This window comes from Thalassotalea eurytherma, from assembly GCF_030161415.1.
Classification (GTDB): Bacteria; Pseudomonadota; Gammaproteobacteria; order Enterobacterales; family Alteromonadaceae; genus Thalassotalea_G; species Thalassotalea_G eurytherma.
In genome coordinates, this window is the sequence record NZ_BSSU01000009.1 from 1 (window position 1) to 208,749 (window position 208,749).

Consider the following 208,749-nt stretch of genomic DNA (forward strand, 5'->3'; position numbering starts at 1 on the left):
TTACCACGATCTAGTGATGTATGTTTAGCCATAAGAGCTTCAATAGCCCTTTCATTAACCATTTTTTGGTTCTCAATTCCTTTTCCATCAGTGGACTGTTCAGTGGTTGATACTCTACAATATTGAAAAATTATTTTAGACATTAAAAAAAGGTTCCCTTATGGCTCTACCAGATAAATTCATCTTTTCGATGAACAGAGTATCAAAAGTTATTCCGTCTTCCAAACGCACTATCCTCAAAGACATTTCATTGTCATTTTTTCCTGGTGCGAAAATTGGTGTACTAGGTTTAAACGGTGCAGGTAAATCAACGTTACTACGCATTATGGCGGGTGTTGATACAGAGTTTGAAGGTGAAGCTCAAGCATTAGCCGGCACAAATATTGGTTACTTACCACAAGAACCAGTGTTAGACGAAGAAAAAACAGTGCGTGAAATTGTTGAAGAAGCGGTTGCTGTTGTTAAGAATGCGATGGCTCGTCTTGATCAAGTCTATATGGAATACGCTGAAGAAGGCGCTGATTTTGACGCGCTTGCTAAAGAGCAAGGCGAATTAGAAGACATCATTAACACACACGATGGTCATGCTTTAGAAAACCAATTAGAAAAGGCCGCTGATGCTTTGCGTCTACCTGAGTGGGATCAAAAAATAGGCGTGCTAAGTGGGGGTGAACGCCGTCGTGTAGCACTATGTCGTTTACTACTGCAAAAACCAGACATGTTATTGCTTGATGAGCCAACTAACCACTTAGATGCTGAATCAGTTGCTTGGTTAGAACGTTTCTTACATGACTATTCAGGTACTGTTGTGGCGATTACCCATGACCGTTACTTCTTAGACAATGTAGCTGGTTGGATTCTAGAGCTAGACCGTGGTGAAGGTATCCCATGGGAAGGTAACTATTCATCTTGGTTAGAGCAAAAAGACGCGCGATTAGAACAAGAATCTAAAGGCGAAAAAACGCTTCAGAAAACCATTAAACAAGAACTTGAATGGGTACGTAAAAACCCTAAAGCACGTCAAGCGAAAAACAAAGCACGTATGGCACGTTTTGAGGAGCTTACCAGTCAAGACCACCAAAAACGTAATGAAACTAACGAGCTTTATATTCCACCAGGGCCTCGTTTAGGCGATAAAGTTTTAGACGTGAACAACTTAACCAAGTCTTTTGGTGATCGTGTGTTGATTGACGATTTATCATTTAGCATTCCAAAAGGCGCTATCGTCGGCATTATTGGTGCTAACGGTGCAGGTAAATCAACATTATTTAAAATGTTGTCAGGGGCAGAACAACCAGATTCAGGCACAGTAGATGTTGGTGAAACCGTTAAACTTGCAAGTGTAGACCAATTCCGCGATGACATGGAAAACAGTAACACCGTTTACCAAGAAATTTCTGAAGGCCACGATCTTATCCAAATTGGTGGTTATGAAATCAATTCACGCGCATACTGCTCGCGTTTTAATTTCAAAGGCAATGATCAACAAAAACTTATTGGTGATTTATCTGGTGGTGAGCGAAACCGTGTTCACTTAGCTAAATTAGTGAAAACAGGCGGTAACTTATTACTACTTGATGAGCCAACCAATGATTTAGATGTAGAAACACTTCGTGCACTTGAAGAAGCTTTATTAGAGTTCCCAGGTTGTGCGATGGTTATTTCACATGACCGTTGGTTCTTAGACCGTATCGCTACTCACATCATTGATTACCGTGACGAAGGGCAAGTTAACTTCTTCGAAGGTAACTTTAGTGAATACGACGAATGGCTGAAGAAGACCTTAGGGCCAGCAGCATTAGAGCCTCATCGTATTAAATACAAAAAGATCATGTAAAAATAATCAAGTAAAGGCACCTCAAAGGTGCCTTTTTATTATTTACTGTCTATGCTTAAACCATGTTTAACAGTTAGAAAAATCTGCGGTTATGGAGAATAGACGCCAATTTACACGAATTTTGTTTGCCATTGATGCCCAACTCATCATTGACGACGAACAATACCTTGTTTCAATACTTGATATTTCACTTAATGGTGCATTAGTTACCCACCCTAACTTAGGCGACAGCTTCGTGAAAAAAATTGCGACATTAGCCTTTGATTTAACGGACGACACCCATGTAGAAATGCATGTCGCTGTTATGCATGAAAATGAAAAAGAGCTAGGTTTACGTTGCAATGCGATGGATATTGATAGCATGAGTCACCTTCGTAGAATGATCGAGCTTAACCTCGGCGATGATAGCCAACTTCATAAAGAGTTATCGCAATTATCCAGTGTTGAACACAGTTAAGTTGATTCATCGCAAATTTTCATAAAATCTTCAAAAATCAGTTAATTATTTGGCATATTCAGCATTGACAATTGATTAACATAAACGCTATTAATAGATATGCCTCTTTTCAAATAGGATCCTCTTATGAAGCATTTAGTAATCTCCTTTATTTGTGACGACAAACCAGGGCTAGTTGACACACTTTCGAGCACTATTTCATCACACCATGGCAACTGGCAAACAAGTAGCTTACATCACTTATCTGGCAAATTTGCCGGCATTATTGAAGTATCAGTCGACGATAGTTACTACAACGATTTAACAGGTGCGTTAAATGCGCTAAGTCACTTTAACTTGCAGCTTGTTGACGCGCCAAACAAAGCATCAGGCGAAGGGAAAACACTGAACCTTTCTTTAACAGCAAATGATCGAGCCGGTATTATCCAAGATATTTCATCGGTTGTTCACCAACACCATGGCAATTTAATTAAATTAGTCTCACAACAGCAAAGTGCGCCGCATTCAGGGCAGTTAATGTTTACCGCTAAAGTAATTATTTCTGTCAGTGAACAAGATGTAGAGCCATTAATTGAAGCTTTAGAAGCAATTGAAAACGACTTAATGGTTGATATAAACGAACAATAATAACTAAGAAGTCATATGGACGCCCCGTTTTACAATAAAGAACTGAGTTGGTTATCCTTCAATGAAAGGGTATTGCAAGAAGCAGCAGACCCTAATGTACCACTAATAGAACGTATCAGATTTCTCGGTATATACTCGTCTAATTTAGACGAATTTTTTCGTGTGCGCGCAGCAAATATTTATCGCCAATCATTGCTAGAAGCCGCAAATGTTGAAACTGAACGGCCAGAGGATATGAAATGGTCGGTATTATTTAATAAGATCAGCGATAAAGTAAATTTACTCACATCTCAATTTCAGCAATATGCAACGGCGGCCTTCGCCGAACTTGAAAAGTATAATATTGATTTAGTTTTTAATGATGAAAAGTCGAAAAGCTTTGCCAAAAAATTATCCAGCAAACAGCGTATCTGGCTTAAAACCTTTTTTGATCATCAGGTTCTGCGTCATATCACGCCGATTATTATTTCTCATAAAACACAATTAGCAGAGTGTTTAGATGATGACGGTATTTACCTGTTAGTTGCTCTCAATAAAAACCAAATAACGCAATATGCGCTAGTTGAGATCCCACGAGAGGAATTAAAGCGTTTTATTATCTTACCGAAGGATAATGATGAAGCTGTGCAGCGTATCGTCATGTTAGACGACATTCTTCATTATTTCTTAGACGATATTTTTTCGGGCATATTTGACTATGATCATATCGACGCCTACTCAATTAAATTAACGCGAGATGCGCGCTACAACTTAAACGATGAAATAGACCAAAGCTTATTAGACAAAATGTCAAAAGGCTTAAAGCAACGTTTAAAAGCTGATCCTGTTCGCCTAGGTTATGATCGTCATATGCCTGGCTATATGATCAAATTTCTAAGAAAAGAGCTTAAAATAAAGAATTCCGACAATCTCGTAGCGGGTGTTCGGTATCGTCATTTCAAAGACTTCACGGGTTTTCCAAATTTAGGTGATAGTTCATTAGAAAAAACAGAGCTTGTTGCATTAGAATCTGCATCGGTAAAAGTTACCAGTTCAATGTTTGAGGCAATCAAACTTCAAGATATTTTAGTATATTATCCCTATTATAAATTCAGACACTTCACAGAGTTTGTTCGCCAAGCGTCTTACGACCCGCTGGTTAAAAAAATAAAAATTAACATTTATCGCGTTGCTAAAAACTCAGAAATCATTAGCGCATTAGTTGAAGCGGTAAAAAATGGCAAACAAGTTACCGTTGTTGTTGAACTTAAAGCACGATTTGACGAAGAAGCGAATATTGAGTGGGCGCGTTTAATGAAAGATGCTGGTATTCATGTTGAATTCGGTATTGAGTCATTAAAAATTCACTCTAAGCTTTGTTTAATATCTCGAGAAGAAGACAATAAACTGGTGCATTACGCCCACATTGGCACCGGGAATTTCCACGAGAAAAACGCGCGCATTTATACTGACTTCTCTTTGTTCACCTGCCATAAAGAAATAAGCCAAGAAGTTGAAAATGTCTTTTCTTTCATTTCTCATAGTTATAAACGCTTTCGATTTAATCATTTGATCGTTTCGCCATTGACCTCAAGACGTCGCCTGTACCAGTTTATTGATAATGAAATAGAAAATGCTAACAAAGGATTGATCGCAGGTATTGATTTAAAAATTAATAACCTTGATGACAAAGGCTTAATTAACAAACTTTATCAAGCCAGTAATGCCGGTGTTAACATTCGGTTGCTTATTCGTGGTATGTGCACATTAGTTCCGGGTGTAAAGGGCTATAGCGAAAATATTACGGCGATATCAATTGTTGATCAATTCCTAGAGCATCCGCGTGTTATGGTGTTTTACAACCAAGGTGAAAAGCAAGTACTGATTACGTCTGCAGACTGGATGGAGCGCAATATAGACGAGCGTGTTGAAGTGGCCTGCCCTATTTATGACAACGTCTCAAAACAGCGTATCTTGGATATACTAGAACTACACTTTAATGATAATGTTAAAGCACGACTTATAGATAAGCATCAAAAAAACAAATACCTAGACAAAAACCAACCACAAGCTGTACGTTCGCAAATGGCTATTTATGACTACCTTAAAAATCAAGAAGATGAATCACTAAAGGCGATACTTGAGCGAAGCTATACCGATGAATGAACAAGAAACTATTGAGATTCCTGAAAACTATTTTGGCGCCCTCGACATTGGTTCGAACAGCTTTCACTTCGTTTTTGCTCGCCTAGTTGATGGTAATTTACAAACCGTTCATTCAGAGAAATATCAAGTAAAACTTGCCGATGGCTTGAATGAAGATTTCACGTTAGATCAACATGCTATCGAACGAGGCCTTAAAGCGTTAAGTGATTTATCACCAAGTATCAGTAAATTAACACCTGGAAATTTTAGAGCGGTAGCAACCTATACATTGCGACAAGCAACTAATGCTCGCGACTTTCTAAACAACGCGAAAGCGATTATCCCTTACGACATTGAAGTGATATCAGGACATGAAGAAGCGCGTTTGATATACCAAGGCGTAGCTCACTACACCACGCCAGATATTACGCGCTTAGTCATTGATATCGGTGGTGGCTCTACTGAATGTGTTATCGGTGAGAATGACGCAACCAAAACATTAACCAGCTTAAATGTCGGTTGTGTCAGTTTTCAGCAACGTTTTTTTGCTAACGGAGACATTACCTCAAAAGCGTTTAACAAAGCCATTTTAGCAGTTCGTCAAGAACTTGAAGCACATGTGAAACGTTTCAAAAAAGTTGGCTGGCAGGAATGTTTAGGCACATCAGGCACAATAAAAAGTATCTATAACCTGGTTAACGCTGAGCACGAGTTTCCGAGTGCGATAACCCTAGACGATCTCCATCAACTTAAAGACAAGCTCATTGCTTGTCAGCATGTTGATCAAATTACATTATCACCTTTAAAAGAAAGTCGACGTAACATTTTGTGCTCAGGTTTAGCGATACTCATTGCTGTTGTCGACATGTTGAAAATTAAAAAACTCAACTATTGTGACTATGCGCTGCGCGAAGGTGTGCTTTATGAGCAATTTGAGCTGTCTCAATACGAAGATGTCCGCAAAACTGCTGTGTTATCACTGACTACACGCTTTAATAGCGAAATTGAACAAGCGGAAAAAGTTCTTGAGCTCGCCGAAACCTTTTATCAAGAAATAAAAAAGGATTGGAAGCTACACAAAGACATTTATCACACGTTAATGCAGGGCGCTGTGTATTTGCACGAGATAGGTTTTGATATAAATCCTTCGAGCTACCACAAGCATAGCCAATATATTGTTGCTAACGCTGATTTACCTGGCTTTACCCTAGAACAACAACAAGCATTAGCCTGGCTCATAGGTAATCATCGAAAAAAAATCACGCCAGCAGCTGATCAGCAATGGTATTTACTTGATAGAGAAAAAATAGAACGTATTGGTGCAATCATCAGATTGTCAGTTCTTTTATGCCAACAAAGGCAACTATCAGAGTTACCAAACCTTAAAATAAGTGCCAATGACCAAACATTGAAAATTAAATTGAAACAAGATTGGTTAGCAGATAAACCGCTTATCGAAGCGGATTTGCTCGCAGAGCAAAAATACATGCGAACCATCGGCATTAGTTTTGAATTTATTGGTTAGCCCTCAATAGTCACTTCGCTAGTCTATTGAACACTGCGGCTAAACTGGCATATATTTTTTGTGGTAAAGGGGTTTATCAACAGTGCGCATCGCGTTTCTAATTTTAGCCTTAATTTTTATTCCGTTTATTGAAAGTGGTTATTCACAACCATTATGGGGAGTAAAATGGTACTCTCCTTTATTTATGGATGTTATCGGCGACTGGTTACTAGTTATCAAGTGCATCGCTGTGACGATTGGTTTAGCTTACCTATCACGTTATAAGGAAGAACTTAAAACACTCATTCCAGCTAAGTTGCTGTACTACCCTATTGTTCTTTCTGTGTTTACTATTGGTGCACTTCAATTTTTATTCTTATCAATGGGCCTGTTAACCATGGGCTTTGGTGCGTCACTCGAAGAAAAACATCGAGCAAAGCATTATGACAACATGAGTATTTATGTGCTGACATCTGATCCTGGTGCTATGGGTTCTGCCTATCACTCTTTTTTCATACAGTGCCCAAAAACGTTATCTTTTTATGACTTAACACTGATCCAAAAAATTGACTGGCTAAGAGACTTTGATTTTCATAAACAAGGCAATATGCTCATTGTCAGTGCAAGTAATACTGAAACAATGTCGTTTGATTTAAGCGAATTCGGCAACTGTCATTAGACATGTTCACTAATTATACTATCCGCCGCCATTTTCATTACATTTAAACGGTTTTAGCAGCAGATATCATTAACCAAAGGAGCCTATGTTTTTGCTTCTTTATAGGCAATTAATGCGGGGGCTAATGCTGCGCTAAAGACAAGCAATACAAATAAACCACTTACAACTAAAGACATGCTTTGCAAGATATTAGCGCTAATCACAACACCATAGTGGTCAATTAAATAACTTTGCCCATAAAGCAACATAAAACTGAGCGCACTACACGCCACCAAAGAACCTAGAAAAGCAATCAACAAAGCCTCTAATTCAATAAACCAAAATATAAACCCTGCTGGTGCGCCAATCATTCTTAACAATTTGATCTCGTGGCTACGCTCTTTAATCGACGAACATAGCATTGCTGTTAACCCTAACAATGAAGAGATAAATACAAGCAGTGATATAAGTCGCAGCACATTGTCGAATATTGACATCGTTTGCCACAATTGACTTAGTGCCACTCCAGGTAAAATAGCAGACAAAGGCTCATTGGGATTACTATTTATTTTTCGTTGAATTTGAAAAACAGCTATCCTTGATTTTAAACCAAGAAACACTGATGTGATTGATTGAGGAATGAAGTCATCAAGCATAGTCAAGGAACTCCCCTTTCTATCAAGCACACTTTTAATCTTTGCTTTGGGCAAATGCACTGCATGCAAACCTTGAAGGCTGACATGAACGGTTTGGTCAACAGGTGTCCCAGTTGCCGATAGAATACCAGAAACACGGAAGGGTAAATGATCATGGTGTGTAAAACTTGTTACACCTATGCCGTGAGACAAAACAACTTTATCGCCAACAACGTAACCCAGTTTATTGGCTACTTGTGAACCTATTACGACATCAAAAAGTTCCTTAAACTCAGTACCTTTTTTTAAAGATAAATACTGTTTATTCGCAAAACTAAAATACTCAAAATATTGATTAGTAGTGCCCATTACGCGAAACCCTTTATGAGAATCGCCTAGTGCTATCGGTACAGCCCAGCGTATATTAGTGTCGTCTAACAAGGCTTGATATGATGACAAACTGACATTATTAGTAGGCTCGCCAACTCTAAAAACCGAATAAAGAAGTAAATTAATATTGCTCGTTCTCGCACCAACAATCAGGTCAACACCAGAGATACTATTGGTAAAACTTGTTTTAGCTTGAAGTCGAATATGCTCAACGCCAACCATAATAAATACACTCATCGACATAGCTAAAAGCGTAAACAACACTGAAGTCTTTCGGTATAGCAAACTTTTAATCGCCAGTTTAATAAACATTAGCCATTCCATTTTGTTTATTAAATTCATCTAAGCTTTTAACAATATCGAAATGCTTTTTTAGGCTTTTATCATGGCTAACAAACACCAGTGTGGTTTTATTTTCGTCACACATTGCGATTAACGTCGACAAAAACTGATCTCTCATCGATTCATCGAGTGAAGAAGTAGGTTCATCTGCTATCAATAGTTTTGGCTTATTTATTAACGCACGCGCTATCCCAACTCTCTGTTGTTGACCAACACTCAGTTCTTCAACTGGCTTAAAAATATCGGTTTTTGCTAAGCCTAATTCAACAAGAAGATCGGTTATTCGGCTAGCATTAATTGATTGTCTGTGAGATGTTGAAAATGTCACAGCTAGCTGGACATTTTCAATGGCGTTAAAATAATTAAGCAAATTAAACTGTTGAAAGATATAGCCGATATTCTTCGCTCTAAACCGATCAATTTGTCGATTACTCATCAACTCGAGTTTTTGACCAAGTACCTCAATAGAGCCATTTTGAGGGTGCTTCAAACCACAAAGTAAATTGAGTAATGTCGATTTACCACTACCAGAACCGCCATAAATAAAATATTTAGTTCCTTGAGGAATTGACCAATTTAAAATATCAATAACTGGTTTTTCCTTTAAGGAAGAATAAGAAAATTTAACGTCACTAAAATTTACTATCATTCATAGCTTCCTAAAGTCATTTATTGTTATATTATAACAATAACAACAGATTTTATATGCTCAAATATTCTTCTTTCGAGCAAAAAAAGTCATTTAAAGAGAAAGTCAATTGTCTAAGTTCGAGGTTAAAATAATAGTAATGCGAGCCCTATTCGTCTGTTTTTTCTTAATAACAACAGTAGGTTGTATCAAACAAGAAACCAACGATTCTCCAGCTGTTGTTGAGAAAGAAAAAACAAATGAAAGTAACGCTCAAGAAAACGAGCACCAATTAACATATCATTCAATTCAATGGCCTGACCTAATGCCGACTAGTGACTTTGACGCGTTAATTAACCCACCTGATTATATTACTGAAATTGAAGATGGCTCAATTGAAGATAGAATAGCTAGCACGATGCAGCGAGCAATTGAAGAAGATGAGTTCGCAGATTCTCCGTACGAACAAGCATTAATTTCCACAAATGTCATTGCCAGTATGAATGGAAAAAACATACGTTTACCTGGTTTTGTGGTACCGGTTGATTTTAACGATGAACAACTTATTACATCATTTTTTCTTGTCCCTTTTTTTGGCGCATGTTTACACATGCCTCCACCGCCTCCCAATCAAATAATTTATGTAGAATACGAGCAAGGTATAACGTTATCAGAGCTTTATGAGCCAATTTGGGTATTAGGTACCTTATCAACAGAGCTATTTGAAGATCAAATAGCGACATCAGCCTATACGATGAAAATGCATACTATGGAGTATTTTGATGACGTTCAATAGTATTCATTAGATGCTGCTCCCAAACCTCGTCAATTTGCTCACAAATGATTTCAAGCCGACTATCTTCACAATGATTTAATGCAAGCTCCGTTACTTGATTAGCAACATTGTTATAGCCAAAAACACCTTCACTTGTAATGAAAACACCTTTAACTCTAACCGCATCAACACGCGATAAAAATACTTTCAATGCCTGACGATTGAATATTTGCTTTTCAGTAAACCGCCAACCAACACTTTGATAGCCTTCACCGTTATTTACTTTTTTAATAACACCGTTTTTTGGGAGGCTTTCTTGTGCTTTAGCAGTATGGTGATTGTGCAGTTTCTTTGTTTTGGGTTCAAAACGTGATGGACCACATAACCACTTAAGTAACATACTTGCCCTGTGCGTTTCATAGATATTTTCTGGAGAAAGCCGATTAGCTTGTAAGTAATTTGTAAGTGCTTGCTTATCTTTTTCGCTATACATATCAACTTTATTAGCTATGATGAGATCAGCAAGCTCGAGTTGTTGCTTAAAGGTTTCATTACTTGTGTAACGAGCACTGGTTAGTTGACGAGCATCAACTAAAGTAACGGTTTTATCTAAACGAATGACTTTCTTAAAGTGATCAGCACTTAATAATTCAAGTACTTCTTTCGGGTGCCCAATGCCAGTAGGTTCAATTAGTAAACGATCAGGTTTAGCCTCTGAAAGTAATTGATTAAGCGCAACTTGCATTGACACTTTAGAAGCGCAACACATACAACCGCCTGAAACTTCTTTAGTAAAGACATTGGTTGCTGTTGGTGTTAAGCCTTCAAGCAAACTGCGATCTAAACCAATTTCACCAAACTCATTGACTAAAATTGCCCATCGTTCATTTGACGGTTTTTGTGATAACAAATGCATAATAGCGGTCGTTTTACCGACCCCTAGAAATCCAGTAATCACATTGGTTGGCACGGCAAATAATTCAGGCTCTTTAGTTGTCATGAAATACGCTTATAACCTTTTACTAAGTATTCATTAGCAGCAACAACCGATGATGAAAACTGCTTATATTCTGGTGTAAGTTCTGGCAAGGTCGTAAAATCAAACCCTGGGCCAAGGTTTGACATCGGCGGCACATGCACTGGATAAGGTAAATCAATATTATCGATTACACAGGTATGGCGAATAATACAACCACTCGCAATTTGTGTTCTAAATACCACACTATTAAATCCAATAAAAACATCATCCCCTATCGTGCATGGACCATGTACAATTGCCCGATGAGCAATCGACGTGCGTTCACCTATAGTTACGGATGCACCAGCCAATGAATGAATAACAACACCATCTTGAATGTTTGAATCACGCTTAATAATTATAGGTAAAATATTGCCATTAGGGTCGATCTCATCGGCTCTGATTACCGCATAAGGGCCGACAAACACATTATCTTCAATAATGACATGACCAATAACCATTGCAGTAGGATCAACATAGGCTGTACTTGATACTTGTGGCGTAAAACCGGCAGGGTTTGCTCTAAACATAGTTTATGTCTCGATCTTGTGTGTAAAATAAATTTAGTGGTTAAAGGCTAAGCGCTGAGCAGCCGCTTGATGTTCAACAATATTCTGACCGTCAAACACTTGGTAACCATTGATCCACGTACCCACTATTTTTGCCGAAAAAGTATGCCCGTCAAAAGGTGTCCATTTACAGTGGTATCGAGCGTTATTATGGAGAGACAGGGTTTTGCCTTTAGGGTTTACTAATACTAAATCAGCGAAATATCCTTCCCTTATAAACCCTCTACCATCAATCTTATATCTAATTGCTGGGTTATGAGCTGTTTTTTCCACAACTTGTACTAGGCTCATAAGGTTATTGGCAACATGGTCAAACAAACTAAGTAATGCACTTTCAACTAAGGGTAAACCGGCAGGCGATGTCAAATAATCGGTTTGTTTCTCAGCAAGTGTGTGGGGCGCATGATCAGTTGCAATAATATCAATTCGGCCATCATTGAGTGCTTCAAAAAGTGCAGCATTGTCTGCAGAAGACTTAACCGACGGGTTACATTTAATCAAGTTACCTTTGGTGTTGTAATCGTCCTCGGTAAACCACAAATGATGAACACAAGCTTCGCTAGTGATATTTTTTCCAGATACAGAGCCTTTACTAAAAAGTTCGAGCTCTTTCGCCGTAGAGATATGCAGGACGTGTAAGTTCGATTGATATTTTTTAGCAAGATCAACTGCATATGAAGACGAAGCATAACACGCTCTTTCATCACGAATAACAGGATGATCACTTATTGTTATTTCTTTCTTAAGCTGACGCAACCTAGATAGGTTTTCGGCAATAATTGGGCTACTTTCACAATGTGTGACAATTAACGCAGGACTGCTGCTAAATATATCATCGAGTACCTGAGGGTGTTCAACGAGTAAATCGCCGGTGGATGCCCCCATAAACACCTTAACGCCGCAGTGTTTTGCAGGGTCTAACGCCTTAATTTCATCGATATTTGATTCAGTAGCCCCTAAATAGAAAGAGTAGTTAGCTAAAGAAGTCTGTTTGGCAATATCAAACTTTGCTTCTAAGGCGGCTACCGTTGTTGTTGCTGGATTTACATTAGGCATCTCCATATAGCTTGTTATACCACCAGCTGCGGCTGCACGTGATTCACTAGCAATACTGCCTTTATGTGTTAATCCTGGTTCTCTAAAATGAACCTGGTCGTCAATCATACCGGGAAGCAAATACAAACCATGTGCATCGATAATATGATGTGTGTTTAAAGGGGTGATATGTTTATCAATCTTAACGATTCGGTCATGCTCAATCAAAACATCAGCTTGCCATTCTTTGCCTTCATTAACCAAAGTGGCACCTTGAATTAGTGTCTTCTTCATAAATTTTTTCTTATGTTTTTGATGTGGATAAATAAAATAATCTGTTAGGTGAGAACCGTGGCGCACTTGTTACATATGCCGCTAAGTTCAATCTGGGGAGATTCAAGTTGATAGCCCTTTTGCTTAGCTTCAACGTTCAATGCTTCTAACTTTAGGTGACTAGCCGTGTTGATTTCGTCGACCTTTAAACATTGCTGGCAAATGTAGAAGTGTGGCAGATCATGCGAGCACTCTGAACCAATATGAGCACAAGCGACATACTTATTTGCCGTTTTCAATCGGTGAACCAATTGATATTCTTCTAAAAACTCCAATGTTCGATATGCTGTCATTGGGGTTAATGTTTTATGAAATTTTTCTTTAAAGATTGAGATGATTTCATAGGCAGATAACGCCTTGTCTTCACTTAACATTAATGACAATACATTTCGCCTAATGGCGGTCAACCTAACTTGATTCTTTCGGCAACAACTATCTGCATGATCCAATATATCAGTGACTGGTAAGTGACCTTTCATCAGAACGAAATCTCTGAGTTTTGAGGCGTTAGTATTACAGAACCTTGTTCTGTTGAGGTTGCCCACAACAGGCGTATTCTTTCTAAGCCAGCAAAGTGTTGAAATAACTTAATTGAGACAGCCCCTAAAGCTTCGCCTCTTTGACATTCCATTGCCATATGAACTGCAATTTCGAAATGGGATATTGAGTGGCTATGTTCATGGCTATTTTTTTCATGGTGATGGTGTCCATTAACCAAAAGTTCACCCGTATCTATTTCTGCATGGTGCGATTCGCAAGTACTTTCTGAAAACTGAATGATATTAGCCTGTCTTTTAAGTAATTTTTTAGCCTCGTTAACTCGCTTAATTTCTTGCTCTGTTGTCGCTTGGTGCTCAAAGCCCAAAATACTAGCCGCTGGCGCAATCAATTCAATCTCAACAACGTTTTTGTCAATTGCTATCATTAATTCAGCTTCACCATGAATATGAGCTGTAAAGTCACTAGCGTGAGATAATGGACAAATGATTGATATGAACAACAAGTAAAACAATATTAAATAAAACTTCATATCAAATAGTTAATCCATAAAGTCCAATGTTAATAACAGTCTAGTTTCCCCGCTTTGCACACTAGGTGAACGATGGACAAGGCCACCGTGTTCATTGTCAAACCAGCCAGTACCTTTTAATAACGCAACATCTCCCGCATTAAGGTGTTGGATATCTACAGGACTACTCATTACGCCTGATGATTCATCTGGCAGTCCATTACTGCCCGCTCCTAACTTAGAAAAGTCAACAACATCATGAGGTAACCATTGGGTTGCGACACCAGTAAACGTAGTCACTAACCGACAAGGCACTTTATCAACGTGGAATTTTGGACACATTGCCCTATCTAGTTTCGTTAACCGAAGACCTACGCGCTTTAACTCAAACAAAGTACAAAACATATCAACCAGCAAGCCAACGTATTCACATAACGCACGTTTGTTTTCTAATAACAATGTGTACTCGGATAAATGCTTAACTATATTTTGAGGTTCTGCTGTCATTACAACATTAAGTGGTTTATGGCTTGTTTCAACTTGTTTTACATTCTCTATAACCGCTTTGCTTAGTTGATTTTGCCAAATAGCAATATTGACATTTTCCTGATAAATATCAGTCAACACTGACGGCTCTACAGACGATGAAGACGTTCTATATAGACTAATTTTCTCGGCAGCGAGTGTACTATTCATGTCTAACCTTCTCTTTACATTTCTATACAACTTCGCTAACTAAGCGACAGTTTACCCAAACATCAAAGCTATGTTATAACATAACACTAATTAAACCAACAAGAACCTACACGTGTCTCTGAATAAATCAGTTATCGTTTAATGCAAGATTAGAGGAAGTAAAATGGTTTCACGACGCCTATTTATAAAGGGAGCGAGTGCTCTAGCATTTACAGGGTTAGCCGCATGTTGCTTTACACACACTGATGCAATAGCAACGGCTGTAACTAACAAAGGTCTTGGTCCTCTAATTTCTGATAAAAACGAATTATTAGATCTGCCAAAAGGCTTTAGCTACCAAGTAATATCTAAATTTGGTGACCCAATGAATGACGGTCTTCATGTGCCTGATTTAGCAGACGGAATGGGTTGCATAAAAATTGGCGAAAATAAAGTAGCCTTAGTAAGAAATCATGAATTAATGCCAAAGCACCTGGAGAAACAGCCGGCATCTATACGAAATCTAAAGACGCCATTTGCCTACGACACAAATTCAACGGGCATCGCGTTACCTGGTGGCACGACTACCATCATTTATGATTTAACAAGTAGACAAGTTGAAGATCAATACCTTAGTTTAATTGGCACAGTAAGAAACTGCGCAGGTGGCACAACACCATGGGGAACTTGGCTAAGTTGCGAAGAATCCGTTGTTCAGCCCAATGGAAATATTAAAAAAGACCACGGTTATATATTTGAAGTAGTTGCCAATAACAGAGGTTTAACTATACCTCGTCCAATTAAAGAAATGGGCCGTTTTAATCATGAAGCAGCATGTGTCGATCCATCAACCGGAACGGTCTACCTGACGGAAGATAGGGGTGATAGTTTATTCTATCGATTTATACCCAATGTCAAAAATCAATTGCATCAAGGGGGACAGCTTCAAGCGCTAGCAATTGATAACATGCCAGAATTTGATAGTCAAAACTGGACTAATAAACTCATGGGTGTTGGCCAATGGTTTAACGCTTACTGGGTTAATCTTGATACACCAGAAAGCCCGAATGATGATTTAAGGATTCAAGGAAGAAGCAAAGGAGCTAAAGTTTTTGCGCGAGGGGAATGCATTCATTGGGGAGAAGGAGAGCTTTATTTTACTTGTACAAACGGTGGGGAAAAGCAACTTGGACAAATCATGAGATACCAACCTTTGGCAAATAAAGGGAGTTCATATAACCAAACAGGCCAAATTCAACTATTTTTTGAAAGTGACGACCCTAACCAATTCAATTTTGGTGATAACCTAACCATTTCACCAATGGGTCACCTACTTGTTTGTGAAGATCAATATACTGATATTGTAGATAATCATATCCGTGGTGTAACACCGTCAGGCGACATCTATAATTTTGCGCGTCTAAAAAAGCAGACAGAATTAGCAGGTGCTTGCTTTTCACCTGATGGCAGTACACTTTTTGTCAATGTTTACTCACCTACCATGACACTATCAATAGTAGGCCCTTGGGAAAAAATACAATCAATAGAAAGCTAATTTCCTCTGTTATTTAACCAAAAAAAACGCTAGCCTAGGCTAGCGTTTTCAATCTTGGTTGGGAGTATAACTACATAGTTAGACCAAGTTTTTTAAGTTCTTTCTCAACAACTTCCTTAGGTAATGGAATGTAACCGTCTTTTTCTACGATGTACTGACCTGATTTCGATAATACCATTTTTAAGAACTCACCTTCCATTGGAGAAAGTGGCTTGTTTGGATGCTTGTTCACGTAAACGTATAAGTAACGTGATAGTGGGTACTTACCAGCAATTGCATTATCCATGTTAGCTTCAACAAAGTTGTCGCCTTTTTTCGCTAATGGTAAAGCACGAACACCTGAAGTTTGGTAACCAATACCTGAATAACCAATACCGTTTAATGAAGCAGATACTGATTGAACTACAGACGCTGAACCTGGTTGCTCATTCACTGTGTTTTTGAAGTCACCTTTACAAAGTGCTTTCTTTTTGAAGTAACCATATGTACCAGATACAGAGTTACGACCGTATAACTGGATATCTTTACCTGTCCAGTCACCTGATAAACCTAAGTCACCCCAACGGTCAGCATCTTTGTCGCCGCCACACTTACGGTTACTTGAGAAGATTGCATCCACTTGGTCGATACGTAAACCTTCAAGCGGGTTATCTTTATGAACAAAAACAGCTAATGCATCAATTGCTACACGCACAGGAGTAGGTTTGTAACCAAAGTGCTTTTCAAATGCTTGAATTTCACGAGACTTCATCTTACGGCTCATTGGGCCTAAGTTTGAAGTTGATTCTGTTAACGCAGGTGGAGCAGTTGAAGAACCAGCTGCTTGAATTTGAATGTTAACATTTGGGTAAGTGCGCTTGAATTCTTCAGCCCAAAACGTCATCATATTTGCTAACGTGTCTGAACCTACTGATGATAAGTTACCAGATACACCGCTAACTTTTTTGTACTCAGGTAAATCTTTATCTACCGCAAAAGCTGACATGCTCATTAAGCCAGCTAAACCAAGAGCTGTTAAAGCGCTTTTGAACTTCATGATATTCTCCAAAACAATAAAATTTTATGTAATTCGCTTAATTGATGAAAACTATACTAAGCTTTTGTGACAATTATATTTAAGCAATATTACAGTTATATGACACACTCCATAAACCAGTCGTTTTTTTAGGGCAATAAAAAAGGCTAGTAAAACTAGCCTTTAATCATGATAAAAAACACATAACCTATTGATTTACTTGCTCTACAGAGCTAGAAGCAAAGACGATACTGAACTCACTTCCCTGGCCCCATTGGCTATTGATGACTAGCTCAGCGTTATGATGTTGCAAGACATGTTTAACGATTGCTAACCCCAGCCCCGAACCACCAGTGTTACGAGAACGTGACTTATCAATGCGATAAAACCGTTCGGTAATTCGATTAATATGTTCAGGTTTAATACCTGTGCCGTCGTCTTTTACACTAAACTTAACGCCGACACCGTTGCTTTGCTTAATAAACTGCAAACTAACCCCAATATTGCCCGAATCAGGCGTATAGGCTATTGCGTTTGAAATCAAGTTAGAACAAGCACTTTTTAGCTCAGTATCTAAGCCGAAAATAAAGATATTAGGTGCTATCTCACTGGTAATTGTGTGGCCTTTCTCTTGATTCAACCATTGGCTATCTTTAATCAAGCCTTCAACAAGTTCACTTAAATTAACCAAGTGAGTATCATCATAGGTAGAGTTATTTTCAACTTTAGACAGAATCAATAATTGCTCTACTAGCCTATCCATTCGTGTTACCTGGCCCTCAATTGTGCCAAACACGTTCATCCAATGCTCGTCGAAATCATCACCCGTTTGTTGGATCATTTCAACATAACCACGCATCACCGTAAGTGGTGTTTTAAGTTCATGAGAAACGTTGGCAACGAAGTCTCTACGCATTGTTTCCAAACGATTTAATTTACTGACATCACGAGCAATCATTAAGTATTGATCAGCGCCGTATAACATCATCCTTAATTCCAAACGCGTATCTTCCTTCATTGGAGAATCAATATGAAATGGCGTGTCAAATTCGTAATTTGTTAATACTTGGCTAAATTCAGGGTTACGAATTAGATTATCTACTCGCTGACCAACATCATTTGGGCAGACAACACCTAAAAGGTTTTGCGCTTTTTTATTACTCCATTCAATAATGAAATCCGTTGAAAGCACAACAGCTGCATCAGGTAATGCTTCTGCACCATCTCTAAATTGACGAATACGGTGACGCAATTGCTTTTGTTTTTTACGTTGCTTATTTAATAAATGGTATAAACCATCATAAATTCTACCCCAGGTACCTGAAGCTTGAGGCGGGTTTATTGATTTCGATTGCCAAAGCCAATGCACTAGCTGGACAAGGTGATGATAATGCCAAATGAGTAAGGCAACACTTGAAATGGCAATTGCAGGCCAAAAAATACCAAAAAGCCAGCCGATAAGTCCGCTGGCTATTAAAACTAATAACAGACGCTTGTACAGCGTAACTGTTGAAGTACCTAAATACATATACTACTGGCTTACTTGTCCTGAGAAACGATAACCTGAACCACGTACCGTTTGAATAAAGTGCTCATGACCATCACCAGAAATCGCTTTTCGTAAGCGTCGAATATGTACATCTACTGTTCTGTCTTCAACAAACACATTGGTTCCCCAAACATTGTCTAGTAGCTGCTCACGAGAATATACACGCTCAGTGTGAGTCATGAAGAAATGTAATAAGCGAAATTCAGTTGGTCCTAAATCTAACTTACGTTCATTGATTGCAACACGGTGTGCCACGGGATCTAAAGACAAACCATGAAACTCGATAGTTTCTTCAATAGACGTTGGTGATACACGGCGAATAACCGCTTTAATGCGTGCAATTAACTCCTTTGGTGAGAAAGGTTTCGTTACATAATCATCAACGCCGGCTTCAAAGCCTTTAACTTTATCATCTTCATCGCCACGCGCCGTTAACATAATAATTGGGATATTACGCGTAAATTCGCTTTGCTTAAGCGTTTTAGCGAACTTAACACCAGTACCACCTGGCAACATCCAGTCAAGCAAAATCAAGTCTGGATACGGCTCTTTAATCAGTTGCTGGGCAACATTAATGTCAGCTGCGGGTATGGGATTATAGCCATTTTGCTCAAGCACGAAGCAAATCATCTCCCGAATTGGCGCTTCGTCTTCAACGACTAAAATTTCTCTATTCATCCTAAAATCCTAACAATTACCTTGAGTATTATCCGATTAACTGTAGGTATTTTGCTTAACAAGCATGACACTTTTATGACATCAGAGTAAAAAAAACTTCAATTAACTGAAATAATTTTATGTCTTAACAAGTAATTATGCCAGAAAAATAAAAAGCCACTTAAAAAAGTGGCTTAAAATCAAAAGGTTTATGTCAAAAAGATGACATTAAAACTTATGTTCAACACCAACGGCTAAATATTCTTTATCGTCGTCTAAATCGTTATCAAACGTCGTGTAAAATGCATAAACTTTTGTTGGTTTAGCTAATTTGTAGTCTGCACCTAATGAGAAACCAGACTTCTCTTGGCCGCCGTCCATATCAGCAATTTGATATTGACCTTTTAATGTCCAGCTGTTAATACCGTATGCAGCTGAAAATAAGTAACCGTCTAATTCTTGACCTGTACCTTTATTTTCTTGCATGTGGTAAATCGCACCTAGCTTAACGCCAGCTACTTTACCTTGAACACTTGCACGTGTTGTGTCGTATAAGCCGCTAGTACCGAAAGCGCGTGTGCTACCAGAAACATCTTTATCATGGGCGATTGAGGCAAAAATTTTAGTTTTCTTTAAGTTTTTGTCACCATAGAATGCAGCAAGCGATAAACCGTACTCGGCATCAACATCTTCTTCAGCAATATAAGTAGCACCAAATTGGAAGTCACCAAACTTAGGCGTGAAGTAAGCTAAAGAGTTACTTGCGCGGTTCTCACCAGCCCACAGCACCTTAATATCACCTTCAAGGTCATTAAATAAATCAATTTTACCTTGTGATTGCTTAACCATAGTGTCGCCTTTACCTAAGTAAGCTTCACCAAAACCACCAACTAAACCAACGTACTGAGTACGTTCAGTAAAGTTATCGTCGTCACCGTCGATATCAACTTGGAACTCAGCCTTATAAACAACTGTTAAGTCGTCATTTAATTTGTGATCACCTTTGAAACCTATGCGAGATGCGTTAGATTTAATTTCAGTGAAGCCGTTACCTTCTTCTTTGTCATCAGAATATTGGAATGAAACATTCACTTTACCGTAAACAAGAACATCTGCTGCTGCCGCTGATAAAGAGAAGCTACTTAATAAAGCTAGTGCGATTGCGCTTTTAGTCAATTTCATGTGATACCTACTATTTCTTTTTCACCAATTATTTGGCGTTAAAAAACATTAACATTAACACCGGTTAAACCAAGTATAGTTAATGCTTGTTATTGATGGCGTGTATTGTGACTACACTTTATGACAGAAATATTACAAAATGACACTTTTGTGACCCTTTTATGAATTTAATGACAGTTTTGTTAAGGCTTTCATATAGTTGAAACAAAACTGTCATCAAATAAAAATTGTTTTTTTTGCTATTTTTCAGGCTGTTTTTAGCCAAATATACTGATAACTAACAAGAAACCGACTACAATCAATCTATAATTTAAAGAAGTTTAATACTTTATGGTAACAACCAGTATTTCAAGAAAGCTACTCTCTCGCGTTTTATCAGTATATTTTGTACTGACTTTTATTGTTACAGGCGTACAAATACTTGCGGAGTATTACAACGCAAAAAGTAACATTAACAGTGAATTACTAACCCTAGAGCGAACCTTTAGTAGTAGTTTGACAAGGGCTGTATGGGAATTAAACACTGAACAAGTGACGGATATAGCTAAGGGTTTAGTGGCTATTCCAATGATTCATAGTATTTTAGTAACGAATGAAAATGGCGAAACCATTGTTGAATTTGGTGACATAGACAACAATGTTTCATTCAAGACAGAAGCTGTACAAACAGAGCATAAAACTTACGTAAATCTAGAGTCATTTTCACAAGGAACGTTCGGTCATACTTTTGACTTAATTTTTGAATTTTCTGGCCGTTTTACCCAAGTAGGCAGTGTAACACTTCTTTCAAGTAATCAAGTTATTTTTAATCGAATAGAAGTTGGTATCTATTTCTTAATCGGCAATGCAATGCTGAAAACAGCGGCACTTATCTTACTATTCTCTCTTGCTTTCAATAGCCTTCTAACCACCCCGCTCACTGAAATAACAGAACAAATGAGACGGTTTGATATTGACGACCCTTATTCTTCTCGAATAAATTCAAAAATTATCGAAAATAATGAATTGAAAGTTCTACAAAATGCCTACAACAGCCTGATAGACCAATTGGTCATCTACAAAGAAGAGCTTGCCGATGCGCAGCAACAAATACTACAAACCAACCAAAAGCTAGACGAGCACAACTTAATGCTAGAGCAAGAAGTAGCGAAGAAAGCGTCCTCATTGAGTTCAAATATGTTGAAAATGGAACTTCAGCAGCGAGGCATGATAGAACAGCAGAAAAAGCTAGAAGAAGAAAACGAAAGACGAAAGCGTACTGAGCAAAGGTTATTAAAAACCAATAAAGAATTAACCCAATCAATTGATGAATTAAATAAAGCACAAGAGCGACTACTTGATGCTGAAAAAATGGCTTCGTTAGGTAACCTTGCTGCAGAGGTTTCTCATGAGGTTAACACGCCTGTTGGCATAAGTATTACCTCTGCAAGTTACCTTGCAGATATAATGGAAGAAGTAAACAACAAAGTTCAAAAAGATGAACTGAGTAACCAAGATGTCATTGAGTATTGTAAAAATGCCCAACAATCAGTTGATTTACTAACAAAAAATCTAAAAAGAGCCTCCGAACTAGTTGCAAGTTTCAAACAGGTTGCCGTAGATCAAACCAGTAACAAAGTGCGTGAAGTTAATATGAAGCAGTATATTGAGGACGTAGTCCACTCATTAGCGCCTCGACTGAAAAACACGCATCACAAGATAAACGTTAACTGTCCAAAGCACTTACATGTTCGTACACATGCTGGCGCGATTTCTCAAATATTTACCAATTTAATCATGAACTCTGTTATTCATGGTTTTGAAAACAAAGATGAAGGTGTGATTGACATTGACATCAGCATGGAAAACGAACGTATCAAGATCGACTTTAACGATAACGGTCGAGGCCTATCAAGTGAAGAACTTCATAAGTTGTTTGATCAATTCTATACTACGCGGGAGAATCAAGGTGGCAGTGGCCTTGGTACTCACATAGTACAGAACTTAGTTGTTGATAATTTAAATGGTAGAATTTCTGCACATAGTGAACCAGACAAAGGTTTACACTACCATATTGAATTCAATAATATGCGCTAAGCAAAAAAATAATCAAAGTAAATCTATGGTGTTAATCGGTTCATCTAAGGTATGATGAGCGACCAAAACTCAGTAAGAGTTCACCGATTATTGTAGGAAACACCATGTGGTTTAAGAACCTTTATTTTTTTGCTTTTACCCGCCCTTTCGAGCTAAATGAACAAAGTCTAGAAAAGCAGTTAAACGAACATTTATTTACGCCGTGTGGCTCTACTGAGCAGTCACACTTTGGTTGGGTTAATGCTTTAGGCAAACACGGCCAATCACTTGTTCATACCGCGAACAATAATATGTTGGTGTGCGCACGTAAAGAAGAAAAAATAGTACCTGCGCCTGTTGTAAAAGACATGATAGATGAAAAAATAGCGTTATTAGAAAGCGAACAAGGTAGAAGCGCCACCAAAAAAGAAAAAGAACAATTTAAAGAAGATATTATATTCGAACTTTTACCTCGTGCTTTTTCTCGCATCACCGACACTCATGCTTATATTAGCCCTGCGCATAACTTAGTTGTCATCAACTCAAGCTCTCGCGCCAAAGCTGAAGACCTACTTGCCCTATTGAGAAAGTGTTTAGGTAGCCTTCCGGTGACCAGTTTATCACCTGAAAAAGCACCAGATGAAATCATGACAGATTGGTTAACTGAACAGAACTTAGGCGGTAGTTTTGAATTAGGCTCAGAAGCTGAATTTCACGCTTTAGGAGATGATGGCGCTGTCGTTCGTGTTAAGAACCAGCCATTAGATTCTGATGAAATTAAAGCGCATTTAGATGCTGACAAGTTCGTAGTTAAAGTCGCCATGGAATGGGATGAAACATTATCTTTTATTTTATGTGACGACTTAGCTGTTAAGCGTTTAAAATTCTTTGATGTTATTCATGAACAAAATGACGATATCGATAAAGATGACGTAGTAGCGCGTCTAGATGCAGACTTTGCTTTAATGGCAGGAGAAATCAATCGATTTATTGACGCCTTATTGGCTGAATTTTCACTTAAGGCAAATGATTGTTTAAGTGACGACTAATTTCCCCCAATAAAGCAGTAGGGCAATGTTACTAAAACATTGCCCTTTTTATAACCTACTTACCTAAGCCTGCGATTAACGTTTTCAACCAACGCTCTTCACTAATAAAAGCCCAACTGTAATCCTTATATTTTTCGCCGATGCCCATCGCTAAAATATCTTCTTCTGATTTTCCTTGTGCTAGCGCTGTTTCAACGTGTTCTATTGAATATTCAAGCATAGCTGCAAAGGTTTTATAACCCTCTATATTAGTAATATTGCCGTGACCTGGAATAATTACCGCGTCAGCTGGGTAATCACTGATAATTGTATTAACACTTTTCAAATAGCCTTTGACATTACCGCCACCTTTTAAATCAATATACGGAAAACGTCCATTGAAAAACAAATCACCGGTATGAATAACATTGGCCTGTTTAAAATAAACAACAGTGTCGCCATCTGTATGCCCTGTAGGGAAATGACGTAATTGAATGTGCTCACTATCGAGATAAATATTTACGCCGTTGTCGTATGTTACAACAGGCAATTCATTCTTATTAGGTTCTTTTTTATTAGCAAGTCGCTCCCGCACATTTACGTGGGCGAAGATTGGCGCTTTGTGAGAGAAGTAACCATTCGAGCCTGTATGATCCCCGTGATAATGTGTATTAACAACATACTTTAACGGCTGATCATTGATTGACTGCATCGCGTGTTCAATTTTTTCTGCTAAGCCTTGGAATTGATCATCAACAAGTAGTAAGCCCTTGCTTGTTGAAAGTACGCCAATGTTGCCGCCGTAACCTTCCAACATATAAACGTCGCCACTTACGTTATGGGTTTTAATTTCTACTTTAGAAAAGTCTTGTGCAAAAGCGCTAAGTGTCATACACGCCGTTGCTAGTGTTGCTAATAATCGAGCTTTCATCATGATTTGTTACTTTTAGATTGAATGATTGTTAATTGTTTTTAGCATGTCACTGGGCAATCGGCAAATCCAACTGCAATGTGTTGCTTTGTTGCTTATTAGAAAAACCTGTTGTTATACCGATTAATCGTACTTTTCGATCACCACAACCCAACAAAGCGCAATCGAGAAAGGCTTGCAACGGTAATCCCCCCTAAAAACAGTTGACGTGAAATGTGAAATTTTCTTGCAAAATAATCGAAGGAGATTCTCTATGAGAAAATCAAAATTTAGTGATAGTCAGATCATAGCTATTTGGAAACAAGCTGATGAAGGTATTCCTGTCCCTGATATCTGAAGTGAGCATAGCATTAGTAATTCAACAATTTATAAGTGACGATCCAAGGATGGAGGTATGGATACGTCTTTAAATTGCTCGAGTGAAAGAGCTTGAAGAAGAAAATCGTCAACTCAAAAAGATATACGTCGAAAAAAACCAAAGCCGAAATTGTTCAGAAAGCAATGCAAAAAAGTAGTAAAGCTATCATTAGAATAAAAGATATTCAGTTTGGTAATTCGCAGCAAAATGATTATGTAGAGCGGTTTAATAAAACGGTTAGTTAAGTAAAAACCTGTTTAATAGCTTGGAAGAAATATCTGACTATGCTTCAAAATAGTTGTTGCGTTTAACTATGAACGACCACATAAAGCTAATAATGGTTTTCCACCATTAAAGGTTGCTTAAATACTCCATTTTTAATGTCGATTAAAAGGAGATGATAATCAAACGACGTTCAACATTGGCGCAACACAATTATTGTATTATATTTAAACAACAATACGTTAAGTAGGACGTATTAACAAGATGACTATGCGTGCTAGGCGTTTTGTCATCTTAAGGAATTAAAGTTAGAGATTAATGAGGAATAATAATGAAAAATCTAGCTAGTGTAGTCTTATTTACATTGAGCACCTTACTTGTTGGTTGCAACCTATCAAGCAATGAAAATACCCAGACTAGAAGCAATGAAGTTGACGCTGCTGCGGTGAAATTAGTCACTCAGGCGTACCTCTATAGCTATCCATCCATGACAATGGATTACACTCATAAAGTTTCTGCTAACGTTGAAGTGAGTAACAGCTTAGCAAAAGCGCCAATAAATCAATGGGGAAGTATGCATCAATTCCCTAAAGCAGGTTTTACATCTGTGGTCCGCCCAAACCTTGATACCTTTTATAGTGTTATTTATGCCGATTTATCGGATGGCCCATTATATATAGAAATCCCTGCTACGGAGCGCTATTACCTTATACCTATTCTTAATGCCCATGGCGACGTAATTAAATCACTTGGCTCAAGAACTACAGGGCAAGAGGCGTTAAAAATCGCACTATTAGGTCCAAACTTTGACGGTCAAGTTGATTCGGACCTAACAGTAATTCGTTCTACTACAAGCCTTAATTGGTTATTAGGTAGGGTTTCGGCTAAAAATAATGAAGATGGCAAGCTCGTTGTGTCTGAGTTTCAGTCTAAGTTAGTTGCTAAACCGCTTTCTGAACGAAACAATTTGCAGTATCGCAACCCTAAAGGAACTATTAATCAACAATATGTTGGGGTAACACCGATGGATGTTGTTGATGACATGGACATAGTGCAGTACCTTAATGAGTCTATGACTTTATTAGTCAACAACCCAGGGTATGCAGACGACGCACCACTGTTAACCAAACTCCAACAGGTTGGCTTCAAAGCAGGTGGTAGCTTTGACTTAAATCAGTTTAATGAAGCGACACAAGCTGCCATTCAGCAAGTACCGCAGAATGTAGCGGGCGCATTTGCAAAAATGACTGCGAACCCGCCAACTAAAAACCTGCAAAATGGCTGGAATGTCATTACATCTGGTCTTGGTGAGTATGGCACGGAGTATTTTTTAAGAGCGTATGTGACGAAAGTTGGTTATGGCGCTAACCAGGCTGTTGATGCGATTTATCCAAATGCTGCTGTTGACACAGATGGCCAAAAATTCAATGGTTCTTATAAGTATGTACTTCATTTTCCAGCAGACAAAATACCTCCAGTGAACGGTTTTTGGTCGTTAACCATGTACGACACAAAAGGCTTTCTTGTTGATAACGTAATTGACCGCTATAACCTTAGCAGTATGAAAGATTTAACTTATAACGAAGATGGCTCCCTTGATTTACTAGTCCAATTTGAGCGCCCTGAAAACAATGAATCTAATTGGTTGCCTAGCCCACCTGCTGGTGAAAACTTTGAACTAACATTTAGAATGTATTATCCAAAAGATACGGTACTAAATCGGACTTATATTCTTCCCGGTGTTAAAAGGGTTAAATAGCTCGTAGACATTGAATCTACCCATTCTTATAAAAGGTATCTGATTATAGACACCTGAATAGATGGTTCGCCTCATCGCTAAGCCAGTATTAGAGGTAGGCAAAAAAGAGGTGAACCATCATGTCATTAATTAAAGTACTTTGTATAGATTTAGGCAAATCCTCTTTTCACGCTATTGGTCGCGACCATACAGGTCGAGAGCAACTCAAGCGTAAATTTACGCGTAGTAAACTTTTTTGCTTTTTATCAAATCTCCCTAAGGTTATTGTCGCAATGGAGTCTTGTGGTGGCTCACATTGACTAGCATGTAAATGTCAGTCCTTTGGTTATCAAGTTAAGCTTATTCCTCCGCAGCATGTAGAGCGATACGTTAAAACCAATAAGCATAATTTGCGACGCTGATGCTATTGCAGAGGCCGCGACATGACCATCTATGCGATTTGTCAGTGTAAACTCCGAAGTATCTCAAGTAATATCTACTATTTATCCCATTCGAGCTTCTTATATCAAAGCGACAACCGCGTGAATGTCGCGTATCGGCGCTATTTTTTTAGAATTTTGAATAGGTTTACCTAAAGGGCATACAAGCATGACAGTCTTTTTCGGTGGTTGGCTGATTATGGCAAGCCAGTCCCTCCACTGTTGATGCAAGAGCTCGTTGAACATCATGAACATTACCTGTACTTTTTCCGTTAAGCCTACTTTAGCGGGGGAACGCTATTTAAGCGATTCTGATTTTATAGGTGAGTTACATGAGGTTTACAAATATTGAAACCCTAGATAATAAATCAATGTGTATTCTTTTTCTCATAACAAGAAACAAGCACTTTACATAAAAAAAGTGCAGGTATTTTATGCAGAATAAACCTCCAATACTTAAAAGTCTTTTCTATAAGTAGTTTCTATGGGTAGATCAAAAAAAGCACCCTCAGGTGCTTTTCTTACGATCACAAATTATGTTGATTGTGGTTATAGGTTTTTCACGTCAATGCTGTTTTCTTTAAGAGCGGCTTGACGCTCACGCTCTTGTCGTTTTTCACATGGATTATCGCAATTACAAGCTTTATCAATTCCTACAGAGCCTAAACCACCGCAACTACCTGCCAAGGTTTTTTTTTGGAAAATATAGCCTACAGCCATACCGACAATAACAACCAGAAAAAAGGCTAACGTAATTACAAAATAAGTCATTTAGGTGTCCAAGCAAAAAATTTTAAAATATATCTAATATGAGTAATTCGTCGTTTGGCTAAATTGGGTTATAGGTTTTCACACCTATAGTCCTCAACCAACGACGATATGTTGATTATTTTAGATACGGCATGAATTTTACCGTATTAATCTCTTCAAAACCATTATCAGTTTTAACTATTAGCATTGCGGCAATTTCGTTTTTCTCAGCAAACGTTAGCCCTTGCTCTGGCCCCATCACCATAATTGCCGTTGAAAGGCCATCAGCTGTCATTGCTGACGGGTGAATAACCGTAACTGATACTAACTTATGATTTATCGGTTTGCCGGTATCCGGGTCAATAATATGAGAAAAACGCTGTCCGTCGCTTTCAAAATAATTACGATAGTCACCTGATGTCGCTACCGCATTATCTTTCGGTACTACAAATTGATGAACAGCACGATCATTGGTAATTGGCTTTTCTATCGCAATCGTCCATAACGTGCCATTCGCTTTAAAGCCTTTAAGTCGCATTTCCCCACCAATTTCTACAAGGTAACCATTAATCCCATTGGCTTCGAGCAACTTCGCGATAACATCAACACCATAACCTTTAGCTATAGTTGATAGGTCCACATATAAGTCAGGAATAGTTTTCGTTAGCTCATGACCTTCGACACTTAAATGATGTAGACCCGTTTTATCTTTGGCGCTTGCTAATTGTTCGTCGCTTGGCACAACATCTGGGCGTGCTTGTGGCCCGAACCCCCAAAGATTGACCAGTGGCCCTACTGTAACGTCAAGCTTGCCATGCGTCAGTTCACCTATGCGTAAGGACTCTTTAGCAACTGTTGATAGACCTTTTGATACAATAAACGGCGTATTCGCCTCGGCTTTGTTGAATAAAGACAATTCTGAATCAGGAATATAAGTCGACATTTCTTGGTTAACTTGCAGGAGCGCTTGGTCAATATCAGCTTGTAATTGGTTAATGTCTAACTGATCTTTTTCAATAACAAATTTAATGTTGTAAGTTGTGCCCATTGTTGGGCCCTGAAGTAGCAGCTCTTCTTTATTGCTGTCTTTATTGTTTGGAAAGCAACCTTGAACGGCAACCACCACGATAAATAAGCCAATCAATTTTAAAAAACGCATTTAACCTCTCAACAATTCACGCTAAATAATTCGGCGCTATTCTAACCTACTTTCGATGTAAATGGCATAAGACTCAGACGTGCGTTGTTGAGATGTTTTAGATTCCTGCCATCGTCTGAATGATGCTTTCGTATAGCATAGATCCTGCCCTGCGCTGGAATGACGTTCTCCATGCCTACCTAGCTGGGGGTAAATATATACAGGCATAAAAAAAGAGTGGCTAGGCCACTCTTTCTAAAACGATATTTTCTGTTTAAACGCAGATATTGGGTGATATTTTTATGAGCCTGCGCGGAGCTTAGTTTACTAAGTGAGCACAGGCGACAACAAAAGAGTACCAAAGATCAAGTTTAAATCAAATATTAGCCACCGAAGTCATCCAACATGATGTTCTCATCTTCTACACCTAGATCTTTCAACATGCCAATTACGGCAGCGTTCATCATAGGTGGACCACACATGTAGTATTCACAATCTTCTGGAGCTTCATGGTCACGTAAGTAGTTTTCGTACAGTACGTTATGGATGAAACCAGTCATACCGTCCCAGTTATCTTCTGGTTGAGGATCTGAAAGTGCTACGTGCCAATCAAAATTATCATTATCAGCAGCTAGACCGTTGAAATCATCTTCATAGAACATTTCACGTAATGAACGTGCACCATACCAGAACGAGATTTTACGAGTCGATTTTAATCGCTTAAGCTGATCGAAAATGTGAGAACGCATTGGTGCCATACCTGCACCACCACCAATAAATACCATTTCATTGTCAGTGTCTTTCGCGAAGAACTCACCGAATGGACCTGAAATAGTTACCTTGTCACCTTCTTTTAAGCTCCAAATAAATGAAGACATTTTACCTGCTGGTAAAGAAAGGTTATTTGGCGGCGGCGTAGCGATACGCACGTTAAGCATGATAATGCCTTCTTCTTCAGGATAGTTTGCCATTGAATAAGCACGCAATGTGTCTGTATCAACTTTAGACTCAATATCAAAGAAGCCAAAACGTTCCCAATCACCACGATATTCTTCAGGAATCTCGAAGTCTTTATATTTGATATGGTGAGCAGGTGCTTCAATTTGAATATAACCACCAGCACGGAATGGAACAGACTCACCATCAGGGATACTTAATTTAAGTTCCTTGATAAACGTCGCCTTGTTATCGTTCGAGATAACAGAACATTCCCACTGTTGAACACCAAAGATTTCGTCTTCTAATTCAATGTCCATATCTTGCTTAACAGCAACCTGACACGATAAACGACAACCTTCTTTTGCTTCACGCTTTGTAATATGGCCTTGTTCAGTTGGTAAGATGTCACCACCACCTGAATGAACGTGCACAACACACTGACCACAAGTACCACCACCACCACATGCTGATGGCACGAATATACCTTGATCTGCTAATGCGCCTAATAACTTGCCGCCAGCAGCTGTAGTGATCGATTTGTCTGGATCACCGTTAATTGCAATCTTTACATCGCCCGTTGAAACTAGTTTAGATTTAGCGAACAAAATAACTAAAACTAGCACAACAACTATCGCTGTAAACATCGATACGCCGAGTATAATTTCCATCGACTTTTCCTTAGTACATCATTAGAGGATAGTTAACTATCCTCTGAATTAACCCTATAACGAAATACCACCAAAGGATAGAAAGCCAAATGCCATCAACCCAGTGGTAATAAACGTAATACCTAAACCTTTCAAGCCTTCTGGCACGTCAGAGTACTTCATTTTTTCACGTAAACCCGCTAATAAAATGATTGCTAACGCCCAACCTGCTCCAGAGCCAATACCGTAAACTACCGATTCACCTAATGTTAGGTTCTTCGCTACCATGAATGACACGGCACCAAAAATCGCACAGTTTACAGTAATTAACGGAAGGAAAATCCCAAGTGCTTGGTATAACGCTGGGAAGTACTTATCTAGTACCATCTCTAAGATTTGTACTAGGGCCGCAATAACACCGATAAAGGTAATAAAAGATAAGAAACTTAAGTCAATTGACTCTGTCGGATCTGTAATACCTAATACGCTATCTAAAGTGCCTGGTGCTAATACTGCTTGATAGATAATTTGGTTTACTGGTACAGCAATACCTAGTACTACGATAACAGCGACACCTAAGCCCATAGCTGTTTTAACTTTCTTTGATACAGCTAGGAAAGTACACATACCTAAGAAAAACGATAATGCGATGTTCTCGATGAAAATCGTTTTAACTAATAGCGATAAATAATGTTCCATCGTGATTAGTCCTTCTCAACTTGTTCTGGTTTCCACTGGCGAATTGCCCAGATGATCAAACCAATGATGAAGAATGAAGAGAATGGTAAAACTAATAAACCATTCGCTTGGTACCAACCGCCGTTTTGAATAAGAGGTAAAATTTCAAGACCAAATATCGTACCAAAACCAAATAACTCACGGAAGAACGCTACTGTCATAAGAATGAAGCCGTAACCTAAACCGTTACCGATACCATCCATAAAGCTCACAACAGGCTTCTCTTTCATAGCAAATGCTTCAGCACGACCCATAACGATACAGTTCGTGATGATCAAGCCAACAAATACTGAAAGCTCTTTTGAAAGTTGATATGAAAACGCTTTAAGCACTTGGTCTACCACAATTACTAATGACGCAATAATTGCCATCTGAACGATAATACGAACGCTTGATGGAATATGATTACGAATAATCGAAATAAATAAGTTTGAAAACGCAGTTACAAAAACTACCGCTAACGTCATTACCAACGCGTTAGCCATAGAGCTTGTTACCGCTAATGCCGAACAAATACCAAGTACTTGTAAAGCAATTGGGTTGTTATCAACGATTGGACTCGTTAATACCTTTTTAGCATCACTAGACATTAGTTCAACCCTCCATTACGGTATTTATTAACGAATGGGCCATAGCCTTCTTCGCCTAACCAGAAATGTAATGTTTTCTCAACACCTACACTTGTTAGCGTAGCACCTGATAAACCATCAACGCCGTGAACATCACCAGCTTTTGCACCACCTTTTACAAGTTTAATTGCAAGGTTGTGCTGTTCATCAAATATTTTCTTGCCCGGCCATAATGCTTTCCACTTAGGGTTCACTACTTCAGCACCTAAACCAGGAGTTTCTTTGTGATCTGAATAAACGACAGAACGTACCGTATTTAAGTCAGCTTCTAGACCAACGTAACCATACATTAAGTCCCATAAACCAGAACCTACGATTGGCAATACGATTGTTTCAATAATGCCTGCGCCATCGCGCACTAAGTAAACAACTGCATCGTGCGAACGACGGTTAATACCAGCGATATCGTTTTTAGGCTTTTCTGATTTAGATGCATCACGTGAATTACGACGCTCATCAAATAAATCGGGGTTACCTTCGATAAACTCACCTGTATCAAGGTCAATCATTTTTGCTTCAACGTATTTGTTGTAAGTACCAACAATATCGCCTTTCGCCAATTCTAAAAGATCAGCTGCTTCTAAGATCTTAGTTTGTTGATCTAATAATTTATTTGCTTGTTGTAGTGGCTTTAATTGTACCGCTGAAAACGACACTAATAATGCACAAACTAAACAAACTGCGAAAACGAAACCAACCGTTTTGCCAAAAGTTTCTTTATTACTAGACATTGCGAGCAAGCCTCCGTTTAACGTTTGCTTGAACTACAAAGTAATCAAACAATGGAGCAAATAAGTTAGCGAATAAAATAGCTAACATCATACCTTCTGGGAAGGCAGGGTTTACTACACGAACCAATACCACCATGACACCCACTAAAGCGCCGAACCAGTATTTACCTGTATTTGTAAACGACATAGTTACAGGGTCTGTAGCCATGAACATCATACCGAAGGCAAAACCACCAACAACTAAGTGCCAGTACCAAGGCATTGCGAACATTGCATTTGTTTCACTGCCAATAACGTTGAATAACGTTGCTGTTACAGCCATACCAACAAATACGCTTAATACGATGCGCCAAGAAGCAATCCCTTTGTAAAGGATATAAGCACCACCTAAGAAAATCGCTGCTGTAGAAACTTCACCTACTGAGCCTGGAATGTAACCCCAAAAAGCGTTCCACCAGTCTGCATTTAAGCTGTAATCAATTGCGCCAGATTGTGCGACTGCACCGGCTGCTAACGCTGTAGCACCAGAGAAGCCATCGACGGCTACCCATACTGCATCGCCGGAAATTTCACTTGGGTAAGCAAAGAATAAAAACGCACGACCCGCTAATGCTGGGTTCAAGAAGTTTTTACCTGTACCACCAAAAATCTCTTTAGCAATAACAACACCGAAGGTAATACCTAATGCAGCCTGCCATAAAGGGATCGTTGCAGGTAAGATTAGGGCAAATAAGATTGATGTTACGAAGAAACCTTCGTTAACTTCATGCTTACGAACTGCGGCAAAAAGTACTTCCCAAAAACCACCGACAATAAACACTGTCATGTAGATAGGTAAGAAGAAACACGCGCCGTAAAGCATTTGTGTGAACCATCCCGATCCAGCGGTTAATTCAGCACCAAAGAAGCTAAATAAACCTACTTGCCATGTATCAGGTAAAGAATAACCCGCTGCCAATGCTTCAGAAGCTTGGAAACCAATGTTATACATACCAAAGAACATTGCAGGGAAAACAGCTAACCAAACCGTAATCATGATACGTTTTAAGTCAATACTGTCGCGAATATGCGTTTTACCTTTTGTTACGTAGCCAGGTGTGAATAAACCTGTTGCGATTGCTTCGTAAAGGGCAAACCATTTCTCATGTTTACCGCCTTTTTCAAAATGCGGCTCAATATCTTCAATAAACTTTTTCAAGCCCATGTCTAACCTTCCTTCTCAATCGTGGTTAGGCATTCACGAAGTAACACACCGTAATCTGTTTTGCCTGGGCAAACAAATGTACATAATGCTAAATCTTCTTCGTCAAGCTCTAAGGCACCTAATTGCTGCGCACTGTCGGTATCACCGGCACATAAATCACGTAACAATAAGGTAGGTAAAATATCTAAAGGCATGACACGTTCGTAGTTACCAATTGGCACCATGGCACGCGCACTACCGTTAGTCGTAGTCGTCATGTTGAATAATTTACTTGGCGATAAATGCGATAAGTAAGCACGCGTAACAGAGAATTTGTTAGCGCCAGGCATCATATAACCAATAAAGTCTTTATCACGACCTTCAAGCAATAAGCTTACTTGCAAGTGATAACGGCCAATATAACCGTGAACGCTTTGCGCGTTATGACCTTGTAATAACGAACCAGAAACAGCACGTAATTCACCATCAGTTGTTTCATTAGCAATTAATTCGCTAATGTTTGCACCTAATGTTGTACGCACTAAACGAGGGTTCTTTGCAGCTGGACCAGCGATTGAAATGACACGAGACGAATCAAGTTCACCTGTTGTAAACAACTTACCAAACGCAATAACGTCTTGGTAGTTTAAGTGCCATACAACATTGTCGCCATCCACTGGTTTTAAGAAGTGAATGTGCGTACCAACTAAACCTGCAGGGTGTTTGCCCGCAAATTCAGTAACAGAAACGTTGTCAGCAACAGGAACATTAGCACCAGGCGCTTTTGAAACAAATACTTCACCATCGGTTAAACGGCTTAGTATTGTTAAACCATCTTTAAACGATTCAGCTTGGTCATTAATAATAACCTCTGGGTCAGCCGCTAATGGGTTTGTATCCATAGCACTAACAAAGATTGCTTTTGGCGTTGAATCAATTGCTGGGATTTTGCTGAATGGACGCGTGCGAAGCGCTGTCCATAAGCCAGATTTAACCAATGTTTCAACCACACTCTCACGAGCAACTGTTGATAATTGGTCAGCGGTGTAGCTTGTAAACGTTTCTTGTTCATTGCCGTCAGTCTCTTCACTTAGAGCGATAACAACAGACTGTAAAACACGTTTTTCACCACGGTTAATTTCAGTAACCACACCTGCGGCCGGAGCTGTGAATAGTACGCCAGGATTCTTTTTGTCTTCAAAAAGGGCCTGACCTTTCTTAACGCGATCACCAACTTTGCAATGCATCGTTGGGCGCATACCCACAAACTCTTCACCAAGTGCGGCAACAGTTTTGATGGTTTGACCATCATGGATTACTTGCTGGGGAGCACCATTTACCGGAACATCCAGACCTTTTTTTATTGTAATCATAACCACTTGCACTACTTTGACGGGAGTATAAAAATTGTTGAAAATGCAACCTTACGTACAGATTGTATTTTCGCCAACTTCAGTGTATTTCAGCGGTTCATTGTTAAAAAACAAATTCCCACCACTACTTAGTTAAAAATTTCTGCGCGGATTTTAGCACGAAATAGACGCGACATTCCATCAATGCAAGACACTTTTAATTACAAAAAAGAAAAAAAGGCTATATGCACGCACAATTTTCATTAATTAAACAAAAAATAGTCGAAAATAAAAAAACCAGCACATTTTATTGCTGGTTTTCTTACATTTATTTATCTCAACATCGATTTAAACGAGGTTGTTGATGTCAACAACTGGGCTAACATCGGCTTCATAGTCAACGCCATCAACAGCAAAGCCAAACAGTTTCAAAAATTCATGATGGTAACCAGCATAGTCAGTCATTGAATCAATGGTTTCTGTTGTTACTTCATCCCAAATCGCTTGAACGCGCGATTGAACGCCATCTTCAAGCTCTTTGTAGTTTTGGCTAAAACGACCTGCATTATCAAAGCGCGGCGTCTGTGAATAAAGGTTTTCTTTAAACAATGCCTGAATTTGCTCAATACACCCTTCATATGTGCCATCAGCTTTCATCACCTTAAACATAGATGAAATGTACAGAGGCATAATTGGAATTGCTGAGCTCGCTTGTGTTACAACCGCGTTCAACGACGTCACATAAGCTTTGCCGCCAACATTCGACGTATCAGTAATCGCTTTGGCTGCCCTATCTAAATCTTCTTTTGCACGACCAATTGTTGCATGACCATAAATTGGCCAAGTTAACTTCTTACCAATGTAAGTATAGGCGGTAGTTTTAAAATTAGGTGCCAAAACATCAGCTTCACTGAGAGCGTTAATCCATAACTCCCAATCAGCGCCCCCCATAACATCAATAGTGCCTTGGATTTCATCATCGTTTGCCGCTTCAACCGTTACCTCATCAACAATACCTTTTGAGGTATTTAAGTTCTTCGTGGTCACTGTTTCGCCAATTGGCTTTAACGTTGATGAGTACACTTCACCTGTATCTGGATCTGTACGACGAGGAGACGCCAATGAGTAAATCACCAAATCTACTTGGCCTAACTCTTCTTTAATGGTCTCGATTGCTTTGGCTTTGATCTCATGAGAAAACGCATCACCGTTAATATTTTTTGCCCATAAACCGGCTTCGTCTGCAGCCTGTTGAAAAGCAGCAGTGTTGTACCAACCTGCTGACGCTGTTTTCTTTTCAGTTGGTGGTTTTTCAAAAAACACACCTAAGGTTTTTGCTTGGTTACCGAATGCAGCGGTAATACGAGAAGCTAACCCGTAACCTGTTGAAGCACCAATCACTAGTACGTTTTTAGGTTTTTCTGTTGCTTGCGTTTGCGATTTTACATACGCAATTTGTTCATTAACATGTGCAGCACAGCCTGCAGGGTGCGCATTAGTACAAATAAATCCGCGAATTTTTGGTTTGATAACCATAAAAGTGCCTTATTTAAACAGTTATTATTTTGAAATTGCCCATAGTGTAACGATCTTTGGGATCAAAGAGGTACGAGCAGATTAAGTTTTTATCTAGACTGGAGAAAAATGCACCAATTAACGGTGCATAAAATATTCTTTTAATGTTAGATCATGATAGCTTTTTATCGAATCATGAAAAGCACTGTATGATGCCCAAACTTTAGCAAAACCTTCATCATTAGCAGCCTGTTCAGCCATCACTTGTGCCGTTATCTCTTTTAGTTCACTAATAACTTCTGGTGGCAATTTACGCATCTGCACATTATGTTTTTCAACTAAGGTTTGCAGTGCCGCATTGTTACGCGCGTTGTATTCATCGAGTGTTGACTCGTTAACCGCGCGAGCTGCTACTTCAACTATTTTCTGCAAATCTTTTGGAAGTTCTTTCAGTGCTTTTTCGTTTATCAAAAACTCTAATCCAGTACCTGGCTCATGCCAAATACTTGAATAATAGTAGGTAGCCGCTTGGTAAAAGCCAAACGCCAAATCGTTATAAGGCCCTACCCATTCGGTTCCATCTATCGCGCCACTTTGCAATGAAGAATAGATTTCGCCACCCGTTAAAGTCACAGGCACAGCACCAGCACGTTGCAATACTTCACCAGCTAAACCAGGAATACGCATTTTCAGACCTTTAAGGTCATCCATTGATTGGATTTCTTTTTTAAACCAGCCGGCAAACTGCGCTCCTGAATTACCACCCGCCATAGGGATAATACCAAAGGGCTTATACATCTCTTGCCATAGTTCTAAACCACCACCGTAATGCAACCATGCATTTAATTCTGTAGCTGTCATACCAAAAGGAATAGCGCCAAAAAGAGGCGACGATGGAATTTTACCTTTCCAATAATACGAGCCACTGTGGCCCATTTGAGCTGTCCCTTGAGACACCGCATCAAAAACCTCAAATCCCGGCACTAATTCACCCGCACCATAGACTTGCACAGTCAATCGACCGCCACTCATTTCGTTAACGTACTCAGCAAATTTTTCTGGTGCCATGCCAAGACCTGGGAAGTTTTTAGGCCATGACGTAACAAGCTTCCATTTATATGTTTTGCTCTCAACAATCTGTTGATTTAATTCTTCTTTGTTGTCACCACAACCACTGATAAATACCACTAAAAATAGGCTGATAACGAAGGTTTTTAAAAACTGCATGTTCATTTTACTTTCCATAAATTAATTCAGGTAACCAGGTCACAAGCTCAGGCCAAATCGCCAAAGCACCCAGCAACACAAGTTGCATTAAAATAAAAGGTACAACACCTTTATAAATTTGCATTGTCGTTACTGTTTTACTGGCAACGCCACGCAAATAAAATAGTGCAAAGCCAAAAGGAGGCGTTAAGAATGAGGTTTGTAAGTTTAGAGCGATCATAATACCAAGCCAAATAGGGTCGAGTCCCATGGCAAGTAAAATTGGCGCAACAATCGGCACTACAACAAATGTGATTTCAATAAAGTCTAATATGAAACCTAGCAAGAATATAACTAACATCACAACAAACATGGCGCCAATCACGCCACCTGGCATTTGCTCAAAAAAGCCAGTAACCAATTCCTCACCACCAAGTCCTCTAAAAACAAGCGAAAACAAGCTAGCACCAATTAAAATCATGAAGACCATTGACGTGATCTTTAACGTGCTTTCCATGACCGACTTGATATTGTCTCGCGTTAGTTGCTTTTGCCAAAGTGCCAAAAGAATTGCCCCCATTGCACCAACGCCGGCAGCTTCTGTAGGTGTTGCAAAGCCCAGTAGTATAGAACCTAAAACGGCGGTCATTAATAACAATGGAGGTATCAAAGCTGTTAAAACCAAGGCTAAAATAGAGCCGCTTTGATATTCCTTCTTTAATTCCTCAACGTCGATTTTTGGCACATCATTCGGTCTAAATATCGCCATACCAATACAGTAAAGAATATAAAAACCAACTAATATAAGTCCTGGTATAACCGCACCGGCAAATAAATCGCCAACGGAAACGGTTTCAGGGTTAAAGATCCCCATTTTCAATTGTGCTTGTTGATACGCACTAGATAGCACATCGCCAAGCAGTACTAAGGCAATTGATGGTGGAATGATTTGCCCTAAGGTACCTGTTGCGCAGATAATACCCGTTGAAAAGGATGGACTATACCCACGCTTTAACATAGTAGGTAATGACAGTAACCCCATAGTTACCACTGTTGCGCCAACAATACCTGTGCTGGCTGCTAACATCATGCCCACTAAGGTAACTGATATACCTAAACCTCCACGAAAACGACCAAACAATATAGTCATTGCCGTGAGCAAGTTTTCAGCAATTTTTGAGCGCTCTAGCATCGCTCCCATAAAGACAAATAACGGCACAGCCAGCAGCGTTTGGTTATTGACGACGCCATACAATCGACTCGGTAACGCTTGAAGAAAAGCAACATCAAAAAGCTCAGTTGCCACGCCAATTCCTGCGAAGATTAACGCAACACCAGCTAACGAAAAAGCAACAGGGAAACCGAATAGCAGAACTAAACAAACGCAAACAAACATTAATAGAGCTAAATATTCCATGTTAAGCTCCTTTGGTTTGCTGTAGGCTGATGACAGCTTTGGCTAGTTCACTGACACCTTGAAAAAATAGCGTGACTGGGAGTAACAGCAACAAGGTTTTATTAATAAACACCAAAGGTAAACCGCCAGCTTCAGAAGATTTTTCCAAAACACGCCATGACGATAGGACATAATCCACACTAATGTAACCAAAGAAAATGGTGACAGGGAAAAGTAGAAAAATAATACCTAGCGCGTTAACCCAAGCCTTGTTTCGCGCTGTAAACTTTTGGTAGAAAATATCAACACGAACATGTGCATCTTCTTTATATGCGTATGCGGCACCAAGCATGATAACGATTGCGTGAAAATACAAAACCGACTCTTGCATTGCAATAAAGCCAACATTAAAGCCATAACGTAAAACAACAATGATAAAGGTTAATAACACCATCACGAGCGTTAACCATTTAATTGTTTGCCCTAATGCATGGGTAATTTTATCGATCAGTTGTGACAGGTCGCTAAGCCGACTGTCTTGCATAGACTTTCCCCCTAACAATGCCATATGAATTTCTATGACATTAACTATTTATTATTTTTAGGGGTACAGAAATAACAGAAATTAGACAGGAATGAAACGGCAAAATAACGACAGTAAACTAAAGTTCACTTCTGCACTTTGCCGTATATCTCAATTAGGCCGTACTACCGCCTAAACAATTTGGCGAGCCAGGTACGTTATCAACATAGTAATTTTGCCACTCTTGTTGAGTATAGGTATGAAGAGCAAGTGCATGAATTTTATCGGATAACTCTTCTTTAAGCACCGAGTTAATTGCTCTGTGTCGTTTGATTAATCGCTCACCAGTAAACTTATCGCTGACGATTACAACTTTAAAATGTGATTCACTACCCTGTGGCACGTTGTGTTGGTTGCTTTCATTAATAACCTCTAAATGGTGTGGCTCGAAAGCCGACAATAATTTTTGTTCTATTGTTGTTTCAACTAACATAAAAATCCTTGCATTAACGCGTTCCACCATAAGTTAATTCTAGTGGTTTATTCGTATTATGCCATAAATTGTCCGCGGATAGTCGGCAAAAAATCGCTAACAATTGAATTCATTGAGGAATAATTTTCACATCGCACCTGTCATTTGTGCAACTGCCTAAATGTGATATTAATCCGTGGTCCACTTGCCTTTTTCTCTTTTAAAACAGCGTGTTGCCAATACTCTTGGGTTTCCCCTTCCATCATTAACAAGCTACCTTCTACTAATGGAATCGTTAAGTTTTCTTTACTTTCCTTATGTTTTAATTTGAAGGTGCGAGTGGCGCCAAGAGAAATTGAGGCTATAACAGGGTGCTTACCTAATTCGGGTTCATCATCACTATGCCAACTTACAGAGTCATGTTGATTACGGTATAAATTTACCAGTGCAGAATTAAACTGATAGCCAGAAAAGTGCTCTACCTTTTCTTTGATGGCCAATAAACTTGGTGTCCAGCTAAATGGTTTCATTAGCAGCCCAGAGTATTGATAACCCGCACTGCCAAACCATGCCTGTAACCTTGGCACGTTGTGTTGCTTGCCGTAGAGCGTAATTGTATCTTGACTAAAGGCTACTTCTGACAAAAGCGACTGAGTCAACGTCCGAGCAACTTGGGTATCAAAAAAGCTAGGGTAATAATTTAAAAGAGCATTTTGGGCTTTTATCTTCATTGCGTCCACACAATTACAACTAGCGTATCATCAGATATTTTGAGAAAATAATAGCATTAAAACTCATCTAATGCAGATATCATGCAAAGCCATTTTATTATCAACGATACACCTTTATCACTGTATCGCTATCCTATTTCTCAAAGTAATCGTTCATTACAAGCATGGGATGCCGCTGATGAATATATGCTTAGTTATTTAGAAGAGCAAAACCTATTAAATGACGACTCGAATATATTGGTATTTAATGACAGTTTTGGTGCATTGAGTCTTAATTTACTTGATTGGTCAACAACAGTGGTTTCTGACTCTTGGGTCGCACATCAAGGTATTAGTGAAAACCTTACTCAGAACTCACTCGACGCACCTAAGTTAACGATAGCAGATAGCCTTAACCCACTGCCTAAGGCGACTAGCATCGTGTTATATAAAATCCCAAAAAGTAAGGCGTTACTCACCGAGCAGCTTATAAAAATAAAAGAGACATTGCAGGGAAACGTTACTTTTATTGCTGCGGCACGAGCAAAAGACATTCATAGCTCGACGCTTAAAGTTTTTGAAAAGTATTTAGGTACAACGACAACATCGCTCGCAGTGAAAAAAGCGCGCCTCGTATTTTGCCAACTAGACAATCAGCAACAGCACTCTTCACCTTTCCCAACAATTTGGCCATTAGAAAATACAAACTTTCACATCAGTAATCATGCAAATGTATTCTCACGCGAGAAGTTAGATCTTGGTGCTCGCTTTTTTATGGAGCACTTACCAAAATTACACGAAGACCAAACGGTGATAGATTTGGGTTGTGGAAATGGTGTCATTGGTTTAACCGCATTATCGAGACAACCAAAAGCTAACATTACCTTTGTTGACGAATCCTTTATGGCGATCGCTTCGGCCAAAGAAAATATTGAAAAGAATTTACCTAATGGTATTTCTCAGTGTCAATTTACAGTAAATGATTGTTTATCAAGCTTTGAAGCCAATACCGCGGATATAGTGTTATGTAACCCACCTTTCCATCAAGAACAAGCAACTACGGATCATATCGCTTGGCAGATGTTAAACGATGCGCATCGAGTGTTAAAAAAAGGCGGAGAATTACGTATGATTGGTAACAGAAATTTAGCCTATCATATTAAGTTGAAAAGAATCTTCGGTGGTTGTAAAACTATCGCGAGCAACAAAAAATTTGTAGTTTTATCAGCGAGAAAATAATGAAATTTATTAGTTACACGCTTCCTTTGTTATTTATGTTATCTGCGTGCAGTAGCACGCCAAGCCATATTGTTGTCGCACCAGATTTTATTCAAACGAACCAGTACCCAATAGCCGTTAGTGCTTTAAACTTAACCGTTGAAGACTCACGTACATCTAAGCATTTGGTTCAAATTCGCAAAGAAGCGCAAGCTGCTAACTTGTTTAATAGTCAACTACCGCTTGGCAATGTCATTGAAGACACATTAGTAAAGGCATTAAAGCGTAGAAATATTCAACGCCTTGAAGGCGCAACACCGTCTATCAATATTTTACTTGGTAAAGCCCTCATTGACGTTGTTCAAAAAGCTTTCAAATATCAAGCAAAGACAGATTTATCGCTAAAAGCGACAGTTGAGACAGCTAAAGGTACGTTAACAAAATCATACGACTACAAAGGCCAAAGCGAAGGCCCGTTAAAAGCGGACATTGCTGTTTTAGGTAGAGACTTCAACCAAGCACTGACCCAAGTATTAAATCAAATACTTTCGGATCAAGAACTCATCAATTTTATTAACCAATAAATTGGGCTGGCATATGTATAAATTATTCTTAGTGTTTTGTTTGGTTGTTAATCATGCAGCATTTGCTCAAAATGCGGCAATCGATCCAAATAATTTATTCCCACAAGTAAAGTTTGAAACCTCTAAAGGTGTTGTAGTCGTTGAACTAGATCGCATTAAAGCGCCTATTACGGTTGATAATTTTTTAACGTATGTGGTTACCGGTGAATACAACAACACATTGTTTCATCGTGTTATTGAAGGTTTTGTCGTTCAGGGCGGTGGCTATGACGTCAATTACGTACCAAGAAAATCTCGAGAAGATATCTTCAATGAATCTGGTAATGGTTTAAAAAACGAGACTTATACGATTGCTATGGCAAAAGAGTCTCGTCCTCATACGGCTAATCGACAGTTTTACTTTAATATGGATGATAACACCAATTTGGATCCTGGCATGAGCTGGGGTTACGCAGTGTTTGGTGCCGTTACTGAAGGTGAAGAAGTACTAGAAGAAATAGCCAAACAGAAAACAGATTATAGTGAAGAGCTCGGCTGGGAAGATGTTCCTGTAGAACCCGTTATTCTTATCAAAGCAATTTTATTACCTGCCCGGTAACGTCCTTTGTGTAACCTACTGAGATGGTTAGTAAAAATATGAACTAACCATCACTTTTCCATATATACTTATGATGATTAATTATTAGATCAAATGGTCAGAATTTAGAATAGTAATCAATTAGTCAATACTCAATGCGAACTAATCTCAGTAAAAAAACTTAAGCAAAGTTTTTATTTCTTCCTACACTTAAAGTGTTGAAGCGAGAAATAACGTGCCTCGAACACCAGCTTTTTCCTTTTTTACCTATTTTATTTACTAAAAAAATAATAATTATAAAAGCAATGTCGCTGGAGATAATCCATGATAATTGAGCAGTTTATCAATGAAAAAATTAACCAAATCACCGCTTATGTAGAGGCGGTATTTAGTAAAAAAATTCACTATACAGAGTTAGACCGTTTTATTAATGACACCATGGAAGAATGGACATTGCTAAAAGTGATCGACGATACCCCAGGCAACGCGAGAGAACGTGTTTTTTGGCATATGATTCATGAACTGACTTTACACGGTGGACAAGCACTAAAGCATGACTTGTTCTTTATTGCCGAAATAAATACCTGCCTAGATTTTTTCTATGGTAAAGGTAGCTACCCTGTTGACTGCATCGGATGGCGGCCTCTGGCATAATGCGTTTTAAATAATTTTCGCCGTCCAAGTAGAAACTATCCTGCATTCTACTTTACCACGATTGTGCTTATTGTTAGGCTATCAACAAATCACTTTGTAAGCTTCATACATGTTATCAACACGCTCTTTTTGGCAAGCCCTTCAATATTTTAAAAATAAAACCCTATTAACAATATTCTTTTTTGGTGTTGCTTCTGGTTTTCCTTGGGTGATGATAGGTTCAGCAATGAGCGGGTGGCTAAAGGACGAAGGCTTATCTCGCAGTAGCATTGGTTTATTTGGTTTTATCTTTGTTGCTTACAGTATCAATTTTTTATGGTCGCCACTCGTTGATCGTATCAAGATTTTCCTTATCGGAAAAACCTTAGGTCAACGTCGTAGTTGGATATTTACCTCACAGCTCATTATTGCATTTACCTGCTTTCAACTTAGCTACTTAGATGCATCATCCTCTTTAGCTTTTATGGCGACGCTTGGCCTCATTATCGCCATTGCGGGTGCTACCCAAGATATTGCTATTGATGCTTACCGTATCGATAGTTTGGGCTCACAAGATAACAACGAAATGGCAGCAGGTTCGGCCATGGCAACGTCAGGATGGTGGACAGGTTATGCCGGCTTAGGTGCAATTCCATTCTTGCTTGCCGACCAACCTAACTGGCAATGGTCACAAGTATATATGGTGCTTTCGATAATCATGGTCCTGCTAATGGCAACGGTACTAATTGTGAATGAGCCTGTTAGCAATAGAGAGGCTGTGCACGATCAGATAGAGAACCAATACCAATTGGCGTTAACAACTCACGGCAGTAATCACTTCCTTGTTTTATTTAGCTTGCCATTAATTATCTTAATAATTGCCTATGCTAATTTTGGTTACCCTATGTGGCCTGAGAATTTAATCGATACAAGCAACAAATTTTTGACGGTAAGCCTAATGGTTTTTGCCTTGTTTGGTTTATTTATATCCCAGATGGTTAAGTTAAATAGAAAAGTTTCTTCAACCATTTCTGAGCAAGGCACACCTACGAAAAAACAATCGCCAAGTACCTCAATTAGGCTAACGGCATGGTTGCTGACTACCTTAGTCGCTCCCATTCAGGAGTTTTTTCAAAGAAATGGCGTAAAACTGAGCCTATCTATCTTGTTATTTATCTTTTTATTCAAGCTCGGTGAGGCCTATTTAGGTCGTATGTCTATCGTATTCTATCGTGAGGTCGGTTTCTCTAATGCCGATATCGCTTATTATTCGAAAATGATTAACTGGTCAGTCACAATTGTTTTTTCTCTGATCGGCAGTATTTTCACTATTCGATACGGCATTTTGAAAGGATTGTTTATTGGCGGTATTGCCATGTCGGCAAGTAACTTATTATTCTCGGTTATGGCAATCGTAGGCCCTAACAAAGAACTTTTTGCCTTTACCGTGTTAGTAGATGGGTTTACGTCGGCATGGGGCTCAGTCGCTTTCGTCGCCCTGTTATCAGTGCTGTGTAATAAAACGTTTACCGCAAGTCAATATGCTTTAATGGCTTCACTAGGCACATTCGGGCGAGTAATGTTGGGTTCATATTCTGGTATTGTTGTCGATTGGTTAGATGGTAATTGGGCACTTTTCTTTGTCTTAACAGCATTGATGGTCATTCCAAGTTTGTTATTTTTATACGCAATCAGAAAGCCACTCAATGCAATTATTGAAAAAAACAGCCAAACAATTGCGCCAGACGATAAAGCGACATAAGATAAAAACAGGTAATTTATTCAGGTAAACTTATGATAAGACTATTTTTCTTGGTGCCCATCATGATGTGTGCTATCTGGTGGTGGTACTTAAAGTCAAAAGGGTATCAAGCTAAAGATGGCGTTAAAGGCTTTGCTTATATCATTGGCTTCAACACGTTAATCATCGGTTTTTTCGTCTTTATGATTTGGTTTACCAGCCAATAAGCGCAAAAAAAGGAAAGCATTTAGCTTTCCTTTTTTATTTATGTTTTGCGATAAAGCTATCAAGTTGATTAGCAAATGTCTGCTTATCTTGTGCTGATAGTTTATCTGGTCCTTTCGTTTGCATGCCACTAGCACGCATTGTATCCATAAAGTCTCGAATATTTAGGCGCTGCTTAATGTTTTCTGCCGTGAGCATCTCGCCACGTGGGCTTAATGCAAATGCCGATTTTGCGATGATTTCATCGGCCAGTGGAATGTCAGAGGTAATCACTAAGTCATTTGGAGTAACACGCTGGACAATTTCATTGTCAGCAACATCAAACCCTGACGCTACTTGCATAAACTTGATATACGGCGACTTAGCCACTCGCATCGGGTGATTAGCAACTAACGTAGTTTCTATTTGTGTGCGCTGTGCTGCTCTAAAAATAATTTCTTTAATAACAACAGGACATGCGTCTGCATCAACCCAAATTTTCATGTATTTCCTTTCAATTTAATCACCTGATAAATTATCTTCGTTGTGTTGTAACTCATCTATAATCACAACGCTACTGAGTATCAATGGCACATGATTTGGCTCCGCAATATCTACACCGTAGGTATCAGTAAATGAAAACCACGACTTAGACACTGACGCGATGGGTTGATCGTCAACCAAAAAATCATATTCATGAGCAAGAAAGTCGCCTACTATCAAAATATCTTGCCCGTTATAATTCAAATAATATTTACTACCAAACCAACTGAAGAATTTTTTTCTAAGTTTAGCTTTACTGCCATCATTAAAGGTTAAGAAAAAGGTAGGTCTTATAGAAAAGATTTTACGCTTTATAATCGCAACTTGCTGCTCGTGAGGATCTTGCATAATGAAAGTTCGTCGAAGCGACAACAGTTTTGACACAATTTCAAAGGCAAGCTCATCATGCTCATTTTTGATTTGAAACACATCTCTTAACGAGAAAATCTTTTGTCGCAAAATAAAGCGCATACTTTTACCTCAATATCCTTTTCATCATCCATTGCTCTACTTTTAAGAGTCAAACGTTATCCTTGGTGGTTGTTCACTCGTTTTTTCTACTTGTCCATGACACAAGAGTATACGTTTAGAGGAAACGCCCCCCTGCTGAACCAAATAATCTTTAAATGCTTGTCCACGTTGCTCACTCAGTTGATGTAAATAAGTGACGAGGGCTTTGTCATCAAAGCTATGCTCATTAGGCAAATCAGCCGTAGTAGCAATCGCACATACTTTAAATTGTAAATCAGGTTTATCAACCATTAACTTAATTAAATTAGTAACAAACGGGGTTTGCTGTTCTGATATTTCAATTTGTTGAGGTTGATACACAAGATCTTCTATCCGGATTTTCAGCATCATCTCGCCAGCAATTTTTGCCAAGGATAAAACATTGCCGTATGGCACCACGGTTTGCATCAAATAGCTTTCAGCTGCAACCATTACCGCCTTTTGCGTAATAATGCCAATAAAGCTTTGTAAACCAAACTCTGGTGAACTAACATCGCCTGACAATGGCAAATCTAACTCTAAGTTACCTTTGCTGTCTTGGAGCATATTGAGGGCAGTATTAAGAGAAATTACCGAGTCATTTTTTTCTACACTTCCTTGCTCTTTATTTTCTTTGGCTAGCTCTAAGCCTCGGACAAAAAGCTCACTATTTCCCGAAATTTTGTTATCGACAACTTTTACATCTAATTGGCTATCGAGTTGGCCACTTAGAATATTAACATTGCCTCCCTTAGCAAAATAACCAACAATTTTTGGCAATGCTAACTCATTTATATCACCCATTATCGACATATTCATTTGAGGGTTAAATGCTTGGTAATCTCCTTTCAAGGCAAAATCAGCATGTCTGCCGGTATTGCCTGACAATTGAAACCTTGTCACTTTCGTTGCATCTGTATTATCTAAAGCCTCAACACGTATTTCTTTAAAATCTACTTGAGCGTTAAAATGAGGTGTTGCAACAGTATCTTCAACGGTTAATTGTCCTGTTGTTGTAATTAAGTCAATCGCATAAGTTAAGTTATTAGCCGCTGCCTCTTGCTCTGTTTCATTGGTATTTTCAAGTGATGATTCTTCTTCTGCAGTTTCATTTGATAGTGCGACTAAGTTTTTCAATACTTGATTTTCAAAGATCAAATTGGCGTTAATCGTATCAACATGTAAGTGGTTTGCTGTGATATGCGTTGAAGCACTTTCAGAGCTGTAACTAACACCGATATTTTTCAATAGCACTTGTTCAATAGCCGCTAATGGCGCCAATTTCTCATGCTTTTGGGATGACTTAATATCGTTAATTGTCAGCAAGTTAGCCTTTGTCATTAATTGTTGTTTTTGACCACTGATCTCAACATCTGGCAACATCAACTCTGCAACTGATAACACTAGTGCTTCAGTTGCCTTATTAACAACGTTTAACTGCGACATCTTGGTTGAAGTTACGCCTGACAACTGCTGCTCTTTCATAGCCAGATTAGGCAATTGCCAAGACAAATCATCTAAGGACAACGACAATGCTTGTTTCGTATCAAATATTTCAGCTGAATTTATCTTTAAATCACTGCTACTGATAAGTGCATTATTGGTCGCATAGTTAAGTATTGTTAATCTCCAATCAATGCTCGCCAAGCTGGCTTCGACACCATGATTGAGACTATTCGCTGAAACGTTCTCAATGTTTAAATCAGCACCTTCAAGTGAAAGCTGTTCATTTTGGTAGCCTATTCGAGCACTTTTAAACGTAACCGTATCAATTTTTGCTTGGCTGTCATCGTCAAGCATTTTTGTAGTAATTCCACTTACCAAGAGATTTAAACCATTTGTTGATACGTCGTTGCCAGCCAAATTTAACGCGTCGGCTGATAGTTCAATTTGCCCTGCGCTCAAACTTAGTTGCTGGTTTAATCTCGGAATACTAGCCTCAATAACCGACAACTTTGTATCGCTAAGGCTGATGTTAGTCGTTGTTTTTTGTTTGATGGTAAAGTGCGTCGACACGCCAACAGTTGCTGATACGTCGTTAAAATCAGTAGGAAACCATTCTGCAAAATTTGCAATAGTGACATTTTCTAGGCTGATACTACCTGTGTAGTGCTGTCCTATCAGATCTAGTTTTGTTTCTAATGTTATTGGTGCAGCATTAATTTTACCGGAAAATTCCAGTTCTAAATGTTGATCATTGGTAGCATATGTTAAAGATTCAATTCCCACGTCATCAATATTAAGTGTATGGGTTTCGTTAGCGTTAAGGACAATCTGACTGTTCAATAAGTCAATTGTATCTGCACTTAGCTGCCATTGATTATCTGATTTTGTTTCTGCTGTTTCACTATTGCTAGTTTCATTAGGCTGCTTTTGGCCAAGTACCTGCCAACTTTCATTCACCCTATTTAGAGGCAAGTAAATACCAGATAACTCAAAATGTTGAAAATGGATATTTTTACGAAATAGTGCAGAAAACGATAGCTGCATCTCGCCATTTTTCAATCCAAAAACTTTCTCGCTTGTACTATGCAGTGTTAACTCTTCTACCGTTAACGACAACAAAAAAGGATTCAAACGAATATGAGCCTGCTCATTCATCGTTAGCTTATAAGGGGCTAATTGTTTAGCGATCACGAGCGAAAATAACTGTGGGCTAAATAGCCATAACAACCCTAACAAACCTATCAGAACCACAAAAAACCAAGATAACACACGTAATAGCATCTCAAATCCATAGAATTTTTTTTATATACGCTTAGTGTAGAGAATCACAAGCAAAAGCCAAGTGCTATTGTTAAGACATAAAAAATGCGCTCTAGTGAGCGCATTTTTTTCAGCTGAACTATCTAATAATTAGAGACATTCAAACGTGAATTATTCCCACTCGATTGTCGCAGGTGGTTTACCTGACACATCGTAAACAACGCGAGAAATACCATCGATTTCATTAATGATACGGTTAGACACTAATCCTAAGAAATCATAAGGTAGATGTGCCCAATGCGCAGTCATAAAATCTATTGTTTCAACCGCACGTAAACTTACCACCCAATCGTACTTGCGCCCGTCGCCCATAACACCAACAGAGCGCACAGGTAAGAACACAGTGAAAGCTTGGCTTACTTTGTTGTATAAGTCGTGTTTATGAAGCTCTTCAATGAAAATTGCATCAGCGCGACGTAATAAATCACAGTACTCTTTCTTCACTTCACCTAATACACGCACACCTAAACCAGGACCAGGGAATGGATGACGGTATAACATGTCGTATGGTAAACCAAGTTCTAAACCTATTTTACGCACTTCATCTTTAAATAACTCACGTAATGGCTCAACTAAACCAAGTTCCATATCTTCAGGCAAGCCACCTACGTTATGATGAGATTTAATTACATGTGCTTTACCTGTTTTAGATGCTGCAGATTCAATAACGTCTGGGTAAATTGTCCCTTGCGCTAACCATTTAGCATTTTTCAGTTTGCTCGCTTCTTCGTCAAAGACTTCAACGAAAACGTTACCAATAATTTTACGCTTAGCTTCAGGATCATTTTCACCTTCAAGACGATCTAAGAAACGTTGCTCTGCATTGATATGAACGATGTTTAAGCCGAAATGGTCACCAAACATATCCATGACTTGTTCCCCTTCGTTTAAACGAAGTAAACCATTATCAACAAATACACACGTTAACTTATCGCCAATCGCGCGGTGCAGAAGCATTGCCACAACTGATGAATCAACACCACCAGATAAACCTAGAACAACTTCATCATCGCCCACTTGCTCTTTCATTTTGGCAACGGCATCTTCAATAATAGATGCAGAAGTCCATAACTTTTCACACTGGCAGATATCAACAACAAAATGCTCTAGAATACGCATGCCTTGTTTCGTGTGGGTTACTTCAGGGTGGAACTGCACGCCATAGAAGTTTTTCTCTTCATTAGCCATTGCTGCATGAGCACAGCTAGATGTTTTCGCAATAGTGCTAAAGCCAGCTGGAATGTCTGAGACTTTGTCACCATGGCTCATCCATACATCTAATACAGCGTTACCATTAGCACCAATTGAGTCTTCAATATTCTTAAACAAAGACGATTGCTTGATAATTTCAACGCCAGCATAACCAAACTCTTTGTGATCTGAAGATTGAACACTACCACCCAATTGTTCAGCCATTGTTTGCATGCCGTAACAAATACCTAAAACAGGAACACCAGCATTAAATACATACTCTGGTGCACGCGGTGAATCAGCTTCAGTTACACTTTCAGGGCCACCGGCTAAAATAATACCCGTTGGATTGAATTCTTTAATTTGCTCTTCAGTAACGTCCCAAGCCCATAGCTCACAATAAACACCAATTTCACGCACACGACGCGCAATTAATTGAGTGTATTGAGAACCGAAGTCTAAGATGAGGACTCGTGAATCATGGATATCTTTGGTCATATCAAACCCTATAATTAATAAAGTGAAGGCTGGCCTTTGAGACCAGCCTTAATAGTAATTTTTAAGAATCACTTATTTGGCAGATAATCGGCACTAGAGCAAAGAAGAAACACAGAGCTTGGTTTACCAAGTGAGTACTTCTGATGCCGTTATAGTGCCGACTAGCAATCAAATGATGATTCGACTAGCCCATTCTGTAATTTGGGGCTTCTTTAGTAATGGTCACATCATGCACATGTGACTCCCCCATACCGGCAGCAGTTATTTTCATAAACTGTGGCTTAGTGCGCATTTCTTCAATCGTTGCACTACCTGTTAATCCCATTGATGAGCGCAAGCCGCCCATTTGCTGGTGGATAATGGCAGCAACAGGGCCTTTATATGCTACGCGACCTTCAATACCTTCAGGAACAAGTTTGTCTGCTTCACCGTCGGTTTTCTGGAAGTAACGGTCACTTGAACCTTCTTTTTGTGCCATAGCGCCTAAAGAACCCATGCCGCGATACGATTTATAGTAACGGCCTTGATAAAGTTCAACTTCACCTGGTGACTCTTCAGTACCAGCGAACATAGAACCAACCATTACACAGTGTGCGCCTGCAACTAGGGCTTTAGCAATATCACCAGAAAAACGAATACCGCCATCAGCAATTACAGGTATGCCTGTACCTTGTAATGCTTCTACTGCATCAGAAATTGCTGTTAATTGTGGAACACCAACACCCGTTACGATACGTGTAGTACAAATTGAACCAGGGCCAATACCTACCTTAACTGCGTCAACACCGGCATCAGCTAATGCTTTTGCACCAGAACCAGTTGCTACGTTACCAGCGATAATCTGTAGGTTAGGATATTTCGCTCGTGTTTCTGCAACACGATCTAAAACGCCTTGAGAGTGACCATGTGATGTATCAATTAATAGAACATCAACACCCGCTTCAACTAGGGCATCAATTCGTTCATCAGTACCAGCACCAACCCCAACAGCAGCACCGGCACGTAAGCGACCTAATTCGTCTTTACAGGCATTGGGTTTGCTTTCAGCTTTTTTATAATCTTTTACTGTAATCATGCCTTCAAGTTTGAAAACATCATTCACAACTAAGATTTTCTCAATGCGATGTTCATGCATTAAGCCAAGAATTTCTTCACGTTGCGCGCCAGCTTGCACCGTAATTAACTTAGCTTTAGGTGTCATTAATTCTGACACCGCTTTTGAAAGGTCTGTTTCAAAACGTAAATCACGGCCGGTAATAATACCAACAAGATTATTCTCAGCATCTACAACAGGAAAACCAGAAAAACCTAGTTCATCGGCAAGTCGCATAACTTCTTCTGTAGTTGCATCAGGAGACACAGTTACAGGGTGAGAAACAATACCACTTTCATATTTTTTAACCTGAGCAACATTTTTAGCCTGCTCAGCAATCGTCATGTTTTTGTGAATAAAACCGATACCACCTTCTTGCGCGAGTGTGATCGCAAGACGTGCTTCAGTTACTGTGTCCATAGACGCAGAAACCATAGGAACGTTCAACGAAATTTTTCGCGTAAGTTTAGTAGTTAAATCGGCAGTATGAGGCAGTACCGTAGAATGGGCAGGTACTAGTAGAACATCATCAAATGTCAGTGCTTCTTGGGCAATTCTTAGCATCGCAATATCTCACCAAGGTGTAAGGAAGAGGATTTAATATTGCGGCAGAATTTTAACCGTTTTATTAAAATAGGTAAACTTAATTCTTTAAAAAATTTATACTATTGCCAATAAAAGTGAAAATATTACAAAAGAAACCAAGTTTTATGACAAATCCACACATTTTACAAGTCAGCCAGCTAACACAAAAAGTACGTTTCATGTTGGAATCTGAGCTGAATACCGTTTGGATTAGTGGTGAAATATCGAATTTCATCGCGGCAAGCTCTGCTCACTGGTATTTATCGCTGAAAGATCAAAAATCTCAAGTCCGATGTGCGATGTTTCGCGGTAATAATCGCCGTGTCAGAATAAAACCATCAAATGGGCAACAAGTATTGGTTCGTGCAAAAGTGTCTTTATATGAACCACGCGGTGATTTTCAGCTCATCATTGAACAAATGGAAGATGCCGGCGACGGTTTATTACGCCAACAATATGAGCAATTAAAAAATAAACTTAGTCAAGAAGGCTTATTTGATTTGGGGCGTAAACAAGCCTTACCGCCGTTAATTGAAACAATTGGTATCGTGACTTCACCTACTGGCGCCGCAGTTCAAGATATTCTTGCCGTCATTTCGCGACGAAACCCATTACTCAATGTCATTATTTATCCCTGCCTAGTGCAAGGAGACCAGGCTGCTAGCCAAATTGCAGAAACCTTATATAGAGCAAACCATCGCAACGAATGTGACGTCATCATTGTTGGTCGTGGTGGTGGCTCACTTGAAGATCTTTGGTGCTTTAATGATGAAAGGGTTGCAAGAGCGATTGCCGACTCAGCCCTACCTGTCATTAGCGCTGTTGGACATGAAGTTGACACAACATTAAGTGATTATGCTGCCGATACACGTGCGCCGACACCATCAGCAGCCGCCGAACTTGTTTCAGGTGAGTTGGCAAATGTAATCCAACAGCAGAACCAGTTGTTGCAATCCTTAAAATTACGCTTATCTGCTAAGATAAACCAATGGCAAGATAAATTGACCGCGTTGTCACATCGACATCAGCAATGTCATCCAGTACAAAAACTACAATTAAAACAACAACAAATTGATGAGCTTAACCATCGATTAATGCGCACGATTAATCAACGTAAGCTGCTAGTTAATCAACACACCGAACGTTTAGCCCATCGATTACAGCAAACAAATCCAATTAAACAAATCAGTAGTTATCAACAACATCAGGTTCAACTCACAGATAGGTTAATGAGCATAACAAAAACACAACTGACAACTCGTCAGAGCCAATTTAGCCACGTTATCGAACAACTTCATATGATTAGCCCACTAGCGACTATTGCTCGGGGTTATAGCGTAACGCGTGATCAAAAGAATAAGGTTGTAAGAAGTGTTGAAGATGTCACTAAGGGCGATGCTATTTCGATTCAAACCCATGATGGCTACATTGACGCAAAAGTTGAGTCAACCAAGCCTTCATCAAATAGCTCTTAGGTTTCAATTTCTAAGGTAACGGTTTCTTTGAGTAGTTTGGCAACTTTGTCTTTGTCTTCGCTATTGAACTTTACGCCTAATGAAACTTCATTCACCTGTTGTCTAACATTACAAATAAAACCGTCAAGTTTTACGTTAGCTAAACCTGCAATGTTTTCGATGGTGATTGAAATCGCTTTGTCGTTGGCTAATAGCAATGTATCAGCATTAGGCACAGCAATTTGGCAGCCATTAATCGACAAATCAAGCATCTTGGCTTGCCAAAACTCTTTATCTACACCGACTTTAATATCAATATACGTATCCACCCGCATAGCACTGCGTAAACTTTGGAGCGACACTTTTGTAGGGAAATCTAAAACGATAATACGTGAAGGAATTTGCAGGGTTTGTTTAATTACACCAACAAAGGCAACAACCGCGCCTTCGTGACCTTCGATCAGGCCACGCACAGTGATTGAAGTATCTGGATAAATATATTGAGCAAAATTGCCTAATTTGTTTTTATCAGGCATTTGAACCAGTACATAGCGCTTTGGCAGATAACCAATAAAACTGGTTCTGAATTTACCACGTTTACCAGCGGGCGTAGTAACATCAATAGTCACCGTTGCACCAGGTTGTAATAACCCTAAGTTACGATTAAGTCGTTCTGTGGTATCTATATCAACTTGGCTAGCCATAAACCCTTTTTTAAGGTCAGTCATTAACTAAAGATTTACACTAGCCAAAAGCTATAACAAAATCAATATTATGGCGAATAATTAAATGATTATTCGCTCTTTTTATAGCCTTGTGTTGCGCGAGCTTTTTTCTTTTGTTCGGTAAACGTTAACTTCTTCTTGCCTGCAAATGGATTAGAGGTTTCACGAAATTCAATTTTAATTGGTGTGCCCATAATCTTTAACGACTTACGATAGTAGTTCATTAAATAGCGCTTATAAGAAGGCGGTAAATGCTTAACCTGATTGCCATGAATAACAACAATTGGCGGGTTGTAACCACCGGCATGAGCATATTTTAACTTGATACGGCGACCATTGTGCATTGGTGGCTGATGATCAAATACCGCAAGATCTAACACCTTAGTAACCATAGACGTAGAAATACGTTTCGTTGCTGAAATAAACGCTTCCTCTACCGACTCGTATAAATGGCCAACGCCGGTACCATGTAACGCGGAAATAAAGTGAATTCGCGCAAAATCAATGAAGCCTAAGCGTCGATCTAACTCTGACTTAATACGATCTTTAACCGAATCGTCTAAACCATCCCACTTATTAACTGCGAGGACGAGGGATCGACCCGCTTCTAAAATAAAGCCAAGCAAACTCAAATCTTGGTCTGTAATCCCTTCTCTTGCATCAATAATTAATAAACAAACATTCGCGTCTTCAATGGCACGTAACGTTTTAATTACCGAGTACTTTTCAACAACGTCATTTACGTTTTTACGACGACGAATACCTGCCGTATCTATTAACGTATATTCGCGGCCATTGCGTTCCATAGGGATATAGACAGAGTCGCGAGTGGTACCAGGCATGTCGTATACAACAACACGCTCTTCACCAAGTATGCGATTAGTAAGTGTTGACTTACCGACATTAGGCTTACCAATAATCGCTAGCTTAATTTTGTCGTTTTCTTCAGGGGCTTCTACGCTCTCTTCATCAAAGTTTTCGTAATCAACTTCATCAATGTCGTCATCACTTTCTTCATGAGATTTTTCAGAGCTGAGCTCGGCAATATGTGGCTCTAAGGCAAGTGTTAGTAATTGAGTTACACCGCGACCGTGGGCAGCGGCTATTTGATGCACTTTATCACCTAGCGCAAGAGAGTAAAACTCAGCAACCGCAGAATCGGCATCAATGCCATCTACTTTATTAGCGACTAAGAAAACTTGCTTATTTTGCTTACGTAGATATTCAGCAATACCTTGATCAGCTGCTGTTAATCCGGCGCGAGCATCAACTAAAAATAGCACTGCATCAGCTTCCTCAACCGCCATTAACGATTGCTCAGCCATTAGTGCGTCAATGCCTTCTTCATCACCATGAATGCCACCCGTATCAATTACAATGAACGGATGCTCTTCAACCTGAGCCTGACCATATTGGCGGTCACGCGTTAAGCCTGGATAGTCAGCAACAAGCGCGTCACGAGAACGCGTTAAACGATTAAATAACGTTGATTTGCCAACATTGGGTCTGCCCACAAGAGCGACTACAGGAAGCATGTATACCTCAAAAATAACTTAATTAATAACCTAACTTTAGGTTAAACAATAAAAAACACAACGGCTCCGATGTTTTCACAATGGAGCCGTTAGGAAAAAATACGGTTAAACGCTTCACTTATACCATGGCATTAGTTGCGCATGACTAAGCATCTAAGGCAGTTTAATTGCCTCTAAATCACCATCACGTGATTGCACGTATAATATACCACCTGAAACAGTTGGTGTTGTATATACACCACTTGAGTCAATTTCGGTGCGAGCAACGATATCGCCCGTTTGTGCGTCTAACCAATGTAAATAACCTTCAAAGTCACCTACGACAACATATTTACCATGGACTGCAGGGCCGGTTACGTTGCGGTTTGTCAATAACGCATTGCTCCAGCGCTCTAATCCGTTTAAACGGTCAACTGCATAAACATGACCTTTAACGTCTGTTAAATAAATATTGTTACGCGAAATACTAATTTGACGATAAGAAGAATACTGGCGTTGCCATAATACTCGACCGCTACGCAATTCAAGCGCTGATAACTGACCACGCGATGAAACTGAATAAACGGTTTCACCTAACACAAGTGGCTTAGAGTCAACGTCAACAACACGGTCTAATTCTGTTGAGCCTGTTGCTTCACCTAAGTTTACAGACCAACCTTGTTGGCCACTTTCTAAAATATAAACAGTAAGTTCGCCAGCTGGAGTTCCAATAAGTACACCACCCGATGCAGCTGAAGGAGCACTAATTCCGCGCAGAGTTAATGGCGGAACATCTTGTTCAACCTGCCATAACTCTTCACCATTTTTAGCATCTAACGCAGTTAATAAGCCAGATACTGTATTAACTAATACAACGTTATTTTCAAACGTTGGTGCAGCAATGACTTCACCTTTTACTTTAACTTGCCAAACAGTGTCACCGGTTGCTTCATCAATAGCGTAAACATCACCATTTTCACTACCGATATATACTTTACGACCACCTGTTACAGGGCCACCAGACAGCATTGCTGACTCATCACTACCAAAAAAGATAGCATTGCCAGCATACGGCTTACGTAAATTAATTTGCCAAAGCTTTTTACCTGTAGCTTCTTCAAAAGCGATGACGTCGCCTTCTCGGCTTGCACTAAACACTTTGTCATAGGCAATAGCTGGCTTCAAGCGTGAGAAAAAGTCACCTATGCCATCGCCAACGCTCTCAGACCATACAACTTGAGGTTCAAATTGCTGTTCAATATCTGTAAGTTCAGCAACCGCGATTGCTTCATTTTCATCATCTGTTGAAGAACAAGCGGCAAGTGTTAAAACAAGTGCTAATGTTGTTAGTATTTTTTTGGGTAGCAATTGCACAATAAATCCTACTTGGTTGCTGCTGGTAAAGTTGTTAATTCAACATGTTCGGCTAAGTCGTCTAATTTCATTTGTAAATTAGGATTAGTCGAAGCAGCTGTACCAAGTGCATCAACGGCTGCTTGATATGCGTTGCGAGCTAGCTCTGTTTTACCTTGAACAAGGTAAGCATCACCTTTAATTTCTTCCGCCGCACCAACAAAACCTTCGGCAATTTCACCTGATAATGTCGATAATGCTTTATCTGCTTGCTCTTGTTGTAATTGAACGCGAGCTAAGCGAAGCAATGCAATGCTTTTCACGCCTTCGTCTGCAGCGTTATCAACAGCCATTTGTAGGTGTTTTGCAGCGCCGGCCCAGTCTTTATGGCTGGTCGCGTCTTTAGCTAACGCTAATGATGTGAACGAAGCAAAGCTTGACTCTTTATGAGCAGCAACAAACGCTTCTCCATCTTGCGCAAACTTATCGCCATTTTCTTCGGCTGCGGTCATCAATTGCATATAGGCAGATGTTGCATTTTCTTCACTTTCTAAGGCACTATCTTGGTAATAGTTGAAGCCAACAAAGCCACCTAGACCGACAACAATACCACCGATAATAAAACTACCATTTTCTTGCCAAAACTTTTTGATCGCTTCTACTTGTTGTTCTTCTGTTTGATAAGTTTCCACATTACTTCCTTACATTAATTTTTCTAACAAAGCTGGCATATCTTCAAATGCCACGCTTTCTTGTTCTTTTTGTTCACGCAAATATTTGACTGTCGCAGTTTTTTCAGAGAGCTCATTGTCACCTAAAATAACCGCAATGCTTGCACCCGATTTATCGGCACGTTTCATTTGCTTTTTAAAGTTGCCACCGCCACAGTGACACTGTATTCGAATTTCTTTTACTTGGTCACGCCATAGCTCTGCAAGACCATTACCAGCAAGTTCCGCTGCTTCCCCCATCATCGCGATATATACATCAGCTTGTGGGCGAATATTGTTAGCTTTTTCTAAGCTCGTAATCAATAACACTAAACGCTCAATACCTAAAGCAAAACCAAAACCAGGTGTTGCTTTGCCGCCTAGTTGCTCAACTAAACCGTCGTATCGACCGCCAGCACAAACAGTACCTTGTGCGCCAAGACTATCTGTCACCCATTCAAAAACGGTACGATTGTAATAATCTAAGCCACGCACTAAACGTTCGTTAATAACGTATTCAATACCCGCTGCATCTAATCGTGCACACAACGATGAAAAGTGTTGTTGTGACTCTTCACCTAAAAACTCAGAAAGTTTTGGAGCATCGACAAGCGCAGCTTGTACGTCAGGGTTTTTACTATCTAGGACACGCAACGGGTTAGTATGCATTCTGCGCTTACTATCTTCGTCGAGTTTATCTTCATGTTTAGTTAAGTACTCAACTAACGCATCTCGATACTGCGCGCGCTCTTCATTAGAACCTAACGTATTCAGTTCTAATGTGACAACGTCTTTGATACCAAGTTCCGTCCAAAGACGATTTGATAGCATAATAACTTCAGCATCAATATCTGAGGTTGCTATGCCAAATGCTTCAATACCAAATTGGTGAAACTGACGATAACGGCCTTTTTGTGGACGCTCATGTCTAAACATTGGCCCCATGTACCACAGGCGCTGCTCTTGGTTATAAAGCAAACCATGCTGATTACCAGCACGCACGCAACTTGCAGTCCCTTCAGGACGCAAGGTTAAACTGTCGCCGTTACGATCGTCAAAGGTATACATTTCTTTTTCAACGATATCAGTAACTTCACCGATTGAACGTTTGAATAAATGGGTAGATTCAACGATCGGCATACGAATTTCAGCAAAGCCGTAATTGCCGGCAACACGTCGCAGTGTTTCCTCAACCATTTGCCAAATATTTGTTTCTGAAGGAAGGCAATCGTTCATGCCTCTAACTGCCTGAATCGCTTTACTCACGGATGTTGAATCTCTCTTAAATTTTATTGCAGCGCGCATTATAGGCACATTCAGCACAAACGTAAATCACTTGGCTTATCCTATAACGCTTTTAAACAACTTTGGGACTACTCTACTTCTTCAATGTCGATGCGTTCTTGATCCATTTTACTCGCTTTTGCACGAATCTTAGCTTCAAGCTGGTCAACAATGTCGCCATTATCAATGCGTTCTTTTTGACGTTCGCCATCTAGGTAAAAACCACTTTTTTTGCTACTACCAGTCAAACCTAAATCTGATACGGTTGCTTCGCCAGGACCATTTACAATGCAACCGATAATCGATACGTCCATTGGCGTGATGATGTCTTCTAAGCGCTCTTCTAGGGCATTTACTGTATTAATAACATCAAATTCTTGACGTGAACAACTTGGACAAGCAATGAAGTTAATGCCACGAGAGCGAAGTTTTAATGACTTTAAAATATCAAAGCCTACTTTAATTTCTTCAACCGGATCTGCAGCAAGAGAAACACGTAACGTATCACCAATACCTTCAGCCAATAACATCCCTAAACCTACCGCAGATTTAACTGAGCCAGAGCGGAAACCACCGGCTTCCGTAATACCTAGGTGTAACGGGTTATCAATTTGTTTAGCCAGTAAACGGTATGCACCTACGGCAAGGAATACATCTGATGCTTTCACACTGACTTTAAAGTCATGAAAGTTTAATCGATCTAAAATATCAACGTGGCGCATTGCTGATTCAAGCAAAGCTTCCGGTGTAGGTTCACCATACTTTTCTTGTAAATCACGCTCAAGTGAACCACCGTTAACCCCAATACGAATTGGAATATTTTTGTCGCGAGCACTTTCTACAACCGCTCTTACGCGTTCTTCTTTACCAATATTACCTGGGTTGATACGTAAACAGTCTGCGCCGTATTCCGCTACTTTTAACGCAATGCGGTAATCGAAATGGATATCGGTTACTAAAGGCACATCAACTTGCTTTTTAATTTCTTTAAAGGCTTCTGCCGCATCCATAGTCGGCACTGAAACACGAACAATATCAGCACCTACATTTTCTAACGCTTTTATTTGCGCAACAGTAGCTGCAACATCAGTCGTTAGGGTATTTGTCATTGATTGCACTGAAATAGGTGCGTCGCCACCAACTGGAACATTTCCCACCATAATTTGGCGAGACTTACGACGGATAATAGGAGATTCTTTAAACATAATTTTTCTACAATAATTTCAATTAACGCGTGTTACTGTGCTGATACGATTGGCAATGTAAATTTCGCAATATTACCTGCGCTAAATTGCGACATATCTACCGGTTGGCCTGCGAAATCGATTGAGACGAGTTCAGGCTTGCCAAGGGTAACATTAAATGGCGCAACACCCTTAATGGTCATCACATAATCAGTTTTCTTTACACCCCAAGCAATACGCTCACCAGTGGCATCATAAATATTAACCCAACAGTCACCAGAGAACGTAAACACGACGACATCTTCCACTACAGATAAAGGCGCGTCTTGCCCTGGTTGTTCAGGTAATGTTAATAACTCGTTACTCTCTGCAAGCTGTGCAGCCTGACTTGTACTATTTTCTATAGACTCTATCGCTTGCTGTCTCGATTCATCTATACTATCGGCTGTTATTCGTGTTTCGTCGCCAGTATGAACTTCATCGGTATTTTTGGCTAGGATGCTAGATGTTTGTGGGTCAATAGCATCATTTGCACTTGTTAGTTGAGTCGAAGGTGAATTTTCAGTCGCCTCATTCAATGGTGCATCAATATTTTCATCAACGCTCTCTTGAACCTTTGCATCTATCGTTACTGACTTTTCTTTGATACTTGATTGATATTGATAGAACCAGACTAAGGTAGAACTGATTAATATCGCTAAAATCAAGTAGCTTAACCACATCAAACTTCGCGTCTGTGCTTGTTTTTCAGTGATTTTAGAAAAGCTTTGCATTTCTGTACTTTGCTTTTCGGCAACACCAAGCATTTCAAAGCTCGATAGTACGTCTTCTTCTAGCACATCAACTAATTTTGCATAGTTTTTCAAATAACCACGATTAAAGGTAGACGGTAAACTTCTATCAAAGTGATCGTCTTCAATTTCTTTAACCAAGCCTTTACGAAAATTAAGTTGCTCGGCAACTTGCTCAATGCTTAAGCCTTTTGCTTTACGTGCATCACTTAGCAATCGACCTGGGCCGATAATTTCGATATCTTCTGTAATTTCAGTTACTTCACTCATATTTTTATTTACTTACTAGCCTGTTTTGGATCGGCTAAAATGAGCACTTGTCCTATTTTTAAAATGCTACGCGAAGACAACTTATTCCATCGCTGAATTTGTTTCATGGTCAAACCGTAAGTCTGAGAGACGCTATACACTGACTCTCCTGATTTAACGATATGAATGGGCACAGTAAGTGCACCGGTATTTGTCGATTGAGCTCGTTCCGCTTGAGCCGCTACGGTACTTTTAGCAGTTTGTATTGTTATTTCGGTTTCAGCTTTGGGCTCAACCACCACTTTTGTTGGTGATGGCTTATCAAAACTCGCAATATCTAAAGGCGCTGCGTGTTCGCTTTTCGCTTTACTGATATGCGTTTTCTTGTTTGGTGATAACACCACCACACGTTTTTTGTCCTTATTCTGCTTAAGCTGATATTTATCGGCTAAATCATCAGCGGGTATTCTAGCTAAACTATTTAATAAATACTGCTTTGATTCATAGGCGTTAGGAAACATTTTAACTAACATCGCACCATAATTTTTTGCAATCGTCATATTACCTGCGCGTTCATAAACCTTATACGCCAAAGCCAATGAACTAGGGTTAAATTGGCGCGTTGCTTTCTCATAACGTGCAATATAGTTTTTTGCACTTTTAAAATCGCCTTTTACATAAGCCAATTGCGCCAGTTGCTGCAATACAGAGGCGCTACTTGGGCTATGCATTAATGCTTTTGTTAGGTAAAACTCAGTTTTTTCAAAGTTGTCTTTGTTTAAATGACAAAGCGCTAAGTTTTCATAACTTTCAGATACACGCACGTACTCAGGCACGGCAATCGCTTTGAGAAATTGCTCTTGAGCACCTTCAATATCATCTTGTCGACATAGAAATACGCCGTAATTGTTCAGGGTATCTGGCTCGTTAGGTTTAATTTCTAAAGCCGTTAAAAAGGACTTACTCGCCAGTTCAGGCTCACCAACAGTTTCGTAATAGTGAGCAAAAGCTGTATGTACTTGAACTAATTTAGGTGAATAGCGTTTAGCTTTTTCAAGATTCGTTTTAGCTTGGGTCGTATTACCAATATTTAAATACCCTAAGCCAAGTGAAATGCGCGTCATGGCAATTTCGTCATTACTCGCTTCATTTTCTACAACCGGTGTGTTGTCTTTACTATATTGCTGAGTCACACAGGCTGACAATGCATTACTCAATGCAAAAATAACCAGTAATTTATGCCATTTGTCCATACGCGCTAAATTCCAAAAATAGTTTTAAGTAATAACTAAACCATTTTTACTGAAATTTGATCAGGATTCACCTGTTTTTTTGCTTGGTTAGCGCCTGTACGTTTAGTTCTGTCTAAAACATCACCTGCCAATTGACCACATGCGGCGTCGATATCGTCTCCACGTGTACGTCGCGTGATCACAGTTAAACCATAGCTTTGCAGTACTTTATCAAAACGATCAATACGTGAATTACTTGAACGTTTATACGGTGACCCCGGGTATGGATTAAACGGAATTAAATTTACTTTACTTGGCGTATCTTTAAGTGCGTGAGCTAATTCGTGTGCTTGTTCGGTTGAATCATTAACATGATCAAGCATGACATACTCAACAGTTACTGCTTTTTGCGCCTTAGAGCCATCAATGTATCGGCGAGACGCTGCTAAGAAATCTTCAAGTGGATACTTTTTATTAATTGGCACTAATTCATCACGTAATGGATTATTTGGCGCATGAACTGATATGGCTAATGCACAGTCAATTTTCTCTTTTAACATATCAAGTGCAGGTACTACACCCGATGTGCTCACTGTCACGCGACGCTTTGATAAACCATAACCTAAATCATTTAACATGGTATCTAGTGAAGGAATTAGATTCTTCATGTTAAGTAACGGCTCACCCATCCCCATCATTACGATGTTAGTGATTGGTCGCTTACCAGCGATGCGGGTTGCACCAATATCGTTGGCAACACGCCATACTTGACCAATAATTTCAGACATTGACAAGTTACGGTTGAAACCTTGTTGAGCCGTAGAACAGAATGTGCACTCTAACGCACAACCAACTTGTGAAGAAACACACAGCGTTGCACGGTTATTTTCTGGGATCCATACGGTTTCAACTTCTTGACCACCTTCTAATACAAGTGCGTATTTGATGGTGCCATCTTTTGATACTTGCTTTTCAGAAATTTCTGGCGCTTTAATTTCGCAATTACGCGCCAGTTTTTCACGAAGCTTTTTGTTGAAGTTGGTCATTTTTTCAAAGTCGTCATAACCAAAATGGTAAATCCATTTCATCATTTGATCAGCACGGAACGGCTTTTCACCTATCGAATCGAAATACTCTCTCATCATTTGGTGATCAAAGTTTAATAGATTAATTTTGGTTTTCTGCTCAGCAGGAACAACAACTTCGGTCATAAAGATTTTCTCAAAATACGTAGTAATACAAAGAATTTAAAGGCGCAAAATTGTACACTTTTTAGACATCAGTGACAATTTTTCAACTAAGTAATTTTAAAAGTTTCGGTAAAAGAAACGCTTAAGATTGCTCAGTCTTTACAAAACAAAAGGATTTTACCGTAAACCAGTAAAATCCTTTTTATAATTTGATAGTTAACCAAAGCATTTTGGTGCGTGTTCTAGGAGAGAACGCGGAACGTACATGAGTACGTGAGCATTCTCGACACCAAAAACGCGCCAAAGGCGAAGATTAAAAGCAAATTAGCGAGTACGTGGACAAACTTCTTCGTTTGTGAAGAAGTAAGCGATTTCACGAGCAGCTGATTCTACAGCATCAGAACCGTGAACAGCGTTCTCGTCGATTGAGTTTGCGTAGTCTGCACGTAAAGTACCAGCTAAAGCTTCAGCTGGGTTAGTAGCACCCATGATTTCACGGTTTTTCAGAACAGCGCCTTCGCCTTCTAAAACTTGAACCATCACTGGACCTGAAGTCATGAACTCAACTAAAGCGCCAAAGAAAGGACGTTCGCTGTGCTCAGCGTAGAAACCTTCAGCTTGCTCTTTAGATAAGTGAACCATTTTAGAAGCAATGATAGTTAAACCTGCTGTTTCGAAACGGTTGTAGATTTGACCAATTACGTTTTTAGCAACTGCGTCTGGTTTTACGATTGAGAAAGTACGTTCGATAGCCATGATAAGCCCTCTTAATAGTGTAAGTTAAAAACTGGTATAAAATTTTGGGCGCGATTATAGACTATATAGTCAAAAATGCCTAATGGTATTCGAGGTTAGCCTCAATTGATTACAGAACAATGACGCTTAGACCTTTATAAAGAAAAAGAGCCAAAATTCATTGGCTCTTGGATTTTAAAATTAAACGCTTGTTCGGCGGTAGTCACGATATTCTGGTTGCCAAAAGTTTCGTTCAATTTTCGCCTTCAATTGCTCGTCGCTAATTTCAAGGGCAAGTTCTTGTTCGTAAGCAACTTTTGCAACAGCAAACGCAATGTCTTTACTCAGACTCGCTATTTGTGTAATCGCCGGCAATAATTCACCTTCCCCAGTATTTGCCAAAGGCGACGCTTTGGCCAACGTTTCACTTGCTATCATTAACATTTCATCAGTAATACGATTAATATTAGCTGAAACAACACCTAAGCCTAACCCAGGGAATATATAGCTGTTGTTACATTGAGCAACTGGATATAGCTTGCCTTTGTAATCTACAGGCGCAAATGGTGAGCCCGTCGCGACAATCGCCTGGCCTTGAGTCCAGTTGACGACTTGCTCTGGCGTTGCTTCAACTTGACGAGACGGGTTGCTTAATGGAAAGATAATAGGTTGTGAACAATGACTATGCATTGTGGTAATGACTTCTTCCGTAAACAGGCCGGCCTGACCAGAAACACCAATCAAAATATCTGGTTTAGCATGGTTCATCACTTCAACAAGAGAAGCAAATTCGCCAGCAATACGCCAATCGTTAACTTGTACTCTAGATTGAACAAGCTTTTCTTGGAAGTCTCTTAAACCTTCCATACCTTGTGTTAATAAACCAAAACGATCGACCATAAAAATTTGGCTTCTTGCCTGCTCAGGTGAAACACCTTCGCTGACCATTTGACTGATAATTTGTTCGGCAATACCACAGCCGGCAGAACCAGCGCCAACAAATGCGACTTTCTGCTCAGATAGTTTAGCGCCTTTGGTGCGACAGGCTGCTAACAAAGTACCAACAGTAACAGATGCGGTCCCCTGAATATCATCGTTAAAACAGCATATTTCATTTTTATATCTGTTTAATAACGGCATAGCATTAGGCTGCGCGAAATCTTCAAATTGCAGCATCGCATGTGGCCACCTGCGTTGCATTGCTTGAATAAATAACTCAACAAATTCGTCATATTTTTCTTGTTCGATACGTTTATGACGAGAGCCCATGTACATCGGATCATTGAGTAGCTTTTCGTTATTAGTACCAACATCTAGTGTAATGGGTAAACAGTACGCAGGACTAATACCACCACAGGCGGTATATAGCGCTAGCTTACCAATAGGAATCCCCATACCACCAATACCTTGGTCACCTAAACCTAAGATGCGTTCACCGTCAGTGACAACAATCACTTTAACTTTGTTTTTCGTTGCATTGCGTAAAATATCGTCAAGGTTATGACGATCGTCATACGAGATAAACAAACCACGAGAAGAACGGTAGATGTCAGAGAACTGTTCACAAGCATCACCTACTGTAGGAGTATAAATGATCGGCATCATCTCTTCTAAATGTTCTTGCACTAATCGGTAGTACAAGGTCTCGTTGTTATCTTGAATTGCACGCAAATATATATGCTTATTCAAGTCCGTTTGGAAGCTGCTATATTGCATATAGGCACGCGACACTTGTTCTTCAATGGTTTCAAAACGCGGTGGCAATAAGCCTGCTAAATTGAAGTTTTTGCGCTCTTCTTTTGTAAACGCACTACCTTTATTCAACAAAGGTGTTTCGATTAACGAGGGACCTGCATAAGGTATGTATAAAGGACGTTTTTTTGCTGTTGTCATTTTAAATTAGTTATCACTTTATTAAGTTGAATTGTTTAAATAGTAACCAGCACTATCATATTGCCGTGAAGTATAGTGCATCGTAAGCAACTAACAAAGCCAACCATTTGTTTTATGTTAAAAAACAACTAGCAACACAAAAATTTAATCGTGAATTTACAAGATAAAAACAAGTTAAGACGAAAAGATCAGATTGAACCAGGCGTAGTCGGCAAGCAACATCAACCCTAACCAAATAATAAATAAGCGTACTTTTTTACAATGGGGACAGTCTGTATGCCACCAAGGTTTAGTATTTTCTTTAATAGAGGATTTAGACATAAAAAAATAGCGCCATGGGATATAGCGCTATTTTATCAACTCAATTTAAAACGGCTAGCCTAATGTTAAATTAGTTACCATTTAGCAATGCAAAACCACCTGGTACATGAAAAATATTTTCAAAGTGGTTTCGCTGTAATGTTTTAGCTGCTGCTTCACTGCGTTTGCCACTGCGACAAATACAGACATAAGTGTGGTTTGATTGCTCAGATTTATGTTGCTGAACAAATTGTGTGATTTGAGAAAGTGGAATATTAACCATTTTCTTACCTGCAATAACGTCATCTGGGTAAGCGTCGAATTCATGAGGTTCGCGAACATCTACCACGACAGTATTAGGGTGATGCTCTATAAAGCTTACTAGCTCGTTAGGGTGAACCACTTCTATTACGTTACTAAATGCTGTTACGACACCACAATGTTGATTAAAATCAGATGTTGGTAATTGCTTATCTCTTGCTGTTATTTCAGCAATAAAAGCTTGTTCGGTTAACTCACCATCAAGTGCTTGAGAAAGTAATTCATGCGATTGTTTTTCTAGCTCAAGCGTTGTATTAAATAATTGTAAATAGTCATGTGCTGGACACAATAATGTGTCGGGCATAATCACTTGGTTAATAAATTGTAATGATTGATATAAAGCACTTGCATCGCCGTCTTGGTGATCGCAGCGCCCTAATCCACTAATTTGAATATTATCGCCAGTAAAGGCAAATGCTATATCTTTTGCCAGTAATTTTTGGTTGCTTGGCGAACCTAAAAGATACGCGACGCTATTTTGAGTATGGCCCGGCATTGCTACCCGTGCCAAAACTTTATCACCAACTTTAATTGCTTCAACCGTTAGATCATTTTCTAAACTAATCAGCTCGGCATTTTTCGGCCAGCCAAGCGCGTCACATGTCGTATTACTTGTATGTAATAGCGCTTGAATCATATTGACATGTTCTTCGTTGGCAATATGCTGATGAGTCGAAAGAGCAGCAACAACTTGATAGCCCTGACACGCAACTAATGTTTCGAATTTACCTACCAACTCTGGTGCCAAATCGATAACAAAACACTCTTTTGTGCGTTGATCGACGTAACACCATGTACAGCCATTGTCATACATCCATTGCTGTAAACCATCAACACCCAAATTACTGTTATCGGCAGTATCAGATAAGATTAGACAGCTACTTTGCAATGCTTTTACTGCTTGTTTTATGGCGGTACATGCTGTCGTTATTTCTTCCTGTGTTGTAGCCGGGCCAAATGACATTCGAATTGCACTTTCGCTTTGCCACTTAGGTTTACCCATTGCATCAAGAACAAAGCTTCCTGTTACCTTTGATGAGCATGCCGAACCTGCACTTACGCGAATATGAGCGGCATCAAATAAGTCCATAATGTCTTTGCTAGTAAGCCCTTTAACCGAAAAGTTAATTGTTGTAGGTAAACTACAGCTAAAATCATGGTTAAAAACGATCTCGGGAAATGCTTCACAAAGTGTCTGGGTTAATTGCTCACGATAGTTTGCTAACTGCGCTGATGATTTAAACGTAGAATCATCTTTATCATTTAACAAGGTTAAAACTGCTTGAAGTGCTGCAATGCCAGGTAAGTTTTCGGTTCCAGATCTTAAACCACTTTCTTGACCGCCACCGGCAATAAAAGGAGTAAATGGTGCAGTATCACGAACATATAATATGCCAATGCCTTTTGGCGCATACAATTTATGACCACTAAAGGGGGCGTAGTCGATCGTTGTTTCAGAAATCGTCAACGCGATTTTACCAAGCGCTTGTACACAGTCGACCATCCAAAATACATCACTGTTGTGTTGGCGAATAGTTTTCTCCAACAATGATATATCTTGATAAACACCCGTCTCATTATTAGCGATCATCGTACAAATCATTAATGCGTTTGGTACATGCTTAGCAATGAAGTCCATATCAAGAATGCCACGTTCATCTACTGGGATGGCAATCACTTCAGCACCAATATTAAGCATTTCATTCCAGTGTTTTAGTGACTCAGGTACTGCTTTATGTTCAGTTGCGCCATATAAAAGTATAGGTTTTTTAACACTGTTTACTTTTGACTTTGCCGCAATCAACGACGAAATGATGGCTGTTTGAATCCCCTCAGTAGCACCACTAGTAAACATAACTTGGCCACTTTGAGCACCAATTACTTGTCGTACAAGATCTCGAGTAGTCTCTAAAATATATTTAGCTTTAATACCTGTGATATGACTACTGCTAGGATTACCGTAGCATAACTGCATCGTATGCGTAGCTGCTTCAATTGCTTGAGGAAGTACAGGCGTTGTAGCGTTGTTGTCTAGGTAGACTTCATTTTTTTGTGGCTGGATTTCACGTAACGACAGCATTATCTATAAACCAATGAGATAAATTTTGGCGATATAATAACACTTATAACAAAAAAGACTAACTTATATTCAAAATGTTTTTTACCGTGTCATTGCTAGAAAGATAAATCAAAAAAGCCCACGATATTCGTAGGCTTTTTTCTTCTTTAGATTGGGTGAAAATATTTATTTAATAAGGCCAGTATTTTTGGCGTCCATGGCTTCTCGCCAACCGCCGAGCCACTCTGACTTAGCATCTAAATTTTGATATGGACAATTGTCGCGACCGCGACCTGAAACACCTGCTTGATAACCATTTGAAAACGCTCTATCTAAACGATCTCTTTTCTGTCTTTTCATCGGCGAACCTCTCATAAAACATTGAAAAACATATACTTTTGATATTAGCGGCCATCAATTATTTTCACTTGACGACAAATCCATTAAAAAGGACTTTTTATGACAATGCAAGCAAATTTAGTCATAAAAATGTAATTTTGACTATCACTTTTTATAGCTGATTAATTTTGCTAGATAAAATCAATAAGTTAACTAAACAAGTTATTCTACGGTGAATATTCAAGGGCTTAATGAGGCGTTGAATCAACGAACTAAAAGAAAATTAAAACTGTCATAATTTTTTTGTTGATTCGACAATAAAGTTAGGTTAAAAATTGCGATAAATAATCTTATTCGTATATTTTTGCAGTGAGTCACTATGAGCACCCAAAATCATCTTCAAGAAAGTTTTCAATCTACTCGTCGTTTTTACGATGACAAAAACTATCCTCGTGGTATTAACCGAAGCGGCGACTACTCTATCTCTGAGGTCAAAATACTGGAGCAACACGGCGTAGCTTTACAAGAAATAGCCAATGGTAAGCGAGTAGCAGTAACCGCCGAAGAGCAACAATTTAAAGCCGTTTGCGACGGTGAAAGATCCGCAGAAACCAAAATAGAAAAAACCTGGTTGAAGTACCAAAATAAAGTATTGTCACCTAAACAGTTCCATACGCTTTTTGGCACAAGAAAAGTGGATGATGATGGTGACAATTCACCAACAGACCTAGAAGATATCGAAGTAAGTTAGTCAACTAACGGTGCAAGCATTTTCTCTAAGCCATTAAGCTTCACTTCATACATTAACGCTAATTGCTGGCCCAACTTACCGGGTGGGAAACCATTAGCGTTAAACCACACTAAATATGGCTCCGGTAAATGAATTAATTTACTGCCCGCATATTTACCAAATGGCATCACCGTATTTATTGCTTGCTTAATTTCTGCCTGTCCCATTTCTTCATTCAATAACTCAGTCAAATCAATACACCATTATCCGTTTTCTAAGGTTAATTATTGTCATAAAAATTTCATCAACTTACTAGCCAAAATATCTTGCTTTGACACTTTTTTGTCATCTAGTGAACCTATAGTAGCGCCATTCATCTGACATGGAGGATCATATGTCAATTATTAGAAAGCGCAGTGCCGCCCACAAAGCATTCATTACAGGCAACGTTAGAGATAATCAATATATACTTGTAGAGTTCAGCCTAACCGACGAGTTAATTGAACAATTGACTCAGCAGTATGAACTTAATTTAGACGAAAATTTTAATGCGTTATATCAACATCTATCTAAACAATTCTTTGAGCTTTGCAATAATGTTGAAATAGGTAACGGTCAATTTATTGCAAATGATAAATTAGTACGTGTGCGTTTTAGTGAAGAAATGCACCAATGGCAAACAAACCAGCAAATTCTGTTTTACTACAACCCGCAATATCATTCATTGCAAAAAGCCTTTTACGATCCAAATATCAAAACAAAGAAAATTAGCTTATTGTTTTTAAGTACAGGCCAAGAGATTCGTTTCAATGCCGCTCACTTTCATGCAAAAGTAAAACAAATTATTAGCCAATATAGTCAACAACTAGGCTTGGCTGACCATGCCATCCGATTACGTGATCATCAGCACCTCACTTATGACTTGTATGCTAAACAAAAAGGGTATGAGCAAACGCAGGTGCATAAACTTCGCCCAATTAAAAAGCGCTATGCTAGCCAGCAAATTGAATTGCCTGAAGAGCAGTCTGCAATGACTTACGCTGTTATCAATATTCCTGTAACGCCCGAGTTAATTAGATCAATGGACATTGATGAACAAGCATCTGATCCTTACAACCCGTTATATAGTGAAATTACCAAAGCACTGACAAAAGCAAGCCAGCAATTTAATTTAAACAATGGTGCGCTTGTCGCTAATGGACTCGTTCCTATTGTTCGGTTTTCCACTACAAATACCATATCACGTCAAGGTGAGTTGCAAATGCTGGGCTATAATCCCGAAGATAAGCCCTGCGGCTTAATGAGTTGGTGGAACGCAAGTGAACTTGTTGATCATTTCCAGTTAGTTTTTGTTGCAAGCAAAGAAAACCAAACAGAAGTTGGCTATGGCAGATTTTTAAACCAAATTAATGCTGCTGTGAACCTCATGCTATCAGAACTCAAGCTGACTCCTGAAAAAGCTGAAGTGATGGTCAGGTTCCACCAACATGTCGCTTATAATCTCGATTAATTGATTCATTAATCTTCTTTTTTCAAATAAGTTATAGACACCCCAAAGTCTATAACTTACCTTTAATCGTATAGACATCTAGAAGTTTACTTGGAAGAAAGAGATGACACAGGAATTAATGTTAGGAGCTGGCTGCTTTTGGTGTATCGAAGCTGCCTACTTAAGTGTAAAAGGTGTAATCAGTGTAGAGCCTGGCTATAGCGGTGGCCATTCCGCTACGCCAAGCTATCATGATGTTTGTCGTGGCATAACCGGCCATGCTGAAGTCATAAAAATTCACTACGATGACAACATTATTTCAACCCGAGAAATATTAGAGATATTTTTCAATTTGCACGATCCAACTCAATTGAACCGACAAGGGTACGACGTCGGTACTCAATACCGCAGTGCTATTTTCTTCTACAATGACCAACAACGTGTCATCGCAGATAAACTTATCCAAGAAATTAACCACCATAGTATTTGGCCAGAACCGATTGTAACGGAAGTATCGCCTGCACAAAAATTTTACGTAGCTGAACAAGCCCATAAAGATTACGTGAATAAAAATCCTGAAAGCCGATACTGTCAATTGGTTGTTTCACCTAAATTAGCTAAATTTAAACAAACTTTCGCAAAAAACTTAAAGTAATTTGCAGAGCAACGGATTAGTTGTCCAATAACTTTAAGCTTACTGCACGGCAGTAACTTATAAAGTCTTTTTTTCCTGTGAAATCATGGTTTTTATATACCGCAGATAAGGCCATATTTCGCAATAAATAATCAACTAAAGGTAACAACTCTTTATCGAAATCACGGCCAAGTTGAGCAACAAGCGCAAGCCTTAAGCTGAATAAACAAGGCAGTAATTGTCTTCTATTCTGTGCAAAGTCCAAAATACTTTGCTCATCAACCGGCGTTACTTGATCAACCACTCGCTTTGATAGTGTTTGCAATATTTCACTCATTAACGATGCTGATAAGTCAGGCCACAAAAAACGGATATTCGTGATAAAACTGCGTTCAAAAGACTCGATAAATCTCACTTGTAGCCTTTTTGCCTCTTCAGTTAATGGTTTAATTAGCAACCCAGAGTACTCTCCACTGGCGTGATCTTTTTTACTACCTAATCTGGCGAGGGTGTAACCATTTTTATGCCAAAATTTGAATAAGTTATTGTTTACACCAAAACTTGTCGACAACGCGTCAAAACCAGTGTTTCTTGCAACTACTGCGATTTCAGCGAGAAAATGTTGCCCAAGTTTTCGTTGTTGCAATTCAGGGTGAATAGCAATACGCATCACACGATAAAAAGACAAATCGAGGGCATTGTTAAAACCTAAGTGCTGAACCAATGATTGCGCAGTAAAGTGATCTCGAACACGTCTATCACCATTAATAACGCCTTGATGCATGGCTCTAGGTAGCACCTGCTCCTTAATCATTAACGCAACACCAATAATTTGTTCTTTTCCACCCTCGCCCGATGTTGCCAGACAAAATAAATCAATCAAATCATTATCAAGGAGAAGTTTTAAATCACTCGTTGATGTTTGGTAATGGGCATTAACAAGCAAAGCAAAAACTTGTTTTAATAAACCTTTATCATCAACCAAACGTGCTTTTGATGGCTGAAAAAACGTCAGTTTCTTATCCAAGTTAACATTTAATAAAGGTGCTATTTCAGCATTCAACAGCAAGCTCTCGAAGCTAAATTGCTCTAATGGGCAGCCTGTTGCCCAGCGTATAGGCGATGTTAAGTGGTGACTTTGTAGTTTGAATTTATCACCAAGCTGCTTTTGATAGACAGTTAAGAAATTTAAAAACTTAACGGTAAATCCTCGGCCTGCGCCTTCATAGCCATGAACAGTCGATGAAAACACCGTTTTTTTATAATAGGTTGCTAATGGTTCTAATAGCGGCACAGGAATGCCTGCCGCTTCATCAACACACAATAAGTCGAGTTCAGGGCGATTTAGAATAAGATCATCAATGGCATAGAAGCATACTTGGTTGAGTGCTTGCTGGACATTTACAGGCTCACCGATTAGCTTGGTTAACGTGTTTTCAAGTTGTTGATAAAACACCACTAAGCTTTGTTTATTGGGTGCTGTTACCCCTATTCGCAACTGACGTTTAGCACTAAACAGTAGACGACTACAGGCGATAGCTAAGGCAGTTGATTTACCGCGTCCACGATCAGCGGTAATCACCGTAACGATTTGTTGGCGTTTTTTCTGAACGCTACTAACGATCATATCAACACTGGTCTGTTGTTCGAATGTTAAACATAAACCATCGTCAATTTCTGTAAATTGATCTTCAGATTTTAAGCGAGCATGAAGAACAAACTTTAAATGTTCAGCCGACGCCTCATCGGGAATGGTTGTTTGATGTTGTTCAACAACTACCTGACATTTATCTTGACGAGCTTGTGCTAAAAAATAACGAGCAAAACAGCTTTGTTCGAGACATGCAGGCGTTAAATTAAGAAAAAATGTGCCGCCTGCCTTTATCAAGCCGGATAAAACAGCAAAAGTTTCTGGCTCGAATGTCTCAGCAAAATAAGCAATAGACCCAACCTCTGACCCTAAGCATTGTTTGATATTTTTTGGTGACAAAGTGCTTGTAACACTTTCTTGTTCACTAAAGACAAACGGCTCTGTCTTGCCAATAGATTCAGCAACCAACGGATACGCCCAATTAGGCTCACCAACTAAAACAATGAGCTGTCTCATTCGTAACTTTCTAAGTAGCCTTTCACGCGCTTCTAGCAGTGCTTTAAGTTGTTTTTTCAAAGTATTAGGTAATAGAAAAATAATAGCTAGTCTATCAAGCATATTACGAAATCTAAACTACACTTGATCTAGCGCATGAAATTTTCACTTTGTAAATGACTTGTAAAACTAATTGTTGAAAATGTAGACAGTAGTGATTGTGGTTAATTTCTGTGCAACACTATATTTACATCTTAAATATTAAAACAATTAAAACAGAGAGTTGTTATGGATACATCAACTGAAGATGCAACAGTGACAAAGCGTAAAGAAAGAAACATGTTTATTTTTCTTACCGTTTTTTTAGCACCTATTCTCTCCGTCATTATTGTTGGCGCGCTTGGCTTTACTATTTGGATTAGCCAAATATTAACAGGTCCGCCTACTAATTAAGGAAGATGAGTAGCTATGACTGAAACGATTGACGTTGCGCGCAGGCGCTTTTTTACGGCAAGTATAAAAGCATCTTCACCAACAACGTTACGGTTACCTTGGTCAAAAAATGAAGCTAATTTCACGAAAAACTGCACACAATGCCAGAAGTGTGTTGAAGTGTGTGAAACAAGTATCATTAAAAGGGATCGCCAAGGGTTTCCATACGTAGACTTCGCCACAGATGAATGCACCTTTTGACAAAAGTGTGTCGATGTCTGTGATGTTGACATGTTTGACGACCCCAATACGACAAAAGCATGGCAAGCAGAAGTCATTGTCAATGATAAGTGCTTAACCAAATACCAAATTTATTGCCAAAGCTGTCGTGACGCATGTGACGCACGAGTTATATCGTTTCCTTTGGTTTTGCACCAAACACCTCAACCCGAAATTAATCAACAAGACTGCACAGCTTGTGGCGCATGTGTTTCATCGTGTCCGCAAGATGCTATCAAATTATCGTTAGTAGAGAATCATAATGAATGAAGTTGAATATCACGTTGCAAGTTTTGTAGCCCATGTCATGCCTGAGCATGTCGAAGAATTAAGTGAATTAATAAGCTTACAGCAAGGCGGTCAAGTGCATGCTGTAAGTGAGGATGGAAAGATTGTCTTCACCATTGAAGCCAGTTCTCATAAAGCCGTTGACCATCTTCTAACACCAATACGATTGCACAACTCGGTGATGTCATTATCACCTGTGTATCATCAATTTTTAAATGAACAACAAGCTTCATAATAAGGATAAGGTGACATCATGACCATTAATCGCCGTGAATTTATAAAAGCTAATGCTGTCGCAGCCGCTGCCGCTGTCGCAGGGGTTTCCGTACCTGCAAGTACCTCTAATTTAATCACCAGTAGCGATGTGACTAAATTAAAATGGGATAAAGCCGCCTGTCGCTTTTGTGGCACCGGTTGTAGTGTCAATGTTGGTGTGATGGATGGCAAAGTTGTCGCCACGCACGGTGATATAAAGTCGCCGGTGAACAAAGGCTTAAACTGTGTAAAAGGCTATTTCTTATCAAAAATCATGTACGGTAAAGATCGCCTGACAACACCTTTACTGAGAATGAAAAATGGCCAGTATGATAAAGACGGCGATTTCACCCCTATCTCTTGGGATCAAGCGTTCGATGTAATGGAAGAAAAAGCCAAACAAACCCTAAAAGATATAGGGCCAACAGGTGTTGGTATGTTTGGCTCAGGACAATGGACAGTTTTTGAGGGTTATGCTGCATCAAAACTATATAAGGCAGGCTTTAGGAGTAACAACATTGACCCTAATGCTCGTCACTGTATGGCATCTGCTGTAGGTGGTTTTATGCGCACCTTTGGTATCGACGAGCCAATGGGTTGTTATGATGACATGGAACATACAGACGCATGTGTCTTATGGGGCTCAAACATGGCGGAAATGCACCCTATTTTGTGGACGCGTATTACCGACCGTCGTCTAAGTGCGCCACATGTTAAAGTCGCAGTGCTATCTACCTATGAACACAGAAGTTACGAATTAGCTGATAACGGTATGATATTTGTACCGCAAACCGATTTAGCTATTCTTAACTTTATCGCTAACTACATCATTCAAACAGATCGTGTAAATAAAGACTTCGTTGATAAACATACGAACTTTAAACTGGGTAATACTGATATCGGTTATGGCTTACGCCCAGATCATCCGCTAGAGAAAAGAGCCAAAAATGCTAAAAAAGCAGGTGGCTCTCAGCCAATTAATTTTGACGAATACGCTAAATTTGTTAGTACCTATACGGTTGAATACACGTCAAAACTTTCAGGTGTGCCAGAAAAGAACTTAATAGATTTAGCTGAACTGTATGCCGATCCGAAAACGAAAGTGTGTTCATTCTGGACGATGGGTTTCAATCAGCATACCCGTGGTGTTTGGGCAAACAACTTGGTTTATAACATTCACTTATTGACGGGTAAAATTTCGACACCAGGCAACAGTCCTTTCTCTTTAACAGGTCAGCCATCAGCATGTGGTACCGCGCGTGAAGTAGGTACTTTCTCACACCGTTTACCTGCCGATATGGTAGTAGCCAACCCTAAACACCGTGAAATTTCAGAGAAAAAATGGAAAATCCCTCATGGCATTATTCCACCAAAGCCTGGCTATCATGCGGTACTTCAAAACCGAATGCTCAAAGATGGCAAACTTAATTTCTACTGGGTGCAATGTAATAACAACATGCAAGCAGCAGCAAATATGATGGAAGAAGGTTTACCGGGTTATAGAAACCCTAAAAACTTTATTGTTGTCTCCGACCCATATCCGACGGTAACAGCTCAAGCTGCCGATTTAATTTTACCTACAGCAATGTGGGTTGAGAAAGAAGGTGCTTATGGTAACGCTGAGCGTAGAACACAAACCTGGTATCAAATGGTAGAGCCACCTAAAGGTGCTAAATCAGATGTCTGGCAAACGGTAGAGTTTTCGAAGCGGTTCACAACCGATGAAACCTGGCCAAAAGAAATTTTAGATAAAAACCCTGAATATAAAGGGAAAACACTTTTTGACGTACTATTTGCCAATGGCCAAGTTAACAAATATTCATTAGATGAAATCCCAGACGATCGACTCAATGATGAATCACGTGACTTTGGTTTCTACTTACAAAAAGGTTTGTTTGAAGAGTACGCAAGTTTTGGACGTGGCAAAGCACACGATTTAGCACCATACGATAGATACCATCAAGAAAGAGGGCTTCGTTGGCCTGTTGTTAACGGTAAAGAAACAAAGTGGCGCTTTAAAGAAGGCTACGATCCTTATGTAGGTAAAGGTAAAGACTTTGAGTTTTACGGTCATAAAGATGGCCGCGCAGTTATCTTTGCTCTGCCATACGAACCGCCAGCAGAGTCACCTGATCGTGAATACGATTTATGGTTATCGACAGGTCGTGTATTAGAGCATTGGCATTCAGGTTCGATGACACAACGGGTGCCTGAGCTTTTTAAATCAATGCCTGATGCCCTACTTTACATGCATCCTGATGATGCAAAAGAAAGGGGCATGCGTCGCGGTGATTTAGTTAAGATTGTTTCTCGTCGTGGTGAAGTAGAAACACGTGTTGAAACACGTGGTCGTAACAAACCGCCTAAAGGCCTTGTTTTCATGCCATGGTTTGATGCAAGTCGCCTCGTGAACAAAGTGACGTTAGATGCGACCGATCCGTTGTCAAAAGAAACTGATTTCAAAAAATGTGCTGTTAAAGTGATAAAGGCTTAAGGAGAACATGATGAAAACAATAATTAAAGGGCTGTTAATCGCCAGTATTGCTTTTTCAGGCATCGCTATACACTCTGTAGCGCAAGAAATTTCTACCTTGAGAAACGAAACTAAACTTGATGAGCAAAAAACACCTAATAAGATCTATCAGGTTAATAATTCGGACATAAAGCAAAAACGTAATTATCCGATGCAACCACCGCTCATTCCACACACAATCAGAAATTACGAAGTTAACTTAAATACCAATAAGTGTATGGCTTGTCACAGTCGACAGCGCACAGAGGAATCGCAAGCACCTATGGTAAGCGTGACACACTTTATGGATCGTGATGGTAACTTTTTAGCGGAGATATCGCCGCGACGATATTTTTGTAGTCAGTGTCACGTTACTCAGCAAGATACTAAACCGCTTGTTGAAAATACGTTCATAGATATGCACACATTGATGAAAGCTAAAACCGATCCTAAGTAGGAGTAGCCATGAAAAATTTGATTAATAAATTGAAGGATGCTTGGCAAACTCTCTCAACACCGAGTAAGTATTAAAGCCTTGGTTTTTTAACCTTTGGTGGCTTTATCGCAGGGATTATCTTTTTGGGGGCATTCAATACCTCATTAGAGCTTTCCAATACTGAAGAGTTTTGTATTTCATGTCATGAAATGGAAAGTAACGTGTATGAAGAGTTAAAAACGACGATTCACTTCACCAACCGCTCCGGTGTTCGTGCGACATGTCCTGACTGCCATGTACCACATAAGTGGACCAATAAAATTGCGCGTAAAATGCAAGCTTCCAAGGAGGTTTGGGGCAAGATATTTGGTACCATTAATACACGTGAGAAGTTTTTGGCTCACAGGAAAACACTTGCCGAGCATGAATGGGATCGCCTAAAAGCTAACGATTCTCTTGAATGTCGTAACTGTCACAACTTCGACTATATGGACTTCACTGCCCAAAGTACGAGAGCAGCCCAACAGCATTCAACGTCACTAGCTAGCGGAGAGAAAACCTGTATCGATTGTCATAAAGGTATCGCTCACCAACTACCTGACATGAAAGGTGTTGAAGGCTGGTAAGTTAACAATAAATCGCTAAAAAACGGAGTAAATGGTGACATTTATTCCGTTTTTTTATGAAAAAACAGGCTGTTCACATAAAAAAAACAAATAAAAAGTTAACACTTTGATAATTTTTGGCTATTTTCAAATTATAGGTGTTTATTTTTTTTGAAGGTAGATATGAATAATCAAGAAATTGATAGCCTAAAAGGCACCGATAGTCTCTCTGAACAAGACAGTGGCTATAAACAAGATGAGCAAGATATTCGTAATTCTAAAGCCAGAAAGCGTATTGACGAACTGCTAGAAGAAAAACGCCTAAAATCTTTGCTCGATGACACCGATGATTGGGAAGTGTAAATATGTCGCATTTTATTAGCCATTTTTAATACTTTTCAGTAAGGTAATGCTAAAAATCAACAAGAACAATTGTATTACCTATGAAAAAAACTCTACTCGCTAGTCTCATACTAGCCTCTACCTCATTTTCTTTTTCTGCGGCGACAGATACACAATCTGTGGCTCAAATAGCCGATACCATTTAGGCTGATGTTATTAAATGGCGTCGCCACTTTCATCAAAACCCAGAGTTATCTAATCGAGAGTTTGAAACAGCGAAAACTATTGCTAAGTTTTTGCAAGACCTCAATTTACAAGTGACGACTGGTGTTGCTAAAACCGGTGTTGTAGCGTTGTTAGATACAGGTAAACCTGGGCCAACTATCGCGTTACGTGCTGATATCGATGGGTTGCCAGTCACAGAAAATACCAATTTACCATTTGCGTCTAAAGCCATGGGCGAATTTGACGGTAATCAAGCGGGTGTCATGCACGCATGTGGCCATGATACCCATATTGCTATGTTAATGGGTGCGGCAACAGTACTAACCCAAATGAAAGAGCAGTTACGTGGCAAAATCAAATTCATTTTCCAGCCAGCTGAAGAAGGTGCACCTGCCGGTGAAGTAGGTGGCGCTGAAATTATGGTTAAAGAAGGTGTTCTCAAAAATCCAAATGTTGATGTTATTTTTGGTCTGCATATCTCGTCTGATAAAGATGTTGGTACTGTTCATTACCGTGAAGGCGGTATCATGGCAGCTGTAGACCCATTTAAAGTTGTTGTAAAAGGAAAGCAATCACACGGTGCTTACCCTTGGTTAAGTGCTGACCCAATTGTGACTTCAGCTCAAATCATTATGGGCCTTCAAACAATTGTTAGCCGTGAAGTAGAGCTTATCGACAGTGCAGCGGTTGTGAGTATAGGTAAAATAACCGGTGGCAACCGCTCGAATATCATCCCAAATGAAGTAGAGATGATTGGTAAAATTAGAAGCTTAAATCCAGATACAAGAGAGCATATTCATGAAGCCGTGCATAGAAAGGTAAATGCTATTGCTGCGAGTATGAATGCCACGGCAGAAGTAACGCTACCATTAGATTACCAATACCCAATTACTTACAACAAACCTGAGTTAATGCAAGAGATGTTACCTGTTTTAAAAGAAACAGCAGGTCAGGAAAACGTTAAGTTAACGAAAGCGGTTACCGGTGCTGAAGACTTTTCATTCTTCCAAGAAAAAGTGCCTGGTTTATATTTATTTGTAGGAGGTAAAAGTAGAGATATTCCAGCAAGTGAAGCACCAGGTCACCACACACCAGAATTTAAAATCGATGAAAGTGGTATGGCACTTGGCGTTAAATTACTGAGTAACTTAACAATCGATTATATGAAAAATCATTGATCTAGATAATTCTTTCAACAGTAATAGGTGTTAAAATATTATTTTTAACACCTTAATTTTTTATCGACTATGACATTTTTAGAAAAGATTCGCTGTTTATTTACTTTTGGGCAAGGTGTCGCGTTACCAATGCCTGAACTTGATGAAGAAACAACACCGTTAGCACTATTTGAAAAATGGTTTAATGATGCAAACAAAGCCGGCATTTTATTGCCCGAATCAATGTCAATTAGCACATGTGGTCATGATGGACAGCCAAAATCACGTATGGTGTTATTAAAAGCGTATGACGAACAAGGGTTTGTTTTTTATACCAACTATGGAAGTGACAAGCACCAACAACTTTCTGAAAACAGCAAAATAGCGATTCTTTTTCACTGGGGCGTTCTTCAACGTCAAGTACGCATTGAAGGTACAATAGAGCACACCTCAAAAGAGCAATCAGAACAATATTTTCATTCTAGAGATCGCGGCAGCCAAATTGGTGCTTGGGCATCTCATCAAAGTCACGTAATGACTGACAATAATGAATTAAAGAACCGTGTTCAACATTTCACTGAAAAATTTAAAGGACAAGAAATACCATTACCTGAGTTTTGGGGTGGTATCCGTGTTGTACCAACCTACTTTGAATTTTGGCAAGGACGTGCGTCGCGATTACACGACAGACTTTGTTTCGATGTCACTCAAACACCTAATCAGGTGTTTAAACGCCACCCTTAAACAATATGTACATGGCAAGTGTTATAGAAACGCTTGCCAGATATACTGTTGATTAGTTGACCTAAATCAACTCTCAACCACAAGCTTTATGCCAACATGAATCTTACAGGATGTAGGAGGGTTTATGGGGCAGAACATTGAACAAGTTAGTTTTAGCGACGCACAATTTACGCACTTTACTGAAGCGTTGCACGAACAGCTCGATGCGTTAAAGCATATTATAGCTGAGCCAAATTTTGGCAATGCGCCACTTAAGTTTGGTGCTGAGCTTGAAATGTACTTAATTAACGATCAAGGTGAAATCAGTCTTTCAAACCAGCAACTAATTGGTGACCTCAATGATCCCCAATACCAACCCGAACTTAATCGCTACAACCTAGAGCTTAACCTTGAACCAGTCGACTTAGCGGGGACACCTTTTTCAGCGCTTCAGCGTCAAATGAAAGCGAAAACGGATCATTTAGAAGTCATCGCTAAAAACCGTCGGGTTAATGTGTTGCCGATAGGGATATTACCGACACTTGAGAAGCAACATTTGAACGTTGACTTTATGACAGACCTTCCCCGTTATCATTGTTTATCCAAATACCTGTATAAAGCCCGTGGTGATGCCTTCAAAATTAATATTAATGGTGACGAGTCATTATCTGAAAATATTGATGATATTAGTGCTGAAGGCGCTAACACCTCATTTCAAGTCCATTTGATGATTGAGCCAAGTAAATTTACAGATGTTTATAATGCTGCCCAGCTTACCTTACCCTTGGTCACAGCGGTCAGTGCAAATTCCGCTATTTTTCTCGGCAAACGGCTTTGGGATGAAACACGTATCGCATTATTCAAGCAGTCTATCGATATACGTAAGCCTGACAACACACCATGGCAAGAACAGCCAAGAGTTAATTTTGGTTTTGGCTGGTTACACGGCTCCCCCTGGCATTTATATAGTCAAGCGGTGTGTTTGTTTGAACCAATTATGCCTGTAACAAGCAATAAGCCAACAACCGGTTTATTGCCTGAGCTTAATGAACTTTCATTGCATTTAGGTACCACATGGCCTTGGAATCGTCCGGTTTATTGCAATCAAGGCAATGGCCATATTCGCCTAGAGTTTCGGGCAATTCCTGCAGGCCCAACGAGCCTAGATATGCTCGCTAACGCTGCGTTTGCTATTGGTTTAGCTACAGGGGTTGCAAATAATATCGATGAATACACCAGTGTTTTGCCTTTTCAATATGCTGAATATAATTTCTATCGCGCGGCTCAATCAGGCATCAATGCCAAAGTACTTTGGCCATTTTCACATAAATACCACGTAGGTGAAGTTGAGATTTCTTCAGTAATCACAAAGTTACTGCCAGTAGCCAAACAAGGTCTATTACAACTCAATATTGAGGAAGCAGAAGCAGATAAGTTTTTATCAATCATTGCCGCGCGACTGGCATCAGGCATTACTGGCGCCATTTGGCAAAAACAGACATTGGCAGAGTTGACCAAAAAGATGACTAATCATGATGCCTGTAAGGCACTTACCTTGTTATACCTTGAAAACTGCCGTAGCTGTAAACCAGTTCATGAATGGGAGCGCATATGGAAATAGATTTTTCAGAAATATGCTATCTAAAAAACCCAAGTAGCAATACATTGAAAGCTGACTATCGGCAATTTTTACTGTCGTTATATGGTCCAACCGTAATTGATATCACCAACAAAGAGAGCGATGACTGGTATGTCATTACAACACTGCTGCATGGCAATGAACCTTCTGGTTTTATTGCCTTACATCAATGGTTAAGCCAAAAAAAGAAACAAAATCATATTAACTTTAGATTTATTATTTGCTCCGTGGAAGCGGCAAATTCAACGCCCTTATTTAGTAAACGGTTTCTTAATGAAGGCTTAGATATTAACCGTTGCTTCAATCACGTGGAAACCTCCGGCTACTACTTACGAGCTAATATTATCGAGCATGCCGTTAAGGCAGTTAACCCCAAACTTGTTATTGATATGCATAACACCTCAGGCAGTAGTCCAGCTTTTTGTGTTAGCGCACATATGGATAAACAACACTTGAAACTTGCAAGTTTCTTTTGTGAAAACTTAATTCTTTCACATATAACATTAGGGGCATTGATGGAAATAAACATAGATTGCCCGGTAATCACCCTAGAATGTGGCGGTTGTAATGATATACAAGCAAACCAAGTAGCTTTCGAGGCTATTACTACGCTAGCAAATGGTGTTGATTTAACGTCATCACATAAACAAACAATCAAAGTGATACATCACCCGATGAGGCTTCAATTGGCAAAGGATGTATCTTTAGCTTTTGGTGTAGAAGATCAAGGCAACGATGGTGTAACCATTATCTCAAATATCGAGCAATTTAATTACGGGAAATGCCATGCTGGTCAAATTCTTGGGTGGTTGGACAGTGATGGTCTAAAAAACTTAGTCTTGCTAGATGAATATAAACAAAACGTTATCGACGACTACTTCTATTTTGAAGACAGCAGACTCATTGCCGCCTGTGATTTTCAAATATTTATGGCAACTCGACAAAGTCAAATAGCTAAAAGCGATTGCTTGCTATATATCACTGCGTAACAGCTATCGTTTATTTAGAGGTTCAAATACTCAAACGCAGCCTTTTTAAGGCGTCTATCTATTGTTCGCTGAAAAGCAGGAGACTTAGCATTGAAGAGGTATATTGATTGCACAGCAGGCGTTTTATGATCTGATAGCGTAATCAAAGGCCTATTAAAATTTAACGATGTTTTGCTACTTGGATGAACATCAACGACTTTGCCTCTTTCTTTTGCGATAATCTCAAAGCGACGATTAGCAATTAAGTTGTTTAACTGTTTCGACAGACCGGTTTCTAAACGACTGATCGCCCGAATATGGCTGTTGTAATGCAAAGGCTGTGACCTTTGCTTTGATTTAGCTAACTTTAGCTCACCTTTCAATTTAGCCAAGAGGTTTGATTTATCTAATTTAAATTGCTGATAAGTCGCAGGTATTCGATCATAAAAGACGATACTCTGAATCGCATGATTAAGCTCAGACACTTCGTTTGCTAATCTCGATAAGGTTTGGTTACGCCTTGCAACTAATGCTTTTTTCTTATTGCTATACTCAGCAATTTCAGTCCGTGTTTGCACAATCAATTGACGCATCAACTCATCTGCATGAGGTTGATTATCTTCAAAAGACAAACTAAACAGCCGATAGCCAATATCAACGAAGTCATTGGGCTGTACCCAAACATCGTCAACCCGAACTTGAGCAACATCAATCGTAGATAATTGATTGTTTTCCAATAACCATAATTGAATATCTTGCCTGATAAAGTAGAGCAAGTAACAGGCAAGACTTGTCGCTATTGTCGTAAGAACAATGAAAAATGCACGCGCTTGTTTAATATTGATTTTATAAAGCACACTTGCTGGGCAAAAATGGGAAACGCTAAAGGTTCCCTTTTTAGCTAAAGACATATCAAATTCCTTTTGATTTCAATAGCTAAAATTTATAGTACAAAGTTCAAGATTGTGCAAATAACGTCAATAAGTAATGAGTATTTACACGGATTTTTTTAGTTCAAACAATAGTTCTAGCGCCTGTCTAGGCGTAATATCATCAACATCTAGGCGAGCTAACTTTTGTAACACTACGTGGGGCTCATCGATTAGTGGTAATTGTGTTTGTTGATTAGTTGACTCTTGCAGGCCAACACCCGCTTGTTGCTCTGTTTCTAGCTCTGCTAATTTTTGTTTAGCACGCGCTACCGCTGCTTTAGGCACACCTGCCAACTGAGCAACTTGTAAGCCAAAACTTTTACTCGCTGCACCTTCTTGTATCGCATGCATAAAGATAATGTTATCGCCATGCTCCACTGCGTCTAAATGGACATTAGCTAGTGTATCTATTTGCTCTGAAAGTAATGTTAATTCGAAATAATGGGTAGCAAATAAGGTAAAGGCCTTTAATTTTAGTGCCAACATTTCCGCGCAGGCCCAAGCTAGAGACAACCCGTCATAAGTACTTGTGCCACGACCGATCTCATCTAATAAGACTAAACTTTTTTCAGTGGCATTATGAAGAATATTCGCTGTTTCTGTCATCTCTACCATAAACGTAGAACGTCCACTGGCTAAGTCATCTGAGGCGCCAATTCGGGTAAAGATACGATCAACTAGCCCTATCGTTGCAGCTTGTGCTGGCACATAAGCACCAATATGAGCCATTAAAACAATAAGCGCCGTTTGTCGCATATAGGTCGATTTCCCCCCCATGTTAGGGCCTGTTATCACCAACATTTTGCGCTTTTCGTCTAATCTAACAGGGTTCGCAATAAACGGCTCGACAGTCATTTGCTCGACAACAGGATGACGACCGCCTTCAATAGAGATACCAGGTTCAACTGTCAGCTGTGGCTTGACATAGTTCAAGCGCTCAGCTGTTTGAGAAAAGGTATTCAAGACATCAAGTTCTGCCAAATTTTCAGCTAAGGATTGTAATGAAGCCAGATCAGGGAGTGTTAAATCAAAAAGCTGTTCATAGAGTTTCTTTTCTAACGCAAGAAAGCGACTTTGCGCGGTAAGTACTTTCTCTTCATGTTGTTTAAGCTCATTAGTAATAAAACGCTCATTATTTTTTAGTGTTTGTCTTCTAATATAGTGGTCGGGCACCTCATTAGAAGATGCGCGACTAATCTCAATATAAAATCCATGAACCTTGTTATAACCTACTTTAAGGGTTGGAATACCTGTTGCTTCACGCTCACGTAACTCAAGCTGAGCAAGATAATCACTTGCACCTTGGCTTAAGTTTCTAAGCTCATCAAGCTCATCGTTATAACCAGGCGCAATAACACCACCGTCTCGAATAAGTACTGGTGGATTATCAACAATCGCTTTTTCAAGTAGCGCCTGTAAAACCGGCTGTGGGGCAATTTCTTGTGCAATCAGCTTGAGATGATTTGCCGTAACATCAAATAAATCTTCAGCGATATTAGGCAGTGCGGCTAAAGCGTTACGTAAACGCGCAAAATCACGAGGCCGTGCTGTACGCATCGCAATGCGAGAAACAATTCGCTCAATATCACCAATAGGTTTTAAAGAATGGGCGATAACTTCACTTAAATCTAAGTCGAGTATATTGGCTATCGTTGCTTGGCGTGCAGACAGTACTTGAAGATCTCGCAGTGGAAAATGAATCCAACGTTTAAGTAAACGTGACCCCATTGGCGTTATACTTGTATCTAAAATAGCAGCAAGAGTATTTTCAATACCACCTTGTAAGTTCTGGGTTAATTCGAGGTTTCTTCTTGTTGCGGCATCAAGCACTACACCGGTTGTCGCTGACTCACTAATGATAGAACGAATATGAGGTAACGCTGTACGCTGTGTATCTTTTACGTATTGAAATAGACAACCTGCCGCGCAAATGGCGTAGTGTTTATCTTGAACACCAAAGCCCGATAAATCTTTCGTACCAAACTGTTTAGTTAGCACGGACAGCGCTGTATCAATATCAAACTCCCAGTCAGGACGCTTTCTTATTCCTTTAAAGTGTTGAATAAGACCATATTCAATAAATGATTCGGGATAGAGCAGTTCTGCTGGCGATAAGCGCTGTAATTCAGCTTGCAATTGCTCCGATGTTTCAGGCTCTGTTACAACAAAGCGGCCTGAACTAATATCTAAGTAGGCGATACCAAACTTAGTCTTGTTTTCAAAAACTGCAACCAACAAATTATCTTGTCTATCAGTCAATAACGCTTCGTCACTGACCGTACCAGGTGTAACGACTTTAACAACTTTACGTTCAACAGGCCCCTTACTTGTTGCCGGGTCACCGACTTGTTCACAAATAGCAACTGATTCACCTAATTGAACAAGCCGAGCAAGATAGTTTTCAACCGCATGATACGGCACCCCTGCCATTGGAATAGCATTACCACCTGATTTTCCACGAGCCGTTAATGAGATATCAAGCAGATCAGCTGCACGTTTCGCATCATCGAAGAACAGCTCATAAAAGTCACCCATACGATAAAATAATAGAATGCTAGGAAACTCTGACTTAATTGCCAAATATTGGCGCATCATTGGTGTGTGAGAAGAAAAATCATTTTCTTTAGAGGCTTTATTCATATTGGGACTTCGTTCTCTTTTTTATTTTTAAAGCCTTATTTTATAGGGCTTTGCCATTCTACACTCTGTTTCTGGCTGTTTCAGACAATATCAAATTAAATCTGTAAATTAAGTGGATCTAGTGTAGTTTTTTATGTAACCTATCATTAATCAGGTAGAGAGAGTGCGCCAACACCCTCAAAACCCTAACCACTTTGTTACTTTGGATAACACTATGGCTAAACCTAATTCTACAGCAATCACACCGTTAGCGGCAAAGCGTTTTAAATACGATCCCCAATCAGGAAAGAAACCTTCTTTTCTGGCAGACGCTCCCCCTTATTCTGGACTTAGATTATTGGCTTATGAGTCCGGAAATAAAACTTGGGTTTATCGTTATCGCAATAAAATCACAGGCCAACTAAAGCAAATCAAAATAGGCTCTTTCTCTGAAAGTGATTTAGGCCTAAAAAAGGCTAGAGAATATTTTAATTCTTATAAAGCTGAACGTGATGCAGGTGGTTGCCCTGCGACAAGGTTAAAAGAGGAAAAACTAGAAGCAAGGGAGCAACTTAAGCTAGCCAAGAAGAAACCTTATACCGTTGCCGATATGATGGAACATTATATAACTGAGCATGTTGAACAGAAGCGCTCTATTAAAGGTTACACAGAGATAAACCGTCTATCTAATAAAGATATAATTCCACATATAGGCAAGATAAAAGCTACAGAACTATCTAGAGCAAACGTACATGATTTAATTCAGCTTATTGCTAAAAGAGCGCCTGTTATTGCTTGTGATGTAAGGCGCGAATTAAGAGCTGCTTTTGAACATGGTATTTCAGCCGGCCGTATTCCTGAGCATTCAAACAATCCCACTACTGGCGTAAAGGCCCCACAAAGGAACCAAGGAAAGCGGATTTTACTTGATGATGAAATCACTCTTTTTCTTGAGTGGCTACCAACTGCAACAATAAGCCAAAATGTTAAAGATGCTTTGTTACTATCTTTATTTACTGGCTGCCGAACTGGTGAAATAGTAAAGGCTGATTGGAAAAGTATTGATCTTAAAAAAGGCACTTATCATTTGAAAGATACTAAAACAGGTTTAAGCCGAACAGTTCAACTATCTAACCAAGCAATATACCTTCTCAATAGCCGCAAGAATGATTCTAAATATGTTTTCCCAAGCAATAGAGGCACAAAGCACATTAAGCAACATGCAATAGTTTGTGCGCTTTCTCAGCCTAAGGCAGATGGAATTAAACCAAGAGACTCTTTGAAAATTGATGATTGGTCAGCACATGATTTAAGGCGAACAACTAGGTCAGGCTTAAGCCGTTTACGCTGTCCCTCAAATATTGCCGAAGCCGTTTTAGGCCATAGTAAAAAAGGCGTTGAAGGAACTTATGATTTACACCAGTACGAAGATGAATGTAAAGAGTGGTTGCAAACGTGGTGTGATCACCTTTCTTCTTTGGCTAGCAAGGAATAGAGCAGATGAAACAGTTTCAAAAAGAAGAAAAAGAAAAGTTTGAACAGTTGTTGACTGGTGCCTGCCAAAGTGTTCAAGATTTTGTTGAAAATAACATTCCAAAGAACGAAAGCGAACTTAGCCTTTTTAAAGACGCATGTGACACGATAGAAAAGCTTCAAGATGCTTTACTGGTTTTAATGGACTTAAATAATGTTCACGAGCGAACAATGGATTATGGGGTGGCACAGGAAGTAAAAAAAAGGCACTCACAATCGATTGCAGGCAAACGCTCCCCATGGGAACAGTTTTACCCTTTTATTGAATTACGTATTAAGAATTATCTAATTATATCTAGTTATTCAAAGACAGAGATTGCTAAAAAGCAATTGAAAAGAAAGTTAACTGTAAAGGAATTATTAAGAAGTATTGAGGAAATGACAGGTAAAACATTACCTAAAAGGACGCTTGAAAACTGGATAAAGACTGTAAAAGAGGGAGAGCCATTAATTAAAAACCACATCAAGTAGTTATGGTGGTTTATATAAAGTGTTTTCAATCTGTCTCTAATTTAGTATTTAAAATGAACTTAATAGTTACAGAGAGATATATAAAGATGAACAAAGACTTTACGGTTGATGGTTTTGCCTATGGAGCAAACATTTCAAGAATAACAGTTTATAGAATGATCAAAGCTGGTGAGTTATTCGCTTACAAGGTGAGGAACTCAACAAGAATACCTTATGGAGAGCTTGCGAGATTGCAGCAAGAAAATCAGATAAAACCAACATACACCAATCAATTAGAGGGGTGTAAATAATGAGCTTAAAGAGGTGTAAACATACAGTCTTTACAACTAAACAGAAAACTATACTAAGAGATATGAAAAATCCCGTTTCAAGCGACCAAACTAGCAACGGGATTTAGGAGTCTAAAAATATGAATATTCAAGACATTTCCATTATAGCTAATGGACGGTGGGAATCTACCCTTAATTCTTTAAGGGTGCACGTTCCTGCAAATAATAAACATGGTGCTTGCCCAATTTGTGGGGGCAGTGATCGCTTTAGATTTGATGATAAAGAAGGTCGAGGCACATTCTATTGTAATCAATGCGGAGCTGGTGACGGGTTTTCACTTGTTAGCAAAGCATTGAACTTATCCTTTAATGATACTGTTAAAGAGATCAAGACTGTATTAGGCGATTCTAAGCCATTACAGACACCTAAAACTAGCCAAGATAAAAAGCCTGTCAATGCGGTGGATAAGGCATATTACATTCTGAGCAAAGCTAATACTGCTTTTAACCATCCCTACTTAACCAGGAAGGGAATTAAACCTTATGGAATAGGTGTTAGCGTAAAAGGTGACTTAGTTGTTCCTATTCTTTCTGGCAAGCCTGATCACGAGCTTTCTTCTTTGCAGTTTATAAAACCTGATGGTTCAAAACAAATGTTAGGTGGAGGGAAAATAAAGGGCTGTTTTAATGCCATAGGTAAACACCTACCAGATGAAACAGTTTTATTATGTGAGGGGTTTGCTACTGCATCTACTCTATTTGAATGTACGGGCTTAACAACATTCTACTGTTTTAACGCTAATAACCTATTTTTAGTAGCTCAAATGCTAGTAAATGAATACAAGTTAAAACCAATCATATGTGCCGATAATGATTCACACCTAAAGGTTAATGTTGGCATTGAAAAGGCAAAGGACGCAGCACTTGAGTTTGGTTTAAAAGCTTTTGCACCAGATGAGAAAGGTGATTTTAACGATCTAATGCTAGCCAAAGGAAAACAGGCTGTTGTTGATACTTTAGTAGGGGTTAACTGATGGATATTTTAAAAGATTCTGAAAATAACTATCCCAACTGTGCCACTGATAATAAAGTCCAAGTAAAACAAGACTTAGAGGCGGTACAGATAAAAAAGAGTAACTCTACCGATACTGAACCAAACTATACCAACAGGCTCCAAGGTGAAGAAAGACTGAGTGAAGAAGATATTTCTATTCTGGCTAGTATGAATGAAAAATATTCACATATCGTTATCGGTGGAAAACATAAAATAGTCAGCACTAAGCATTGTCCGGTTAATGGAATGACAACAAGCTTTGAAGATGTTTCTCAGTTCAATAAATACTTTGAGCATGAGAAGAAAATTAATGGCTTGAATCGAGGTTCAGCTTGGTTTAAATGGGAAAGTAAATCGATTTATCGTAACGGTGTAGGGTTTTATCCTAATATTAATGATTGCCCTGATGGTGTTTATAACTTTTATAAGGGGCTCGCTATAGAGCCAGAAAAAGGTGATTGCTCTGTCTATTTAAATCATATTAAAGAAGGTATTTGTGGCGGTGATCATCAAGCGGCTGAATATTTTATTCAGTGGCTTGCGCATATGATTCAAAAGCCGGAAGAAAAGCCTAGTGTAGCAATTTTAATGAAATCACTGGAAGGTACGGGCAAAGGAACTTTAGTTGAGCCACTTAAGCAGATGCTCGGAGAACACAGTGCACACGTTAACGGGCATTATAATTTAACTCAGAGATTTAATGGCACTGTAGCGAACAAAATTCTTATCTTTGGTGATGAAGTAGATCTAAAAGAAAAAAGGGTTGCGGATAAACTGAAAGGCTTAATATCAGAAAGAGTTATTCAGTTGGAAAGAAAGGGCATCGAACCTGAGCCAATGCCGAACTACTCAAGGTTTATATTTGCTTCTAATCATAGCCAAGTTATTTACGCGGGATTAAAGGAGAGACGTTATTTAATGCTTGAGCCTGTTTTGAAGGACAAAATTTATTACGACTCAATACATACTTGGATAAACAAAGGAGGTGCAAGCTATTTACTTCATTATCTAGCTGGCCTAGATATAACTAATTTCAACAAACACAAAGCCCCAATAACAAAGACTTTGGTAGATGAAAAACTTTGTAGCTTACCGCATGTAATGGAGTTTATTTATAGCGAAATATCTAAAGAAAAACCTTTCGATGGCAAAGCTAGGATATTTGCTAGTGACTTGGTTAATGACTTTTCTTTATGGCTAGAAAATAGTGGTAAAGAGAGTAAATCAGTAGCGGCTAGAAGGAAGCTTATTGGCGATGCAATGAAAAACCTTTCTATAAGTTCTGAAGGGCGTTCAGGTCGTGGCAATGGGAAGTATTACGATATTAATAACATTAATATGAAAGACCGATTTTATCAATTCATATCAACGTAACCGGCACAGTTGGAGTAGATGGTATAGTAGCCTTTTATCACACTATACCGGCTATCCCCCCTTGTATATCTGACTTGTAGCTAAATGGTACAGTTGGGATAGTTAAAAATCGTATTTTCTTACTTACAAACCTTAAAGCAACACACCTATACCTGAATAGTGTATTTATATTATTTTAAGGACCTAAAAAGCAGCCCTCATAGCTTTAACCATTAAAAACTACACTAGATACCAAAAAATTAACTAATAACAGCAAAAAAAGACTGTTATAAATGTAAACATTTCTTTACAATGTTCATAAATCATTCAATTACTAAGGTCTATTTATGGCAAGCTTACTTAATTACGGATTAGGTTCTCTTTATACAAACTCTAAATTTGGCTCAGGCTCTAACCAACAGCCATCTAAAAATATTAGCCAGCTTATGCAAGCGACAGGCACAGCGATAGGCAAGTTAAAAAACGATTACCGTTTAGGTGGCTCTGATAAAGCTTCTTCTGCTCATAAGATTTACCAAAAGCAAAAGGTAAGCATTCAAAGAGAAATTGATGCTATGCAATCTCAGCTAGAGCTTAATAAAAGTTTGCTTTTAAAAGAAATCGACAAAGCTCACGCGTTTGCTGAAGATTCCGCAGTAAAGGTGTTACTTGCTCAAGAGGTTAGAGATACGCAAGATCAGTTAAGTCTTGTTAAGTCTGATCCGATGTATGCTCAAGTTGTAGCTTTAATGCCGTCATCGTTTTTAAAGATTGATGATAAAAGTAAGACAAATTTACTTAATGCCGCTAATGCAGCGCACTGGCCTGAACTGGTGAAAATATCTGATGATTTGGCTCATGACGAACGACAGATCAAAGGTGTTGAAAAGTTAATGGCAGAATTTAAACAAGAGATTCAAAGCGATCTAAATATCCTGTTTGATTTAAATGAATCTTTACCTAATTACGACCTTGAAGAACTTGTGAAGCAATCAGAGCTTGATGTGCAATAAAACAACCTAGTTCATGTTAAACAAACAAGGATTTAACAGAAATGACCTTCACAAGCCAAAACCAACCGGAAAATAGAGGTAGACCAAAAGGCTCCAAGAACAAACGGAGCCTAATACCTGACAACCTGTCAAAAAAAGCAATCATTCAGCTAACTGATGCACTAAACAAAGGTGAGCAGTGGGCTGTCGAGGCAGTTTTAAAGCGCAGCTTTCCCGTTTTAAAACCTATAACACCCTGTGACTCGTTAGATGCTGACCTAATCAAAGCCAAGATAAAAGAAGTTTACGAGCTAGAACAGCGTATTGAGGCCATTGAGAGGACTGTGAAATGAGAAGCTTAATACATAGAATTGCTGAACTTGAACAGGTCGCTGATCTTCAACGCCCGTTAACAGAAAATGAACTTAAAGCTTTTGAAGCTTGGTTACCTGATGAATTAAAAGATACAGAGATTATTGACTACTATGTCACTTATTGTCGGCAAGCAGTTAAAGATGTTTCGTTAGGTTATAAAAAGGGGGAGCTATGCCAAACAAAAGCTTAATCAATAGGCTTGCTGGGTTAGAGCAAAAGACAGCTAAACCGTCACCAATACATATTATTTTAAAGTCATCTGCTGGCGAAACAGATGAACAGGCTTTCAATAATTACAGGGTAAAACGAATGTCTGAGGGTTACGAGCCAGAATGTGGCTGGCAGGCATTGAAAGATAAGTTCTTATCAGGTTCTATCGTTCAAGATGCAGGAGTTGAGTTTATAACTTTTGACGTTATTGACAGTGTTGCGCCTTATCCTCCAAAGATAACTAAGGGTAAAAGCTAATGAGAAAACCAATTTATTCCAGAGAAGAACGTGCTATCTGTGCGAGTTTGTATGCTATAACCGTAGAGGTTAAAAGTCAGTTTATTAAAAACTTACCGGTTAATATGGCTATAGCTGATAAAAGAAGTCGAATTTCAACGCTGGAAAAGGCTTGTAGTGAGGTTTTGAGAATGTCCCCGGATAGGTTCTTTGTTGATTATTAAAAATGCGCCTATTAAAAGACTTTCTTGCATCCATCAAAGAAAACTTTGATCTATTCTTTTTATTTCTTTTTCCTATCGCTTGTATTGGACCGTATACGTTAGGAATGCACTTAATAATACAAAACCAAAACCAGTGTAGTTTTCTTGTCGCTTTTCTATAACAAGCCATGAAAACCCTCAAAAAACAAGGGATTTACACTAACGCATCATTGGTGTGTGAGAAGAAAAATCAGCAGGGCTTTTTGTCATAGTGAAATGCTATTATTATCATTAAAATTTACTTGAATTTATTATGCCATAAGCAATAAAAATAAGTCTCTCGAAAATCACTAAATCCTGTGTTTTTTACTGTGGACAAATTATCACCAAGCTTAACTAACCAAGAATCAATGACCGCATAAAAAACTTAATTAACAATAAAAACAATATGTTAAAAGTTTTATTTAGGTTTTTTAAATGAAAGGTATTGATACTGTTGAAACATACAGTATACTGATTTCAATTTTACAAATATTGAATACCAAACGGAGCCATTAGATCATGGACCAAAACAAAGAAAAAGCGTTATCTGCAGCATTAAGCCAAATCGAACGTCAATTCGGTAAAGGCTCAATTATGAAACTTGGTGAGAACCGCAGTATGGATGTTGAAACAATCTCTACAGGTTCATTAGGTTTAGATATCGCCTTAGGTGCAGGTGGTTTACCGATGGGACGTGTTGTTGAAATCTATGGCCCTGAATCAAGTGGTAAAACAACGCTTACATTAGAAGTAATTGCTGAAGCACAAAAGAACGGAAAAACTTGTGCATTCGTTGATGCAGAGCATGCACTTGACCCAATCTATGCAGAAAAGCTTGGTGTAAATATCAACGAGCTATTAGTTTCTCAACCAGATACCGGTGAGCAAGCCTTAGAAATTTGTGACATGTTAACACGCTCTGGTGCTATCGATGTTATCGTAGTTGACTCGGTTGCCGCCTTAACACCTAAAGCAGAAATTGAAGGTGAAATGGGTGATTCGCACATGGGTCTACAGGCTCGTATGCTTTCACAAGCAATGCGTAAACTAACAGCTAACCTAAAACAATCAAACACCATGATGATTTTCATCAACCAAATTCGTATGAAAATTGGTGTTATGTTTGGTAACCCAGAAACGACAACGGGTGGTAACGCACTTAAATTCTACGCTTCAGTTCGCTTAGATATTCGTCGTATTGGCGCAGTTAAAGCAGGCGATGAAATTGTTGGTAACGAAACGCGTGTTAAAGTGGTTAAAAACAAAATTGCACCACCGTTTAAACAAGTTGAGTTCCAAATCCTTTATGGTGAAGGTATTAACAGCTATGGTGAGCTTATTGATCTTGGTGTACAAAACAAGATGATTGAAAAAGCCGGCGCTTGGTATAGCTACCAAGGCGACAAGATTGGTCAAGGTAAGGCAAAAGCCGTTGATTTCTTAAAAGAAAATTCAGCTATTGCTACTGAAATTGATACACGTTTACGTGAAATGTTTTTATCTAAAGCAGCACCTCAAGAAGAAGCTGAAGAAGCGTAATTCTTAGTGAGCTAACGCGTAAAAAGCCATGTTACTAACATGGCTTTTTTTATTGGTTCATATAATAAGTAAACAAAAAGACGAGGGAAATACTGATTGAAATATTAGCTGTGGCCCATTAAGCGCTAACAGGCTTTTTAATCTCTATTTTTATTTGCTCATCTAATCTCAACTCTTTCGCTTCTTTTAACACAGCATTGCCTTCTTTCATTCGATGATCAGTTACACTATCAATGCCAAGCTTCTGACAAAACTTAACAAAAGCATTTACATCTTCTTTAGTAAAGCCTTCATCTTCTTTTGTCATTAAGCCATCAACATACATTTGATCGCCATTAATATTGCAGTTGGCAACTGCTGAATACGGTTGACCAAACTCATCTACACGAATGGCCTTCACCATTTTTACTTCAAAATACCAATCATCAATCTTGATGTAACGTCCACTATCATTCATCTAACAAAACCCAATAAACGGAAAAACAGACCTTTATAACTCTCAAAAAATACGCTTCTTTATTTTTTTAAAAATAAAGAAGAAGTTACGTCCGTGAAATAAGAGAAAACAACGAAAGGAAACCTAAATAGCAAAAAGCTCTATTAAGAAAAAGCCTAACTACGAAGATATTATTACATTAACAACTTTGTAAAACTAAACATTTTTATAACAAATTACAAAGCCAAGTAATTTCAACCTTTTAATATTGTGTGGTTAAACGACATTTTAGCTGATTGACGATCATTTCGACGATATTTCGAGTTTTTATTAACATATTACTGTTTTTTATCAGCTAATTTTAATACTCTTAATATACAAAAATAATAATGGCTTTGGTTATGAGCAAACTTCGTAAAATAATTCTTTCGGTAATTTTTATTCTTATCTTTGTACTAATTAGCGGTGGTGCTTGGATATACAGCCAAATAGATGGCTCTCTCCCTCAAATAGAAGGTAAACGCACACTCCTCGGTTTAGAAAAAGCCGTCCAAGTAGATCGTGATGAGAAAGGCATTGTCACAATATTTTCAGAAAACAGGAAAGATGCAGCTGTTGCATTAGGTTATGTTCACGCTCAAGAACGTTTTTTCCAGATGGACCTGCTACGTAAAAATTCTGCCGGTGAGCTATCAAGCTTATTTGGTGAACTTGCGTTAGATTACGATAAACGAATTCGTTTACACCGTTTTAGAGATCGAGCGCGTATGATTCTAAAAAGCCTACCGAAAACACAAGTCGCGCTATTGAAAGCCTATACAAAAGGTGTAAACCAAGGGCTAAAATATTTACATGCAAAACCGTTTGAATACTTATTGTTGCAACTTGATCCCGTTGAGTGGCAAGAAGAAGATACTATCCTTGCAGTTTTTAGTATGTATCTTGACCTTCAATCGTCTGACGGTAAGCGAGAAAGAACCTTATCAGCGTTAAAAGACACGCTAGGCGAAGAAGCCTTTAGCTTTTTAAATCCTAAAGGTTCTATTTGGGATGCAGCAATTGACGATACGGTATTTCCATCGGGTACCATGCCAACAACGCCTTGGCCGTCTGCGTCAGCACTACATAAAACTAAAACAAATAGTCCGACTTCGACAACCTTAGACTTCCTACCGGGTTCAAACAACTGGGCAGTTGGCGGTGACATTAGCTCAACAAGCGCAGCTATCGTAGCTAATGATATGCACTTGGGTATTCGAGTACCAAATACTTGGTTTAGAGCCTCAATCCAATTTAAACACCAAGGTGAAAGCATTAAAGTTACTGGCACTACCTTACCTGGCGCGCCAAATATTATTACCGGCAGTAACGGCAATATCGCGTGGGGCTACACCAATAGTTATGGTGATTGGAGCGACATCATTGAATTAACATTAAATGAATCTGGCAATCAGTATTTAACACCTGACGGATGGCGCAGTTTTACCTATGTGCCTCAGGTTATCGCCATTAAAGACAAACCCTCTGAAGAGATCATGGTTCAAGAAACTATCTGGGGACCTGTTATTGGTAAAAACCATACCAATACGCCAATCGTTTATCGTTGGGTAGCCCACGATTTACGTGCAGTGAACCTTAATCAAATGCAACTTGAAACAGCTAAAACGGTTGATGATGCCTTTGAAGTAGCCGCAATTACAGGTATCCCAGCCCAAAACCTAATGGTAGGTGATAGCAAAGGTAACATTGGCTGGACAATTATGGGCCCTATCCCTCAAAAGTTTGGCAATATTGGTGAACTATCGACAGACTGGTCAACAGGTGAGCGCGGTTGGAGTGGTTACCTAACAGGTGACGAATATCCTCGCGTTAAAAACCCATCTCATCATAGGTTATGGACAGGCAACTCTCGTGTTGTTGGTGGCGAGCTTTACAAAAATGTGGGTAACGGCGGTTATGCCCTAGGTGCAAGAAGTCAGCAAATTAGAGATGATTTAATGGCAAAAGACAGCTTTGATGAGCAAGCATTGCTTGATGTTGCACTTGATGATCGCGCTGTCTTCTTGAAACGTTGGCATCAATTTTTATTATCTGACGTGCTTATTGGTGACGAACTTGCTAAAAATTCAGTATGGCAAGAAGCCCAAAATATATTAAATGAAGATAAAAACCTAACGGCAAGCATCGATTCTGTTGCATACCGCCTTGTTCGGAATTTCAGATATGAACTTAGAGATTTACTGTTCTCAGATTTAGTTTCTTCAATTCAACAGGTTGAAAAAGATTTTAGTTTACATAGCATTCGTCATCAGCTTGAAACGCCATTATGGGAGCTTGTTTCAAAACAGCCAGATAATTTTATGCTACGTCCAGAAGATTCATGGCAGGCATTATTTGCTTTGGCATTGAATAACACGCTAGCAGAAATGACCAAAGTTCAACCCTTAGCGAGCGCTACTTGGGGTCAACAAAACACGGCTAATATTCAACACCCATTAAGCAAGGCTGTACCATTTATTGGTCAATGGTTGGATATGCCTAAAACACCTTTAGCTGGCGATAGTTACATGCCTCGTGTTCAAGGAAAGGCTTTCGGAGCTTCAGAACGCATGGTTGTTTCTCCAGGCCATGAAGAAAGTGGGATCTTCCATATGCCAACAAGCCAAGCAGGTCACCCATGGTCTCCATATTATGGTTTAGGGCATAAAGATTGGGAAGATGGTAAGCCATCGCCATTTTTACCCGGCGAAACTAAATACTCCTTGGTGTTATTAAGCTACTAAGCTCGAAGAGGGTTGTGTTTTTTATGCCATATAAAAAGCACAATCCGTTATAAGGAAACTGTTGACAGAGTGATTACTCTAGCTATATGGTAATAACATGAAAACTTTACGCAAAAACCTCTTTATTTTCTTTTTTATCCAACCTTAGTGGGAGGCTGACTATCGTCAAAAGAAAATAACGATAAGAACCTCCAAGTGGAGGTTTTTTTTTGCCCGAATACCGATGACAAGCAACGAGGAAATAACGGTGGCACAAACATTAGATTTAGATGAAATTCGCAAAGAAATAACAGCATTAGACCAAGAGCTATTAACTCTCTTTGCTAAGCGCCGCGCCCTCACTCTCAATGTAGCCAAAAGTAAAGCACATGAAGTACGCCCCGTTCGCGATCAAAAACGTGAGCAAGAGCTGCTCATTCGTTTGATAAAACAAGGTAAGGAACTGGGATTAGATGCCCATTATGTAACCAGTATATTCCAAACGATTATTGAAGATTCGGTGCTCAATCAACAAGCTTATTTACAAACCTTAGCCAACCCTAACATTCAATTACCCGCCGTCAGTGTCGCGTTCCTTGGTGATAAAGGCTCATACAGTTATTTAGCAAGCCATCGTTATTTTTCTCGTCGCGCAGAATATATGATTGAGTCTGGTTGCCAAACGTTTGATGAAATAATGCAAATGGTAGAAGGTGGTCATGTTGACTATGGTATTTTACCAATAGAAAACACGTCATCTGGCAGTATCAACGAAGTATATGACTTGTTACAGCATACTAATCTAGCGATTGTTGGTGAAATCACTCAGCCAATTGAACACTGTTTACTGACTGCCGTAAATACTGAGCTTGAAAACATCAAAACAATTTACGCCCACGGTCAACCATTCACCCAATGTAGTAACTTTTTAAACAAACAAAAAGATATCCGTATTGAATATTGTGATAGCACGGCTGATGCCATGGCAAAAGTATGTGAGTTGAAAGATCCAAGTGTGGCAGTAATTGGTAGTGAAGAAGGTGGCCACCTTTATCAGCTACATGCCTTAGAGAAATCGATAGCCAATCAAGATGAAAATCACAGTCGCTTCATTCTTGTCGCCCGCAAGTCGGTAGATGTTGCAGAACAAATTCCAGCAAAAACCACGTTAATTCTCGCCACAGGTCAAAAGCCTGGCGCACTTGTCGAGTGCTTGTTAGTACTAAAGAATAAAGGCATTAACATGTGCAAACTAGAGTCACGTCCAATTCAAGGCCGTCCATGGGAGGAAATGTTTTATATTGATTTAGAAGCCAATATTAAATCGTTCGCGATGCAGGAAGTTGTCAGTGAACTAACTAACTTAACTAACTTTATTAAAGTGTTAGGTTGTTACCCAATTGAGCACATCAACCCAACGAGTGTGCCAAGTACTGCTGTTTAGTAGGATTTACGTTCAGAAAAAAGGCCTGCTAAATAGCAGGCCTTTTTCATGTTAAACCAAGAACTAACTAAATATTTTTCGCTGTTTAAAACGCTGTGTCCAATAACGAACACTTAATAGTAGTATCGCCGGTACTGCCGCATACAACAAAGTGAACAGCAGAACATGGTTTGCAACAAACAAACCTAAAACAAACACGCAAACAGGCAAAAACAACCAAAACGGATGATCACTTGGGCATAAATCAAATAGTTGGCGCATTAAAACGATGGTCATGAAGGTAAAAGCGATCGACAGTAAAATCGTGACTAGTTCACTGTAATAAGCGGTTAGTGTAGCCGGTGTGCTAGCTAAGAATGATGGCACTGGCATGCTATTAGCTACAGAGACTAGCCAAACAAAGGCGACCGTCATGAGTAGGCCTATGATGAACGACCACAATTTCTTATTTACGTTGAGCACGATACTCTCCTTTTATTATTATTTTTTGTATGAGACTATTTTTTATACATTTATCTCTCAAATGCGTCAAGCGGTTCACATTTTCAATAAGATTAAAAATTAAAAAAAATCCCCGCAAATGCGAGGATTATTAAAACAAACAACCGCTTTTACGAGAGTTTTTCTTCTTCCGCAATTTGCTTAGCAATAGCCTCAGGTGAGCTCGTGTTACGGCATAACCAATAATATGCGCCTGGCACAACAAATAAGGTAAAAATACTTGCTACTGATACGCCAGCAAAAATTACCACACCAATCACCATGCGTGATTCCGCACCTGGCCCTGACGCAAGAACTAGCGGGATAGCACTGGTAACTGTGGTAAAGGTTGTCATAACAATAGGTCTTAAACGTTGCTGTGCTGCTTGAATAAGTGCTTGCTCGAACGCGATACCTTGGTCACGTAATTGATTGGCAAACTCAACAATTAAAATACCATTTTTGGCAGCTAAGCCGATGAGCATGACGATCCCTATCTGAGAATAAATATTTAAACTCATTCCCATTAATTCAAGCCCCATCAAAGCACCAACTAACGCTAATGGCACCGTAAGTAGAATAACAAACGGATGTATAAAGCTTTCAAATTGGGCTGATAACACCAAATAAGTAATCAACAACGCTAACAAGAAGACAAAAACAATTGAGTTACCTGACTCTTGTAAAAGCAGTGATTGACCTTTGTAATCAACCTGGGCATCACTCGGTAGGTTTTCATCAACAACTTCATTCAAGTATGTCAAAGCATCGCCTAAGGCATAGCCTGGCGCTAAATTGGCAGTAATAGTTACACTACGAAGCCTGTTGTATCGATTTAAACGCGACGATGTAGCATTTTCTTGTATGGTTAATAAATTCGCCAATGGAATCAACTCACCACTTTTTCTTGAGCGCACGTAAATATTATCGATGTCTTTAGGACTTTTATAATCTTCTTTAAAGCCTTCCAAAATAACATCATATTCTTCACCACGTTCTACATAAGTTGTCACGCGACGTTGACCAAGCATTGTTTCTAACGTTTTCGCAATATCACCTACAGGAACACCTAAGTCATAAGCTCTGTTTTGATCAATTTGCACAAGAAGCTGTGGGAAAGTTTCTTTGTAATCACTATTCACGCTAAGTAAGTTAGGGTTTTCTTGCGCTTTGGCAACAACGATATCGCGCCACTTGGCTAATTCAGCATAGGTATTGCCCTGTAAAACAAATTCGACAGGTTGACTGTTACCACCACCGCCAATTCCACGACGCATAATGGCAAATGCTCGAACATCCGTCACTGAAGATAACTCTTTATTAAAGCGTGCTGAGAACTCAAACGTTGACATATTTCGCTCGCGCCATTCCGGCAAACCAATAATGGCAATACCGCCTGTCCCACCAAAGCCCGGCACACGTGTAATAACACGATCTAAATCACCACGTTCTAAATACTCAAGTAACATGCCTTCAATCGTGTTCATGTTTTTCACATTATTTTCGTAACTTGCGCCTTCAGCACCTTGCATGATGACAAACATATTGCCGCGATCTTCCTTCGGCGTATATTCAGAAGGTAATTTATTCACAAGTGAAAACGCAGAAAACAGTGCTAAGCCGACAACGAGTATCAACATAAGTGGCTGCTTAATCGTATAACTTAAGCTTTGCACGTATTTATCTTCTAACTTACTAAAACCGCGGTCAAGTAACTGCCCAAATGACGATGAGCGCTCTTTCTTTCTTAACAACTTTGAACACATCATTGGTGTTAGAGATAAGGCAGTTAAACTAGAGAAAACAACAGCAGCGGCGATAGCTAACGCAAATTCGGTAAATAAGCGACCTATATTGCCTGATAAGAAAACAAGTGGCACGAACACAGCAACCAGCACTAGCGTTGTAGCAATAACAGCAAAGGCTACTTCTCTGCCACCTTGGTATGCTGCAACTAATGGTGTTTGACCATTTTCAATACGACGATAGATGTTCTCAAGTACTACAATAGCATCATCAACAACTAATCCGATAGCTAATACAAGTGCTAATAGCGTTAACAAGTTAATAGAAAAATTAAGCCCTGATAACACAATAAGAGAGCCAATTAAGGCAACGGGAACCGTTACAGCAGGAATAAAAGTCGCCCGAATGTTACCAAGAAACAGGAATATCACTAAAACAACCATCAACATCGCGACAATGAGCGTATTGTAGACTTCATCAATAGACCCTTGAATGAAAACTGATGAGTCGTAGCTATTTAAAATCGTCGTACCTAGCGGTAAACCATCTCGAATTTTTTCCATTTCACTTCGAGCGGCTTTAACAACTTCAAGGGTATTGGCTTTTGATTGCTTAATAATACCTAAGCCAACCATGTTTTTACCGTTGCCCTTAAACATATTTTCATCGTCTTCAGCACTGACTTCGACACGAGAAACATCAGACAAACGCACTAACGTATTATCTGCAGAACGGGCAATAACAAGATTGGCAAAGTCTTGCTCGGTTAGAAAGCTTCTTTCTACGCGAATAGAAAAGTCACGATCAATCGATTCAATTTCACCTGCTGGTAATTCAATATTTTCAGAACGTAATGTGCCTTCAATATCGTCAACGGTAACACCACGTGCTGCCATGCGGGTTCTATCTAAGAATATTTTCATGGCGTATGTTCTACCACCACCTACGCGCACTTGTGCGACACCATCTACTACTGAGAACCGATCGACAATATATCGATTGGCGTAATCAGTTAGCTCAAGGGTTGATAGTGAGTCAGATTGCAAGACAAACCAAACGATAACATTTTCATCATCATTGGCTTTAAACACCTGCGGCGGATCAGCTTGTTCTGGTAATTGACGTAGTGCTCTAGAAATACGATCGCGCACATCATTTGTTGCTGAATCAATATCTCTGTCTAGTTCAAATTCAATCGTGATATTTGAACGACCAACGCGCGAGGTTGAGGTAATGTTTTTAACCCCTTCGACACCACTAATACGGTCTTCAAGTACTTGGGTAATTTTGGTTTCAACAATAGCTGCTGATGCACCTGGGTAGGCAGTATTTATGCTAACAACTGGTGGGTTAATATCCGGATATTCACGCAATGGTAAAAAGAAAAAAGCGACGATACCAAACGTAATCAGTAGTAGATTAATTACGGTGGCAAATACGGGACGTTTTACCGATAAATCAGAAAGAATCACGTAAATTACTCCAAGACTTGAATGGCACTGCCATCACGTAATTTAAGTGCACCTTCAATCACAACACCTTGGCCTTGTGCTAAGCCACTGATTATTTCAACAATACCCGGCTGCCTTCTGCCAATGGTTACTTGTGTTTTTTTCGCCTTCCCCTCTTCAACAGTAAAAACGAAATGGTCGTTCTCAATTGGAATAATTGCGCTCTCTGGTACCATCAATACCTGCTCAACATTTCGTTCAACAACAATGTTCAGTAACATGCCAGCTCGCAACTTTTGCTCTTCGTTTGGCACTATCGAGCGTACCTTAACCATTCTTGTTGCTGGGTCAATACGTGAGTCGATTGAACTAATTTCACCAATAAACACTTCGTCATACGCGGCATTAATCGCTTCAACTTTTTGACCAGGTTTGACTGTGGTAAAAAAGCGCTCAGGAATATTAAAGTCAACCTTTACTTGGCTCAGGTCATCTAAACTTGTAATCACGTCGCCAGCACTCACATAAGCACCAACACTAATTTCACGAAACCCTAAAACACCATCAAAAGGTGCACGAATAGTTAAGTCGTAAAGTTTCGTTTTTGCACTCATTAATTGCGCACCAATCGCTTTGGTTTTTGCTTCTTGCTCTTCAACCACCGACTCAGATGTCGCGTTCTTTTTAAACAAACCTTGCAAGCGATGAAGTTGAGCAACTGATTCGGCTAAATTAGCTTCTAATTCTTTGACCTTGGCATTTTCTTCTTGGCTATTTAAACGCACTAGCACTTGGCCTTTCTTAACTAATTGACCATCTTCAAATGAGATTTGCTCGACAAAATCAGAACTCTTAGACGTAATAAATACCTGCTCGTTAGCAACAGCACTACCTAAAGATTCAACCGTATCTTTAAAATCATTCGTTTCGGCTAACGCTATTTTAACTGATACGGTTCGAGCGCCACGTTTTTGCTCTTTAACCTCTTGAGGCCATTGTAAATAAACAACAACGCTAATAAGCATTAGCGCCAAAATAATTAAGGGTAACCGGTTTGATATAGATTTAGACATAGACTATCAATTACGTGAAGGAGAACCCCCATAATATAGCGCAAATCCGCCTAATTGCTCGATACAACTTATCTCAAATTTCGCCTTATTAAACGCAAAAGAATCGTTATAATAGAATCAATCATCAAAAGGATTGTTAAATATATGAATAAGTTGTTTCCAATAGCGGTTGCTATACTCATTATGTTAGGTGCTTCACTATGGTTATTGGCACCAAGTTCCTTCAACCAATATTTACATGCTGAACTACAAAATGAGTTAAGTTTAGCAACGGGTACTCATGTAGACATTGGTCATGTAGACAGCCAATCATACAGTGGCACTATTTTGTCATTGTCAGCAAAGGCACAAAATGGCGAACAACTTTTTTACGTTGAAAAAGTCACTTATGCAATCGACAGGAAAAGCTACAAAAAGCCGCCGATCAAAATCACGCATTTAGTATTACAAGGTGTTGAAGTAACCAATGATCCTAAGTTACAAAGTCAAGTTCAGCTTAACCTAGGCAATTACCAAAAAGGGTTAACCGAAGATAGTGTAAAGCCTGGTTTGATCGTTGAAGAACTAGCCATTACCTTTCATGGTTTAGCACAAGAAAACGCTACTGCTAAGCCGTTAAACAGTAAGGGTAAATCAGCAAAAATGCTGCTAGTAGACATCGCGACCTTTGTTTTGTCTTTTGCTAAAGCAAACTAAAAACTTGAATTGTAATACCAGCGTAGTAACCTAAGGTTAAGGAATGAAAGGGAATATAATAACAATGAAATTAAAAGGTTGTATGCTTGCACTGGCATTAATAAGTGGCGCCTGCAGTGCTGCAACTGCGGAAAAAGGCTTTGAGATAACACCGTGGATTGGTTACAGCATGAGCAGCGAGCTTATTGATGCTACTGGTGGTGATCTATCGGTTGATAATGGCCCTAGCCTTGGTTTTAGTGTTGCTTGGTACGACAGTCCAAATGGTCAAGGCCAAGTCTTATTAAGCCGTGTTAGTCACCAATTTGATTACGGCGATAACCTAACCCAAGACTTAGATATTACATACGGTCACTTCAATGGCATCGCGTTCTTCCATCAAGAACACTACATCACAACGGTTTCATTAGGTATTGGCTTTGCTCAATTCGATGCGCAATACGACGATGATATATTTCCTTCTGCTGGTGTAGCCGTTGGCACTCGCCACCAATTTTCAGATAAACTGGCTTTTGTCACAGAACTTCGTGGAAATTTTAGCCTTGTTGATGAAGACTCAGCTATTTTTTGTCAAAACGATGTTTGTAGCGCTGAGTTTTCCGAAGCGCTCTGGCTCGATACTTCCTTTTCGGTAGGTCTGTCTTATCAGTTCTAAAAACGAATAAGAAAACAAACAAAAACCGAAGCAATAAGCTTCGGTTTTTTTATTTCGCTAACATTTGCTGAATGTCTTCTGTCAGCGACACATCAGGCCGTTCAATAATACGACCCACTTCTTGGTTATCCATATAAACGATGATGGTCGGTGTATATTTTACACCTTTAGCCTTTGCTATTCCTTCAGGATCTTGCTTCTTTATATCCAAAGCAAATAAAGATAATTTAACGTCAGGCTGATTATCCAACACCTTGATAAGTCTTGGCACTTCGCGTTCACTGTCGTGACACCACATCCCAAAATACACTTCCACACGAACGTTTTTACCCCAATATTGGCTTAGCTCTAGATCGCGTTCATTTAGTTCAAAGCCATTGTAACTAATGGCAAAACCAGCATTTTCCAATACTTGCTGCTTTGTTATAACACCAACTGGAAAATCATGGTCGTGACCTGAGCCAGCATAAGTAAAGCTAGCAAAAATACTCAATAATAAAGCAAGTGATGACGATAAAAAGTGTTTATACATGTTAGTGTTTCTTAAGTTCATTGGCTTTTAACAACATAGACTTACTTTCTGATAAAAAGATATCAGCGTACTCACCAAACCAATTAGATACCTGATTGAACATAGTGATAAAGTCTTCCTTATCCCCCATTTCCACGTCTTCTAATAATTCGAGGAAACGATATGCGAATCGTTTCATCATACTGATATTTTCATTGTTAGCAAAAATAATGTCTGTATAAAGTACTGGATCTTGAGCAAATAATCGTCCGACCATAATAATTTCTAGTCGATATATGGGTGAGCTCATATCAACAAGTTGCTGTAAATTAGCCCCTTCAGTCATTAAATGGTAACCATAAGCAATCGTTGAAAAATGTCGCATCACTTGCACCATCGACATCGCATGATCATGTTCTTGCGCACTAACGGGATAAATTTTTGCTCCCCATATCTCTAACTGATCGAGTAGCCATTGATACTGCTCAGGCCCACGACCTTCGCACATGATGATTGTTTGCTTCACAAGACCCGTAACGTCAGGTCCAAACATAGGATGCAAACCAACAACAGGTCCGTTATGGACTTTCATCATTTCATAAAGAGGCGACTCTTTTACCGATGTCACATCAGCTAAAATACAATGTGGTGGTAAGTTATTTAATTGCTGAATAATGAAGGGCGTTATACGAATTGGCACAGATACAATCACTAAATCAGCGTCAGCTAACATTTGTTCAGCTTTAGGCCAGTGCTCTTGTTCAATAATGTCGACTAAGTAATCAGTTCGCTCAAACAAATCAACGAATATCGAGCCAAGCTGCCCTGCCCCACCAATAACAACAACTTTTTTCTGAGATTGGTGCACTGACATATAGCCACTTTCATCTTGGCTTTGATATGAATCCCGCATAATTCGACGCAAGATATCTTCAATAAGATCAGCATTTACGCCAGCTAACTGAGCTTGAGAGCGCCTTTTATCGATTAATTGCGCTTCTCGCTCACTATCAAAAATAGGCTTACCAACTTCACTTTTTAATTTACCGACTTTGGTTGTGACATCTCTACGTTTTGCAAGTAAATCAACTAATTGACGATCTAAATCGTCAATTTCACCACGCAAATTTAGCAACTGTTGCTCAAATTCCTTCATATAGCTCTCTTTAATTAGCTAACCTATCACGCAGCACTTGGCGTAACTTGTCATCTGCTGACGCTATTAAGCTCTTTGTTGTTTCAAAATCGATACAGGCATCTGTTACCGAAACGCCATAGGCTAACTCATTTTTAGGCAAGTCGGCACTTTGATTTCCCGCCTGTAAATGACTTTCTAGCATAATACCAATAATTGATTTATTACCATCAACAATTTGGTTGAAAACATTATCTGCTACAAGGGGCTGACGACGGTAATCCTTACTGGAATTACTATGACTGCAATCTATCACTAAGCTAGGTGATAAACTATGTTTTTCAAGCTCTTGCTCACAAATAGAGACGTTTACCGAATCATAATTTGGTTGTGTCCCTCCTCGCAAGATGACATGGCCATCAGGGTTACCTGATGTTTTAATCAATGCAACTTGTCCTTGACGATTTATTCCCATGAAACGATGTGATGACGCAGCTGATTGTAATGCATTGATAGCAACACCTAGACTGCCATTGGTACCATTTTTGAAACCAATCGGCATTGATAAACCACTCGCCATCTCTCGATGGGTTTGTGATTCAGTAGTTCGCGCGCCAATTGCAGACCAACTAAATAGTTCAGCAAGGTATTGTGGACTAATAGGGTCAAGTGCTTCAGTTGCCAAAGGAATGCCAAGCTCTGTTAAGTAAATTAATAATTCACGCGCCTGATATAACCCAGCACTCACATCAAAAGACCCGTCCATATGCGGATCATTAATAAGACCTTTCCAACCAACGGTTGTTCTTGGCTTTTCAAAATACACACGCATAACAATGTATAAGCTGTCTTTATATTCTTCGTGAAGTGCCTTTAATTGATGAGCATATTCTTTAGCTGCTTTTGGGTCATGAATCGAACATGGGCCTGAAATCACCAGTAATCGATGATCTTTTTTATGAATAATATTGGCGATGGTTTCACGAGCTTGCTGCACAAATACACGGCCTTGCTCAGAAAGTGGTAATTCGTCGCGAAGCGCTTTAGGTGTAATTAATACTTCTTCCGCGTTAACGTGAATATCGTTTAAACGACTCTTAATAGGTGTCGACATAGTGTTATTCCAATGACTTGTTAATTTGTATTATAGAAAAAGGGGGCGTAAGCGTGAGAACTTACTTAAAAAAAGAATAGAGGCGATAATATCGATATGAAAAAGTAAGCATGTAGTTGTGGACCTATGATGTATCTCTATGTGCTTAAAAAAATGCGCCGCAATGGGTATGCGACAAGTCGCCTTTGTGGGTACATTTTTAAAGCTTTTGCTCAACAAGGTCAAGCTTTATTTTCACTTTAATAAAGCTTTGTCAATAGCCGCCATAAAAACAACAATATAACGCCGTAAAAATCAGAGTACACCTTTCGTAAATAATAATTTACAGTATTTTTTATTAAAAAAGGCACGCGAAGGTGCCTTTTATATTCAAACCGAGCATGCTCTATTCGTGGATAATTCTGTTATCAATCAAATGTTCAACAACGCTAGGATCAGCTAAAGTACTTGTGTCACCAAGGTTAGAGAGCTCATTCTCTGCAATTTTTCTCAATATTCTACGCATAATTTTTCCTGAACGAGTTTTAGGTAGCCCAGGTGCGTATTGCAAATAGTCAGGCTTGGCAAATTTACCTAATTCAGCGGCAACAAATCCTTTAAGCTCATCAATCAATTCATCAGATTCATGTGCGTTGTTCATCAAGGTAATAAAGCAGTATACGCCTTGCCCTTTAATTTCATGCGGGTAACCAACCACAGCAGCTTCAGCTACAGCAGGATGCAATACCAAAGCACTTTCAATCTCAGCGGTGCCTAGTCGATGACCAGAGACATTCAAAACATCATCTATGCGGCCGGTAATACAATAGTAACCGTCTTCATCGCGCTTAGCGCCGTCGCCAGTAAAGTAGTAACCCGAATATTGGCTAAAATAGGTATCAAAAAAGCGTTGATGATCACCATACACACTTCTCATTTGCCCCGGCCAGCTACCGGTAAGTGCTAGCGCTCCCTTAGCCTTCCCTGTTAACTCTTCACCCTCTCGATTAAGTAAGGCAGGTTTTACGCCAAAAAATGGTAGGCCAGCGCTACCTGGTTTCATATCGGCTGAACCCGGCATTGATGTAATCAAAATACCACCTGTTTCCGTTTGCCACCATGTATCAACTATAGGACAACGACTTTCACCAACAATTTCATAATACCAGTGCCATGCTTCAGGGTTAATTGGCTCTCCTACAGATCCTAATAACCTAATGGCACTCCTATCGTAGTTTTGAACAAGCTCATCACCTAAGCTCATCAATGCCCGTATTGCCGTTGGTGCCGTATAAAAAACATTTACGCCATGCTTTTCACACACTTGCCAAAATCTACTCGCATCCGGATACGTTGGTACACCTTCAAATACTAACGTAGTTGCGCCATTTGCAAGTGGCCCATAGAAAATGTAAGAGTGACCTGTAATCCAGCCAGCATCGGCGGTACACCAAAATACTTCACCGTCTTGGTAATCAAAAACATATTTATGTGTCATTGCCGCATACAATAAATAACCACCCGTCGTGTGCAATACCCCTTTAGGTTTTCCTGTAGAACCCGAGGTATAGAGAATAAATAACGGGTCCTCGGCATCCATCACCTCAGGCTCACAGCTAGCAGGGTAATTTAAAATGACGTCGGTATAGGCTACATCAACACCTTCAAACCACTCAACTTCGTTACCTGTACGTTCAACCATGACAACAGTATGAACATTCGGACAATCTTTAATGGCTTCGTCAACGTTCGCCTTTAGTGGAATGATTTTACCACCGCGAACGCCTTCATCTGCAGTAATAACAACTTGGCAGTCGGCATCCAACACACGAGCTTTAATCGACTCAGTAGAAAATCCACCAAACACGATAGAATGAATAGCGCCAATTCTCGCACAAGCAAGCATTGCATAACCCACTTCAGGAATCATCGGCATGTAAATACATACACGATCGCCTTTTTTAACACCACGATCTTTTAATAGGTTAGCAAAACGACACACATGATCATGAAGCTCTTGATAGGTCACCGACAAATCATCTGTCGGTTCATCACCTTCAAAAATCATTGCGATGTCATTGGCCTTTGTCGGCAAATGACGATCAATACAGTTGTAACTTGCGTTTAGTTTCGCACCTTTAAACCAACTGACGTCTGCTGTTTTAAAATCAATATTTGAGACTTCTTGCCATGGCTCATACCAATCAATAAATTGTTCAGCTTGCGTTGCCCAAAAGGTGTCGGGATCTTCGATTGATTGTTGGTATAGCGCGTTATACTGAGCGTTGTTTAGGTGTGTAGTTGCCACTGCTTGCTGATGGACAGGGTAACGAGGTAACAGATCCTTCATGATAATTCTCTCTGGCTTAATTATTATGTTAGTGCCTAATTTTCACTCTAGTGTATCGAAATAATTTGTTAATGCACTGATAATTTTTCTATGCCTTATAAGCGTGAAATATAAGTAACCCTCTTGAACTTTTTTCTTCGCCATCACTCATAGCCATAACCAATAAAACAAAGGACTGAAAATAATGAATAGACTGATCACACTGCTACTATCAATTTGCTTACTCTCAGCTTGTGCAAACATGACCTTTAAAGGCATATATGAGATGGTAACATTCGACCTTTTTGCCTTAAAGCCGGCGCAACTTTCAATCGCCGTAAGAACGGATAAGGCGCTTAAAATTGAACAAGGCAATGTGGTTATCAATTTATCTTTTATTTCGGATGATGAAACTCTCTATATCCAAGAAAAGCTTCTGCCTAGCGTCACACAAACACGTGCAATTTCAGGAGCACTGGCTAACGGCCTAGAGCCACATGAGCAAATCACCCTGTTTAATCTAACTGCTGAAGATGCTAACACGATGAAAAAGTCTCTTATGCAAGCTAAAGACTATAAAGACAATGGCAGAAAAGGTACCGGCTCATTTGGTATTAGTATTGAAAATGTTTGCTTTGAAGAAGAGCGATTACTCGATGCTGATATCGATATTTTGATTCAAAAAAGCACTATTGATGATTTTTTTATGTTTCTTGAAAACTTAAATTTACGAGAATTAACAAATACTAAGCCTGAAAACAAAGAAGCTATGGATAAGCTATTTTGTAATCCATAATATGATTATTTAGATACCTACAAAAAAGCCTGACAAATTGTCAGGCTTTTTAAAAGGGTATAAGCAATTATTATTACTTCTTCGTCAACTTCTCTTTGATACGAGCAGCTTTACCAGAAAGCTCACGTAAGTAGTATAGTTTAGCTTGACGAACGTCACCGCGACGCTTGACTGTGATTGAGTCAACTACTGGGCTATGTGTCTGGAATACACGTTCAACGCCAACACCGCTCGAAATTTTACGAACTGTGAAAGCTGAATGTAAGCCGCGGTTTTTAACAGCAATAACAACACCTTCAAATGCTTGAAGACGTTCTTTATCACCTTCTTTAACTTTTACTTGTACAACAACAGTGTCACTTGGTGCGAATGCTGGTACATCTTTTTTCATTTGCTCTGCTTCAAGAGCTTTAATAATGTTACTCATATTTACCTTCTTTCCTAGGATTCACGGTCTGCTTTGGCTAACTTAATATGATCAAGTATCGCCTTTTGCTCAGCCGTCAGAGCTAGGTCAGTTAAAAGTTCAGGTCTTCTGGTCCACGTTCTTTCTAACGATTGCTCTAAACGCCAAAGTCGAATATGTTCATGATTACCACTTAATAAAACTTTTGGTACCGATTCACCATCGAGTACTTCAGGTCTTGTATAGTGTGGACAATCTAATAAGCCATCAGAAAATGAATCCTGCTGAGCTGATTGTTCATGTCCTAATACCCCAGGAACAAAACGTGCTATTGCATCAATTAGTGTCATCGCCGGCAGTTCCCCACCACTTAACACATAATCACCAACAGACCATTCTTCATCGACTAGCGATTGAATGATCCGTTCGTCTATTCCCTCATATCGGCCAGCGATAAATATCAACTTGCTCGATTGGGATAACTCACGAACTCCACTTTGACTAAGCTTTCGCCCTTGTGGTGACAAATAAATAACCTTCGCATCGTCGCCTAATGCCGCTTTCGCAGCAAGTATGGCGTCTCGTAACGGTTGCACCATCATCAGCATTCCTGGACCACCGCCATAAGGTCGGTCGTCAACAGTGCGATGCTTATCATGGGTGAAATCTCTAGGGTTCCAAGTTTGAAACTCTATGATTTCGTTACGTATCGCTCGGCCAGTCACCCCAAATTGTGTGATTGCATTAAACATTTCAGGAAAAAGGCTTATCACCCCTACCTGTAGTTTATATGTAGTCACCAATTAAAAACCCGGGTCCCAGTCAACTGTAATTTGTTTGTTTTTCGCATCTACCGTTTTAACTACTTGTTCAAAAAGATACGGAATTAAACGCTCTTTCTTTCCAAAGCCGTCATTACGGTTTGCTTTTACAACCAGTACATCGTTAGCGCCAGTTTCCATTAAGTCTGTCACTTCACCTAGGCTATAACCTTGCTCTGTAACAACACTCATGCCAATAAGGTCACGCCAATAGAATTCGCCTTCCGGCAATTCAGGCAATACGCTTTCTTTAATGGAAATTTCAGAACTAACAAAGCTTTGAGCCATGTCCCTGTCATCAACACCAGAAAATTTAGCGATTAAACCATTATTATGCTTACGCCAATCGGTAACAGTCACTGATTGTAATTTTCCACCTAATTTTAATGACCAAGGTGAATAGTCAAATATATCTGCAGGGTTTTCGGTAAACGAGTGAATTTTCAACCAACCTTTGATTCCGTAAACTGAGCCTACTTTACCTAACGTGATTAAGTTTTCTACATCATTCACAACTAAAAACTCCTAAAGTGCAAGTTATTAAGCAGCAGCTTGTGCGTCTTTAACTAACTTAGCCACACGATCAGATAAACCAGCGCCTTGACCAACCCAGTGGTTGATGCGGTCGATGTCTAAGCGTAATTTCTCAGATTGACCTTGTGCTGATGGGTTGAAGAAACCTACTTTCTCGATGAAACGACCATCGCGAGAGTTACGGCTGTCTGCAACAACTACCTGATAGAATGGACGCTTTTTAGCGCCACCACGAGCTAAACGAATGGTAACCATATCGCCCTCTATTAATTTAAATGTTAAAACGAATATCCAGACATTCCTATCACTAAGGTGATAGAAAAGCTCGCGTATTCTACGCTTTTTCACTAATAAAGCAAGTTAAACTACTTGCTCTATCTAATTTATTATTATAAAAAAGAAATATGACAATTGCGTAATAAAATGGATAGCGGTAATTCCTGATAATAATTACACATAACGCAAAAAGACAGGGAAGCAAAATATGAGATATCAATTGGCAGGGTTTGAAGTTGATACCATTAATCGATTGGTGACTAAAGCTGACCATCTCATTTCTATAGAGCCACAGGTTTTTAATTTATTAGTGTTTTTCTGTGAACACCCACAGCAGCCCATAGAATTAAAAAATCTCAGTAAACGATTTTATCATGAAAAAAAGGCACCGCCCTCACTCATTGCCGATATGGCAAAGCTACACTACTTATTAGAAGAAGATCCGAGTAACCCTTCATTATTGGTAAGTATTGGTTATCAGCGGTACCAACTTATGCAACACCCCTTTGAAAAAGCAAGTGTTGGTTTGAACATGAATGAGCCAATTACAACCCCATCCCCAAAAAAGCCAACTCAAACCACTATTCCTACCTACCAAACTAGACCTAAAGCAAAACGTAAATTATTCGCTAAGGCTATGGTAGTAATGGTGCTAATTGTAGGGGGAGCGTTTGTACTACCATGGCAAAATTACTTACAACCGGAACAAGGCTATGTGTTTGCAAAACAAAGTGAACCGTTGATATCTCTTTCAGGTACGTCTTTTTCGCCAAAATTTTCTCTGGCATCATCTTCCTTTGTTTTTTTGCACAAATCACCCGAGAAAAATAACGCACAGGTTTTCTTAGGCTATACCGATAATACACCAGCAAAAGTATTAACCAATGACACATACTTTTATATGGATGCTGTGTTCGCAAACAATCAAATAATCGCAACGCGCTTTAATAACCTTCAAGATCGTGATTGTGAAATAGTGAACATTTCTCTTATCGGTGAGCCGCCTTCAATCATCAGACCTTGCGCTAAACAGGCAATGACAAAGCTTGAATACGCTAATGATACGCACACCTTATTTTATAAATATCGAGAACACGCTGAGCAACCTTATGGTATTTTCGCTCTATCATTGAGTGACGGAAAAAATACACGCATTACCGAGTCTTCAAGTAGCAAGGTTAGTTATGGTGACTATCTATTCAATTATAATCAGCAAAGCGGTGAACTGGCGGTCATGGAACATTTAGTCGATGGCAGCTCATTACTTAAAATTGTTAACCCTCAACAACAAACACAAACGAGTTATCAACGCTTTCAGTCTCCTTCTGGCATGTCTTGGCTAAGCAATCAGCAAATTATCGTTTCAGAAGATACAGGCTTAATAATGTTCGATTTAAGTGTTCAAGAAAAATCACTTATTGACAATAATACCGACGTATCACAATTGACGACCACAAATAGACAAAACACTGTAGCCTTTGTTGAAGATCAGTATCAAGTCAATATTCATCAATACGAAATAAATGAACAACAGCTTGCTGCGCATCATGCGGTAACACATTCTAAAGCGATGAACTACAAACCGGTATTCGCCAATACAACATCAAGTATTTTATTTCTCGCTAAAAACAGTCAACATGAATCACTCTATATCAAAAATAATCAAGGCTTAGTTTTTGATATTGGTCTACCTGAGCCCATAAAGTTTTATAGCAACTTTGTTTGGTCGCCTGATGACAGTAAAATTCTTGCAAGTATCAATGGAAAGTTATTTGTCAAAGCGCTAAGCCAGAAACATTGGCAACAGCTGTATACACAATTTAATACCATTCATCATGTGACGTTCTTAAATAAAACAGACTTTATTTTTAGCTCAAAACAGGCAGGAAGCTGGCAACTTTGGCAAGGAACGAGCAATCAGCAAGCCCCTTTTCAGCTGACCGTTAATGGCGGTTACTCAAGCCAATATGATGATAATAATAACCACCTTTATTTTACAAAGTATCATATTGATGGATTATACATGCTCGATTTAGAGCGCAACGTAGAACAAAAAGTGGATGCTACTTTCCCACTAAATTTATGGGATAAATGGCAGATCCGTAATGAAAATTTATACGTCCAAAAAAATAGAAGCATTGAAAAAATAGCACTCGCCTCGCTTGCGATAATAGATTTATATGATTTATCTGGCGTCGTAGCTAACCACTTTTCAGTTTCCCGCAACGAACACCTTTTAGTGGTAGATCAAATTGAAAATTCAACGTCAAATATTTGGTTAGCCGATGTCATCCTACAATAAAAAAGGCCAGTGCTTAACGCGACTGACCTATATAACACAATGCTACTGTAATTCAGCTAGACATGAGGCTTCTAAAAAAGTCACATAACTCTTTAGCTTCTCGTTCCACGGTATAATGCTCAACAATGCGTTGACGGCCAGTTTTACCCATTGCAATTAATTTCTCATCGTCGCTTAACATAAGTTCAAGTTTTTCAGATACTGCTTGTACATCATTGGTGGGTACCACATAACCATCAACACCCTGTCTAACAACTTCTGGCCAAGCCCCCGCTTCAGATGCTAACACTGCCGCTTCACAACTCATCGCTTCTAATATTGTTAAGCCGAAGCCTTCATTATCACTTAAAGCGGCCACTAACGATAAAGCACTAAAAATTTTAGGGATATCAGAAAACTTCTGCTCACCAGCAAAAACAATACGTTCACTCAACCCTGCCGCATCAATTTGGGCTTTTAGTTCATTAACAAACTCTTCGTTACTACTAGAAATGGTGCCGACCACTACCGCCGTATAATCAGGGTATTTAGCCAGCACATTGATACAGCCCTCGACAAAAAGGTGAACACCTTTTTGCTTTCTTACGCGACCTAAAATAGCGATACCGCGTTTGTTTTTATCTACTTTTTCAGGCAGCAAGTTAAGTGACTGCCATTGTGCTTCTTTATCTTTTGCAGGTTGATAAGCCTTAACATCAATACCGTGATAAATAATGGCATCAGGTTCACAATGAAGATAGCTTGCTGACGCTTTACACATTGCGATGACCGCATCCATTCGCTCAGTTAACCACTTAGTAAATCCGGCGCGCTTTCTTTGAGCGGCAGAACTAAACACAATTTTGATTTTTGACCTAAAAAGGTATTTCAATAACAACGCTTGAATCATTTCATCAACTCGGCGCGCTTGAAATACACGAAACTTTCCGTTCGACAAAGGCTTACGGCACATTTTAGCCACCTGCCAAAAACTAATAGCTAAACTAGCATCCGGTAAATGATGTTTCCCCATCACACGCAAATTCATGTGCTTTTGTTGATGCGGTAATACTTGCAACATGGTTGACGTAACGCCTGAGAAATTTGAATTAGAATTACCAATAATCAATTCAATCTCATTGTCATGTTTGCCTTGCGAAAGAGCTTCTGTCATTTACTATTTAATCTCATGGCTTGTATGTTAGTGACATTTTACTTCAAGAAAACGACTTAACACAGTGCTTTATACAATTAATCACTCTTTCCTCTCAATATCCATATTCGCTATTTAGCGCAATTGGCGTATAATTCTCGCCCATAAATCGCAAGAAGAAATTGATTAATTTTGAGCAGCAACAAAGTATTACAACCTAATTTCAAACTGTCGTTTTTGTTACCGAAATACTGGCTAACTTGGTTCGCCGTATTCATTTTATATTCTATTTCATGGTTGCCTTATAAATGGCAACTAGGCTTGGGCCGCATGGTCGGTAGGCTACTGATGAAGATAGGCTCAAGTCGTCAAAGCGTTGCCGATACCAATCTTAAATTGTGTTTTCCGAATATGTCAGAAGACGAAAGAAAACGTATGTTAAAAGCTAATTTCGAAAATACCGGCATTGCATTGTTTGAAACAGGCATGGGTTGGTGGTGGCCAAACTGGCGTGTAAAGCGCAAAGTAAAAGTTAAAGGATTAGAGCACATAGCTAAGGCAAAAGAAGCGGGTAATGGCGTTTTATTATTAGCGATGCATTATCTAAGCGTCGAGATAAATTGCAGAGCAATGGGCACACAGCACCCTACCGTTGTTTTCTATCGACCACATAATAATGAGTTAATGGAATACTTTCAGTTTCGAGGACGCGGCCGCTCAAACAAATACATGTTAGGCAAACGTGATGTTAAAGGGTTAATTCGCTCCCTTAGAGAAAAAGAAACTTGTATCTATTTGCCCGATCAAGACTATGGCAGAAGCAAAAGTGAGTTTGTGCCGTTTTTCAACGTTAAAGATGCCGCAACGACCACCGGCACGCTTATTTTTGCACGCCAAAAAAATGTAGAAACCATGATGGTTATCCCTACACGTAATGAAGACGGCTCGGGATATACAATAGAAGTAACACCAGCATTAGAGAACTTCCCAACCGATGATGACGTCGCAGATGTAACACGCGTTAACCAAGAATTAGAAAAGGCTATAATGCGTGCACCAGATCAATACATGTGGCTACACCGTCGTTTTAAAACTCGACCAACCCCCGAAGATCCTTCATTGTATAAAAAATCATAATTGAGTAGAGTAAACAGTATATTAACAGGCAGTATTTGAGTTTATGAGCTTTTGGATTAGAAATTTAATTTTTGGCACTATCTTGGCGGGTGTCGCATACGTTCTTTTAGCCAACATGGATATGATATCTGAGTTTGCGAGTGGCTTTACCGGATCTTCATCTGAAGCATTAGTAAAAGAAACGCCCAAAGAAGAATTTAAAACCGACACAACACCAAATGCTAAACCAGAGCCACAATCAAGAAGTGAACGCTTATCAAGCAATAAAGCAGCTGAAGGCTTATCAAATTTTTACTCAAGTATTAGACCTGGGCTTGACGATAAAGGCCCCGTTGTAAGAAAAAATGTGGTTTACTTAAATGAGCCACAAGGTAGCCTAGAAGATATTTTAGAAGCCCGTAAAATGATTACTCGCCCATATCGAAAATCTTGGCGTGGCGATATATCAAGCAGACCATTTAGAACCGGCGAAACCTTATATCAGAAACTGTCTCAATTTGGTGAAGAGCAAGGTCTTGAAGTGGTTTGGTGGCTAGATAAAGATTTTATCGTTAAAGATCCGTTTCGCATTAATAAAAACATTGTCCGTACAGCCTACCAAGTAGGTAAAGCCATTGAAGGCCATTTTGAAAATGGTATCGACATTTATTTTTGTCATCAACATCGTAACATCACACTAATTAGTGGCGGTAATAACTACCTTGCACAAAACTGCACTTTGCTTGATTCAGAAAATGCTAGGTAATCCCTGCACTTTCCACTTTCCAATCATTTCTTCGTCACTTTTTCGTGACGAAAAACGATGAACATAGTGTTTGTACTTGATTCATCATCATCAACGTTTCACTATCCTGCGTGACATTTTTAGCATTTTTAGCATTTTTCAATGTTGCTATATGGCCTTGGTTTCGCAGCGTTTGGTAAGTGTTAACCAATAGGTTTGCTTGGCTATCACTCAGAATATTTTGCGTAACTAAGCTTTCAAAGATTCGAATGTTGTCGCTGTATTTACAGATTGATGGCGAGCCATGGGCATGATTAAGCACCAAGAATTGAGCCAAAAACTCAATATCAACCAAACCACCTTGACCATGCTTTAAGCTGACGTACTCTGGCGTTGATTCATCGAGGTGATTGCGCATTTTTTCACGCATATTGGTAACGTCTTCAAGTAATTGCTCTTGGGATCTTGGCAACATTAGGATTTGCTTACGGATGTCAGCAAATTTCTCAATTAATTGAGGCTGCCCATAAATTCCCCTTGCCCGCACAAGTGCTTGATGCTCCCAAGTCCATGCTTCTTCTTGTTGATATTTGGCAAAATTGTCAAGGTGCACCACTAACAAGCCTGAGTTGCCCGACGGTCTCAATCTCATATCGAGCTCATACAACATACCACTTGCCATACGAGTGTTAAATATGTGCATGATTCTCTGGGCTAACTTCATGTAAAACTGAGAGGCTGGTACTTGTTTTTCTCCCGAGGTTAATTCATTAGGATCTATATTATGGAGAAAAACCAAGTCTAAATCAGAGCTGTAACCTAGCTCAAGACCGCCCATTTTTCCGTAACCGATAACAACAAATCCTTTATCATTCGTGCCTTCTAACGAGGCAGGAATACCAAATCGTTGACTAACATGCTGCCATGCTTGATTAATCACTTCATGCAAAATCGCAGCAGCAAGCGAGGTTAAGTGGTCACTCACCTTCATCAGTGGTAATACACCACTTACGTCACCGGCAGCAATGCGTAATTGTTGAGATTGTTTAAAGTGACGCAGGCTATCCATTTGCGCTTCAACATCATCTTCTGGTACACGCAGCATTAATAGCTGTAAATCAGGCAAATAACTATCAAGTGATGGTGGGTTATGGAGCAATTTAGGGTCGATCAATTCATCAAGCAAAATGGGATATTTAGCTATCTGCTCACTTATCCACTCACTTGCTAAACATAATTTTATCAGGTGCTTTAACGCACCTTCATTCTCATATAACAGTTCCAAATAGGCAGTTCGTGTACTAATGCGATTTAATATTTTAAATACGCGATCAACAATCAGCACCGCTTCTATTTCATTTTCAACTAAAAATAACAGCCTCGGCATAAGCTTATCGAACATTTGTCGACCACGAGGACCAATGCTCCGCTTTTTCAAGTCGGTGTGAAATGTAATTAACAACTGACTTAATGTCTCAGCATCGAGCTTAGGAGCAGTTTGATGAATACTATGTGATATATCATCATCTATTTCCAATGCGAGCCAAACCGATTGCCATGCTTGATCGTCACCTGAATGCTTAGGGCTTTCCTCACCTATTAACAAACAAAATTCTTGATGAACCGATTGGGTATAACGGCTTAATTGGTCTAAAAATTCAGGCCAATTTCCAATCCCCAAAATTGTAATTAATCTCAGCTGGTTTAACTCATCATCAGGCAAGGTTTGTGTTTGTTCGTCGTTGAACGCTTGAATAACATTTTCGCAACGACGTAAAAAGCAATAAGCACTTTGCAAATGTTCAGCGCTGGTTTGAGACAACTCATTGTGCTCAACCAGCAAAGGCAAAACAGTTAGTAAGTTACGCTCTTGCAGTTCAGGAATTCGACCACCACGAATCAATTGAAAAACTTGGACAATAAATTCTATTTCACGAATGCCGCCCGCACCAAGTTTAATGTTATTGGTTAGCATTTTTCGTCTCGTTTCTTGCACAATCATCATTTTCATTTTGCGCAAACTTTCGATAACACTAAAATCGATATAACGTCTAAAAACAAAAGGCCGAAGCATACTTTGCAAGATGCTGTGGTAATCGCTGTCACCAATAAGCCGAGCTTTGAGCATGGCATAACGTTCCCAGTCTCGACCTTGCTCTTGGTAATAGCCTTCTAACGCATTAAAACTCATCACCAGAGGACCGCTTTCACCAAAGGGTCTTAATCGCATATCAACACGGTAGACAAATCCACCAGCCGTTTGTTGATTAAGTGCCGTAATTAACTTTTGCCCTAAGCGTGTAAAATACTGGTGATTGTCAATCGACTTCCTTGCACCTACTGTTTCGCCTGCTTCAGGGTAAGTAAAAATCAAATCAATGTCTGAAGAAAAATTTAGTTCCTTCCCACCAAGTTTACCCATGGCGTAAACAAGTAACGGTTGTTCTATGCCATCACTATTCACTGGCTTGCCCCATTTTTTCTGGCAGTCTTCATTTAACCAATGTTGTGATGATAAAATCAATGCTTCAGCTAGCCAAGACAAAGCAGCTAAGCAGTCTTTAAGGGGGGCGTTGAACACCAAATCAGCAAAAGCAATACGTGTCATCTCCAATTGACGTGTTTGCCTTAACACTCTGTGAAGTTGCACTTCATCTAAGCAAGTCTCTATAGATTGTGTTAATTGCTGCTGATAGTTGAGTGGCAACAATTTAAAAAAGTCATCTTGACTGACTAATGCAAGGAACTGTTCAGGCAACTGCATAGCAACATTAAAAATAAAGTCACTCAAGGCAAAGCCTTTTTGAATATTTTCTTTCACTTGAGAAGGCAATGTAGCCAAATGCTCGTTACTAAGTTTTTCGCTATATTGCTGCCAATAGTGAGATGATTTGGCGGAAAGTAATTCAGGCAAAGGGGTAATTTGTTGGCTAGACACGATAATTTTCCTTAACAATCTTATTAATTATTGTCTTTATCTCGACTTAGCTTATCATTGAAGCTATTGCATGATGTAATATTTAATGAATTTATTAGACATATTATGTCACTAATGCTAAAAGTGAATTATTACTCAGGCATTTTTGAAGGAGCCTAGACAAAAATGCAACCTTTTAAGGTCATTACATTTTTACTGATATTTTTACTCAGTGCCTGTTCAGACCCTGTCGCTGAACAAATTGAAATACAATTGCCGGTGACAGAGCAACGTGTTGCTTCTCTTGGGCAATCGTTGTCATCAGGACAAGTCACGAACGCAGCGTTGATAAAGCAATACGCTCAAAAGGTGATAGCGGCTAAGCCTGATTTAACACCAATTGTCGACGTCATTGCTCGTGATGCTACTAAACAAGGGCCATTGTTTAACGCCCTTCAGGATCGTGTCAATCAAGTAAAAAATATGCCTCAGCTATTTGCCAGCAATGAAGAACGTTATCGAGAGTTGCTCAACATTTTTGAAGCTGCCGATCCTATTTTATTTTCTGACGCACTAAGCGATCCTCTCAATGTACTAGCAGATATGTCAGATGGTCTGTTACCTCGAGTGAACTCTTTATCAAAAGCGCAAAGTATGCAAGCTAATAGCGCACAAGACTTTGGTGTAGGTGAACAATTAATTGGTAACCCAAGTTATGGACAATGGTCGCAAGGTAGCAACGGCTTATCATTCTGGGAATGGTATGGCATGTACGCCTTAATGGATAACATTTTTGGTTCTCGACGCACCTATTACAGAGATTGGGGTCGCTCTAGAAATTACAGCTATTACAATGACTTTGGTAGAACACGATACAGCTCGCCTAGCACGTTAAGAAAACAAGTTAATTTGGATAACCGCACGAGAAAATCGTTTGAGAGTAAAGGGCAGAAATATACAAGTGCCTATGCGAAAAATAGAACAGGTGCTTCAAGCATTTCCTCTAAAAGTAAAGCTGCGCAATCTAGTGCTAGTCGCTTCCAAAAAACAACAGCAAGTAAAAGTAGCTACGCAAGTAAATCAAAAAAAAACGCGAGCTTTAGAAATAGTAGAACTAACACTTCTCGTAGTACACGACGAGGCAAATAGGAATAACAATGAACAGTTTTATTGAATTTAGTGCAATCAATCAAGACCTCTTGATTTACTTAGCAATCGACGTATCCATTGCCATTATTCTACTCGGCGCAATGCGATTTATTTCTGGTTTATCGGCTAACGTTAACACGACTGATGAACTGTCAAAGCAAGACAACTTTGCATTTGGTATTAGCGTTGCGGGTAGCTTTTTAGCCCTTGGTATAGTGCTTACTGGCGCTATCACTGGCGAAGCAGCCGATAGCTACTTATGGGAAATTATTGGCATGCTCAGCTATGGTATTTTCGGTATTTTACTGATCAAGGTTGGCCGTATTATTCATGACAAATTTGCCTTACAGCACCTAGATAAAACTCAGTTGATACTCGATCGTAATATTAGCGTAGGTATCGTTGATGCTGCTGGTGCAATTGCGACAGCGATCGTTATTCGTGCAGTGTTACTTTGGGTGCATGGCTTAACGGTATATACCTTCATTGCAATCTTTTCAGGCTTTATCGTCTCGCAAGCAGTACTCGTTATCGTAACACGCCTAAAAGAGCGTCATTATGCAAAACATAACCAAGCTGACTGCATGCAAGAAGCACTATCAAATGGTCAGGTAGCTATCGCTATTCGATATGCAGGCCAAGTCATCAGTACTGCTTTAGCGGTAACGGCTGCTAGTCACTTCTTTACATTTAACGAGCAAGCTATTTTACCTAATTTAATTGGCTGGCTGGTATTTGGCTTCATTATGACAATCACCGTTGCGATATTAACAACCATCGCCAAAAAACTCGTATTAGTTGGTATCAACTTAATTGAAGAGGTTGATCAACAACACAACATTGGCGTTGCAAGTGTTGAAATGGCAATCAGTATCTCAATTGCATTGATCTTAACTGCGCTCATGGCGTAATTGAAAATAAAAAAAGGTTTACTGGGCATGCCCAATAATAAGAAGTTTTTTTGGGACGACAGTTTATTGATTTTAACCATGGCCCTGTTAGCGGGCTGTGGTTTAATCTATGAATACCTTTTATCTCATTATGCCGGTCGTGTATTAGGCGTAATGGAAAGCACCATTTATACCATGATAGGCCTGATGATAGTCTCTATGGGTATAGGTGCATTTGCTGCTCGATATGTTAAATGTGCTTTCAATGGTTTTCTTTATCTTGAACTAATTATCGCCTTTTTAGGTACAACCGCCATTCTCACCATTGGCGGTTTAATCGCTGTTACCCAATTACTCCCTCACATTATCGCTGATACTTTTGCTTTGCCGCCAGACGCAATGCCAAAAGGTGGTTTTATGAAAAGCCTGCATTGGTTAGCAATGAAGTCTCCTTACGTTTTTGGTTTTTTCTTAGGCTTTTTCATTGGTATGGAAATCCCACTTATAGCCCGTGTGAGAGAAATTGTTCACCAAAAGCATTTGGAGAATAACTTAGGCACGATGTACGGTGCCGATTACATTGGTGCAGGTATTGGTGCTGCAATTTGGGTAACGTTTCTGCTTACCATAGACATCAACGAAGCAGCGGCCATTACAGCCAGTATTAACCTCTTCGCTGGCGTACTCTTCATGAGCCGTTATTGGCAGATGATTAAGCGCAAAGCCCTACTCGTCGGCGGCCACATTATATTTTCTTTTCTGATTGTTATCGTGTTTCAATACGGCAACAATTGGCTCAATCAAATGAGCAATTTATTGTATTTAGATAAAGTCGTTTATACCGATAAAACAAGATATCAACAACTAACATTCACCGAGCGGTTGTTAGGCAGTGACCATAATACGGTAATCAATTTTTATCTTAACGGACGATTACAGTTTTCTTCATCAGATGAATTTATCTACCACGGTTACCTGGTAGAGCCTGTACTTGCAGGATCTGCCCGCCAAGAAAATATATTAATCGTTGGCGGTGGTGACGGTTTAGCACTAAGAGATGTTTTACGCTGGCAGCCTAAAAACGTGACATTAATTGATCTTGACGCTCAATTGATGGAACTATTTACGTCACCTGATGAGCATTTGCCAAGCCCATTAGCGCGAAAAATAAAACAACTAACACAAAATAGCTTCAGCGATGAACGCGTTGAAGTCATCGCCGCCGATGCATTTTTAGCTATTGATGAGCTCATCAAGCAAAACCGACAATATGATGCAGTGATAGTTGATTTACCTGATCCAAGCCACCCTGACCTAAACAAACTTTATAGCGTGAATTTCTATGCGCGCATCAAGCAATTGTTATCAGGAGATGGCCTGATGGCAATTCAATCAACGAGCCCTTATCACGCAAAAGATGCCTTTATCGCCATAGGCAACACAGTTGACGCAGCTGGTTTTGCTCATACAGAACAATATCATGACAATGTGCCTAGCTTTGGAGAATGGGGTTGGACAATAGCAGCTAAAGCTGGCGCTTCACCTTTAGCCCGCTTAGAAAAACTAGATAAATTGCCTGAGCATCAATGGTTAACCAAGGCGCTAATGCTATCGGCTTTCGAATTTCCAGAAAACTTTTACAAAAATCAAAGTGAGATTGATATTAATTACTTGGGTAGTCACACCATTTATCAATTACATCAGCAGGCGTGGCAAAGCCAACAAGGGTTAAATAACTCACATTTACAATAAATTTAAAAATGCACTTGACATAATATGTCTAAATGCTACATTTGACATCAAGACATAATATGTCTAAACATAATTGGTATTATCCAATTAGCTACTTATAACATGAGGACGAACATGAATATCCATAAGATAGCAGATCATCTAAATACCTTAGCTGATAATTCAGACACTGGACTTGTTTTCGATTGTCAGCCTATTTCAGGTGAAGTAGATGTTTTACAAATTAGTGTTATTGGTCGTGAAGAGTTACCTATTTTTGTTTCGGTAACTGACGATCAAATATTATGTATCACCTACCTTTGGGGTGAAGACGAAGTGAAGCCAGGGAGCTTAGCTGAGATGCATACCAGTATGTTAGAAATGAACATACCGATGCCATTATCATCGTTTTCAAAAATTGGTGATAAGTACGTTATTTTTGGCGCATTATCGATGAGTTCTTCTTTCCACGATATTGAGCATGAACTTGCCGTGTTGAGCAATAACGCACTTGAAGTTATTGACGACATGGGTGAATACCTCGTTTAAGTTTCCATCAGGAGTATATTATGAGCATTTTTAAGAAAATTATGACCGCTGTGCGTGGTGGAGCTACTGAAGTTGGCGAATCTATCGTTGATGCCAATTCAACGCGCATATTTGAACAAGAAATACGCGACGCAGAAAATCATTTAACCAAAGCAAAACGTGACCTAACAGGCGTAATGGCACAACAAATGTCAGCTTCACGTGAAGTTGATCGCATTAAACGTGATATTTCTGAGCACGAAGGTTTTGCAACACAAGCATTAGAGCAAGGCAATGAAGCGTTAGCATTGGAAGTGGCAGAGAAAATTGCTGCCTTAGAAAGTGAACTAGCGACAAACGAACAGTCATTAGCTAGCTTCGAATCGAACGCTACTCGACTTAAAGAACTTGTTAAAAAGTCAGAGCGTCAAATCACAGAGTACAAACGCCAGCTGTCTATGGTGAAAACAACAGAAAGTGTACAAAAGGCTACGTCAGCTATCACTGACAACTTTTCATCATCTAACTCTAAATTGTTAAACGCGAAAGACTCACTTGAGCGTATTAAAGCGAAACAGCAAAAGTTTGATGACCAATTAAAAGCAGCAGAAGTATTAGAATCTGAAGACTCTGATAATTCATTAGAGGCTAAACTTAAAGCTGCAGGTATTGGTGCACAAGACAACAGTGCAAACTCTGTACTAGATCGCTTAAAAGCGAAACAAAAATAGAACTTTCCTTTTATATCGCCAGCATAATGCTGGCGTTTTTCGTAGGTAATATATGAGCTTTTTTAAGAAACTATTTAGCGACGAAAAGCCTGCTCGCCAACTCACCCACGCTAGTCAACTGCAAGTAAAAGACATTATCGTATTATGCGATAGTTTTGCTTTACCAGAGCAATTGAGAAAACAGCAATTTGAAGTGATCGAAGTGAATAGTTATGAATACCAACATCACACTGATACTGAATGGGTTTTACTCGGCGTAAGCGGTGAAAAGCTTTACTTAACACTTGATTCAGATGATAAAAATTACCTAAAGTTTTCGCTAGAATTAGAAAGGTCTGATGTTGAAGAAATCTTTGATTTAGATGAATTCGGTTTAATATTTGAAGAGCCTGCCTGTGAGTTAAATACTCAGAATAAGCCTGCAGATATAGCGCAATGGCTAGACGACCAATATCACCGTCAAGCCTATGGCCAAATTGGCTACTTTCATCGCAAAGATCATCGTAGCCAATCGTTATCATCGTATGAAGGCAAAGATGCTGGCGAGCAATTTGAACAATATACCTTGTATAATGGTGATGAAGGCAAAGGGTTAGATATTGAAGTATGGCAAGACGGTGATACCGATGTTTTTCTTATTCTCTTCCGCCCTATTAGTGATATTAAAGATATGTTCCCTGGAAGTTAATAATGACCAGCAGAAAAGTACCTGAAAAATGGCAATCCTCCCTTAAAGCAGCAAAAGCAACTCAAGTTGCTTTTGATATGGATGAGAAAATTCAACTCGCCATTCGACAAGAAGCACTCACCCATGGTTTGAGTCCTTCAGACCAAATTCGCGACATATTAGGATTGCCAATAAACAAGCGTCCTAAGCGACCAAGACTTACAGTGAGTTTAAGTACTGATGACTATAAGGTGTTAGCCGAAAAATATGAGTTAGATCCTAGCGACCAACTTGAAATAAAGAAAAAGCTAATGGAAGATCTAATCAAGCATGTTATTGATAATGCATAATTAAATTGTTTTGGACAAATTTTCTACTATTGTTAAAGTATAAGTAGAAATAAATAAACAAAATAAGGGAAACACTATGTTATTACGAAATATCGCTGTAGCTGGGTTATCAGTTTTGGCTATAGGTTGCGCAAACACTGGCGATCTTGAAGCGAAAGTAGATAGCTTAACCAATAAAGTTGATAGTTTATCTAACCAAGTCAGTGCGTTAGAATCAAAAGTTGATTCAGCTGCAAGTGCTGCTAACGATGCCAAAGCGATGGCAAAAGATGCACAAATGGCAGCAAAAGAAGCTAAAAGTAAAGTTGATAACATGGTGTCAACTTACAAGAAATAAGCTATGACTGTTAAATAAACAAAGCCGATGATCTTTGCATCGGCTTTTTATTATCTGAATTTTGACAAAAAATCTAAAAGGAAGAGCAATGACCAAGGAAAGGTATTTTGAACTGGATTGGTTGCTTGTGATGTTAATACTTGCCGTATTTATGCACCACGTTTTCATGCCTTTTAACGGTGATGATTGGCATATTATGAACCAAGAATCAAGTAAGTTTCTTGATAATACCATGGTGTATTTCGAACAATTGAGACTTCAGTCATTATTTTTCATCGCTGGTGCCGGCAGTTTGTTGTTATTAACAAAACTTAGCGGCAAAGCATTTATGCTCAATAAGTTTCACCGCTTATTGGTCCCCCTGATTATTGGTATGCTGCTAATTGTGCCTCCCCAGCACTATTATGAGCATATTCAAGATTACCCAAACCTTTGGTCCGCCTATCAACAAAGAGCGCTTGCGTTCTCACCAAATCACTTATGGTTTATCGAGTTTCTATTGGTTTTTATGGTGCTAGCTATCCCACTAAAACGATTGATATATTCTAAAAACGGACAGCATGTTAATACAAGGTTAGAGCAACTCGTCTCACATAAACACGGGCTTTTTTCACTTGTGATAGTCATTGTAGGTTGTCGCTTTGCCTTGAAAGCCTTTTTCCCTTCACAAGAGACTCATTTGGCTAACCCTTCAGTCTCTCTCTTTTATTTACTATTCTTTATTTTTGGGATGTTGTTTATCAGTTCACCCAAAGTATGGCAGGTATTAAGAGACAACCGACGCATCAACTTATACTGGTTTGTTATATGTAGCTTGCTATTTTATGCTTGGTTCAACAAGCCTGACATTAGCCCATACGTTTCATTAGAAATGCGATGGCAAATGTATTGGGCGGTGTGCAGTTTGGTATCGTGGTCCGGTTTGTTAACAATGCTTGGTTATGCTGGGCAATACTGCACAACAACGCCGAACTGGCTTCGTCGTGCTAATGAACTAATCTACCCCTTCTACATACTTCACCAAACCATCATCGTTGCTTTTGCTTATTATATTGTCCAGTGGAACGCTAGCATCGCCATTAAATCTGTTAGTTTACTGGTTAGTTCTTTCTTGGTATGTAGCTTTTGTTGCCTATTAGTCATCCGTCCATTTAATGGCTTGCGTTATGCCTTTGGACTAAAAAAGAAAACTACAGCGATACAACAATCCCTTTAGGTTTATCTAACAAGGGTGCAAGTATCGCTTGCTCTTCCTCTGACTGAACAAAGTTTTTAAGCACACGTTGATATTTTTTATCGTTCAGAGATTCTCCGTCACTCAGTGGTCGATGAATCTCGATATGCTTGCCATCTAGCTCGTATGACATCTTTATTGGCTGGTCGACAATTCGCACAACCGTATTTAACGGTACATGCTCATAAAGCCACTCAATGTCGTCGTCAAAAAGGCGAATACAACCAGAGCTAGAGCGCATACCAATGCCTATTCGCTGATTGGAACCATGAATAAGGTAAACACTTGTGCCTAACCTAAGCGCATACTTGCCAAAAGGGTTATCTGGACCAGCGGGCACTTCTTTTGCCAAAGGCTTACCATGTTCTGCTAAATACCTTGCTTGCATTTCCTTTGTTGGTCGCCACACAGGGTCTTCGCGTTTCTCACCGATATAGCTTTTAGTCTTGGGGGTTGACAACCCTTGTTTACCAATACCAATAGGGAAAACATGCACGACATCACTGTCAGGTGAAAAATAGTAAAGTCGTAATTCAGGTAAGTTAATAACGATCCCTTCATGAGGCGTATATGGCAACAGCATTTTACTTGGAATGACCATGCGAGCTCCCACTTTAGGTAAAAATGGGTCTAGATCTGGGTTAGCATCAATTAACGCGAGAAAACCTACATTAAATTTTTCGGCAATTGCTTGAAAGTAATCCCCGTCTTTAACTGTATAGTTAAAATCCTCACCGATAATGCGAGACTCAGGATGAGTCATTAGATAAGGTTTAGCGTTCAAACACCAACTCAATGAACAAAACAAAAGGCTTATTAATAAATGACGCAATGTCATAGTTAATTGCGCCAATAGGGAATGATTGAGGCAGCATGTTGATGAGATTGTGAAATGGTCTCTACCAAATGCTCCATTTTCATATCAAACCATGTACATAATTTTTCATTTTTAGGCGTCAAGCCATCAAGCTGAACATCTAATATCCATAATGTTTGCAACTCGTTAAGCCCTTCCAGCACATCAAGCCACGCATTGCGGTAGTTTTTGCGTGTCGTAGGTTCGAAATAGTTACCCAACCAATTACCAGTTAATAAACTACGTATTAACAACTTGCGTTGAGCAAGTAGCGCTTGAGCTACCTCTAAATAGTCATTTCCGTCTGAATGCAACTGCGCTTGTTGTAATGACTCTTCAAGTTTTTGACTGGCAAGTTTTCGATTGTCGATTGCAAATGGTTTAATAGTAATTGACTGATTAACAAGCATTTCAAGTAAATCGAGTTGAAGTAAGTTAAAGCGCTCACTCATAATCAGTTGCTTAACTTGCTCTTGCTCAGGAAAGCGTCGATGTTCAATTTTTAATTGCTCAACAAGTTGTTCTGAATACTCTATTTTCTTGCGATAAGCACCCGATTTATTCATCAGCACTGTAAAAAATTGCGCATTATCTACCCATGAAAACAATTTAATAAAATGGGATAAATCCGTTCTCAGCTGAGCACTTTTAGTCTCGTCTTCAACTGCGTCTTGAAATAACCAAAAACCATGGCGAATCAAAATCAAGCTATCAACAAAGCTTCCTAAAGTATCAAAATCAGGACTTTTAATGTAACCGGCAATTGTTTTTTGCAAGTGAGTTAGGCCTTGAGACATACCTTGATAAAACATCGACGATAAACTGGCTTGTCCTTCAATCGCAATCATTGGTAACTGAGTTGGATAAGACGAAGGTTTTTGATGATATAACCCATAACCGCGTGCAGCTTTGCTTTCAATGCCGGATCTTAAATTGAGAAAATGAAATAATTGACGAGCAAAGTCGAATAAGTCTTGTGTATTGCCTTTCACCAGCTCTAATTCAACTTCATTGATTAACTCTTCGCGATCAGCACTACGAATAGCTCCTTGATCATATACAAACTCAAACTGTGCTCCATTATCTAGATCAACTAGCCATGTATGGCGTTCAAAATCGGTAGAGAAAAGACAAATTAAGGATTCTTGGAGTTGATTAACGTCGCAGCCTTCTGGCCAAATTTCCACTGGGAATTTGCTCAATTGAGGGAAGTTACCGGTCAGCGAGACATTGTATTCAGGACGTTTATGTAAACCACCAACCACTTGGCCTGCGGTTTTTATCGTTTGCTCACTACTCGAGCTTTCTTGAGACTGATAATTGCGCGTTCTTAAACCAAAGTCTAACGCTCTAAAGTCAAGTGTAGGTGTATCGAAGTACTGATTTTTTAGCGTATTTACTTTGTGTTGATAAGATAAGTTTGAATTAGCGAGATACTGCTCAATTTTGGAAATAACATCAGTATCTTCAACTAAAAATTTCAACTCAATTTCGTCGGCCATTTTGCCCTAGTCAATGCATTTAATTTCATTTTATATAGCCATAACATACTAAAAGTCACCATTAAGCGCAATAAAGCAGAGCCATTCAAAGGCATTGAAATTACACATTAAAACAATCTTCACTTGCCTTCGATTGAGCAAAGCCCTAATATTTTGACAAATCACTTTATCCAGTTCGGTTATACCATGAGAGCCATTTTCGTTTTTGCCCTTATTTTTTCACTTTTTTCAACCAAGAGCTTTGGTCAAGAAGCCAATCCCCAAGACGCCATGGAGCGCGGTTTCATATCAGATGACTTATTTGTCTATATGCATGCAGGAGCTGGTACAAATTACCGTATCGTTGGCAGTATCAATGCGGGTAACGAAATTCGCTTAACCGGTGAGCAAGCTAATGGCTATACCCAAATTACCGACGAGAAAGGCCGAACAGGTTGGGTTGAAGAAAAGTTTGTCAGCACCAACCCAAGTTTACGTAGTGTTATTGCCCAGTTAAATAGTGAGCTTGCGAGTTATACTGAAACAGAGCAAAGACTTAATGATGAAATTAGCAGTAAACAAGGCCAAATAATTACACTTGAGGAACAACATAGTGCATTAAAAAGTGATTATGATGCCCTCACCAAGCAACATGATGAATTAGCGTTGCAAGTGAGCAATCAAGATTTAGAACTGAAAAAACAATACTTTTTTTATGGCGCGATGGTGTTAGGTGTTGGTTTATTATTAGGGATTATTTTACCCCATTTAGCTGCTAAAAAGCGTAAGACTCAAAGCTGGGGATAATGTCCAGATGAATCTCTTAGTGCTGCCCAACTTAGGCCGTTCGTATAATAGCGTACGACCTGAGGCAACGATTTATATCGACTTGGCCAAGCGAGGCCATCAAATAACAATAATGACAAATGATGATGATGCCTATTTACAAGAATATGTAAACTCCGGCCTCAAGGTCCTTAATATATCGAGTAAAAAGAAGTTATCACTGTCAGCGATTAAAACAATCAACCGGTATATAAAAAGTAGCAACATAGATATTGTCTATGCTACTACTTCGAGAACGATACCCAATGCCGTATGGGGCGTTATGGCTACCAAGGCTAAAATAATCGCCTACAGAGGTACAACGGGCGGCCTATATCGGACAGATCTTTCAAACTATTTATCTGTGTTAAACCCAAGAGTTGATGGTTTTATTTGCGTCTCTAAAGCAGTTGAAAAGCATGTTAAGGCGCAAGTGCTAGGCAATCAAATCACTCGCATGATATATAAAGGTCATGATATCGAGTGGTATCAAGAACCAGCGGTTTGCCTAGAAAGTTTAGGCTCTTCACCTTCATTTTTTAATTTGATGTGTGTAGGAAGTATCCGACCGCACAAGGGCACTTTTGTGGTGCTTGATGCTTTAGCCACAATTAAACACTTAACTAACATAAAGCTTATTTTAGTGGGCGAAAACCTCAACAGTGTTGAATTTGATCAATACATCACCAAGCGTGGTATTGAACATATGGTCATTAGAACGGGCTTTAGAGCTGACGTTCCTGCTGTTGCTAAGAGCTGTGATGTTACAATTCTCCCCTCGAAGAGAGAAGGTTTACCGAGAGTGGTATTAGAATCACTGGCCGTTGGCACACCTGTTATCTCAACAGATAATGAAGGCACATTAGAAATTATTGAAGCGCAAGAAAACGGTTTGATATTTCCAGTTGGTGATAGTCAAGCGCTAGCTAATTGCATAGAAACGGTATACAAAGATTCAGAGCTGCTTGAAAGATTAACGACTAATGCTCAAACAGCTATTAGAACCAAATTTTCACATCAAGCAACGGTTGAACAGTACGAACAGTTCTTTGAAGAAATGATGTCTAAAAAAACGTAAAGTAATTAAACTTTTTACGTAGTTTAAGTTTTCTCACTAAGTTTAATGGTTTTCGTTTTAAGCCTTGTTTTGCTACTTCATCAACAGCGTCTAATATACGAGTCGCACTGTTACCATCTTGATATGGGTGGACTTGTGCAATGTAACTCTTAATATCTGAACCAAGCTGCTCATTCGTTAAAATGCTATCGAGAGAGCTCGCTAAGCTATCTGGATTCGTGATATTTACAATCGCATTTTGTGGCTGGCGATTGTTAAATGTAATAACTCTTTTCCCCATCAGTAGCGCTTCATCAATAACACTTGATGTATCAGAAACTAAAACATCGTTAGATAAAATTAATGGCAAAATATTATCTTCAGTTGAAATGACAAGGTGGTCACTCGCTATTGTTTTATATTGCGCGATTAATTCTGGATCCATTTTAGGGTGGAATTTAATCGTAACTTGATAATCACCGTTTTGGGAAATCTCTTGAAAGCGCTCAAATAATGCAGGTGCTGACGTTAAGCGCGGGCTAAAAGTGGGCGCATATAACACCTTCATTTTAGTCGACTTATTCTCTTGGGAATTATTCTTTAGCGCGAAGTAAGGATCGAGTTTTGGCCACCCTGTTTCTTTGACGTAAAAGTACTTATGTTTTTGATTGAGTTCATTAAACTTGTTGGTGGTTATCGGTCCATGTGTACAATAAACATCAAAGAAACCACGAATAATGAAATGCCCTTTTTTCTTATATTCAAGGCCATGAAAAACCTGTACTTTAATCCCTGGAATAAAGTCTGGTACAACATTACCAGGAACAAAAACCGCATAAGCATCATAATCAACAGCTTGTTCTATGCTTGTTAATACCTGCTCACCCGCTTCAAAAAGCGTATCATCAACATCATGACCTTCGACGAACCAAGCAGCACTATCACCGTTAGCTAATATGCGCTCTTGAATTGGGCGTAATATGCCAAAACTATAATTTTGGCCGATATAAAAGAGGTATTTTTTCGACATAGACTGCCCTTAACACTTATGACTTTTGACGAACAACTTCAATTATCTCAGTCGTTGAAATAGAAGGCGTACGTGGAAGGTAAACGACTCCACAGTGTGGTTTAAGATGATCGAATTTATCCTGCCAATCATCCCCCATGACCAATACATCGGCCTTATGCTCTTGGATATATTGAAGTTTCTTCTCTAAAGACTCTTCAATAAAGACATCATCTACAAAAGAAAGCACACTGATAATCTTTAACCTGTCCGCTTCGCAGTAAATGGGATTACGACCCTTTTTAGAAAAATTTAACGCATCGGATGATACACCTACAACAAGTCGATCGCCTAAAGCTGAAGCTCGCTGCAAAATATTGACGTGGCCAACATGAAAAACATCAAATGTGCCAAAAGTAATTACTGTTTTCATAAAATTCTCAATGTTAAAGCGATAAAAGCTGGCGTTCTAATAAGAGTAAGAAACCGAGATTCTATAATAATCTTCATCATAAACATCTCGGCCGGCTTTAAACTCGGCGCCCCAAAAGGCATTATCGAAAAAGGTCGAATATCGAACATCTAACTCATAACCTAATGTATATCCGTCATAATCTCGATCTTTGTTATCAATAAAGCGCAACTTTGTATCAATAACATCTGTTGATGCTAGGTTATAGATCCAATTAATGTGATAACTTTTGGCACCAGCATCAGAGCCATCAATACGTTCATCTCCTCCCCAGTGGCCGATAACATGACCGTCATTACGGTTACCATCGCTATAAATACCGTTTTCGTACCAAGCGTTTTGCCAAACGCTATGCTCTAATCTCAGGCTACTGTTTTGTGTAATTCCAGGTAAAAACAAACCGAAAGTAAATGATGTATTACCTAACTTATAGTTTTTATGGCCTGCGGTATCTTCACCTGCATACTCACCATAAAAACTACCTTGTTGGGAGAATAGGTTGAAATTATATTTCACCGTCAGTGAAGCTAACTGATCACCAAACTCAAAATTTGGATCGTCAAAGTCGTCACTAGAGCCTTTGTTATCCTTTCCTACCGGATCAAAAAACGCTTTAAGAAAATCAGAAAAGGTAACCGTTCGCGCTCCACCGCCGAACTGAAACAAACGATTAAAACCAAAGGTAATATTTTCCCAAGGCGCTAAACTAAAATGGGTGCCCGCTAAATACGGTCGTCCTGGCTCACTTGTATCCCCAAGTTTGATGGCTTCTTGCTCATCCATATACATCAGGAAGAAATCATATCTAAATCTAAAGCGCGTAAACGGTTCATAGTTACTAATAGAAATAGATGGGTAAGTTTTTGCGTGGGTGCTTATTAACATTGCACTATCGTAGGCTGGCGAGTACCAATGCTCTTTATAGCCAACATCAACTTGTGCATATTCATTGCCAAAACTGACTAATGTATTTAGCGGAATAAAATCTTCTTCAGTCGCAATAAATGCACCACTAAACAATAAGTTTTCATGGGCTAGCCAGAAGCCGTCAACTTCTAATTGAATGGTATCTGAAATATTTTGTCCACGTTCGCTTGGTAAGTTATGTTCTTGGTCACTATAGGAAAGTTTTGCTTTCGCACGGGTTATGCCTTTATTTTGCTTATAGCGAATTAAATACCGTTTGATCTTTTTATGAAGTAACGGGTCCGTTTCTTTTATCGCGTCATTCAACCTATTAATATCGACGGCTTTATAGGGTTTTGTAAGCAGATCAGCATTCGGCGCTTTTGATAATAGTACCTCTATCAAGTGTTCGAATTCAGGTGCCGACTTAAGCGGTAAGTATGGAGAAACGCCAGATGCGTTGATAGCAAAAGAACACACTATAAGCAGTAGAGCAAAAAGTCTCATTTTAATCCGTTAATCATTATCAAAGGCTCCGTATAATATAATATCTTGTCACTTGAGCAAAATCTTAGGCTTAAAAATATTGATATTTAGTGATAAAACCTCTTTTAGGCATTGGGGCAGACTAAAAAACGCAATAACGAATCATTATTTTGCATCATCATCTTCGGTTAACCGTCTAACAACAATAAGCAATAGCATTAAAGTATATGTGATTGAGATAATTTTTATTGACACTTTGACTCCTTCTAGGTTATTAATATCCCAACAAAGAAAAACCTTAGAATATTTATTCAAATGAAAGAGATAATTAAGCACAACATTATTTTACTCCTCCTCGCTAAAACGTAGCGCGGATGGTCTATTGATGCTTGATTAAAAAATCAAATCACCTAAAACCCGCGCTAATTACCGCGGGTTTTTTTATGCCTGCATTAATTAGACAAATTGGAATTTAATGATGGACAACAAGGTTATAATATTTGATACAACGCTAAGGGATGGTGAGCAAGCACTTACTGCCAGCTTATCAGTTAATGAGAAATTACAAATAGCTCAAGCAATTGAACGTTTAGGCGTAGATATTATTGAAGCAGGCTTTCCTGTTTCTTCGCCTGGTGATTTCAACTCCGTTCAGCAAATAGCTAAAACCGTTAAAAATTCAATTGTATGTGGCCTTTCACGAGCAGTGGAAGCTGATATTAAAGCCTGTGCAGACGCCTTAAAAGTTGCAGACCAATTCCGTATACATACCTTTATTTCAACCTCTGATGTGCACGTACAACAGAAGTTGAAAAAAGACTTTACCGATGTTGAAGCCATGGCGATTCACGCAGTGAAGTATGCTCGACAATTTACAGATGATGTTGAGTTTTCCTGTGAAGATGCTGGTCGTACACCGATAGACAACCTATGTCGCATGGTTGAGCAGGCAATAAAAGCAGGTGCTTCAACCATAAACATTCCTGATACGGTTGGCTACACCTTACCCCATGAATTTGGCGGCATTATTACGCAATTATTTAATCGAGTACCGAATATAGACAAAGCGATTATTTCAGTACATTGTCACAACGACTTAGGCTTAGCGGTTGCCAATTCTACGGCAGCGATTCAAGCTGGTGCAAGACAAGTTGAGTGTACAGTAAATGGTATTGGCGAACGAGCAGGTAACTGTTCATTAGAAGAAATAGCCATGATCATTAAAACACGCCAAGATTTATTAGGTGTACAAACCGGCATTCAACACCAAGAAATAGCTAAAACCTCTAAGTTAGTGAGTCACTTGTGTAACATGCCAGTTCAACCAAACAAGGCGATAGTAGGTAGTAACGCTTTTAGCCATTCGTCAGGAATTCATCAAGACGGCATGTTAAAGGCCAGCAATACTTACGAGATTATGACCCCTGAAAGTGTTGGTATCAGCAAAACTAAATTGAATTTAACCTCTCGCTCAGGGCGACATGTCATTAAACATCGTATGGAAAGCTTGGGCTATCAAGCTGACGATTTTGATTTAGACACCTTATATCAAGACTTCTTAAAACTTGCTGACAAGAAAGGCCAAGTTTTCGATGATGACTTAGAAGCGTTACTGTTCAACATTCAACAACAAGATAGTGAAGATCATTTTCAAATTGAACAAATTAATGTGCAATCCGGCAGTGGTGAGTTTGCGACTGCAGGCGTGATGTTAAAGGTTGGAGAACACTCGGTAACTCAATCGGCAACGGGCAACGGGCCAGTTGATGCACTTTACCAAGCTATAAAGCAATGTATTGATTACCCAGTAGAAGTAGCCGATTACAAAATTTCGAATAAAGGTGCTGGCGAAGACGGGTTAGGACAAGCCAATTTGGTTGTTAAATGGCAAGAAAGAAACTTTCATGGTTATGGCATAGGTACCGATGTTATTGAAGCTTCTGGTCAAGCACTTATTTCCGCATTAAATGCGATAGAGCGTGCCAAGCACATTGCCAATTTACGTGAAGAGCGCCAGCAAGCGACACCAAATAAAGCACAATAAAGTTTAGAAAATAAAGAGAGAGAACATGTCTACAATAGCGATATTAGCCGGTGACGGTATAGGTCCCGAGGTAATGACACAGGCGAAAAAGGTATTGCATACCGTCGCCGATAAATTCCAATTTCCTATCACATTAAAAGACTATGACGTTGGTGGCTGTGCTATCGACAATCACGGCACAGCACTACCACAATCAACAATCGAAGGTTGTGAGCAAAGTGATGCTATTTTATTTGGTTCAGTTGGCGGCCCTAAGTGGACTGATTTGCCGCCGGCTCAACAGCCTGAACGTGCTTCACTTTTAGGGCTTCGTGGTCATTTTGGTTTGTTTTGTAATATGCGCCCAGCTAGCCTACAAAAAGCCATGTCTCACCTATCGCCTTTGCGTGCTGATATCTCTGCTGAAGGTTTTGACATTTTAGTCATGCGCGAACTTACAGGTGGCATCTACTTTGGTGAACCAAAAGGTCGTAAAAACGAGGGCAGTGACGAAGAAGCTGGTTTTGATACGATGATTTATTCTCGTAAAGAAATTAGCCGTATTGCTCACCTTGCTTTTCAAGCCGCGCAAAAACGTCGTAAGAAAGTTATCTCTGTTGATAAAGCGAATGTCTTAGCAAGTTCAATTTTATGGCGCGAAGTCACTGAGGAAGTAGCAAAAAATTACCCAGACGTAGCCTTAGAGCACATGTATGTTGATAATGCAGCTATGCAATTGGTAAAAGATCCTTCACAGTTCGACGTTATGTTGTGTTCAAACTTATTTGGCGACATTTTATCCGACATTTGCGCGATGATCACTGGCTCAATGGGCTTATTACCGTCAGCAAGCTTAAATGAACAAGGTTTTGGCATGTATGAGCCAGCAGGCGGAACTGCGCCCGATATTGCGGGTAAAAATATTGCTAACCCGATCGCACAAATTTTGTCAGCAGCCTTATTATTACGCTTTAGTTTAAACCAAGACGAAGCGGCAACGGCAATAGAAAATGCTGTAGCAAACGCATTAGACGATGGTCATTTAACGCGAGATTTACTAACCGCAGAACAAGCGAAAGATGCAAAATCAACCAGTGAGATGGGTGATATTATTTGCCATTACATAAACGCGAGTGTGGAGAGCTAATCATGGCAACAACGTTATACGAGAAATTATGGCAACGACATTTAGTTGAAGACAAAGCAGGTGAAACGCCGTTAATTTATGTTGATCGTCATTTAATTCATGAAGTGACTTCACCACAAGCGTTTGCAAACTTAAAATTTCATAACCGCCCTGTTCGATGTCCGCACAAAACGATTGCGACAATGGATCATAATATTTCGACGCGCAGTGCGAAAATAGATGCCGCAGGTGAAGGCGCAGCTAACCAACTTCGCACGCTAGAAAAAAACTGTGATGAGTTTGGCATTAAACTGTTTGGTATGGGTCACAAAAACCAAGGCATCGTTCATGTTATGGGGCCAGAATTAGGTATTACACAACCTGGACAAGTTATTGTCTGTGGTGACTCTCATACCGCAACTCATGGTGCATTTGGCGCATTAGCATTTGGTATTGGCACATCTGAAGTAGAGCATGTCTTAGCAACGCAAACATTGCGTCAAACCAAAGCTAAGACCATGAAAATTGAAATTCAAGGAAAAGTTACCCCAGGAATTAGTGCAAAAGACATCATTTTAGCAATCATCGGAAAAACAGGTAGCGCAGGTGCAACAGGTTTTGTCGTTGAATATTGTGGTGAAGGCATTACAGATTTGACCATGGAACAGCGCATGACGATTTGTAACATGAGTATCGAGTTTGGCGCTAAAGCGGGTTTGATTGCCCCTGATAACACCACTTTTGATTATTTGGTTGATAAAGAATACGCGCCTAAAGGCGACGATTGGCAACAAGCAATTTCAAACTGGCAACTGTTGAAAACAGATCAAGGTGCAACCTTTGATGAAACGCTAGTACTCAAAGGAAGTGAAATTAAAGCTCAAGTAACTTGGGGCACTACGCCAGGACAAGTTATTGAAGTTGATGGCAACGTTCCTTCACCAGAAGACTTTACTGACCCTGTTGAACAGGAATCTTGTAGCAATGCATTAAAGTATATGGGTCTTACGGCAGGCACTAAAATTACCGATATATCAGTCAATAAAGTCTTTATCGGTTCATGTACTAATTCTCGAATAGAAGACTTACGTGCTGCAGCGAAAGTCGCACAGGGCCAAAAAGTAAGCGATAAAGTTGACGCAATTGTTGTTCCCGGCTCTTATCGAGTGCGCGCTCAAGCCGAACAAGAAGGCTTAGCTCAAATATTTATCGACGCTGGTTTTGAATGGCGATTACCAGGCTGTTCAATGTGCCTAGGTATGAATGACGACAAACTAACGGCAGGCGATCGTTGCGCTTCAACGTCTAACCGAAATTTCGAAGGACGCCAAGGTAGAGGCAGTAGAACTCACTTAGTGAGCCCTGAAATGGCTGCTGCAGCGGCAATCCATGGTCGATTTGTTGATCTAGCGCGTACAAAGGATTAAAAAATGAAAAAGTTTACCACTCATAATGGCTTAGTTGTGCCGTTAGACATAGCCAATGTAGATACTGACCAAATTATTCCGAAGCAGTTTTTACAAAAGACAGAACGTGTAGGTTTTGGTACTCACTTGTTCCATGATTGGCGCTACTTAGATGATCATGGGTTAGAAAACAACGCTGAATTTATTTTAAACTTCCCCGAGTATCAAGGGGCTAGCATCTTGTTAGCACGAGAAAACTTTGGCTGTGGATCATCGCGAGAACATGCACCTTGGGCATTACAAGAATATGGTTTTCAAGTTGTAATCGCGCCTAGTTTTGCAGATATCTTTTATGCCAATTGTATTAACATTGGCATGTTGCCCGTTATTTTACCTGAAAATGATATTCAAGCACTTTTTGAGCAATCTTCAAAAGGTTCGCTACAATTAACAGTAGATTTAACAAATAACTCCGTGAATGCAGGCGATAAGCAATATCCATTTTCTCTAGGTGAATTTCATCAATATTGCCTTGCCAACGGGATAGATAGTGTAGGTTGGACGTTACAAAAACTCGACTTAATAGAAAAGTATGAGGAGAGCCTAGCGTCTTGGCAGTAATTAACAATTGAGCCTCAATATGAGGCTCTTCATCAGCACTAAGACATGACAAATACACCACAAGGTTTAGAAAAAATTGCAATAAATAGCGTTGAAAAAGGCATGTATGTCGTTTCCGTTATTAACCCTAAAACTCAATTATCCGTAAAATCTGAGGGTTTTGTTTCATCAACAAAAACCTTAGATAAACTCAAAAAATCTGGCGTAAGATTCATTTTTATTGACCCAGAGAAATCAAAACATGCTTCTAAAAAGCCTTTAGCAGTAGTTGAAGTAGCTTCAGAAAAAAACACCGTAGAAGACCATCAAAAACGTAAAGTTCCCCTAGATGCAGAAATGAACAAAGCTGCCAAGCTTTATAACAATGCAAAAGATTTACAAGGCAAAATTCTTACCAGCATCACCGAAAGTAAAACCATCGATGTTGCTGAAGTTGCTCAAACTACCGATGCAATTGTTGATTCAATCTTTAGAAATCAAGACGCATTGTCATGCATGTCTCGCATTAGAATGAAAGATGAATATCTTGTCGAACATTCGCTAAATGTTGCTGTGCTTATTAGTATTTTTGCCAAACACCTGTCAATTGATAAAAAAATTATTGAGCAACTTGCGCTGGGCGCTTTTTTGCACGACATAGGTAAAGTACTTATACCCAATGAGGTTTTAAATAAACCAGCTAAGTTAACCAAAGAAGAATATGAGGTGATGAAAGGTCACGTCGTTAAAGGTCTAGAAGTTGTAAAAGCGATGCCAGATATTCCAGATATCGCTTTGAGTTTAATCGCAACACATCACGAGCGATTAGACGGTAAAGGATATCCATATGGTTTACGTGCCGAAGATATCACAATGTACGACCGTATGACTGCTATTGTAGATAGCTATGACGCGATGACTGCAGACCGAGTATATAAGAATGGCATTCACCCAATTCAAGCGTTTAAAAACTTAATCAATGACTCTATCCACAGTTACGATAATGACTTAGTTGAAAAATTCATTCAGTCGTTAGGTTTATACCCGGTAGGCACATTGGTAAAATTAACCAGTGGAAAAATTGGTTTGATTAGTGGTTTAAATAAGAATAAGCCCTTAAAGCCTATTGTCAGAGTATTCTATAATACCCGTTTAAAACAAAATATTGCCGTGGAAGACTTAGATCTCGCTAAACCTAAATACGATGATCAGATTGATTGTTGTGTTAGACCTGAAGATTTTAATTTAAACCTATTAAACTTCTTCAAAAATGCATTTATGAATTAACTTAACGTTACCGCCGCACTTCAATCAAAAAAATGGCTTATTGCCAACTTGATAATGCAGCCATCGAAAATTGATAGTCGTTAAAGCGCAAAATCACTTGTTGAGGCTCAATCTTTTCAATGACAACACCATTTGGTAATTGTTCTCCCTCGTAATAATCCTGCTCAGCGACCTTTACCCATCCTTGGCTATTACTTTGATATATGTGCATAGCAAAACTAAACGGAGCAATAGCATTTTGCGTTGCGATAGGTAGCTGTGAAATATCTTCTATCGGCGCTAGCTGTGCAGATTCGTCATCAAAGGAGTCCGAAAAAGCAGGCGTATCATTCACTGCAGCTTCAAATTTTGCTAAAAGACTAGCCGATACAGATTCACTGGTTGTGTTTTGATTAGACGAAGTCGTTATCAATTCACCGTCGGCAGTCACACTGTCAGTATTTGCGCCGAGAATAAGCGGCTTAGTGTTGCTATCTTCCACCGGTTCAACGATGGGTTTACTCTCAATTTTTTTAGATGGTGGCGATTGGAAAAATTGTTCTGCAGGGATTCGTTTACTTGAAGATACTGCCACTTTATTTGTCAGATCGACATCAGTAACTTTTCTAGCACTAGGACCTGTTAAGCTCGGCTGAGCAGCGCTAGCTAGTTCAGACGTTGGTTGTCCAATAACCGGTTCGTGTCGTTTATCAGCTGCCGCATTAGATTGAGCACCCATCCAAAAACCAGCTAATAACGCTAGGAAAATTGCGCAAGTTAATAAGATGCCCCATAACAGCATGTTTGGCGATTGGTGAATATGTGATGTCGCTTGTTGTAATGGCGAATTAACGGGTTGCTTTGATTCGCCTTGCTGCTTTTTTAAAGCGTCAAGAATATAAGACATTTCTCTTCTAATTATCTATAAATACCGGCATGCCTTTCGAAGCTTGATTCGCTAACTGCATTAAGGTTGGTAAATTTACAACGGATGATACCATGATGCCACGTGATTGCTGAAATTGTTGTAATTGATTGACAAGCAATTGGTCGAAGCGACTAAGCGTTCGGACTGGACGGTTTTGCCAAAACGCTAATTGCGCTTCTAGCCACTGAATAACGGGTAATTCACTTTCTGTGGTTATTTCTTCAATGAATTTGCCCTTGATATGGGGGGCTTGCCAAAATACTAATGCAGCACCTTGCCAGTAACTTTCTAGCCATTGACTATCGACAACCTGCTGCCCATCAGTAAATTCAATAATAATACGTTCATCACTTACACCAACAAAATTACCATAAAACGCATGACCTGTTTCGTCTAAAAACTGCATTGACGCAGGATAGCCCAAACGTTTTAAGGCTGTAACATTGCCCTTAAACCAATGGCAAGACAATAGGTATAATTCTGCGGTAGCACACGGGTCTTCTATTTCCTCATCGAGGATCACACGCCAATTCGAAAATAGCCGAGTAATACTTGCTGAAAAATCCTGATTATTTTGCTGGTCAACCGTTACAACGACTTGGTTATTAGATTCAGCCGAACTTTCAAATTCCGTCTGTTGGGACTTGCCAGAGTGCTTACCTAATTGCAACCCGATAGCGAGGAAGCTGATAAGAATAAGTCCAGAGAAAACAATTTGAGCTGTTAACGTTCGCCACCACGGTAAAGGTTGGTATTCAACCCCAAGCGCTTCTTTAGATGCTGCTAAAACCATTTTTTTATCAACAAGATCTTTACCTTGACCATAAGCACCGAGCAACGCTCTATCACACAACAAGTTGATAAGGCGCGGAATACCTTTAGACAATTGATGAATAGTCGCAATGGCGCTAAGCGTAAATATCTGCTTTTGACAACCCACAACACGTAATCGATGCTCAATATAATAGCTAGCTTCGGCTTTGGTGAGAGGAAGTAGGTGATATCGTGCTGTTATTCTTTGAGCTAATTGGCGTAAATCTTGGCGTTGTAATAGTTGTTGCAGTTCAGGTTGACCAATAAGAATGACCTGCATTAACTTCTTCGTATTGGTTTCTAAATTGGTTAATAGGCGAAGTTGCTCTAGCACTTCAGCCTGTAAATGCTGAGCTTCATCAATAATCAATACCGTATTAATATTGTTCTCATGATTTTTTAAAAGCTTTTGACCAATTTTATCGGTGAGTGTTTTTAAGGTTGCGCCGGTTTTTCGATAGCGTATTTTAAGCTCATCACAAATCGTCGCTAACAATTCTTGCGCCGATAACGCTGGATTTAAGATAAACGCAACTTGGGTATCATCACCCAGCTCTTCAAGTAAACATCGGCTTACCGTGGTTTTACCTGTTCCTACTTCTCCAGTTAATAACACAAAACCACCAGTTTCCCCCAAACCATAACTTAAATGAGCCAACGCTTCTTTATGACGTTCGCTCATATACAGAAAATGGGGATTAGGCGCGATTGAAAACGGAATTTCATCAAAACCAAAGTAACGCGTATACATAATCAACTATTTATTGAACAACAACCGTTAGAAATTAACGTGTTAGTGCGTGTAAGTAAAGGTAGTGTTTAGTATTAATTCAAACGAATGAACAGATTAGGAAAGGTTAAATAGATGAATTACTCAGCAATGAATAATGCTTTAGCAACAAAAAAAGGCAAGCGTGATGCACTTGCCTTTATTGAATATTAGGAAGACTAACGGCCAAACATGCCGCCACCGCCACCCATACCAGGTGGCATCATGCCCTTCATGCCACGCATCATTTTTTGCATACCACCTTTACCCGACATTTTTTTCATCATTTTCTGCATTTGGGTAAATTGCTTCAACAGCTTATTTACGTCTTGAATTTGCGTGCCTGAACCTGCCGCAATTCTGCGTTTTCTAGAACCTTTGATGATATCTGGACGTGCACGTTCAGCAGGTGTCATCGAATTAATGATAGCCTCCATACGCACGGTCACTTTGTCGTCCATTTGACCTTTTACTTGTTCAGATAAATTGCCCATACCCGGCAGTTTATCCATAAGGCCCATCATGCCACCCATACTTTTCATTTGTACAAGCTGCTCACGAAAATCTTCTAAATCAAAGCCTTTACCAGATTTAACTTTCTTAGCTAATTTCTGCGCTTTTTCTTTATCAACTTTTTGTTCAACTTCTTCAATCAGTGATAAAACATCACCCATGCCTAAAATTCTTGAGGCTATTCGATCAGGGTGGAATGGCTCTAGGGCTTCTATTTTCTCACCGACACCCATAAATTTTATAGGTTTACCGGTAATATGACGAATTGATAACGCAGCGCCACCGCGAGCATCACCATCTGTTTTCGTTAAAATGACACCCGTTAATGGTAGAGCGTCATTAAAGGCTTTGGCCGTGTTAGCTGCATCTTGACCTGTCATCGCATCAACGGTGAATAAGGTTTCAACCGGCGTAATCGCTGCGTGCAGATCTTTGATTTCGCCCATCATGTTTTCATCAACATGCAATCGACCTGCAGTATCAACAATTAACACATCAAAGAAGTGTTTCTTGGCATGCTCAATAGCACCATTCGCTATATCTATTGGCTTTTGATCAATATTACTAGGGAAAAATTCAACACCAACTTCACTAGCAAGCGTTTCAAGTTGTTTAATTGCCGCAGGACGATAGACGTCGGCACTGACAACTAGAACCTTTTTCTTTTCACGCTCTTTTAAGAACTTAGATAACTTCGCCACCGATGTCGTTTTACCAGCACCTTGTAAACCAGCCATTAAAATGACAGCAGGAGGTGTCGCTTTGAGGTTCAGCGATTCATTTTGCTCACCCATTGCAGCTTCGAGTTCACTTTGAACGATTTTTACAAAAACCTGACCAGGCGTTAGGCTTTTAGAAACATCTTGCCCAATTGCACGTTCTTTTACTTTCTTAATAAACTCGCGTACTACAGGTAAAGCAACATCCGCTTCTAATAGCGCCATGCGTACTTCGCGCAATGTGTCTTTAATATTGTCTTCTGTGAGTCGACCGCGACCACTGATATTTTTTAACGTTTTCGTTAAACGATCTGAAAGATTCTCGAACATGAATATCTCAATGTACTGGTAATTATCGATAAAATTATAGCTATTATACCTTGCCAAGTTTGAAGCGAAAGCATTAACTTTAATAGCGCTAGATAAAGACAAAGTTGTGACTTTATTGATGAATTTCAAGTTTTATTGCAATTACTCTCACTCCATCATTCACCTTATCAGCAAAATTTGGCATGATAGTCGTGTTTAAACACCTATTTGCAAGGTATACACCTAAGTGTTGGAAGAGCTTCTAAATAACTTTATTTCGCTAACGAACGATGCAAGCCCTTGGCTATTGTTAGGTTTGTTAATTGCCGGCTTAATGCACGCCTGGCTACCTGCTAATGTGATGAAGAAGCATTTAGGCCACGGAAAAAAAGCGATAATTAAAGCAGCCATCATTGGCGCTCCACTGCCCTTATGCTCTTGTGGCGTGATCCCCGTTGCTACTGAGCTAAAACGCAGTGGCGCATCAGACGCCGCGACCTCTTCATTTTTAGTAGCGACACCAGAAACAGGTGTCGACTCAATCACCGTCTCTTATGCGATGCTAGGCCCTATTATGGCGATTTACCGACCGATCGCGGCTATTTCTTCTGCAATGATTACTGGCTTTATCGTTCTAACAGATAAAAGCAATCATCAGGTAAACGGTGATTCAGAGCATTCGAATTGCTGTGCAAGTAAGCCGGAAGAACAACCTAAGACATCGTGCTGTAGCAGCACACCAAAGCCGCCAAGTGGCGTTGATAAAACTGTATCAGGTGTTAAGTATGCCGCGACAAAGCTAATCGACGACTTAATTATTTGGCTATTCGTGGGTTTATGTTTTGCGACACTGATTAAAACATTTGTGCCTGAAAGCTTTCTACTTAGCTACGGTAGTGGTTTGCCCGCAATGTTGCTGATCATTCTAATTTCAATCCCTATGTATATATGTGCCACCGCTTCGACACCTATTGCAGCTGGGTTCATCTTAGCGGGAATTTCGCCAGGCACGGCACTCGTCTTTATGATGGCTGGGCCAGCAACAAATATCTCCACCCTTGGTGTTATTAAAAAAGAAATGGGGCAAGGCGTGCTTATTCGTTATCTAATAGGTGTCGCTGGTACAGCGATTATATTTGGCTTAGGGCTTGATCTATTATTAAATTGGCAACAAATTAATATTGCCGAGCAAATGTCTCATAGTCATGAGGTAGTTTCTCCTATCATTGCCTATAGTTGTTCATTTTTACTTGCCTTTCTTGCCTTTAAGCCATTACGAAAAATTGTATTAAAAGCGTAAATGTAAGTGCATCACCACAAGAATTTGTTTAGAATCAGGCGAATATATTCAAATAATGATCCATCATTTAATCGGAGACCTTAGTGGATAGCTCAGCTATTTTTTCTTTTAGTGCGTTTAGTTGTTATCTCATTGCAGCCATTGCTGTTATAGCAAGACTATTCCACCCTAAGGGTCCGAACTTAAAAATCGTTTTATCATTTGCTTGTATTGCCATTGTGTTTCACGCTATGGGCCTTTCAAGTCGTTTATTTGTTGGCGATCAAATCAATTTTAACCTTCCTAATGTTATCGCATTAGTGAGTTTGGTGATTTCTGCCGTTGTTAGCATTACCGCAATTAAATATAAATTGAATTTATTACTGCCTGTCGCTTATGTGTTTGCAGGCCTATGGCAACTCAGCCTAGTCGTTTTACCCGTAACGGAAACTATTTCTCTTAGCGCAAGTAAAATGGCTTTAGTTAGCCACATTACACTTGCCCTAGTAGCTTATTGTATCCTTGTTATCGCGAACCTTTATGCTTTTCAAGTGACCTATATCAATCAAAAACTAAAAACTAAAAACTTAGCGGCTGTAAACCATTTACCTCCTTTAATGCAGGTAGAAAACCAACTCTTTATGATATTGGCGACAGGTACTTTGTGTTTGTTTATTAGTGATGTAACCGGCTTCATATTTTTAGATTCCTTTTTAGATAAAAGTTACGCCCATAAAACCGTGCTGTCGCTGATCGCCCTTGCCTTATATTGCGTCACATTATGGGGGCATTTCAAACAGGGCTGGCGTGGACATAAAGTACTCTTACTAATCACGAGTGCTACCTTGATTTTAACGCTTTCATACTTTGGTAGTAGATTTGTGAAAGAATTTCTCATCACTTAATTTTTAATGTATAAAGATAGACGTTAAAACCGAATTTAAGACTTAATATAGGACGCTTCATTGGACGACATATCCACTAGTACGCTTTTTATCATCCTTGGCGTGCTGATTTTAATTTCTGGTTATTTTTCAGGTTCTGAAACCGGCATGATGAGTGTAAACCGCTACCGTCTTCGCCATCTAGAAAATGAAAAACATAAAGGTGCCATACGAGTAAGCAAGTTGCTTTCACGCACTGACAGATTAATCGGATTGATTCTTATCGGTAATAACCTCGTTAATGTTTTTGCTTCTTTAGTTGCAGGTATTATCTTTGAACGCTATTTTGGCGACGCTGGTATTTTCTATGCTGGGTTAGTATTAACACTTGTTATCTTAGTGTTTGCGGAAGTGACTCCTAAAACCCTAGCGGCACTCTACCCTGAAAAAATAGCCTTCCCTAGTTCGATAATCTTAACTGCACTATTAAAAGTGTTTTATCCACTCGTCATTATCATTAATTGGATCACCAATTCATTTTTAGCGTTGTTAGGCATAAGTCCTGAGCAACGCGAACAACATAGCTTAAGCAATGAGGAGCTTCGTACCGTCGTTAACGAATCGAGTGCGTTGATTCCAGAGCAAGATCAAAACATGCTTGTTAGCATTCTAGACCTTGAGAAAGTCACGGTCGAAGATATCATGATCCCACGCAGTGAATTAGTAGGCATTGATATCAATGAAGACTGGAAAAAAATTCAAAAGCAACTAACCCAATCCAACCATACGCGTGTTTTGCTCTATCGAGACAATATTGATGATGTTGTCGGTTATATTCATATGCGAGATGCTTTGAAACTGCTTTCTAAAAACCAATTCACAAAAGCAACGCTGTTAAGGGCGGTGCGTGAAATGTACTTTATTCCAGAAGGTACGCCACTAAATGTTCAATTGTTAAAGTTTCAACATGCTAAAGAGCGCTTAGGGTTAGTTGTTGATGAATATGGTGATATTCAGGGACTAGTGACATTAGAAGATATTCTAGAAGAAATTGTCGGTGACTTTACAACGACAATGGAGCCTGCACCAAGCGAAGAAGTGCATAAACAACCTGATGGTAGTTACTTAGTCGATGGCAGCGCGACAATTCGCGATATCAACAAAGAAATGTCTTGGCACTTTCCTACCGATGGCCCAAAAACTATCAATGGTTTGATCTTAGAAGTGTTAGAAGAAATTCCTCAGGCTCAGATGAGTTTACGAATTGCGGGCTACCCAATTGAGATCGTAGATACGAGCGATAACATGATCAAGACAATCCGCGTGATCCCAGATCTCTTTGTTGCTCATAACGCAGATTAAGACCTAACTTTCCACGTAAAATACTCAAAATTACTTTATATATTTTTTATGAAAAGCTAATTGCTTTTACATGGATGTTAACGTCTGATCTCGTCCAACAGCCCATTATTTGTGGATAATTAAAAGCCCCACAAAAGTTATCCACATAGTTATTAAGTTTCGAAGATCTAATTTTTAACTTTCCACAATATCTGTGGATAACGTAATATAGACCAATAAAACCTAGACCTCTGGTTTTGCAATGTTTTTTTGCATTTTTTTTTACTTTTTTTTACGAAAAAAAGTTGCATAAAATATCGCTAATTTATTCATAAAAATAGAACGATTTTTGTAACTTTGGCACGAATTTTAGATCCTAATATTGAGATATACACAATTTAGGATCAAAAAAGGAAGTGAATGGATCGGTGGATAGTTCAAGCAGACCAAGAGTAAATCTTGGCCTGCTAAGATCAAATAATTAGGCTTTACTGGTTAACCGAAGAACAAACGCCATAGCCAGCCATGCTCTAATTCTTCTTCGCAACTTTTTAGTTGGCTCGCATAACGTCTAGCGCGATCATCGACTTTACGTGACACTTTTACAAGCCAGGGCTTCTTCTTGTAGCTTTTTCTTTTAAAGCCACCCCAACCTTCGTGGTAGTTTAAGTATTGGTTGTATGCATCCCATTTAGACACTTTATTAATGCGGTTAGTTTTATAAATAAACCACCCCATAAAGTCGATAGCGTCATCAAACTCATCTCTATCTGCGCCCCAATTACCTGACTCTTTAATATAGTCATCCCATGTCATTGTTTTCGCTTGGGAATATCCATAAGCACTACTGACACGTCCCCAAGGAATGAAACCTAAGACATACTTTCGCGGCGGAGTCGCATCATGTCTAAACGAGCTTTCTTGATACATCATTGCCATCGGAACATGAATAGGAACACCCCATTGATCTTTCGCATCTTTGGCAGCATCATACCAATCACGGTTTTCGCGAAATATTTCGCAAATATTCTCTGGATTTTTGGGTGGTGGTGTTGCGCAACTAGATAAAGTGGCAACACATAAAGCACTAATAAATATCTGTTTAAACATTACAACATTGAATAGATTTTTAGACTAGAGTTATCATGCCAGATGCAATGAGTTTTCGCATCATTAATCCTCTAGAAATTTTATTTAAAATAATTTAATTAATTTTGAACTTTTATTGGCTGAAGTACTCATAGTATACGAGAGGCTTTATTTCCCTTAGTGTTTCATGTTTTTAATCGCGCTTTACCCGAAGCGCGATTTTTTTTTGCCTAAAATAAATATAAAAATAATGAAATATTTTTGGATAAAAAATGAACTAATTGAGATTTAGGCTATCATAAATAGTGAAAGCGAAACCTCCCTGGACTGCTTTCTTTGTTTTTACAGCGCGTTACCCTAACGCGCTTTTTTTCGGCCAGATTTTATTGTTTTACAATAACTTCAAGCTATTATGAAGAAAAGTAATCAGCTAAAAAGTTATCAAAATTCAATGTGTCTTTTGCTTCAATACTTGCTTGCTCAGCATGTGAGGCAAGCGCGGAATCAACAAAGTGTTTCTCACTATAAAATTGGTAGTCTTTAGCAAGTAGTTCAGACTTATACTCGGCAGCCATTGCTAGCGCTGTTTTAGTTAAGCTTTGTCCTTGTTCGACAACGCTCGATAATATTTTCGCCGATGGCGTTAACTTCGCATCGAGAATTTTTTCTAATTCTGCATGCAATACATCTTGATAATCACTGCCACCATTAGCTTCATCTAACAACTCTGCGATAGGTTGCATATCTACAAATATTTCTTGCCCCCATTGCGAGATAGTTTTGTCCTGTCCAAAGTCATGCAGTGTTAATTCTGGATCTCGTCCTCTAACAACGACTTCATTCATATTCTTTTCAAATTGGTTTTGCGTATCACAATCTAAGGTTGGGCTTTGCGTTAATGCACAATAGGTCAGAAATATATCTAAAAACTTCACTTGTTCTATCGATATGCCCGTTGCACTAAACGGATTGACATCAAGTGCACGCACTTCGATATATTCAACACCGCGTTGCGCAAGGGCATGTGATGGTTTTTCACCAGATTGAGTGACACGCTTAGGACGAACAGGTGAGTAAAGCTCATTTTCAATCTGCAAAACATTGCTATTTAATTGCTGATACTGACCATCTTTTTTGATACCAATTTTTTCAAATTCATCTGAGCTTACCCCCATTGCTTTCTCAACTTGCTTTAAATAATTTTCTAGCGAGTTATAGCAAATATACAAACTTGATTGAGCATTATTGGTGTAACCCAAGTCACTCATTCTTAATGACGTTGCATAAGGTAAGTAGACATAACCACTTGACGATTTTTCAAACGGTAATGAGCTCTTTCTGCCCTGCAAAAATGATGGGCAAACAGCAGGTGAGCTACCATATAGGTATGGAATTAACCAACAAAAGCGTTTGTAATTCCTGAGTAAGGCGAAATACTTATCAGACTTATAGTCCTGCATTTTTTGTTGGTTTGCTTCAAGATCTTTTAAGGTTTGCCAAAAGCTATCAGGAAATGAAAAGTTAAAATGGATGCCTGCAATTACTTGCATCATACTGCCATAACGATTTTTTAACCCTTGGCGATAAACTGTTTTCATCGTACCAATATTTGACTTGCCATATTGGGCTAAAGGGATTTTATTGGCATCGTCCACAAAACACGGCATCGATAAAGGCCAAAGCAGTTCATCGTCAATCTCAGATAGAACAAATTTCTGGATATCTTCGAGTTGGGCAATTGCAGTTTCAGGACTATCTGAAACAGGCGTGATAAATTCTAATAGATTTTCCGCATAATCTGTGGTTATTTGCCCATGCGTCAGTGCACTACCTAACGACTTATAATGAGGGTGACTGGATAATTCACCGCGTGGCAATACACGTAACGTTTCTCGTTCAATACCGCGTGTTATCTTCGTTAATGAAGTAAATTGTTGACTGTTTCGCAATGATTGAACGAAATCTTGAATAGAAATTGACAAAGTGGCCCCAAAAATACAACTGTATTAGTAGTGATATGTTAGGGTTTATATGCGGTTATCAACCCTAAAAGTAATTTAATACAAATTAAATGCTTAACTTTAGCCGAATAAGCTAAATGCAACAAAGAAACGCCAGCAATATTAGCAAATATTTACCCCATGAAATAGCGAGTAAACTAAAAAGCTTAGCAATAACTTATAGCTAAACAAGAATAAACAGTACCTTAGAACGGCTCATTACGTTAAAGTAACACCAGTTAAAATAATAATTACCCATTCGAAAATGCAAGACTCTCCACTTAGTTTACTACCTCCTTTAGTTGCAATTATTGTCGCGGTTTGGCGCCGAAATGCGTTACTCGCATTATTTGTTGGTTTGTTGCTATGTTTTATCATGATCAACGACTGGCAAGTTTTTTCAGGACTAACGGCTACTTCTACAGGAATCGCTTCTGTATTCAACTCAACCTACAACGTTTATATTGTTGTTTTCAGTTTACTCATTGGCGCTTTAGTTACCTTATTAAATAGCTCTGGGGCTGTTAACGGCTTTATCGAAAGTTTGGCCAACTTAAACTTGGTTAAAAATTCAAGGCAAGCGAGCTTGTTGCCCACGGTTATTGGTAGTGCCATTTTTACCGATACGAACCTAAGTATGTTTACTGCTGGCACAGCTTCTCAAAAGCTATTTGATAAATATCGCATTTCTCGTGCACGTTTAGCTTACTTAATTGACTCAACGTGTTCGCCAATTAGCATATTGTTTCTAATAAATGGTTGGGGCGCCTATGTTTTAGGGCTTTTAGATAGCTATGAGCTTAACGATCCAGTTGGCGTACTCATTGGCACAATAGGCTATAACTTTTATGCCATCATCGCTGTCGGGTTAGCCTACTTCACCGCCTATTCTGGTAAGGAGTTTGGACCGCTTGCACAAGCAAAATTAACCAACATCAAAAACTCAGCTTATGAATCGACTAGAACAGCTCCTGCTTTCGTCATGTGGGCACCGTTAATCACTCTTATAGCATTAACGCTAGTACTACTGCTCATTACCGGCGACGGCGATATTCGCCGAGGTTCAGGCGCTTTTTCGGTATTTTGGGCTATCGTAACCGCTTTAACGTTTCTGATTGTTCTTATTATGGCAAACCGCCTAATGCCTCCAAAAGAAGTGCTTTCTACTGCCCTTGTGGGTATTAAAAGCATGTTGATACCCGTTAGTATCCTTGTTTTATCCTTTGCCTTTGGTGATGCAGTTAAAGCACTCGGAACAGGTATTTATGCCAGCAATATTTTAGCCAATGATCTGCCTCTATTTTTACTAGCGCCTATTCTATTTATTGTTGCTGGTTTCATGGCATTTGCTACCGGGACTTCTTGGGGTACCTTTGCGATTTTAATACCCATAGCAGTGCCAATTGCAATAGATACAGGCTTGCCCGTACCATATTTAGTTGCTGCAGTTTTAGGTGGCGGTGTATTCGGTGATCATGCATCTCCAATATCAGACTCGACCGTTGTTGCATCGATCGCAAGTGGCTGTGACCATATTGAACATGTTAAAACTCAGCTGCCATATACCTTTTTTGCTGCAATAGTCTCGATTCTTATTTATGGCGCTTTAGGTTTGTCTTTCTCATGATAGAGATTATTGCTGAGCATGAAGACTTTTACATAGTAAATAAACCTTCTAACGTTAATTTTCACGACGAAGGAAAACTTGGCGAAGGCTTTTTTAACCAAGCAGCATCACAACTATCAGGTAGTTCACTCTATCCTGTACACCGGTTAGATAAATTAACATCTGGATTAGTCATTTTAGCCAAAAGCAAATCTAGTGCAGCGGCCTTCCAAGAGCTGTTTTCACAACATCAAATACAGAAATACTATCTTGCGATAAGTTGTCAAAAACCGAAAAAGAAACAAGGAACGATAAAAGGTGACATGAGCAAAAGCCGACGTGGCGCTTATAAGTTACTTAGAACTGCAGAAAATCCTGCTATATCGTCTTTTTTTTCTGCTAGCATTGGGCAAGGAGTACGATTATTTATCGTTAAACCTTTAACAGGCAAGACACATCAAATTCGCATAGCGCTTGCCAGTATAGCCGCTCCAATCTTAGGTGATTATCTTTATGCTAAAGGTGCTAATCAGGATGCTGACAGAGGCTATTTACATGCATACCAACTCCATTTCAATTGGCAAGGACAAGCATTGTCATTTGTTTGCTCACCAACACATGGTCAGCAATTTTTAACCAGGCCTTGCCTAGAAAAAATAGAGCAATGGAAAAATGTAGAGGATTTACCTTGGCCTAAATAATGATTAATGCCATGTAATAAAAAGCCGAACTTTCGTTCGGCTTTTTTTGTTTAGATAAGCGAGTGGACAAATACTGCTGCAATGGCGATAGGGCAAACAAATTTGACATACCATGGCCATATTTTCCAAAACAGGCTTGATTCAACTTCATCGTAGCCTTGCTTAATTTCCTCTAAAATGGCGTTTCGATGCCAAATCCAACCAGCAAAAACACAGACCAGCATCGCAATAATCGGCTGACCATATTGCGTTGAAATAATCGCGACAAGGTCAAGCATGAAACTAATATTAAAAACAATGACGATACTTAACACTAAAATAGCTAAACCAATAAATAGCGTTGCTCTCTCACGCCCAATACCATGACGCTCTACTGCATAGGATACCGGGCCTTCTAACATTGAAATTGATGATGTTAGTGCCGCAATAGACATGAGAACGAAGAACGCAAAACCGACAAACAAGCCCATACTCCCCATTGAATCAAACAAGGTTGGTAATACTTTAAATACTAACGTCGCACCTTCTAGCAGCTTTCCATCATCAGAGAAAATTTGAACGCCTTGTGCCTGCGCTACATACATTGAAGGAATAATAAGTAAGCCCGCAAGAAACGCGATTGAAATATCAATTAACGTCACTTGAGCACCGATGCTCACCATATTTTCTGTCTTAGCAATGTATGAACCATAGATGATCATTACACTGGTACCTAACGATAGTGAAAAGAATGCCTGACCAAGTGCACTTAAAATTAAACTCGGCTCGAGTACACGTGAAAAATCAGGGTTTAAATATGCATTAAGTCCTTCATCTGCGCCTTTAAGCGTTAAAACGTAAGCAATTAATAAAACAAGTAAACCTATCATCATCGGCATTAATCGCTTAGACCACTTTTCAATGCCCTGCTCTACACCTCGACGAATAATTAAAATGGTAAGCCCCATAAATGCAACGGTGAAAGCCAAATTACGCACTAATGACTGCTCAACTAACCAATCTGCCGCTTCAGTTGCACCAGCTAAACGAGCAATAGGCTCTATAGCATAGGACATCATCCAACCAGCGAGAATACCGTAGAAGCTTAGGATCAGTGCAGCACAAATTATCCCGCCAAAACCAACAACAAAAGCAAAGCGCTTTTGCCAAAGGGTACGAGACATTTTTTGCAGAGAGGTAACAGCATTGGCTTGACCATAACGACCAATTAGAATTTCGGCCATAAATGCAGGATAAGCCAAGCAGAAAGCTAAGATAAGATAAACGAAAACAAACGCTGCTCCACCATTAGTGGCTGTTTGTGTTGGGAAGCCCCAAATATTACCAAGCCCTACAGCAGAGCCAGCTGCAGCCATAATAAAGCCGATTCGAGAGCTAAACGCTCCTCTAGATACACCCATGAAATTTTACTTCTAATTTAATTGTTATAGTAATCAACATAATGTACTGAATGTAAATTTAAAAAAACAGCACTAATGTGTAATATTGCGGGTTTAGTTAGCAAATGAACAAGTTTTAAACTGTAAAGGAAATGCTACTAAAAGCGTTTACAGTGATTTTACGCTTTAGCAATTTCGGCTGGTTCACTTAACATTAAAAAGGAGGCTAATGCCCCCTTTATAAATTAATCTTTAAAGTTGGTGAACTGAAAGCTTTGTTCTAGTTCCCCTTCTTTTACGGCACGCATAACCGCTTGCAGATCGTCACGTTTTTTACCCGTAACACGCACTTTATCGCCTTGAATAGACGCTTGCACTTTCAGCTTGCTATCTTTTATCAACTTGACTACTTGCTTGGCAACGGGTTGTTCGATACCTTCTTTAAAAGTAATCGGCGCCGATACTGTTTTACCTGAGTGATTAAAGTCACCTACAGTTAACGCTTTAGCGTCTATATTACGTTTAGCTAACTGCCCTCGAAACATATCGACTAATTGATTAAGTTGAAAATCTAATTCTGCCTTAATTGTCGCGATAGGTGACTTCCATTCTATTGATGCGTCTACGCCTCTAAAATCAAAACGTGTTGCTAATTCACGTGTTGTATTTTCAACGGCATTGCGCACTTCTTCCAAATTTGTTTCCGAAACGATATCTAATGATGGCATAACGCCCTCTTCTTTATAATTGAACTTGTTGCTAGTTTATCAAAGGCTATTTTTATAACCAAGACGTTATCACTTCACCGATAGTTTTTTCGTCTATTCGTGATATTATGAACTCCCTTTAAAATTGCATCTAATTATTGTGAAAAGTCGTCAACAACTCTTATTTTTCTTATTTTTTGTATTGTTCATCACCGGTATCTTTCTTTCAACAGAAACAAATTCTACGGTTTTTCAACACACCCAAATTGACACTATTGGTCATTTTATTAGCTTTTTTTGTTTGGCTTGGTTTCTTAACGCGTTTTTAAAGCTTTCATTAATTTTGCTTACACCAACACTTATTGTTTTTGGCGGATTAACCGAACTTGGTCAACTTTATTTGGGTTTTCGTAATGGTGAATTTAGCGATTTTTTTGCTGATGTCTTAGGTGTGTTGTTTTTTGTACTATTGCGATGGGTAGCAATGATGTACGGCTATAGTTTAAAGAAAAAATGAAACTCGTTATCATTGGCGCAGGTGCTATCGGGCTTCTGTTATATAAACAACTAAATACCACGCTAAAAAGGCCAAACCAACTTGCGCTTTTAACGCGAACTAACAGTGAAAATAATAACGCACTGCTTTCCTATCAGGATATTGATAATCATGAGCAAAAGATCAAAATCAACTATGCAAGTTTAATCGACTTACAATGTGCAGATGTTGTAATCGTTTGCGTAAAAGCATTTCATGTAAATGCAGTGATCACGCACTACCAAAAAGATATTAACCCTCAGGCGTCAATTGTGCTGTGCCATAATGGCATGGGCGTATTCGAAGAGTTACCACAAAATTTAACTAACCGTCAGCCTTTCTATGCACTATTAACGACACACGGCAGTCGAAAAGATAAAGCAATGGCGATTACCCATACAGGAAACGGGGTGTATGACCTCGGCTGTTTAAATAGCGAATTGCATCCGCTAGATGTATCCATAAAAGATCTATTTATGAATAGTTTAGCAAACTGTACCTTCCATCAAAATATTAGACTGAAGCAATGGCAAAAGCTTGCTGTTAACTGTGTGATCAATCCTATAACAGCGATAAACAAGATACCTAATGGTGAGATTTTAAATACATGCTATGGTGCGCTGCGCCGCGAATTAATAGAAGAATTTGTTGCTATCGCAGAACTAGCGGGGATAAGTTTTGATGTGAATGAAGTCAATGAAACGGTTGAACATGTCGCCATTAGTACAGCTAAAAATACCTCTTCAATGCTGAGTGATGTGTTAGCTAATCGAAAAACTGAAATTACTTATATTAATGGCTTTTTGTTAGATGTAGCAGGCAAATATAATCAACGTGAACTTGCAAAAACTCATCAGGCAATTTATCAACAAATTACGAACCTTTAACTAGCTTAGAGCCTTTGTCCATTAGATGTTAAGCGCTCGCTATCCAATAATTGTTTTGCCGTTTTTTGTTTCGACAGCATTTTTTGTGTTTGGGTCGCTTTTTTACTATTCGGCCCATTAACCACATGTGTAGTATTTAAATTATTTACTGCTATATCGTTGGGCAAATTGTCTTGCTCTCTCACAACTTTATCTAACTGTTTTTTAGTTGCATAAAGTTCTCGCTCTAGCCAATTATAGTCTTCTTCTTTATCTAACAGCATTTTCGTCAGTTTTGCATTTTCAGCTGACATTTTAGTAAAGCCAATTGCAAGATAACTAGTTGTAATAAATAGTACTAAAATAAATGCCCCAATCGCCTTTTTCATTTTAACTCCTTGATAAAAGGCGAGCCTAGCTCGCCTATTTTTCCTTAATTCATTATGGCACATCAGCTTTTTAAACGAGGTTTAAAAAGCTGATGTTTACGCAATTAATCTTCCAACTCAAATTTCTGATAGAACTGCACTCGAGGAGTAATAATAAGATTAAACTCTTCCCCTTCATCTACTGCCTCTATAGGTGGCCCCCAAAACTCCCACTCTAAAACAAATATACGTTCTTCAGTTTCAGCTAGCACGCGCCAGTGGCGTCGACGCCACTCTTTACAATATACAGAGGTAATATCACAAATTGAGTATAAGCCACTACCTAACATATTACCGTTTTCATCTACTTCGGTATGCGCTGATAATGTAATTTCATTGCTGCTTAATTCTGACCAAGTCCAGTTGCTAATACCTTGTTCTGTCTCAAAGTCATAATCGCCTAAAATACGAATTGCAGAATTATCTTCATCAAGCATGAAACCAAAATATTCTTCTCGCTTAACTTCTCCAGCGTCATTGTATACATCTGAGTTTGTTAAGGTAAAACTATTCATTAAAAACTGACCAATAAAGTTGTTGTAGTCAGCACTTAACGACTCTTTAATCGATAAGCTCACAACACTATGCTCAATATCGTCAATTGTAGCTGTCGCTAAAACAACATCACCACCTTCAGAGGATTGGATACGTCGAAGTAGTATGTTATCGCCATTATCAAAATCAAGCGCTAAATTACCGTTCGTAACCTGCCAAGTAAATGTGCTACCTGAAAACTCACTCGTGCCTGTAAAATTGTCATTAAACGAAAGGTAATCACTACGGATTTTCTGATAGCTATTAGTTGTTTCGCGGTCAATCGATGTCGGTAATCCCCAATTGCCAATAACTTCAGCATCAGTATACTCGACGAAATCAAAGGTATCTAAATCTAGCAGCTCTAAGATTCGACTATCTTCACGATAAACGACAGCTTCAGCATCAATACTCCCAAATAGAATTTCACGATCGCTTTCCTCTACCACCTGATATCCCGTGAATTCAGTAACCAAAAAGCGATCAGATTCATCACCTTCAGCCAATAAGTTGAACTCTACTTTTTCAGTAGTCACATAGAAATATATTTGACTGTTACCGTAAGCTGATAGATACCTATCAACCGCTTCAAACGTTAACACGCCTTGGTAAGCTAACTCATTCAGAGAAAGAAACTGCTTACTTGCTTCATTTTGTGATAAATCGAGTGTCAACGTATTATTAGCAAAGCTGTAACTATGTATTAATTGACCATCAGGGCTAGTTACTTTTCCAGCACCGTCAACAAACGAATATAAGTCACCAGAAATGCTACCAATAGAAATACTTGGCGTATCTAAATAGCCGTCTACGTAGTGCATATAACTTGACGATAGATTGTCTTCAGTTAATGGCAATGCCGCACCAATTGAATCATCTAATGGCGCTGCATCATTTTCATCACTAATACCGTCGTTATCATCATCTGAATCAGCATTATCACCAATACCATCATTGTCAGAATCCATGGTTTCTGATGCGTCTAATGGCAATGGATCGTTCCAATCATAAACGCCGTCATTGTCATCATCGTCATCACTGTTATTACCAATACCATCACCGTCGGTATCTAACCATTCATCACGGTCAAATGGGAAGTCATCGTTTTCATCAGTGAAACCATCATTATCATCGTCCATGTCGACATCATCACGCATACCATCTTTATCAGTATCTAACGCAAATTTTTGATAAAACTGGACACGCGGTGGAATAACTAACTCAAAGTTTTGCTCTTGTGCATTTTGATCCCAAATATTTTGGTCCCAGAATGCCCACTCAAGTACATAAATTCTATCGTCAGTTTCTTTTAGTACTTTCCAATGACGTTTACGCCACTCGTAACAGTTATCCTCTGCAATATCGCAACTAGCATAAGTTCGCGAAACCCAATTACTGTACATATCTTTTTCAACAAGTGCTGTAAGCTGAATTTCGTTAGAAGATAACTCTGTCCAATACCAATTATCCGTACCAAAACCAGAGTTAAAATCAAAATCACCATCGTATATGCGATTTACCGTATTATCGTCATTTAATTTAAAGCCGTAATAGTCTTCATAAACTATCTCACCTTCCCCATCGTAAGCATCAGAATTAGTTAAAGTGAAGCTGTTCATTAGAAAATCACCAACAAACTCTGTATAGCTTGCGTCGCTATCAGCTTTCGTTGATAAACGTACAACACTATAATCGTTCTCTTCAAATGACGCTGAGGCAACAACCACATCACCGGACTCTGTTGATTCAATGCGCTCAAGTTCAATTACAGCGCCATTATTGTAATTTACAATAAGTTTTCCGCTGTCAATTTGCCAAGTAAACGCTGAACCTGAAATCATTGCTGAACCAGTATTGTCGGCATTAAATGTTGCGTAATCGCCGATAATACGTTGGTAAGTTAACTCTGGCTGTGTATCAAACGTTACAGGGAGTCCCCAGTTACCGACAACTTCGTCTAGTGTATAATCAATCGGTGATAAGCTATCGTATTCAGTAAGAATAACTTCATAACTATGATGATGAAGTTCGATGGCTTGAGCATCAACGCTGCCAAATAAAATTTCACGATGTGAACTCTCTGCAATCTGCCATGATTCAACATCGGTCCACCAGAATCGATCTTGAGTTTCACCGTTTTCTAACCAAACAATCTCAGCGCGAATTTGTACAACGGTAACTTCTACTTGGCTGCCGTAAGCGTTTGAATACTGAGTCGCTGCTTGTTCTGAAACGTAACCAAATTCGAGTAAATCATCTACATTCATCACGCGAACTTCTGAATTATTACTTGTGTAATTTAAGCGTTCTTGAAAGCCTGCATCTTCGAAAGAAAAATTCATAGAACCGCTCGGCGCTTGCACTTTACCGACTTGGTCATTATCAAAATCAAAGGTATAAACTTCACCCGTAATTTGACTCAACGATATGCTCGGCTCGTCCAAGTAACCATCAGATAAGCGGATATATTTAGATGCTAACTCAGATACGTCAATGAATAGGCCTTCACTCACGTCAGGATCTAGCGGGTCTAAATCAACTGTATCATCAATACCATCATTGTCATCGTCAGTATCTGCTATATCACCAATACCGTCGCCATCAACGTCTGATGTTTCAGTTTCATCGAGCGGTAATGCATCCTCCCAATCAACAACGTTGTCACCATCATCATCACTGTCGGCATTATTACCTATACCGTCACCATCTGTATCTAGCCATTCAAAGCTATCAAATGGAAAGGCATCATCTTCATTTGGAATGCCATCTAAGTCGCGATCATTACCGTTAACATTAGCGTCAACCAAGTCACTTTGATGAGCTTGGTAGAAGTTTAAACGTGCAGGAATTAATTCAACCCAATTTGGATCATTTGGATTATAGTTGCCGTCATATTCAGACCACTCAAGTACATATAAACGATCTCCTGACTGACTAATAGGTTGCCAGTAACGATTACGCCATATATAGCAACTATCAACCAATTCTCTAGTACAGTTGTCGTCATAGTTATTACTATAAATATTTCGGTAGCGTGACATTGACAGCAAGCTAGATTCATCTTGTTGCCAACGCCACGTTTCAGGGCCATAACCGTCAATTAAATTTGAACCAAAGATACGATTAACCGAGCTATCATCATGAAAATAGAATCCAAAAATTTCTTCATCACGAATATTGCCTTCATCATCTCGATAATAATCATCACCTAGCGTGAAGCTATTGATTAGAAATTGATTTATTTGGCTAAATTCTATCGCTTGACCTGAAGCCTTCATGCCAAAGTGATGACCATAAATAGTTTCATCGTCAACGGTTACTTGCGCATAAATTGCAGCGCCATCTTCGTATTCCTCGAACTTGCTATAAACAAGCGTGATACTTTGATCTTCATTAACGAGCGACAGTTGGCCATTATTATGGACTTGCCATGTGAAGGCCTCGTCATGTATCAAGCCGGTAGCGGTGCCATCTGCGTTGAACGTTAATAAGTCAGCACGCAATCGGCGATCATCATTAAAGTTAGTTGGTAATACCCACTGTCCTTGTACGTTTTGCTCATCAAACGGGCTGGTTTCAACAGCATGAATATCTAACATCGTTATTTGATATTCTGCATCACTAACGCTACTTGATTGAACGATTTCACGTAATCCAGGGTACGATGAATCGTAAGCATCTGACACACTGTACGTAAATTCATTACGGCGCCAAAAATCAACAACGCTATCATCTTTACCGATCAGCCATAGTGTTGACTTGACGAGCGTTGTACTAATTTCTAAACCACAGTTAAGGTCATAACAATAGTTTTTCGCGTCTTGAACATCGATTAGCGCTAAATCAACAAGTTCCTCAAGTGTATAGTACCTGAGCGTTGATGGCTGTTCGTTATACAACACCGTTAACTCATTGTTTTCTATTTGCCATTGAGTTGTTGATTGGTATTGGCTGTCTGAAAAACTGCCAGATTGGTCTTCTGAAAAACTAAAGTAGGTTTGCGTTGCTGACCCCAATGCAATTGGCAGATCATCAACAAGTGACTCATTGGCGTCGATATAAGCTGAAGCCAATACGTCAGCGTTCAACGTCATGCCGTTACTGACATCACTATTACGTGGCGCTATGTCTTCGCCATTGGCAACGCCGTCACCATCTAGATCATCGTCAAGATAATCAGCAATACCATCATTGTCTAAATCAGCACTTGCTTTGTCATCTCTAACAAAAGCATCCTCGCTATCTACGACACCATCGTTGTCATCGTCACTATCAAAAGCATCCTTATAGAAATCATTGTCCCAATCACCAAAGCTAAAGTTTTCGATAACTTGTTCGTAGGCTGCAGCATTTATCCAAGCTTCATTATCATCTTGTGAACCTTCTTGTTGAACAAAGCCCGTTCGAACGTAGCCACGCACTAATGCGAAGAATCGGCTTTGCGCTTCTTCGACGTCAAACGCAAAACCAGCGAGGCTTTCTACATTTTCAGGTAACGTAAGACGAACAATTTCTTGTCCCATAACCTCTTCTATTCGCCATACACCTTGTTGCGACAATAAACGAGGTTCGCCTTCATCATAAACATAAAGGTTAATGGCTCCTTCATTTTCAGTTGATGATAAAAACTCACCTACAAGCTCGCCATTAGAGTTTTCGCTATGCGCTAACGACTGCGTATAACGTTCACCATTGTTTTCCTGCTCACTGTGCCATGCATATTCAACAAATAAGCCATTTAGCTGGGTTAAAGACGAGCCAAGGTTGTCTCGCAAAGCGCCACAAGAGGTACAATCGACTTCCATATCAACGAGGTAATCATCGCTACCTGCCGTGAAAGTTGTGCGATAAAGTGCCGCACTTTCATCAAAGGTTGCTGTTTGGTCTACATTTAATGCCCACCCAGTTAAACCGAGTTGTTCTAGTACGTCAGTGATTTTCAACCCCGTACTATCTAATTTTTCACCTGTTGTTATTGCAATACTGCCAACACCATTGATAAATCGTGTTGTTCCATCTTTTGTTTGCGATTGAATGCGATAGTCATTTAGGTTTTCTTGCCAACCGTTTTCAGTAAGCAATAGTTCGTACTCATCATCGTCATTGGCTGATTGAGCAACAAATTCAACTTCACCATTTTCTTCACGCAATTCATATGAAACCAACGTAATGTCTTGAGTGGCTTGATCGACGGTTAGCGTTTCAAACTCAAGATCACCATCACCATGTGTTGTATTAAATTCGCGGTACTCGTCCCACAATAAATACATAGTGCCACGATTAATTTCGTCGGCTAAGCCACCAAAAGACACTGCTGGGTTTAGCGCGTCTAAATCGTCTTCATCACTTACACCGTCATTATCATCATCTAAATCAGCGTTATTACCTGTGCCGTCACCATCAGTATCGGTTGTTTCGGACTCATCTAATGGAAACTCATCTTCATCATCTGACGTACCATCATTGTCATCATCAGTATCAGTGTTGTTACCTGTACCGTCACCATCAGTGTCAATTGTTTCCGACTCATCTAATGGGAATGCATCTTCATCATCTGAAATGCCGTCATTGTCATCATCAGTATCAGCGTTATTACCTATGCCATCACCGTCTGTATCAGTTGTTTCTGAATCATCTAGTGGGAAGTCATCAGCATCATCAGATGCGCCATCATTGTCATCATCAGTATCTTCATTATTGCCGATACCATCTTTATCAGTATCTACAGACTCGTTCTCGTTGTATGGCAGTGCATCGTTTTCATTTGCAACGCCATCACCGTCAATATCATCATCTTCATCATTAGCAATGCCATCGCCATCAAAATCTTCAATATCGACATCATTTTCAATCGCTTCTTCTAAATCAGAAGCGGTTTCATTTGCCGCATCTTGAACTTGCGCTTGAATTTCTTCTTCTGTTAAACCGCTGTCAGATAATTCTTCAACTTCTTCAATAACTTCTTCTGCAACAATTTCAGCGATAGCAGTAACATCTTCTACGGCAAGTTCACCAGCTTCACCATTGCTTTCAATAATTTGCTCAACGATAGCAGTAACCACTGAGATAGTTGTCGTTACATTGGCAACTTCTTCAGCGCTTAATCCTTCTTCACCACCAGATTTATCTGCAATCAGCTCTTCAACAACACCAGCGATAATATCTGTAACTTCTTCAATACCTTCGATAGCATCTTCTGATAGCCCTTCTTCGCTGTCAGATTGCTCTTCTAGTAATGTTTCGACGACATCAGCGATAACTTCAGCCGAAGCTTGAATTTGCTCAACGGCTTGTTCGGTTAAACCTTCTTCAGAAACCCCTTGCTCTACAATAGAGGTTGAAACAACATCGGAGACAATTTCGGCTTGAACTTGCGCTTGAGCAAGCATGTCATCACTAACAGGCGCTTCCGATACAACGAGATCTTGATAAACAGCACTCGTTACATCTGCAACTTGCTCGACAATTTCACCAAGCGTTTCATCATCAACATCGGATAGTGTGTCAGATTGTTGCTCAGTCACATTATCAACAGCAGCAGTTACTGCTGCTGTTGCTTGATTAATCACTTCTTTTTGCTCTGTTAACGTACCTGCTTCACTTGCTTGTTCAATAACACCAGCAATAGTAGAGCTCACTTCTGTGGCTACCACGATATCAGCAGGGTCAACATCTTCTGTAACGTTTTTAGGGATGACTTCATTAGCTATCATCACTTCTGTTAAAACGGTCAGTTCTTCGTTTTCGTCAGCAATATAGTCACTTGACGCTTCATCAGTCGTGATACCAAGCTGCTCGGCTACTTCTTCTTTTGCCGCTTCTACGCCACCCTCATCACCTGCAACTAATGAAATAAGTGTGGTAACAGGTGTTGCAACATTTTCACCTGGTAATGAAACAAGTTGAAAACCATCGCCTTCAGCGATTGGCACACCACCGGGGTTTTCATCTGTAATCGTGCTTTCATCAACAGCCCCTTCTGGAATATCAACGATAACACTGACATTTTCAGGTACTAAGCCCAACCCTGTCGTATCAATAACCCCTTCACCACCTTCAACAGTTTCCGTAAAAGGTTCGCCCTCATCTAATTGCTTATTACCATTCAAATCAATGTAAGCAATTGCACCACGAATATATCCATCAATGACGGTGACATTAAACGATGTTGGTTCAGGAGGTGGCGGCGGTGGAGGCGGTTCAACAACTGGTTTAGGGGCATCTGATCCCCCACTACATGCACTTAGCATCAATAGAAGACCAGCACTTACCGCAGCCGAGAGTGGCTTGAGGTTATGTTTTTTCATCGTCAATCCTTTGTTTTAAATTATTTTTCTAATATTTTTCAGCCAATATGGCGCTTAACTCAAAAATCTAACAGATGGTCAACTGTTAAACAACAGGCTCCTCCTTAATTTTTTCACATTTTGTTAACATTATTTTTTCTTTGTAAGCGTTTTTTTACAGCGAATTATTTCTAGCCAAATAACAAAAAAGCCAACGAACATTGCTATTCGTTGGCTTTTTTTGAAGAGAAAAGCATTATGGGCGATAAACTTTCACATTGTTGTAGCCATTGTCATGTAAGTAAAGTGCTTGTAGTTGACTCATTACACCACGATCACAGTAAAGGTAATAAGTAACATCTTGTGGTAAATCACCAAACTGCGTGCCTAACTTGTAAAACGGTAAGTGTTTTACTTCTACATCATCTAACTCAAGAGGATTATCATCTTCTTCTTCAGGGCTTCGAATATCAATCACTACGGCATTTTCATCAAGCGCTGATACGGCATCGATTGATGGCACTTCAGCTTCGGCCTCTTCGCCAATATCACGAATATCGTAAACTGAAACGTCTTCCACAACCTTATCCAAAATTGAAAAGTCAAAGTTCTCTTCTTCTGCTTCAATTTTGCTTAGTACTGCTTTAACCGTTGGTTTTTTAGAAATAACACCACAATATTCAGGGATCGTTTTTGCGAAATCTTCAGTACCAATTTTGCGGGCAATATCAATAATATCTTGCTTATCGTACGCAGTTAATGGCCTTAAAATTAACGTATCGGTAACACGGTCTATGACATTTAAATTAGTCAACGTTTGACTCGAAACCTGACCAAGGGCTTCGCCAGTAACCAAGGCTTGAATACCACGCTTTTCAGCTATTTTAGCCGCGGCACGCATCATCATACGTTTTAAAATAACGCCCATTTGACCGTTTTCTACTTTTTCTAGAATCTCAGTCACCACAGGAGCGAAATCTACTGAGTAAAACTTGACGCGGTGTGACGGACCGAACTTATTCCATAGGTAGTAACTCACTTGTTTCACACCAACTTCATGCGCAGAACCGCCCAAATTGAAGAAACAATAATGCGTACGAGAACCTTTCTTAATCATCTGATAGCTTGATACACCAGAATCAAAACCACCCGACATTAAAGACAGCACATCTTCTTGGGTAGCAATAGGAAAACCACCAAGCCCTTTATGGAGCTCAGTGACAATAAATAGTTTATCGCGATTAATTTCAAGACGAATAGTCACGTCTGGCTTTTTAAGCTTCACCGATGCTGATTCAACACTTTGGTTTAAACCACCACCAACATATTGTTCAACTTTTAGTGAATTAAACTCGTGTTCACCAGTGCGTTTTGCTCGAACACAAAACGTTTTGTTTTCAATTGTTTTACCATGAATAGCTAAAGTTTTTTCAAAGATGTCGTGAAGATCTGTGAAGTCAGTTTGCTGGACTTCAATAAATTGCGCGACGCCAGGTACACATTTGAGAGTATCAATTAATTGTTGACGGTTTTCAGGACTGTCATTTTTAGTGTTAATTTCAATGCTATCCCAGTTTACACTCGTCGTAACTTTTTCATCAACACGACGTAAAACGTTCTTAATATTTGAATCTAATATCTTTGTAAAACGTTTTCTAACTGGGCGAGATTTAATCGCAATCTCTGCCTGTAACTTAACAATAAATTTCATCAATCATACCAACTTAATTTAATTGGCGCGGATTATACATCATCTGCTCATGAACAACACTATAGTAAAATGTACAAAAAAAGAGTCGCTATTTAGCGACTCTTTAATCAATTATTTATTGCCCTTCAGTTAAAGATATGGGGTCAGTTTCCTTCGCTTTACCCTGATTAATTGATATTTCAACACGACGGTTTCTTCTTCGGTTTAAGGCATTAGTATTCGGTACAAGAGGGCGAGTGTCTGCATGTCCTACAACGAGCAACCTGCTTTCATCAAAGTCTTGCACCTTAATCAACTCGTGCGCGATTGCTACGGCACGTTTGGTTGATAAGTCCCAATTAGAACTAAATAGCTCTGAGCTGATTCCGCGATCATCGGTGTTACCTGATACCATGATCTCTCCTGGCACCGTATTTAGTAGCTCACCAATTTCTTGAATAATCGGTTTGAACTTAGGTTGTAAAAATGCAGAGCCTGAAGGAAATGAACCATTCTCACGAATACGAATAATTACTTGCTGTCCTAATGATTCTAACTCGATAGCACCGTCTTGGATTTGCTCTTCCATCTGTTCAGCTATTTTCTTGACAAGCTCGTTCACTTGGCTTTGTTGAGCTTTTTCTAACTCGTCTCGTGCCTGCTGCATTTGTTGAGCAGAAAGTTGCTCAGCCGTACTTTGCGATTGACCACCACGTTGGGTACCTCGTTGCTCTTGTCGACCACCTGCTGAGGTTTCATCACCCGCTTGAAACTCTAGCATTTGCTGAGTCATTTCAATGGTTTGCTGCTGAATGACTTCAATCGGCGTAGGATCAGGACGGCCAGGTCTAAATTCTTGCGCTATGACACTCGTACCTTTAGGAATGTCTTTAACCTCAATTTTATTTTGCACACCGAAGGCAAATTTCATCGAACCAGCAATTTGCTTAAACTTCAGTACATCCATTTCTGAAAAAGACAGTAATAGTACGAAGAAACACATTAACAGTGACATTAAATCAGCAAAGGTACCCATCCACGCCGGCAAGCCAGCTGGTGGGCACTTACACTCAGGAGGAGGACTTGACATAAATAGCCTCCGTTACTCTTCGGTGGTATCTATTTTACGCTTGCTTTCTGCAAGGTAGTTTTTCAGAAGATTCTCAATCACTCGAGGGTTTTGACCATCTTGAATACCAAGCACAGCATCAACTACAAGCTCTTGATTTAATTTTTCTTCTGCTAAGCGTAACTTCAATTTATTCGCAATTGGAATGGCAATTACGTTTGCTAAGAATGCACCATAAAGTGTTGTTAATAATGCAACCGCCATTGCAGGACCGATAGCTTTAGGATCATCCATGTTAGATAACATGGCAACCAAACCAATCAAAGTACCTATCATCCCCATCGCTGGAGCGACTTCTGCAAGCGCCATCATCATACCGACACCGGTCTCGTGTCGTTCAGAAGTTAATGAAATATCTTTTTGCATGGTAGCTCTAACAACATCAGCATCATGGCCATCAACCAACATGTCGACACCTTTTTGCATAAAGCCATTAGTAATTTCAGCTTCTTCTAATGCTAAGAAACCACCTTTACGCGCAGCATCTGCCATTTCAACAGACTTTTCGATAAGTTCTTCAGGGCTTTCTATTTTGAACATGAAAGCTTTACCGATGATCTTACCTATGCCAAAAAACTGCCCCATATTATAATTAGATAAAACAACAAAAGTTGAGCCACAAAATACAATTAAGATTGACTGGGTATCGACAAACATATTGATGTCGCCACCTAGAATCATAGCCATGACTATGAAACCAATTGCGCCCAAAATCCCCAGAACCGTAGCTAAATCCACGAAAGCCTCCTAAGTGCGTGTAGATATTTTATTTGTTATTTATTTGATAATACATCATGTCTTGATGTTAGGCGAATCAATATCACCCTCACCTTTTATTATCGTCCATTATGTCAGTAACTTAACTAATATCTACAGAATCTTTTGAGTAAACCATATTCGCAAAATAGCGAGCTAAATATGCATTCCAATTTGACCTTGTACCTGATGTACGGTAACTTTGCGCCAATGAAAATAGTCTGACTAAAGCTAATGGCAAAAAAGAAAATTGAAAACTTAAGTTTTGAAGAATCAATCAATGAACTTAATGACATTGTTGAGCAACTCGAAACGGGCGAGCTAAGCTTAGAAGCCTCTATGGAACTCTTCGAAAGAGGTTTAAAATTAAGTAAATCTAGCCAAACTAAACTTTCTGCCGCAGAGCAAAAAATTAACGTGCTTATTCAAGAGCATGAACAGCAGCCTGTGCCATTTGATTTTCAGCCGAGTGATGTGTAGTGACGGCATTACCTGATATTGAACATTTTCAAGCGCGTATAAATAGCTTTCTTGAAGATAAAATTAACTCACTTGAAAAAAATGATTTAAAACTGCATGAAGCTATGCACTATGGTTTGTTGTTGGGCGGTAAAAGAATGCGCCCATATCTTGTTTACACGACGGGTTTAGCATTAAATGTAGAGCTTGACGATCTAGATGGTATCGCCGGCGCATTAGAATGTATACATGCATACTCACTGCTACACGATGACTTACCAGCAATGGATGATGACGATCTTCGTCGCGGCCAGCCAACCTGCCATAACGCATTTGATGAAGCCACCGCTATACTCGCTGGCGACGCACTGCAAACATTAGCCTTTGATATACTTGCTAATCATTCGTTTTCATCTCAAGCAAAAGCGGTACAAGTTCCACTGATTCAATCATTAGTTGCAGCCTCTGGCTATCAAGGTATGTGTGGTGGCCAAGCGCTCGACCTATCAGCAACAAATCAAGGTATTTCGCTTGAAGAACTTGAACAGTTACATCAACTTAAAACAGGTGCCTTATTAAAAGCAGCAGTTACTATGCCTGCGCTTGTAGCTTCAGACATCTCCAAAGAGCAACGACAAAAACTAGAACTATTTGCTAATGCGGTCGGCTTAGCATACCAAGTTCAAGACGACATCATTGATATCACTTCAAGCCAAGAAGAGCTGGGTAAACCAGCAGGTTCAGATGTTGATGCCAATAAATCAACGTACCCAGCTTTGCTTGGTTTACCGGGCGCACAACAAAAAGCGCAAGACTTATTGCAACAAGCACTTCAAGCATTAGACGCTTTACCGTACAATATGCAAAATTTAAAAGCGTTTGCTCAGTTCATTGTTAACCGAACGCATTAATTCGAATTTAATAAAAAGTAATTTATGACGACTAATTTATCTGATTATCCATTATTAGCTAACATCAACACACCTGATGATTTACGCCTGTTATCTCAAGAGCAGCTGCCTGCAGCAAGCCAAGAATTACGTCGTTTTTTATTAAACTCAGTCAGTAAAAGTAGCGGCCACTTCGCATCGGGTTTAGGCACTATCGAATTAACGGTTGCTTTGCATTATGTTTATAACACCCCTTTTGATCATGTTATTTGGGATGTTGGCCACCAAGCATATCCACACAAAATTCTGACAGGTCGTCGAGATCAATTACACACCATCAGACAAAAAGATGGTCTGCATCCATTTCCATGGCGTGAAGAAAGCGAATACGACGTATTAAGCGTTGGTCACTCGTCAACGTCAATTTCAGCCGCGCTTGGTTTGGCCGTTGCCGCTGAGAAAGAAAATAAAAACCGTAAAGTAGTAGCAGTAATTGGTGATGGTGCGATGACTGCCGGTATGGCGTTTGAAGCATTAAATCACGCCGGTGATATTAATAAAGACATGTTGGTTATATTAAATGACAACGAAATGTCGATCTCTGAAAACGTTGGCGCACTAAACAATCATTTAGCAAAAATGCTATCTGGTAGTTTTTATGCAGGCTTTAGAGAAGGCTCTAAGAAGATTTTAGGGAATTTACCACCGATTAAAGAACTAGCAAGTCGTGCCGAAGAGCATTTAAAAGGCATGGTCGTACCCAGTACGTTTTTTGAAGAGCTTGGCTTTAATTACATTGGCCCGATCGATGGTCACGATGTGAATGGTTTAGTTGATACAATCAGCAACATGAAAAACCTTAAAGGGCCGCAAATTCTGCATATTGCGACCAAAAAAGGTAAAGGCTATGAAGCCGCTGAAAATGACCCGATTAAATATCACGCTGTGCCAAAGTTTGATCCGACAGAGGTCAACTTACCTAAATCTGCGCCAAGTTTACCAACGTATTCAGCAATATTTGGTGACTGGTTATGCCGAACAGCGCAAGACGATAAAGACTTGATGGCAATTACACCAGCAATGCGTGAAGGTTCAGGTATGGTCGAGTTTTCACAACGATTTCCTGAGCAGTATTTCGATGTCGCGATCGCAGAGCAACACGCGGTAACTTATGCCGCAGGGCTTGCAATTGGTGGCAAAAAACCTGTTGTTGCTATTTACTCAAGTTTCTTGCAACGCGGTTATGATCAGTTTATTCATGATGTTGCCATTCAAAACCTACCTGTGTTATTTGCTATCGATCGTGCTGGTATCGTAGGTGCTGACGGTCCAACTCACCAAGGAGCCTTCGACTTAAGCTTCTTGCGTTGTATCCCTAATATCACAATTATGACACCTAGTGATGAGCGTGAATGTCAGTTAATGCTAACAACGGGTTATCAACTTGGTGAACCGGCTGCTGTTCGCTACCCGCGTGGCAGCGGCACGGGTGCTCAACTACCTGAAATGTCTGAAACAATTGAAGTAGGTAAAGGCTTGGTAAAAGCCCAAGGCGAAAACCTAGCTATTTTGAACTTTGGTACAACTTTAAGTGAAGCAGAAAAAGTTGCTACAGAATTAAACGCAACGCTCGTTGATATGCGTTTTGTTAAACCGCTAGATGAAACTTTGTTACTTGAGTTAGCTAACAGCCATTCAACGTTTATTACAGTAGAAGATAACGCAATTGCCGGCGGCGCAGGCTCTGCGGTTAATGAATTCATGCTAAGCCAAGGCGTTACAATTAAAATACTTAACATTGGTTTACCTGATCAGTTCATTAAGCACGGTACGCAAGCTGAGATTCACCAAGAACTTGGTTTAGACGCCAAAGGCATTTTAGAAAAAATTCAAAACTTTCTAAATTAAGTACGCGATTAAACCGACAGTTATCCTATCTAATGGATATATAACTGTCGGGTTTCTTTACACACCTTTTTCCCTCTAAATAATTATTCCATAATAATCATAAAGTTAATTAAAAGGCACAAATCTTGCTTGTTTTTTAAGCATAAATTTATGCAGGGTAGCAAAAATGAAATCATCACTTATTACAACCGCTATTACATTATTTGGGTTAACGGCTTTCGGCGCTAATGCTGGCGTTATTAACACGTTTGGGCCGACTAACGCTACAAATGCTGCAACTTGTTCAAATACAGCAACCACATTAACCGGTGTATACATTTCAGATTTTGATATTTCTGATGACGATAGCGCTGATGGCCAATCTGGCGACAATTTACTAGAGAATGGCCCATATACCGCATCTGATTGTATTGGGTTATATAAGGGAAACAATGAGGGTAATGGCAAACCCAAGAATAATATTGGTGAGTTGGGTGATGGTTTTTTGAATGGTGGGAAATTCAAGCACAAAGGTAAGAATTATTCGTTTGATGAATTACCATTTATAACAGAATCTGATCTGCAAGATCTAGATAATGATGGAAGCGCAACCGATCCTGGATGGATTCATTTAGCAAATTTCTCCACGAATGGCAGCGGCTCCTATTCTCATATTCAACCCAATAAGGCTAGTGGCACCAATATAGCCGACCTTCTAAGAATAGACTTAGATTGTACAAATAATAAATCATGTATTTGGAGCTTAAAAACAGATATCGACATTATCGATAATGTTCAAGATATCTTGGGTGAAGCAACCTTTGATCAATTGGCAATAGTAATTAAAGCTAGCAATAGATTTGCTGTTTATGATTTTAACTTCAAGGACATTTTTGCTACAGAGTACGTTAATGGTAATGGTTTTTTTGATCCTTTATTTCCGGAAAATGCGTTCGGTACTCCTTTCACATTAACGGGTACATTGGCCTCTACTGACTTTTTAAACAAAAAAGGTAAGGTCCAAGGGATTTCACATATAACGTTCTTAGCAAGAGATCCAGCTGCAGTTAGTATTCCAGAACCATCCACTATATTGATTTTTTCAGTTAGCTTATTTGGCTTAGCAATTAGAAAATTGAAGAAATAATTCAGATAAGAAGTAATAAAAAGCCACTCGATTGAGTGGCTTTTTTGTTTTATCTCATTGAGCTTAGTTCGTATTGAACTTGTCTACGCTCTGATCAAGCTTACCGGCTAGCTCAGCAACCATTTCTGAGTAAGTTAATGTAGAAGAAGACTTAGCACTCGTCACACTGCTCAAATCCATCACCTGATGAATACTCGCGTTAATGTCATTACTCAATCGGTTTTGTAACCTTGCAGAGTCGGCAATATCAGAGCTCATCATATGCATTTGTTCAATGGCAGTATTAATTAATAACAATGTTTGAAGTAGCTGATGCGTATCGTTTTGGCAATCATTCGCTTCATTCTTACCAACTTCTATTTCATTCACTGCTTGTGAGGTTTGTTGCTGTAACGACTCGATCATTGAGTTGATTTCGGCGGTTGATTCTTGCGTTCTACTCGCTAACATGCGAACTTCATCTGCAACGACGGCAAAACCTCGCCCAGCTTCACCCGCACGCGCTGCTTCAATTGCGGCGTTAAGTGCAAGTAAGTTGGTTTGGTCAGCGATACTTTGAATTGTCTCTAAAATACTACCGATATTCGTTGACTCTTTATGGAGCTGAGCCATTAATCCTGACGTTTGATCGAGCATCGTAGCTAAAGAATCAACACGTTCATTAGTACTTTGCGCCATACCTTTTAATTGTTCACTTTGCTCTAGCGCTTCTGACATTTGGCTTTCTGCATCGCTACTTTTATCAAGTACAACATCTGCGCTATCACTGAGTTCTGCGGTAATATTGGTTACTTGCTCCACGGTAGATTTTTGCTCACCTAACGCTTGAGTAACGCCTTTTATTTCTTCGCTTGATTGCAGCGCCGCACTATTGAGTTCATGTGAGTTTTGACTAATTTCTGCAATCAGCACTTTCAAATACTCAATGACATTATTGATATTTTTAGATAACTGTCCGTATTCATCATCAGAGTCTACATTTAACTTTTTCGTTAAATCGCCCTGACTAACAGAATTCAAAATCTTATTAATACGACGCAAAGGTACTATCATGGTGCGTATAGTCGCAACGGCAATGCCACTTCCTATTCCTAACACCAAGACAAGGATAATAATGGTGTTTAACTGCCCTTGATTAACATTGTCTGAAAGCTCTTTTTGTACCGTTGATAAGTTACTATTTACTTTTGCTAGTAGATTATCAATTGTTGCAATTGCTTGCTGAGAAACGTCTTCAGAAGCACTTAAGCTATTCTCTAAGTTTTGAACATTTTGAAGTTGAGCTAGTTTTACCGTAAAGATGTTGTTTTGCTGAGTCAGTAAACGTTTTGATTGCTGGTATTCTTCGACGAACTGCTCAATAAGCCCGTCGGTGTCATAGCTTTCACCTAAACGAGTTAAAAAACCTAACATTTGATCTAAATTAGCCAATGCGGTGCCAATAACATCTTGAGAGTTTGTCACTTCATCAATGTCAGTTAAGTTAATAATGACTTTGGTTGAATCAATTAGGTTAAACAAATAACCTTCAATTTGCCCTGCCGCACCTGCTATGCGATCAATATCATCTTGGCGCTTGGCGTCTTCAAGGTAAGTCAAATCGATCAAAATTGCGCCTGCTTCGTCAAGATGATCGGCTAATAGTTTTTCATACTCAATCAATTCATCATTTGCCTGTAGTACAGAGAAGCGATATTCCTTCATCGTTGACACAGACACGACAAAGTCATTGTATTGAGATTTAAACATACCAATACCTGATGACATTTTGCTTTGTGATAACAACTGTGACAGCGACTTCTCTAGTTTAATGAGTTCTTTTTCTTGTTGAGAAAAAACACGATAAGTCGTTTCAAGCGACGTTTTATCTCTTGCGTAAGGCAGCATCCCCGCTTGCTTTGCTTGCTTTAGCAATTGAATTTGAATATCGCTACTAGTTTTTTGGATGGGTATTGCAGATTGTTCAATCTGACTGGTGGCTGCTTCAACATTTGATAAAATTCGTAGATACAAAACACTTGCACTAAATGCAAGGAACAAGATGATGGAGAAGCCAATAATGATTTTATGGGCAACTTTTAGATTCATAGAAAACGCCTTTTAACACTCTGCTCTTTATAATTATTATTTATCCTCCTGTTTTAGGAGGTATGACCTCATCTTAACGAATAAACCTGTCGATAGGAACACAGCACAACAAATGTATTCACAATTTTTTCACAATTTTTTTCACAATTTTTTTCACAATTGATATAAGCAATAGATATAAATAGCATATATCAGGCTATGGGTTTTTGAGAAACATCAACTTTAGGCACAAAAAAAGGGTAGCGCTCGCAGAGCGTTACCCTTTAACAAAATCTATTTGAATGTTATTCAGCTAAATACTCAACCACTTCAAGGCCAAATCCTGATAACGAATGATATTTCGTTTGAGAACTTAATAGGCGCATTTTACGCACACCTAGATTAGCTAATATCTGAGAGCCGACACCAACATTGCGTGAACCAACATGGCGTTGAACTTCTTTAACTGTTTCGCCAGCATCTTGTTTAGCATATTTTTGTACTTGCTCAATAAGAGACTGAGGTGACTCATGTTTACCCAGTAGCACTAATACGCCTCCTTCTTTTGCAATACGGCCTAGCGCATCGCCAATCGGCCACTTATTCACACTATCACGTTGGCTAAAAAGTAAATCACGGAACGTATTTTCTAAATGTACACGCACAAGAGTTGGTTCTTCAGGGTTAATATCACCTTTAGTTAAGGCAAAGTGAGCCTGGCCATCAATGGTATCTTTAAACACGGTTAAATCAAAATCACCAAAAGCCGTCGGCAACTTACATGAAGAGACGCGCTCTATGGTTGTTTCATTAGCATTGCGATATTCGATAAGATCAGCAATGGTACCCATTTTAACGCCATGCTTTTGAGCGATAACTTCTAAATCTGGGCGACGTGCCATTGTGCCGTCTTCATTAAGAATCTCAACGATTACAGCTGCAGGCTCTAAACCCGCTAGGCGGGCTAGATCAACACCCGCTTCAGTGTGACCTGCACGGTTTAAAACACCGCCATCTTTTGCGATCAACGGAAAGATATGGCCCGGCTGAACAATAGAGTGCTCATTCGCGTTTTTATCAACTGCCGCAAGGATAGTCGTGGCACGATCTGCTGCAGAAATGCCCGTTGTTACACCTTCAGCAGCTTCAATTGATACCGTAAAGTTTGTCGTAAATTGCGCATCATTTTTCTCAACCATTAACGGTAACTTTAATGTTTGGCAGCGCTCTTTTGACATTGGCATACAAATCAAACCACGGCCATGTGTTGCCATAAAGTTTATTGCTTCTGGCGTGACTAATTCAGCAGCCATAATGAAGTCGCCTTCATTTTCACGATCCTCGTCATCCATTAAGATGACCATCTTTCCTTGAGCAATATCTTCAATAATTTCCTGTGGGGTATTTAATTGCATGGCAACCTCTTTTATTTAATAAACCCGCTACGCGCTAGTAATTCTTCGCTAACAATGCTTGGTGCAGTGTGCTGTGTATGTGAATCTGACTTTTTCAAAAGAAGCCGTTCGATATATCGAGCCATGACGTCAACTTCAATATTTACTTTAGTGCCCGCACTATAACTGGGCATAATAGTTTGTTCTGAAGTATGAGGAACAATGGTCAGACGAAATTGATTTTCAGTTAAACTGTTAACCGTTAAGCTAACACCATCAATTGTAATCGAGCCTTTCTCAGCAATATAAGGTGCTATGTCTTCTGACATCGACAGCCAATAATCGTTAGCATTACCGTTATTTTTTATTTCAATGATTTGAGCTACGGCATCAACATGCCCAGAGACAATATGACCACCAAAACGTGTTGTCGGTAACATTGCCTTTTCAAGGTTGACACATTGGCCTACTTGATAGTCTGCAAAACCAGTGCGTGTTAACGTTTCATTGGAAACATCGGCAGAAAAATGTTTGTTATCAAAATCAACAACCGTTAAGCAAATACCGTTGGTAGCAATAGAGTCACCCAACTTAACGTCATTCATCGATAAGTGACCAACATCAATTGTCAGTCGAGCCCCCATTGAAGAGATATTCATTGATTTGATCGTGCCAATGGCTTCGATAATCCCAGTAAACATGGCTTATTTCTCACTCAGTGTCGCGACAAGTTTAATATCATCGCCAACCATAGTCATTGCTTCTATGGAAAGTTGTTTTGCATCTGCTAATTTTGTCACTGATGGCATTTCGATTAAATTTTTGCCATCGCCACCTATCAGTTTAGGCGCTTGATATAAAACTAACTCGTTAACTAAATTCTTTTCGATGAAAGCGCCTGCTAAGTGAGCACCACTTTCAATTAACACATCATTGTAGCCACGACGACCTAATTGTCGCAGAACCTCTTCAAGGTCTATTTGACCTGGCTCACCATTAACTATGATATGTTCAACAAAATGTGGCCATTGATGATTGTTTTCAAGGCCAGTTCCAATAATTATTACTTTAGATGATTGCTTAAAGAAATCTATACTCGGCTCAAGCCGCCCTCTGCTATCTAAAACAACACGCACGGGTTGTCTTACACTGTCTTTATCGTAGCTGTTTTTCAATTCACCTAATTGTTGCCAGCGCACATTCATTTTGGCGTTATCTTGGATGATAGATTGAGCAGAACTTATAACAACACAGCTTTGGGCGCGATATCGCTGTACATCTTCTCGAGCTAACTCACCCGTTATCCATTTACTCTCACCACTTTTCATCGCGGTTTTACCGTCTAAGGTAGATGCCAACTTACAACGAACATAAGGCATTTTGTGCTTCATTAAATGAATAAAGCCTGGATTAAGTTGGTGTGCTTGTGAAGATAATAAACCTGTTTGAACCGCAATGCCGGCCTCTTCTAGCATTTGAATGCCATTACCTGAAACTTGAGGATTGGGATCAACCATTGCAATGACAACGCGTGAAACCTGCGCGTTAATTAAACCTAGAGCACATGGTGGCGTGCGGCCATAATGGCTACAAGGCTCTAAGGTAACATAAGCTGTAGCTCCATGAGCTTTATCACCTGCTTGCTTTAAGGCATGAACTTCAGCGTGGCCTTCACCTGCTTTTTGATGAAAACCTTGACCAACAATTTCACCATGATTAACAATGACACACCCTACCCTTGGGTTGGGTGAGGTTGTATAGTGACCTTTTTGGGCAAGTTTTATAGCTTGCGCCATAAACTGGTTGTCACTATCGTTAAAAGAAACGTTGCTATTATTCATCATCAAGGCGAGCGATTTCTTCACCAAATTCACGAATATCTTCAAATGAGCGATAAACGGAAGCAAAACGGATGTAAGCAATTTTATCGAGCTTTTTGAGTTGCTCCATTAAAATATTACCAACCATTTCACTTTCAACCTCTCGCTCACCTGTCGCTCGTAATTGAGATTTTAGCTTATTAATCGCGTTTTCGGTTTCTTCAACACTAACAGGTCGTTTTTCTAAGGCTCGAACAAGGCCATTTCTCAATTTATCTTCATTAAATGGCTCTCGAGACCCGTCGCGTTTAATAATGCGTGGCATCACAAGTTCAGCGCTTTCAAAGGTGGTGAATCGCTCATGGCAATTAATGCATTCACGGCGACGTCTTATTTGGTGACCATCGGCGACTAATCGCGAATCAATAACTTTAGTTTCTTGGGCTGAGCAAAAGGGACAATACATAATGATTTAAAAACAAAAATGGCCGCTAAATGCGACCATTTTAAACTAATTATCAAGTAAATGGATAATTTGTTTTAGTTAATAATGAATTAACCGTATACCGGGAAACGCTCACAAAGTGCCGTTACGTTGTCACGAACTTTAGCGATAGTATCTTGGTTTTCAATGTCATCTAAAATGTCACAAATCCAACCCGTTAATGCTTGAGTTTCTTCAACACCAAAACCACGACGAGTAATTGCTGGCGTTCCTAAACGAAGACCAGACGTTACAAATGGAGAGCGAGGATCGTTTGGTACCGAGTTTTTATTTACAGTAATATGCGCGTTACCTAATGCAGCATCAGCATCTTTACCTGTGATATCTTTATCGATTAAATCAAGAAGTAAAAGGTGGTTTTCAGTACCGTTTGATACTACCTTGTAACCACGTTCTTGTAACACAGCAACCATTGCTTTTGCGTTATCTAACACTTTTTGTTGGTAAGCTTTAAACTCTGGCTCTAATGCTTCTTTGAATGCAACGGCTTTTGCTGCAATCACATGCATTAATGGGCCACCTTGACCACCAGGGAATACAGCAGAGTTTAATTTTTTATAAACATCTTCATCACCACAACCCGAAACAATTAAACCACCACGAGGGCCAGCTAACGTTTTGTGAGTTGTCGTTGTTACTACGTGTGCATGTGGAACTGGGTTAGGGTATAAACCTGCAGCAACTAAACCTGCAACGTGCGCCATATCAACCATGAAGTATGCGCCAATGCTATCAGCGATCTTACGCATACGAGCCCAATCAACGATGCCAGAGAATGCTGAGAAACCACCGATGATCATTTCAGGCTTATGTTCTTGTGCTAGGCGTTCAATTTCTTCGTAATCGATATCACCTGTTTCTGGGTGTAAACCGTATTGAATCGCTTCATATGATTTACCAGAAAAGTTTACGTGAGAACCATGAGTTAAGTGACCACCATGTGCCAAGCTCATACCAAGCACTTTGCCACCTGGCGTCACTAATGCTTGAAACACTGCTGCGTTTGCTTGTGAACCAGCATGTGGTTGAACGTTTGCGTAATCTGCACCAAATAACGCTTTGGCACGTTCAATTGCTAATGCTTCAGCTTTATCAACATACTCACAACCACCGTAGTAGCGCTTACCTGGGTAACCTTCTGCGTATTTGTTAGTTAATTGAGAGCCTTGAGCTTCAAGAACGCGAGGGCTACAGTAGTTTTCAGATGCAATTAATTCAATGTGCGCTTCTTGACGAGCTGTTTCGTCTGTCATCGCTTGGTATAATTCTGCATCGAAATCTGCAATGTTCATATCACGAGTAAGCATGTTTTATCCTCAGTAAATAATGTAGCTTAGGGAGCAAGTTTTAAATGATTATTTCGTTACGAAAAATTTGCCGCTTATTTTGCCCTAAGTGTTACTTTTTGTACACGTAAAAAAACGCTTCCATTAGGTTATTTTCGTCTAATTACGACATAAAAGTTTTCATGTTCCATAACAGGATTATTTAGATGATTGGGCAAATATTCTTTAAATACACCCAACAACCAAACCAAGAACAACAAAAACCAGATAAACAAAATATAATTCAACAACAGGATTTGTACAAGAATTTTAAACAGCTAAGCTAGGCTCAAACGAAATTAATCTCAAAAACGCCGATAAAAAAAGCAGAGTTCCCTTAGAAACTCTGCTTTTTCAACAACTAATCAATACTAGCTCAACGCAGTACTAACTCAAAGCAAGTACAACCTTTTCAGACTTTAATCTCTCAGCCATAACTTTCACCAAAATAACGGTCATCAATACAGTAAATGCACCAGTCACGAGTAAAACGCCAAAGCCGACAGGATCACCTTTAAACAGGTCTTCCATAATCAAGTATTGACCTGAAATAGGTGCCCAATCTAACCACTGAGGACGATCATTCATCATAGATAATGCAAACGGAATCATGCCCGGCAACATAATAATAATCGACACTAAAGACTGCGCCTCTTTAAATGTTTTAGCGTTAAAGGCAAAGAATAGTTGCAGCGCAGAAGCGAAGAAACAAATAGGTATTAACAGTATCAATAACGAGATAGCAGTTTTCATATCAAGATTAAATGTTAAACCTAACTGACTTAAGTCAACAAAACCCACTGCGATGGTGGATAATATCAGGGTTAACACCACACCAATGAGCGCTATGGTAGTTGCGGCGAATAGTTTAGCTAAAACAACCTTCATCGTACTAACTGGCTGACAAAGTAATATTTCTAACACATTTCTCTCGCGTTCACCTGCACTGGTATCGATGGCAACAGAAAGGCCTGAGAAAAAAGCACCAAATAACAAATAAATTGAAAGCATTAGTGAAATAAACGTGGCATTTGAACTTGGCTTTTGGGTATCTTGCTCCGCCAAATTAATAGGCCTTAGCAGCTTCACATCAATGCCGCGCATCATGATACGTTGATAACCAATTTGCCTTGAGTAACTGTAGACAGAGTCTCGAACACGTCGAATAATCGACTGATGAGCCTTTTCACCATAATCAGCTCTTAAAACCACGTTAATTGATGTACCTGCCAATAAACTTTCTTCGAAATCAGCGGGGATGAACACCTCAATATTTCGCTTTTCCCACATCACTTTGTCAGCGTCTTCTACTTCTGACATTGGGAAAACATTATCATCTGCTAGATGCTTCATTAACGCTGGCGCATATTCTCCACCAGAGATGTTCACATAAGCAGGTGGTGTTTCAACCGCTTCTTTAATCGCCATTTTAGACATTACAAAAATCATAACAGGCGCTAGAAACGCCATAGTAAAGGCTGCCATTAATGCACGTTTATCGCGTATTGCCTCTTTAATTTCTTTAGAAAATAACGCGTTAAATTGGATCATGCTGCTACTCCTTCATCTGAACCAATGATTTTAACAAAGGCGTCTTCTAGTTGTGCTTCACCAGCTAAATCGCATAATTCTTGAGGTGTACCTTGCGCAGCTAGTTTTCCGTTTGCAACAACAATGACTCGATCACATAATGCCGCCACCTCTTGCATGACATGAGAAGAGAATAAAATGCAATGACCTTTCGCTTTATATTTGCTTAAGTAGTTACGTAAAATGCGTGTGCTCATGACATCTAAACCACGGGTAGGCTCATCAAGTACAAAGTTCTTTGGCTTATGCACCAACGCCTGAGCAAGTGTTACTTTCATGCGTTGACCCTGTGAAAAACCGACAGTTTTTCGATGTGCAAGATCTTCCATTTCAAGCTCTTGTAGCACTTCTTCTATCGCTTGTTTCTTTTTAGCCCCCGTTAAACCATGAATGCTAGCAAAGTAATCAATTTGCTCATAAGCGGTTAAACGCTCATACAAACCAAATTTATCTGGAAAGATGCCTAAATTACCACGCGCGATTAGCGGCTGCTCAGAGACATTGATTCCGTCGATCGTTGCACTGCCTTGGTCTGCTTTAAGCAATCCGTACAATGTACGTAAACATGTTGTTTTACCTGCGCCGTTTGGCCCTAATATACCAGTGATCTCACCATCTTTTGCCGAAAACGAGAGCCCTTCAAGTGCGGTAACATCCTTAAATTTTTTATGTAGGTTATTAACTTCAATCATTATATATCCCTTAATTACTACCATTAACGTGAGTAATAAAACGCTCGTCTTCTATTTCAACTAAGCACGTATCGTCAATTGCTTGAGGGTCTTTATTCGTTAAAAATTCATTGACCAAATCAATAGCACACGGACTCGACACGACGATATGAGAAGCATTTTTAACAACAATATGTCGAGAGTTAGGTAACGTTTTGTCGGTAATATCACCGTAGCTAGGAGGAGTTACGGGATCTAACTTGCCCGACATAATCAATGTAGGAATATCAGCAGTTACTGGCTTGAAGTATTCTCTTTCTACTTCATATGTTGGCCATACACCACAAGCTAAATGCCAGTTCTTTTGAGCTTCATTGCGACCAAAATTATTATCAGCATCAGCTTGCCATTGGTTTTGTTTAACTAACGGATAGTCTTCACTACATAAAATATTAAATAGCAAACCGGCATGGATTTGACCTGATTCATCACCACCTGACTGAGCAACTAGCCCTGCTAATGGTAAGTAATTACCTAGGTATGCTTGATGAATTACGTAGGGCACAAATTGTCGCCCCTGCATAAAGTAAAGCTGCAAGCGCAAAGTACTTATCAGCTTTGTTCTGCTGATAACAAATTCAGTAGGAGAACCTAACGTTGGATGCATAACCGTTGCACGGATAGGTTCAGCTTCTACACGCTCAATAAGTGCTTGGAACTCTTCATCTAAATTTGGAAAAGCTTGATGACATGCTTCATCAAGTTGACAATTTTCAAGTAAAAGTTGATAGGAACGTGCGCCTGTTTGGCCGAACAAGCCAATTTGAATTTCAACCGGGCCAACGCTATCAAGGACAACGCTTTCAATGTGTTGAGGGAACATATTCATATAAACAAGCGCTGCTCGAGTACCGTATGAACCGCCGTAAAGTGCGATTTTCTCAATGCTTAACGCGTCACGAAGTGCATCAAAATCTCGAATCGCATTAGTCGTATTATAGTGTGATAAATCGACGTTAAAGTCGGCCAAACAATCAAGAATATCCTGTGACGACATATCGTCAGTTATATCTTCATAAAGATCATAATCTTCAAAATTGTTACATTGCAAACCATTTGACTGGCCTGTTCCTCGTTGATCAACAAGAATAATATCTCGGGTTTTACGTACTTCTGAGAACATACGTAAAATACCACTAGCCATCTGAGCTGCAGCTTGGCCTGGGCCGCCTGCTAAAAACATCATGGGGGTATTATTTTTACTGTTGTCATGAGCGGGCAATACAACAAAATTTACATCGAGTGTAGCGTCAGTCGGCTTGTTGTAGTTTTCAGGAACGGTTAACTTACCGCAACGCACCTGAGAACGAATTCCTTCAACATGACAATCTTCTATCATCATTTGTTGTTTAGTTGGTGCAGGCTCAGCATAAGATTGGCTGATAAAACCGACAGCAACACAAATGCCGAAAAGCGATTTCCACATTTTTTTCATTAGTTTTCATTCCTTTATTTAATTCGCACATATAGTCTATCTGTGCAAAACCAGATTACAACTGCTTTAACATTTTTTTTACACAATAGTTTGTTCCTCCGTTAAACTGTTCTGACTTTTACTTTTTTCATGAAAAAGCAGTTTCTTTGTGAGTAAAATAGCGGTACAGTGACTTCATATTCTCCTGATAAGGTAAAGGGATAACTATGGAAATAAATCAGTGGGTTGATGAACTGTTTGAAGTTTTCGATGAAGATAAAGATGGCGTAATTAGTCGTAGCGAATTTGTCGATTTAATTGAGTGCTTATTGCAAGATAAAGGCATTCGTATGTGCGAAAGTATTTTTCATCAATTTGACAAAAACCATAGTAATTCAATCTCAAAAGATGAGTTACGTGAAATGGTTATCGACTTAGCCCTGTAAAAGTAATCTTAACCCAATAAAAGTTAATCATTTTTTTGTCGTTTTGACGATTATTGGCTATATGTTTATACATTGTCCTCAATAAGAAAAACATATAGTCATGCCCCTTTCTTTTTTAAAAAGTTCTGCAAAGCCTAGTTTACCTCCTTGGAAAATTGTGATTGTCGATGACGAGGAAGATATCCACACGGTCACTAAAATGGCGCTAAAGCGCTTTAGTTTAGACGAACGGTCACTTACCTTTTTACATGCCTACTCAGGACAAGAAGCAAAAGAATTACTGAAAAAAGAACAAGAAGTTGCTTTAGTTTTTTTAGATGTTGTTATGGAAACCGATGACGCGGGCTTAGAAGTTGCGCGGTGGATGCGACAAGACTTAAAGAACTTTTTCTCTCGTATTGTCTTAAGAACAGGTCAACCTGGTCAGGCGCCAGAAGAGCGGGTGATCGTTGATTATGATATTAATGACTATAAAGAAAAAACTGAACTTGATCGGAAAAAGCTATTTACAACAGTCTTTGCTGCATTACGTGCATATCGAGATATCATCCAAGTTGAGCAAGCCCGTAAATACCAAGAGCTTTATCGAACGGGTTTAGAACGCGTTATATCATCTACGACTGATGTTCTTGAAAAACGGACGTTACAACACTTTTTTAATGGTTTACTACAACAAGTGATGTCAATTTTACGTATTGATGAGAAAAGCATGTTAGTGCAGGTTGAAGGGATCAGTGCAGTTTATGAAGAAGATGACTATCAGGTAATTGCCCATACTTCACCTGACAATGCGCCGGCTACGATTGATGATAAAACGTTATCTTACTTGAACCGGGCAGTTCAAGCAGGGAAAAGTATTCATGAAGATAACGTGCTAGTCGGTTACTTTCCAAGTCATAGTAGTAAGGTTAGCTTATTGTATTTAAAGGGTATTGAACAACTCAGCGATATCGATGCTCAGTTACTTCAAATATTTTCGGGCAATGTAACATTGGCTTTTGACAACTTATTGTTAAACCGAGAAATCATTGAAACGCAAGAAGAGCTTATCTATCGATTAGGTGACGTTGTTGAATCACGCTCTAACGAAGCAGGCAATCACATTCGACGTATGTCTGAAGTTAGTTATATGCTGGCTATTGAGTACGGCTTAACGCAAGAAGAAGCTGAGCTACTCAAACAAGCGGCGCCAATGCATGATATTGGAAAGATCGCGACGCCAGACAGCGTGCTATTAAAACCTGGCCGCCTTGATGATGATGAAATGGAAATTATGAAGCAACACCCAAACATTGGTCACGATATTTTAGAAGGCTCTGAGCGTCCAATTCTGAAAGCCGCCGCTATCATTTCTCAACAACATCATGAGAAATATGACGGTACTGGCTATCCTAATGGTCTAAAAGGTGATGACATACATATATTTGCCCGTATTGTAGCGGTAGCAGATGTCTTTGACGCCCTTACCCACAAGCGTTGTTACAAAGAAGCATGGCCGATTGAAGATGTGATTGAATTGTTCAAACGCGAATCGGGCAAGCATTTAGATGCAAAAGTGGTTTCACTAATGCTCGATAATATTGATAAAGCGCTTGAAGTAAACGCCATTTATCAAGATAAATAACGCGAACTACTCTTCAATACTAACAGGGAACTTTATCATATAAGCCAATCCTTTACCGGGTTGGCTTTTCGCTTGTATCTTGCCACTTAATGCATTTGTTACTAGGTTATAAACCAAATGTGTTCCTAAACCACTGCCACCAGCGCCGCGTTTTGTCGTATAGAATGGATCAAATAATTGTTCTAGTGCTTGAGCATCCATGCCATTGCCATCATCTTGATAGCGCATTAAAACAAATCCGTTTCTCTCTTCAACAACAATCGAAATATTGCCCAACTCTATACCATCAAAACCATGAATATATGAATTAAGTAGTAAATTACTGATTATTTGAGATAACGCGCCTGCGTTGGTTCGAATTGAAATTTGATTTGGGCATTGTACGCTAATGTTGTGCTTCTTTTTCTTCAGGGTAGGTTTTAGCGATAAAATTACTTCGTTAATGTAAGTACTAAGCGCAATATCCCTGATACTATTTGATGACTGATCCACTGCAACTTGTTTAAAGCTATTCACTAAGTCTGCAGCGCGTTGCATGTTAGTTGTTAATATTTGCCCTACTTGTCCAATTTCATCAAAAAAATCATCTAGCTGCGCTTGCGACAAGGTTTCATCTTGCAATGCCTTTTGTACATCATGGTACTCTCCCATTAAATGACTTACACCTGTAACACAAATACCAAGAGGTGTATTAATTTCATGGGCTATTCCCGCAACAAGGCCTCCTAACGATGCCATTTTTTCTTTTTGAATTAATTCTTGCTGAGTGCGTTTTAAGACATTAAGTGTGTCGTTAAGGCTTTTGTTTTGCTGCTCTAACACCCTATGTTGCTTAGCAAGCTTCAATTGAGAATCTTTGCGCATTTGTTTGTTCTGCATAGACTCTACTGCTTTTGCCACATGGTTCGCTACATAATTGAGCAGTTTAAGATCTTCTTCAGAATAGGTAACATTCATATCGTAGCTTTGCACCACAATCAAACCATGAACGATATTTGAAGAAATCATCGGCGCGCCTATCCAGCAAGAATAACCTTGTGGGCCAACAACCTCATCAACATGACCATCACGCACTAGGTGTTCAACATCTTGTGGGAAGATGCGTTGAGCAGTGCGCGTTTTTATCACATAAGAACTAAGGCCTTTGCCGAGGGGCATTGAAAAGCCCATTTCACGCTCTGTTTCTTTTTCATCAATATAATATGGGATGGTAATAATATTTTCAGTTTCGTCAAAAATAGCGATATAGAAATTTTCAGCAACTAACAAGGTTTTTATGATTTCATGCACCTGCATATATAAGTCAGTTAATGGGATTTCGTCATTAACAAGCGAAGATAGTTTATAAAGGCCAAGCTGTAATTTTTCTGAATGGGCTTTTTCTTCTAATTCTGTTTCTAATTGAGCGGTGCGTTCAACGACCAAAGACTCTAAAGCGGCCACAGTAACATGCTTTTCAACAGCTGACGCGACTACATTGGTTAACAAGTGAAAGATGTGTTGATCTTCGTCGCTATAAACAATGTCAGGCGTATAGCTTTGGATGACCATTGCTCCTAAGCACTCCCCCTTTTTGTCAATTAATGGAATACCAATCCAATGTTGACTGCGCTCACCAAAGCCCCATGTATCATCATCTTTTCGCTCGATTGGGCCTTTGCCTTTTTGCATGACCAATGGTTTTTTGTTGGTTATTATCCAAGCAGTTGGAGAAACATCAGGTGAGGATAACTGGATGGAGTCAAGGGGGTACGAGGCGTTTTCACGTTCATCAACTTCATAAACAAAATCTATGGTGTTGGCTGACTTATTGTATGTAGCTAGAAAAAAGTTTCTTGCGTACATAAGCTCTCCAAGCTTTTCATGTACTTTTTCAATATAATCAACCAATGATGCTGCTTTATTAAAGTACTTGTCCAACTCAAAAAACGACGTCAATATTTTTTCTAATCGAGCTTCACGTTTACTTGCAGGCAAAACAATTCCTTTAGCTTTTACTCAAAGCATAGACAACTCGTATTATTTTGCAGAATTTTAAATCGTTACGCGCAAAAAAAACGCCAGTCAACCGACTAGCGTTTTGTATGCTTAATCCTATTTGCTTAAAAAGCGACGTTATATTGTACTGATAGCAATAGTGCATTACCTTCTGAGGTATAGCTCCAACTTGTATCACCAAGTAGCGGCTCTAATGCAGGTGCGCCGCCAACAACTGTTTCTAATAAAGCATCTTGCTCCGAAAGGTGCACTTCATCACCATCAACATAGGCAATCGCAAAGTCGATAGAGCTGTTTTCTTTCAGCTGATAGGTGCCGCCAGCAGTTAACCATTTGCGGTCACTATCAGGGATAGAAATTGACGGGTGAGTTGTTGATGCTGACTCATCGTAAGCAATACCGGCACGTAATGTGAGCTCAGGGCTATACTCATGGGTAACACCTACGGCGTAACGCATTGTATTATTGAAGCTTTCTTCTTTAGCAAATACCGGTGAAGACTCATCGCTATAAACATACGCTTCCAATGTTTCAAAACTGCTCCAGCCAGTGTACATAGCGCTGTAATGGAAAGCTGTTTTTTTAGAAATTTGGTGGTAACCAGAGAATTCAAAAATTTCAGGTAAATCAATTGCTAAATGACCAGGCTCTGTCGCGCCAGAAATACTAGTGTAATCACCTTCAAAATCAACTTCTGAAGAGCTACGGTAGTTAAAGCCTAAACGATGGTTTTCATTGATTTGATAGGTTGCACCAATATTCCAACCAAAGGCGATATCATCACCTTCCATGCGAATAATTTCTGTGTCTCTTGGTACAGGTGGCACTAATTCACCGACCAATGGATTAGGATGAGAAATACCATTTTCTAAAGTTGCACCTGCTTGACGACTTAATTCTGCTTGACCGTAAATTACATTCACCCCTAAACCAATTGCGAATTTGTCATTGATTTTGTAAGAGCCACTTAGGTTAGCATTCATCGTTAGCAAATCTGTAGTACCACCAATTGAACCGGCTACATAATCTTCATCGTAAACAGATGCGAGGCCAAAGTTAGAGTTGAAGCCTACACCCCATGCAAACTGCTCGTTTACAGGGTTTACATAATACATCGCAGGAATTAACGCAGGTGGTACAACACCATTTGCATCCATTTGGCTAACATCAAAATCTTCGCCAACTAAAGTAGGCGCACTAACACCTTCAACATCAACACCAGGATCAACATAGGTAGCAACAACCGATAGTTGTTTTTCAGTAAATTGCGCCATTAACGCTGGGTTACGAGAAACTACAGAAGCATTATCTGCAATCGCAGCTTCACCAGCAAAAGCACGACCTAAGCCAGAGGCACTTGTTTCGTTTAATTGAAAAGCTGCAGAATGAGCATTTAATGAGGCAATAACTATTGCAGAAGCCAAAAGAGTTTTTTGTAATTTCATACGACCTACTTGAAATTATTAACACTAACCATTTAGCACTAACGCTAAATCGCTATACTGAACAAAATGATGCGGGAATATAGCACACAAGCATCCACGATATAATCACAAACCAGTTTCAATTTGTAACCAAACACTAAACAGGTCGGACCATGCGTTTACTTTATGGACAAATGGCGTGCAATAGATACAAAGACGTTACAAAACAGCAATACCAGATACTTGAGCAGCATTATAAAAGGCTTATAGGGGGCACAATCTTTTAACGTTGAAACAGATAGAGAAGACAATGTCTGGTCGCGAAGCGATAAATTACAAGGACGTAATTTACAATCTACGTTCGATGCGTCAATAGGGAGTATTCGAGTGTAACGAGAATGGTGCCTCGAGGCGGACTAAGGGATCTGGAACCAACTTAGGACAGACAATGTCTGGTCGCGAAGCGATAAATTACACGGACGTAATTTACAATCTATGTTCGATGCGTCAAGCGGGAGTATACGAGTGAAACGAGAATGGTGCCTCGAGGCGGACTAAGGGGTCTGGAACCAACTTAGGACAGACAATGTCTGGTCGCGAAGCGATAAATTACAAGGACGTAATTTACAATCTATGTTCGATGCGTCAAGCGGGAGTATACGAGTGAAACGAGAATGGTGCCTCGAGGCGGAATCGAACCACCGACACGGGGATTTTCAATCCCCTGCTCTACCGACTGAGCTATCGAGGCACTTAGCAGTGCGTATCGCTTTTACGTACGATAACGTCAAAGCGAAGCCATCATATAGCGCTTTCACATGTTCAGCAAGTGCTATTTAAGATAATCTGATTAAGTGGTCAATGAATGCACGATATGTGATTTTGATAAGTTCAAAGAGATTATAACTCGAAGTCACCAAAATCTAATGTATCATCTGCATCGGCTTTAGGTTTTGCTACGGGATCAAAGAGTGACGGTTGTTTGGTACTTTCAACTTCCTGTTCTTTGACTTTGATAGCTTTGCCTTTCTTTCTTTTTAATCGCTGTTGGCAGCGTTTAATAACCTTTTGTTTGTCATCGTTATTAAACTGTATCCACCCTTGTCTTTCATCTCTTGTTCTCATACAGCCAAGGCAATAGCCTTTTTCGTCTGATTGGCAAATACCAACACACGGGCTTGGAACGTCAAAAAAATCAAGTTGGATGTCACTCATAAACGAAAACATTAATTAGCATGAGTTAAGTATACTCAACTCACGCTAATTAAAAACTAGATTATTAAGCTAGCTTGTCTGTAGCAATGTGATAATCAGGATCTTCAATCACATTCACTTCAACTAAATCACCTGCTTTTTTCAATAAGACTAAACATTCTTGACTTAAATGCTTTAAATGAAGTTGCTTACCTTTAGCTAAGTAGCGCTCTGCTAATGTGTCTATCGCTTCAATTGCTGAGTGATCTGCTACGCGTGAGTTTTTAAACTCAACAACAACATCATCTAAGTCATTTTCGACATCGAACTGTTCTAAGAAATGCGATACAGAACCAAAGAATAATGGGCCGTTCACTTCATAAACAGTTGAACCTTGATCATCTGCTGTACGGTTTACAATAACGTGTTTCGCATGTTCCCAAGCAAATACTAACGCTGAAACAATCACACCAACAACAACCGCTACTGCTAAGTCAGTTGCTACAGTCACACCTGATACAAGTACAATAACGAATGCATCGGCTTTAGGTACCTTGTTCACGATACGGAAACTTGACCATTCAAAGGTTCCGATAACAACAATAAACATAACGCCAACGAGTGCCGCCAAAGGAATTTGTTCAATCAAACCAGAAGCAAATAAAATAAAGGCTAATAAACCTAGTGCGGCAGTAATACCAGACGTGCGACCACGACCACCAGAGTTAACGTTGATCATTGATTGACCAATCATGGCACAACCACCCATACCGCCAAAAAAGCCGGTTACGGTGTTTGCTGCGCCTTGGGCAACACATTCTTTATTACCACGACCACGAGTGCCCGTTAACTCATCAATTAATGTCAGAGTTAATAGTGATTCAATTAAACCAATAGCAGCTAGAACAAGTGCAAACGGGAATATGATTCTAAAAGTTTCCAAAGTAAACGGTACATTAGGAATTGAAAATTGCGGTAAACCACCAGCAATAGATGCTGCTGGATCATTTGTCATATCACGAACAAAATCGACGACCGTTCGCGCATCTAAACCTAAGCTTTGTACCAATAAAGTCACCACAACAATCGCGACTAAAGACGAAGGTACCGCCTTTGTTAATTTAGGTAAAAAGTGAATAATCGCCATCGTTAATGCTACTAAGCCAACCATAGTAAGCATTTGGTTACCTTGCATCCACACCATAACGCCATTGTCATCAGGCACTTTAAACTGCCCTAATTGTGCAAGGAAAATCACGATTGCTAAGCCATTTACAAAACCAAGCATTACAGGATGGGGAACTAATCGAATAAACTTTCCTAGTTTAAAGATACCCGCAAGTATCTGGAGCACCCCCGTCAACACTACCGTAGCAAATAGATATTCAACGCCGTGTATGGCTACTAAACTCACCATAACAACAGCCATAGCACCTGTAGCACCAGAAATCATCCCAGGGCGGCCACCAAATATTGACGTAATTAAGCCAACCATAAACGCAGCATATAAACCAACAAGAGGCTCAACTCCTGCTACAAATGCAAATGCAACAGCTTCAGGTACTAACGCCAAGGCGACGGTAAAACCTGATAAAATATCATTTTTTAAACTAGTGACTTTGCTAGCATGTAATTCAAACATTGTTATCTCACGTTTGTATTAACCATTGGTTAATTAGAATAGTTAACAAGATGCAAAAATGCCTTGTTTGCCAAAGATATAATTTCAGCAAAGACATCAACATCAAGAAATAAAGGGGGTTTACAAGGGGCGAGGATTCTACGTACTTAGGCCAACAAAGTCAATAACTGGCGACTTTTTAAACAGTTAAATAAAAATTAAAACCTGCCTATTTTACAACCAGTAATGTAACTATATGTAGTCAAAACAACATTACCTATAGGGCTTAAAATTCAACTATGCTAACGTAATCATTATTCATTTTTATTATGGTTCGATATGACAATGCAAAAACGTTCAATTTTTATTATCTCGGCAGTTACATTATTAAGTGCATGCCAATCGACTAAACCAACAATCGACACTAATGAAAATATTGATTTTTCAGCGTTTGAACAATGCCAATTAAATGAAACGGTGCCTGTGGGTCAAGAGAACCCTATAGTGCTGAGTATGGTGCATCAAAGCATTGGGCAACAAGCAATGCAAAGTGGAATAGTACTAACTAGCGCTGACGCAAATTGCCAAATTAATTATCAGCTCACTTATAAAGATAAACCTAATAGTTCTTCGGTGAATTTTTCGTTTGGTACCGGTAGACAAACCAGCAATAGTTCAGTTGGTATTGGCGTAGGAAAAACCGTTGACTTACCTAATGGCGATACAACGATTACAACTATCAATATTACATTGACCTACAAAAATACGCCGGCATGGTTTGCAGCTTCGAACTTTGAAAATGAACTAGACATGAAAACAAGTGAGCGAAAAACTCGAATCGACGAGGCCATAAAAAGTATGTTTGATTTGTACCCATCAAAGCCTATAGCAAACTAAGGCACTCAAAATAAGTGTCCGATTATCGCTAGTTAATTGTCAATAACTCGCTATAGTACATGTAAATTTACTTAGCGAGTTCACTACATGTCGAACAAAACGCCAACACCAGACTTAACAATTCATCAAAAAAAAAGCTTTCAACGCGCTCGTATGAGCCGTGATGCACGCTTTGATGGTAAGTTTTTTATAGGTGTTGTCACGACAGGCATATTTTGTCGTCCTATTTGTCGTGTTAAGCCGCCTAAAGAAGAGAATGTTCGTTATTATGCTACGGCTGTCATTGCCCAACAACAAGGCTTTCGCCCTTGTAAAAGATGTTTACCCGAATTAGCACCCGAGCCTAGGCTAGCACTGACTGAAAAACAACTTCTTAACGCTCTTTTAATACACCAGGGAAATGTAAACAATAGTGCAAAACATTGCCAACTAAGTGAGCGGCAATATAGAAGGCGTTTTAGCCTTAGTTTTGGTGTAACGCCCAATCAATACTGGCAACAACACCGACTATTAAGCGCTCTAAAGCTACTAAGAAATTCGAATTTATCTATTACTGATGTGTGTTTTGCTAGTGGCTTTAATAGCGTGAGACGATTTAACGAAGCGATTAAAGATCTGTATGGTAAAGCACCTAGTTTACTCGCCGAACACGTGCCAAAAGAAGCAACCAACCAAGCGCAAATTAAACTTCCTTATCAAGGTGAATTTGATTGGCCATTAATGTTGTCGTTTTTTGCCTTACGCCAAATTAAAGAAATAGAGCATGTTACTGACCAGCAGTATGCACGAGTTTTTACTTTAGATAGTACATCGGGATATTTCACGGTGATACATAGTGAAGTACCAAACGAACAAGCATTACTGTTAACCGTTCACACGGATAATTTTCAAATTTTACCAACCCTCATATCGAGAGTAAGAAAAATGTTTGATTTGGATGCGAATCTAGATATTATCCATCAAACTATTGGCGGGAATGAAAACATCAGGAAGGTCATTGAACGTACACCCGGCCTAAGACTGCCAGGATGCTTTGATCTATTTGAATTTACAATAAGAGCCATTTTAGGCCAGCAATTTTCAGTAAAGGCGGCCACTACATTAGCGAAAAGAATTTGCGTAGCTTATGGCCTTCCCTGCAACGCTAACCCACTGGGTATGAGCCACCACTTCCCAGACAATAACAGGTTGATTACAGCGAATTTTGATGGCTTAGGTCTAACCCAGAGCCGAATTTCTACGCTAAAACTATGGTGCCAATATTATGAAAATAACCACCAAATTTTCAATTATTATAATCATATTGACGAAGTGCAGCAGGAGCTTGTTAAGCTAAAAGGGATAGGCCCTTGGACAGTGAACTATTTTGCAATGCGAGGGTTAAGCGATCCAGATGCTTTCCCAAGTGCTGACTTAGGTATTATAAAAGCGTTAAGTGAAAAAGGCTGCGCACCAAAAGAAAGAATTAAAAACAAAGAAATTTTAGCCCTTGCACAACAATGGCGACCGTGGCGGGCTTATGCCGCTATTTACCTTTGGCAATCATTATCAATTAACGAGTGAAAAATGTACTACACCACCTATTTGAGCCCTATGGGAGAAATTGCGCTAGTTGCAAATGATGACGGTTTAACAGCACTAGCCTTTCAAGCTGGCAAAGCGGCTATTAAAAAGCAAGCACAGTGGCAGGAAGAGCCAGAAAAATTTCAAGAGGTTGTTAAACAACTTAAAGAATACTTCATTGGCACGAGAGTCGAATTTGATGTTCCCCTTGCCCCAACAGGTACACCTTTTCAAAAATCAGTTTGGCAAGCGTTATGCAATATCAAGCAAGGTGAAACCTATACTTACAGCGATATAGCAACAGCAATTAATAACCCTAAAGCTGTTAGAGCAGTGGGTACAGCTAATGGTGCGAATCCTATCGCTTTAATCGTACCTTGCCATCGCGTGATTGGTAGCAATGGTAAATTAACCGGTTATGCCGGTGGCTTAGGGTTAAAATCGAAATTACTCATGCATGAAGGCGCGCACTTTAGCGTGTGATCATTCTCTTATAATTTCTGGTGATAATTGCTCAACATGAGCCATCAAGTCTGGAAAAAACTGATGAAAGATTTGATCTAATGTTTGATAGTGCAGATAAACATCATCAACGATGTGATGAAAATCATTGTCAAAACGAACACGTTGAGCAATGTTAGTGAGTGCGCGAGCAATACCATCTAGTTCCCGATATTGCTCAAACCAATCATCTGTTGTCATATAGGTTACCACGCGTTGCATTCGCTCCGGCATGATCGACTTATTTACTGATAAATAGTGGTAACTTTGTGTTTTAAATTTGTTGAAAGTGACATCACTTTTTAACGGGTATGCTGACCAATAAGCAATCAAAAAGTGGTCAAATAAAACATCAATTGCGATACCAGAAAACCGTCGATGCTCTTTTTTAAAGAGTTGCTTTGCCAGCTTGATTAGCGGGTGACTATCAGTAAATTTATCAACTAAATAATGATTTTGTAAGCCTAATTTAATGCGCTGAGAATAACTATCTAGCTGTGCTCCCTTTCGAAAGTCACCGAGCAGATTTCCCATATGAGAATCTGCATTAGGTTGGGCAAAGTAAAGATGCGCAAGATAATTCATAATGCAGTGTATAGGTGTTAGTCGACAACCCAGCTTACGTCTAATATTTTACTATCTCGTACAAACTTAAACGTAACTTCCTGCCCTTTTTTCAGCCCACCAAACCACTGAGTTGCTTCAAATATTGATTCAATACTATCGAGCTTAACGGGACCAGCTTTCACTAAAATATCGCCACCAAGCAAGATAGATTGCTGACCAAGGTTTACTGCTATATCGCCACCTTTAAAACCAAGCTTATCAGCAAGTGTTTTAGGAATAACCTGTTGAATTAACAAACCATAACCAAACGGATTATTGAGTGCATTCGATAATTTTTTATCGAGCATAATAGGTACGAAGCCAACCCACATTGGCGGCTTACTCGCCACGACATCTTGAACAGTATCAGTTGAGACGACAAAACCAAGCCCTTGAGAGCCACCACTTTGGCTAAGGATGTGGCTCACTATCCCTACAATTTCACCATCCATATTAAACATAGGGCCACCAGAGTTACCCTGATTAATGGCGGCATCTGTTTGCAAAAACCTTGGTTTAAGTTTGTTTAGTGGGATTTCGGCTTTATCTCGAATACCGCTTAAATAACCAACCGACAAACTATGGCTAACACCATAAGGCGCACCGATCACAACCACCTGTTCACCAACTTTGTATGAATTTTTCTTAGCAAGCTCAAGGACTTTGTAGCCATCTTTTGGCATCTCAGCGACTTGAATCATAGCCAAATCAACCAAAGATGCCACCCATACGACATGGCCAGAAGTTTTAAATCCATTAGCAAATGCTACTTCAATTTTTGTTGCTCGCTCTACGACATGAGCTGCAGTTAATATACGGCCATTGTTACTGACAAGCGCGCCTGAGCCCAATGAATGACCTGTATTCACTTTATAATTAACTTGGGCTGCTTCGGGTTTGGCGAGCGCTTCAACATGTAACTCAACAACCCCAGGATTCATATTTTGGTAAATTTTTTGCACCTTATTTTGCGCGTAGCTAGGTAAAGCCATCAATAGGGGGATTATTACGAGCAGCAACTTATGCATATCATTCCTTAAATAATTTGTTTACCAAATGATAATAACTGACACAGCCTCAATATATCGAGCCATTTTTCTAATTTTCGTAAAATTATGCTAGAGCATGCAATCATTAACTTGCTATGATAGCTAAGCATTATTAGAGCAGAGATTTATGTTAGAAGTTTTAGCGAGTTTGGCAGTACTGTCTATTATATGGATGATTTACCAAATCATTCGTGCCAAGAAATTCAACCATTTTAAAGACGTATTAGTCACAGATATCAAACCGGAAGTGATCAAAGCTATTAAAGTAGAATTGGAAACCTCCAGATGCGACTCTTTTCCTAACAATGATAGCCATATAGACGCTACAATATATTTCTGGACGCAATACCCAATTAGGATCTTACAGGCTGCACTAGAGCGCGATATTATCGATCAGAAATGGCTAGAGAAAACGGGAAACGTTAGACATAGCAAGCACTTAATGCACATTCAACAACATCATTTATTACACAGAAATGGTGAATAAGGCGCTTTGCTAAACAGATAAAACAAAAAGGGCCACGTTAACCACGTAGCCCTTTTTTTATTTAGCTATTTTTATCAGTCTTTACGCGCAAACTGCAGATCCCATACACCATGACCTAAACGATGACCACGTTGTTCAAACTTAGTAAGTGGGCGCGCATCAGGGCGAGGAACATAGTCATTTGTCTCAGACAAATTTTGGTAACCTGGTGAGCTTTGCATATCTTCCAACATACACTCAGCATAGTTTTCCCAATCGGTCGCCATGTGAAAAACGCCACCAACCTTCAGTTTTTGACGAATAGTTTCAACAAATTCCGGCTGTACAATTCGACGTTTATGATGCTTTTTCTTATGCCACGGATCAGGAAAGAATAATTGAACCGTTGTTAATGACTTATCTGGAATACAATCAGCAAGAATTTCAATGGCATCGTGTTCGTACACTTTTAGGTTACTAACACCTTCTTCTTGCGCAGTAGCAATACAAGCGCCAACACCGGGACGGTGCACTTCAATACCAATAAAATTAGTTTCAGGCGCATTTTTTGCCATCTCAACTAACGACTTACCCATACCAAAGCCTATTTCAAGCGTAACAGGATTGTTGTTACCGAAAAGCTGATAGCAATCTATTTCACCATCTTGATGGTTTAAGCCCATTTGCGACCAAAAGTTCTCTAATGCCGCCGCCTGACCTTTTGTTAAACGACCTTCACGCTTAACAAAACTGCGCACAGTGCGAATATATTTACCTTCAGCTGCTGCCTGCTCTACGGTTTTATGCTCTCTTTCACTCATGAACTTAATCTTACTATTACCTAAATTTAAGGGCGCGTATTATCCACGGTTATTGCTTGAAACTCAATCAATACTGCAGATTATTCTGCCCACCACAGATCATATAATGCCGATACCGAAACAGCTGTAGCGCCATTATCTTTCAGCCAAGCTTCTACTTTTGCTCTGTGCTCTTCAGTACATTTACCCATTTTTTGTGTACAAATAAGGCCGTGCCATAAGGTGTCACCTTCACCACCAAAGCCTAATTCGTTCGGCTCTATCACCTGAGCAAAAAAGTTATCGATAAATGCATCGACTGACTCATTGGTCGCATCGTCGGCTAATTTCCAGGCAACATCAAAGCCCAGCTCTTGAAATTCATCTACGCGAAGTTTTTTACGAAGTCTTCTATTTCTATTTTTAGCGTCTTTCTTCATTTGATTCTCTTTTGTGTTTATACAAACAATGTTTGGCCGAAGGATAGTGTTAAATGGCTAAATATTCTAGCTTTACTATGAGATTTTATTCTTTTTCTTCGTTAACTGTTATTTGTTTCAAGATCATCAATTCGCTACACTGTCGCCACTATGACAAAGACCATAATAATTAAAGAAGCATCAGCGCAGTTATTTGCCGATCAAGTGCTTGCTTGGTATCAAAAGCAAGGCAGAAAAACCTTACCTTGGCAGCAAAACAAAACTCCCTACCGCGTTTGGATCTCAGAAATCATGTTGCAACAAACCCAAGTTGCAACTGTTATCCCCTATTATCAAAAGTTTATGGAAAGCTTTCCAACCATTGCAGCATTAGCTCAAGCCGACGAAGATAATGTTTTGCATCATTGGACGGGCTTGGGCTATTACGCAAGAGCACGAAACCTGCATAAAACGGCCAAAATTATACATCAAGAATTCAATGATGAATTTCCACAAACAGTCGAAGAAGTGATGATGTTACCCGGTATTGGCAGATCAACTGCCGGTGCTATTTTAAGCCTATCGTTGAATAAGCATTATCCGATTCTAGATGGTAACGTAAAAAGAGTACTCGCCAGATGCTACACAGTAGAAGGTTACAACGGGCAAGCGAAATACGAAAAACAGCTTTGGCCTATCACTGAAGCCTTAACCCCTGCAGAAGGCGTTGCTCAGTTTAATCAAGCCATGATGGACTTAGGCGCTTTAGTTTGCACCCGATCTAAACCCAATTGTTCAGAATGCCCACTTCAATCTGGTTGCTTAGCAAAACTTGGCGATCTGCAAAGCGAGTTTCCTCAGAAAAAACCGAAAAAGAAAATCCCTGAGAAGCACACCATTATGGTGATCCCAAAAGTGAACCATCGACTATTAATGGAAAAGAGACCGCCTACAGGTATTTGGGGCGGTTTATGGTGTTTTCATGAAGTTGCTGATGAGAATGACATTGCAGCGTTTTTAGGTAAGATGCAGTTAAAAGAAGTAAGCAGAAAGCGTTTTGAAGAATTTCGCCATACCTTTAGTCACTTTCATTTAGATATATTGCCCATTGTGATTGAGTGTAACGCGGATAAAAGCGCACAAATCAACGAAAATTCAAAACAACAATGGTATGATATTACGCAACAATCGTCTGTTGGCTTAGCAGCTTCAACAGTAAACATAATGTCAAAAATTATAGGTTAAAAGAATAGATATGGCTCGCACAGTATTTTGTCAGCACTTTAAAAAAGATGACGACGGTTTAGATTTTCAACTATACCCTGGTGACATTGGCAAACGTATTTTTGATAACATTGGCAAAGAAGCTTGGACGCTATGGCAGAAAAAGCAAACCATGTTAATCAATGAACACAAAATGAATATGATGAACCCCGACGATCGTGCTTTTTTAGAAAAGACAATGGTTGAATTTCTATTTGAAGGAAAAGAGCCACACATTGAAGGCTATACCCCTGAGAAGTAAATAGTAATGGAATTCTCATTTGATTGGAAAATTTTTATCACGATTTTCGCTTCCGTGTTTATTGCAGAGCTGGGTGATAAAACGCAACTAGCCACTATGCTGTTTGCTGCAGATAAAGATGTAAGTAAATGGATGGTGTTTGCTGCGGCGTCGGTAGCATTAATATGTGCAACTGCAATGGGCGTTCTAGTAGGCACTTTTATTTCACAATATGTTGATGAAAGAACCTTATCGTATATCGCGGGTGTCGGCTTTATTGCTATCGGACTTTTTACCCTTTATAACGCTTAAAGGGTAAAAACATGCAAAAGCGCTGATTTAAGCGACAAAACGAAGAAAAAACAAGCAAACAATAAATTAATTTAAAAAAGTAGTTGACGTAGAAAACGAAAAACAGTTTAATAGCGCCCGTCTTCAAGGCAAGCCCGAAAAGACAAAACTGAATAGACACGCCTCGATAGCTCAGTCGGTAGAGCAGGGGATTGAAAATCCCCGTGTCGGTGGTTCGATTCCGCCTCGAGGCACCATCTATTTCAGACCAAATTTTGAATAAGTGATTAATCAAATTATTTATTCGGTGCCAAGATAAACATTGTTTATCGCACACAGTTTTGTGTGCCGACTTAGCTCAGTTGGTAGAGCAACTGACTTGTAATCAGTAGGTCGCCAGTTCGACTCCGGCAGTCGGCACCATTTATCAGATAAGCCCAGCATTAGCTGGGCTTTTTTGTATCTACACATAGGGTAATTTCTTACCCCATTTTCACTTACACCACTCCACTATCAACTACTACATATATTGCGGGTTATCTGATAATAAATTTTTAGATTTAGAAATTTATACCGTGTTATTTCTTCATCAATTTTAAATATTCACAGTAGGGTAAATTGGGTTAATGGGGTAATATCTCCCCTATCTCGTTGGTTTTATTAATTTTAACCCCAATAATTTGAAGGAATTAGTGGTGTAATTTTCGGTGTAGGGTAAAGTCGTATTAATCCGTGGTACTTAGGAAGTGATTGCACCCTATACCGCACTACTTGTAACCCCTGAATCGACCAGATTTTTCTAGACACAATTAAGTAGTAAACTTTGTGTCCTAGGAGAATAAATGAGCGCTAAAAGATTTCCCGAAGAATTTAAAATACAGGCTGTAAAACAAGTCACTGAAAAAGGCCATTCTGTGGCAAGCGCTGCAGAGCGGTTAGATATCTCAACAAATAGCCTTTATCTTTGGCTAAAACGTTATGGTAGCAACAGCGAACACTATCAAGAATTATCCGAGCAAGAGAAGCGTATTAAAGCGCTTGAGAAAGAGCTAAGACGCACTCAGCAAGAGCGAGACCTATTAAAGGAAGCCGCTTTAGATTCAATTGGTCAACGCAACAATCATATGAAAATATTGTTTTGCGGAGGGTTATTGAATGAAACGTACATTTACAGCACAAGAAAAAGAGTTTGTTTTTGACTCATGGAAACAAGGAAAAGGCTTTAGTGATATAGCTAACCTGCTAGATTCAAAGCCAGGTACTATTTCACTATGCTTCGGGATACTGGTGGAATTAAACCACCAACTCGTCAGCGAAAGGCTAAACATTTAACCTTAGAAGAAAGAGAGGAAATACGGGTTAGTTTATCTGCAAAAATGAGTATTAGGGCTATTGCCCGTTTATTGAATCGTTCACCGTCCACAATATCCCGAGAAGTGCAGCGTAACCGAGGTCGTCGTTATTATACAGCTGTAGATGCTAATAATAGGGCTTGGAGAATGGCTAAAAGACCTAAGCTTTGCCTCTTAGAATCAAATACAGAGTTAAGACATATAGTCATTGATAAGCTTGAATTAAATTGGTCCCCAGAGCAAATATCAGGGTGGTTAAAAAGAACTATGTCTAGACGAAAATCAATGCAAATTTCAGCAGAAACGATTTATAAAACTATCTATTATCGAAGTCGATCAGTATTAAGTCACTTGATGGCAAAACAGCTCCGCCGAGGCCATAGCCTCCGGCATAGTAAAAATCACTCTCGTAAAGGTGAACGTGGCACTATAAATATTGTTAATGGGGTTTCTATTCATGAACGTCCAAAGCATTTCGAGAATCGTCGTTCACTTGGCCACTGGGAGGGTGATCTGGTAACAGGTTCAAAAAACACACATATAGCGACATTAGTTGATCGCAAATCTCGTTATACTTTTATCCTCAAACTGAAAGGCAAGGATGCTCAGTCTGTAAATGATGCCTTAACTCATAAATTTAACAGCCTTCCTGACAAGTTAAAGCAAACATTAACTTGAGATCGAGGTATGGAACTAGCTAAACATATTGAATTAACAGAGAAAACAGGTGTTCGCGTTTATTTCTGCGATCCTCAGAGTCCTTGGCAAAGAGGTCTAAATGAGAACACTAATAGCTTAATCCGACAATACTTCCCTAAGAAGACATGTTTGGCTCAACATTCACAAGATCGACTAGATGAAGTTGCAGCTCAATTAAATAATAGGCCAAGAAAGAGTTTGAGCTTTAAAACACCTAAACAAGTAATTAAAAATAGTGTTGCGTTGACAAGTTGAATCTACAGCCGTGTACTTTGCGGGCGAGTCAAAGAAAAGTACACGTTCATAAAGTCTCGGCTCAACCAATATCCCATAAAACTGATGTGCCAAGCACTGCAAGTTCACCGCAGTGGCTTTCACGCTTGGCTTCAAGAGCCAGTATCTAAGCGAGCTAAATATGACCGGCGTTTAATAGGATTAATAAAACAATCTTGGTTAGAAAGCGGCTGTGTAAATGGTTATCGTAAGATCGCAAAGTGATATGCGAGATCTAGATGAAAGTTGCTCTAAGAATAGGGTTTATCGCTTAATGTGCATTGCAGGTACCCAAGCGCAAGTGGGCTATACAAAGCGTAAAGGCCATTATGGTAAGAAGCCTTCAGTAGTGGCAGGTAACCAGCTTAAAAGGCAGTTTGATGTGGTACAGCCAAATCAGGCTTGGGTTAGTGAATACACATGAAGGTTTTCTTTATTTAGCTGTAGTAATTGACTTATTTTCTCGCCAAGTTGTTGGCTGGTCGATGCAATGATGATGCATACAGATCTCGTACTGAGTGCTTTACTCGCATCCGTATGGCGAAGAAAACCTCAGCAGACTGTCATTATTCACGCCGATCAGGGCAGTCAATTTACAGGTTCTGATTGGCAACGCTTTGCAACTGAACATAATTTATCATTGAGCATGAGTCGTCGAGGGAATTGTCATGATAATGCAGTTGCTGAAAGCTTCTTCCAGCTACTAAAGCGTGAACGTATTAAGCGACGAAAGTACTTAAATCGAGAAAAAGCTAAAGAAGACATTTTCGATTACATCGAAATGTTTTATAACAGTAAACGTAAACATGGGTATTTAAATAATCAGTCTCCGGTTGACTATGATAAAACCTATTTTATGAACCAAGAAAATGTCTAGGTTAGTCTGGTCAGTTCAGTCTGTTGCTTTAGGTATATCGGTTGACGTATGGGCGCTATAACTGCGGGTATATTTTATTAGGATAAATTAGTTGATGGTGTAAATATCCGAACTAGACATTAACACCAGTGATAACCGTTAGTTTAAATTCCAGTCTCAAATTAATATAAAAGTGAATATTTATTTGATTATAACTTGTCGGCTTAATAAATATCTTTGTCGGATTATTTATATACCGAACAAAAAAATATGACTATCATGAAAAAAATAATACTTAAATTAATATTGTCCACTTCCCCTAAACTGAAAT

The 208,749-nt window shown here is 39.4% G+C and carries 182 protein-coding genes, 3 tRNA genes and 7 pseudogenes; 94 read left to right on the top strand and 98 right to left on the bottom strand.

Going from position 1 to position 208,749, the window contains the following annotated elements; all coding sequences use genetic code 11:
- Positions 1 to 160: 160 nt before the first annotated feature.
- From ettA to QQK02_RS09470, 6 genes are all read left to right on the top strand, one after another.
- Complete coding sequence (ettA, locus tag QQK02_RS09445; protein WP_284207761.1) at positions 161 to 1,837, top strand: energy-dependent translational throttle protein EttA; 1,677 nt, start codon at positions 161 to 163, stop codon at positions 1,835 to 1,837.
- A 91-nt stretch (positions 1,838 to 1,928) separates the two neighbouring features.
- The gene (locus QQK02_RS09450) at positions 1,929 to 2,294 is read left to right on the top strand and encodes a PilZ domain-containing protein (RefSeq protein ID WP_284207762.1); all 366 of its coding nucleotides are present in this window, start codon (positions 1,929 to 1,931) and stop codon (positions 2,292 to 2,294) included.
- Positions 2,295 to 2,420: 126 nt separating this feature from the next.
- On the top strand, positions 2,421 to 2,921 hold the full coding sequence (locus QQK02_RS09455; RefSeq protein ID WP_284207763.1) for a glycine cleavage system protein R: 501 nt from the start codon (positions 2,421 to 2,423) through the stop codon (positions 2,919 to 2,921).
- Between the two features lie 15 nt (positions 2,922 to 2,936).
- Positions 2,937 to 5,066 carry a polyphosphate kinase 1 gene (gene ppk1 / locus QQK02_RS09460; RefSeq protein WP_284207764.1) on the top strand — a complete coding sequence of 710 codons (2,130 nt, stop codon included), beginning with the start codon at positions 2,937 to 2,939 and terminating at the stop codon, positions 5,064 to 5,066.
- Positions 5,041 to 6,570 (top strand): Ppx/GppA phosphatase family protein, encoded by a 1,530-nt coding sequence (locus QQK02_RS09465; protein WP_284207765.1) that lies wholly within the window; start codon positions 5,041 to 5,043, stop codon positions 6,568 to 6,570. The genes ppk1 and QQK02_RS09465 overlap by 26 nt, the downstream gene beginning before the upstream one ends.
- Before the next feature lie 82 nt (positions 6,571 to 6,652).
- On the top strand, positions 6,653 to 7,228 hold the full coding sequence (locus tag QQK02_RS09470; protein ID WP_284207766.1) for a hypothetical protein: 576 nt from the start codon (positions 6,653 to 6,655) through the stop codon (positions 7,226 to 7,228).
- Positions 7,229 to 7,311: 83 nt separating this feature from the next.
- On the opposite strand, the gene QQK02_RS09475 is transcribed toward QQK02_RS09470, so the two are convergent.
- A complete protein-coding gene (locus QQK02_RS09475; protein WP_284207767.1) occupies positions 7,312 to 8,544 on the bottom strand; it encodes an ABC transporter permease in 1,233 nt (410 codons plus the stop codon).
- A complete protein-coding gene (locus QQK02_RS09480) occupies positions 8,534 to 9,223 on the bottom strand; it encodes an ABC transporter ATP-binding protein (RefSeq protein ID WP_284207768.1) in 690 nt (229 codons plus the stop codon). The genes QQK02_RS09475 and QQK02_RS09480 overlap by 11 nt, the downstream gene beginning before the upstream one ends.
- A gap of 139 nt (positions 9,224 to 9,362) precedes the next feature.
- On the opposite strand from QQK02_RS09480, the gene QQK02_RS09485 reads away from it, so the two are divergent.
- Entirely contained in the window at positions 9,363 to 9,998 is a 636-nt protein-coding gene (locus tag QQK02_RS09485; RefSeq protein ID WP_284207769.1) for a DUF3299 domain-containing protein, read from the top strand.
- Here QQK02_RS09485 and QQK02_RS09490 read toward each other — a convergent pair.
- Genes QQK02_RS09490 through QQK02_RS09515 form a run of 6 tightly spaced genes read right to left on the bottom strand, consistent with a single transcriptional unit; the run spans position 9,970 to position 14,637 of the window.
- The gene (locus QQK02_RS09490) at positions 9,970 to 10,977 is read right to left on the bottom strand and encodes a CobW family GTP-binding protein (protein ID WP_284207771.1); all 1,008 of its coding nucleotides are present in this window, start codon (positions 10,975 to 10,977) and stop codon (positions 9,970 to 9,972) included. The two genes, QQK02_RS09485 and QQK02_RS09490, sit on opposite strands and share 29 nt — an antisense overlap.
- On the bottom strand, positions 10,974 to 11,525 hold the full coding sequence (locus QQK02_RS09495; RefSeq protein ID WP_284207772.1) for an LbetaH domain-containing protein: 552 nt from the start codon (positions 11,523 to 11,525) through the stop codon (positions 10,974 to 10,976). The genes QQK02_RS09490 and QQK02_RS09495 overlap by 4 nt, the downstream gene beginning before the upstream one ends.
- Positions 11,526 to 11,558: 33 nt before the next feature.
- Entirely contained in the window at positions 11,559 to 12,893 is a 1,335-nt protein-coding gene (locus QQK02_RS09500) for a dihydroorotase (RefSeq protein ID WP_284207773.1), read from the bottom strand.
- Between the two features lie 44 nt (positions 12,894 to 12,937).
- Positions 12,938 to 13,411: a Fur family transcriptional regulator gene (locus QQK02_RS09505; RefSeq protein ID WP_284207774.1), complete on the bottom strand. Its 474-nt coding sequence runs from the start codon at positions 13,409 to 13,411 to the stop codon at positions 12,938 to 12,940.
- Entirely contained in the window at positions 13,411 to 13,962 is a 552-nt protein-coding gene (locus QQK02_RS09510) for a ZrgA family zinc uptake protein (RefSeq protein ID WP_284207775.1), read from the bottom strand. The genes QQK02_RS09505 and QQK02_RS09510 overlap by 1 nt, the downstream gene beginning before the upstream one ends.
- 9 nt (positions 13,963 to 13,971) lie before the next feature.
- Entirely contained in the window at positions 13,972 to 14,637 is a 666-nt protein-coding gene (locus tag QQK02_RS09515; RefSeq protein WP_284207776.1) for a DUF1826 domain-containing protein, read from the bottom strand.
- A 163-nt stretch (positions 14,638 to 14,800) separates the two neighbouring features.
- Between QQK02_RS09515 and QQK02_RS09520 the strand changes: the two genes are divergently transcribed.
- Positions 14,801 to 16,171, top strand: a complete 1,371-nt coding sequence (locus QQK02_RS09520) for an alkaline phosphatase PhoX (RefSeq protein WP_284207777.1) — start codon at positions 14,801 to 14,803, stop codon at positions 16,169 to 16,171.
- Between the two features lie 70 nt (positions 16,172 to 16,241).
- Here the strand turns inward: QQK02_RS09520 and QQK02_RS09525 are convergent, their stop codons facing one another.
- The 4 genes from QQK02_RS09525 to QQK02_RS09540 form a co-directional block, all read right to left on the bottom strand.
- Positions 16,242 to 17,207: a PstS family phosphate ABC transporter substrate-binding protein gene (locus QQK02_RS09525; protein ID WP_284207778.1), complete on the bottom strand. Its 966-nt coding sequence runs from the start codon at positions 17,205 to 17,207 to the stop codon at positions 16,242 to 16,244.
- A 187-nt stretch (positions 17,208 to 17,394) separates the two neighbouring features.
- Entirely contained in the window at positions 17,395 to 18,714 is a 1,320-nt protein-coding gene (phoR, locus tag QQK02_RS09530) for a phosphate regulon sensor histidine kinase PhoR (RefSeq protein WP_284207779.1), read from the bottom strand.
- 3 nt (positions 18,715 to 18,717) lie between these two features.
- A complete protein-coding gene (phoB, locus tag QQK02_RS09535) occupies positions 18,718 to 19,413 on the bottom strand; it encodes a phosphate regulon transcriptional regulator PhoB (RefSeq protein ID WP_284207780.1) in 696 nt (231 codons plus the stop codon).
- 207 nt (positions 19,414 to 19,620) lie between these two features.
- The gene (locus QQK02_RS09540; RefSeq protein ID WP_284207781.1) at positions 19,621 to 20,574 is read right to left on the bottom strand and encodes a porin; all 954 of its coding nucleotides are present in this window, start codon (positions 20,572 to 20,574) and stop codon (positions 19,621 to 19,623) included.
- A gap of 330 nt (positions 20,575 to 20,904) precedes the next feature.
- Between QQK02_RS09540 and QQK02_RS09545 the strand changes: the two genes are divergently transcribed.
- Both QQK02_RS09545 and rdgC read left to right on the top strand, forming a co-directional pair.
- Entirely contained in the window at positions 20,905 to 22,650 is a 1,746-nt protein-coding gene (locus tag QQK02_RS09545) for a sensor histidine kinase (RefSeq protein ID WP_284207782.1), read from the top strand.
- A gap of 104 nt (positions 22,651 to 22,754) precedes the next feature.
- A complete protein-coding gene (gene rdgC / locus QQK02_RS09550; RefSeq protein ID WP_284207783.1) occupies positions 22,755 to 23,678 on the top strand; it encodes a recombination-associated protein RdgC in 924 nt (307 codons plus the stop codon).
- 55 nt (positions 23,679 to 23,733) lie between these two features.
- Here rdgC and QQK02_RS09555 read toward each other — a convergent pair whose 3' ends face one another.
- The gene (locus QQK02_RS09555) at positions 23,734 to 24,591 is read right to left on the bottom strand and encodes an MBL fold metallo-hydrolase (RefSeq protein ID WP_284207784.1); all 858 of its coding nucleotides are present in this window, start codon (positions 24,589 to 24,591) and stop codon (positions 23,734 to 23,736) included.
- 250 nt (positions 24,592 to 24,841) lie between these two features.
- Here QQK02_RS09555 and QQK02_RS09560 point away from each other — a divergent pair.
- From QQK02_RS09560 to QQK02_RS09570, 3 genes and pseudogenes are all read left to right on the top strand, one after another.
- Positions 24,842 to 25,098: pseudogene (locus QQK02_RS09560) on the top strand (transposase); the annotation flags it as partial.
- A gap of 401 nt (positions 25,099 to 25,499) precedes the next feature.
- Entirely contained in the window at positions 25,500 to 26,927 is a 1,428-nt protein-coding gene (locus QQK02_RS09565) for a DUF1254 domain-containing protein (protein ID WP_284207785.1), read from the top strand.
- Positions 26,928 to 27,046: 119 nt separating this feature from the next.
- Positions 27,047 to 27,604 (top strand): annotated as a pseudogene (locus QQK02_RS09570) (IS110 family transposase); the annotation flags it as partial.
- A 291-nt stretch (positions 27,605 to 27,895) separates the two neighbouring features.
- Here the strand turns inward: QQK02_RS09570 and nqrM are convergent.
- The 14 genes from nqrM to QQK02_RS09640 all read right to left on the bottom strand — a co-directional run bounded on the left by nqrM (position 27,896) and on the right by QQK02_RS09640 (position 41,296).
- Positions 27,896 to 28,117, bottom strand: coding sequence for a (Na+)-NQR maturation NqrM (gene nqrM, locus QQK02_RS09575; RefSeq protein WP_284207786.1), 222 nt, complete (start codon positions 28,115 to 28,117; stop codon positions 27,896 to 27,898).
- 115 nt (positions 28,118 to 28,232) lie between these two features.
- The gene (locus QQK02_RS09580) at positions 28,233 to 29,255 is read right to left on the bottom strand and encodes an FAD:protein FMN transferase (protein ID WP_284207787.1); all 1,023 of its coding nucleotides are present in this window, start codon (positions 29,253 to 29,255) and stop codon (positions 28,233 to 28,235) included.
- 362 nt (positions 29,256 to 29,617) lie between these two features.
- Positions 29,618 to 30,841 carry an NADH:ubiquinone reductase (Na(+)-transporting) subunit F gene (gene nqrF, locus QQK02_RS09585; RefSeq protein WP_284207788.1) on the bottom strand — a complete coding sequence of 408 codons (1,224 nt, stop codon included), beginning with the start codon at positions 30,839 to 30,841 and terminating at the stop codon, positions 29,618 to 29,620.
- Between the two features lie 54 nt (positions 30,842 to 30,895).
- Positions 30,896 to 31,519, bottom strand: coding sequence for an NADH:ubiquinone reductase (Na(+)-transporting) subunit E (gene nqrE, locus QQK02_RS09590; RefSeq protein WP_284207789.1), 624 nt, complete (start codon positions 31,517 to 31,519; stop codon positions 30,896 to 30,898).
- A gap of 5 nt (positions 31,520 to 31,524) precedes the next feature.
- On the bottom strand, positions 31,525 to 32,148 hold the full coding sequence (locus tag QQK02_RS09595; protein WP_284207790.1) for an NADH:ubiquinone reductase (Na(+)-transporting) subunit D: 624 nt from the start codon (positions 32,146 to 32,148) through the stop codon (positions 31,525 to 31,527).
- Complete coding sequence (locus QQK02_RS09600) at positions 32,148 to 32,918, bottom strand: Na(+)-translocating NADH-quinone reductase subunit C (RefSeq protein ID WP_284207791.1); 771 nt, start codon at positions 32,916 to 32,918, stop codon at positions 32,148 to 32,150. Before QQK02_RS09600 ends, QQK02_RS09595 begins: the two co-directional genes overlap by 1 nt.
- Complete coding sequence (locus tag QQK02_RS09605) at positions 32,911 to 34,122, bottom strand: NADH:ubiquinone reductase (Na(+)-transporting) subunit B (protein WP_284207792.1); 1,212 nt, start codon at positions 34,120 to 34,122, stop codon at positions 32,911 to 32,913. Before QQK02_RS09605 ends, QQK02_RS09600 begins: the two co-directional genes overlap by 8 nt.
- A gap of 2 nt (positions 34,123 to 34,124) precedes the next feature.
- The gene (locus QQK02_RS09610) at positions 34,125 to 35,474 is read right to left on the bottom strand and encodes a Na(+)-translocating NADH-quinone reductase subunit A (protein WP_284207793.1); all 1,350 of its coding nucleotides are present in this window, start codon (positions 35,472 to 35,474) and stop codon (positions 34,125 to 34,127) included.
- Positions 35,475 to 35,801: 327 nt separating this feature from the next.
- Positions 35,802 to 36,989, bottom strand: a complete 1,188-nt coding sequence (gene fabV, locus QQK02_RS09615) for an enoyl-ACP reductase FabV (RefSeq protein WP_284207794.1) — start codon at positions 36,987 to 36,989, stop codon at positions 35,802 to 35,804.
- A 117-nt stretch (positions 36,990 to 37,106) separates the two neighbouring features.
- The gene (locus tag QQK02_RS09620) at positions 37,107 to 38,195 is read right to left on the bottom strand and encodes a TRAP transporter substrate-binding protein (protein WP_284207949.1); all 1,089 of its coding nucleotides are present in this window, start codon (positions 38,193 to 38,195) and stop codon (positions 37,107 to 37,109) included.
- Positions 38,196 to 38,202: 7 nt separating this feature from the next.
- Positions 38,203 to 39,591: a TRAP transporter large permease gene (locus tag QQK02_RS09625; protein WP_284207795.1), complete on the bottom strand. Its 1,389-nt coding sequence runs from the start codon at positions 39,589 to 39,591 to the stop codon at positions 38,203 to 38,205.
- Position 39,592: 1 nt separating this feature from the next.
- Positions 39,593 to 40,138: a TRAP transporter small permease subunit gene (locus QQK02_RS09630; RefSeq protein ID WP_284207796.1), complete on the bottom strand. Its 546-nt coding sequence runs from the start codon at positions 40,136 to 40,138 to the stop codon at positions 39,593 to 39,595.
- A gap of 130 nt (positions 40,139 to 40,268) precedes the next feature.
- Positions 40,269 to 40,586, bottom strand: coding sequence for a transcriptional regulator BolA (bolA, locus tag QQK02_RS09635; RefSeq protein ID WP_284207797.1), 318 nt, complete (start codon positions 40,584 to 40,586; stop codon positions 40,269 to 40,271).
- A 140-nt stretch (positions 40,587 to 40,726) separates the two neighbouring features.
- Complete coding sequence (locus QQK02_RS09640) at positions 40,727 to 41,296, bottom strand: alpha-ketoglutarate-dependent dioxygenase AlkB family protein (protein WP_284207798.1); 570 nt, start codon at positions 41,294 to 41,296, stop codon at positions 40,727 to 40,729.
- An 81-nt stretch (positions 41,297 to 41,377) separates the two neighbouring features.
- On the opposite strand from QQK02_RS09640, the gene QQK02_RS09645 reads away from it, so the two are divergent.
- From QQK02_RS09645 to QQK02_RS09670, 6 genes are all read left to right on the top strand, one after another.
- The gene (locus QQK02_RS09645; RefSeq protein WP_284207799.1) at positions 41,378 to 42,514 is read left to right on the top strand and encodes a methyltransferase; all 1,137 of its coding nucleotides are present in this window, start codon (positions 41,378 to 41,380) and stop codon (positions 42,512 to 42,514) included.
- On the top strand, positions 42,514 to 43,077 hold the full coding sequence (locus QQK02_RS09650; protein WP_284207800.1) for a YajG family lipoprotein: 564 nt from the start codon (positions 42,514 to 42,516) through the stop codon (positions 43,075 to 43,077). Before QQK02_RS09645 ends, QQK02_RS09650 begins: the two co-directional genes overlap by 1 nt.
- Positions 43,078 to 43,090: 13 nt before the next feature.
- Positions 43,091 to 43,675, top strand: coding sequence for a peptidylprolyl isomerase (locus QQK02_RS09655; RefSeq protein ID WP_284207801.1), 585 nt, complete (start codon positions 43,091 to 43,093; stop codon positions 43,673 to 43,675).
- A 303-nt stretch (positions 43,676 to 43,978) separates the two neighbouring features.
- Complete coding sequence (locus QQK02_RS09660) at positions 43,979 to 44,308, top strand: hypothetical protein (protein WP_284207802.1); 330 nt, start codon at positions 43,979 to 43,981, stop codon at positions 44,306 to 44,308.
- Between the two features lie 109 nt (positions 44,309 to 44,417).
- The gene (locus QQK02_RS09665) at positions 44,418 to 46,049 is read left to right on the top strand and encodes an AmpG family muropeptide MFS transporter (RefSeq protein ID WP_284207803.1); all 1,632 of its coding nucleotides are present in this window, start codon (positions 44,418 to 44,420) and stop codon (positions 46,047 to 46,049) included.
- 32 nt (positions 46,050 to 46,081) lie between these two features.
- Positions 46,082 to 46,255: a hypothetical protein gene (locus tag QQK02_RS09670; protein WP_284207804.1), complete on the top strand. Its 174-nt coding sequence runs from the start codon at positions 46,082 to 46,084 to the stop codon at positions 46,253 to 46,255.
- Between the two features lie 34 nt (positions 46,256 to 46,289).
- Here the strand turns inward: QQK02_RS09670 and QQK02_RS09675 are convergent, their stop codons facing one another.
- The 5 genes from QQK02_RS09675 to guaB form a co-directional block, all read right to left on the bottom strand.
- Complete coding sequence (locus QQK02_RS09675) at positions 46,290 to 46,736, bottom strand: YaiI/YqxD family protein (protein WP_284207805.1); 447 nt, start codon at positions 46,734 to 46,736, stop codon at positions 46,290 to 46,292.
- A 15-nt stretch (positions 46,737 to 46,751) separates the two neighbouring features.
- Positions 46,752 to 47,246, bottom strand: coding sequence for an LURP-one-related/scramblase family protein (locus QQK02_RS09680; RefSeq protein ID WP_284207806.1), 495 nt, complete (start codon positions 47,244 to 47,246; stop codon positions 46,752 to 46,754).
- Between the two features lie 42 nt (positions 47,247 to 47,288).
- Positions 47,289 to 49,991, bottom strand: coding sequence for a DUF748 domain-containing protein (locus QQK02_RS09685; RefSeq protein WP_284207808.1), 2,703 nt, complete (start codon positions 49,989 to 49,991; stop codon positions 47,289 to 47,291).
- A gap of 150 nt (positions 49,992 to 50,141) precedes the next feature.
- Positions 50,142 to 51,719, bottom strand: coding sequence for a glutamine-hydrolyzing GMP synthase (guaA, locus tag QQK02_RS09690; RefSeq protein ID WP_284207809.1), 1,578 nt, complete (start codon positions 51,717 to 51,719; stop codon positions 50,142 to 50,144).
- A 184-nt stretch (positions 51,720 to 51,903) separates the two neighbouring features.
- Entirely contained in the window at positions 51,904 to 53,376 is a 1,473-nt protein-coding gene (guaB, locus tag QQK02_RS09695) for an IMP dehydrogenase (protein ID WP_284207810.1), read from the bottom strand.
- 146 nt (positions 53,377 to 53,522) lie between these two features.
- Here guaB and xseA point away from each other — a divergent pair, with 146 nt between their 5' ends.
- Entirely contained in the window at positions 53,523 to 54,872 is a 1,350-nt protein-coding gene (xseA, locus tag QQK02_RS09700) for an exodeoxyribonuclease VII large subunit (protein WP_284207811.1), read from the top strand.
- On the opposite strand, the gene QQK02_RS09705 is transcribed toward xseA, so the two are convergent.
- From QQK02_RS09705 to rmf, 13 genes are all read right to left on the bottom strand, one after another.
- Positions 54,869 to 55,579, bottom strand: coding sequence for a PilZ domain-containing protein (locus QQK02_RS09705; RefSeq protein ID WP_284207812.1), 711 nt, complete (start codon positions 55,577 to 55,579; stop codon positions 54,869 to 54,871). The genes xseA and QQK02_RS09705 overlap by 4 nt on opposite strands.
- Before the next feature lie 65 nt (positions 55,580 to 55,644).
- Positions 55,645 to 57,111 (bottom strand): ribosome biogenesis GTPase Der, encoded by a 1,467-nt coding sequence (gene der, locus QQK02_RS09710; RefSeq protein ID WP_284207813.1) that lies wholly within the window; start codon positions 57,109 to 57,111, stop codon positions 55,645 to 55,647.
- 153 nt (positions 57,112 to 57,264) lie between these two features.
- On the bottom strand, positions 57,265 to 58,464 hold the full coding sequence (gene bamB / locus QQK02_RS09715; protein ID WP_284207814.1) for an outer membrane protein assembly factor BamB: 1,200 nt from the start codon (positions 58,462 to 58,464) through the stop codon (positions 57,265 to 57,267).
- Between the two features lie 8 nt (positions 58,465 to 58,472).
- The gene (locus tag QQK02_RS09720) at positions 58,473 to 59,135 is read right to left on the bottom strand and encodes a YfgM family protein (RefSeq protein ID WP_284207815.1); all 663 of its coding nucleotides are present in this window, start codon (positions 59,133 to 59,135) and stop codon (positions 58,473 to 58,475) included.
- Between the two features lie 9 nt (positions 59,136 to 59,144).
- Positions 59,145 to 60,419, bottom strand: coding sequence for a histidine--tRNA ligase (gene hisS / locus QQK02_RS09725; protein ID WP_284207816.1), 1,275 nt, complete (start codon positions 60,417 to 60,419; stop codon positions 59,145 to 59,147).
- 107 nt (positions 60,420 to 60,526) lie between these two features.
- Positions 60,527 to 61,642 (bottom strand): flavodoxin-dependent (E)-4-hydroxy-3-methylbut-2-enyl-diphosphate synthase, encoded by a 1,116-nt coding sequence (ispG, locus tag QQK02_RS09730; protein WP_284207818.1) that lies wholly within the window; start codon positions 61,640 to 61,642, stop codon positions 60,527 to 60,529.
- A 32-nt stretch (positions 61,643 to 61,674) separates the two neighbouring features.
- Positions 61,675 to 62,682 (bottom strand): RodZ domain-containing protein, encoded by a 1,008-nt coding sequence (locus QQK02_RS09735; RefSeq protein ID WP_284207819.1) that lies wholly within the window; start codon positions 62,680 to 62,682, stop codon positions 61,675 to 61,677.
- 8 nt (positions 62,683 to 62,690) lie between these two features.
- Positions 62,691 to 63,914 carry a type IV pilus biogenesis/stability protein PilW gene (gene pilW / locus QQK02_RS09740; RefSeq protein WP_284207820.1) on the bottom strand — a complete coding sequence of 408 codons (1,224 nt, stop codon included), beginning with the start codon at positions 63,912 to 63,914 and terminating at the stop codon, positions 62,691 to 62,693.
- A 35-nt stretch (positions 63,915 to 63,949) separates the two neighbouring features.
- A complete protein-coding gene (locus tag QQK02_RS09745) occupies positions 63,950 to 65,104 on the bottom strand; it encodes a bifunctional tRNA (adenosine(37)-C2)-methyltransferase TrmG/ribosomal RNA large subunit methyltransferase RlmN (RefSeq protein WP_284207821.1) in 1,155 nt (384 codons plus the stop codon).
- 303 nt (positions 65,105 to 65,407) lie between these two features.
- Positions 65,408 to 65,839, bottom strand: a complete 432-nt coding sequence (ndk, locus tag QQK02_RS09750; RefSeq protein ID WP_284207822.1) for a nucleoside-diphosphate kinase — start codon at positions 65,837 to 65,839, stop codon at positions 65,408 to 65,410.
- A 180-nt stretch (positions 65,840 to 66,019) separates the two neighbouring features.
- Entirely contained in the window at positions 66,020 to 67,711 is a 1,692-nt protein-coding gene (locus tag QQK02_RS09755) for an NAD-dependent malic enzyme (RefSeq protein WP_284207823.1), read from the bottom strand.
- A gap of 391 nt (positions 67,712 to 68,102) precedes the next feature.
- On the bottom strand, positions 68,103 to 70,412 hold the full coding sequence (locus QQK02_RS09760; RefSeq protein WP_284207824.1) for an aminotransferase class V-fold PLP-dependent enzyme: 2,310 nt from the start codon (positions 70,410 to 70,412) through the stop codon (positions 68,103 to 68,105).
- Between the two features lie 165 nt (positions 70,413 to 70,577).
- Positions 70,578 to 70,751: a ribosome modulation factor gene (gene rmf, locus QQK02_RS09765; protein WP_284207825.1), complete on the bottom strand. Its 174-nt coding sequence runs from the start codon at positions 70,749 to 70,751 to the stop codon at positions 70,578 to 70,580.
- 358 nt (positions 70,752 to 71,109) lie between these two features.
- On the opposite strand from rmf, the gene QQK02_RS09770 reads away from it, so the two are divergent.
- Complete coding sequence (locus tag QQK02_RS09770; RefSeq protein WP_284207826.1) at positions 71,110 to 71,481, top strand: DUF413 domain-containing protein; 372 nt, start codon at positions 71,110 to 71,112, stop codon at positions 71,479 to 71,481.
- Here the strand turns inward: QQK02_RS09770 and QQK02_RS09775 are convergent.
- Positions 71,478 to 71,687, bottom strand: a complete 210-nt coding sequence (locus QQK02_RS09775) for a DUF3820 family protein (RefSeq protein ID WP_284207950.1) — start codon at positions 71,685 to 71,687, stop codon at positions 71,478 to 71,480. The genes QQK02_RS09770 and QQK02_RS09775 overlap by 4 nt on opposite strands.
- A gap of 167 nt (positions 71,688 to 71,854) precedes the next feature.
- On the opposite strand from QQK02_RS09775, the gene QQK02_RS09780 reads away from it, so the two are divergent.
- Together QQK02_RS09780 and msrA are read left to right on the top strand one after the other, a co-directional pair.
- The gene (locus tag QQK02_RS09780) at positions 71,855 to 72,970 is read left to right on the top strand and encodes a DUF3083 family protein (RefSeq protein ID WP_284207827.1); all 1,116 of its coding nucleotides are present in this window, start codon (positions 71,855 to 71,857) and stop codon (positions 72,968 to 72,970) included.
- A 103-nt stretch (positions 72,971 to 73,073) separates the two neighbouring features.
- Positions 73,074 to 73,604, top strand: a complete 531-nt coding sequence (gene msrA / locus QQK02_RS09785) for a peptide-methionine (S)-S-oxide reductase MsrA (protein WP_284207828.1) — start codon at positions 73,074 to 73,076, stop codon at positions 73,602 to 73,604.
- A 16-nt stretch (positions 73,605 to 73,620) separates the two neighbouring features.
- Here the strand turns inward: msrA and QQK02_RS09790 are convergent, their stop codons facing one another.
- Positions 73,621 to 75,792 (bottom strand): GNAT family N-acetyltransferase, encoded by a 2,172-nt coding sequence (locus QQK02_RS09790; protein ID WP_284207829.1) that lies wholly within the window; start codon positions 75,790 to 75,792, stop codon positions 73,621 to 73,623.
- A 165-nt stretch (positions 75,793 to 75,957) separates the two neighbouring features.
- On the opposite strand from QQK02_RS09790, the gene napE reads away from it, so the two are divergent.
- The 12 genes and pseudogenes from napE to QQK02_RS09850 all read left to right on the top strand — a co-directional run bounded on the left by napE (position 75,958) and on the right by QQK02_RS09850 (position 85,551).
- Positions 75,958 to 76,122, top strand: a complete 165-nt coding sequence (gene napE / locus QQK02_RS09795; protein ID WP_284207830.1) for a periplasmic nitrate reductase, NapE protein — start codon at positions 75,958 to 75,960, stop codon at positions 76,120 to 76,122.
- Positions 76,123 to 76,137: 15 nt separating this feature from the next.
- Positions 76,138 to 76,362: a 4Fe-4S dicluster domain-containing protein gene (locus tag QQK02_RS09800; protein ID WP_284207831.1), complete on the top strand. Its 225-nt coding sequence runs from the start codon at positions 76,138 to 76,140 to the stop codon at positions 76,360 to 76,362.
- A 30-nt stretch (positions 76,363 to 76,392) separates the two neighbouring features.
- On the top strand, positions 76,393 to 76,650 hold the full coding sequence (locus QQK02_RS09805) for a 4Fe-4S binding protein (protein ID WP_284207832.1): 258 nt from the start codon (positions 76,393 to 76,395) through the stop codon (positions 76,648 to 76,650).
- A complete protein-coding gene (locus QQK02_RS09810; protein WP_284207834.1) occupies positions 76,643 to 76,903 on the top strand; it encodes a chaperone NapD in 261 nt (86 codons plus the stop codon). Before QQK02_RS09805 ends, QQK02_RS09810 begins: the two co-directional genes overlap by 8 nt.
- Positions 76,904 to 76,921: 18 nt before the next feature.
- Positions 76,922 to 79,417 carry a nitrate reductase catalytic subunit NapA gene (gene napA, locus QQK02_RS09815; protein WP_284207835.1) on the top strand — a complete coding sequence of 832 codons (2,496 nt, stop codon included), beginning with the start codon at positions 76,922 to 76,924 and terminating at the stop codon, positions 79,415 to 79,417.
- A gap of 10 nt (positions 79,418 to 79,427) precedes the next feature.
- The gene (locus QQK02_RS09820) at positions 79,428 to 79,892 is read left to right on the top strand and encodes a nitrate reductase cytochrome c-type subunit (RefSeq protein ID WP_284207951.1); all 465 of its coding nucleotides are present in this window, start codon (positions 79,428 to 79,430) and stop codon (positions 79,890 to 79,892) included.
- 17 nt (positions 79,893 to 79,909) lie between these two features.
- Positions 79,910 to 80,497, top strand: a pseudogene (locus tag QQK02_RS09825) (cytochrome c3 family protein).
- A gap of 162 nt (positions 80,498 to 80,659) precedes the next feature.
- Positions 80,660 to 80,839: a PA3496 family putative envelope integrity protein gene (locus QQK02_RS09830; RefSeq protein WP_284207836.1), complete on the top strand. Its 180-nt coding sequence runs from the start codon at positions 80,660 to 80,662 to the stop codon at positions 80,837 to 80,839.
- An 80-nt stretch (positions 80,840 to 80,919) separates the two neighbouring features.
- Positions 80,920 to 82,221: pseudogene (locus tag QQK02_RS09835) on the top strand (amidohydrolase).
- Positions 82,222 to 82,290: 69 nt separating this feature from the next.
- On the top strand, positions 82,291 to 82,944 hold the full coding sequence (pdxH, locus tag QQK02_RS09840; protein WP_284207837.1) for a pyridoxamine 5'-phosphate oxidase: 654 nt from the start codon (positions 82,291 to 82,293) through the stop codon (positions 82,942 to 82,944).
- Between the two features lie 124 nt (positions 82,945 to 83,068).
- Complete coding sequence (locus QQK02_RS09845; RefSeq protein ID WP_284207838.1) at positions 83,069 to 84,544, top strand: hypothetical protein; 1,476 nt, start codon at positions 83,069 to 83,071, stop codon at positions 84,542 to 84,544.
- Positions 84,535 to 85,551, top strand: a complete 1,017-nt coding sequence (locus QQK02_RS09850; RefSeq protein WP_284207839.1) for a M14 family metallopeptidase — start codon at positions 84,535 to 84,537, stop codon at positions 85,549 to 85,551. The genes QQK02_RS09845 and QQK02_RS09850 overlap by 10 nt, the downstream gene beginning before the upstream one ends.
- Positions 85,552 to 85,565: 14 nt before the next feature.
- On the opposite strand, the gene QQK02_RS09855 is transcribed toward QQK02_RS09850, so the two are convergent.
- A complete protein-coding gene (locus tag QQK02_RS09855) occupies positions 85,566 to 86,441 on the bottom strand; it encodes a hypothetical protein (RefSeq protein WP_284207840.1) in 876 nt (291 codons plus the stop codon).
- Between the two features lie 84 nt (positions 86,442 to 86,525).
- The gene (gene mutS, locus QQK02_RS09860) at positions 86,526 to 89,102 is read right to left on the bottom strand and encodes a DNA mismatch repair protein MutS (RefSeq protein ID WP_284207841.1); all 2,577 of its coding nucleotides are present in this window, start codon (positions 89,100 to 89,102) and stop codon (positions 86,526 to 86,528) included.
- Positions 89,103 to 89,316: 214 nt separating this feature from the next.
- Between mutS and QQK02_RS09865 the strand changes: the two genes are divergently transcribed.
- From QQK02_RS09865 to recA, 10 genes are all read left to right on the top strand, one after another.
- On the top strand, positions 89,317 to 90,576 hold the full coding sequence (locus tag QQK02_RS09865; protein WP_284207842.1) for a tyrosine-type recombinase/integrase: 1,260 nt from the start codon (positions 89,317 to 89,319) through the stop codon (positions 90,574 to 90,576).
- A 5-nt stretch (positions 90,577 to 90,581) separates the two neighbouring features.
- The gene (locus QQK02_RS09870; protein WP_284207843.1) at positions 90,582 to 91,085 is read left to right on the top strand and encodes a hypothetical protein; all 504 of its coding nucleotides are present in this window, start codon (positions 90,582 to 90,584) and stop codon (positions 91,083 to 91,085) included.
- A 53-nt stretch (positions 91,086 to 91,138) separates the two neighbouring features.
- Positions 91,139 to 91,375 (top strand): helix-turn-helix domain-containing protein, encoded by a 237-nt coding sequence (locus tag QQK02_RS09875; RefSeq protein ID WP_284207844.1) that lies wholly within the window; start codon positions 91,139 to 91,141, stop codon positions 91,373 to 91,375.
- Positions 91,376 to 91,494: 119 nt separating this feature from the next.
- Positions 91,495 to 92,388, top strand: a complete 894-nt coding sequence (locus QQK02_RS09880; RefSeq protein WP_284207846.1) for a primase-helicase zinc-binding domain-containing protein — start codon at positions 91,495 to 91,497, stop codon at positions 92,386 to 92,388.
- Complete coding sequence (locus tag QQK02_RS09885; RefSeq protein WP_284207847.1) at positions 92,388 to 93,782, top strand: DUF5906 domain-containing protein; 1,395 nt, start codon at positions 92,388 to 92,390, stop codon at positions 93,780 to 93,782. The genes QQK02_RS09880 and QQK02_RS09885 overlap by 1 nt, the downstream gene beginning before the upstream one ends.
- A 326-nt stretch (positions 93,783 to 94,108) precedes the next feature.
- Positions 94,109 to 94,774, top strand: coding sequence for a hypothetical protein (locus tag QQK02_RS09890; RefSeq protein ID WP_284207848.1), 666 nt, complete (start codon positions 94,109 to 94,111; stop codon positions 94,772 to 94,774).
- A 328-nt stretch (positions 94,775 to 95,102) separates the two neighbouring features.
- Positions 95,103 to 95,318, top strand: a complete 216-nt coding sequence (locus tag QQK02_RS09895; RefSeq protein ID WP_284207849.1) for a hypothetical protein — start codon at positions 95,103 to 95,105, stop codon at positions 95,316 to 95,318.
- Positions 95,300 to 95,596 (top strand): hypothetical protein, encoded by a 297-nt coding sequence (locus QQK02_RS09900; protein ID WP_284207850.1) that lies wholly within the window; start codon positions 95,300 to 95,302, stop codon positions 95,594 to 95,596. The genes QQK02_RS09895 and QQK02_RS09900 overlap by 19 nt, the downstream gene beginning before the upstream one ends.
- Positions 95,596 to 95,799, top strand: a complete 204-nt coding sequence (locus QQK02_RS09905) for a hypothetical protein (RefSeq protein WP_284207851.1) — start codon at positions 95,596 to 95,598, stop codon at positions 95,797 to 95,799. Before QQK02_RS09900 ends, QQK02_RS09905 begins: the two co-directional genes overlap by 1 nt.
- Positions 95,800 to 96,339: 540 nt before the next feature.
- On the top strand, positions 96,340 to 97,359 hold the full coding sequence (recA, locus tag QQK02_RS09910; protein ID WP_284207852.1) for a recombinase RecA: 1,020 nt from the start codon (positions 96,340 to 96,342) through the stop codon (positions 97,357 to 97,359).
- Positions 97,360 to 97,477: 118 nt separating this feature from the next.
- Here recA and QQK02_RS09915 read toward each other — a convergent pair whose 3' ends face one another.
- Positions 97,478 to 97,816 carry a hypothetical protein gene (locus QQK02_RS09915; protein WP_284207853.1) on the bottom strand — a complete coding sequence of 113 codons (339 nt, stop codon included), beginning with the start codon at positions 97,814 to 97,816 and terminating at the stop codon, positions 97,478 to 97,480.
- Between the two features lie 380 nt (positions 97,817 to 98,196).
- Here QQK02_RS09915 and QQK02_RS09920 point away from each other — a divergent pair, with 380 nt between their 5' ends.
- Together QQK02_RS09920 and pheA are read left to right on the top strand one after the other, a co-directional pair.
- A complete protein-coding gene (locus QQK02_RS09920; RefSeq protein WP_284207854.1) occupies positions 98,197 to 100,578 on the top strand; it encodes a penicillin acylase family protein in 2,382 nt (793 codons plus the stop codon).
- A gap of 223 nt (positions 100,579 to 100,801) precedes the next feature.
- A pseudogene (gene pheA / locus QQK02_RS09925) lies at positions 100,802 to 101,992 on the top strand (prephenate dehydratase); the annotation flags it as partial.
- Between the two features lie 72 nt (positions 101,993 to 102,064).
- On the opposite strand, the gene QQK02_RS09930 reads toward pheA, so the two are convergent.
- The 3 genes from QQK02_RS09930 to QQK02_RS09940 all read right to left on the bottom strand — a co-directional run bounded on the left by QQK02_RS09930 (position 102,065) and on the right by QQK02_RS09940 (position 106,751).
- Complete coding sequence (locus QQK02_RS09930) at positions 102,065 to 102,463, bottom strand: hypothetical protein (protein WP_284207855.1); 399 nt, start codon at positions 102,461 to 102,463, stop codon at positions 102,065 to 102,067.
- A 149-nt stretch (positions 102,464 to 102,612) separates the two neighbouring features.
- Positions 102,613 to 105,699 (bottom strand): efflux RND transporter permease subunit, encoded by a 3,087-nt coding sequence (locus tag QQK02_RS09935; protein WP_284207856.1) that lies wholly within the window; start codon positions 105,697 to 105,699, stop codon positions 102,613 to 102,615.
- 5 nt (positions 105,700 to 105,704) lie between these two features.
- A complete protein-coding gene (locus QQK02_RS09940; RefSeq protein WP_284207857.1) occupies positions 105,705 to 106,751 on the bottom strand; it encodes an efflux RND transporter periplasmic adaptor subunit in 1,047 nt (348 codons plus the stop codon).
- Between the two features lie 144 nt (positions 106,752 to 106,895).
- Between QQK02_RS09940 and QQK02_RS09945 the strand changes: the two genes are divergently transcribed.
- Both QQK02_RS09945 and QQK02_RS09950 read left to right on the top strand, forming a co-directional pair.
- Complete coding sequence (locus QQK02_RS09945) at positions 106,896 to 107,447, top strand: hypothetical protein (RefSeq protein WP_284207858.1); 552 nt, start codon at positions 106,896 to 106,898, stop codon at positions 107,445 to 107,447.
- Positions 107,448 to 107,511: 64 nt separating this feature from the next.
- Positions 107,512 to 108,102, top strand: a complete 591-nt coding sequence (locus QQK02_RS09950; protein ID WP_284207859.1) for a hypothetical protein — start codon at positions 107,512 to 107,514, stop codon at positions 108,100 to 108,102.
- A gap of 49 nt (positions 108,103 to 108,151) precedes the next feature.
- On the opposite strand, the gene QQK02_RS09955 is transcribed toward QQK02_RS09950, so the two are convergent.
- From QQK02_RS09955 to acs, 4 genes are all read right to left on the bottom strand, one after another.
- Positions 108,152 to 108,634, bottom strand: coding sequence for a thioredoxin family protein (locus tag QQK02_RS09955; RefSeq protein WP_284207860.1), 483 nt, complete (start codon positions 108,632 to 108,634; stop codon positions 108,152 to 108,154).
- A gap of 1 nt (position 108,635) precedes the next feature.
- Positions 108,636 to 109,769: a bifunctional chorismate mutase/prephenate dehydrogenase gene (gene tyrA, locus QQK02_RS09960; RefSeq protein ID WP_284207861.1), complete on the bottom strand. Its 1,134-nt coding sequence runs from the start codon at positions 109,767 to 109,769 to the stop codon at positions 108,636 to 108,638.
- Positions 109,770 to 109,779: 10 nt separating this feature from the next.
- Entirely contained in the window at positions 109,780 to 110,862 is a 1,083-nt protein-coding gene (locus tag QQK02_RS09965; protein ID WP_284207862.1) for a 3-deoxy-7-phosphoheptulonate synthase, read from the bottom strand.
- A gap of 385 nt (positions 110,863 to 111,247) precedes the next feature.
- Positions 111,248 to 113,191 carry an acetate--CoA ligase gene (gene acs, locus QQK02_RS09970; RefSeq protein ID WP_284207863.1) on the bottom strand — a complete coding sequence of 648 codons (1,944 nt, stop codon included), beginning with the start codon at positions 113,189 to 113,191 and terminating at the stop codon, positions 111,248 to 111,250.
- 184 nt (positions 113,192 to 113,375) lie between these two features.
- Here acs and QQK02_RS09975 point away from each other — a divergent pair, with 184 nt between their 5' ends.
- A complete protein-coding gene (locus QQK02_RS09975; protein WP_284207864.1) occupies positions 113,376 to 113,966 on the top strand; it encodes a hypothetical protein in 591 nt (196 codons plus the stop codon).
- Positions 113,967 to 114,039: 73 nt separating this feature from the next.
- Here the strand turns inward: QQK02_RS09975 and rplS are convergent, their stop codons facing one another.
- Genes rplS through rpsP form a run of 4 tightly spaced genes read right to left on the bottom strand, consistent with a single transcriptional unit; the run spans position 114,040 to position 115,982 of the window.
- Complete coding sequence (gene rplS / locus QQK02_RS09980; RefSeq protein WP_284207865.1) at positions 114,040 to 114,393, bottom strand: 50S ribosomal protein L19; 354 nt, start codon at positions 114,391 to 114,393, stop codon at positions 114,040 to 114,042.
- Positions 114,394 to 114,407: 14 nt separating this feature from the next.
- On the bottom strand, positions 114,408 to 115,172 hold the full coding sequence (trmD, locus tag QQK02_RS09985; RefSeq protein WP_284207867.1) for a tRNA (guanosine(37)-N1)-methyltransferase TrmD: 765 nt from the start codon (positions 115,170 to 115,172) through the stop codon (positions 114,408 to 114,410).
- 3 nt (positions 115,173 to 115,175) lie between these two features.
- Positions 115,176 to 115,706, bottom strand: coding sequence for a ribosome maturation factor RimM (rimM, locus tag QQK02_RS09990; RefSeq protein WP_284207868.1), 531 nt, complete (start codon positions 115,704 to 115,706; stop codon positions 115,176 to 115,178).
- Between the two features lie 27 nt (positions 115,707 to 115,733).
- Positions 115,734 to 115,982: a 30S ribosomal protein S16 gene (gene rpsP, locus QQK02_RS09995; protein ID WP_284207869.1), complete on the bottom strand. Its 249-nt coding sequence runs from the start codon at positions 115,980 to 115,982 to the stop codon at positions 115,734 to 115,736.
- Between the two features lie 229 nt (positions 115,983 to 116,211).
- Here rpsP and QQK02_RS10000 point away from each other — a divergent pair, with 229 nt between their 5' ends.
- A complete protein-coding gene (locus QQK02_RS10000; RefSeq protein ID WP_284207870.1) occupies positions 116,212 to 118,305 on the top strand; it encodes a hypothetical protein in 2,094 nt (697 codons plus the stop codon).
- Between the two features lie 52 nt (positions 118,306 to 118,357).
- Here QQK02_RS10000 and QQK02_RS10005 read toward each other — a convergent pair whose 3' ends face one another.
- Positions 118,358 to 119,458, bottom strand: a complete 1,101-nt coding sequence (locus QQK02_RS10005) for a glycosyltransferase family 4 protein (RefSeq protein WP_284207871.1) — start codon at positions 119,456 to 119,458, stop codon at positions 118,358 to 118,360.
- 171 nt (positions 119,459 to 119,629) lie between these two features.
- Between QQK02_RS10005 and lpxL the strand changes: the two genes are divergently transcribed.
- Positions 119,630 to 120,574 carry an LpxL/LpxP family Kdo(2)-lipid IV(A) lauroyl/palmitoleoyl acyltransferase gene (gene lpxL, locus QQK02_RS10010; protein ID WP_284207872.1) on the top strand — a complete coding sequence of 315 codons (945 nt, stop codon included), beginning with the start codon at positions 119,630 to 119,632 and terminating at the stop codon, positions 120,572 to 120,574.
- A 43-nt stretch (positions 120,575 to 120,617) separates the two neighbouring features.
- The gene (locus tag QQK02_RS10015; RefSeq protein ID WP_284207873.1) at positions 120,618 to 121,319 is read left to right on the top strand and encodes a TcpQ domain-containing protein; all 702 of its coding nucleotides are present in this window, start codon (positions 120,618 to 120,620) and stop codon (positions 121,317 to 121,319) included.
- Positions 121,320 to 121,353: 34 nt separating this feature from the next.
- Here the strand turns inward: QQK02_RS10015 and glnE are convergent, their stop codons facing one another.
- Positions 121,354 to 124,236 (bottom strand): bifunctional [glutamate--ammonia ligase]-adenylyl-L-tyrosine phosphorylase/[glutamate--ammonia-ligase] adenylyltransferase, encoded by a 2,883-nt coding sequence (gene glnE / locus QQK02_RS10020; protein ID WP_284207874.1) that lies wholly within the window; start codon positions 124,234 to 124,236, stop codon positions 121,354 to 121,356.
- Positions 124,237 to 124,401: 165 nt separating this feature from the next.
- Here glnE and QQK02_RS10025 point away from each other — a divergent pair, with 165 nt between their 5' ends.
- The 9 genes from QQK02_RS10025 (at position 124,402) to QQK02_RS10065 (ending at position 131,814) form a co-directional block, all read left to right on the top strand.
- Complete coding sequence (locus tag QQK02_RS10025; protein ID WP_284207875.1) at positions 124,402 to 125,364, top strand: hypothetical protein; 963 nt, start codon at positions 124,402 to 124,404, stop codon at positions 125,362 to 125,364.
- A gap of 8 nt (positions 125,365 to 125,372) precedes the next feature.
- Positions 125,373 to 126,275, top strand: a complete 903-nt coding sequence (locus QQK02_RS10030) for a DUF350 domain-containing protein (RefSeq protein WP_284207876.1) — start codon at positions 125,373 to 125,375, stop codon at positions 126,273 to 126,275.
- A gap of 27 nt (positions 126,276 to 126,302) precedes the next feature.
- Entirely contained in the window at positions 126,303 to 128,006 is a 1,704-nt protein-coding gene (locus tag QQK02_RS10035; protein ID WP_284207877.1) for a polyamine aminopropyltransferase, read from the top strand.
- A 114-nt stretch (positions 128,007 to 128,120) separates the two neighbouring features.
- The gene (locus QQK02_RS10040; RefSeq protein ID WP_284207878.1) at positions 128,121 to 128,534 is read left to right on the top strand and encodes a YjfI family protein; all 414 of its coding nucleotides are present in this window, start codon (positions 128,121 to 128,123) and stop codon (positions 128,532 to 128,534) included.
- A gap of 20 nt (positions 128,535 to 128,554) precedes the next feature.
- Positions 128,555 to 129,244, top strand: coding sequence for a PspA/IM30 family protein (locus QQK02_RS10045; RefSeq protein ID WP_284207879.1), 690 nt, complete (start codon positions 128,555 to 128,557; stop codon positions 129,242 to 129,244).
- Positions 129,245 to 129,296: 52 nt separating this feature from the next.
- The gene (locus QQK02_RS10050; protein ID WP_284207880.1) at positions 129,297 to 129,932 is read left to right on the top strand and encodes a hypothetical protein; all 636 of its coding nucleotides are present in this window, start codon (positions 129,297 to 129,299) and stop codon (positions 129,930 to 129,932) included.
- Between the two features lie 2 nt (positions 129,933 to 129,934).
- On the top strand, positions 129,935 to 130,261 hold the full coding sequence (locus QQK02_RS10055; RefSeq protein ID WP_284207881.1) for a hypothetical protein: 327 nt from the start codon (positions 129,935 to 129,937) through the stop codon (positions 130,259 to 130,261).
- Between the two features lie 76 nt (positions 130,262 to 130,337).
- Positions 130,338 to 130,598, top strand: coding sequence for an Lpp/OprI family alanine-zipper lipoprotein (locus QQK02_RS10060; RefSeq protein WP_284207882.1), 261 nt, complete (start codon positions 130,338 to 130,340; stop codon positions 130,596 to 130,598).
- An 88-nt stretch (positions 130,599 to 130,686) separates the two neighbouring features.
- Positions 130,687 to 131,814, top strand: a complete 1,128-nt coding sequence (locus QQK02_RS10065; RefSeq protein WP_284207883.1) for an acyltransferase family protein — start codon at positions 130,687 to 130,689, stop codon at positions 131,812 to 131,814.
- Here QQK02_RS10065 and QQK02_RS10070 read toward each other — a convergent pair.
- Together QQK02_RS10070 and QQK02_RS10075 are read right to left on the bottom strand one after the other, a co-directional pair.
- A complete protein-coding gene (locus QQK02_RS10070; RefSeq protein WP_284207884.1) occupies positions 131,789 to 132,595 on the bottom strand; it encodes a L,D-transpeptidase family protein in 807 nt (268 codons plus the stop codon). The genes QQK02_RS10065 and QQK02_RS10070 overlap by 26 nt on opposite strands.
- Before the next feature lie 77 nt (positions 132,596 to 132,672).
- Positions 132,673 to 134,190, bottom strand: coding sequence for a CYTH domain-containing protein (locus tag QQK02_RS10075; RefSeq protein ID WP_284207885.1), 1,518 nt, complete (start codon positions 134,188 to 134,190; stop codon positions 132,673 to 132,675).
- Positions 134,191 to 134,376: 186 nt separating this feature from the next.
- Between QQK02_RS10075 and QQK02_RS10080 the strand changes: the two genes are divergently transcribed.
- Together QQK02_RS10080 and QQK02_RS10085 are read left to right on the top strand one after the other, a co-directional pair.
- Positions 134,377 to 134,976: a TIGR04211 family SH3 domain-containing protein gene (locus tag QQK02_RS10080; protein ID WP_284207886.1), complete on the top strand. Its 600-nt coding sequence runs from the start codon at positions 134,377 to 134,379 to the stop codon at positions 134,974 to 134,976.
- Positions 134,977 to 134,983: 7 nt separating this feature from the next.
- The gene (locus QQK02_RS10085; protein ID WP_284207887.1) at positions 134,984 to 136,072 is read left to right on the top strand and encodes a glycosyltransferase family 4 protein; all 1,089 of its coding nucleotides are present in this window, start codon (positions 134,984 to 134,986) and stop codon (positions 136,070 to 136,072) included.
- Here QQK02_RS10085 and QQK02_RS10090 read toward each other — a convergent pair.
- From QQK02_RS10090 to QQK02_RS10100, 3 genes are read right to left on the bottom strand one after another with little or no spacing between them, the layout of a single operon-like run.
- The gene (locus tag QQK02_RS10090; protein ID WP_284207888.1) at positions 136,059 to 137,081 is read right to left on the bottom strand and encodes a CDP-glycerol glycerophosphotransferase family protein; all 1,023 of its coding nucleotides are present in this window, start codon (positions 137,079 to 137,081) and stop codon (positions 136,059 to 136,061) included. The genes QQK02_RS10085 and QQK02_RS10090 overlap by 14 nt on opposite strands.
- Positions 137,082 to 137,097: 16 nt before the next feature.
- Positions 137,098 to 137,493, bottom strand: a complete 396-nt coding sequence (locus QQK02_RS10095) for an adenylyltransferase/cytidyltransferase family protein (protein WP_284207889.1) — start codon at positions 137,491 to 137,493, stop codon at positions 137,098 to 137,100.
- 36 nt (positions 137,494 to 137,529) lie between these two features.
- The gene (locus QQK02_RS10100; RefSeq protein ID WP_284207890.1) at positions 137,530 to 138,945 is read right to left on the bottom strand and encodes a capsule assembly Wzi family protein; all 1,416 of its coding nucleotides are present in this window, start codon (positions 138,943 to 138,945) and stop codon (positions 137,530 to 137,532) included.
- 457 nt (positions 138,946 to 139,402) lie between these two features.
- Between QQK02_RS10100 and leuA the strand changes: the two genes are divergently transcribed.
- Genes leuA through QQK02_RS10125 form a run of 5 tightly spaced genes read left to right on the top strand, consistent with a single transcriptional unit; the run spans position 139,403 to position 145,366 of the window.
- Positions 139,403 to 140,968 (top strand): 2-isopropylmalate synthase, encoded by a 1,566-nt coding sequence (gene leuA / locus QQK02_RS10105; protein WP_284207952.1) that lies wholly within the window; start codon positions 139,403 to 139,405, stop codon positions 140,966 to 140,968.
- Between the two features lie 25 nt (positions 140,969 to 140,993).
- Positions 140,994 to 142,094 (top strand): 3-isopropylmalate dehydrogenase, encoded by a 1,101-nt coding sequence (gene leuB / locus QQK02_RS10110; RefSeq protein WP_284207891.1) that lies wholly within the window; start codon positions 140,994 to 140,996, stop codon positions 142,092 to 142,094.
- Between the two features lie 2 nt (positions 142,095 to 142,096).
- Positions 142,097 to 143,500: a 3-isopropylmalate dehydratase large subunit gene (gene leuC, locus QQK02_RS10115; RefSeq protein WP_284207892.1), complete on the top strand. Its 1,404-nt coding sequence runs from the start codon at positions 142,097 to 142,099 to the stop codon at positions 143,498 to 143,500.
- 3 nt (positions 143,501 to 143,503) lie between these two features.
- The gene (gene leuD, locus QQK02_RS10120; protein ID WP_284207893.1) at positions 143,504 to 144,100 is read left to right on the top strand and encodes a 3-isopropylmalate dehydratase small subunit; all 597 of its coding nucleotides are present in this window, start codon (positions 143,504 to 143,506) and stop codon (positions 144,098 to 144,100) included.
- A gap of 45 nt (positions 144,101 to 144,145) precedes the next feature.
- A complete protein-coding gene (locus QQK02_RS10125) occupies positions 144,146 to 145,366 on the top strand; it encodes an HD-GYP domain-containing protein (protein WP_284207894.1) in 1,221 nt (406 codons plus the stop codon).
- 37 nt (positions 145,367 to 145,403) lie between these two features.
- On the opposite strand, the gene QQK02_RS10130 is transcribed toward QQK02_RS10125, so the two are convergent.
- The 3 genes from QQK02_RS10130 to ffh all read right to left on the bottom strand — a co-directional run bounded on the left by QQK02_RS10130 (position 145,404) and on the right by ffh (position 149,417).
- Positions 145,404 to 146,252 carry a general secretion pathway protein GspB gene (locus QQK02_RS10130; protein ID WP_284207895.1) on the bottom strand — a complete coding sequence of 283 codons (849 nt, stop codon included), beginning with the start codon at positions 146,250 to 146,252 and terminating at the stop codon, positions 145,404 to 145,406.
- A gap of 7 nt (positions 146,253 to 146,259) precedes the next feature.
- Positions 146,260 to 147,837 (bottom strand): ExeA family protein, encoded by a 1,578-nt coding sequence (locus QQK02_RS10135; protein WP_284207897.1) that lies wholly within the window; start codon positions 147,835 to 147,837, stop codon positions 146,260 to 146,262.
- A 197-nt stretch (positions 147,838 to 148,034) separates the two neighbouring features.
- Entirely contained in the window at positions 148,035 to 149,417 is a 1,383-nt protein-coding gene (gene ffh / locus QQK02_RS10140; RefSeq protein WP_284207898.1) for a signal recognition particle protein, read from the bottom strand.
- A 226-nt stretch (positions 149,418 to 149,643) separates the two neighbouring features.
- Between ffh and QQK02_RS10145 the strand changes: the two genes are divergently transcribed.
- From QQK02_RS10145 to QQK02_RS10155, 3 genes are all read left to right on the top strand, one after another.
- Positions 149,644 to 150,696 (top strand): SO_0444 family Cu/Zn efflux transporter, encoded by a 1,053-nt coding sequence (locus QQK02_RS10145; protein ID WP_284207899.1) that lies wholly within the window; start codon positions 149,644 to 149,646, stop codon positions 150,694 to 150,696.
- A gap of 83 nt (positions 150,697 to 150,779) precedes the next feature.
- Entirely contained in the window at positions 150,780 to 151,580 is an 801-nt protein-coding gene (locus QQK02_RS10150) for a cytochrome C assembly family protein (protein ID WP_284207900.1), read from the top strand.
- Positions 151,581 to 151,640: 60 nt separating this feature from the next.
- On the top strand, positions 151,641 to 152,921 hold the full coding sequence (locus tag QQK02_RS10155) for an HlyC/CorC family transporter (RefSeq protein ID WP_284207901.1): 1,281 nt from the start codon (positions 151,641 to 151,643) through the stop codon (positions 152,919 to 152,921).
- A 474-nt stretch (positions 152,922 to 153,395) separates the two neighbouring features.
- Here QQK02_RS10155 and QQK02_RS10160 read toward each other — a convergent pair whose 3' ends face one another.
- Together QQK02_RS10160 and gshA are read right to left on the bottom strand one after the other, a co-directional pair.
- A complete protein-coding gene (locus QQK02_RS10160; RefSeq protein ID WP_284207902.1) occupies positions 153,396 to 154,010 on the bottom strand; it encodes a transglycosylase SLT domain-containing protein in 615 nt (204 codons plus the stop codon).
- 389 nt (positions 154,011 to 154,399) lie between these two features.
- A complete protein-coding gene (gene gshA, locus QQK02_RS10165) occupies positions 154,400 to 155,971 on the bottom strand; it encodes a glutamate--cysteine ligase (RefSeq protein WP_284207903.1) in 1,572 nt (523 codons plus the stop codon).
- Between the two features lie 283 nt (positions 155,972 to 156,254).
- On the opposite strand from gshA, the gene QQK02_RS10170 reads away from it, so the two are divergent.
- Positions 156,255 to 157,616, top strand: coding sequence for a Na+/H+ antiporter NhaC family protein (locus tag QQK02_RS10170; RefSeq protein ID WP_284207904.1), 1,362 nt, complete (start codon positions 156,255 to 156,257; stop codon positions 157,614 to 157,616).
- Positions 157,613 to 158,296 carry a TIGR01621 family pseudouridine synthase gene (locus QQK02_RS10175; RefSeq protein ID WP_284207905.1) on the top strand — a complete coding sequence of 228 codons (684 nt, stop codon included), beginning with the start codon at positions 157,613 to 157,615 and terminating at the stop codon, positions 158,294 to 158,296. The genes QQK02_RS10170 and QQK02_RS10175 overlap by 4 nt, the downstream gene beginning before the upstream one ends.
- A 50-nt stretch (positions 158,297 to 158,346) precedes the next feature.
- Here the strand turns inward: QQK02_RS10175 and QQK02_RS10180 are convergent, their stop codons facing one another.
- A complete protein-coding gene (locus tag QQK02_RS10180) occupies positions 158,347 to 159,696 on the bottom strand; it encodes a sodium-dependent transporter (RefSeq protein WP_284207906.1) in 1,350 nt (449 codons plus the stop codon).
- 224 nt (positions 159,697 to 159,920) lie between these two features.
- A complete protein-coding gene (locus QQK02_RS10185) occupies positions 159,921 to 160,403 on the bottom strand; it encodes a YajQ family cyclic di-GMP-binding protein (protein ID WP_284207907.1) in 483 nt (160 codons plus the stop codon).
- A 139-nt stretch (positions 160,404 to 160,542) separates the two neighbouring features.
- Between QQK02_RS10185 and QQK02_RS10190 the strand changes: the two genes are divergently transcribed.
- Complete coding sequence (locus tag QQK02_RS10190; RefSeq protein WP_284207908.1) at positions 160,543 to 160,899, top strand: VanZ family protein; 357 nt, start codon at positions 160,543 to 160,545, stop codon at positions 160,897 to 160,899.
- The gene (locus QQK02_RS10195; RefSeq protein WP_284207909.1) at positions 160,896 to 161,804 is read left to right on the top strand and encodes a ketopantoate reductase family protein; all 909 of its coding nucleotides are present in this window, start codon (positions 160,896 to 160,898) and stop codon (positions 161,802 to 161,804) included. Before QQK02_RS10190 ends, QQK02_RS10195 begins: the two co-directional genes overlap by 4 nt.
- A 5-nt stretch (positions 161,805 to 161,809) precedes the next feature.
- On the opposite strand, the gene QQK02_RS10200 is transcribed toward QQK02_RS10195, so the two are convergent.
- The 5 genes from QQK02_RS10200 to pomA form a co-directional block, all read right to left on the bottom strand.
- Complete coding sequence (locus QQK02_RS10200) at positions 161,810 to 162,172, bottom strand: hypothetical protein (RefSeq protein WP_284207910.1); 363 nt, start codon at positions 162,170 to 162,172, stop codon at positions 161,810 to 161,812.
- 104 nt (positions 162,173 to 162,276) lie between these two features.
- Positions 162,277 to 170,052: a hypothetical protein gene (locus QQK02_RS10205; protein WP_284207911.1), complete on the bottom strand. Its 7,776-nt coding sequence runs from the start codon at positions 170,050 to 170,052 to the stop codon at positions 162,277 to 162,279.
- A 235-nt stretch (positions 170,053 to 170,287) separates the two neighbouring features.
- Positions 170,288 to 171,742: a tRNA uracil 4-sulfurtransferase ThiI gene (gene thiI, locus QQK02_RS10210; RefSeq protein WP_284207912.1), complete on the bottom strand. Its 1,455-nt coding sequence runs from the start codon at positions 171,740 to 171,742 to the stop codon at positions 170,288 to 170,290.
- A 115-nt stretch (positions 171,743 to 171,857) separates the two neighbouring features.
- Complete coding sequence (locus QQK02_RS10215; protein WP_284207913.1) at positions 171,858 to 172,811, bottom strand: flagellar motor protein MotB; 954 nt, start codon at positions 172,809 to 172,811, stop codon at positions 171,858 to 171,860.
- A 12-nt stretch (positions 172,812 to 172,823) separates the two neighbouring features.
- On the bottom strand, positions 172,824 to 173,588 hold the full coding sequence (gene pomA / locus QQK02_RS10220; RefSeq protein WP_284207914.1) for a flagellar motor protein PomA: 765 nt from the start codon (positions 173,586 to 173,588) through the stop codon (positions 172,824 to 172,826).
- 252 nt (positions 173,589 to 173,840) lie between these two features.
- Between pomA and QQK02_RS10225 the strand changes: the two genes are divergently transcribed.
- From QQK02_RS10225 to QQK02_RS10240, 4 genes are all read left to right on the top strand, one after another.
- Positions 173,841 to 174,086 carry an exodeoxyribonuclease VII small subunit gene (locus tag QQK02_RS10225; protein WP_284207915.1) on the top strand — a complete coding sequence of 82 codons (246 nt, stop codon included), beginning with the start codon at positions 173,841 to 173,843 and terminating at the stop codon, positions 174,084 to 174,086.
- A complete protein-coding gene (ispA, locus tag QQK02_RS10230) occupies positions 174,086 to 174,976 on the top strand; it encodes a (2E,6E)-farnesyl diphosphate synthase (protein WP_284207916.1) in 891 nt (296 codons plus the stop codon). The genes QQK02_RS10225 and ispA overlap by 1 nt, the downstream gene beginning before the upstream one ends.
- A 24-nt stretch (positions 174,977 to 175,000) precedes the next feature.
- A complete protein-coding gene (gene dxs / locus QQK02_RS10235; RefSeq protein ID WP_284207917.1) occupies positions 175,001 to 176,863 on the top strand; it encodes a 1-deoxy-D-xylulose-5-phosphate synthase in 1,863 nt (620 codons plus the stop codon).
- Positions 176,864 to 177,029: 166 nt separating this feature from the next.
- Positions 177,030 to 177,989 carry a PEP-CTERM sorting domain-containing protein gene (locus tag QQK02_RS10240; protein ID WP_284207918.1) on the top strand — a complete coding sequence of 320 codons (960 nt, stop codon included), beginning with the start codon at positions 177,030 to 177,032 and terminating at the stop codon, positions 177,987 to 177,989.
- A gap of 63 nt (positions 177,990 to 178,052) precedes the next feature.
- Here the strand turns inward: QQK02_RS10240 and QQK02_RS10245 are convergent, their stop codons facing one another.
- The 9 genes from QQK02_RS10245 to QQK02_RS10285 all read right to left on the bottom strand — a co-directional run bounded on the left by QQK02_RS10245 (position 178,053) and on the right by QQK02_RS10285 (position 188,856).
- The gene (locus tag QQK02_RS10245; protein ID WP_284207919.1) at positions 178,053 to 180,077 is read right to left on the bottom strand and encodes a methyl-accepting chemotaxis protein; all 2,025 of its coding nucleotides are present in this window, start codon (positions 180,075 to 180,077) and stop codon (positions 178,053 to 178,055) included.
- A gap of 284 nt (positions 180,078 to 180,361) precedes the next feature.
- Positions 180,362 to 181,471, bottom strand: a complete 1,110-nt coding sequence (gene ribBA / locus QQK02_RS10250) for a bifunctional 3,4-dihydroxy-2-butanone-4-phosphate synthase/GTP cyclohydrolase II (protein WP_284207920.1) — start codon at positions 181,469 to 181,471, stop codon at positions 180,362 to 180,364.
- 11 nt (positions 181,472 to 181,482) lie between these two features.
- The gene (locus tag QQK02_RS10255) at positions 181,483 to 182,151 is read right to left on the bottom strand and encodes a riboflavin synthase (protein ID WP_284207922.1); all 669 of its coding nucleotides are present in this window, start codon (positions 182,149 to 182,151) and stop codon (positions 181,483 to 181,485) included.
- A gap of 3 nt (positions 182,152 to 182,154) precedes the next feature.
- Complete coding sequence (gene ribD, locus QQK02_RS10260; protein WP_284207923.1) at positions 182,155 to 183,294, bottom strand: bifunctional diaminohydroxyphosphoribosylaminopyrimidine deaminase/5-amino-6-(5-phosphoribosylamino)uracil reductase RibD; 1,140 nt, start codon at positions 183,292 to 183,294, stop codon at positions 182,155 to 182,157.
- A complete protein-coding gene (nrdR, locus tag QQK02_RS10265; protein ID WP_284207925.1) occupies positions 183,284 to 183,736 on the bottom strand; it encodes a transcriptional regulator NrdR in 453 nt (150 codons plus the stop codon). The genes ribD and nrdR overlap by 11 nt, the downstream gene beginning before the upstream one ends.
- Positions 183,737 to 183,825: 89 nt before the next feature.
- Complete coding sequence (glyA, locus tag QQK02_RS10270) at positions 183,826 to 185,082, bottom strand: serine hydroxymethyltransferase (protein ID WP_284207926.1); 1,257 nt, start codon at positions 185,080 to 185,082, stop codon at positions 183,826 to 183,828.
- 405 nt (positions 185,083 to 185,487) lie between these two features.
- Positions 185,488 to 186,651, bottom strand: a complete 1,164-nt coding sequence (locus tag QQK02_RS10275; protein ID WP_284207927.1) for an ABC transporter permease — start codon at positions 186,649 to 186,651, stop codon at positions 185,488 to 185,490.
- Positions 186,648 to 187,382 (bottom strand): ABC transporter ATP-binding protein, encoded by a 735-nt coding sequence (locus QQK02_RS10280; protein ID WP_284207928.1) that lies wholly within the window; start codon positions 187,380 to 187,382, stop codon positions 186,648 to 186,650. The genes QQK02_RS10275 and QQK02_RS10280 overlap by 4 nt, the downstream gene beginning before the upstream one ends.
- 10 nt (positions 187,383 to 187,392) lie before the next feature.
- A complete protein-coding gene (locus QQK02_RS10285) occupies positions 187,393 to 188,856 on the bottom strand; it encodes an alpha/beta hydrolase (protein ID WP_284207929.1) in 1,464 nt (487 codons plus the stop codon).
- A 206-nt stretch (positions 188,857 to 189,062) separates the two neighbouring features.
- Here QQK02_RS10285 and QQK02_RS10290 point away from each other — a divergent pair, with 206 nt between their 5' ends.
- Positions 189,063 to 189,281, top strand: a complete 219-nt coding sequence (locus QQK02_RS10290; RefSeq protein WP_284207930.1) for an EF-hand domain-containing protein — start codon at positions 189,063 to 189,065, stop codon at positions 189,279 to 189,281.
- Positions 189,282 to 189,381: 100 nt separating this feature from the next.
- The gene (locus tag QQK02_RS10295) at positions 189,382 to 190,905 is read left to right on the top strand and encodes an HD domain-containing phosphohydrolase (RefSeq protein WP_284207931.1); all 1,524 of its coding nucleotides are present in this window, start codon (positions 189,382 to 189,384) and stop codon (positions 190,903 to 190,905) included.
- Positions 190,906 to 190,911: 6 nt separating this feature from the next.
- On the opposite strand, the gene QQK02_RS10300 is transcribed toward QQK02_RS10295, so the two are convergent.
- The 5 genes from QQK02_RS10300 to QQK02_RS10320 all read right to left on the bottom strand — a co-directional run bounded on the left by QQK02_RS10300 (position 190,912) and on the right by QQK02_RS10320 (position 197,163).
- On the bottom strand, positions 190,912 to 192,882 hold the full coding sequence (locus QQK02_RS10300) for an ATP-binding protein (RefSeq protein ID WP_284207932.1): 1,971 nt from the start codon (positions 192,880 to 192,882) through the stop codon (positions 190,912 to 190,914).
- Positions 192,883 to 193,007: 125 nt separating this feature from the next.
- Entirely contained in the window at positions 193,008 to 194,348 is a 1,341-nt protein-coding gene (locus tag QQK02_RS10305; RefSeq protein ID WP_284207933.1) for an outer membrane protein transport protein, read from the bottom strand.
- A gap of 654 nt (positions 194,349 to 195,002) precedes the next feature.
- Positions 195,003 to 195,078: transfer RNA gene (locus QQK02_RS10310), tRNA-Phe, on the bottom strand.
- Positions 195,079 to 195,227: 149 nt separating this feature from the next.
- Positions 195,228 to 195,542 (bottom strand): DUF1289 domain-containing protein, encoded by a 315-nt coding sequence (locus tag QQK02_RS10315; RefSeq protein WP_284207934.1) that lies wholly within the window; start codon positions 195,540 to 195,542, stop codon positions 195,228 to 195,230.
- 64 nt (positions 195,543 to 195,606) lie between these two features.
- Positions 195,607 to 197,163 (bottom strand): SulP family inorganic anion transporter, encoded by a 1,557-nt coding sequence (locus QQK02_RS10320; RefSeq protein WP_284207935.1) that lies wholly within the window; start codon positions 197,161 to 197,163, stop codon positions 195,607 to 195,609.
- A 318-nt stretch (positions 197,164 to 197,481) separates the two neighbouring features.
- Here QQK02_RS10320 and QQK02_RS10325 point away from each other — a divergent pair, with 318 nt between their 5' ends.
- The 3 genes from QQK02_RS10325 (at position 197,482) to QQK02_RS10335 (ending at position 200,085) form a co-directional block, all read left to right on the top strand.
- On the top strand, positions 197,482 to 198,039 hold the full coding sequence (locus QQK02_RS10325) for a DUF4136 domain-containing protein (protein WP_284207936.1): 558 nt from the start codon (positions 197,482 to 197,484) through the stop codon (positions 198,037 to 198,039).
- 87 nt (positions 198,040 to 198,126) lie between these two features.
- Positions 198,127 to 199,602: a DNA-3-methyladenine glycosylase 2 family protein gene (locus tag QQK02_RS10330; RefSeq protein ID WP_284207938.1), complete on the top strand. Its 1,476-nt coding sequence runs from the start codon at positions 198,127 to 198,129 to the stop codon at positions 199,600 to 199,602.
- A 3-nt stretch (positions 199,603 to 199,605) separates the two neighbouring features.
- Positions 199,606 to 200,085, top strand: a complete 480-nt coding sequence (locus tag QQK02_RS10335) for a methylated-DNA--[protein]-cysteine S-methyltransferase (protein WP_284207939.1) — start codon at positions 199,606 to 199,608, stop codon at positions 200,083 to 200,085.
- Here the strand turns inward: QQK02_RS10335 and QQK02_RS10340 are convergent, their stop codons facing one another.
- Complete coding sequence (locus QQK02_RS10340; RefSeq protein WP_284207940.1) at positions 200,086 to 200,688, bottom strand: acyl carrier protein phosphodiesterase; 603 nt, start codon at positions 200,686 to 200,688, stop codon at positions 200,086 to 200,088.
- Positions 200,689 to 200,705: 17 nt separating this feature from the next.
- Positions 200,706 to 201,737, bottom strand: coding sequence for a S1C family serine protease (locus QQK02_RS10345; RefSeq protein WP_284207941.1), 1,032 nt, complete (start codon positions 201,735 to 201,737; stop codon positions 200,706 to 200,708).
- A gap of 148 nt (positions 201,738 to 201,885) precedes the next feature.
- Here QQK02_RS10345 and QQK02_RS10350 point away from each other — a divergent pair, with 148 nt between their 5' ends.
- Complete coding sequence (locus QQK02_RS10350) at positions 201,886 to 202,245, top strand: hypothetical protein (protein ID WP_284207942.1); 360 nt, start codon at positions 201,886 to 201,888, stop codon at positions 202,243 to 202,245.
- Positions 202,246 to 202,319: 74 nt separating this feature from the next.
- Here the strand turns inward: QQK02_RS10350 and trmB are convergent, their stop codons facing one another.
- Complete coding sequence (gene trmB / locus QQK02_RS10355; protein WP_284207943.1) at positions 202,320 to 203,045, bottom strand: tRNA (guanosine(46)-N7)-methyltransferase TrmB; 726 nt, start codon at positions 203,043 to 203,045, stop codon at positions 202,320 to 202,322.
- A gap of 80 nt (positions 203,046 to 203,125) precedes the next feature.
- Positions 203,126 to 203,464 carry a 50S ribosome-binding protein YggL gene (locus QQK02_RS10360; RefSeq protein ID WP_284207944.1) on the bottom strand — a complete coding sequence of 113 codons (339 nt, stop codon included), beginning with the start codon at positions 203,462 to 203,464 and terminating at the stop codon, positions 203,126 to 203,128.
- Between the two features lie 150 nt (positions 203,465 to 203,614).
- Here QQK02_RS10360 and mutY point away from each other — a divergent pair, with 150 nt between their 5' ends.
- The 8 genes and pseudogenes from mutY to QQK02_RS10400 all read left to right on the top strand — a co-directional run.
- Positions 203,615 to 204,688 (top strand): A/G-specific adenine glycosylase, encoded by a 1,074-nt coding sequence (mutY, locus tag QQK02_RS10365; protein WP_284207945.1) that lies wholly within the window; start codon positions 203,615 to 203,617, stop codon positions 204,686 to 204,688.
- A gap of 10 nt (positions 204,689 to 204,698) precedes the next feature.
- A complete protein-coding gene (locus QQK02_RS10370) occupies positions 204,699 to 204,968 on the top strand; it encodes an oxidative damage protection protein (RefSeq protein ID WP_284207946.1) in 270 nt (89 codons plus the stop codon).
- Between the two features lie 6 nt (positions 204,969 to 204,974).
- Positions 204,975 to 205,259, top strand: a complete 285-nt coding sequence (locus tag QQK02_RS10375) for a TMEM165/GDT1 family protein (protein ID WP_284207947.1) — start codon at positions 204,975 to 204,977, stop codon at positions 205,257 to 205,259.
- 160 nt (positions 205,260 to 205,419) lie between these two features.
- Positions 205,420 to 205,495 (top strand) — tRNA-Phe (locus QQK02_RS10380).
- Between the two features lie 90 nt (positions 205,496 to 205,585).
- Positions 205,586 to 205,661: transfer RNA gene (locus QQK02_RS10385), tRNA-Thr, on the top strand.
- A 419-nt stretch (positions 205,662 to 206,080) separates the two neighbouring features.
- Positions 206,081 to 206,437 carry a transposase gene (locus tag QQK02_RS10390; RefSeq protein ID WP_284207948.1) on the top strand — a complete coding sequence of 119 codons (357 nt, stop codon included), beginning with the start codon at positions 206,081 to 206,083 and terminating at the stop codon, positions 206,435 to 206,437.
- Positions 206,394 to 207,544 (top strand): annotated as a pseudogene (locus QQK02_RS10395) (IS30 family transposase). The gene QQK02_RS10390 and the pseudogene QQK02_RS10395 overlap by 44 nt, the downstream one beginning before the upstream one ends.
- A 9-nt stretch (positions 207,545 to 207,553) precedes the next feature.
- A pseudogene (locus QQK02_RS10400) lies at positions 207,554 to 208,439 on the top strand (IS3 family transposase); the annotation flags it as partial.
- Positions 208,440 to 208,749 lie beyond the last annotated feature (310 nt).

Excerpts from the sequence above, each read along its gene's own strand:
- ffh (WP_284207898.1), bottom strand. The coding sequence starts at position 149,417 with ATGTTCGAGAATCTTTCAGATCGTTTAACGAAAACGTTAAAAAATATC.
- QQK02_RS09810 (WP_284207834.1), top strand. The coding sequence starts at position 76,643 with ATGAATGAAGTTGAATATCACGTTGCAAGTTTTGTAGCCCATGTCATG.
- QQK02_RS09780 (WP_284207827.1), top strand. The coding sequence starts at position 71,855 with ATGTCAATTATTAGAAAGCGCAGTGCCGCCCACAAAGCATTCATTACA.
- QQK02_RS10170 (WP_284207904.1), top strand. The coding sequence starts at position 156,255 with ATGCAAGACTCTCCACTTAGTTTACTACCTCCTTTAGTTGCAATTATT.
- QQK02_RS09490 (WP_284207771.1), bottom strand. The coding sequence starts at position 10,977 with ATGACAACTAAAGAGCCTGAATTATTTGCCGTGCCAACCAATGTGATT.
- mutS (WP_284207841.1), bottom strand. The coding sequence starts at position 89,102 with ATGAATAAAGCCTCTAAAGAAAATGATTTTTCTTCTCACACACCAATG.
- QQK02_RS10375 (WP_284207947.1), top strand. The coding sequence starts at position 204,975 with ATGGAATTCTCATTTGATTGGAAAATTTTTATCACGATTTTCGCTTCC.
- leuA (WP_284207952.1), top strand. The coding sequence starts at position 139,403 with ATGGACAACAAGGTTATAATATTTGATACAACGCTAAGGGATGGTGAG.
- QQK02_RS10205 (WP_284207911.1), bottom strand. The coding sequence starts at position 170,052 with ATGAAAAAACATAACCTCAAGCCACTCTCGGCTGCGGTAAGTGCTGGT.
- QQK02_RS09555 (WP_284207784.1), bottom strand. The coding sequence starts at position 24,591 with ATGATGAAAGCTCGATTATTAGCAACACTAGCAACGGCGTGTATGACA.
- guaA (WP_284207809.1), bottom strand. The coding sequence starts at position 51,719 with ATGACCAAAGATATCCATGATTCACGAGTCCTCATCTTAGACTTCGGT.
- QQK02_RS09505 (WP_284207774.1), bottom strand. The coding sequence starts at position 13,411 with ATGAAAGGTCACTTACCAGTCACTGATATATTGGATCATGCAGATAGT.
- pdxH (WP_284207837.1), top strand. The coding sequence starts at position 82,291 with ATGACATTTTTAGAAAAGATTCGCTGTTTATTTACTTTTGGGCAAGGT.
- QQK02_RS10200 (WP_284207910.1), bottom strand. The coding sequence starts at position 162,172 with ATGAAAAAGGCGATTGGGGCATTTATTTTAGTACTATTTATTACAACT.
- QQK02_RS09685 (WP_284207808.1), bottom strand. The coding sequence starts at position 49,991 with ATGCTATTACGTGTGTTATCTTGGTTTTTTGTGGTTCTGATAGGTTTG.
- QQK02_RS09775 (WP_284207950.1), bottom strand. The coding sequence starts at position 71,687 with ATGGGACAGGCAGAAATTAAGCAAGCAATAAATACGGTGATGCCATTT.
- glyA (WP_284207926.1), bottom strand. The coding sequence starts at position 185,082 with ATGCTTACTCGTGATATGAACATTGCAGATTTCGATGCAGAATTATAC.
- QQK02_RS09790 (WP_284207829.1), bottom strand. The coding sequence starts at position 75,792 with ATGCTTGATAGACTAGCTATTATTTTTCTATTACCTAATACTTTGAAA.
- QQK02_RS09805 (WP_284207832.1), top strand. The coding sequence starts at position 76,393 with ATGTTTGACGACCCCAATACGACAAAAGCATGGCAAGCAGAAGTCATT.
- QQK02_RS09885 (WP_284207847.1), top strand. The coding sequence starts at position 92,388 with ATGGATATTTTAAAAGATTCTGAAAATAACTATCCCAACTGTGCCACT.
- QQK02_RS09735 (WP_284207819.1), bottom strand. The coding sequence starts at position 62,682 with ATGAGTGAAGTAACTGAAATTACAGAAGATATCGAAATTATCGGCCCA.
- QQK02_RS10160 (WP_284207902.1), bottom strand. The coding sequence starts at position 154,010 with ATGTTTAAACAGATATTTATTAGTGCTTTATGTGTTGCCACTTTATCT.
- QQK02_RS10095 (WP_284207889.1), bottom strand. The coding sequence starts at position 137,493 with ATGAAAACAGTAATTACTTTTGGCACATTTGATGTTTTTCATGTTGGC.
- QQK02_RS10305 (WP_284207933.1), bottom strand. The coding sequence starts at position 194,348 with ATGAAATTACAAAAAACTCTTTTGGCTTCTGCAATAGTTATTGCCTCA.
- phoB (WP_284207780.1), bottom strand. The coding sequence starts at position 19,413 with ATGAATAGAGAAATTTTAGTCGTTGAAGACGAAGCGCCAATTCGGGAG.
- QQK02_RS09755 (WP_284207823.1), bottom strand. The coding sequence starts at position 67,711 with ATGACAACAGCAAAAAAACGTCCTTTATACATACCTTATGCAGGTCCC.
- QQK02_RS10030 (WP_284207876.1), top strand. The coding sequence starts at position 125,373 with ATGAACAGTTTTATTGAATTTAGTGCAATCAATCAAGACCTCTTGATT.
- QQK02_RS10135 (WP_284207897.1), bottom strand. The coding sequence starts at position 147,837 with ATGTATACGCGTTACTTTGGTTTTGATGAAATTCCGTTTTCAATCGCG.
- tyrA (WP_284207861.1), bottom strand. The coding sequence starts at position 109,769 with ATGAAGGAATTTGAGCAACAGTTGCTAAATTTGCGTGGTGAAATTGAC.
- QQK02_RS09850 (WP_284207839.1), top strand. The coding sequence starts at position 84,535 with ATGGAAATAGATTTTTCAGAAATATGCTATCTAAAAAACCCAAGTAGC.
- QQK02_RS09820 (WP_284207951.1), top strand. The coding sequence starts at position 79,428 with ATGAAAACAATAATTAAAGGGCTGTTAATCGCCAGTATTGCTTTTTCA.
- QQK02_RS09830 (WP_284207836.1), top strand. The coding sequence starts at position 80,660 with ATGAATAATCAAGAAATTGATAGCCTAAAAGGCACCGATAGTCTCTCT.
- QQK02_RS09600 (WP_284207791.1), bottom strand. The coding sequence starts at position 32,918 with ATGTCTAGTAATAAAGAAACTTTTGGCAAAACGGTTGGTTTCGTTTTC.
- QQK02_RS09770 (WP_284207826.1), top strand. The coding sequence starts at position 71,110 with ATGAGCACCCAAAATCATCTTCAAGAAAGTTTTCAATCTACTCGTCGT.
- QQK02_RS09455 (WP_284207763.1), top strand. The coding sequence starts at position 2,421 with ATGAAGCATTTAGTAATCTCCTTTATTTGTGACGACAAACCAGGGCTA.
- QQK02_RS09500 (WP_284207773.1), bottom strand. The coding sequence starts at position 12,893 with ATGAAGAAGACACTAATTCAAGGTGCCACTTTGGTTAATGAAGGCAAA.
- QQK02_RS09845 (WP_284207838.1), top strand. The coding sequence starts at position 83,069 with ATGGGGCAGAACATTGAACAAGTTAGTTTTAGCGACGCACAATTTACG.
- nrdR (WP_284207925.1), bottom strand. The coding sequence starts at position 183,736 with ATGTATTGTCCCTTTTGCTCAGCCCAAGAAACTAAAGTTATTGATTCG.
- QQK02_RS09655 (WP_284207801.1), top strand. The coding sequence starts at position 43,091 with ATGTATAAATTATTCTTAGTGTTTTGTTTGGTTGTTAATCATGCAGCA.
- QQK02_RS09640 (WP_284207798.1), bottom strand. The coding sequence starts at position 41,296 with ATGAAGATAAAAGCCCAAAATGCTCTTTTAAATTATTACCCTAGCTTT.
- QQK02_RS10100 (WP_284207890.1), bottom strand. The coding sequence starts at position 138,945 with ATGAGACTTTTTGCTCTACTGCTTATAGTGTGTTCTTTTGCTATCAAC.
- thiI (WP_284207912.1), bottom strand. The coding sequence starts at position 171,742 with ATGAAATTTATTGTTAAGTTACAGGCAGAGATTGCGATTAAATCTCGC.
- QQK02_RS09890 (WP_284207848.1), top strand. The coding sequence starts at position 94,109 with ATGGCAAGCTTACTTAATTACGGATTAGGTTCTCTTTATACAAACTCT.
- mutY (WP_284207945.1), top strand. The coding sequence starts at position 203,615 with ATGACAAAGACCATAATAATTAAAGAAGCATCAGCGCAGTTATTTGCC.
- QQK02_RS09525 (WP_284207778.1), bottom strand. The coding sequence starts at position 17,207 with ATGAAGTTCAAAAGCGCTTTAACAGCTCTTGGTTTAGCTGGCTTAATG.
- QQK02_RS10225 (WP_284207915.1), top strand. The coding sequence starts at position 173,841 with ATGGCAAAAAAGAAAATTGAAAACTTAAGTTTTGAAGAATCAATCAAT.
- rpsP (WP_284207869.1), bottom strand. The coding sequence starts at position 115,982 with ATGGTTACCATTCGTTTAGCTCGTGGTGGCGCTAAAAAGCGTCCATTC.
- leuB (WP_284207891.1), top strand. The coding sequence starts at position 140,994 with ATGTCTACAATAGCGATATTAGCCGGTGACGGTATAGGTCCCGAGGTA.
- QQK02_RS10195 (WP_284207909.1), top strand. The coding sequence starts at position 160,896 with ATGAAACTCGTTATCATTGGCGCAGGTGCTATCGGGCTTCTGTTATAT.
- QQK02_RS09900 (WP_284207850.1), top strand. The coding sequence starts at position 95,300 with ATGCCAAACAAAAGCTTAATCAATAGGCTTGCTGGGTTAGAGCAAAAG.
- QQK02_RS09610 (WP_284207793.1), bottom strand. The coding sequence starts at position 35,474 with ATGATTACAATAAAAAAAGGTCTGGATGTTCCGGTAAATGGTGCTCCC.
- QQK02_RS09495 (WP_284207772.1), bottom strand. The coding sequence starts at position 11,525 with ATGTTTAGAGCAAACCCTGCCGGTTTTACGCCACAAGTATCAAGTACA.
- QQK02_RS09625 (WP_284207795.1), bottom strand. The coding sequence starts at position 39,591 with ATGGAATATTTAGCTCTATTAATGTTTGTTTGCGTTTGTTTAGTTCTG.
- QQK02_RS10040 (WP_284207878.1), top strand. The coding sequence starts at position 128,121 with ATGAATATCCATAAGATAGCAGATCATCTAAATACCTTAGCTGATAAT.
- QQK02_RS09855 (WP_284207840.1), bottom strand. The coding sequence starts at position 86,441 with ATGTCTTTAGCTAAAAAGGGAACCTTTAGCGTTTCCCATTTTTGCCCA.
- fabV (WP_284207794.1), bottom strand. The coding sequence starts at position 36,989 with ATGGTTATCAAACCAAAAATTCGCGGATTTATTTGTACTAATGCGCAC.
- leuD (WP_284207893.1), top strand. The coding sequence starts at position 143,504 with ATGAAAAAGTTTACCACTCATAATGGCTTAGTTGTGCCGTTAGACATA.
- QQK02_RS10065 (WP_284207883.1), top strand. The coding sequence starts at position 130,687 with ATGACCAAGGAAAGGTATTTTGAACTGGATTGGTTGCTTGTGATGTTA.
- QQK02_RS09630 (WP_284207796.1), bottom strand. The coding sequence starts at position 40,138 with ATGGCATTGTTAGGGGGAAAGTCTATGCAAGACAGTCGGCTTAGCGAC.
- QQK02_RS10000 (WP_284207870.1), top strand. The coding sequence starts at position 116,212 with ATGAGATATCAATTGGCAGGGTTTGAAGTTGATACCATTAATCGATTG.
- QQK02_RS09680 (WP_284207806.1), bottom strand. The coding sequence starts at position 47,246 with ATGCGCTTTATTTTGCGACAAAAGATTTTCTCGTTAAGAGATGTGTTT.
- msrA (WP_284207828.1), top strand. The coding sequence starts at position 73,074 with ATGACACAGGAATTAATGTTAGGAGCTGGCTGCTTTTGGTGTATCGAA.
- QQK02_RS09450 (WP_284207762.1), top strand. The coding sequence starts at position 1,929 with ATGGAGAATAGACGCCAATTTACACGAATTTTGTTTGCCATTGATGCC.
- QQK02_RS10185 (WP_284207907.1), bottom strand. The coding sequence starts at position 160,403 with ATGCCATCATTAGATATCGTTTCGGAAACAAATTTGGAAGAAGTGCGC.
- QQK02_RS10245 (WP_284207919.1), bottom strand. The coding sequence starts at position 180,077 with ATGAATCTAAAAGTTGCCCATAAAATCATTATTGGCTTCTCCATCATC.
- QQK02_RS09880 (WP_284207846.1), top strand. The coding sequence starts at position 91,495 with ATGAATATTCAAGACATTTCCATTATAGCTAATGGACGGTGGGAATCT.
- phoR (WP_284207779.1), bottom strand. The coding sequence starts at position 18,714 with ATGTATTTAGGTACTTCAACAGTTACGCTGTACAAGCGTCTGTTATTA.
- QQK02_RS09915 (WP_284207853.1), bottom strand. The coding sequence starts at position 97,816 with ATGAATGATAGTGGACGTTACATCAAGATTGATGATTGGTATTTTGAA.
- QQK02_RS10130 (WP_284207895.1), bottom strand. The coding sequence starts at position 146,252 with ATGTCTTATATTCTTGACGCTTTAAAAAAGCAGCAAGGCGAATCAAAG.
- QQK02_RS10060 (WP_284207882.1), top strand. The coding sequence starts at position 130,338 with ATGTTATTACGAAATATCGCTGTAGCTGGGTTATCAGTTTTGGCTATA.
- QQK02_RS09520 (WP_284207777.1), top strand. The coding sequence starts at position 14,801 with ATGGTTTCACGACGCCTATTTATAAAGGGAGCGAGTGCTCTAGCATTT.
- QQK02_RS09745 (WP_284207821.1), bottom strand. The coding sequence starts at position 65,104 with ATGACCGAAGTTGTTGTTCCTGCTGAGCAGAAAACCAAAATTAATCTA.
- QQK02_RS09665 (WP_284207803.1), top strand. The coding sequence starts at position 44,418 with ATGTTATCAACACGCTCTTTTTGGCAAGCCCTTCAATATTTTAAAAAT.
- QQK02_RS09945 (WP_284207858.1), top strand. The coding sequence starts at position 106,896 with ATGAATAAGTTGTTTCCAATAGCGGTTGCTATACTCATTATGTTAGGT.
- QQK02_RS10215 (WP_284207913.1), bottom strand. The coding sequence starts at position 172,811 with ATGTCAAGTCCTCCTCCTGAGTGTAAGTGCCCACCAGCTGGCTTGCCG.
- QQK02_RS10050 (WP_284207880.1), top strand. The coding sequence starts at position 129,297 with ATGAGCTTTTTTAAGAAACTATTTAGCGACGAAAAGCCTGCTCGCCAA.
- QQK02_RS10330 (WP_284207938.1), top strand. The coding sequence starts at position 198,127 with ATGTCGAACAAAACGCCAACACCAGACTTAACAATTCATCAAAAAAAA.
- nqrE (WP_284207789.1), bottom strand. The coding sequence starts at position 31,519 with ATGGAACATTATTTATCGCTATTAGTTAAAACGATTTTCATCGAGAAC.
- QQK02_RS09480 (WP_284207768.1), bottom strand. The coding sequence starts at position 9,223 with ATGATAGTAAATTTTAGTGACGTTAAATTTTCTTATTCTTCCTTAAAG.
- QQK02_RS09975 (WP_284207864.1), top strand. The coding sequence starts at position 113,376 with ATGAATAGACTGATCACACTGCTACTATCAATTTGCTTACTCTCAGCT.
- QQK02_RS09705 (WP_284207812.1), bottom strand. The coding sequence starts at position 55,579 with ATGACTGACCTTAAAAAAGGGTTTATGGCTAGCCAAGTTGATATAGAT.
- ndk (WP_284207822.1), bottom strand. The coding sequence starts at position 65,839 with ATGGCTATCGAACGTACTTTCTCAATCGTAAAACCAGACGCAGTTGCT.
- QQK02_RS10240 (WP_284207918.1), top strand. The coding sequence starts at position 177,030 with ATGAAATCATCACTTATTACAACCGCTATTACATTATTTGGGTTAACG.
- leuC (WP_284207892.1), top strand. The coding sequence starts at position 142,097 with ATGGCAACAACGTTATACGAGAAATTATGGCAACGACATTTAGTTGAA.
- QQK02_RS10175 (WP_284207905.1), top strand. The coding sequence starts at position 157,613 with ATGATAGAGATTATTGCTGAGCATGAAGACTTTTACATAGTAAATAAA.
- QQK02_RS09545 (WP_284207782.1), top strand. The coding sequence starts at position 20,905 with ATGGTAACAACCAGTATTTCAAGAAAGCTACTCTCTCGCGTTTTATCA.
- trmB (WP_284207943.1), bottom strand. The coding sequence starts at position 203,045 with ATGAGTGAAAGAGAGCATAAAACCGTAGAGCAGGCAGCAGCTGAAGGT.
- QQK02_RS10325 (WP_284207936.1), top strand. The coding sequence starts at position 197,482 with ATGACAATGCAAAAACGTTCAATTTTTATTATCTCGGCAGTTACATTA.
- QQK02_RS10090 (WP_284207888.1), bottom strand. The coding sequence starts at position 137,081 with ATGTCGAAAAAATACCTCTTTTATATCGGCCAAAATTATAGTTTTGGC.
- QQK02_RS09895 (WP_284207849.1), top strand. The coding sequence starts at position 95,103 with ATGAGAAGCTTAATACATAGAATTGCTGAACTTGAACAGGTCGCTGAT.
- pilW (WP_284207820.1), bottom strand. The coding sequence starts at position 63,914 with ATGGACAAATGGCATAAATTACTGGTTATTTTTGCATTGAGTAATGCA.
- QQK02_RS10320 (WP_284207935.1), bottom strand. The coding sequence starts at position 197,163 with ATGTTTGAATTACATGCTAGCAAAGTCACTAGTTTAAAAAATGATATT.
- QQK02_RS10340 (WP_284207940.1), bottom strand. The coding sequence starts at position 200,688 with ATGAATTATCTTGCGCATCTTTACTTTGCCCAACCTAATGCAGATTCT.
- QQK02_RS10360 (WP_284207944.1), bottom strand. The coding sequence starts at position 203,464 with ATGAAGAAAGACGCTAAAAATAGAAATAGAAGACTTCGTAAAAAACTT.
- ribBA (WP_284207920.1), bottom strand. The coding sequence starts at position 181,471 with ATGCAATTAAATACCCCACAGGAAATTATTGAAGATATTGCTCAAGGA.
- recA (WP_284207852.1), top strand. The coding sequence starts at position 96,340 with ATGGACCAAAACAAAGAAAAAGCGTTATCTGCAGCATTAAGCCAAATC.
- QQK02_RS10295 (WP_284207931.1), top strand. The coding sequence starts at position 189,382 with ATGCCCCTTTCTTTTTTAAAAAGTTCTGCAAAGCCTAGTTTACCTCCT.
- QQK02_RS09565 (WP_284207785.1), top strand. The coding sequence starts at position 25,500 with ATGAAAAATCTAGCTAGTGTAGTCTTATTTACATTGAGCACCTTACTT.
- QQK02_RS09950 (WP_284207859.1), top strand. The coding sequence starts at position 107,512 with ATGAAATTAAAAGGTTGTATGCTTGCACTGGCATTAATAAGTGGCGCC.
- QQK02_RS09620 (WP_284207949.1), bottom strand. The coding sequence starts at position 38,195 with ATGCAGTTTTTAAAAACCTTCGTTATCAGCCTATTTTTAGTGGTATTT.
- napE (WP_284207830.1), top strand. The coding sequence starts at position 75,958 with ATGGATACATCAACTGAAGATGCAACAGTGACAAAGCGTAAAGAAAGA.
- bolA (WP_284207797.1), bottom strand. The coding sequence starts at position 40,586 with ATGTTAGTTGAAACAACAATAGAACAAAAATTATTGTCGGCTTTCGAG.
- der (WP_284207813.1), bottom strand. The coding sequence starts at position 57,111 with ATGCTTCCTGTAGTCGCTCTTGTGGGCAGACCCAATGTTGGCAAATCA.
- QQK02_RS10280 (WP_284207928.1), bottom strand. The coding sequence starts at position 187,382 with ATGATTGAAGTTAATAACCTACATAAAAAATTTAAGGATGTTACCGCA.
- QQK02_RS10315 (WP_284207934.1), bottom strand. The coding sequence starts at position 195,542 with ATGAGTGACATCCAACTTGATTTTTTTGACGTTCCAAGCCCGTGTGTT.
- QQK02_RS09920 (WP_284207854.1), top strand. The coding sequence starts at position 98,197 with ATGAGCAAACTTCGTAAAATAATTCTTTCGGTAATTTTTATTCTTATC.
- QQK02_RS10255 (WP_284207922.1), bottom strand. The coding sequence starts at position 182,151 with ATGTTTACTGGGATTATCGAAGCCATTGGCACGATCAAATCAATGAAT.
- QQK02_RS10285 (WP_284207929.1), bottom strand. The coding sequence starts at position 188,856 with ATGAAAAAAATGTGGAAATCGCTTTTCGGCATTTGTGTTGCTGTCGGT.
- ribD (WP_284207923.1), bottom strand. The coding sequence starts at position 183,294 with ATGATGAATAATAGCAACGTTTCTTTTAACGATAGTGACAACCAGTTT.
- QQK02_RS10390 (WP_284207948.1), top strand. The coding sequence starts at position 206,081 with ATGAGCGCTAAAAGATTTCCCGAAGAATTTAAAATACAGGCTGTAAAA.
- QQK02_RS10075 (WP_284207885.1), bottom strand. The coding sequence starts at position 134,190 with ATGGCCGACGAAATTGAGTTGAAATTTTTAGTTGAAGATACTGATGTT.
- acs (WP_284207863.1), bottom strand. The coding sequence starts at position 113,191 with ATGAAGGATCTGTTACCTCGTTACCCTGTCCATCAGCAAGCAGTGGCA.
- QQK02_RS09955 (WP_284207860.1), bottom strand. The coding sequence starts at position 108,634 with ATGTATAAACACTTTTTATCGTCATCACTTGCTTTATTATTGAGTATT.
- nqrM (WP_284207786.1), bottom strand. The coding sequence starts at position 28,117 with ATGACTTATTTTGTAATTACGTTAGCCTTTTTTCTGGTTGTTATTGTC.
- QQK02_RS09475 (WP_284207767.1), bottom strand. The coding sequence starts at position 8,544 with ATGTTTATTAAACTGGCGATTAAAAGTTTGCTATACCGAAAGACTTCA.
- QQK02_RS09645 (WP_284207799.1), top strand. The coding sequence starts at position 41,378 with ATGCAAAGCCATTTTATTATCAACGATACACCTTTATCACTGTATCGC.
- QQK02_RS10085 (WP_284207887.1), top strand. The coding sequence starts at position 134,984 with ATGAATCTCTTAGTGCTGCCCAACTTAGGCCGTTCGTATAATAGCGTA.
- QQK02_RS09965 (WP_284207862.1), bottom strand. The coding sequence starts at position 110,862 with ATGTCGACACCTATTAAGAGTCGTTTAAACGATATTCACGTTAACGCG.
- rplS (WP_284207865.1), bottom strand. The coding sequence starts at position 114,393 with ATGAGTAACATTATTAAAGCTCTTGAAGCAGAGCAAATGAAAAAAGAT.
- QQK02_RS10035 (WP_284207877.1), top strand. The coding sequence starts at position 126,303 with ATGCCCAATAATAAGAAGTTTTTTTGGGACGACAGTTTATTGATTTTA.
- QQK02_RS10335 (WP_284207939.1), top strand. The coding sequence starts at position 199,606 with ATGTACTACACCACCTATTTGAGCCCTATGGGAGAAATTGCGCTAGTT.
- QQK02_RS09675 (WP_284207805.1), bottom strand. The coding sequence starts at position 46,736 with ATGAAAATTTGGGTTGATGCAGACGCATGTCCTGTTGTTATTAAAGAA.
- QQK02_RS10070 (WP_284207884.1), bottom strand. The coding sequence starts at position 132,595 with ATGACTCATCCTGAGTCTCGCATTATCGGTGAGGATTTTAACTATACA.
- QQK02_RS10005 (WP_284207871.1), bottom strand. The coding sequence starts at position 119,458 with ATGACAGAAGCTCTTTCGCAAGGCAAACATGACAATGAGATTGAATTG.
- QQK02_RS10370 (WP_284207946.1), top strand. The coding sequence starts at position 204,699 with ATGGCTCGCACAGTATTTTGTCAGCACTTTAAAAAAGATGACGACGGT.
- QQK02_RS09800 (WP_284207831.1), top strand. The coding sequence starts at position 76,138 with ATGACTGAAACGATTGACGTTGCGCGCAGGCGCTTTTTTACGGCAAGT.
- QQK02_RS10290 (WP_284207930.1), top strand. The coding sequence starts at position 189,063 with ATGGAAATAAATCAGTGGGTTGATGAACTGTTTGAAGTTTTCGATGAA.
- QQK02_RS09865 (WP_284207842.1), top strand. The coding sequence starts at position 89,317 with ATGGCTAAACCTAATTCTACAGCAATCACACCGTTAGCGGCAAAGCGT.
- rdgC (WP_284207783.1), top strand. The coding sequence starts at position 22,755 with ATGTGGTTTAAGAACCTTTATTTTTTTGCTTTTACCCGCCCTTTCGAG.
- ettA (WP_284207761.1), top strand. The coding sequence starts at position 161 with ATGGCTCTACCAGATAAATTCATCTTTTCGATGAACAGAGTATCAAAA.
- ppk1 (WP_284207764.1), top strand. The coding sequence starts at position 2,937 with ATGGACGCCCCGTTTTACAATAAAGAACTGAGTTGGTTATCCTTCAAT.
- nqrF (WP_284207788.1), bottom strand. The coding sequence starts at position 30,841 with ATGGAAATTATACTCGGCGTATCGATGTTTACAGCGATAGTTGTTGTG.
- QQK02_RS10045 (WP_284207879.1), top strand. The coding sequence starts at position 128,555 with ATGAGCATTTTTAAGAAAATTATGACCGCTGTGCGTGGTGGAGCTACT.
- QQK02_RS09875 (WP_284207844.1), top strand. The coding sequence starts at position 91,139 with ATGAACTTAATAGTTACAGAGAGATATATAAAGATGAACAAAGACTTT.
- ispG (WP_284207818.1), bottom strand. The coding sequence starts at position 61,642 with ATGTTTAAAGAATCTCCTATTATCCGTCGTAAGTCTCGCCAAATTATG.
- QQK02_RS09605 (WP_284207792.1), bottom strand. The coding sequence starts at position 34,122 with ATGGGCTTGAAAAAGTTTATTGAAGATATTGAGCCGCATTTTGAAAAA.
- xseA (WP_284207811.1), top strand. The coding sequence starts at position 53,523 with ATGACAAATCCACACATTTTACAAGTCAGCCAGCTAACACAAAAAGTA.
- QQK02_RS10180 (WP_284207906.1), bottom strand. The coding sequence starts at position 159,696 with ATGGGTGTATCTAGAGGAGCGTTTAGCTCTCGAATCGGCTTTATTATG.
- QQK02_RS10055 (WP_284207881.1), top strand. The coding sequence starts at position 129,935 with ATGACCAGCAGAAAAGTACCTGAAAAATGGCAATCCTCCCTTAAAGCA.
- QQK02_RS09595 (WP_284207790.1), bottom strand. The coding sequence starts at position 32,148 with ATGTCTAGTGATGCTAAAAAGGTATTAACGAGTCCAATCGTTGATAAC.
- guaB (WP_284207810.1), bottom strand. The coding sequence starts at position 53,376 with ATGCTAAGAATTGCCCAAGAAGCACTGACATTTGATGATGTTCTACTA.
- QQK02_RS09510 (WP_284207775.1), bottom strand. The coding sequence starts at position 13,962 with ATGAAGTTTTATTTAATATTGTTTTACTTGTTGTTCATATCAATCATT.
- QQK02_RS09515 (WP_284207776.1), bottom strand. The coding sequence starts at position 14,637 with ATGAATAGTACACTCGCTGCCGAGAAAATTAGTCTATATAGAACGTCT.
- QQK02_RS10080 (WP_284207886.1), top strand. The coding sequence starts at position 134,377 with ATGAGAGCCATTTTCGTTTTTGCCCTTATTTTTTCACTTTTTTCAACC.
- dxs (WP_284207917.1), top strand. The coding sequence starts at position 175,001 with ATGACGACTAATTTATCTGATTATCCATTATTAGCTAACATCAACACA.
- QQK02_RS09540 (WP_284207781.1), bottom strand. The coding sequence starts at position 20,574 with ATGAAATTGACTAAAAGCGCAATCGCACTAGCTTTATTAAGTAGCTTC.
- QQK02_RS10345 (WP_284207941.1), bottom strand. The coding sequence starts at position 201,737 with ATGCATAAGTTGCTGCTCGTAATAATCCCCCTATTGATGGCTTTACCT.
- QQK02_RS10350 (WP_284207942.1), top strand. The coding sequence starts at position 201,886 with ATGTTAGAAGTTTTAGCGAGTTTGGCAGTACTGTCTATTATATGGATG.
- QQK02_RS09670 (WP_284207804.1), top strand. The coding sequence starts at position 46,082 with ATGATAAGACTATTTTTCTTGGTGCCCATCATGATGTGTGCTATCTGG.
- rmf (WP_284207825.1), bottom strand. The coding sequence starts at position 70,751 with ATGAAAAGACAGAAAAGAGATCGTTTAGATAGAGCGTTTTCAAATGGT.
- QQK02_RS10125 (WP_284207894.1), top strand. The coding sequence starts at position 144,146 with ATGACAAATACACCACAAGGTTTAGAAAAAATTGCAATAAATAGCGTT.
- QQK02_RS10015 (WP_284207873.1), top strand. The coding sequence starts at position 120,618 with ATGAGCTTTTGGATTAGAAATTTAATTTTTGGCACTATCTTGGCGGGT.
- QQK02_RS10025 (WP_284207875.1), top strand. The coding sequence starts at position 124,402 with ATGCAACCTTTTAAGGTCATTACATTTTTACTGATATTTTTACTCAGT.
- QQK02_RS09650 (WP_284207800.1), top strand. The coding sequence starts at position 42,514 with ATGAAATTTATTAGTTACACGCTTCCTTTGTTATTTATGTTATCTGCG.
- QQK02_RS09580 (WP_284207787.1), bottom strand. The coding sequence starts at position 29,255 with ATGCGTTTTTTAAAATTGATTGGCTTATTTATCGTGGTGGTTGCCGTT.
- napA (WP_284207835.1), top strand. The coding sequence starts at position 76,922 with ATGACCATTAATCGCCGTGAATTTATAAAAGCTAATGCTGTCGCAGCC.
- QQK02_RS09760 (WP_284207824.1), bottom strand. The coding sequence starts at position 70,412 with ATGCTGTCGTTACGTGAAATCCAGCCACAAAAAAATGAAGTCTACCTA.
- QQK02_RS09905 (WP_284207851.1), top strand. The coding sequence starts at position 95,596 with ATGAGAAAACCAATTTATTCCAGAGAAGAACGTGCTATCTGTGCGAGT.
- QQK02_RS10275 (WP_284207927.1), bottom strand. The coding sequence starts at position 186,651 with ATGATCCAATTTAACGCGTTATTTTCTAAAGAAATTAAAGAGGCAATA.
- QQK02_RS09485 (WP_284207769.1), top strand. The coding sequence starts at position 9,363 with ATGCGAGCCCTATTCGTCTGTTTTTTCTTAATAACAACAGTAGGTTGT.
- QQK02_RS09870 (WP_284207843.1), top strand. The coding sequence starts at position 90,582 with ATGAAACAGTTTCAAAAAGAAGAAAAAGAAAAGTTTGAACAGTTGTTG.
- QQK02_RS09660 (WP_284207802.1), top strand. The coding sequence starts at position 43,979 with ATGATAATTGAGCAGTTTATCAATGAAAAAATTAACCAAATCACCGCT.
- QQK02_RS09940 (WP_284207857.1), bottom strand. The coding sequence starts at position 106,751 with ATGTCTAAATCTATATCAAACCGGTTACCCTTAATTATTTTGGCGCTA.